Source organism: Gabonibacter massiliensis, assembly GCA_001487125.1.
In the GTDB taxonomy this organism is placed as follows: domain Bacteria; phylum Bacteroidota; class Bacteroidia; order Bacteroidales; family Marinifilaceae; genus Gabonibacter; species Gabonibacter massiliensis.
The window spans coordinates 1,343,110-1,573,795 of the sequence record LN913013.1 but is presented as its reverse complement, the minus strand read 5'-3'; the positions used below and the strand labels follow the sequence as shown (position 1 = coordinate 1,573,795).

At 42.4% G+C, this 230,686-nt stretch carries 196 protein-coding genes, 4 tRNA genes, 1 rRNA gene, 4 pseudogenes and 1 riboswitch (1 of these 206 cut by a window edge); of the genes and pseudogenes, 142 read left to right on the top strand and 63 right to left on the bottom strand.

All coding sequences use genetic code 11. The annotated features are described in order from the left end of the window. From BN3283_RS10975 to BN3283_RS10890, 18 genes are all read left to right on the top strand, one after another. Positions 1-1,320 carry the 3' portion of a RagB/SusD family nutrient uptake outer membrane protein gene (locus BN3283_RS10975; RefSeq protein WP_059026664.1) on the top strand. The gene continues 210 nt to the left of window position 1, outside the view, so 1,320 of the gene's 1,530 nt are visible here — the last part of the coding sequence; its start codon lies off the left edge, out of view; it ends in the stop codon at positions 1,318-1,320. A 2-nt stretch (positions 1,321-1,322) separates the two neighbouring features. Further along, a complete protein-coding gene (locus BN3283_RS10970) occupies positions 1,323-2,084 on the top strand; it encodes a DUF4843 domain-containing protein (protein ID WP_059026663.1) in 762 nt (253 codons plus the stop codon). Between the two features lie 11 nt (positions 2,085-2,095). Further along, positions 2,096-3,748: a PKD-like family lipoprotein gene (locus tag BN3283_RS10965; protein ID WP_059026662.1), complete on the top strand. Its 1,653-nt coding sequence runs from the start codon at positions 2,096-2,098 to the stop codon at positions 3,746-3,748. Between the two features lie 109 nt (positions 3,749-3,857). Then, positions 3,858-6,176 (top strand): S9 family peptidase, encoded by a 2,319-nt coding sequence (locus BN3283_RS10960; RefSeq protein ID WP_059026661.1) that lies wholly within the window; start codon positions 3,858-3,860, stop codon positions 6,174-6,176. A 90-nt stretch (positions 6,177-6,266) separates the two neighbouring features. After that, positions 6,267-8,585 carry a S9 family peptidase gene (locus BN3283_RS10955; RefSeq protein WP_082667135.1) on the top strand — a complete coding sequence of 773 codons (2,319 nt, stop codon included), beginning with the start codon at positions 6,267-6,269 and terminating at the stop codon, positions 8,583-8,585. A gap of 120 nt (positions 8,586-8,705) precedes the next feature. Then, positions 8,706-11,093, top strand: a complete 2,388-nt coding sequence (locus tag BN3283_RS10950) for a S9 family peptidase (RefSeq protein WP_059026659.1) — start codon at positions 8,706-8,708, stop codon at positions 11,091-11,093. A 43-nt stretch (positions 11,094-11,136) separates the two neighbouring features. After that, positions 11,137-13,779: a zinc-dependent metalloprotease gene (locus tag BN3283_RS10945; RefSeq protein WP_059026658.1), complete on the top strand. Its 2,643-nt coding sequence runs from the start codon at positions 11,137-11,139 to the stop codon at positions 13,777-13,779. A gap of 70 nt (positions 13,780-13,849) precedes the next feature. Beyond that, a complete protein-coding gene (locus BN3283_RS10940; protein ID WP_059026657.1) occupies positions 13,850-16,459 on the top strand; it encodes a zinc-dependent metalloprotease in 2,610 nt (869 codons plus the stop codon). Positions 16,460-16,546: 87 nt separating this feature from the next. Continuing rightward, positions 16,547-19,240 (top strand): S9 family peptidase, encoded by a 2,694-nt coding sequence (locus BN3283_RS10935; protein WP_059026656.1) that lies wholly within the window; start codon positions 16,547-16,549, stop codon positions 19,238-19,240. 132 nt (positions 19,241-19,372) lie between these two features. After that, on the top strand, positions 19,373-21,220 hold the full coding sequence (locus BN3283_RS10930; protein WP_059026655.1) for a hypothetical protein: 1,848 nt from the start codon (positions 19,373-19,375) through the stop codon (positions 21,218-21,220). An 18-nt stretch (positions 21,221-21,238) separates the two neighbouring features. Further along, on the top strand, positions 21,239-21,769 hold the full coding sequence (locus BN3283_RS10925) for a hypothetical protein (RefSeq protein ID WP_059026654.1): 531 nt from the start codon (positions 21,239-21,241) through the stop codon (positions 21,767-21,769). Then, positions 21,762-22,292 carry a hypothetical protein gene (locus BN3283_RS10920; RefSeq protein WP_147625595.1) on the top strand — a complete coding sequence of 177 codons (531 nt, stop codon included), beginning with the start codon at positions 21,762-21,764 and terminating at the stop codon, positions 22,290-22,292. Before BN3283_RS10925 ends, BN3283_RS10920 begins: the two co-directional genes overlap by 8 nt. Before the next feature lie 11 nt (positions 22,293-22,303). After that, positions 22,304-22,834, top strand: a complete 531-nt coding sequence (locus BN3283_RS10915) for a hypothetical protein (protein ID WP_059026652.1) — start codon at positions 22,304-22,306, stop codon at positions 22,832-22,834. Next, complete coding sequence (locus BN3283_RS10910) at positions 22,827-23,357, top strand: hypothetical protein (protein WP_147625593.1); 531 nt, start codon at positions 22,827-22,829, stop codon at positions 23,355-23,357. The genes BN3283_RS10915 and BN3283_RS10910 overlap by 8 nt, the downstream gene beginning before the upstream one ends. An 11-nt stretch (positions 23,358-23,368) precedes the next feature. Continuing rightward, positions 23,369-23,899, top strand: a complete 531-nt coding sequence (locus BN3283_RS10905; protein ID WP_059026650.1) for a hypothetical protein — start codon at positions 23,369-23,371, stop codon at positions 23,897-23,899. Positions 23,900-24,011: 112 nt separating this feature from the next. Beyond that, the gene (locus tag BN3283_RS10900) at positions 24,012-24,422 is read left to right on the top strand and encodes a hypothetical protein (protein WP_147625591.1); all 411 of its coding nucleotides are present in this window, start codon (positions 24,012-24,014) and stop codon (positions 24,420-24,422) included. Between the two features lie 11 nt (positions 24,423-24,433). Beyond that, a complete protein-coding gene (locus BN3283_RS10895; protein ID WP_059026648.1) occupies positions 24,434-24,961 on the top strand; it encodes a hypothetical protein in 528 nt (175 codons plus the stop codon). A 215-nt stretch (positions 24,962-25,176) separates the two neighbouring features. Beyond that, the gene (locus tag BN3283_RS10890; protein ID WP_152614115.1) at positions 25,177-25,509 is read left to right on the top strand and encodes an STN domain-containing protein; all 333 of its coding nucleotides are present in this window, start codon (positions 25,177-25,179) and stop codon (positions 25,507-25,509) included. On the opposite strand, the gene BN3283_RS10885 is transcribed toward BN3283_RS10890, so the two are convergent. Together BN3283_RS10885 and BN3283_RS10880 are read right to left on the bottom strand one after the other, a co-directional pair. After that, positions 25,510-26,112: a LysO family transporter gene (locus BN3283_RS10885; RefSeq protein WP_059026647.1), complete on the bottom strand. Its 603-nt coding sequence runs from the start codon at positions 26,110-26,112 to the stop codon at positions 25,510-25,512. Between the two features lie 14 nt (positions 26,113-26,126). Further along, a complete protein-coding gene (locus tag BN3283_RS10880) occupies positions 26,127-26,399 on the bottom strand; it encodes a LysO family transporter (RefSeq protein ID WP_041502797.1) in 273 nt (90 codons plus the stop codon). A gap of 115 nt (positions 26,400-26,514) precedes the next feature. Between BN3283_RS10880 and BN3283_RS10875 the strand changes: the two genes are divergently transcribed. Further along, positions 26,515-26,961: a DoxX family protein gene (locus BN3283_RS10875; protein WP_041502798.1), complete on the top strand. Its 447-nt coding sequence runs from the start codon at positions 26,515-26,517 to the stop codon at positions 26,959-26,961. A 5-nt stretch (positions 26,962-26,966) separates the two neighbouring features. On the opposite strand, the gene BN3283_RS14695 is transcribed toward BN3283_RS10875, so the two are convergent. Further along, positions 26,967-27,116, bottom strand: coding sequence for a hypothetical protein (locus BN3283_RS14695; RefSeq protein WP_162835846.1), 150 nt, complete (start codon positions 27,114-27,116; stop codon positions 26,967-26,969). Between the two features lie 303 nt (positions 27,117-27,419). Here BN3283_RS14695 and BN3283_RS10870 point away from each other — a divergent pair, with 303 nt between their 5' ends. After that, entirely contained in the window at positions 27,420-29,261 is a 1,842-nt protein-coding gene (locus BN3283_RS10870) for an LTA synthase family protein (protein ID WP_059026646.1), read from the top strand. A gap of 95 nt (positions 29,262-29,356) precedes the next feature. On the opposite strand, the gene BN3283_RS14545 is transcribed toward BN3283_RS10870, so the two are convergent. Further along, positions 29,357-29,521 (bottom strand): hypothetical protein, encoded by a 165-nt coding sequence (locus BN3283_RS14545; RefSeq protein ID WP_154665529.1) that lies wholly within the window; start codon positions 29,519-29,521, stop codon positions 29,357-29,359. Continuing rightward, positions 29,521-30,363: a helix-turn-helix transcriptional regulator gene (locus BN3283_RS10865; protein ID WP_052634458.1), complete on the bottom strand. Its 843-nt coding sequence runs from the start codon at positions 30,361-30,363 to the stop codon at positions 29,521-29,523. Before BN3283_RS10865 ends, BN3283_RS14545 begins: the two co-directional genes overlap by 1 nt. Positions 30,364-30,533: 170 nt before the next feature. Between BN3283_RS10865 and BN3283_RS10860 the strand changes: the two genes are divergently transcribed. Beyond that, positions 30,534-31,862, top strand: coding sequence for an MATE family efflux transporter (locus BN3283_RS10860; RefSeq protein WP_059026645.1), 1,329 nt, complete (start codon positions 30,534-30,536; stop codon positions 31,860-31,862). A 627-nt stretch (positions 31,863-32,489) separates the two neighbouring features. Then, positions 32,490-33,137, top strand: coding sequence for a CatA-like O-acetyltransferase (locus tag BN3283_RS10855; protein WP_041502801.1), 648 nt, complete (start codon positions 32,490-32,492; stop codon positions 33,135-33,137). A gap of 391 nt (positions 33,138-33,528) precedes the next feature. On the opposite strand, the gene BN3283_RS10850 is transcribed toward BN3283_RS10855, so the two are convergent. Both BN3283_RS10850 and folB read right to left on the bottom strand, forming a co-directional pair. Next, positions 33,529-33,599, bottom strand: a tRNA-Cys gene (locus BN3283_RS10850). Between the two features lie 62 nt (positions 33,600-33,661). Beyond that, the gene (folB, locus tag BN3283_RS10845; RefSeq protein WP_041502802.1) at positions 33,662-34,015 is read right to left on the bottom strand and encodes a dihydroneopterin aldolase; all 354 of its coding nucleotides are present in this window, start codon (positions 34,013-34,015) and stop codon (positions 33,662-33,664) included. A 405-nt stretch (positions 34,016-34,420) separates the two neighbouring features. Between folB and BN3283_RS10840 the strand changes: the two genes are divergently transcribed. The 5 genes from BN3283_RS10840 to BN3283_RS10820 all read left to right on the top strand — a co-directional run bounded on the left by BN3283_RS10840 (position 34,421) and on the right by BN3283_RS10820 (position 42,507). After that, positions 34,421-35,272 carry a 3'(2'),5'-bisphosphate nucleotidase CysQ family protein gene (locus tag BN3283_RS10840; RefSeq protein WP_052649438.1) on the top strand — a complete coding sequence of 284 codons (852 nt, stop codon included), beginning with the start codon at positions 34,421-34,423 and terminating at the stop codon, positions 35,270-35,272. 15 nt (positions 35,273-35,287) lie between these two features. Then, a complete protein-coding gene (locus BN3283_RS10835; protein ID WP_059026644.1) occupies positions 35,288-36,586 on the top strand; it encodes a M18 family aminopeptidase in 1,299 nt (432 codons plus the stop codon). Between the two features lie 166 nt (positions 36,587-36,752). After that, the gene (locus tag BN3283_RS10830; RefSeq protein ID WP_059027243.1) at positions 36,753-38,201 is read left to right on the top strand and encodes an amino acid permease; all 1,449 of its coding nucleotides are present in this window, start codon (positions 36,753-36,755) and stop codon (positions 38,199-38,201) included. A gap of 454 nt (positions 38,202-38,655) precedes the next feature. Further along, positions 38,656-41,895: a golvesin C-terminal-like domain-containing protein gene (locus BN3283_RS10825; protein ID WP_059026643.1), complete on the top strand. Its 3,240-nt coding sequence runs from the start codon at positions 38,656-38,658 to the stop codon at positions 41,893-41,895. Positions 41,896-42,018: 123 nt separating this feature from the next. Then, positions 42,019-42,507: a fibronectin type III domain-containing protein gene (locus tag BN3283_RS10820; protein ID WP_041502805.1), complete on the top strand. Its 489-nt coding sequence runs from the start codon at positions 42,019-42,021 to the stop codon at positions 42,505-42,507. A gap of 197 nt (positions 42,508-42,704) precedes the next feature. Here BN3283_RS10820 and BN3283_RS10815 read toward each other — a convergent pair whose 3' ends face one another. Both BN3283_RS10815 and BN3283_RS10805 read right to left on the bottom strand, forming a co-directional pair. Continuing rightward, the gene (locus BN3283_RS10815; RefSeq protein ID WP_052634462.1) at positions 42,705-43,511 is read right to left on the bottom strand and encodes a peroxiredoxin family protein; all 807 of its coding nucleotides are present in this window, start codon (positions 43,509-43,511) and stop codon (positions 42,705-42,707) included. A gap of 245 nt (positions 43,512-43,756) precedes the next feature. Then, on the bottom strand, positions 43,757-46,006 hold the full coding sequence (locus tag BN3283_RS10805; protein ID WP_059026642.1) for a cation:proton antiporter: 2,250 nt from the start codon (positions 46,004-46,006) through the stop codon (positions 43,757-43,759). Positions 46,007-46,431: 425 nt separating this feature from the next. Between BN3283_RS10805 and BN3283_RS10800 the strand changes: the two genes are divergently transcribed. Further along, positions 46,432-49,689, top strand: coding sequence for a golvesin C-terminal-like domain-containing protein (locus tag BN3283_RS10800; RefSeq protein ID WP_059026641.1), 3,258 nt, complete (start codon positions 46,432-46,434; stop codon positions 49,687-49,689). 830 nt (positions 49,690-50,519) lie between these two features. Here BN3283_RS10800 and BN3283_RS10795 read toward each other — a convergent pair. The 3 genes from BN3283_RS10795 to BN3283_RS10785 form a co-directional block, all read right to left on the bottom strand. Beyond that, positions 50,520-50,594, bottom strand: a tRNA-Val gene (locus tag BN3283_RS10795). Between the two features lie 76 nt (positions 50,595-50,670). Further along, positions 50,671-51,087, bottom strand: a complete 417-nt coding sequence (locus tag BN3283_RS10790; RefSeq protein WP_041502808.1) for an acyl-CoA thioesterase — start codon at positions 51,085-51,087, stop codon at positions 50,671-50,673. Positions 51,088-51,090: 3 nt separating this feature from the next. Continuing rightward, positions 51,091-51,726 carry a lactate utilization protein gene (locus BN3283_RS10785; RefSeq protein WP_041502809.1) on the bottom strand — a complete coding sequence of 212 codons (636 nt, stop codon included), beginning with the start codon at positions 51,724-51,726 and terminating at the stop codon, positions 51,091-51,093. 243 nt (positions 51,727-51,969) lie between these two features. Between BN3283_RS10785 and BN3283_RS10780 the strand changes: the two genes are divergently transcribed. The 4 genes and pseudogenes from BN3283_RS10780 to BN3283_RS10765 all read left to right on the top strand — a co-directional run bounded on the left by BN3283_RS10780 (position 51,970) and on the right by BN3283_RS10765 (position 56,375). Beyond that, complete coding sequence (locus BN3283_RS10780; RefSeq protein ID WP_059026640.1) at positions 51,970-53,103, top strand: OprO/OprP family phosphate-selective porin; 1,134 nt, start codon at positions 51,970-51,972, stop codon at positions 53,101-53,103. A gap of 16 nt (positions 53,104-53,119) precedes the next feature. Beyond that, on the top strand, positions 53,120-55,207 hold the full coding sequence (locus tag BN3283_RS10775; RefSeq protein WP_059026639.1) for a type IA DNA topoisomerase: 2,088 nt from the start codon (positions 53,120-53,122) through the stop codon (positions 55,205-55,207). Between the two features lie 102 nt (positions 55,208-55,309). Continuing rightward, positions 55,310-55,750: pseudogene (locus BN3283_RS10770) on the top strand (lipocalin family protein); the annotation flags it as partial. A 118-nt stretch (positions 55,751-55,868) separates the two neighbouring features. Further along, positions 55,869-56,375: a TlpA family protein disulfide reductase gene (locus BN3283_RS10765; RefSeq protein ID WP_059026638.1), complete on the top strand. Its 507-nt coding sequence runs from the start codon at positions 55,869-55,871 to the stop codon at positions 56,373-56,375. Positions 56,376-56,447: 72 nt separating this feature from the next. On the opposite strand, the gene BN3283_RS10760 is transcribed toward BN3283_RS10765, so the two are convergent. Then, positions 56,448-56,822 (bottom strand): YccF domain-containing protein, encoded by a 375-nt coding sequence (locus tag BN3283_RS10760; protein WP_041502813.1) that lies wholly within the window; start codon positions 56,820-56,822, stop codon positions 56,448-56,450. 114 nt (positions 56,823-56,936) lie between these two features. Between BN3283_RS10760 and trxA the strand changes: the two genes are divergently transcribed. The 3 genes from trxA (at position 56,937) to BN3283_RS10745 (ending at position 60,622) form a co-directional block, all read left to right on the top strand. Then, on the top strand, positions 56,937-57,290 hold the full coding sequence (gene trxA / locus BN3283_RS10755; protein WP_059026637.1) for a thioredoxin: 354 nt from the start codon (positions 56,937-56,939) through the stop codon (positions 57,288-57,290). 153 nt (positions 57,291-57,443) lie between these two features. Next, positions 57,444-59,093: a SulP family inorganic anion transporter gene (locus BN3283_RS10750; protein WP_059026636.1), complete on the top strand. Its 1,650-nt coding sequence runs from the start codon at positions 57,444-57,446 to the stop codon at positions 59,091-59,093. A 113-nt stretch (positions 59,094-59,206) separates the two neighbouring features. After that, on the top strand, positions 59,207-60,622 hold the full coding sequence (locus tag BN3283_RS10745; protein ID WP_041505533.1) for an amidophosphoribosyltransferase: 1,416 nt from the start codon (positions 59,207-59,209) through the stop codon (positions 60,620-60,622). A 107-nt stretch (positions 60,623-60,729) separates the two neighbouring features. Here the strand turns inward: BN3283_RS10745 and BN3283_RS10740 are convergent, their stop codons facing one another. The 3 genes from BN3283_RS10740 to BN3283_RS10730 form a co-directional block, all read right to left on the bottom strand. After that, the gene (locus BN3283_RS10740) at positions 60,730-61,842 is read right to left on the bottom strand and encodes a cytochrome d ubiquinol oxidase subunit II (RefSeq protein ID WP_059026635.1); all 1,113 of its coding nucleotides are present in this window, start codon (positions 61,840-61,842) and stop codon (positions 60,730-60,732) included. A gap of 90 nt (positions 61,843-61,932) precedes the next feature. Further along, a complete protein-coding gene (locus tag BN3283_RS10735; RefSeq protein ID WP_059026634.1) occupies positions 61,933-63,483 on the bottom strand; it encodes a cytochrome ubiquinol oxidase subunit I in 1,551 nt (516 codons plus the stop codon). A gap of 4 nt (positions 63,484-63,487) precedes the next feature. After that, on the bottom strand, positions 63,488-63,697 hold the full coding sequence (locus BN3283_RS10730) for a DUF4492 domain-containing protein (protein ID WP_041502819.1): 210 nt from the start codon (positions 63,695-63,697) through the stop codon (positions 63,488-63,490). Positions 63,698-63,909: 212 nt separating this feature from the next. On the opposite strand from BN3283_RS10730, the gene BN3283_RS10725 reads away from it, so the two are divergent. Further along, positions 63,910-64,317 (top strand): hypothetical protein, encoded by a 408-nt coding sequence (locus BN3283_RS10725; protein ID WP_059026633.1) that lies wholly within the window; start codon positions 63,910-63,912, stop codon positions 64,315-64,317. Between the two features lie 71 nt (positions 64,318-64,388). Further along, entirely contained in the window at positions 64,389-65,522 is a 1,134-nt protein-coding gene (locus BN3283_RS10720) for an AI-2E family transporter (RefSeq protein ID WP_041502821.1), read from the top strand. Positions 65,523-65,575: 53 nt separating this feature from the next. Here the strand turns inward: BN3283_RS10720 and lon are convergent, their stop codons facing one another. After that, positions 65,576-67,990 carry an endopeptidase La gene (gene lon, locus BN3283_RS10715; protein ID WP_059026632.1) on the bottom strand — a complete coding sequence of 805 codons (2,415 nt, stop codon included), beginning with the start codon at positions 67,988-67,990 and terminating at the stop codon, positions 65,576-65,578. Between the two features lie 223 nt (positions 67,991-68,213). On the opposite strand from lon, the gene BN3283_RS10710 reads away from it, so the two are divergent. Beyond that, positions 68,214-69,407, top strand: a complete 1,194-nt coding sequence (locus BN3283_RS10710; RefSeq protein WP_059026631.1) for a GlmU family protein — start codon at positions 68,214-68,216, stop codon at positions 69,405-69,407. Positions 69,408-69,461: 54 nt separating this feature from the next. Here the strand turns inward: BN3283_RS10710 and BN3283_RS10705 are convergent, their stop codons facing one another. Beyond that, positions 69,462-69,725 (bottom strand): type B 50S ribosomal protein L31, encoded by a 264-nt coding sequence (locus tag BN3283_RS10705; RefSeq protein WP_041502824.1) that lies wholly within the window; start codon positions 69,723-69,725, stop codon positions 69,462-69,464. Positions 69,726-69,967: 242 nt separating this feature from the next. Further along, positions 69,968-70,714 carry a Fic family protein gene (locus tag BN3283_RS10700; RefSeq protein ID WP_041502825.1) on the bottom strand — a complete coding sequence of 249 codons (747 nt, stop codon included), beginning with the start codon at positions 70,712-70,714 and terminating at the stop codon, positions 69,968-69,970. A 111-nt stretch (positions 70,715-70,825) separates the two neighbouring features. On the opposite strand from BN3283_RS10700, the gene pgeF reads away from it, so the two are divergent. Then, on the top strand, positions 70,826-71,650 hold the full coding sequence (gene pgeF, locus BN3283_RS10695) for a peptidoglycan editing factor PgeF (RefSeq protein WP_041505536.1): 825 nt from the start codon (positions 70,826-70,828) through the stop codon (positions 71,648-71,650). Positions 71,651-71,668: 18 nt separating this feature from the next. Next, entirely contained in the window at positions 71,669-72,169 is a 501-nt protein-coding gene (locus tag BN3283_RS10690; RefSeq protein WP_041502827.1) for a 3'-5' exonuclease, read from the top strand. Between the two features lie 19 nt (positions 72,170-72,188). Here the strand turns inward: BN3283_RS10690 and BN3283_RS10685 are convergent, their stop codons facing one another. Genes BN3283_RS10685 through sppA form a run of 3 tightly spaced genes read right to left on the bottom strand, consistent with a single transcriptional unit; the run spans position 72,189 to position 75,859 of the window. Next, the gene (locus BN3283_RS10685) at positions 72,189-73,001 is read right to left on the bottom strand and encodes a purine-nucleoside phosphorylase (RefSeq protein ID WP_041505537.1); all 813 of its coding nucleotides are present in this window, start codon (positions 72,999-73,001) and stop codon (positions 72,189-72,191) included. After that, on the bottom strand, positions 72,976-74,025 hold the full coding sequence (gene lpxK / locus BN3283_RS10680) for a tetraacyldisaccharide 4'-kinase (protein WP_350308232.1): 1,050 nt from the start codon (positions 74,023-74,025) through the stop codon (positions 72,976-72,978). Before lpxK ends, BN3283_RS10685 begins: the two co-directional genes overlap by 26 nt. Before the next feature lie 40 nt (positions 74,026-74,065). Next, complete coding sequence (gene sppA, locus BN3283_RS10675) at positions 74,066-75,859, bottom strand: signal peptide peptidase SppA (protein WP_059026629.1); 1,794 nt, start codon at positions 75,857-75,859, stop codon at positions 74,066-74,068. A gap of 161 nt (positions 75,860-76,020) precedes the next feature. Here sppA and murA point away from each other — a divergent pair, with 161 nt between their 5' ends. After that, on the top strand, positions 76,021-77,325 hold the full coding sequence (murA, locus tag BN3283_RS10670) for a UDP-N-acetylglucosamine 1-carboxyvinyltransferase (protein ID WP_041502831.1): 1,305 nt from the start codon (positions 76,021-76,023) through the stop codon (positions 77,323-77,325). On the opposite strand, the gene folK is transcribed toward murA, so the two are convergent. The 3 genes from folK to BN3283_RS10655 form a co-directional block, all read right to left on the bottom strand. Then, positions 77,322-77,804 carry a 2-amino-4-hydroxy-6-hydroxymethyldihydropteridine diphosphokinase gene (folK, locus tag BN3283_RS10665; protein ID WP_041502832.1) on the bottom strand — a complete coding sequence of 161 codons (483 nt, stop codon included), beginning with the start codon at positions 77,802-77,804 and terminating at the stop codon, positions 77,322-77,324. The genes murA and folK overlap by 4 nt on opposite strands. Positions 77,805-77,902: 98 nt before the next feature. Beyond that, positions 77,903-78,553: a DUF4290 domain-containing protein gene (locus BN3283_RS10660; RefSeq protein ID WP_041502833.1), complete on the bottom strand. Its 651-nt coding sequence runs from the start codon at positions 78,551-78,553 to the stop codon at positions 77,903-77,905. Between the two features lie 138 nt (positions 78,554-78,691). Then, positions 78,692-80,959: an ATP-dependent helicase gene (locus tag BN3283_RS10655; RefSeq protein WP_286137644.1), complete on the bottom strand. Its 2,268-nt coding sequence runs from the start codon at positions 80,957-80,959 to the stop codon at positions 78,692-78,694. A gap of 258 nt (positions 80,960-81,217) precedes the next feature. Between BN3283_RS10655 and BN3283_RS10650 the strand changes: the two genes are divergently transcribed. Continuing rightward, positions 81,218-81,694 carry a methylated-DNA--[protein]-cysteine S-methyltransferase gene (locus tag BN3283_RS10650; protein ID WP_041505541.1) on the top strand — a complete coding sequence of 159 codons (477 nt, stop codon included), beginning with the start codon at positions 81,218-81,220 and terminating at the stop codon, positions 81,692-81,694. 2 nt (positions 81,695-81,696) lie between these two features. Here the strand turns inward: BN3283_RS10650 and BN3283_RS10645 are convergent, their stop codons facing one another. Further along, complete coding sequence (locus tag BN3283_RS10645; RefSeq protein WP_059027242.1) at positions 81,697-82,401, bottom strand: 16S rRNA (uracil(1498)-N(3))-methyltransferase; 705 nt, start codon at positions 82,399-82,401, stop codon at positions 81,697-81,699. 273 nt (positions 82,402-82,674) lie between these two features. After that, the gene (gene fusA2, locus BN3283_RS10640; protein ID WP_059026627.1) at positions 82,675-84,831 is read right to left on the bottom strand and encodes an elongation factor G2; all 2,157 of its coding nucleotides are present in this window, start codon (positions 84,829-84,831) and stop codon (positions 82,675-82,677) included. 222 nt (positions 84,832-85,053) lie between these two features. On the opposite strand from fusA2, the gene BN3283_RS10635 reads away from it, so the two are divergent. Continuing rightward, positions 85,054-85,758, top strand: a complete 705-nt coding sequence (locus BN3283_RS10635) for a zinc metallopeptidase (protein WP_082027575.1) — start codon at positions 85,054-85,056, stop codon at positions 85,756-85,758. 179 nt (positions 85,759-85,937) lie between these two features. Here BN3283_RS10635 and metK read toward each other — a convergent pair whose 3' ends face one another. Further along, positions 85,938-87,227, bottom strand: a complete 1,290-nt coding sequence (gene metK, locus BN3283_RS10630; RefSeq protein ID WP_059026626.1) for a methionine adenosyltransferase — start codon at positions 87,225-87,227, stop codon at positions 85,938-85,940. A gap of 394 nt (positions 87,228-87,621) precedes the next feature. Then, a riboswitch (cobalamin riboswitch) is annotated at positions 87,622-87,814 on the top strand. Between metK and BN3283_RS14540 the strand changes: the two genes are divergently transcribed. Both BN3283_RS14540 and BN3283_RS10615 read left to right on the top strand, forming a co-directional pair. Continuing rightward, positions 87,772-87,963 carry a hypothetical protein gene (locus tag BN3283_RS14540; RefSeq protein WP_059026624.1) on the top strand — a complete coding sequence of 64 codons (192 nt, stop codon included), beginning with the start codon at positions 87,772-87,774 and terminating at the stop codon, positions 87,961-87,963. Its footprint overlaps the riboswitch before it by 43 nt. A gap of 29 nt (positions 87,964-87,992) precedes the next feature. Further along, positions 87,993-89,369: a DUF5074 domain-containing protein gene (locus BN3283_RS10615; protein WP_070807504.1), complete on the top strand. Its 1,377-nt coding sequence runs from the start codon at positions 87,993-87,995 to the stop codon at positions 89,367-89,369. A 71-nt stretch (positions 89,370-89,440) separates the two neighbouring features. On the opposite strand, the gene BN3283_RS10610 is transcribed toward BN3283_RS10615, so the two are convergent. Next, entirely contained in the window at positions 89,441-91,084 is a 1,644-nt protein-coding gene (locus BN3283_RS10610; RefSeq protein WP_059026622.1) for an ABC-F family ATP-binding cassette domain-containing protein, read from the bottom strand. A 267-nt stretch (positions 91,085-91,351) separates the two neighbouring features. Between BN3283_RS10610 and BN3283_RS10605 the strand changes: the two genes are divergently transcribed. The 9 genes from BN3283_RS10605 to BN3283_RS10565 all read left to right on the top strand — a co-directional run bounded on the left by BN3283_RS10605 (position 91,352) and on the right by BN3283_RS10565 (position 104,102). Further along, a complete protein-coding gene (locus BN3283_RS10605) occupies positions 91,352-91,918 on the top strand; it encodes an RNA polymerase sigma factor (protein WP_052634466.1) in 567 nt (188 codons plus the stop codon). Positions 91,919-92,079: 161 nt separating this feature from the next. Further along, positions 92,080-93,216 carry a FecR family protein gene (locus BN3283_RS10600; RefSeq protein ID WP_059026621.1) on the top strand — a complete coding sequence of 379 codons (1,137 nt, stop codon included), beginning with the start codon at positions 92,080-92,082 and terminating at the stop codon, positions 93,214-93,216. 85 nt (positions 93,217-93,301) lie between these two features. Next, positions 93,302-96,706, top strand: coding sequence for a SusC/RagA family TonB-linked outer membrane protein (locus tag BN3283_RS10595; RefSeq protein WP_181416497.1), 3,405 nt, complete (start codon positions 93,302-93,304; stop codon positions 96,704-96,706). Between the two features lie 17 nt (positions 96,707-96,723). Continuing rightward, on the top strand, positions 96,724-98,190 hold the full coding sequence (locus BN3283_RS10590; protein WP_059026619.1) for a RagB/SusD family nutrient uptake outer membrane protein: 1,467 nt from the start codon (positions 96,724-96,726) through the stop codon (positions 98,188-98,190). A gap of 15 nt (positions 98,191-98,205) precedes the next feature. Next, complete coding sequence (locus tag BN3283_RS10585; RefSeq protein WP_059026618.1) at positions 98,206-98,877, top strand: DUF4843 domain-containing protein; 672 nt, start codon at positions 98,206-98,208, stop codon at positions 98,875-98,877. Between the two features lie 17 nt (positions 98,878-98,894). Then, the gene (locus BN3283_RS10580) at positions 98,895-100,433 is read left to right on the top strand and encodes a PKD-like family lipoprotein (protein WP_286137643.1); all 1,539 of its coding nucleotides are present in this window, start codon (positions 98,895-98,897) and stop codon (positions 100,431-100,433) included. Between the two features lie 281 nt (positions 100,434-100,714). Continuing rightward, the gene (gene gnd, locus BN3283_RS10575) at positions 100,715-102,193 is read left to right on the top strand and encodes a decarboxylating NADP(+)-dependent phosphogluconate dehydrogenase (protein ID WP_059027241.1); all 1,479 of its coding nucleotides are present in this window, start codon (positions 100,715-100,717) and stop codon (positions 102,191-102,193) included. An 8-nt stretch (positions 102,194-102,201) separates the two neighbouring features. Then, a complete protein-coding gene (gene zwf / locus BN3283_RS10570) occupies positions 102,202-103,686 on the top strand; it encodes a glucose-6-phosphate dehydrogenase (protein ID WP_059027240.1) in 1,485 nt (494 codons plus the stop codon). A gap of 2 nt (positions 103,687-103,688) precedes the next feature. Next, positions 103,689-104,102 (top strand): DUF2721 domain-containing protein, encoded by a 414-nt coding sequence (locus tag BN3283_RS10565; protein WP_041502845.1) that lies wholly within the window; start codon positions 103,689-103,691, stop codon positions 104,100-104,102. A 97-nt stretch (positions 104,103-104,199) separates the two neighbouring features. On the opposite strand, the gene BN3283_RS10560 is transcribed toward BN3283_RS10565, so the two are convergent. The 3 genes from BN3283_RS10560 to BN3283_RS10555 all read right to left on the bottom strand — a co-directional run bounded on the left by BN3283_RS10560 (position 104,200) and on the right by BN3283_RS10555 (position 106,067). Beyond that, positions 104,200-104,883 (bottom strand): hypothetical protein, encoded by a 684-nt coding sequence (locus tag BN3283_RS10560; protein ID WP_059026616.1) that lies wholly within the window; start codon positions 104,881-104,883, stop codon positions 104,200-104,202. 20 nt (positions 104,884-104,903) lie between these two features. After that, on the bottom strand, positions 104,904-105,104 hold the full coding sequence (locus BN3283_RS14535) for a hypothetical protein (protein WP_147625589.1): 201 nt from the start codon (positions 105,102-105,104) through the stop codon (positions 104,904-104,906). A 390-nt stretch (positions 105,105-105,494) separates the two neighbouring features. Then, complete coding sequence (locus tag BN3283_RS10555) at positions 105,495-106,067, bottom strand: DUF4251 domain-containing protein (RefSeq protein WP_041502847.1); 573 nt, start codon at positions 106,065-106,067, stop codon at positions 105,495-105,497. A gap of 365 nt (positions 106,068-106,432) precedes the next feature. Here BN3283_RS10555 and BN3283_RS10550 point away from each other — a divergent pair, with 365 nt between their 5' ends. The 3 genes from BN3283_RS10550 to BN3283_RS10535 all read left to right on the top strand — a co-directional run bounded on the left by BN3283_RS10550 (position 106,433) and on the right by BN3283_RS10535 (position 109,083). Next, positions 106,433-106,915 (top strand): ferritin, encoded by a 483-nt coding sequence (locus tag BN3283_RS10550; protein ID WP_059026615.1) that lies wholly within the window; start codon positions 106,433-106,435, stop codon positions 106,913-106,915. A 1,303-nt stretch (positions 106,916-108,218) separates the two neighbouring features. After that, a complete protein-coding gene (locus BN3283_RS10540; RefSeq protein WP_147625587.1) occupies positions 108,219-108,446 on the top strand; it encodes a hypothetical protein in 228 nt (75 codons plus the stop codon). 190 nt (positions 108,447-108,636) lie between these two features. Next, positions 108,637-109,083, top strand: coding sequence for a hypothetical protein (locus BN3283_RS10535; protein WP_059026612.1), 447 nt, complete (start codon positions 108,637-108,639; stop codon positions 109,081-109,083). Between the two features lie 240 nt (positions 109,084-109,323). Here the strand turns inward: BN3283_RS10535 and BN3283_RS10530 are convergent. Next, positions 109,324-109,397: transfer RNA gene (locus tag BN3283_RS10530), tRNA-Ile, on the bottom strand. Between the two features lie 219 nt (positions 109,398-109,616). Here BN3283_RS10530 and rlmH point away from each other — a divergent pair. Both rlmH and BN3283_RS10520 read left to right on the top strand, forming a co-directional pair. Next, a complete protein-coding gene (rlmH, locus tag BN3283_RS10525; RefSeq protein ID WP_059026611.1) occupies positions 109,617-110,090 on the top strand; it encodes a 23S rRNA (pseudouridine(1915)-N(3))-methyltransferase RlmH in 474 nt (157 codons plus the stop codon). An 11-nt stretch (positions 110,091-110,101) separates the two neighbouring features. Next, positions 110,102-113,740: a sensor histidine kinase gene (locus tag BN3283_RS10520; RefSeq protein ID WP_052649331.1), complete on the top strand. Its 3,639-nt coding sequence runs from the start codon at positions 110,102-110,104 to the stop codon at positions 113,738-113,740. A gap of 3 nt (positions 113,741-113,743) precedes the next feature. On the opposite strand, the gene BN3283_RS10515 is transcribed toward BN3283_RS10520, so the two are convergent. Continuing rightward, a complete protein-coding gene (locus BN3283_RS10515) occupies positions 113,744-114,754 on the bottom strand; it encodes a glycosyltransferase family 9 protein (protein WP_041504648.1) in 1,011 nt (336 codons plus the stop codon). A 91-nt stretch (positions 114,755-114,845) separates the two neighbouring features. Here BN3283_RS10515 and pssA point away from each other — a divergent pair, with 91 nt between their 5' ends. Continuing rightward, on the top strand, positions 114,846-115,583 hold the full coding sequence (pssA, locus tag BN3283_RS10510) for a CDP-diacylglycerol--serine O-phosphatidyltransferase (RefSeq protein ID WP_041504649.1): 738 nt from the start codon (positions 114,846-114,848) through the stop codon (positions 115,581-115,583). Here the strand turns inward: pssA and BN3283_RS10505 are convergent. Further along, complete coding sequence (locus tag BN3283_RS10505) at positions 115,573-116,250, bottom strand: HU domain-containing protein (protein WP_041504686.1); 678 nt, start codon at positions 116,248-116,250, stop codon at positions 115,573-115,575. The two genes, pssA and BN3283_RS10505, sit on opposite strands and share 11 nt — an antisense overlap. A 126-nt stretch (positions 116,251-116,376) precedes the next feature. On the opposite strand from BN3283_RS10505, the gene galE reads away from it, so the two are divergent. Continuing rightward, entirely contained in the window at positions 116,377-117,402 is a 1,026-nt protein-coding gene (galE, locus tag BN3283_RS10500) for a UDP-glucose 4-epimerase GalE (RefSeq protein WP_059026610.1), read from the top strand. Then, positions 117,369-118,217: an EFR1 family ferrodoxin gene (locus BN3283_RS10495; protein WP_286137642.1), complete on the top strand. Its 849-nt coding sequence runs from the start codon at positions 117,369-117,371 to the stop codon at positions 118,215-118,217. Before galE ends, BN3283_RS10495 begins: the two co-directional genes overlap by 34 nt. A gap of 406 nt (positions 118,218-118,623) precedes the next feature. On the opposite strand, the gene glmS is transcribed toward BN3283_RS10495, so the two are convergent. Together glmS and BN3283_RS10485 are read right to left on the bottom strand one after the other, a co-directional pair. After that, positions 118,624-120,462, bottom strand: a complete 1,839-nt coding sequence (glmS, locus tag BN3283_RS10490) for a glutamine--fructose-6-phosphate transaminase (isomerizing) (protein ID WP_041502864.1) — start codon at positions 120,460-120,462, stop codon at positions 118,624-118,626. A 46-nt stretch (positions 120,463-120,508) separates the two neighbouring features. Further along, a complete protein-coding gene (locus tag BN3283_RS10485; RefSeq protein ID WP_041504652.1) occupies positions 120,509-121,315 on the bottom strand; it encodes a glycogen/starch synthase in 807 nt (268 codons plus the stop codon). 307 nt (positions 121,316-121,622) lie between these two features. Between BN3283_RS10485 and BN3283_RS10480 the strand changes: the two genes are divergently transcribed. From BN3283_RS10480 to BN3283_RS10470, 3 genes are all read left to right on the top strand, one after another. Next, positions 121,623-121,973, top strand: coding sequence for a YraN family protein (locus BN3283_RS10480; RefSeq protein WP_041504653.1), 351 nt, complete (start codon positions 121,623-121,625; stop codon positions 121,971-121,973). Between the two features lie 223 nt (positions 121,974-122,196). After that, positions 122,197-122,607 carry an OsmC family protein gene (locus BN3283_RS10475; protein ID WP_041504654.1) on the top strand — a complete coding sequence of 137 codons (411 nt, stop codon included), beginning with the start codon at positions 122,197-122,199 and terminating at the stop codon, positions 122,605-122,607. A gap of 9 nt (positions 122,608-122,616) precedes the next feature. Continuing rightward, positions 122,617-123,609, top strand: a complete 993-nt coding sequence (locus tag BN3283_RS10470; protein WP_059026608.1) for an NAD-dependent epimerase/dehydratase family protein — start codon at positions 122,617-122,619, stop codon at positions 123,607-123,609. 186 nt (positions 123,610-123,795) lie between these two features. Here the strand turns inward: BN3283_RS10470 and BN3283_RS10465 are convergent, their stop codons facing one another. Continuing rightward, positions 123,796-124,413 carry a hypothetical protein gene (locus BN3283_RS10465; protein WP_041504656.1) on the bottom strand — a complete coding sequence of 206 codons (618 nt, stop codon included), beginning with the start codon at positions 124,411-124,413 and terminating at the stop codon, positions 123,796-123,798. Positions 124,414-124,498: 85 nt separating this feature from the next. Here BN3283_RS10465 and BN3283_RS10460 point away from each other — a divergent pair, with 85 nt between their 5' ends. From BN3283_RS10460 to BN3283_RS10440, 5 genes are all read left to right on the top strand, one after another. Then, the gene (locus BN3283_RS10460; RefSeq protein ID WP_052649333.1) at positions 124,499-124,753 is read left to right on the top strand and encodes a helix-turn-helix domain-containing protein; all 255 of its coding nucleotides are present in this window, start codon (positions 124,499-124,501) and stop codon (positions 124,751-124,753) included. A 186-nt stretch (positions 124,754-124,939) separates the two neighbouring features. Then, entirely contained in the window at positions 124,940-126,025 is a 1,086-nt protein-coding gene (prfA, locus tag BN3283_RS10455; RefSeq protein ID WP_041504689.1) for a peptide chain release factor 1, read from the top strand. 134 nt (positions 126,026-126,159) lie between these two features. Continuing rightward, entirely contained in the window at positions 126,160-126,987 is an 828-nt protein-coding gene (pyrF, locus tag BN3283_RS10450; RefSeq protein ID WP_041504657.1) for an orotidine-5'-phosphate decarboxylase, read from the top strand. A gap of 238 nt (positions 126,988-127,225) precedes the next feature. Beyond that, a complete protein-coding gene (locus BN3283_RS10445; RefSeq protein WP_147625585.1) occupies positions 127,226-127,552 on the top strand; it encodes a hypothetical protein in 327 nt (108 codons plus the stop codon). Between the two features lie 197 nt (positions 127,553-127,749). Next, positions 127,750-130,965 carry an ABC transporter permease subunit gene (locus BN3283_RS10440; RefSeq protein ID WP_059026606.1) on the top strand — a complete coding sequence of 1,072 codons (3,216 nt, stop codon included), beginning with the start codon at positions 127,750-127,752 and terminating at the stop codon, positions 130,963-130,965. A 5-nt stretch (positions 130,966-130,970) separates the two neighbouring features. Here BN3283_RS10440 and BN3283_RS10435 read toward each other — a convergent pair whose 3' ends face one another. Both BN3283_RS10435 and BN3283_RS10430 read right to left on the bottom strand, forming a co-directional pair. Beyond that, a complete protein-coding gene (locus tag BN3283_RS10435; protein ID WP_041504660.1) occupies positions 130,971-131,795 on the bottom strand; it encodes an HAD-IIB family hydrolase in 825 nt (274 codons plus the stop codon). After that, positions 131,792-132,673 carry a pyridoxamine kinase gene (locus BN3283_RS10430; RefSeq protein ID WP_041502967.1) on the bottom strand — a complete coding sequence of 294 codons (882 nt, stop codon included), beginning with the start codon at positions 132,671-132,673 and terminating at the stop codon, positions 131,792-131,794. The genes BN3283_RS10435 and BN3283_RS10430 overlap by 4 nt, the downstream gene beginning before the upstream one ends. A 233-nt stretch (positions 132,674-132,906) precedes the next feature. Between BN3283_RS10430 and BN3283_RS10425 the strand changes: the two genes are divergently transcribed. Next, the gene (locus BN3283_RS10425; RefSeq protein WP_041504661.1) at positions 132,907-135,084 is read left to right on the top strand and encodes a glutamine synthetase III family protein; all 2,178 of its coding nucleotides are present in this window, start codon (positions 132,907-132,909) and stop codon (positions 135,082-135,084) included. A 44-nt stretch (positions 135,085-135,128) separates the two neighbouring features. Here BN3283_RS10425 and BN3283_RS10420 read toward each other — a convergent pair whose 3' ends face one another. The 3 genes from BN3283_RS10420 to rnhB all read right to left on the bottom strand — a co-directional run bounded on the left by BN3283_RS10420 (position 135,129) and on the right by rnhB (position 138,413). Continuing rightward, positions 135,129-136,148 carry an META domain-containing protein gene (locus tag BN3283_RS10420; protein ID WP_059026605.1) on the bottom strand — a complete coding sequence of 340 codons (1,020 nt, stop codon included), beginning with the start codon at positions 136,146-136,148 and terminating at the stop codon, positions 135,129-135,131. 99 nt (positions 136,149-136,247) lie between these two features. Then, positions 136,248-137,765, bottom strand: coding sequence for a GH3 auxin-responsive promoter family protein (locus tag BN3283_RS10415; protein ID WP_041502878.1), 1,518 nt, complete (start codon positions 137,763-137,765; stop codon positions 136,248-136,250). 42 nt (positions 137,766-137,807) lie between these two features. After that, complete coding sequence (rnhB, locus tag BN3283_RS10410; protein ID WP_041502879.1) at positions 137,808-138,413, bottom strand: ribonuclease HII; 606 nt, start codon at positions 138,411-138,413, stop codon at positions 137,808-137,810. A gap of 113 nt (positions 138,414-138,526) precedes the next feature. On the opposite strand from rnhB, the gene BN3283_RS10405 reads away from it, so the two are divergent. From BN3283_RS10405 to BN3283_RS10375, 7 genes are all read left to right on the top strand, one after another. Next, complete coding sequence (locus tag BN3283_RS10405) at positions 138,527-139,009, top strand: tyrosine-protein phosphatase (protein ID WP_235375047.1); 483 nt, start codon at positions 138,527-138,529, stop codon at positions 139,007-139,009. Positions 139,010-139,048: 39 nt separating this feature from the next. Beyond that, on the top strand, positions 139,049-139,510 hold the full coding sequence (locus BN3283_RS10400; RefSeq protein ID WP_041504663.1) for a DUF4268 domain-containing protein: 462 nt from the start codon (positions 139,049-139,051) through the stop codon (positions 139,508-139,510). 18 nt (positions 139,511-139,528) lie between these two features. Next, positions 139,529-140,635: a pyridoxal phosphate-dependent aminotransferase gene (locus BN3283_RS10395; RefSeq protein WP_059026604.1), complete on the top strand. Its 1,107-nt coding sequence runs from the start codon at positions 139,529-139,531 to the stop codon at positions 140,633-140,635. A gap of 219 nt (positions 140,636-140,854) precedes the next feature. Continuing rightward, positions 140,855-141,196, top strand: coding sequence for an RNA-binding regulator (gene rbp, locus BN3283_RS10390; RefSeq protein WP_041502883.1), 342 nt, complete (start codon positions 140,855-140,857; stop codon positions 141,194-141,196). 97 nt (positions 141,197-141,293) lie between these two features. Next, on the top strand, positions 141,294-141,806 hold the full coding sequence (locus BN3283_RS10385; protein WP_041502884.1) for a DUF4494 domain-containing protein: 513 nt from the start codon (positions 141,294-141,296) through the stop codon (positions 141,804-141,806). A 288-nt stretch (positions 141,807-142,094) separates the two neighbouring features. Then, positions 142,095-143,507 (top strand): aspartate ammonia-lyase, encoded by a 1,413-nt coding sequence (aspA, locus tag BN3283_RS10380; protein WP_041502885.1) that lies wholly within the window; start codon positions 142,095-142,097, stop codon positions 143,505-143,507. Positions 143,508-143,571: 64 nt separating this feature from the next. Beyond that, entirely contained in the window at positions 143,572-144,054 is a 483-nt protein-coding gene (locus BN3283_RS10375; RefSeq protein ID WP_059026603.1) for a DUF3332 domain-containing protein, read from the top strand. Between the two features lie 444 nt (positions 144,055-144,498). Here the strand turns inward: BN3283_RS10375 and recG are convergent, their stop codons facing one another. Next, positions 144,499-146,610 (bottom strand): ATP-dependent DNA helicase RecG, encoded by a 2,112-nt coding sequence (gene recG / locus BN3283_RS10370; protein ID WP_041504665.1) that lies wholly within the window; start codon positions 146,608-146,610, stop codon positions 144,499-144,501. A gap of 145 nt (positions 146,611-146,755) precedes the next feature. Between recG and BN3283_RS10365 the strand changes: the two genes are divergently transcribed. From BN3283_RS10365 to BN3283_RS14530, 4 genes are all read left to right on the top strand, one after another. After that, the gene (locus BN3283_RS10365) at positions 146,756-147,373 is read left to right on the top strand and encodes a hypothetical protein (protein WP_041502888.1); all 618 of its coding nucleotides are present in this window, start codon (positions 146,756-146,758) and stop codon (positions 147,371-147,373) included. 59 nt (positions 147,374-147,432) lie between these two features. After that, complete coding sequence (locus BN3283_RS10360; RefSeq protein ID WP_059026602.1) at positions 147,433-147,984, top strand: cob(I)yrinic acid a,c-diamide adenosyltransferase; 552 nt, start codon at positions 147,433-147,435, stop codon at positions 147,982-147,984. 8 nt (positions 147,985-147,992) lie between these two features. Beyond that, positions 147,993-148,676: a DUF2461 domain-containing protein gene (locus BN3283_RS10355; RefSeq protein ID WP_059027239.1), complete on the top strand. Its 684-nt coding sequence runs from the start codon at positions 147,993-147,995 to the stop codon at positions 148,674-148,676. A 137-nt stretch (positions 148,677-148,813) separates the two neighbouring features. Then, the gene (locus BN3283_RS14530) at positions 148,814-148,984 is read left to right on the top strand and encodes a hypothetical protein (protein ID WP_154665528.1); all 171 of its coding nucleotides are present in this window, start codon (positions 148,814-148,816) and stop codon (positions 148,982-148,984) included. On the opposite strand, the gene BN3283_RS10350 is transcribed toward BN3283_RS14530, so the two are convergent. Further along, entirely contained in the window at positions 148,965-149,540 is a 576-nt protein-coding gene (locus tag BN3283_RS10350) for a Fic/DOC family protein (RefSeq protein WP_059026601.1), read from the bottom strand. The genes BN3283_RS14530 and BN3283_RS10350 overlap by 20 nt on opposite strands. A 166-nt stretch (positions 149,541-149,706) precedes the next feature. Here BN3283_RS10350 and purD point away from each other — a divergent pair, with 166 nt between their 5' ends. Together purD and BN3283_RS10340 are read left to right on the top strand one after the other, a co-directional pair. Further along, entirely contained in the window at positions 149,707-150,975 is a 1,269-nt protein-coding gene (gene purD / locus BN3283_RS10345; protein ID WP_059026600.1) for a phosphoribosylamine--glycine ligase, read from the top strand. Between the two features lie 17 nt (positions 150,976-150,992). Further along, complete coding sequence (locus BN3283_RS10340) at positions 150,993-151,967, top strand: hypothetical protein (protein WP_041504669.1); 975 nt, start codon at positions 150,993-150,995, stop codon at positions 151,965-151,967. On the opposite strand, the gene BN3283_RS10335 is transcribed toward BN3283_RS10340, so the two are convergent. From BN3283_RS10335 to lpdA, 5 genes are all read right to left on the bottom strand, one after another. Further along, complete coding sequence (locus BN3283_RS10335; protein ID WP_041504670.1) at positions 151,964-153,298, bottom strand: dihydroorotase; 1,335 nt, start codon at positions 153,296-153,298, stop codon at positions 151,964-151,966. The genes BN3283_RS10340 and BN3283_RS10335 overlap by 4 nt on opposite strands. A 21-nt stretch (positions 153,299-153,319) precedes the next feature. Beyond that, positions 153,320-154,066 carry a polyprenol monophosphomannose synthase gene (locus tag BN3283_RS10330; RefSeq protein ID WP_041502894.1) on the bottom strand — a complete coding sequence of 249 codons (747 nt, stop codon included), beginning with the start codon at positions 154,064-154,066 and terminating at the stop codon, positions 153,320-153,322. Positions 154,067-154,076: 10 nt separating this feature from the next. Continuing rightward, complete coding sequence (locus BN3283_RS10325; RefSeq protein WP_041502895.1) at positions 154,077-155,369, bottom strand: UDP-N-acetylmuramoyl-tripeptide--D-alanyl-D-alanine ligase; 1,293 nt, start codon at positions 155,367-155,369, stop codon at positions 154,077-154,079. 176 nt (positions 155,370-155,545) lie between these two features. Beyond that, entirely contained in the window at positions 155,546-156,925 is a 1,380-nt protein-coding gene (locus BN3283_RS10320) for a C1 family peptidase (protein WP_041502896.1), read from the bottom strand. Positions 156,926-157,663: 738 nt separating this feature from the next. After that, positions 157,664-159,055, bottom strand: a complete 1,392-nt coding sequence (gene lpdA / locus BN3283_RS10315) for a dihydrolipoyl dehydrogenase (protein ID WP_041504671.1) — start codon at positions 159,053-159,055, stop codon at positions 157,664-157,666. Positions 159,056-159,435: 380 nt separating this feature from the next. On the opposite strand from lpdA, the gene BN3283_RS10310 reads away from it, so the two are divergent. From BN3283_RS10310 to BN3283_RS10300, 3 genes are all read left to right on the top strand, one after another. Then, a complete protein-coding gene (locus BN3283_RS10310) occupies positions 159,436-160,308 on the top strand; it encodes an electron transfer flavoprotein subunit beta/FixA family protein (RefSeq protein WP_041502898.1) in 873 nt (290 codons plus the stop codon). Between the two features lie 31 nt (positions 160,309-160,339). Beyond that, on the top strand, positions 160,340-161,359 hold the full coding sequence (locus BN3283_RS10305; protein ID WP_041502899.1) for an electron transfer flavoprotein subunit alpha/FixB family protein: 1,020 nt from the start codon (positions 160,340-160,342) through the stop codon (positions 161,357-161,359). A gap of 92 nt (positions 161,360-161,451) precedes the next feature. Then, a complete protein-coding gene (locus BN3283_RS10300; RefSeq protein WP_059026599.1) occupies positions 161,452-163,158 on the top strand; it encodes an acyl-CoA dehydrogenase family protein in 1,707 nt (568 codons plus the stop codon). 549 nt (positions 163,159-163,707) lie between these two features. Here BN3283_RS10300 and BN3283_RS10295 read toward each other — a convergent pair. After that, positions 163,708-164,619: a helix-turn-helix domain-containing protein gene (locus tag BN3283_RS10295; protein WP_059026598.1), complete on the bottom strand. Its 912-nt coding sequence runs from the start codon at positions 164,617-164,619 to the stop codon at positions 163,708-163,710. Positions 164,620-164,781: 162 nt separating this feature from the next. Here BN3283_RS10295 and BN3283_RS10290 point away from each other — a divergent pair, with 162 nt between their 5' ends. From BN3283_RS10290 to BN3283_RS10100, 39 genes and pseudogenes are all read left to right on the top strand, one after another. Next, positions 164,782-164,994, top strand: a complete 213-nt coding sequence (locus BN3283_RS10290; RefSeq protein ID WP_059026597.1) for a hypothetical protein — start codon at positions 164,782-164,784, stop codon at positions 164,992-164,994. A gap of 12 nt (positions 164,995-165,006) precedes the next feature. Beyond that, a pseudogene (locus tag BN3283_RS14690) lies at positions 165,007-165,294 on the top strand (aldo/keto reductase); the annotation flags it as partial. Positions 165,295-165,383: 89 nt separating this feature from the next. Continuing rightward, positions 165,384-166,433: a cyclophilin-like fold protein gene (locus BN3283_RS10280; protein WP_059026595.1), complete on the top strand. Its 1,050-nt coding sequence runs from the start codon at positions 165,384-165,386 to the stop codon at positions 166,431-166,433. A 5-nt stretch (positions 166,434-166,438) separates the two neighbouring features. Next, positions 166,439-166,999, top strand: a complete 561-nt coding sequence (locus tag BN3283_RS10275) for a sugar O-acetyltransferase (protein WP_059026594.1) — start codon at positions 166,439-166,441, stop codon at positions 166,997-166,999. Between the two features lie 13 nt (positions 167,000-167,012). Then, positions 167,013-168,008, top strand: coding sequence for a flavin reductase (locus BN3283_RS10270; RefSeq protein ID WP_059026593.1), 996 nt, complete (start codon positions 167,013-167,015; stop codon positions 168,006-168,008). Between the two features lie 7 nt (positions 168,009-168,015). Beyond that, the gene (locus BN3283_RS10265; RefSeq protein WP_082667096.1) at positions 168,016-168,834 is read left to right on the top strand and encodes a carboxymuconolactone decarboxylase family protein; all 819 of its coding nucleotides are present in this window, start codon (positions 168,016-168,018) and stop codon (positions 168,832-168,834) included. A 12-nt stretch (positions 168,835-168,846) separates the two neighbouring features. Continuing rightward, the gene (locus tag BN3283_RS10260; RefSeq protein ID WP_059026592.1) at positions 168,847-169,416 is read left to right on the top strand and encodes a flavodoxin; all 570 of its coding nucleotides are present in this window, start codon (positions 168,847-168,849) and stop codon (positions 169,414-169,416) included. A gap of 44 nt (positions 169,417-169,460) precedes the next feature. Continuing rightward, positions 169,461-169,913: pseudogene (gene tatC, locus BN3283_RS10255) on the top strand (twin-arginine translocase subunit TatC); the annotation flags it as partial. Beyond that, positions 169,855-170,079, top strand: a pseudogene (locus BN3283_RS14780) (hypothetical protein); the annotation flags it as partial. The pseudogenes tatC and BN3283_RS14780, both read left to right, overlap by 59 nt. A gap of 737 nt (positions 170,080-170,816) precedes the next feature. After that, positions 170,817-171,944 carry a DegT/DnrJ/EryC1/StrS family aminotransferase gene (locus tag BN3283_RS10245; protein WP_059026590.1) on the top strand — a complete coding sequence of 376 codons (1,128 nt, stop codon included), beginning with the start codon at positions 170,817-170,819 and terminating at the stop codon, positions 171,942-171,944. Positions 171,945-172,126: 182 nt separating this feature from the next. Further along, the gene (locus BN3283_RS10240) at positions 172,127-172,660 is read left to right on the top strand and encodes a UpxY family transcription antiterminator (protein ID WP_350308231.1); all 534 of its coding nucleotides are present in this window, start codon (positions 172,127-172,129) and stop codon (positions 172,658-172,660) included. 22 nt (positions 172,661-172,682) lie between these two features. Further along, positions 172,683-173,648, top strand: coding sequence for a Gfo/Idh/MocA family protein (locus tag BN3283_RS10235; protein ID WP_059026589.1), 966 nt, complete (start codon positions 172,683-172,685; stop codon positions 173,646-173,648). 20 nt (positions 173,649-173,668) lie between these two features. Beyond that, positions 173,669-174,958 (top strand): nucleotide sugar dehydrogenase, encoded by a 1,290-nt coding sequence (locus tag BN3283_RS10230; protein ID WP_041502904.1) that lies wholly within the window; start codon positions 173,669-173,671, stop codon positions 174,956-174,958. 50 nt (positions 174,959-175,008) lie between these two features. Further along, positions 175,009-176,514, top strand: coding sequence for a sugar transferase (locus tag BN3283_RS10225; RefSeq protein ID WP_059026588.1), 1,506 nt, complete (start codon positions 175,009-175,011; stop codon positions 176,512-176,514). Between the two features lie 111 nt (positions 176,515-176,625). After that, positions 176,626-177,843, top strand: coding sequence for an ATP-binding protein (locus tag BN3283_RS10220; RefSeq protein ID WP_059026587.1), 1,218 nt, complete (start codon positions 176,626-176,628; stop codon positions 177,841-177,843). A gap of 22 nt (positions 177,844-177,865) precedes the next feature. Continuing rightward, entirely contained in the window at positions 177,866-178,267 is a 402-nt protein-coding gene (locus tag BN3283_RS10215) for a winged helix-turn-helix domain-containing protein (protein WP_059026586.1), read from the top strand. 93 nt (positions 178,268-178,360) lie between these two features. Beyond that, on the top strand, positions 178,361-178,882 hold the full coding sequence (locus tag BN3283_RS10210) for a hypothetical protein (RefSeq protein WP_059026585.1): 522 nt from the start codon (positions 178,361-178,363) through the stop codon (positions 178,880-178,882). Positions 178,883-179,025: 143 nt separating this feature from the next. Beyond that, entirely contained in the window at positions 179,026-180,048 is a 1,023-nt protein-coding gene (locus BN3283_RS10205) for an SDR family oxidoreductase (protein ID WP_059026584.1), read from the top strand. Next, entirely contained in the window at positions 180,048-181,325 is a 1,278-nt protein-coding gene (locus BN3283_RS10200) for an oligosaccharide flippase family protein (protein ID WP_082667094.1), read from the top strand. The genes BN3283_RS10205 and BN3283_RS10200 overlap by 1 nt, the downstream gene beginning before the upstream one ends. A gap of 482 nt (positions 181,326-181,807) precedes the next feature. Then, on the top strand, positions 181,808-182,728 hold the full coding sequence (locus BN3283_RS10195) for a hypothetical protein (RefSeq protein WP_147625581.1): 921 nt from the start codon (positions 181,808-181,810) through the stop codon (positions 182,726-182,728). 193 nt (positions 182,729-182,921) lie between these two features. Next, positions 182,922-184,235 (top strand): phenylacetate--CoA ligase family protein, encoded by a 1,314-nt coding sequence (locus BN3283_RS10190; protein ID WP_059026581.1) that lies wholly within the window; start codon positions 182,922-182,924, stop codon positions 184,233-184,235. Positions 184,236-184,276: 41 nt separating this feature from the next. Continuing rightward, the gene (locus BN3283_RS10185) at positions 184,277-185,212 is read left to right on the top strand and encodes a glycosyltransferase family 4 protein (RefSeq protein WP_059026580.1); all 936 of its coding nucleotides are present in this window, start codon (positions 184,277-184,279) and stop codon (positions 185,210-185,212) included. Further along, the gene (locus tag BN3283_RS10180; RefSeq protein ID WP_059026579.1) at positions 185,209-186,213 is read left to right on the top strand and encodes a lipid II:glycine glycyltransferase FemX; all 1,005 of its coding nucleotides are present in this window, start codon (positions 185,209-185,211) and stop codon (positions 186,211-186,213) included. The genes BN3283_RS10185 and BN3283_RS10180 overlap by 4 nt, the downstream gene beginning before the upstream one ends. Then, positions 186,210-187,289, top strand: coding sequence for a DUF354 domain-containing protein (locus tag BN3283_RS10175; protein ID WP_059026578.1), 1,080 nt, complete (start codon positions 186,210-186,212; stop codon positions 187,287-187,289). Before BN3283_RS10180 ends, BN3283_RS10175 begins: the two co-directional genes overlap by 4 nt. A 5-nt stretch (positions 187,290-187,294) precedes the next feature. Beyond that, entirely contained in the window at positions 187,295-188,173 is an 879-nt protein-coding gene (locus BN3283_RS10170; protein ID WP_286137639.1) for a UDP-3-O-(3-hydroxymyristoyl)glucosamine N-acyltransferase, read from the top strand. 5 nt (positions 188,174-188,178) lie between these two features. Next, positions 188,179-188,814 (top strand): PIG-L deacetylase family protein, encoded by a 636-nt coding sequence (locus tag BN3283_RS10165; RefSeq protein ID WP_059026576.1) that lies wholly within the window; start codon positions 188,179-188,181, stop codon positions 188,812-188,814. Between the two features lie 9 nt (positions 188,815-188,823). Next, complete coding sequence (locus BN3283_RS10160; protein ID WP_059026575.1) at positions 188,824-189,591, top strand: polysaccharide deacetylase family protein; 768 nt, start codon at positions 188,824-188,826, stop codon at positions 189,589-189,591. Positions 189,592-189,823: 232 nt separating this feature from the next. Next, positions 189,824-190,222 (top strand): hypothetical protein, encoded by a 399-nt coding sequence (locus tag BN3283_RS10155; RefSeq protein WP_059026574.1) that lies wholly within the window; start codon positions 189,824-189,826, stop codon positions 190,220-190,222. 166 nt (positions 190,223-190,388) lie between these two features. After that, complete coding sequence (locus BN3283_RS10150; RefSeq protein WP_041502915.1) at positions 190,389-190,730, top strand: type II toxin-antitoxin system RelE/ParE family toxin; 342 nt, start codon at positions 190,389-190,391, stop codon at positions 190,728-190,730. Then, on the top strand, positions 190,702-191,007 hold the full coding sequence (locus BN3283_RS10145; protein ID WP_059026573.1) for a helix-turn-helix domain-containing protein: 306 nt from the start codon (positions 190,702-190,704) through the stop codon (positions 191,005-191,007). Before BN3283_RS10150 ends, BN3283_RS10145 begins: the two co-directional genes overlap by 29 nt. A gap of 247 nt (positions 191,008-191,254) precedes the next feature. Further along, positions 191,255-191,824, top strand: a complete 570-nt coding sequence (locus BN3283_RS10140) for an ORF6N domain-containing protein (RefSeq protein ID WP_059026572.1) — start codon at positions 191,255-191,257, stop codon at positions 191,822-191,824. A gap of 96 nt (positions 191,825-191,920) precedes the next feature. Continuing rightward, positions 191,921-192,499 carry an ORF6N domain-containing protein gene (locus BN3283_RS10135; RefSeq protein ID WP_059026571.1) on the top strand — a complete coding sequence of 193 codons (579 nt, stop codon included), beginning with the start codon at positions 191,921-191,923 and terminating at the stop codon, positions 192,497-192,499. Positions 192,500-192,962: 463 nt separating this feature from the next. Continuing rightward, positions 192,963-194,399, top strand: a complete 1,437-nt coding sequence (locus BN3283_RS10130; protein ID WP_286137638.1) for a capsule assembly Wzi family protein — start codon at positions 192,963-192,965, stop codon at positions 194,397-194,399. Between the two features lie 90 nt (positions 194,400-194,489). Continuing rightward, a complete protein-coding gene (locus tag BN3283_RS10125; protein WP_059026570.1) occupies positions 194,490-194,750 on the top strand; it encodes a hypothetical protein in 261 nt (86 codons plus the stop codon). Further along, the gene (locus BN3283_RS10120) at positions 194,741-195,070 is read left to right on the top strand and encodes a type II toxin-antitoxin system RelE/ParE family toxin (protein WP_059026569.1); all 330 of its coding nucleotides are present in this window, start codon (positions 194,741-194,743) and stop codon (positions 195,068-195,070) included. Before BN3283_RS10125 ends, BN3283_RS10120 begins: the two co-directional genes overlap by 10 nt. A 247-nt stretch (positions 195,071-195,317) precedes the next feature. After that, positions 195,318-196,091, top strand: a complete 774-nt coding sequence (locus tag BN3283_RS10115) for a polysaccharide biosynthesis/export family protein (RefSeq protein WP_059026568.1) — start codon at positions 195,318-195,320, stop codon at positions 196,089-196,091. Between the two features lie 27 nt (positions 196,092-196,118). Beyond that, on the top strand, positions 196,119-198,434 hold the full coding sequence (locus tag BN3283_RS10110) for a GumC family protein (RefSeq protein WP_059026567.1): 2,316 nt from the start codon (positions 196,119-196,121) through the stop codon (positions 198,432-198,434). Beyond that, a complete protein-coding gene (locus tag BN3283_RS10105; RefSeq protein ID WP_059026566.1) occupies positions 198,424-198,999 on the top strand; it encodes an acyltransferase in 576 nt (191 codons plus the stop codon). The genes BN3283_RS10110 and BN3283_RS10105 overlap by 11 nt, the downstream gene beginning before the upstream one ends. Before the next feature lie 6 nt (positions 199,000-199,005). Then, positions 199,006-199,731 (top strand): tyrosine-protein phosphatase, encoded by a 726-nt coding sequence (locus BN3283_RS10100; protein WP_059026565.1) that lies wholly within the window; start codon positions 199,006-199,008, stop codon positions 199,729-199,731. On the opposite strand, the gene BN3283_RS10095 is transcribed toward BN3283_RS10100, so the two are convergent. Then, positions 199,728-199,943, bottom strand: a complete 216-nt coding sequence (locus BN3283_RS10095; protein WP_041502923.1) for a hypothetical protein — start codon at positions 199,941-199,943, stop codon at positions 199,728-199,730. The genes BN3283_RS10100 and BN3283_RS10095 overlap by 4 nt on opposite strands. 208 nt (positions 199,944-200,151) lie before the next feature. Here BN3283_RS10095 and BN3283_RS10090 point away from each other — a divergent pair, with 208 nt between their 5' ends. The 3 genes from BN3283_RS10090 (at position 200,152) to kdsA (ending at position 203,080) form a co-directional block, all read left to right on the top strand. Beyond that, a complete protein-coding gene (locus tag BN3283_RS10090; protein WP_041502924.1) occupies positions 200,152-200,454 on the top strand; it encodes a DUF3276 family protein in 303 nt (100 codons plus the stop codon). A 290-nt stretch (positions 200,455-200,744) separates the two neighbouring features. After that, positions 200,745-202,022 (top strand): replication-associated recombination protein A, encoded by a 1,278-nt coding sequence (locus tag BN3283_RS10085; protein WP_041502925.1) that lies wholly within the window; start codon positions 200,745-200,747, stop codon positions 202,020-202,022. A gap of 257 nt (positions 202,023-202,279) precedes the next feature. Further along, positions 202,280-203,080 carry a 3-deoxy-8-phosphooctulonate synthase gene (kdsA, locus tag BN3283_RS10080; RefSeq protein WP_041502926.1) on the top strand — a complete coding sequence of 267 codons (801 nt, stop codon included), beginning with the start codon at positions 202,280-202,282 and terminating at the stop codon, positions 203,078-203,080. A gap of 138 nt (positions 203,081-203,218) precedes the next feature. Here kdsA and manA read toward each other — a convergent pair whose 3' ends face one another. Then, positions 203,219-204,196, bottom strand: a complete 978-nt coding sequence (gene manA / locus BN3283_RS10075; protein WP_059026564.1) for a mannose-6-phosphate isomerase, class I — start codon at positions 204,194-204,196, stop codon at positions 203,219-203,221. A gap of 134 nt (positions 204,197-204,330) precedes the next feature. On the opposite strand from manA, the gene BN3283_RS10070 reads away from it, so the two are divergent. Then, positions 204,331-205,380, top strand: a complete 1,050-nt coding sequence (locus BN3283_RS10070) for a hypothetical protein (RefSeq protein WP_147625578.1) — start codon at positions 204,331-204,333, stop codon at positions 205,378-205,380. On the opposite strand, the gene BN3283_RS10065 is transcribed toward BN3283_RS10070, so the two are convergent. The 8 genes from BN3283_RS10065 to BN3283_RS10030 form a co-directional block, all read right to left on the bottom strand. Further along, positions 205,343-206,146 (bottom strand): alpha/beta fold hydrolase, encoded by an 804-nt coding sequence (locus BN3283_RS10065; protein ID WP_059026562.1) that lies wholly within the window; start codon positions 206,144-206,146, stop codon positions 205,343-205,345. The genes BN3283_RS10070 and BN3283_RS10065 overlap by 38 nt on opposite strands. 413 nt (positions 206,147-206,559) lie before the next feature. After that, positions 206,560-207,321: a succinate dehydrogenase/fumarate reductase iron-sulfur subunit gene (locus tag BN3283_RS10060; protein ID WP_041502929.1), complete on the bottom strand. Its 762-nt coding sequence runs from the start codon at positions 207,319-207,321 to the stop codon at positions 206,560-206,562. 70 nt (positions 207,322-207,391) lie between these two features. Continuing rightward, complete coding sequence (locus BN3283_RS10055; RefSeq protein ID WP_041502930.1) at positions 207,392-209,332, bottom strand: fumarate reductase/succinate dehydrogenase flavoprotein subunit; 1,941 nt, start codon at positions 209,330-209,332, stop codon at positions 207,392-207,394. Between the two features lie 60 nt (positions 209,333-209,392). After that, the gene (locus BN3283_RS10050; RefSeq protein ID WP_041502931.1) at positions 209,393-210,085 is read right to left on the bottom strand and encodes a succinate dehydrogenase cytochrome b subunit; all 693 of its coding nucleotides are present in this window, start codon (positions 210,083-210,085) and stop codon (positions 209,393-209,395) included. A 126-nt stretch (positions 210,086-210,211) separates the two neighbouring features. After that, complete coding sequence (locus tag BN3283_RS10045) at positions 210,212-213,214, bottom strand: serine hydrolase domain-containing protein (RefSeq protein WP_059026561.1); 3,003 nt, start codon at positions 213,212-213,214, stop codon at positions 210,212-210,214. Positions 213,215-213,349: 135 nt separating this feature from the next. Beyond that, on the bottom strand, positions 213,350-214,444 hold the full coding sequence (locus tag BN3283_RS10040) for a TlpA disulfide reductase family protein (protein ID WP_059026560.1): 1,095 nt from the start codon (positions 214,442-214,444) through the stop codon (positions 213,350-213,352). A 33-nt stretch (positions 214,445-214,477) separates the two neighbouring features. Continuing rightward, a complete protein-coding gene (gene bamG / locus BN3283_RS10035) occupies positions 214,478-215,737 on the bottom strand; it encodes a BamG family beta-barrel-assembly machinery protein (RefSeq protein WP_052634501.1) in 1,260 nt (419 codons plus the stop codon). Positions 215,738-215,763: 26 nt separating this feature from the next. After that, positions 215,764-217,080, bottom strand: a complete 1,317-nt coding sequence (locus BN3283_RS10030) for a DUF4270 family protein (RefSeq protein ID WP_059026559.1) — start codon at positions 217,078-217,080, stop codon at positions 215,764-215,766. 245 nt (positions 217,081-217,325) lie between these two features. Here BN3283_RS10030 and BN3283_RS10025 point away from each other — a divergent pair, with 245 nt between their 5' ends. Both BN3283_RS10025 and BN3283_RS10020 read left to right on the top strand, forming a co-directional pair. Further along, positions 217,326-218,426: a Kelch repeat-containing protein gene (locus BN3283_RS10025; RefSeq protein WP_052634489.1), complete on the top strand. Its 1,101-nt coding sequence runs from the start codon at positions 217,326-217,328 to the stop codon at positions 218,424-218,426. 97 nt (positions 218,427-218,523) lie between these two features. After that, complete coding sequence (locus BN3283_RS10020; RefSeq protein ID WP_059027235.1) at positions 218,524-220,491, top strand: tetratricopeptide repeat protein; 1,968 nt, start codon at positions 218,524-218,526, stop codon at positions 220,489-220,491. Here the strand turns inward: BN3283_RS10020 and BN3283_RS10015 are convergent, their stop codons facing one another. After that, positions 220,492-221,847, bottom strand: a complete 1,356-nt coding sequence (locus tag BN3283_RS10015) for a methyltransferase RsmF C-terminal domain-like protein (protein ID WP_059026558.1) — start codon at positions 221,845-221,847, stop codon at positions 220,492-220,494. It lies immediately after the preceding gene. Positions 221,848-221,943: 96 nt separating this feature from the next. Here BN3283_RS10015 and murB point away from each other — a divergent pair, with 96 nt between their 5' ends. From murB to BN3283_RS09980, 7 genes are all read left to right on the top strand, one after another. Then, positions 221,944-222,954: a UDP-N-acetylmuramate dehydrogenase gene (gene murB / locus BN3283_RS10010; RefSeq protein WP_059027234.1), complete on the top strand. Its 1,011-nt coding sequence runs from the start codon at positions 221,944-221,946 to the stop codon at positions 222,952-222,954. A gap of 52 nt (positions 222,955-223,006) precedes the next feature. Further along, the gene (locus BN3283_RS10005) at positions 223,007-223,765 is read left to right on the top strand and encodes an acyl-[acyl-carrier-protein] thioesterase (RefSeq protein ID WP_059026557.1); all 759 of its coding nucleotides are present in this window, start codon (positions 223,007-223,009) and stop codon (positions 223,763-223,765) included. 101 nt (positions 223,766-223,866) lie between these two features. Beyond that, a tRNA-Leu gene (locus tag BN3283_RS10000) sits at positions 223,867-223,950 on the top strand. Positions 223,951-223,967: 17 nt separating this feature from the next. Next, the gene (locus BN3283_RS09995) at positions 223,968-224,171 is read left to right on the top strand and encodes a hypothetical protein (protein ID WP_059026556.1); all 204 of its coding nucleotides are present in this window, start codon (positions 223,968-223,970) and stop codon (positions 224,169-224,171) included. 5 nt (positions 224,172-224,176) lie between these two features. Beyond that, positions 224,177-225,205, top strand: a complete 1,029-nt coding sequence (locus tag BN3283_RS09990) for an aminoglycoside phosphotransferase family protein (protein ID WP_052634493.1) — start codon at positions 224,177-224,179, stop codon at positions 225,203-225,205. A 19-nt stretch (positions 225,206-225,224) separates the two neighbouring features. Then, positions 225,225-225,854 (top strand): orotate phosphoribosyltransferase, encoded by a 630-nt coding sequence (gene pyrE / locus BN3283_RS09985; protein ID WP_041502935.1) that lies wholly within the window; start codon positions 225,225-225,227, stop codon positions 225,852-225,854. Positions 225,855-225,863: 9 nt separating this feature from the next. Then, positions 225,864-226,322: an SRPBCC family protein gene (locus BN3283_RS09980; protein ID WP_059026555.1), complete on the top strand. Its 459-nt coding sequence runs from the start codon at positions 225,864-225,866 to the stop codon at positions 226,320-226,322. A gap of 24 nt (positions 226,323-226,346) precedes the next feature. On the opposite strand, the gene BN3283_RS09975 is transcribed toward BN3283_RS09980, so the two are convergent. Next, on the bottom strand, positions 226,347-226,697 hold the full coding sequence (locus BN3283_RS09975) for a DUF3276 family protein (RefSeq protein WP_041502937.1): 351 nt from the start codon (positions 226,695-226,697) through the stop codon (positions 226,347-226,349). A 304-nt stretch (positions 226,698-227,001) separates the two neighbouring features. Here BN3283_RS09975 and trpS point away from each other — a divergent pair, with 304 nt between their 5' ends. The 3 genes from trpS to BN3283_RS09960 all read left to right on the top strand — a co-directional run bounded on the left by trpS (position 227,002) and on the right by BN3283_RS09960 (position 230,658). Further along, positions 227,002-227,988 carry a tryptophan--tRNA ligase gene (trpS, locus tag BN3283_RS09970; RefSeq protein ID WP_041502938.1) on the top strand — a complete coding sequence of 329 codons (987 nt, stop codon included), beginning with the start codon at positions 227,002-227,004 and terminating at the stop codon, positions 227,986-227,988. A gap of 23 nt (positions 227,989-228,011) precedes the next feature. Next, on the top strand, positions 228,012-228,593 hold the full coding sequence (gene ruvA / locus BN3283_RS09965; RefSeq protein WP_041502939.1) for a Holliday junction branch migration protein RuvA: 582 nt from the start codon (positions 228,012-228,014) through the stop codon (positions 228,591-228,593). 541 nt (positions 228,594-229,134) lie between these two features. Continuing rightward, positions 229,135-230,658: ribosomal RNA gene (locus BN3283_RS09960) — 16S ribosomal RNA — on the top strand. Positions 230,659-230,686 lie beyond the last annotated feature (28 nt).

The following is a 230,686-nucleotide window of genomic DNA, read 5'->3' as shown; positions in this document are numbered from 1 at the left end:
GCTTTGGGGCAAGTGTATGATTATTCGTATGGCTCCAGTGAGTTGAATGCTATGGAGAGAGGTGCGGCTGCATATAGTTGGGATAACGAGTATCTGAAACCCAAGATCGAATCCATGTGGGATGAGACGTATAATATCGTGGCCAATTGCAACAATCTTATAAAAAATATAGAAAATACCGATCCGGCTATGTTTCCCTTGAAAAATCGGGAGAAATCGATGATTTGGGGAGAAGCTTTAGGTTTACGCGCATTTTTGCAGTTCGATATGCTGCGTTTGTTTGCTCCGGCACCTGTAGCTCAGCCAGGAGGTAGAAAATTTATTCCTTATATAAACGTTTATCCCTCTTATATCTCAAACCCGAAAACGGTAGACGAGTGTTTAACATTGATTATCGAGGATTTGAAAGAAGCTAAAAAATTGCTTTGGCAGATTGATACCGCTAAGTCGTTTAGTCCGTCGGTAACCTTTGAGACACCGGGAAACGGGGATAATATCTTTTTCACTCGGCGGGGGTATCATATGAATTATTGGGCCGCAACAGCTTTATTGGCACGGGTTTATTTATATGCCCAGAAAGAGACGGAGGCATTGGAACAAGCCAATGAAATCATCACTTTTGTTGCCAAGAATCGTGCTTTTCCGTTTAGTACCTCTTCCGGCGGTTCAAAATTATACAGAGACGTGATTTTTGGCTTGTACGTGATCGATCTACCGGAATTAAATCAAAAAATAAACGATATTACGGATGAAAAAATTGCAACTTTTCTCTGTATATCCGAAATTGAAGGTAATTATTTCGGGTCAGATTTGACATATGATGATAAGATTGAAACCTTTAAATCGAATGATTCTCGTTATATGAATGGGATTGATGACTGGAAAAATTATAATTCTTACTATCGGTTAAAGAAATATGATGTTCCGACAACGGGAGGTTCTACCGCAATAGAAATTAGCAAAACATTGCTTCCGTTGATCCGAATGAGTGAGATCTATTATATGGCCGCTGAAATTTTAGCTGAAAAAGATGCAGACGGACTTGCAAAGGCTAAGACTTATTTGAACTATGTAAAAGAGGGACGGGGCTTGAGAAAAACGGATCAATCGATAAAAGATGTGAATAATGCGACTTTAGAGGAATTCAATCATCTGTTGATTAATGATATGCGTCGGGATTGGATCGGTGAAGGTCAGACTTTCTACCTGTATAAGCGTTTGAATAAAAATATTCCGAGCGAAAGAGGTAAAACGATAGAGGCTAAAGAAGAGAATTTTGTCGTTCCCGTACCGAATAGTGAAACTAATATTAATAAATAGTTATGAAATCTTTTATTGTTTTTGCGTTAATATTGATAGGAGGATTGACCTCCTGTGATAGAAAAGGAATCGAAGAGTTTTCCGATAATAAGATATTTCTTTCTTTTGTAGCGGATGCGACGGTAGATAGTACCGTATTATCCTTTAGAACCTATAATGAAGATAGAGTTTCTGTGGAGATTCCAATAAGATCCAAAGGAAGATGGTTAATAGAGAACCGGGCATTTAGTGTGTCCGCTGATCCCAAATTGACGACATTGCCGGCTGAGTTATATGATTTACCGGAAAAATGTGAGTTTTCTGCCGGACAGGAATTAGATACGATAACGATTACTTTTTTGAATGATCCCCGGTTAGCCGAGCAAGCGTATCGTTTTGTATTGCAAATAGACGAAAGCGAGGAGGTGAAAGTTGCTGCCGATATAAAGTATCAACGAGCTATATTTCAGGTGTCTGATAAATTGGAGCGCCCAAAATGGTGGACGGAGTTGGATGGCGGATATAGTGGTAAACCGTCATTTAATGTGGCCGAAAGTTACTATCTCGGAGACTATTCTGAAACTAAATACGTTATGTTTTTAGAAGAGTTGGCCAAGGATGATATTGTTTTCGACGGGAAAGACCGCTTGGTGTTAAAAAAATATGCTCAACGATTAAAATACCGGGTAGAGGCCTTTAATAACGATCCGGCTAATCAAGTTGCCGGGTTGACCCCGTTGAAAGATGAAAAAGGCGAGAAAATAGTAATTCCTGTAGTAGGTTAAAAAACAAGGTTATGAAAAATAATTTATTATGGATATGGATTGTATTCTTATGTATCGGTTGTTTGGACGATAAGAGCAACTATAATTATAAGGATATAAATGATTTTGAAGATTGGCAGAATGTAGGCGTAAAGAATGTACAAAGTAGTTATACGCTTTATCCCGGAGAGTCGGTGACATTGGAACCCAAAGTTCGTTTCTCGATAGATACGTTGAATCCTGACGCTACTTATGCTTGGTATATAGAGAAAGATAAGAAACTGACGAAAGTTTGTGATCAACTGTTTTATACGCATGAAGCAACGACAATCGGAGATTATAGATTGGTACTGACCGCAATCGATAACAAGACGGGAGTTACTTTCAGTGAGGATATAGATATAGATGTTGTATCTCCCTGGAAAAATGGCTGGATGGTACTGTCGAAAGGGGGATCGGGCGAATCGCAACTCTCGATGATTCTGTCTAAAAAGCAATCTAAGTTTGTAGTGGATGTTGAGACTGGAAAAGAGAAGGGTGTGGACACGGTGGTTTATGTCGGACAAGATATAAATATTGTTCCTAATTTAGGTAGGGGACCGCGAAAATTAGTGGAGAATTTTATTTATGAAGAGTGTTATAATAGTGATATTGAAGATGAGGTAATGGTATTACAAGAAAGCGGTCCGGTGGAATTGGAAGGAAATCACTTGACTTTAGTAGGTATGGCTCGAGATGAGTTTTTCGACGGGGTTCCGGCTAACTTTGACCCCGTGAATGCCGCACTTACCTGGGGGGGTAAATGGTTACTCGGTAGTGATAATTATGTTTATGGAGCAACCATGTCTGTTGCTTCGGATTTACATTCCGGCCGTTATTTGAAAGAGCCGATATTCAACGGGAAAAAAATAAAGCAATTATTACCTTATTGGAAAGCTTCTTCTTACGGAAATATTGCTGTTATCGGAATCGATGAAAATAATACCTTTTTCGGAATTGTAGATCAATGTAATATTAAAGATGCTCATGGAAACGACTTTACAATCGTTGCCGGTGGAAATTATACGGGTAGTCTGATGGAATTGGGGAGTATTAAGGGTGCGGATGAATCTTTGTTTAAAAATATCGATGGAGAGTATATTTTTCATGCTTGGGTAGATCAACCTTATCAAAGTGGGAGTTATCTCTCCGTATTGAAAAGGGGAAATGCTTATTACTGGCATTATTATACGTTTAAATTTGATGGGTATCGCTATAAACCGGGGATGAAAATGATTGCATCGGAGAGCAAGAGTGGTCCTTTGGATGTTTCCGTTATGAATGGTCATCAAGCTTTAGGTGTGTTGCCATGGAAAAAAATATTGATGATTGCAAGTAATAATACATTATATGGATTCTCCTATGAAAAGGATGACCCGGTTTTTGTGCAGATGCTTGATGCCCCGAATTATAGATCTGAAATTGTGGATATTGCTGTAAAGGATTATGATCGGGATACGCATAATGCACATTTAGCGGTAGCTTTAAAGTCCGGAGAAATTTATGTGTATGAAGTGAAATATGATAAAAAAGAGGGGACGGTAGAATTATTGGAAATTTATCATAAGGACGGATTCGGAGAGATCGTGGATTTGGAATATAAATTCGGTTCGGGAACAAGACCAGGAGCAAGTTATTTATATTAATATGTTGTTTTAGTATTTCGATAAATAGTCGAGGGGAGTAAAAACTCCCTTCGGTCTATTCCTTTTTATTTGTTCGTGTGGGTAATCGTAAGTAAATCAGAAAAAACGTATGAAAAAATTATTGTTATTACTGTCCTTGGTGTTTGCTTTTATGGGAGGGGATGCCCAGCAGAAAGCAAATTATAAATTGGCAAAGAAGTTTAGGAACATTTCATTCGGAAGTGTGGTCGGGAAGAATAGTATGAGTATTTTTCCGAAGGCTATTAACGGTACGGATAAGTTTTGGTTCGAGTTTTACACGGAAGAGGGGAGGTTGTTTTATTTCGTCGATCCGGCGAAGGGAGAAAAGCGGTTGCTTTTCAATAATTCGGATATCGCGCAAGGGGTGAGCCGGATTACCCGGAAGGCTTATAACGAAAAAGATTTGAGGATTTCGAGTATCGAGTTTTCAAAAGACCTGACGAAAATGACCTTTTCGATGGACGGTAATTACGAATTTGATTTTAAGACTAAAAAAGTAAAAGCTTTGCCGGAGAAAGAGGTATCGGAAGAGGATAGGCAAACCCGCTACTCTTGGATGGTCTTTTCTCCGGATGAGAAATATATCCTGTATGCTAAGGATCATAATCTGTATGTACGGGGCAACAAATACAAGGGAATGGATACGACAGAGATCCGGTTGACCACCGACGGCGAAAAATATTATTCCTTTGCCCGGGATGCTGAACAAGACTCCAAGGGGGAAACGGAAACCAATGCCCGTTGGTTTAAGGATTCCCGGCATATTTTTATGGTCAGGGAGGATAGCCGGAAATTGCAGGATATGTTCGTGATCAATTCTTTGACGAAACGGCCTACCTTGGAAAGATACCGTTACGAGATGCCGGGAGAGAAGAATCTTTGTCAATACGAATTGTGGATCATGGACGCGGAAAAAAAGACAGCGAAACGGGTTCCGGCCGATAAATGGACGGATCAGTACATTCAGGTGATCGAGCCGGGTAAAAACGGGGATAAGATATTCTTTCAGCGTTTTAAACGTACTTGGGACGAGGTGGATATTTGCGTGGCCAACACGGAGACCATGGAGGTAAAAGAGCTGATTCACGAGGTGGATAAGCCTTACCGCGATTACCACATGCAGAATACGGTAATTCTGAATGACGGAAAAGACATCCTGTTCCGCTCGGAGCGTACGGGGTGGGCCCATTATTACCATTACGACGGAAACGGCCGGTTGTTGAACACCATCACATCCGGTTCTTGGGTGGCCGGACAAATGGCCACTATCGATACGGTCGGTCGCACGATTTATTTTTACGGGCACGGCCGGGAAAAGGGAACGGACCCTTATTACTACATGCTTTATAAAGCACATATCGATAAGGAGGGGGTAACCTTATTAAGCGGGGAGAATGCCCAGCATTCGGCAAAATTCACCCCTTCCCGGAAGTATTACGTGGATACCTACTCCCGGGTGGATATGGAACCTAAGATCGTGTTGAAAAACAATCAGGGGAAGGTAATTATGGAGTTGGCTAAGCCCGATACCCGGTTGTTGAAAGAGATCGGATGGATCGCCCCGGAGCGTTTTAAAGTAAAGGCGGCCGACGGGTTGACCGATATATACGGGATCATGTGGAAGCCGGCCGATTTCGACCCGAATAAAAAGTATCCCATTATCTCTTCGGTTTATCCCGGTCCTTTTTTTGAATACGTAAACACGAGCTTTACGATCAACGACAGCCATAATACGAAATTAGCGCAGCTCGGATTTATAGTCGTTGCCATGGGGCACCGGGGAGGCAGTCCCATGCGGGGAAAATTCTACCACCGGTACGGTTACGGGAGTTTACGGGATTATCCGCTGGCAGACGATAAGTATGCCATTGAACAGTTGGCAGCCCGTTACTCTTTTATCGATGGGACGAAGGTGGGGATATTCGGTCATTCCGGCGGCGGTTTTATGTCGACGGCTGCTATCTGCACCTATCCCGACTTTTACACGGCAGCAGTTTCTTCCGCCGGAAACCATGACAATAATATCTTTAACCGGGGTTGGTCCGAGATATATCATGGAGTAAAAGAGACGGTCAAAACGGTAAAAGGGGCTGACGGAAAGGATAGTACCGTTTACGAGTATACTTGTAAAGTGCCGACCAACATGGAGCTGGCTAAAAATTTGAAAGGACACCTGCTGTTGGTTACGGGAGATATGGATAAAACCGTACACCCTGCCAATACGCTTCGTATGGTCGATGCTTTGATAAAGGCGGGTAAGAATTTCGATATGGTCGTGCTTCCGGGAAACGGACACGGTTTCCGCGGAGCAGCCGAGGCCTTTTTCGAGTATAAACTCTGGGCTCATTTTGCCAAATACCTTTTGGGAGATGACTCTGCCGATTATTGGGAAAAACTAAATAATTAAGTGATTGAATGATTCAAAGATTAAGTGATTGGGAAAAATGTGTTAATCACTGAATCTCCCAATCACCGAATCATAAATAATTTTTAGATGATGCGTATTATTTTAATATATAGTTTACTGTTGGGGTTTGTCTTGGGTGCTACAGCCCAGCAGAAAGCCAATTATAAACTGGCCGAGAAATTTAATAAAAGAGCGATGACGGGAGTCTCAGAAATGAGTATGGCCATTCATCCGGAGTTTATTCATAAGTCGGATCGTTTTTGGTATAGTTTTACTACTGAAGAAGGGAAGAAGTATTACCTGGTAGATCCGGCGAAAAAAGACAAGAAACCGCTTTTCGATCATGAACGTTTGTTTGCGCAGCTCAGTAAAGAGACCCGGAAGGCCTATAATCCTAAAGATTTTTCCCTGCAGGATATAGAGTTTGCCCAAGACGAAAAGTCTTTCACGTTTGAGTTTGACGAGGCGAAATACCGTTATACCTTTAAGACCGCTTCGGTGGAGAAGATCGATACGATAAAACCCTGGTCGGGGTATGCTTCATGGATGAAGTATTCACCGGATAGCTGTTATATCCTGTATGCCCGGAATCACAATTTGTATGTGATGGGGAATAAGGCAAAGGGAAAAGATACCACGGCTATTCAGTTGACTTTCGATGCGGAGAAGGATTATACCTTTGCCAAAGAGTTTGCGGATTCGGACACGGAGGTGGAGACGATCGCTTCGTGGATGAAGGATTCGAAAAAAGTTTATGCCGTCCGGGAAGATGCCCGTAAGGTGGAGGAGCTGTTCCTGATCGATCATCTGGCTAAACCTCGTCCGAAGTTAAAGACCTATCGTTATGATATGCCGGGGGATAAGGAGATTTCCCAAAGTCAATTTCTGATAATCGATATTGAAACCCGGAAGATCACGGAAATAGACATCGATAGATGGCCCGATCAATACGTGGATGTTTTGTATACCGATAAGAAAGCGGAGAAAATTTATTTTGAGCGGGTCAACCGGGCTTTCAATGAAAAAGAGATCTGCGTCATCGATGCTAAGACGGGAAAAGTGAAAGTATTGATTCATGAAGTGGATAAACCGTTTTTGGATTTTAAGATGGCAAGCGTCTCTTTTTTGAATGACGGTCAGGATATATTATTTCGTTCCAACCGTACCGGGTGGGGACATTATTACCTGTATGACGGCGAGGGAAACCTGAAGAATACGGTTACGGCCGGGGGGTGGACTGCCGGGCCTATCGCGGAGATCGATACCGTGGGACGTACGATTTATTTTTACGCCTTAGGCAAGGATAAGCATATCGATCCTTACTATTATACGTTGTGTAAAGCGGACTTGGATAAACCTGGTCGGGTGGTACAGTTGACTTTTGACAATGCCACGCACATGGTGGATTGGTCTAAAACCTTTAACTATTTTGTGGATACTTATCAACGGGTGGATATGGAACCTCACTTCGTCGTGAGGAATAAAAAAGGGAAAAAAATAATAGACTTGGGTAAAGCCGATATTTCCCGGGTGAAAGAGATGGGCTGGAAGGCTCCTGAACGTTTTAAAGTAAAAGCGGCCGACGGGATAACCGATTTGTACGGGGTGATGTGGAAACCTTTTGATTTTGATTCTACCAAACACTATCCGATTATCTCTTCGGTTTATCCCGGGCCCTTTTATGAATACGTGCCTACTCAATTTGCTGTTATTCATGACCGGAATACCCAATTGGCTCAGCTGGGTTTTATCGTAATTGCCGTGGGACACCGGGGAGGAACGCCTATGAGAGGAAAGTATTACAACACGTATGGCGCCGGAAATTTGCGGGATTACCCCTTGGCCGACGATAAATACGCCATCGAGCAACTGGCCGATCGTTACCCTTTTATCGATGCGACAAAAGTCGGTATATACGGTCATTCCGGGGGAGGATTTATGTCGACGGCAGCCATTTGTACCTATCCCGATTTTTACAAGGCCGCCGTGGCGGCAGCCGGTAATCACGATAATCGGATTTATAATAAATGGTTTACCGAAACCCATAACGGGGTAACGGAAGAGAAAAAGGCGATTAAGGATAGCGTGAACGGCGACCGGGAAGAGCATATTTTTAAATTCCAGGTACGTACCAATCAGGAGTTGGCTAAAAACTACAAAGGCGGACTGCTTTTGGTGACGGGCGATATGGATGATAATGTCCATCCGGCTCATACGTTACGGATGGCAGATGCTTTGATTAAGGCCGGAAAGAATTTCGATATGATCGTCTTGCCGGGACAGGATCACGGTTTCAGTGGCGATGCCGAACTGTTTTACGAGCGGAAATTATGGTTCCATTTTGCAAAATACCTGTTGAAGGATACCTCCGGAGATTACTTTTCCGGGATTGAAGAATATAAAAATTGACAATTGTAGATTGACGATTTTAGATTAGAAGATTCTGTATTTCGAAATTCTTAATTTACAATTAAATGATTCGAGGATTTGTAATTTACAATTTAAAATCTACAATTTAAAATTATAAATATGCGTATTATTTTAATTTCTGTTTTGCTGTTGGGGACGGTTTTGACGGCTACGGCTCAGCAAAAGGCCAATTACGAATTGGCAGAGAAGTTTCGGAATCTTTCTTTCGGACATTTGTCCAAGTTTAGTTTAGACATGTACCCGAGGTATATCAATAATTCGGATCGTTTCTGGTTTGATTTTACCACGGAGGAAGGGAAAAGCTTTTATTACGTGGATCCGGTAAAAGGGGTAAAACGACTCCTGTTTGAAAATGAAGATGTGGCACGACAGGCGAGTGAGATTACCCGAGCGGCTTACCATGCGCGGGAACTGGAAATTTCCGGTTTGAAATTCTCTCCGGACGGAAAAACGATCACGTTCAGGCTGGACACGCTTCATTGCGAGTATCATTTGGAGACAAAGAGGCTAAAACGGATAGCCAGGCCTGAACAGGCCGATGGAGAGCGTTATTCCTGGATGGTTATCGCTCCGGATAGCAGTTATATTTTATATGCGAAAGAGCATAACCTGTACATGAAAGGGATACCGGAAAAGGGGAAAGATACGACGGAAATACAGTTGACCGTGGACGGGGAGCTTTATTTTTCTTATGCCAGGGACGGTTCGCAAACAGGAGACGGGGAGCAGGAGAGTAAAGTCCGTTGGTTTAAAAATTCTAAAAAGGCTTATATCGTGCGTTACGACAGCCGACGGGTGGAAGAGCTGTTTTTAGTTGATGTCCTTTCGAAGTCTCGTCCGGTATTAAAACGCTACAAATACGATATGGCCGGGGCAAAAGAAATTTCTCAGCCGGAACTGGTTATCGTCGACGTGGAAAAACGTCAGGCGGTGAAGGTAAAAGCCGATAAATGGCAGGATCAGGAGATACAGGTGGTGTATGCGGCGGAGAAAGGCGATAGAATTTATTTCGAACGGTATAAACGGACGATGGACCAGGTGGAGCTGTGTGTGGCCGATACGGAGACAGGAGAGGTGAAAGTGCTGATCCACGAGGAGGATCGGCCGTTCGTGGATTATCAGATGAAAAACATCACCTTTCTTCATGATGGGGACGATATCCTTTATCGTTCGGAACGTACCGGATGGGGCCATTATTATCATTACGACGGGAATGGGGTGTTGAAGAATGTAATCACGGCCGGCGATTGGGTTGCCGGGACGATAATTTCCGTCGATACGTTGAGAAGAGAGGTATATTTTTACGGCTACGGCCGCGAAAAAGGGGTAGATCCCTATTACAGTCTGATCTACCGGGCGCACATCGACAAGGGAAATGTTAAATTGTTAGGAGGAGAGAACGCCCGGCATCGGGCCTTTTTCTCTCCCACGCATCGCTATTTTGTAGATATTTATGCGACGGTAAGCGATGAACCTGAAATCCTTTTGCGGGATAGGAAAGGCAAAGTCATGATGGAGTTGGCCAAACCCGATCTACGGCGTCTGTACGAGATGGGATGGCGGGCCCCGGAACGTTTTACGGTGAAAGCTGCCGATGGCATGACCGACCTTTACGGTATCATGTGGAAACCGGCGGACTTCAATCCCGACAAGAAATACCCGATTATCTCTTCTGTCTATCCGGGCCCTTTTTTCGAGTATGTAAATACGACATTCTCGTTGGATGACGGGTATAATACCGAGCTGGCACAACTGGGATTTATCGTGGTGGCTATGGGACATCGGGGAGGAAGTCCTTTGAGGGGGAAATTCTACCACCGCTACGGATACGGGAATTTGCGCGATTACCCTTTGGCGGATGATAAATATGCTATCGAGCAACTGGCCGATCGTTATTCTTTTATCGATGCTTCGAGGGTGGGAATTTACGGCCATTCGGGAGGAGGATTTATGTCGGTAGCTGCCATCTGTACCTATCCGGATTTTTACACTGCAGCCGTCTCTTCTGCCGGTAATCACGACAACCGGATTTATAATTCGGGATGGGTGGAAACACATCACGGGGTGAAAGAGACTCGTCGGGGGATGGAACCGGAGAAAAAGCAAAAAAGAAAGTCCGGGGGATGGGAACGCTTGCGTCCTGCCCACGAGATGATCGACGTACAAATGATGCGGGAGAAAGAATTTGAATACACGGTGAGTGTACCTATCAATCAGGCATTAGCCGAAAATCTGAAAGGCCATCTTTTGCTTGTGACAGGCGATATGGACGATAATGTTCATCCGGCTCATACTTTACGGATGGCTGATGCCTTGATCAAAGCCCGGAAAAATTTCGATATGTATGTTCTTCCCGGCTGTAATCACGGGTTTGGTAATGCCGGTCGTTTTTTCGAATACCAGTTGTGGCATCACTTTGCCAAATACCTTATGGGTGACGATTCGGCCGGTTATCAGACCGATCTGGATTATTTCATGAAGCGATAAAGTTTGTATTGTAATTTATATAAAATCATTAAATGTAGTTATTATGAGACTAAAAACGGTCATTTTTTTAGCGAGCCTTTTGCTTATCCAAAGTGCTGTGGTGCCGGTTTACGGGGCGTCCAGAAAAAAGAAAAAGGATAACAAGGAGGAAAAAGTAGAGAAGAAGAAAGAGACTTCTTACGACAAATTGTTCAAGGGAAAAAAGTGTGAGACCGAGAGAGGGGTGATAACCCTTCACAAGATGGATAATAAGATCTATTTCGAATTGCCCTTGAATATATTGGGAAAGGATATGTTGATCGGTTCTACCGTGACGGAAATCACCAATAACGGTTTTGCGAACGTGGGAGAAAAGCCGCATGACCCGATGCACGTCCGGTTTACTAAGATGGACTCTACGATTAACCTGCGCCAGGTAGTTTGCGCGTATACCTCGGAAGATAAAAACCTGATGGAGCGGATAGCGACCAGTACGGTTCCGGCCATTATCGAAAATTTTGAGATTAAGGCTTACAATACCGACAGTACGGCCGTGGTGATCGATATGACCGATTTCCTGTTGAGCGATAACGGTCAGCTGAATCCCTTCTCTCCTTATGCACCTATCACGTGGGGCGGTGCCTGGGTTGAAAAGGAGTTTAAAAAGGGAGATTCTCAAATTGCTAAAATAAAGGCTTTTGATGATAATATCAGTGTACAGTCCTCCTTGACTTATTTAGTTAGCTTGCGGGATAGAAAATTTTATTACTGGTACAAGGAGCCGTTCACGGCTGTGATGACCCGTACTTTTATGCTTTTGCCGGAAGAGCCGATGCGTCCGAGGATTGCCGATCCCCGCATCAATATTTTCTGGCAGGGGAGATCGGAATTCAGTAACGAGGGAAACGGCATGAAACCTCTTTATTATGCCAATCGCTGGAGATTGGAACCGAAAGATGAGGCTGCCTATCGTCGGGGTGAATTGGTGGAACCTAAAAAACAGATTGTTTTTTATATCGACAGTGCCTTTCCTGAAATGTGGAAGCCTTACATGAAACAGGCTGTGGAGGTTTGGCAAAAGACGTTCGAGAAGATCGGTTTTAAGAATGCCATCGTTGCCAAAGATTTTCCGACGGATGATCCGGATTTCGATCCGGATAATTTGAAATATTCCTGTATTCGCTATTCGCCTTCTCCGGTTGCCAATGCTATGGGCCCTTCCTGGACGGACCCGAGGACGGGAGAGATCATCAATGCTTCGGTTTATGTATACCACAACGTGATAAAGTTGGTGCAGGATTGGCGTTTCTTGCACACGGCCGCTGTTGATCCGGACGTGAGAAAGGTGATTTTGGATGACGATGTGATCGGCGATTGTATTCGTTATGTCGTTTCTCACGAGGTGGGACATTGTCTTTCCTTGATGCACGATATGTCTGCTTCTGCCGCGGTTCCGGTAGATTCGTTGCGTTCTCCCTCGTTCACTCGGAAATACGGTACGACTTACTCCATCATGGATTATGCCCGGAATAATTACGTGGCACAGCCGGGAGATAAGGAGAGAGGAGTGAAACTGACACCGCCTGAATTGGGCGTATACGATTATTTTTCTATCGCCTGGCTGTATACTCCTCTTTTAGACGCCGCGACTCCGAAAGACGAGGTTCCGACTTTGGCTAAATGGATTTCTGAAAAATCGGGAGATCCTATCTATCGTTACGGCAAACAACAATTCCGCACGCGCATCGATCCGAGCTCTTTGGAAGAGGATTTGGGAGACGACGCGATGAAGGCTGGTGCTTACGGTATTAAAAACCTGAAGGTCATTTTGGCTCATTTGAATGAGTGGGTAGGAAAAGACGATCCGGAGTATAAATACCGTTTGAATATGTACAACGAGGTCTTGTATCAATACTTCCGTTACCTGAATAACGTGTTGATGAATATCGGGGGAATCTATATCAACGAGCGGTATGACGGTGACGCTCTGCCGAGTTATGCTCCGGTGGCTAAGGAGAAACAGAAACGCGCCGTTCAATTTCTGTTGTCCCAATTGAAGGATATGGATTGGTTGGACGCCAAGGAGATGCAGGAGGGTTATCCTTTACGGGGGAACATCGCTTCCTATATACAGGATGAGATGTTTTTTGCCCTGATCCAACAGACGGCTAACGTGATGGTTTGTGCCAGCAAGACGTTCGATAAACCTTACACGGCGGAGGAGTACATGAAGGATATTTATGATTTCGTGTGGGCGCCGACCCGGCAGGGTAAAACATTGAGCCAATTGGAAAAAAATCTTCAGGTCGGCTTGTTGAGTACGATTATGGGTAAGGCAGGTATCGCTACGGTTCAGAAAGCGACTCCTTTCGCCTTGACAACGAATATGATTCGCATTCCGGAGTTCGTGAAAGAACAAAGCCGGGCGACTTACGGAATTTTGTCCGAAGAGTTTGTGGGAATGTATACCAACCGGAAAACAGAGGCTCCGGAAATTTCCGAACGGTTGATAGAGAAAGCCGAACAAATGGGCTTCGGTTCTTTCCTGGGAATTACGGCTCCCTATGTCGCAACGGATCATATCTATTTCGATACGTTGAAAAAAACATTGGCTTTGTTGAAAAGTAAAGCCGGCACGGGATCGACAGATACGAAACAACATTATAAATTGTTGATTTATAAGATTGAAAAGGCGTTGGAGAAATAGTCCGATACTTTTAGAATCTAAATATTTGAAACGGGTTATTTGTCAATCATAAATCAAAAACGAGAATTAGATGAAAAAATTGATGTATATAGGCTTTATTTCTCTTTTATTGATAGGTGTAAGCCATGATGCTTGGGCCAGAAAGAAAAAAGGAGAAAAGAAGGCGGAAAAAAAGGAGACCCTGACGGTTTACGACAAGCTGTTTAAGGGGAAAAAGGCGGTTACGGCAGACGGGTTCATGAAGATGCACCTGATGAATGGAAAGGTGTACGTGGAGTTCCCTTTGAATTTGTTGAATAAGGATATGATGTTGACCTCCTCTATTGAAGATATCAGCGATAACGGGGAGGGGGTTGTCGGTCAATTTGCCGGCCGGGGCAACCATTTCCGTTTTACGAAATTGGATTCGCTGCTGCAAGCCCGGTTGGTCTTGCGCCGTAAGGTGAAGAACCTGGGAATGGGAGAGAATGCCGACGATATGATCGAACGTTCCAATACTCCCGGTATTTTCCAGAGCTACAGGATCGAGGCTTATACACCCGATAGTACTGCTGTCGTGGTGGATATGACCAAATTCTTTATGGAGAGCTCCCGCTTTACCAATCCTTTTTCCAGTTATGCCGGCAATTCGTTGTTCGGTTTTATACAGCGGGTACATAAATTTCAAGAACACCGTTCCGGATTACTGGGAATAAAAGCGAATGAAGACAATATCGTGGTAACCTGTAACTTGGGATTTAACGTGGATCGCTTGGTTTTTGGTGCTTTTCTGCAAGCGAAGGACGTTCCCGTTTCCGTTACGGTAAACAAAATTCTGTTGATACTGCCGGAGGAGCCCATGCGCCCTCGGTTAGCCGATTCCCGTATCGGGGTGAGTCCTGTCGTACAATCGGAGTTGCGCGGAGTATGCGAGGGAATTAAACAGGATTACCTCACGAAACGGTGGAGACTGGAGCCGGTTGACGAGGAGAGGTATAGCCGGGGAGAGTTGGTGGACGTGAAGAAACCGATCGTTTTTTATATCGACACGCTTATGCCTGAAGCCTGGAAAAAATACGTGAAAGAGGGAGCCGAAGCCTGGAATGACGCTTTTGAAAAGATAGGTTTAAAAAATGTGATACAAGCCGTGGAATTTCCGAAAGATCCCTCTTTCGATGCCAATAACATCAGGAATTCGACCATCCGGTACTCTCCTTTGTGGATGTATTTCCCGCAAACTTCCATGCATACGGATCCCCGGACGGGAGAGATTCTGAATGCCTCCGTGTATATGCATGCCAATATGGCTTCCGTTTTTTATACATCGCGCACGGAAGAGACCATGGTGGCAGACCCGAGCGTGCGGAAAGCACGGTTGTCCGACGAACAGACCGGGGAGATGATTAAAGCGAAAATGATGCAGGTCATCGGGCGTTGCCTGGGGTTGACCGATAATTATGCCGCCTCTTCCGCCTACCCCGTGGATTCGTTACGTTCGGTCTCTTTCACGAGAAAATACGGAATCGTTCCTTCCGTCATGGATGATTTTCCCTGTAACCGTATTGCTCAGCCGGAAGACGTGAAGAACGGGGTTTTATTGGTACAGGATCGTTTGGGCGAGTACGATTACGAGGTGATTAAGTATTTGTATAAGCCGATACCGGGAGTAAAAGAGGTAAAGGCCGAAAAGCCCGTGTTGGAGAAATGGATCAAAGAGATGCAGGCAAAACCCTATTGTGTTTATAGACGGAATCCGGATTCCTGGGCCAAGTTCGATCCGAAGGTAGTCCGGGGAGATTTGGGCGACGACCCGATTAAGGCAATGAATTATATGTTGCCCAATATGAAAGGGGCTATCAAAAACTTTTTTGAATGGTATAAAGAGGGGGATTTGGATATGGAGGCCCGTCGTCTGTTCAACATGGAGTTGACGGGTTTGTTTACAACGACCATCCGCCCTTTGATGATCTATATCGGAGGTATCGAGATCTTCGACGTGGAAGAGGGGGATCAGGCGCCAAGCTATAAGGTTATCCCGAAAGCGACACAAAGAAAGGTGTTGAAGTACCTGTTCGATTTGTCGAAAGATCTCTCCTGGATCGACAACAAAGAGGTGTTGACCCAAATGCAGATCAGCGATCTCCCCTCCTTGAAGATGAGAAATGAAATCTTCAATGGCATCATGTCCCGTTTCCGTTACGTGGGAATTGCAGCCCAGAAATCGGGAGGAGATTATACTCAGGAGGAGTTTATTCAGGATATTTATGACGAGGTGTGGAAAAATACCATCCGGAACCGTCCGTTGACGAAACACGATATGGATATGGAACAATTGTTTTTAGCCAGTATTATCGCCACCTCCTGCGTGGATGCTCCGGCAACTGTTTTTGCCCCGCAATTCTCCGACGGACTTCGTTCGCTGAACCCGTTAGAGATAGAATTAGTCAACCAAATGCAGGTACAGGAGCAGAACCGTTTTACCCTTGATCGGCCCGCCGGAGACGAGTTCGAGGAGGTTGCCGGATATTCGTCTATTCCCTATTTTGAAGCGTTTGACGGTTCAACGGCCCATATCTATCTGGAAATGTTGTTTAAAACGAGGGATTTGATAAACCGGGCTCTCGTAAACAGCTCCGGCGAAACCAAATTGCATTATGAATTGATGCTTTACAGAATAAAGAAAGCATTGAAAAAGAATTAGTTAATCCATTTTTCATAATAGTCCGATTCGTACCACGGGTTTTATTCCCGTGGTACGATCTTAAATCGGGCACAATAATTCACGTTGATGAAGACAAAAAATATCTTTTTATTTCTTTTGATGACGGCTTGTTGCTTTCAGGGGTATGCCCAGAAAAAGAGGTTGACGATGGAGGATTATAAGCTGTGGAAACGGGTGGATGCCCAGAACATGTCCGAAGACGGGAAATGGGTCACCTATCAGTTTACTTTTATCGATAGCGATTGCAATCCGAAAGATCCGACGACTTTTTTGTATAATACGGTTACCCGCGAGACCCGGGAACTTCCTCGCGTGACCCGTCCGAATTTTTTTGCCGGGGGAAAATGGTTAAAGTACACGGTGATGAAGCCGGAAGCCGATACCACGGGAATGCAGGATTCGACCTTTTTACTGCGTTTGAGGGATATGAAAAAAATATACTGGAACCGGAAGTATGATTTTTCGGAATCTTCCGGTTGCCATTTAGTTACCTATACTTATAAACTGTCGGAGGAAAAGGATGCTCCCAAACGATTGGTATGTTGGAATATAGAAACCGGAGATACGGTAGCGATAGATAGTATCGGTGATTATAAGCTGTTGGACAAGGGAAAAAATGTCCTTTATGTAAAAGAGGGGATTCTGTATTACGGTCCTTTAAAAGGTCGTCATGCGGTGCTTTTTAATGATGCGAAAGCCTTCGTTACGGATTTTACTTTACAACCCCAAAATGCGGAAGGCTCTTTTGTGGCAGCCTCGGATACCTCGAGGATCAAAAATCCGGATCTATTGTATGTTTTTTCGTTACGGGACGGGACCGTGCGTTTTTTGTTGGATTACACGAAAATAGGAATACCCAAACAATATATTGCCCGGAACCGTCCCTACCGTTTGTCGAACGGAGGGAACCGGGTAATTATCGATGTGGATACGATCTCTTCAAGAAGAAGGAAAAGGGAGGAGAGACCGGATACGAGTTTTGAGTTGGAATTATGGACGTGGAACGATGAGGTTTCTTCCTTGCAGCAAAGTAAAAGCAGCTATAATCCGAGTAACGTCAAGTTCGCCTATGATGTGGAACGTCGAAAATGTTACCGGATCACGACACAGAACATGGAGAAACTGATCCTTCCCGCGAGTACTTATTACGATTACGCTTTTGCCGTGGACAGGGGACCTTACAAACGTTTTGCAGATTGGAAGAGCGATGTCAATGCCGATATCTACCTGATAGATCTGAATTCCGGTGAAGCAATAGTATTGGAGAAAGATTTTGAGACGGAACCTCAGTGGAGTCCGAACGGGAAATATGCCGTGCTTTATCACGCGAAAGAGAAGGCGTGGTATAAGGTGGACCCGAAAACCGGGAAACAGGAGAATATTTCCAAGGCTATCGGTCATCCGGTACATAACGAATTGCATGACCTGCCCAAACCTGCCGATCCTTACGGTATCGCGGGATGGACGGCCGACGGAGACCGGGTGATCCTTTACGATCGTTACGATTTGTGGGTGGTGGATCTGACGGGAAAAACAAAGACTTATTGTTTGACAAAGGGGTACGGCCGGGAGACCCAAAGAACATTCCGTTGGTTGAAACGGGATTACGATGAAAAAATCATCGATTTGAAAAAAGATCTTTTACTGGAGTTCACCAAGGTGGATAACGGTGATCAGGGAATCTATCGTTTTACGCCTGAAAGTAAGTTTGTCCGTTTGATCGAGGGACCTTTTGCCGTCAATGTCTACCAACTTTCGAAAGATGGAAAAAATTGTATCTGGACGAAACAGAGTTACACGGAATTCCGTGATTTGTGGTGGAGCAGGAGCGACTTCAAACATCCCCGACGGATCACGGACGCTAATCCGCAGCAGAAAAACTATAAATGGGGAAACGTAAGGTTAGTGAAGTGGAACAATTTCGAGGGGAAGGAGAATGCCGGATTACTTTACCTGCCTGAAAATTACGACTCTACGAAAACTTATCCCACGATCGTGAATTTTTATGAAACTCACTCGGGAGAGTTACACAATTATATCGTACCTGTTTTAAGTAGCGGCATGATCAACACGGTGACCTACGTGAGTAACGGGTATGTCGTGTTTATGCCGGACGTGCATTTCACCGTCGGAAATCCCGGGGAGAGCAGTTACAATGCCGTGGTAAGCGGGACGCAGATGTTGATCGACAGGGGAATAGCAGATAAGGATCGTATCGGGATACAGGGACATAGCTGGTCCGGCTATCAGGTGGCCTATTTGGTAACCCGTACGAATATGTTCAAGTGTGCCAGCCCCGGGGCAGCGGTTTCCAGTATGATATCGGCCTACACGGGAATCCGTACGGGTAGCGGTATGCCCCGTATGTTTATGTACGAGGAGACACAAAGTCGTATCGGAAAATCGTTGTGGGAGGACCCGGAAATATATATCAAACACTCTCCGATCCTTTACGCGGATAAAATTCAGACTCCGCTGTTGATTTTCCATTGCGATGCGGACGAGGCCGTGCCCTATGCGGAAGGACTCAACCTGTTCTTAGCCATGCGGAGGCTGCAAAAACCGGCCTGGCTGTTGAACTATAAGGGTGAACGCCATTTCCTCTACAATAAAGCGGCAGAGCGGGACTGGACCTTCCGCATGCAACAGTTCTTCGATCACTATTTGAAAGGACTTCCTATGCCCCGCTGGATGAAAGAGGGGATTCATGTGAACGAAAGGGGAATCGACCAGAAATATAACTACGGTAGCTTTTATTAAAAAGCTACTGTATGTATGCTTTTAGTTGTTGTAATATACTGTGTACTAATTTTTTTGTGTTTGTTATTTGGAAAAAGGCAAACGAGTAATAATGATGAATGTATGAAGTTCGAATTATTATAAAAATTTAGTATGAAAAAATTAATTTATTTGTGCTGCATTGTACTGATAGAAGTGTTTTTATATGGATGTAACGATGACATAGAGATTATAGATACGGATGTAGGATTGAATTATAAAGGCGAGAACCGGGTGGGTCTTTCTTTCATAGAGAAGGTGAACGAACAGAATAAGGAAGAAGAGATAAAACAGTTACTCGATTCGTGCGGGGGAAAGTTGGTAATGGACTATGTCCAATACGGTGTCGGTTTTGGAGAGGGATTTCATTACCTTATTCCGGTTCAAAGTGAAAAATCCGGAGTAATCGACGCTTGTGTAATCTTTCCCGTGATTACGGATATAGCGGGGAATCCGCAACCGGAGATTCTGCTCGGTATTCCCCGCTTGGTGGATAGGGGGATGTTTGTAAAATTGCCTTCCGTCCAAAAAGAGATGCGTTCTGTATTTTTCAGAAAATGGAAACAATGCGGGTTAAAGGTTGATTCTTTGTTATGTGTTTCTCAGGATTTGAGTATGGAAAATACGGGTACAGGTGCAAAAACCCAAACAGCCGAAAATGAGAATGTTGTGCAGGCTTCAACGGAGCCTTTGGAATACAGGGGGCATATCGACTATTATATAGAGATGTATAACGGAATGGAGAGTGGAGAGGATGAACCTTGTGCCAACGGCATTTCATTGAAGGGTAGACATGAAATTTTTATGCGTCACGGTGTATTTCTTTTTGAATATCCCGGAAGGGTAAAATGTCCGGAAATTTATGTTGAAATGGAATTTTTAGATGTGAATTTTTTTTCATTTCATTATATTGAAAGGAAGAAGGTCATTCAGACCTTTCAAAATTATATGGGAAGATGTAGGTACGATTTTAAATCTGTCTATGGGGTTTCGGATGTTTTATATGTTATAGATGTGTATGGCGGTGGCGGAGGAGGTTCGACAACAAATCCCGGTGTGGGTGGCGGCGATCCTGTCGATCCGGGAGATGAAGGCGGTGGGTCTTCTGGCGGTTCCGGGGGAAGCGGTAGCGGTACAACTACGGACCCGGGGACCGGCGGCGGGGGAGAGGAAAATCTTCAAGTGGTGCTGAATGTTAATATAACCTCTGTTGAATTAATGGAAAGATATAACATAAAAGTTGAAGTAATGACTCGTACGTCTTCCGGAAATGTTTATCCGTCCGTGGCTCATGTCGAGGTGATGATGCGGCGGGAGGGCATGCCGCGATGGCAGGTCGTTGCAGAGGAATCTGACTGTAATCCGTTTCGTTATATAAGGACGGCTATATCTCCCGGTTTTTTTGAAGTGCGGGCTGAAGTTCGTCTTCCGAGCGGTAGTGTTCTATTTTCCAATGTGGTAAGGGTGGAGGAAAAATACCCTCGAATCGCTAAATTTAAAGATCATGCCGCGGTGAAATCCCGGGCCGTCGATCTTTGGAATAAAACGGTGGCGTTTGCTACTGCGAATAAAGAGATGCGACAAGTTCGGGAATACGGAAGCCTGATCTACCTGAACACGGCAACCGGCGGATATTCCACGGGAGAGGACGTGTTGGGAGAAGAGGTAACGCTGGATCGTGATGTGACAGCTACTGTTAATTTTGTGTATCCCGAACATACCCCGGACCCCACGGAAGCCAATTTATTGGTCGTGGGATGTATCCATTCGCATTATCCGTTGACTTGGGCGGTAAGAGGAACTTCAAGAGAGGTCGGGCCGTCTCCAGAAGATTTTGATTGTGAATTACCGGGAATTGTATATGATTATGAAAGGAAAATATCGGCAAGTGATCCTGTAGATATGGAAAATAATCCTAAAAAATATTATACTTATGGCAGGGAACGACGAGCAACTCCTTAAATTGTAAATAGATAGGTTATGAGACGATTATTGCTATTATTTTGTATGACGGTAGGCTTGTTAAGCTTATCGGGGCAAGTCACGGCAGAGAATTTGGATTCTTTGTCCACGGAAAAACGTAATAAAAAACTGATAAAGTTGGCAAAAGAGGTGGTGTTACGCCATGGTCCTGATTTTTATAGAGAATATAAACCTCCGGTAATTAAAAGTCAACGTGTATCGGATAAAACGGTAGATATGACGGTAGAAATGATCGAAAGGTATAAAGGTCGTTCTTATTATACGATTGAATATCCGTACAATATAAAAGAAGAAGTATTTCATAATTATTATTCCGTAAAAGTTTACGTGTGGGGTGCTACTGGTAAAGTTTTTTCAATTCTTTTTGGAAATGGACGTGAGATTACAGATTATGATACTCTTACCGAGAAGGAGAAACGGCAGATAAAAACCGTTCAGTTCCATAAAAAACGGCCTCGAAAACGAGTGACGGACACGATCCGGGATCCTAACGGGGAGATCATTCGAATCGAGCACCGGTATGAATAGACGAGTGGTATTATTTTGTATGACGATAGGTTTGTTAAGCTTATCGGGGCAAGTCACGGCAGAGAATTTGGATTCTTTGTCCACGGAAAAACGTAATAAAAAGCTAATAAAGCTGGCAAAAGAGGTGGTGCTGCGCCACGGCCCGGGTTTTTATAGAGAGTATAAACCTCCGGTAATTAAAAGTCAACGAGTATCGGATAAAACGGTAGATATGACGGTTGAAATGATCGAAAAGTATAAAAATCGTTTCTATTACACGATAGAGTATCCATATAATAAAAAAGAAGAATTGTTTTGGGGAGTTTATTCTGCTAAAGTATTTATTTGGAAGGATACTGGTAAAGTTTTTTATATAGAATTTGGAGGTACGATAGGTATAGAAAATTATGATATGCTTACTGAGAAGGAGAAACGGCAGATAAAAACCGTTCAATATCATAAAACACGCCCTTTGAAACATGTAAGGGACACATTTCGGGATCCAAATGGGGAGATCATTCGAATTGAAAACAGGTATGAATAGACCATATTGTTATGAGACGATTATTGCTATTATTTTGTATGACGATAGGTTTGTTAAGCTTATCGGGGCAAGTCACGGCAGAGAATTTGGATTCTTTGTCCACGGAAAGACGTAATAAAAAGCTGATAAAGCTGGCAAAAGAGGTGGTGTTACGCCACGGGCCAGACTATTATCGGGATTATAAACCTCCAGTAATTAAAAGTCAACGTGTATCGGATAAAACGGTAGATATGACGGTAAACATGATAAAAAAATATAAAGGTCGTTCCTATTACACGGTAGAATATCCGTATAATCTTAAAGAAGAGGTGTTTAGGAGTTTTTATTCTGCTAAGGTTTATGTCTGGGGAGATACCGGCAAAGTATTTTTTATGATGTTTGGAGGAGGATTTTGTATTGAAAATTACGATACGCTTACCGAGAAGGAGAAACGGCAGATAAAAACCGTTCAGTACCATAAAAAACGGCCTCGAAAGCGAGTGACGGACACGATCCGGGATCCTAACGGGGAGATCATTCGAATCGAGCACCGGTATGAATAGACGAGTGGTATTATTTTGTATGACGATAGGTTTGTTAAGCTTATCGGGGCAAGTCACGGCAGAGAATTTGGATTCTTTGTCCACGGAAAGACGTAATAAAAAGCTGATAAAACTGGCAAAAGAGGTGGTGCTGCGCCACGGCCCGGGTTTTTATAGAGAGTATAAACCTCCGGTAATTAAAAGTCAACGTGTATCGGATAAAAATGGAGATTTGCGGATTAACCTAAGAAAAAAGTATAAAGGTCGTTCCTATTACACGGTAGAGTATCCTTATAATAGAAAAGAGGAAATATTTTGGGGCTTATATTCAGCAAAAGTTTATGTATGGGGTGATACGGGGAAAGTTTTTTATATAGAATTTGGAGGTACTGTCTGTATTGAAAATTATGATTCTCTTACTGAGAAGGAGAAACGGCAGATAGAAACCGTTCAATATCATAAAACACGCCCTTTAAAACACGTGAGGGACACGTTCCGTGATCCGAACGGGGAGATCATTCGAATTGAAAACAGGTATGAATAGACCATATTGTTATGAGACGATTATTGCTATTATTTTGTATGACGATAGGTTTATTAAGCTTATCGGAGGTGGTCATGGCAGAGAATTTGGATTCTTTGTCCACGGAAAGACGTAATAAAAAGCTGATAAAGCTGGCGAAAGAGGTGGTGTTACGGCATGGCCCGGGTTTTTATAGAGAGTATAAACCTCCGGTAATTAAAAGTCAACGTGTATCGGATAAAACGGTAGATATGTCGGTAGGCATGATCGAAAAGTATAGAGGTCGTTTTTATTACACGATAGAGTATCCTTATGATTTAAAGGAGGAAATATTTAGTAGTTTTTACTCTGCTAAAGTTTATGTGTGGAGAGATACCGGTAAAGTTTTTTATATTGTGTTTGGGGGAGGATTTGGTATTCAAAATTACGATACGCTTACCGAAAAGGAGAAACGGCAAATAAAAACCGTTCAATATCATAAAACACGCCCTTTAAAACACGTAAGAGACACGTTCCGGGATCCGAACGGGGAGATTATTCGAATAGAAAACAGGTATGAATAGACGAGTGGTATTATTTTGTATGACGATAGGCTTATTAAGTTTATCGGAGGTAGTTACTGCAGAGAATTTGGATTCTTTGTCCACGGAAAAGCGTAATAAAAAACTGATAAAAATGGCGAAAGAGGTGGTGTTACGCCACGGGCCAGACTATTATCGGGATTATAAACCTCCAGTAATTAAAAGCTTGATAGTTTCAGATAAGAGTGGAGATTTACGGATTAATCTAAGGAAAAAGTATAAAGGTCGTTCCTATTACACGGTAGAATATCCTTATGATTTAAAAGAAGAAGTATTTGGAAGCTTTTATTCTGCTAAGGTTTATGTCTGGGGAGATACTGGTAAAGTTTTTTATATTGTGTTTGGGGGAGGATTTGGTATTCAAAATTATGATATGCTTTCCGAGAAAGAAATAAGGAAAATAAAAACCGTTCAACATCGTAAGAGAAGACCTTTAAAACACGTAAGAGACACGTTTCGGGATCCAAACGGGGAGATCATTCGAATAGAAAACAGGTATGAATAGACCATATTGTTATGAGACGATTATTGCTATTATTTTGTATGACGATAGGCTTATTAAGTTTATCGGAGGTAGTTACTGCAGAGAATTTGGATTCTTTGTCCACGGAAAGACGTAATAAAAAGCTGATAAAGATGGCAAAAGAGGTGGTGCTGCGCCATGGTCCTGATTTTTATAGAGAATATAAACCTCCGGTAATAAAAAGCCTGAGAATTTCGGATAAAATTAAGGATTTAAGAATAAGCTTTATAGAAAAAAATAGAGGTCGTTCCTATTACACGGTAGAATATCCTTATAATAGAAAAGAGGAAATATTTTGGGGCTTATATTCAGCAAAAGTTTACGTGTGGGGAGATACCGGTAAAGTTTTTAATATTAGATTTGGGGGATTTTGTATTGAAAATTATGATTCTCTTACCGAGAAGGAGAAACGGCAGATAGAAACCGTTCAATATCATAAAACACGCCCTTTAAAACACGTGAGGGACACGTTCCGTGATCCGAACGGGGAGATTATTCGAATCGAGCACCGGTATGAATAGATAGATTATGCTGAAACGATTATTGGCATAATTCAGTATAATGTTTTGAGAAAAGAATAGGGATAAAAATATGATTATTGGGAATCGAGTGTAGATAGTAATAGTTTTGAAGTAAGCCCGGGAAGTGTTTGAAAATGGGAGTACGCGGAGGAAGTTGGGTGGATGTATTCCGGTGGAAAATGCTTTTCGGGTATTTTAAACCTGTAATTGAGAGTATGAAGAAAGTGGTAAGTAAAAAGAGAATGTGTTTCGTGTTGTTGACAGGAATTTTGTTGTCGGGAACTTTGTTGTCTTTTCGTTATTGGGAGACGGAAAAACGGATAAGTGCGGAGTTCTTCAATACCCCGATAACGGAGGTATTGGAATTTTTTCAGGAAGAGACGGGACTTCGTTTTTTATATTGTGACGAAGAGATAAAGCAAGTCCCATTGATTTCAGGGAGCTTTAAGGAGGTTTCGGTGAAGAGGGCCCTGAAACAATGCTTACGGGAGACGCGATACACTTATAGTGTGAAACGGAATCTGTTACTGATTAAGCCCAAACGTTGATCAGATTGTACAGAAAAACGTGACCAAAAAAGGTACGCTTAGGTCTACCGTGATCCCGTGGATGATGGAGATGATGACAAACTCTTTTCCGCTGAACTTAGTGATGATCGGTAACGTGGTGTCTGCGGTCGTGGCTCCCCCGACCGATATGGGAGCTAACTTCCCGAAGTATCGAACCAGCAGAGGGGCGGCTAATAAAGCGATAAGCTCCCGCATGATGTTAGATACTAAAGCGATCGTTCCCAATTCCGCACCTTTGTATTGGGTGATAAAAATAGAAGAGAGGGAGTAGTAGCCGAAACCGGACCCCACGGCTAAACAATCCGTGATACTCCTGCCTTGTAACGCGAAACTGATCATAACGGAACCGGCAAGGGTTCCCAAGATTGTGGCTAACGGAACGAGTACGAGTTTCAGGTCTTGTTGCCTTAATGCCTGTAACGCTTTTTTATCGCTTCCGATACTGATTCCTACTAAAAACATAAGCAGGTAGAGGGCGTATACCGTAAGTTTGTCTCCCGTGACGGAAGAGGGAGTATCGATAAAACGGGCGATTAAGATGCCTGCTATAAAAAATGCAACGATGGTGATACTTCCTTTCATTTTATCGGGTCCTTTTATTTAGAAGTGGCGGTAAAAAAGAATTTATAAACGGCCCACGCGCATAGTACGCTACCTCCCGCGGCTCCCAAGGTAATCAGTAACGCATCGTACCCGATCGTCTCCAAATTATTCATGATATCGTCATTGGCTCCGACGCTAAGCCCTAACAAAAACAACAGTAGGTAGATGGCATAGTTGATTCCTTTATGCACGAATTTCAAATTTCTTTCACGGAAGATATATCCGAGGACAATGCCGCATACCATTAATCCGATAACAATAATCATAACTTTTTGTTCTTTACGGCAAAAGTACGATTAATTTTTCAATTGGCCGGGCTTGCGATAAGTGTTTTGTAACTTTGTCCTATTCCTTACGTTTAAGAAATAAAAACAATTTACTATGAAAAAAATAATTGCCCGTACCCTCTCTTCGGAAAGTCGCTTTCCGGATACGATTCTTTTATTGCTGCGTTTTTTGGTAGGAATAACCATGATGACGCATGGTGTTGCTAAATTGCTCTCTTTCGGAGAGCTGTCGGCTACCTTCCCCGATCCGATCGGCTTGGGAAGTTCCCTCTCTTTGCTCATGATTATTGGTGCGGAAGTCGGTTGCTCCGTCTTGTTGATATTAGGGGCATTTACCCGCTTGGCTACCTTACCCTTGATATTTTCCATGCTTGTCGTCATTTTTGTCGTGCATGGCAGCGATCCGTTTCAAGTAAAAGAGTTACCACTGCTCTATTTCGGCATATACGTGGTACTCTTTTTTACCGGAGGGGGACGTTACGCTTTGGATACCCTGATTTCCAAGCATTGGAATGTAAACATCCGGAATACGGATGACTGATCCCTTTAGAAGGTGGTTTGTTCCGTGCCGTCTAACACGGGGATGACGTTCTCGTCTTCCTCTAAGACGGTTACGGCTAATAGCCAGTATATCAATAAAACGATGGCGATGATAACGCCGATGACTTGCCAGATTTTATAACTCTTTTTTTTCATATTATTCTATTTTGATTTTGTAATCAAACGTAAAATTCGATACAGGGTTCCCGAAATTGTCCGTTTTGTTTGATTCCTGATTATAGGATCACGTTTAATATGTTGTTATTTAGTCGGTAACGTAAGGGTATAAAGTTATTTTATTCGCCTTGGGCGGAATAAATCGTTTGGGTGTTGAAACGTGTTAGTAATGATTTTTATGATTTAAATATCGGTTTGCAATTAAAAATTTGCTGTTTACAATTAAAATGTTTGTTTTTTATACCTTTGCCTTCCGTATTATATATGAGGTAAAACGGTTGTATGAAAGTATTTTTTAAAAAGGTTGTAAATTATTTTTTCCCGGAAGAAGTAAATCGGCAAGCGTATCTACTATTTTTCATTTGCATTTATTTCAAGTTTGTTTTGTTCGACCTGATCTGGTCGTCGCAGACCACGTTTACTTCGTTTTCTTTTTTGGAGGGATATTTGAATAAGCTGTGGTTTACCCTGCTTTTTCTTATCCCGTTATTTTGCTTCCGTGCTGTAAAATGGACTCTTTTTATCGCTTTTTTATTGGATATTTTGTTTATCGTCAATTTGATGTATTTCAGGACCTATTTTACGGCAATACCTTTGGATAGCTACGGACTCGTTGGTAATCTGAAAGATTTTACCGCAAGCGTATACGATTCGGTGTGTTGGATCGATGCGGTTTTTCCGCTTTCTACCCTTTTGACGGCCATCCTCTATTATAAAAAATATAAGCAAAAGAAAGTTATCCTCCCCGTTTGGAAAAAACGGCAATGGGCCGGACGTTATTTGTTGTTGATCTTGGTCGCAACCTTATTTTCGGGTGCTTTTATCTGGTCGAAGGGAGGTTTTAAGGCTGCTTACGAATCTTTGCAAGGGGCCAATAAACATACCTGTGATACCCCGATATATACCGTTTTCGGATCTCTTTATTACGATTATCTGTTAGAAAACATAGCTTATACGCCTGAAATAAAACAACAGATCGAGGCCTGGCTAAAACTTCACCCCCGGCATAAAACATTACCCTTTCAATTGGAAGAGCGTAACGGTTGTATATTGATTCTTGCAGAGTCGTTGGAGAGTTGGGTATTGGAAAAGACGGTGGAAGGAGTGGAGATCACCCCTTGTATGAATGCCTTATTGAAAGAAAAGTCGACGCTTTACGCTTCTAAAGTACTCACGCAAGTAAAAGGAGGTCGTTCGATTGATGCCCAACTTCTGTTGTATTCCGGTTTATTGCCCATCGGTAATGGTTCTTACAGTACGAAATTTCCCCGTTCCCTCTATCCTTCTTTTTTGAAATACCTCAAGAATGCGGAAAATGCGAAAATTTACGGGATGATGGTAGATAAAGAGATCGTTTGGAATCAGAAGGTGATCTGTCCGGCCTTGGGTTTCGATTCTTTGATTTCGAGACGTAGTTTCGTTTTGGATGAAAAGGTGGGGCCGCGGAAAAAATTAGGGGATCTCTCTTTTTTACGTCAATGCGGGGAGAAAATCTCTTCTCCGGAACTATGGCCGGATTCCGCATTCGTTTTCCTTCAATGCGTCACCTATTCCGGACATAATCCTTTTATCCTGCCGGAAGAGCTGAAAAGGGTCTCCTTCTCCGATAAAATTCCCAAGCGGATGAATGATTACATGACCATGGCGAATTACACGGACCGGGCAATAGGAAATTTTATCGCCTTTTTGCGTTCTCAAAGAAAGTTTGACAAAACATTGATCGTGATCACGGGTGATCACGAAGGGTTGGCCAACAGCCGGGGAACATTGTGTTGTTCCGAGAAGGGTAAAGACGTGGTTTCTTCGGATCCTTATGTCCCTTTTATCGTGGTGAACTCTCCTGTCGGAATGCGTTACGATAAAGTGATGGGACAAATCGACATGTACCCGACCTTGCTGGATTTGTTAGGCCTGCGAGATTGTTCATGGACGGGTTTGGGACGGAGTATTCTGGACCCGGATAAAAAGGCTTTTGCGGTAAGCCCTCAAATGCAGGTTTACGGGGATATCGCCGGCGTGCCGGAGAGCGAAATCGAATGGGCCAAGGAAGCGTGGAAGATTTCCGATTTGATGATTCGTTGTGATTATTTCCGGTATAATCCGCGGGATAAATGGACGGAATAAAAGATTTTCGTATAAAATAAGGTCTGGCAAAATAAAGTTTATTCAAATGAAGATAGCCGATTGATAATGTGTGTTTTATGTTCTTTGTCCGGCTTTTATTTGGTGAGGGTAAACCGATAGACGAAAGTCAGAAAAAGTTCGGTTCCCGCGTCATTACCAATGGCAGAAAGAGTAAATCGCCTATAAGTGTGATGCTGGCTGATGCTTTTGCGACAGCAGATATATAGTAAGGCAGACCGAGCATCTGCTTTCTTTTCCATTACTTCACGAATTTTATTTCGTTTCGATAATCAGTAGGCGTGACACCGCAATTCTTTTTAAAATAGCGGCTTAAGTAAGACTGATCGGGAAAATTCAATTTATCTGCGATCTCCTGTATCGTTGATTCCGTCGATTGAAGCAGGACTTTTATTTCGGTTATAAGACGCTTGTCTATAATTGCTTTAGGCGATTCGGAAAGGACATTCTCCAGGGTGATCTTCCGTAAATACCTGGGAGTGATACATAGCTTATCTGCATAAAAAAGAACATCCCGATGTTCATTGATATGTGTGTCTACTAAAGACATGAATTGATGAAATATTTCCTGTTTACGCGTGTAAATACCTATCAAATGGTTGAAATGGAGCTTGCACTTATCGTAGAGGTAAAGAATGTAATTTTGAAGATAGTTTCGCTCCATAAGCCCCATAAAATCGTTGCTTTCTTCTTGTACAATTTTAGCCATATCCATCCAAGATTGTGCTTTTTTCAGCAATTCACTCCCTTCAGGATGGATATAGAAAGGGGTATCACGTAAATATCTGGAGAAAGAGGCACCGAGCCGCAAAATCACATTATCATATAACTCTTTCGAAAAAGTGAATGCTTTTGCGGTAAAATCTGTTGTAGAATCGACAAAGCTGAATGTTGTTCCGGGTAAAATAATCAACTCGGCATTTTCAGTTATTTCATACTTCCGAATGCCAATCGTTATACTTGCATTTCCGCTTGTGCATAGTAAGACGAAACCACCTACCGTTTTGTACAGAAAGTGAGGTAGTAGCTCTTTTTTTAGTTCGCCATACCAAAATGACCGGTCGTTAATGATAGAGTAATTCATTGTTCCTTTTCTTACACAAATTTACAGTTAATCTTCTAATAATACAACGAATAATTCCGTTTTTGAAAAAATGAGTGGCTTTTTTGAAAATTCCATACACTGAATAATGAAGTATTTTTGCCTTTGTAAATCACTTGTAACTAATTGTATAAAATAAAATCAGCATTATAATGGATTATACAAACACCAGTATCCGAAAGCTCTTTTTGAAACAGCTTGTTCCTAATATTTTAAGTATGGCGCTTTCGGCTTTATTTGTAATTGTAGACGGAATATTTGTCGGCAGGGGCATTGGCAGTGAAGCATTGGCGGCAGTAAACATCGTGGTGCCTATTTTTACTATTATGACGGGCGTAGGGCTGATGTTTGGAATGGGGGCAGCCGTTTCGGTAACTATATTCCTTTCCAAAGGTAAGAAGCGGGCAGCCAATCAGGTGGCAACATTGTCTTTTGTGGTATCAAGCCTGATTATGTTTGCTTACACGGTCATTGCTGTTTGTATTCCTGAAAAAATAGTAATCTTTTTCGGCTCACCGGATGAAATCATACATCCGGCAAGTGAATATCTTGTTACGCTTTCTTTGTTTGCTGTTTTCCAGACAGCGATATGTTCACTTCCTTATTTTGTTAGGATTAGTAATCCGAATTTCGCCATGTTAAGTTTAACTGTTGCCACTATATTGAATATCGTTTTAGATTATCTGTTCATTTTTGTTTTTGAATGGAGACTTTTTGGTGCTGCTTTCGCGACAGGAATTGGACAAGCCGTTGCAACGGCAATATTGCTATATTATTTAATAAAAAAGTCTCCCGCGATCAGGCTTGTTAAACTGAAATACAGCCTCAAAAGCATAAAATTCGGTTTAAAAAATACCTGGCAAACGGTACGGTTAGGTTTTTCGGTACTGTTAAGTGAGATAACAATTTCAGCCATGTCTATTGCGGGTAATTATACATTCGGTCATTATATTGGAATCGACGGGGTTGCCGCATTCAGCATTATAGGTTACATATTTCCGGTTGTCTATATGATTTTTAATTCAATTGTACAGTCTGCCCAACCTGTAATAAGTTATAATTACGGGTTAGACAACCGTATCAACGTGTTGAAGTCTTTACGATTGACGTTGACGACGGCTATTGCAACTGGAGGGATGTTTGTTGTTATATCGACTTTATTCAGTAGCCGACTGGTATCGTTGTTTATCCCCGACAAAAGTAGTGCCGCATGGATACATGTGGTTGGAGGACTGCCCTATTTTTCAATAGACTTTATATTCTTCGGTATGAATGTAGTATTTATCGGCTATTATATGTCTATTGAAAAGAGTGTGCGAGCCTTGATGATTACCGTTATCCGGGGGGTGTTGCCGGTGGTGTGTTTTGCTGTTGTTCCCGTGTGGTTTTCGTATACCGGTATTTGGCTATCTGTACCCATTGCGGAGATATTGTCTACTTTGTTTATAGCGGGTAGTATAATCATTAGGAAATCATTATGAATAAATCGTGTGTAAAAATAGGGTTGCCGCTAAGAAAACCAGTATAAAAGAAGCGATTATTCCATGCAAAGCCTGATGTTATCCTGACATAATTACTTGTGAATGATTTTTAAACGAGCATGTTCTTTCTGTTATTTAAACCTTCAAAAGTAACGTCAAAACTTGGAAACGCTTATTCTCTCACGGTGGGATAAGGATCGAGAGAAGTATGCCTCGCGTTGAAAAGACCATGCGACGAAATTATCGAACATGCCCATGTGATAAAGAACCGGGGTACGTGAATCGGTGTGCGACCACAAACGAAGAAAAGAGATTATGCGATAATGCTGAAATCGATAAGCCTTTTTGCCAATTTGGCAGTTTCAGGGATAATGGATGATTTCCGGGCATTTTTATCCGTCACTGTCACAGAGAAATCTGTGGTTTAAATATTCCGTGTCACTTATCCGGCATCGTGTTCACAAATTCATGTTTATTATATGGATATAAGAGAATTTATGTATATTCGCATTGAGTTGTTTGAGGAAATACAGCGCATAATGCGGGAGCAGGCACGGTTGTCAACTCGTTTAAATCCTTTTATTCAGAAAGTTATCTCCTTAAAATAATTTTATAATTACAAAAAGCATGAAGCATTTGATTGATTTGGAAAATTGGGAACGTGTAGATAATTTCAATTTTTTCCGTTCGTATGTCAACTCATGGTACTCGGTAACGACCGAAATAGAGTGTACGGAAGCGTTCGTTACGGCGAAGAGTACCGGAACATCGTTCTTTTTGCGCTACCTGCATGCCGTATTATGTGCCGCGAATGAGATTGAGGCATTACGTTATCGAACCGACAAAGAGGGACGGGTTGTCCTGCATGATACGGTCGATATGATTACTCCGGTAGCGATTCCCGGAAAGACGTTCGTGACCGTCAGAATCCCTTACGACCCGGACTTCGAACGCTTCCAGGTCAAAGCACGGGAACTCATTTCCCATGTTCAGGCTGACGGAGATCCTTACGGTGTGGAAAAAGAGCTGTACGCTAAAGGTGATTTCGATGTCATGCATTTAAGTGCTGTTCCCAAAATGTATTTTACCTCGATAACATATACAATCTATGAATCGGGGAACGGATGTACTCACCCTTTAAGTACGATGGGTAAAGTTATACGACGCGGAAAACAATCGGTTATGCCCTTCTCCGTATATGTGAACCATGCCTTTGTCGACGGCGAACATTTATCGCGGTTTTTTGAGAAAATACAAGAGAGGCTAACTCGCTAACGAAAGTACATCTACATTTTAACCCATTTTACGGCATCGGCGATAATCGTATTACGATCTCTTCTGCACAAGGAAATTGATTTGGTGGAAGAGGGGTAGTTGAAAGATTTCGCTAAAGGATCGGCAGAACAGGATAAAATATTGGTTCATGAGAGAGAGAATCCTAAAAATATTAAACGCCTTTTCCTTATGATAGAGGCAATGATAACCTGTTTGAATTTACCCAAGGTATCAGTTTATTGTATATTAACTAATGAGAATAATATTCACCGGCCTTGTATTGCAAATTAAGTGATAAATAATTGATAATGATAGCGATGAAGGAAGTGAAAACGGCAAAAAAGGGGTTATAAACAAAAATCAGTCACCTTGTAAGTGACTGATTTTTGTGAGGTCGGTAGCAGATTTGAACTGCTGTACACGGTTTTGCAGACCGCTGCCTAACCGCTCGGCCAACCGACCCTGTTGCGATTTTGCGTGGCAAAGATAAGGGGTTTTTCGGAATATACAAATCTTGTCCGTAATTATTTTGATAGAGTCACGCTGGTTGCAGCGATTTTTCCTCCTAAGGGAGGGTTTAATTTGGATACTTTAATGGTGACGTTTTGGATTTCGGGAAAAGCCAGGTATAGGGCATCGATGATCCGTTTGGCAACGTGCTCTAATAAATGGGACGGGATCATCATTTCCCGGGCGATAATTTCATAGGCAGAGAAGTAGTTGAGGGCATCATTGATGTCATCGCTTGCCGCCGCTTTTCCGCAGTCTGCGATGATTTTGGCATAAACCCTGAATTTGTTGCCTACACTACGCTCCGTTTCATAACAGCCATGATAAGCAAAAAATTCCATTCCTTCGATTTCAATAATTCCTTCCATGTGTATTTACTTTACAAAAAAATGATAACTTTACTCCTTTTTTAAATACAAAAGAGTCGACAGGATGTCGACTCTTAAGATTACATTACTAACTACTAACCTAAACCATACAAACTTATGAAAAATCTTCAATCTCTTAAAGACACTGCAAAGGTAATGCCAATCTCTATTGTGGTATAATATTTATTGTTAATAAATATTATATGTATAGTTAATCTTGTTTAATATCTTGGACTTATTTTTTGTGTTTTTTGACCTAATAATAGTCATCTTGTTGATATATAGCGAAATGTTAATTTGACTGTGTGAAATGGATTGTTTTTTTGTTAATTAAATAATAGATTGTTATGGTTGTAATTAATATTATTCGTAAGTTTATAAAACCGTTTGTATTAAGATTAGGTTATGGTAATAGGAAGTAAAATAGCTGGAATCCAAGAGATTGCAGAAGAGGCGGGGCGTTTGATATTGGATATATACAATAAGCAGTCTTTTTCTGTGGAGTTGAAAAGTGATTTGACGCCGTTGACGGAGGCGGATAAGGTGTCGAGTGAATATGTCGTGTCGGCTTTACAAAAGCTTTTTCCCGGGATTCCGGTGGTGAGCGAGGAACTTCCGTTGCCGGATTATAAAATTCGTTCCGGGTGGCGGGAATTGTGGATAGTCGATCCTTTGGACGGAACGAAAGAGTTTATTTACCGGAACGGGAGATTTTGCGTGAATATTGCATTGGTGGAGAACGGAGTTCCCGTATTCGGAATGATAAATAACGTGAATGATGGGGAATTGGTGTGGGGAGGTGTGGATGTGGAGTGTGGAATTAAAGACGGGGAAGGGGTCGGAAAGTTAAAAACTTCCGTGGCCGGAGGAAATAAATTGAAAGTTGCGGTCAGCCGATTCAATATGACGGAAAACGAATTTCAATATATCGATTATCTAAAGGGTTTGGGATATGAAGTCGAGTTGTTCCCCTTTGGAGCTTCTTTGAAGCAGGTGATGATCGCTAAGGGGGAGATGGATATATGTCCTAAATTCGGGAAATGTTCGGAGTGGGATACGGCCGCCGGTCATGCTATCGTCGAAGCGTCGGGAGGAATGGTGCTGAACTTGGAGACCGGAAGAAATTTGGTATATAATAAAGAGAATATGTTAAGCCCTCCGTTTATTATGTTCAGTAAACGGATTCATGATTTGATTATGGCGGGAGATACCCGTTTTTATGATTTTCAGTTGGGTGAAAAATCGGGAAATAAATAATAACAACAGGATAAAATGGAAAAACAGGTAGCAAAAGAATTAATTGAATTTATACATGAAAGCCCGACCAATTTTCATGTAGTGGCGAATACTAAAAAAGAGTTGTTGAATCACGGCTTCAAGCAACTGTTTTCAGGTGAGGCATGGCATATAGAAAAAGGTGGAAAATATTTTGTAACGAAGAATCACTCTTCTCTTTTTGCTTTTGAGATTGGTAGCGGTGAGATTGCCGAAGAGGGTTTTAAGTTGGTATGTGCGCATAGCGACTCCCCGACGTTCAGAATAAAACCGAATGCAGAAATGCTTGTTGCCGGGAAATATTTGAAGTTGAACACGGAAGTTTACGGGGGACCGATCATGTATACCTGGTTCGATCGTCCTTTATCTATGGCCGGAAGAGTTATGCTGCGGAGTTTGAATCCGTTGAAACCCGCGACTCAATTCGTGAACTTTAAGCGTCCCGTGTTGGTGATCCCGCATATTGCCATTCATTTTAATCGTGCCGTGAATGACCAAGGGAATCCGTTGAGTAAGCAAAAGGATATGTTGCCCGTATTGGGAATGATCAACGACACGTTTGAAAAAGATAATTATTTGTTGGGTTTGATAGCTGAAGAGATGAAAGTGGATAAAGAAGAGATTCTTGATTTCGACTTAACCCTTTACGAGTATCAAAAAGGTTGTTTGGTGGGAATCGACGAGGAATTTATCTCTTGCGGCAAGTTAGACGATTTGGCAATGGCTCATGCCGGGTTGAAAGCATTCTTAGCTTCTGAAAAATGTTCGAAAACCAAGGTGTTGGCTATTTTCGATAATGAAGAGGTGGGTAGCGGAACCAAACAGGGGGCCGGTTCGCCGATTTTGAGAACGATCATAGAGCGGATCGTTTTTGGATTAGGCGGTACTCCGGAAGATCTTTATCGGGCTATTCATAATTCATTTATGATTTCAGCCGATATGGCGCATGCCCTTCATCCGAATTACGTGGAGAAGCATGACCCGACGAATCATCCGGTGATAAACGGTGGTCCTGTCATAAAATTTAATGCCAATCAAAAATATGTGACGGATGGTGATTCTGCCGCTGTTTTCGAAACGATTTGTAAGATGGCAGATGTGCCTTGCCAGAAGTTTGTGAATCATTCGGATATGGCTGGAGGATCTACCTTGGGCAATATTTTGCTTTCGCAGATGGAGATGAGAGGTGTTGATATAGGTAATCCGATGTGGGGAATGCATTCGGTACGGGAGACCGGAGGGGTGATGGATCATTTTTACGTAATTAAGGCGTTTACGAAATTTTATAATGTATGAGAATCCTATCTTACCATTAAAAAACAGGGACCTTCAATTTTTGAGGGTCCTTTTTTTTTTAGATCGCCGCATTTATTAACGGGAGGAGGGTAAACAAAAAAAAGTGCTGTTACGTTATTACTCTGTAATTAGAAGTCTAATTAGCATTTAACTTAAAATTATGATGATGGAAAAACGGAAAAGGAATATTTCCACGTGGCAATTAGCGTTAATGACGGCTGCCGCGGTGATCAGTTTGCGGGGATTACCCATGATGGCTCAAGAAGAGCTGACGATGTTTTTTTATATATTTTTTGCTACTTTTCTGTTCCTTATTCCCGCGGCGTTGGTGGGAGCGGAGTTGGGAAGTGCTTTCGCTGATAAAGGCGGAGGAGTTTATACCTGGGTAAAGGAAGCCTTTAACCGAAGGATGGGATTTGCAGCTATTTTTTTGCAATGGATACAAAATGTGGTTTGGTATCCGACGGTATTAGGTTTTGCGGCTGCTTCCATCGCTTATATGATCGGAAGACCCGATTTGGCGCAAAACGGTATGTTTGTCGGTTTGTTTTCCATTATCATGTATTGGTTTGCAACTTGGGTAACTCTTAAAGGAACCTCTATCGTTTCCCGGATAACCAGTCAGGGGTTCTTGTTGGGAACGGTACTGCCGGGTGTCGTGATTATTGTTATGGCCATTATCTGGATTGTCGGGAAAAATCCGGTATCCTTCGAGCATATACCCTCCACGGTAAGTCAGGTTGTTAGCGTGGATGCCGCACAGCACGTACATCCCCGACTGTTTCCTCATATATCAGGGATGAGCGATATCGCTTTTTTAGCCGGGATCTTACTTTTATTTGCGGGAGTGGAGGTACACGCGGTGCATGCACAGGAGATGAAAAATCCGCAAAAACAATTTCCTGCCGCTATGTTTTTAGCCGCGTTGATCTCTTTTGCTTTGTTTACTTTCGGTTCTTTGGCCGTGGCCGTTGTAACACCTTACGATCAGATTAATCTGCAGGCCGGTTTGTTGGTGACGTTTCAGGAGTTATTCAATCATTATCACGTCGGTTGGTTGACGAATGTGATGGGACTGTTGGTTGCGTTCGGAGCATTGGCGGGGGTAATGTCCTGGATATCCGGTCCCAGCCGGGGGTTGTTGTGGACGGCCCGGGACGGACAATTGCCGAATTTTATGCAAAAGACGAACAAGAACGGAATACAGATTCATATTTTAATTATACAGGGATGTATCGTTACTGTCTTATCGTCGTTGTATATGGTTATGGATGACGTGAGTGTGGCCTTTTTCCTGTTGAGTGCCTTGACGATCGGATTGTATCTGTTAATGTACATGATGATGTATGCTTCGGGCATCAAATTGAGATATACCCAACCCGATTTACCGAGGAGTTATAAGGTCCCGGGCGGGAATCTGGGAATGTGGCTGATTGCCGGAATCGGCTTTTTGGCCGTTCTTTTCTCTTTTGCCGTTACTTTTTTTCCTCCTTCTCAACTGCCTGTCGGAAGTCCGGCCTTCTATACCGGATTGGTGATAACGGGGACCGTGGTCTTTTTTGCCATACCTTTTATCATCAGTTTTGCCATGGATAAACGAAAACAAAAGTCTTGATATTAAACGGAGCTTTTAAGCTCCGTTTATTCTTTTCGTGATTGTTCGCGTGGAATCGGGTTAAAACCTTCGGTTTTACATTTTGACGATCCGCAAGGGATCGATCAAAAACAGGTCGGGATAGCCTGGGTCCCGAACGGTAATTTGTCTATATTGGATTATAGATTTGTGCGTGTACTTTTTCGGTGTTCTGGTTTTAGATGTTTGATTGGTAATAATCTTATATGGTGATTTAGTCCTGTGTGTTTTTTTTTGACTCCCGCGTGGTTTTCAATAAACTTCAATATCGAGGTGTAAACTGAATTTTATATTATAATTGTGAAATATATTGCAATATGTCATCATTATTATACTATATTTGTAAATCAAATGATATTATTGTAAAATATTGATTACAATATTGTCGTGATAATTGATTCGTTTTGATGTTAAACACCTTGTCAGGATTATAGATATGAATACCAGGAATGTTAGTTTGATTGCCGGTTACGAGATAAAAGCGATCTTGAGAGAGTGGAGTTTTAAAATGGTCACGGCGCTTGTCGTGCTGATCGTGATTTTTCTTCACGTGATCACGCAAAGTAACCTGGTGGAACCGGAATGGGTTACCGTGTCGTTACCCTCGGCTATCCCTTACACGAACGCTTGCCTGGTAAACGCGTTCCTGTTTATCGAGATCGTGTTTTTTGCCGGTAATTTTCAGCGTAAAAGTCGCCTGGAGGAAGCTAATGCGGCCCTGTCGGCACGCCCGTTCTCGAACATGGAACTGACGTGCGGTAAAACAGCGGGTTTTTTAATTTTAATGCTTTTCCTGAGTTTTTTCCTGGGGGTGGTGGCGATATTAATTCACTTGTTCTCGAGCGACTCTCCTTTCGCTCTTTATCCTTATGTTTTTTATTTTTTCACGTTGACTTGCCCGTTACTCTTTTTTTTCACGGGATTGACGACGGGTATTAAAGGAATGGTGGGTAACATGGCCTTGTCTTGCGTTTTATTGCTCGGCTTGTTGTATTTTTTTCTGGATTTTGGCCGTGAACTCTTTCACGGGGTGTTCGACGTGCTGGCCATCACGTTGCCCAACACTTTCTCGGACGTCACGGGATTTGCGGGTCTCGGGGTCTACCTGTTGCAACGGGCCTCTTTTTTCGCTTGGGGATGCGGGTTAATCATCCTGGGAGTCGCTTTCGTTCACCGGCTTCCTTCCGGCTCGAGGAGCAATGTCTCCGCCGGCCGCCCTGGAGCGTGGTTACTGGCGTTGGGTGTTGTCCTATCGGGCTTTTACGCGGGTCATTTCATCCGTCGGGATCAGGAGCGGGAGGCGGTTCGGGAAACGTTTGCCAAGTATGAGTCCGTTCCCAAGGTTCGTGTTACCGATCACGATATTGAATTCAAGCAGGAGGGATACGCCTACTCGGCGTGTAGCGAGCTAAACTTGCAGAATATTCATAACCAGAAGATAGATTCCGTTGTTTTGTATTTAAACCCGGGGTTGGAGGTCGTGAAATTAACCACGGGCGGGGAGGTTTTACCCTTTCGGCGGGAGCGACAGGTTTTGATCCTCCCGTTGTCGATAGAGGCGGGGAAAACGCGACAAGTGGAGATAGAGTACACGGGTTCGATCTCCCCGGCTGTTTGTTACCCCGAAGTAACGAATATCGATTCTCTCGCGATGACCCGCCGTTATTACATGTACAACACGGGGCAAAACTACTTTTACCTTCAACCGGACTACACCTTGCTCACTCCCGAGTGCTTGTGGTATCCCTCGAGTATTCCCCCTGTTAACGTCGATTCTCCCTACCTGTCGGGTCAGGATTACACTCGTTTCACGTTACGGGTAAAAGGGGAACGCTCGAGAGCGGTGATCTCCCAGGGAAAGGAAACGAGGGAAGGAGATGACACTCGTTTCGTGAACAAGGTTGCCTTGCCCGGTTTAACGCTTTGCGCGGGCGATTATACCCGGAAGAGCGCTCGAATAAACGGTGTTTGGTATGAACTCTTTTTATTCAAGGGTCATGAATACCTCGTTCCCGGGGAAATAACCGCGGAAGAGACTGTCGACTACTGGGAAGGCATGTGCAGGTACAGGTCGAAAGATAACAAGGTAACGTACGCTTTCGATAAACTGTGTCTCGTGGAGACGCCTGTTCATTTTTGCGCTTACGGCCGGGATTGGAAAACCAATAGCGAGCTGGTACAACCGGAAATCGTGTTTCGTCCGGAAAGGGAGGCGTTATTCTCCCGGGCGTTTAAAATGGGAACTGAATGGAACGGGACGATTAGCCCGTCGCGTGGTTTTTTGGGCATGTACATGAGGGAATTAACCGGTGATAAGCGATACGTCCCGGCGGGAAACGTGTTTTTTAATCAATTAACCGGGAAAAGCGGGAGAAGCAACGTGAGAAATGAAGGTGATATTTCCTATTTGCTGCAAAAGTATCATTACAACGTGTACTCTCCCGAGTTTGCCGGGATCAATCTCTTGTTTCACTATATGCAAGAGGGGTTTGACTCGGATTTTGTCAGTTGGGGAGGGAGTGGTAATTCAATGGCAGCCCGGTATCTTTTAAACCGGAGCCTGGAAGACGCATTGCAGACCCCGGATAATGAAGTGGGCGTGAAACGTGTGCTGTTTTACAAGGGATGTAATTTTTTAAAATATATTTTACGTACCGTTTCCCCGGGGAAATTAGCCCGTTTTAACACGGGGTTTATTCAAAGCCACTTGTTCCGGAGCTTTAGTTACGAGGAGTATTGCGAAGAGTTGGAGAAACGATTCGGCGTATCTCTTTTGGAGTTAACCCGTGAATTGTATCGCGAGCGAGGTTTGCCCGCGTACTATTTCAGGGATGCCCGGGTGGACGACGTGGAAGCCCCGGGAGGAAAGAAAGGATTCGTGTTCAGTATAAAAGCGTGGAATAAGGGAAACTGTGGCGGTATCCTATCGATAAGACGCAGGTATGTCAATGAAGGACGTCATTACCTTGTCCCAGCAGGAGCCTGCAAGGAGATCAAAGTTTATTTCGAGGGACCGAGTGATCGTTGGACAATCCTGGTCGAGACGAACGGGTCTCGAAATGATCCCTCGTATCGTGTGTTTGAGCCTTTTGCTAAAAAAGGTAGGATTAAAGAACCTGTAGACGGATTTTTTGACGCCGATACCTTTGCTTTCGCCCCGGAACCGGGCGTGTATATCGTGGATAACGACGACCCGGGTTGCCGGGTTGTGGAAAATAGCCGGATCGTGCAGAAATTGTACCGGCAAACGGGTTATAAAAATACACGTTGGAGTTGGATGAGTAGTAACGAGGCGTACGGGGAACTTTCCAGAAGTTATTTAGAGAAAAAGTCCGGGAAAGGAGATTCCGATGTCGAGTGGGAGGTGGACTTGCCGGAGGCCGGGGCGTACGAGTTGTTTGTTTATAACAATAAGTCTCGTGCAGACGATAACAACTCGATATCTTTTTACAGTCGCGGGAAGAAAAAAAGAAACCCGGTACAAAAATACCGTTTTGTTTATGCCGGTGGCGTGAAAGAGGTCGATCTCGACCTGTTGCACGCGGAAGACGGTTGGGCATCGCTCGGGACGTATCGCTTTCCCGCCGGGAAGGCAAAGGTTACCCTGCGCGGGAAAGGCGTCGATCGGCATCAATACCTGTACGCGGATGCCGTGAAATGGGTAAAAGTCAAGTAATCGTGAGATACTCCCCGGGGGAACAGGGGATGGCGGGGTCGTGCTAAAGGACTCGTGTTGCCGGGAATATCGAATCGTTTGGAACTAAATAGTTAGAGAGAGATCAAATAAAAAAATGAAATCATGAAAACAAGTAAATTTTTTATCGTGTTGATTTTGGTATCAGTATCGAATATGGCGTTTGCCGCCGCGGGTAGGGTTACTTTAATTATTGAACCCCCACTTCGTGATGGTGGAGAACGCTTGCTGATCTATCATGTTGAATGTCAGGAAGTAGGTATAGAGCGTTGGAGAGAAGTTGGCGCACCTCTTGTTCCGATGGTAGACAAGGGGAATGGTCGGTTTGAGTATGTAAATACGCTTTGTAGAGTTGATAACTTAGAAGAAGGTAAGAGCTATATCTTTAGGGTAAGGGTTGAAAATTATTATGGTGTTGGACAACCCGGTCCGGAAAAAAAAATTGAAATTACACAAGAAGATCAAGACGGAATCAGAATCAAAAGCGGGCCAGGGTTAGAACGAGTAAGGGGTATGAAGACCTCGAGTTTAGCCACTACCCCTTCTGTACAGGAGGCTCGGGGAATGACATTCCTCTGGAGAAAGGAAGAGTAGTTGGATAATATATTTTACGAGATTTATAAATAGTCAGTAATAATACTTTCTCTCTCTTTACTATTTTACTTTAAAACAGAATAGCACGTGGCGTACGTCCTCAAGGGTTGCCTTTTATCATGGGTGTTGCCATGGATAAACGAACACAAAAACAGAAGCGATAATAGGACAAACGGAGTTATAGAGTTCCGTTTGTTTTATTCTTTTAACAATTGTTCGCATAGAATCGGGTTGAAGCCTTCGGATCTCATTTTGACGATACCTCGCGAATCGATGAAAAAGCAGGTGGGAGTTGCTTGTGTCCCGTAGGTGATTTTCACCGGACTCAGGTCTTCAAAAAAGTCGGAGACAAAAGTATAAGGGAAAGGATACCGTTTTTTGTACTCTTTTAGCTCCTCTAAAGAGGAACAAGGCCAAAAAACGACGATTTCGAAATTGTCGTCGGAATATTTTTGATAGAGGTCGGCCAAATAAGTACGTCCTTTTTCTCCCATACAGCCCAATCCTCCATAGAGAAGTAGAATCCGTTTGCCTGCTAATGAGGAGAGGTGAAACTCCGTTCCGTTCTCTTTTGAGCCTTGGAAATCGAAGTAGAGATCTCCCTCTTCGATTTGTTTCGTGATGATATGTCGATGCAGGCATTTTCCGTAGAAGGATTCCCGTATCTCCGGGGAGAGCGATTTAAGAATGCGGGATAGCGTATCTTTGGGGATCTCTAATCTTACCATGAATAACCTTTTCAAACCGCTTGGGACAGCCGCGTATTTTAGGGCTAAATTCCGGCTTTCGCGTAGGATGGAGGGAAGTTCTTTTTCATACAATACGGTAAGTAAGCTGTCTCTTTTCTCGGGATATTTTTCCGTTAATTGGAACATTCGTGTTTCGATGACTTTGTACTTTTCCCAGACGAGGGAATCTTCCTGCAAATAGTTTTCTTCCGTGATCTCTTGGGCGAATGCCGGAATCGTGTAATAAAATACGGTCAGTATTATAATATATTTCATATTCGATCATTTATTATCAACAAATATAAATACAATGGAGAATAGTTCAAAATAAGTAGGAAATTTCCCCAGGATAAAATAAGGAAGATCGGGTATACGGACCCTATTTTCATGTATTACTCTGACAAACACGAACGAATTTATCGAAATAGTTTCTTCCGTGAAGAATACGTTATTATTTTCAACCTGTAGAAACATGATTTAAGGGACTGTCCAAGCCCCTTTTGAAATATTTTCGATTGCTTTTATTCCGGTAGATTCATGACGAGTAAAGAAGGTAACGAGGTAAACAGTGACGGGTCACGCGTTAATTCGATACAGCTGGAATAACTTACGATAAGTAAGCTGTCCGGCTGGTTGATTTGGCGATTGTTTACGAGGGCTTGATCCCGGGTGAATAGTCGCGTTGCCTTAACTGTTTTTTCCATGCTCTCTTCCAGATGCGGTGACGGTGGGACGGGTGTTAAAAAACAGAGATGGATGACGGTTTCGTTTTCCGCGAATAATTTCTGAATGTAAGGTAGCAGTGAAAAGTCTTTTTCATCGAGGAGGAGCATAAATAGACGGCGAATACGCGTATATCCCCTGTTGACGAATATGGCCACGGGGCTGTCCGTATTTTTGATCACCTCTTGTAATTTGTCTTTCATCAGCCCGCCAGGTAATTGAAAAAAGCGTTGCCGTATGTTTTTCAGTGTACGTTGAGAGAGCGTACATGCCTGATTTTGTGCGGGGGGTGATGTTTCGGGTTGCAAAAATTGCGGGCCTGCTCCGATAAGTAATAGATGAGCTTTTTCTTTGTTGGCCAGTTGGCTTATTTCCCGGATCAGATGGTCCGTAACTTTATAGCGTTTATCGACATTTAGGTTTAAACGGGAAGCTTCTTGTTCGAGAGGAATGAAGCTTTCCTCTGCATATTGTTTGGCTTTCCGGGGGTTCACGTCTGTTCCGATCGTGTAGTGGGCGGCAATGATTTCCGTATCTTCTAATTGTTTGCCGAATAGGTGTGCGGCGACGGAGAGCAGAAGTTTACCGCTTTCGGGGCGCCCGAAAGAGAGTAGGAGTTTGAATTTATTCGTGGTGACCTCAGAAGTGGTCTGGAAGATTTTTTCGACCGTTTTCAATATCGGAGTGGTCATAAACGTGGTAATCAAAGCCATTAGTATTAAAATGACGAATATTTCCGGGGAGAGGACTCCCATTTCATAACCGATATTCAGGGCGACGAGTTCCATTAATCCCCTTGTATTCATTAATGTACCGACGGTGAGACTATCTTTCCATGTTTCTCCGACCAAACGGGCGGCAATCGTGCAACCGCCCAGTTTACCCAATATGGCGATGAAAATCAATAGAATGCAAACCATCCACAATTCGAGTGTATTGATTAAGCCGATCTCCGTACGAAGACCGGTAAAAGCAAAAAAGAGCGGTAAAAAGAAAATCAAGGCGATATCCTCTACTTTTTCCATCATTACTTTTCGAAATCCCGGATTGGTGGGCATGACGACGCCGGTAAGGAAAGCACCGAACAAAGCATGGATCCCGATGATTTCGGTCGTAACGGCAGAAGCGATTAAAATTAAAAAGATAAAAGCCACGAATGTTTTATTGATGACTTCAGCGTTGATGTAGGAATCTCCGACTTTACGCAAAAAAGGCCGGACGATGCCGAACATGAAGGCTATGAATAGTATCGTTATACCTACCGTGTATAATGCACTGAGAAAGGTTCCCGCCTTGGCGACCGCTATGACGATAGCCAGTAAGCACCAAGCTGTGACGTCGTCATTAGCGGCGGAAGCGATGGCTAATACCCCGATAGGGGTTTTGGTCATGTTGCGTTCCTGTATGATACGGGCCAGTACCGGGAAAGCCGTTATACTCATCGATATTCCTATAAATAGGGCGAACGGCAGGAATTCCGTTTGATGGGCCGCATATTCTTCGTATATCCAAAAAGAGGCGGCTATTCCTAAGAAAAAAGGAACGATGATTCCCGCGTGGCTGATCACGAGGGTTTCGTTCATTTTGTTTTTTAAGAGGTTGAAATCAACGTCCATGCCGATGACAAACATAAACAGGATTAATCCGATTTGACTGAGTAACTCTAAGTTTGTTAAAGAGTCTGCCGGAAATAAGGCGTGAAAGAAATCCGGGAAAAACAACCCTAAAACCGATGGGCCTAATACGATTCCGGCTATGATTTCACCGATAACACCCGGTTGGCCTATGTATTTAAACAGGTAAGAAAAAATTCTTACCGAAAACAGGATGATGATGATCTGAAAGAGTAAAACCGTTAACGGGCCTTGAAGGTTGCCGATGATGATATTTTTAAACATGTTGAAAGCATTGTCTCCCGAATCTGCGACTGTTTCCGTATCGGTTTGCCCGGTAAATTTTTCTCCGGTAAGTAATGCTTCGTAAATCAATACTCCGAATATAAGGAGCATAAGTATGTAAATACAGTAATTTTTCTTATTTCTTTTCATGATTGTTATTTGTTATCCGATGTCTATTTACGTTTTTTTGTCGTAAAAGGTAACAATTATCGTAAATTAATTTATATGAATTTACGGTGAAAGAAGTGGCGGTCGGTAATGATATGGTCGGATAGAAATATCGTTAATGTTGGATTAGTTTATGAATGATGGTGGTTTTCTTCGTGTTGTGTATGTAATTATTTGGTTTGTAATCAACTGTCATTGGGTTTGGTCTGATTTCTTGAATCTGTTGTTACCTTTTTCCTGTTAATAAAACGCGAAATTGTTTGTAATTTAAACTTTATTTTGTAATTGTAAAATATATTACAATAAATCATCTTAATTGTATTATATTTGTATGCAATGTGGTATTATTGTAGTTTGGTGATTACAATGTTGCTATTGTTGTTTTTAATGTTAAACATGTTGTTCGAATGACAAATATGAATTTTCGAAATGTTGGCTTGATAGCCGTTTACGAGATAAAAGCGATCTCGAGAGAGTGGAGTTTCAGAATGGTCACGGCATCGGTCTTGTTGATCGTGACTTTTCTTCACGTGATCACGCAAAGTAGTTTAGTGGAACCGGAATGGATTACCATATCGCTGCCCTCTGCCATCCCTTACGCGAACGCTTGTCTGGTGAACGCTTTCCTGTTTATCGTGATTGTCTTTTTCGCGGGTAGTTATCAGCGGGAGGGGCGCTCGGGGGAAGCGGGAGCGGCGTTATCGACACGCCCGTTCTCGAACATGGAACTGACGTGCGGTAAAACGGCGGGTTTTTTAATTTTAATGCTTTGCCTGAGTTTTTTCCTGGGGGTGGTGGCGATATTAATTCACTTGTTCTCGAGCGACTCTCCTTTCGCTCTTTATCCTTATGTTTTTTATTTTTTCACGTTGACTTGCCCGTTACTTGTTTTCTTCACGGGATTGGCGACAAGCGTGAAGGGGATGGTGCGTAACCCCGCCTTGGCCTGTGTTTCATTACTTGGAATGTTGTATCTCTTTTTCAACTTCGGCAGCAGGTTTTTTCACGGTATTTTTGACGTGTTGTCCCTCTCCTTGCCCAACTCTTTTTCCGATGTCACGGGATTCGCTGGTCTCGGGGTCTACCTGTTACAACGGGTCTCTTTTTTCGCTTGGGGATGCGGGTTAATCATCCTGGGAGTCGCTTTCGTTCACCGGCTTCCTTCCGGCTCGAGGAGCAATGTCTCCGCCGGCCGCCCTGGAGCGTGGTTACTGGCGTTGAGTGTTGTCCTATCGGGCTTTTACGCGGGTCATTTCATCCGTCGGGATCAGGAGCGGGAGGCGGTTCGGGAAACGTTTGCCAAGTATGAGTCCGTTCCCAAGGTTCGTGTTACCGATCACGATATTGAATTCAAGCAGGAGGGTTACACCTACTCGGCCTCCGGCAGGCTTAACTTGCTTAATATAAACGATCACGAGCTCGATTCCGTTGTTTTGTATTTAAACCCGGGGTTGGAGGTCTTGAAATTAACCTCGGGCGGGGAGGTTTTACCCTTTCGGCGGGAGCGACAGGTTTTGATCCTCCCGTTGTCGATAGAGGCGGGGAAAACGCGACAAGTGGAGATCGAGTACACGGGTTCGATCTCCCCGGCTGTTTGTTACCCCGAAGTAACGAATATCGATTCTCTCGCCATGTCGCGTCGCTATTACATGTACAACACGGGGCAACATTGTTTTTACCTTCAACCGGACTACACCTTGCTCACTCCCGAGTGCTTGTGGTATCCCTCGAGTATCGCTCCCGTCAACGTCGACTCGCCCTACCTGTCGGGTCAGGATTACACTCGTTTCACGTTACGGGTAAAAGGGGAACGCTCGAGAGCGGTGATCTCCCAGGGAGAGGAAACGAGGGAAGGAGATGACACTCGTTTCGTGAACAAGGTTGCCTTGCCTGGGCTGACGCTTTGCGCGGGTGATTATACCCGGAAGAGTTCGGACATGAATGGCGTGTTGTATGAACTCTTTTTATTCAAGGGACATGAATACCTTATTCCTGAAGAAATAACCGCGGAAGAGGCTATTGAATACTGGGAAGGCATGTGCAGGTACAGGTCGAAAGATAACAAGGTAACGTACGCTTTCGATAAACTGTGTCTCGTGGAGACGCCTGTTCATTTTTGCGCTTACGGGCGGGACTGGAAGACCAATAGCGAGCTGGTACAACCGGAAATCGTGTTTCGCCCGGGGAGAGAGGCGTTATTCTCCCGGGCATTTAAAATGGGAAGTGAATGGAATGGCACGAACAGCCCGATACGTGTGTTTCTGGGCCGCTATATGATGGAATTAACTCATGATTTGCGATACCCTCTAACGGGAAACGTGTTTTTTAATCAGTTGACCGGGAAAAGCGGTAGAAGCGGAAAAAAAGAGGTCAAAAATGAAAGTGATATCTCGTATTTGCTGCAAAAATATCATTACAACGTGTACTCTCCCGAGTTCGCGGGAATCAATCTCTTGTTTCACTACATGCAAGAGGGATTCGTCACTAATTTTTACAATTTTGGAGGTGATGGCCGTACTAAGTCGGCTAGGTTCCTTTTAAACCGGAGTCTTGAAGACGCGTTGCGCGCCCGGGGTACTGAAATAGGAGTGGGACGTGTACTGTTTGAAAAAGGAAGTAATTTCTTAAAGCAGGTGTTACGCGTTGTTCCCGCGGGTGAGTTCGCCCGTTTTAACACGGGATTTATCCGGGACCATCTGTTCCAGAGTTTTAGCTACGAGGAGTATTGTCGGGAGTTGGAGAAGCGATTCGGCGTCTCCCTTCTAAACTTGACCCGGAAACTGTATCGCGAGCGTGGTTTGCCCGCTTTCTATTTCAGGGATGCCCGGGTGGATGACGTGGAAGTCCCGGGTGGAAAGGTGGGGTACGTGTTCAGTGTTAAAGCATGGAATAAAGGAAACCGTGATGGCATTCTCTCGATCAGACGCAGGTATGTCGAGGAAGGACGCCATTACCTTATCCCGGAGGGAGCTTGCAAGGAGATCAAGGTGTATTTCGAGGGCCCGAGTGATCGTTGGATAATCATGGTAGAGACGAACGAGTCCCAAAATGTCCCCTCGCTTTATGATTTCGAATCTTTTGCTGAAAAAGGTTCGATGAAAGAACCGATAGACGGAGTTTTTGACGCGGATACCCTCGCTTTTGCACCCGATCCTGGGGTGTATATCGTGGATAACGATGACCCGGGTTGCCGGGTGCTCGAGGATAGCCGGGCGATGCAGAAGTTTCGCCGGCGAAAGAGTTATAAAAATACCCGTTGGCGTTGGACGTTCGGACAAGATGCGTATGGAGAACTTTCCAAAAGTTATTTAATAAAAAAGTCCGGGCAAGGAGATTCCGACGTGGAGTGGGAGGTGGACCTGCCTGAAGCCGGGAGGTACGAGTTGTTCGTGTACAACAACAAGCTTTTTGCCGATAGAAGAAACACGATGTCTTTTTACAGTCGCGGGAAAAAAGAGAGAGAACCGGTACAAAGATACCGGTTTGTCCATGCGGGCGGTGACAAAAAGGTGTCTATCGCTCCGTTGCGTGCGGAAGACGGCTGGGTATCGCTCGGGAGGTATCGATTCCCCGCGGGGAAGGCAAAGGTTATCCTCTCCGGGAAAGGGGTCGATCAATATCAATACCTGTACGCGGATGCCGTGAAATGGGTTAAAGTCAGGTAGTCGTGAACCTATCGGGAGATAAGGAATAACGGAATGATAATGAAAGGCTCGTGTCTTTGGATGTTTTAAATCGGTTAAAAATTAATCAATTTTCGTCCCCGTTTACTCTTTAATCTGGACGCGGTGGTCTGAAGACCGTGAGTGTTGACGTGCTTTCGGATGCTTGTTGTAAGGATATGCGTGTCATTTCTTTCAGCGTTTAAATAGAATCGGTTTGTCTTGTCTTTCCTATTTGCGGATGAATGAGTAACGTATGGTTTTGTAATAAGAAAATTATGAGGCAAATCGGCAAAATATTTTTTATAATCGGGTTACTGATCATGTTGATTCTAATGATTTGTTATTTGTTAGAATACTCGAAGGGTGTCCCATATAGAGGAGTTATACTATTTATAGGGATGTGTGTGATAGGTATATCGCCTTTCTTATCTAAAAGATGTATTGAATTTTTGTGGAGATTAGTATATGCAGATGCTGCATTATTCGTATACTGTTTATTGTTTAGTATGTATAGAATCTTACTTTAAGACAGAAACTCGAAAAGATTTTGAATACTCTCGTTTGATAATCATAACTTTACTTTTAGTCGAGTGATAATAATAAAATAAGGTTAACGTTATTTCAGTACGAGACAATCACCCGATCACTGGATAATTTTAAATTGTAGTACCCATTTTTCTAATTTACAATATACAATTGTCATTTTTTTTAATCTCTTACTCACGGAATCATTGAATCACAGAATTTTTTTATTCCTTCGTCGGAATCCCTGAATGTTACGGGTAAATTTTTGGAGAATAAAAAAGAGGTCCTTTTTGAACCTCTTTTTGTGGGCGCTGAGGGAGTCGAACCCCCGACCCTCTGGGTGTAAACCAGATGCTCTGAACCAACTGAGCTAAGCGCCCGTGTATCGAATTGCGGTGCAAATTTAATTTATAATTTTAATTTGTCAAAAGAAATGAAGAATTTTTTATCGAAAAATTATTTTTCCGATCTCTCTAATTCTTTGCTGAAAAGCGTGTCGAATGGTTCTCCTCGGGTTAGTTTCCCGTTTTGTAAGCATATGACTTCGACACATCCTTTTGCACAAAGTTGGTTATCAGGAATTTTATAGATGTCTTCAAAAAAGAGCAGTTTGATTCCTTCCCGTTTTAAGGCGATCTTTACCGAAAAGCGGTCGCTTCCTTTGAGAGAGTGTTTGTAGGAGATATCCACTCTTGAGACCATGGCATCTATCCCTTGAGCGTGAAGATCGGAGAAACTTTTACCGGTGGATTCCAAAAATTCATGCCTGGCGTGTTCTAAATAATGCTGATAATTGGCATTGTTGACTACTCCTTGAATATCGCACTCGTAGTCACGTACTTTCATTTCTAATTCGAATAGATATGTATGCATGTTTTATAAACCTAAAGATTCATTGATCAGGATGATTTTAATTCGTTTGGGCGGAAAAGACTTTTCGGTGATAGTCCAGGTGTTGCAAAGGCGATCGCTGCTTTGGCAGTTCATGCAGGAGGCGGTTGTTTGACATGGCGTGTGCAAATGGGGATGACGTATTGCGTTCCGGGGGGCGGCGACGGTACGGATGCGTTCCATCGCTTTTTCCAGATTTTCGGTGATTTTGTTTACGCCGATGAATAAAACGACGTTTTTGGGACCGAACGTGATGCCTGCAACCCGGTTCCCGACCATGTCCACATTGACGAGTTGGCCCTGCTTGGTTAAGGCATTTGTTCCGGTAAGAAACAAATCGGCCTGTAAGGCTTGTCGTCTCCAGTATGTTTTTTGGGTTCTACTATATCCCTCTTGAAAGGTTCGGATCAATACGCATTCGGGATGGTTTTCCAAGGCATTCAATACTCCGGTAGCCTTCATCGTTTCGGAATCGCCCCAGGAGATTGCGGTAGGCTGGAGGCGTTCGAAAATCTCGGTGAAGAAAATCTCTTGAGCCTCGGTTGTCGTTCGGGCAAAATAGACTTCGAAATGATTTTTTTCTAACGCTTTTATCGTGTGCTCTATGGTCTCGTTTTCCATGGCCGAAAGTTTATATATTAAGCAAAGATAGGATAAAAACAGAAAGACTCAAAAAAGAGGGCCGTAAGTAGGTGGGTAACTAATCTTTGTGAATGTCGTATGATATCGAACTGTAACGTGTTGTAAAACAAATCCCGATCTGATTTTGATCGTGTTATTTTATCGACAGGGGATAATGGATTTTTTTTGTATTTTTGCCTTTTTGAATGGGAAATATAGTATTTATTTGAAAATGTTAAATTTATGAGAGTTCTTTTTTCGTTACTTTTTCTTATTTTATTCGTGCATATTACTTCGGCTCAGTTAGTGTTGAAGTCTGAGAAAGGGGAGTTCGAGTGTCGGTTGATCGGCCGGGCTTTGTTTGACGGGGGCGTATTTTTTAGTGATAAGACTCCGTTGGGAAATGCCGTCGAGGTTTATGATGTACGTTTAGGGACCACCATGCGTTTTTTGGATCATTGGTATGGAAAAATCGAGATAGGATTTGCTAATAGTGAAGTTTCTTTGAAGGATGTTTATATCGAATATCAGCAAAAACGCCACGCGATCCGGATCGGACATTATTACGAAGCTTTTGGGTTGGATTACCGCATCGGGACATCGGATATGAAATTTAACGGGGCGTCTGTTACCGGAAAAGCATTTGGAGATCGTCGTAAATTGGGGATCAGTTATATCTATAATGTAGACGCTTTAAATTTGTGGACTGGCATCTTTAGCGATAAGGATGTGGATAATAAGGAGAAAGGAGATGAGGGGTATACGATAGCCGGCCGGTATCTGTATCGTCCTTATGTAAATGGAGATAATGCCGTTCACATCGGGCTCTCTTCCCGTTTCAGCACGCATGGGGAGGCGGAAAAAAATACGATTACTTATGCTGCCGGAGCTCCTTCCGAGTTGCTTTCGGAAAAGTTCTTGAAGGCGGAGGTAACGGAGGCCATCAATCAATGGAAATTGGGAGCCGAGATTATTCTGGTATACGATAAATTTTATATGCAAAGCGAATATATGCTCGGGCATGTGAACCGGAGGCATGCCGTTTCGAATTATAACGGTGACGGTTGGTACGTGCAGATGGGATACGCTTTGTTGAGCGGAAAATACGGTTACAGCAAGATGACAGGAATGGCGAAGAGTCCGGGAACAAAAAGCCTGGAGGTACTTTGTCGATATAATGTGACTAATTTGAATGATCGAAAAGCAGGGATTATGGGGGGGAAACAAAACGATCTTTCTTTGGGAGCTATCTATTATTTCAATAAATATATTGCGGCTAAAATGAGTTATAGTCTGGTTAGTTTGGATAAGTATGCCCGGATTGACGGTAAGCAGACTTTTAACATGATTCAGGGACGGGTACAGGTGAGTTTTTAATGTTTAATCCTATTTCATGAAGCTTTGTATAGCGGAAAAACCCAGTGTCGCAAAGGAGATTGCTACCGTGTTGGGAGCGAAAGTACGTCGAAACGGTTATTTCGAAGGGAATGACTATTGTGTGACTTGGACGTTCGGACACCTTTGTTCTTTGCAGGAACCGCATGAGTACACGGACAAATGGAAGCAGTGGAATATGACTTATTTGCCGATGATCCCTTCGACGTTTCGGATTAAGTTGATAGAGGACGAGGGTATCAAGAAACAATTTGCCGTTATTGAAGAGTTGGTGGGGAAGGCCGAAATGGTCATTAATTGCGGGGATGCCGGGCAGGAGGGAGAGTTGATTCAACGTTGGGTATTGACGAAAGCCAAATGCGGGGTTCCGATGAAACGGTTGTGGATCTCTTCTTTAACGGAAGAGGCCATTCGGGAAGGGTTTGAGAAATTAATGGATGCTGCCGATTTCGATACGTTATATGCTGCCGGATCGGCAAGAGCGATCGGAGACTGGTTGTTGGGAATGAACGCGACCCGGGCCTACACGTTAAAATATGGAGACGGTAAAGGGGTTTTCTCGATCGGCCGGGTCCAGACTCCTACCTTGGCTTTGATCGTGGAGCGCCAGAAGGCGATTGAGCGGTTTAAACCCGAAACCTACTGGGAGGTACGTACGGATTACAGAGGGGGATGGTTCGCCAACACGAAAGGACGGTTTACGGATAAATCCCAAGCTGAGGCTTTTTTGAAGGAGATAGAGCCGTTGGAGTTGGAAATTGCGAGCGTGGAACGGAAAAAAGCAATGGAGCATCCGCCGAAATTGTTCGATCTCACCTTATTGCAGGTGGAGTGTAATCGTAAATTCGCATTCTCCGCGGATGCCACGTTAAAAATCATTCAATCGCTTTACGAGAAAAAATTAACGACTTACCCTCGCGTGGACACCAATTTTTTACCTAACGATATCTATCCTAAAGTGCCCGCTATATTGATGGGACTGAAGCCTTACGAGTCAGTGATACAACCGATATTAAGCGGAGGGAGGATTCGAAAATCGGGGAAAGTCTTTAATGATAAAAAGATCACGGATCACCATGCTATTATCCCTACCGGCGTATTCAGTTACGATATGACTCCCGATGAGAAACGGGTATTTGATCTGGTTGCCCGTCGTTTTATTGCCGTTTTTTATCCGGATTGTGAGGTGGCCAATACAACGGTGATGGCAGTTGTGGGAGAGCATGAGTTTAAGGCCACGGGCAAACAGATTGTGGTTCCCGCTTGGAGAGTGCTTTTTCCGACAGCTTCCAATAAGCAGAGTGATGAAAATGTTTTGCCTGCATATGAAGTGGGGGAACGGGGAGTCCATCATCCGGAACTACAGGAAAAAGAGACGCAACCGCCGAAATACTTTACCGAAGCGGATTTGTTGCGGGCTATGGAGACAGCGGGGAAACAGGTCGAAGACGAGGAGCTGAGAGATTTGATGAAGGAAAACGGAATAGGACGCCCTTCAACCCGGGCCGGTATTATAGAAACCTTGTTGAAACGCCGTTATATCCGGAAAGATAAAAAGCGGTTGGTAGCTACGCTTACGGGAATCGAACTGATCGATACGATCCAGAACGGACTGTTGAAATCCGCCGAATTGACCGGACAATGGGAGAAGAAACTTCGGATGATCGAAGAGGGATCTTATCGTGTTACGGATTTCATGGAGGAGTTAAAGGTGATGGTCAACGAGGTTATCCATGAGGTGAAGTGCGCTCGCCGGAAAGCGATTGCCGTGGAGACAGAAGAAGAGAAAGTGGCCGGGAAGCCCGTAAAGGAACAGATCCCACTTGTTTTGAAATGTCCCAAATGCGGTAGTGGTGAGATTATTAAGGGACGTACAGCTTGGGGATGTTCTCTCTATAAAAAATCCTGTGATTTCCTGATACCGATGGAGATTCAAGGGAAAAAAATAACCCAAAAACAGGTGGAGTCCATAGTGCTAAAAGGTAAAACCGGGGTGTTGTCCGGTTTTAAAGACGCTGAGGGTAATGCGTTCAGCGGAACTCTTCGTTTGGATGAATTTTGTAAAATAGTGATTGATAAAAAATAGTTCGGTAACCAAGGGATGGCATCTTGCGTTATAATTCGTACATATTAAATAACGCGGATTATGACATATCGTGTAGAAAACAATGGAAAATACCCTAAAGTGGATACGCATGTGGTAAAAGAGCTGGAATTGACTCGTTACATGGGTAAGTGGTATGAAATAGCCCGTTTTGATCATCGTTTCGAACGGGGATTGGATCGGGTGACGGCGGTTTATTCTTTATGTGACGATGGAAAAATCGAGGTTATAAACAGCGGTTATAAGGACGGACGGTTGCATGAAGCCCGGGGAAAGGCCAAGATGCCGGATCCGGATGAACCCGGAAAGTTAAAAGTCTCTTTTTTCTGGTTTTTTTATTCCGATTATTTTATTTTGGAGTTAGACGAGGAGTACTCCTCTGTTTTGATCGGAAGCTCTTCCGACAAGTATTTATGGATTTTGAGTCGGACCCCGAAATTGCCTGATAATAAGCTTAAAAAATTGTTGACGAAGGCGGTGAATCGCGGCTATGATACGGGGAAGCTCATCTATATCAACCAGTAAGAGAACTTCAACGAGAAACGGAAGTATTAAATCTATCTTAAATCCGTTGAATGTGATCGGTTTTTGCCGTAAATGATTTAAATTTGACTATCATTTTAAAACGCTAAAATAGAAAAGTATGGCATTGAGATATTTATTGGCATGTTTATGTGCATGTTTGTTTTTCACTACGGTCGGGGCTCAAGAGAAAAAAGAGTTGAAGGCAGGAGATGTCTCTCCCGTGTTCAAATACTATGATATCAATGGAAAAGAGGTTTCTTTGAGTGATTTGAAGGGCAAGTATGTTTACATTGATATTTGGGCTACTTGGTGTCCGCCTTGCCGACAGGAGTTGCCGCATTTGAAAGAGTTGGAGAAAAAGATGCATGATAAGAATATTGTTTTCGTGAGTATCTCATGCGATCAGAATAAAGCGGATTGGGAAAAGATGGTGAAAGATCAGAAGTTAGGCGGTATTCAGTTGCATACAGGTGGCGACCGGGCTTTTATGAATGCTTATCGGGTACGGACGATCCCTCGTTTTATCCTGTTGGATAAGGAGGGGAAAATATTGAATCTCGATATGACTCGTCCTTCTGATCCGGCAACATTGAAAACTTTGGAAGCTTTGAAAGGAATAAAATAGAAAGAAGCCTTTGGGATGTATCAAAATGGGCTTTGTTTTTATGGAGGGATTGCTTGTAGGGCAATCCCTTTTTTACTTGTTTATAATTTCGTGACCGAAGGGGGAAAGTGCTAATCCGGCCAATTTGAAATGTTGTAACCCGAAAGGTATACCGATAATCGTTAAACAAAAAACAATGCCCCAACAAAGATGTGAAAGGCATATCCATATGCCGCCGATGAAAAACCAAATGATATTCATGAGAAGGGACAGGCATCCGTTACTATGGGGAATGTCTATAACTTGACTACCGAATGGCCAGAGGGCCAATACGCCTAATTTAAGGGTTTGCAGCCCGAAAGGAATTCCGATGATGGTGATAAAAAGTATTACGCTTGAGGTAAAATATTCCAACGCGATAACCAATCCGCCGAAAACGATCCAAATAATATTTCCCAAGATTTTCATAACGTTTGTTTTAAAGAGTGTTTTTAGAAGGCAAAAATAAAATAAAGGTAACAATTTTGGCAGGGAAACGTATCATTTGTAGAGAATAGATCATGTATTTAAAAACAGAGGGATATGATAGAGCATTTGACAAAGGATAGTTTTAAACAAAAAGTGTTTGATTATCAAAATAAAGAAGCGTATGAGTTTAAAGGAAAGCACCCTGTTTTGGTTGATTTTTACGCAACCTGGTGCGGACCTTGTAAGGCTATAGCCCCGATATTGGACGAATTGCAGGAGGAGTACAAGGATAAGATAGATTTTTATAAGGTAGATAGTGATATTGAGAATGAATTGGCCGCTGCTTTTAATATTCGCAGTATTCCGACGTTGATGTTCGTTCCGGTGGATGCTCAACCTCAAGTGGCGAGCGGTGCGATGTCGAAAGCTCAGTTTAAGGAGTTGTTTCAGAAAGTTTTTAATTTATAATAACTTAGAAGATTTATTTGTTACATTATACCGAAGATCCCGAAGAGAAGCTGTAAAAGGCTTCTCTTCGGATTTTTATGATTCTTTATTTCAAATACCTTCAAATGTATTTATTTTTTTACCTTTGTGCGTTTTTATTAAAGGGTATTTGATATGGAAAAAGTGTTTGATCCGAAATTATTCGGATTGATTAAAGATGGTTCTGTCAAAAAGAACTTGTCGAAAGATGTTTTAGCGGGTATTGTTGTCGGGATTGTGGCTTTGCCGTTAGCCATCGCTTTTGCCGTGGCTTCCGGTGTTTCTCCGGAAAAGGGGGTGATGACTGCCATTATCGCTGGATTTATTATTTCGTTCTTGGGTGGTAGCCGGGTACAAATCGGGGGACCGACGGGTGCATTCATCGTGATCGTTTACGGCATCGTGAATGATTACGGTATGGACGGGATGATTATTGCCACCATGTTGGCCGGAATCATTATGATCGGGTTCGGGATGTTGCGGCTGGGGACGCTGCTTAAATTTATACCTCATCCGTTGATTGTCGGTTTTACTTCCGGTATTGCGGTGGTTATTTTTTCGACCCAGATATCCAATGCTTTGGGACTTACATTAACGGATGTTCCGAGCGGTTTTGTCGGGAAATGGGCCTGTTATATCGATCATATACATACGATCAACTGGTATGCTGTCATCATAACGGTCGTGACCGTTTTAATAGCGGTATACATGCCGAAATTGACTACTAAAATTCCGGGTTCTTTTGTGGCTATACTGCTCGTTACACCTGTGGTCGTCATTTTTTCTCTTCCGGTGACGACAATCGGAACCTTGTATGGCGAGATTTCTTGTAACTTTGCCCCGACGATTCCTTCATTGGATTTCGCTAATTTGGCTCATTACGTGCAACCGGCTTTTACGATCGCTATTTTGGGAGCTATTGAATCGTTGCTTTCGGCCGTGGTGGCCGACGGTATGATCGGGGGACATCACCGATCCAATACGGAATTGATCGCCCAAGGGGCGGCCAATATCGTGGCTCCTCTGTTCGGGGGCATCCCGGCCACGGGTGCTATTGCCCGTACGGCTACCAATGTGAAAAACGGGGGACGGACTCCGGTGGCGGGGATGATACATGCAGTGGTTTTACTATTGATCATGCTTTTTTTCGGAAAGTGGGCCTCTTTGATTCCGATGTCTTGTTTGGCGGGAATATTAATTGTCGTTTCTTATAATATGAGTGAGTGGCGGTCTTTCCGTTCCGTATTGAAAGCCTCCTATTTCGATATAGTCATACTTTTGGTAACCTTCTTTTTAACTGTTTTGGTCGATCTGACCGTTGCCATCGAGATCGGTGTGGTTTTAGCGGCCTTGTTGTTTATGAAGCGTATGGCTGATAATGCCCCGAGGGATATTACCGGAACGGGAAATATGGATCAGGATGTTTTGGAGAATTATAAAGATATTCCTTCCGGTGTAGGGATATACGAGATTAGCGGCCCGTTCTTTTTCGGTTCGGCCAAGACTTATTGTGAGACGATCCGGATGATGGGAGTCCGTTATCAGGTATTGATTATCCGGATGAGGCATGTGCCTTTCGTGGATACGACTGCATTGAAAAATTTAACGGAAACGATATCTCAACTGACGAAAGAGGGAACACGGATTATATTGTCCGGGGTAAATGAGCAGGTAAGAAAAGATTTACTTAAAAACGGTATCGGACGGCAGATAGGGGAAGAACAAATTTATCCTAAATTTGATCTTGCTCTGAAAGCCGCTCTTGCAATGGTTGAGGCAAAATAACGGAAAAGCCGTTCGGGACAAAAACCAGAACGGCTTTTTCTTTTATCGCAATCTTATTTTCTCTTCGAAAATTATTATATTTTTGCGTACGAATTAATTTATGACGATAATTTATGAGTGGATTTTTTGGGTGCGTTTCTCGCAAAGAGTGTGTTGCTGATGTTTTTTACGGCACGGACTATCATTCTCATTTAGGAACGAAGAGAGCCGGAATGGCTTTTTACAACGGGCAGGAGTTTACCCGTTCTATCCATAGTTTGGAAAGTGCTTATTTCCGGAATAAGTTCGAACCGGAGTTGGATAAATTCAAGGGTTCTTCTTTGGGGATCGGGGTAATTAGCGATATGGAATCTCAGCCGATTACGGTGATTTCCCATTTGGGACGTTTTTCCGTTGTAGTTGTGGGGAGGATAGATAATTTGGATGAGATTGAAAAATGTTTTTTGAGTGAAAAGAAGCATTTTGCAGAGCTTTCGAGCTCTACCGTCAACCAAACGGAAGCGGTGGCCATGCTTATTAATACGGGAAACACGTTCAAAGAAGGAATTGAGAACGTGTATAGCCGGGTAAAGGGGTCCTGTTCTTTTTTGATTTTGACGGAAACCGGAATTTATGCCGCCCGGGATAAGTATGGTCGTACCCCGATTATTTTGGGAAAGAACGATAACGGTTATGTGGTGGCGAGTGAAAGTTCTTCTTTTACCAATTTAGGTTACACGATTGTACGGGATTTAGAACCTAAGGAAGCGATACAAATCAGTCGGGACGGTATTACTCAGGTGACAACACCGGGTTGCAGGAAACAGATTTGTTCTTTTCTTTGGGTATACTACGGCTATCCCTCTTCATATTACGAGGGAATTAACGTGGAGGATGCCCGTTATCGTTGCGGGGCCGCTATTGCCGCGCATGATAACGTGGAGGTAGATTTTGCGGCAGGTATTCCTGATTCCGGAGTAGGCCATGCCATAGGTTATTCCAATGCCCGGAAGATTCCGTACAAGCGTCCTTTCGTGAAATACACGCCCACGTGGCCGCGTAGTTTTATGCCGCAAAATCAAAGTATGCGGGATTTGGTCGCTAAGATGAAATTGTTGCCGAATGAGGCTTTTACAAAAGGAGCCAGGATTTTATTTTTGGATGACTCTATTGTTCGCGGCACTCAGTTGAAGGATAATGTCGTCAAATTGCGGGAATGCGGGGTGAAAGAGATACATATGCGGATCGCTTGTCCTCCGTTGGTTTACCCTTGTGTCTTTCTGAATTTTTCATCTTCCCGCTCAAATTTCGATTTGTTTACCCGTCGGGTAATCCGCGATCTGGAGGGAACCTCCGATCTGACGGAAGAGATTCTGAAACCTTATACCGATCCCGATTCGGTGCAATATAAAAAGATGCTGGAGGTGATGGCACAACATTTGGGATTGGATTCGTTGAAGTTCCAGCGTTTGGATGATCTGGTAAAAGCCATCGGCATTCCGAAAGAGGATCTTTGCACGCATTGCTGGGACAATTCGTCGTATCTGTAATCTATAATTATTCAATGATTAAAAGGATTGGCGATTTTAGATTGTAAATTGTAGATTGTAAATCGAATACCAATTTTTTTAGATTTACAATCTACAATTTGCAAAGATTAATACGCGTGATGATCTTCCTGTATATCTTTCAAATCGATCTGTTTTTTATTCAATGCTCTCCAAGCATAGAAAATATACGCGATCACGAAAGGCGATATCAGGGAGACATATGACATGGCTTTCAGCGTATAATGGGATGAGGAGGCCTTATATATGGTTAGGGAAGAGTTTAGGTCGGTATACGACGGATAGAAAGCCGTGTTGTTGAAACCCGCCAGAATGAACAGGGCAATTACAGCCAAAACGATTCCTATGCCCGAGAACCATATCCCTTTATTCCATTTCTCCGAGAACAATGTTTTGACGATACCGAAAAGGACTCCTGCAACTCCGACCAAAAGAATGATCGTGTTGACAGGCATCTCGATCAGATTATGGAAGTATTTGTATTGCACGAGAACGATCTCTCCGTTTTCCGCGATGGCATAACCTTTACTTAATAAAATAATGGCAAGAAACGCCAACAAAAGCACGACAAACGGGACCGCATTATAAAGGACTTGTTTCCGGCTTCTGTTGAAAATGGTCGGATGGTCGATATTATTAATAAAATAGAGGGCTGCTAAAGTGCGAGCCAAGAAAAAAATGGCGAATCCCAAACAGAGATTGGCAATATTGAATAGTACTTCTATCCCTCGCCAAGGACTCATCCAGGTTACGTCATTCATCACTCCCAATGAAAAGGGATTACCCGTGAAGAAGGAACCTACTACCGCCCCGATACAGATGGTCCCGATGACTCCATTAATGATCAAAAAGACATTATATGTTTTTTCTCCCAATAGATTACCTGCTTTCCTACGGTATTCGTAAGAGACGGCTTGCATGACGAAGCAGAAAAGTACGACCATCCATGCGAGATAAGCTCCGCCGAAACTCGTTGAATAGAAGAGAGGGAAACTGGCAAAAAAAGCACCTCCGAATACGACTAAGGTCGTGAACGTGAATTCCCATTTCCGGCCAAGACTATTGACGAGTAAATTTCGTTCGTCTTCTGTTTTGGCTATCGTGTATAGTAGGGTTTGTCCTCCTTGGACGAATAACAGGAATACCAGCAATCCGCCGAGTAACGATATTAAAATCCACCAATAATGTTGTAAAAATTCCATAATTCTTTCAATTTAAGATTCATTGATTTCGTGATTAAGAGATTGATAACAAGGAGATTTGAAAGCTTAAATCGCCTGATTTTCATCCGTTTAATCGCCTTCCGGTCCTTTTTTAATCTGTTTTCCCATGATTCTCAGTTCGGCAATGAGTAGTACCGTGAAGAGTATGGCAAACATCCAGAACGTCGTTATCACCCAGTTGGACGTAATTTTAGTTACGGCCACGTTGGTAGGTAAAAGATTTTGTACGACCCAAGGCTGGCGTCCGACCTCGGCAACGATCCATCCGCATTGCGAAGCCACGTAAGCCAAAGGAACACAAGCGAGAGCCAGGTAGGGTATGACTTTGAATTTATCGAATTTTCTTTTTTTAGCGTACCAAAGTGAAAGAACGAATAAAAGAACGAATAACATGCCTAACCCCACCATGATACGGAAACTGTAAAATACGAGGGGAACAGAAGGGATCGTATCGTACGGGGAATTAAGATAGCCATATCCGAAGTCTGCGTAGTTAGCCCTGAATAACTTTAAAGTACTGTCTGCTGCAATCGGATTGTTTTCTTTTACGGCTTGCTTATAATCTTTCAAAGCCTGAATGGCCATGCGCCCGTTAGCCATACGCTGTTCGATCGAAGGATAGGTCTTACCCTCTTCCGAAGTGTATCCGTCCAGAATGTTCTGAATACCGGGAATGTAGGCGTCTCCTTTGTGGTATCCCAAAAACGATAGCATCCGGGGGATATGGATTCCGTACGAAACTTTTTTCATGCGAGTCGTCGGCAGTGCCGGATCATCGGTCAGAAGGCCGATAACGGTTAACCCGGCACCTCGTCCTCCTTCGTTTAAGCCTTCCATTGCGGCTAATTTCATGGGTTGTGTTTTTGTCACGTCCTGAGCACTGGAATCACCGGTATAAATGGTAATAAGTATACTGATCAGTCCGAAGACGGAAGCTAAAATTATACTTTTACGGGCAAATTCGAGATGTCTTTTTTTCAATATAAACCAAGCGCTGATCCCCACGACAAAACAGGCCGAGAGGGTATAAGCGGAAGTTACCGTGTGGAAAAACTTGCTTATGGCCGTTGGAGATAAAAGTACGGCCCAGAAATTATCCATTTCGTTCCGGGCTGTCAACGGGTTAAATTCCATGCCGACCGGATTTTGCATCCAGGCATTGGCAACTAATATCCACAGGGCGGAAATATTTGCCCCTACAAAAACCATCCATGTGGAAAGCAGGTGGAAACGTTTGCTGACCCGGTTCCATCCAAAGAACATGACGGCAACGAAGGTCGATTCCAAGAAGAAAGCGAGGATCCCCTCGATAGCGAGTGGAGCCCCGAATATATCCCCCACGAACCAGGAGTAGTTCGACCAGTTGGTTCCGAACTGAAATTCTAAGATTAGGCCGGTAGCTACACCAATGGCAAAGTTGATTCCGAAAAGTTTCATCCAGAACTTAGTCGCATCTAACCAGCGTTGATCTCCTGTACGAACCCAGATGGTTTCCATAACGGCAAGCATTAAGGCTAATCCTAATGTTAACGGAACAAACATGTAATGGTAGATCGCAGTCATGGCAAATTGCCAACGTGACCATTCCACTAAAGAAGTTGTTGTTAGGTGAAAGAACATAATGTTAAGGTTTTGTGGTTAATTCTTCAAATACATGATCACTTTTTTCTTGAAAAGTATCGTAATTAGAATTTAAGTAATTGGGCATAAAAAATAGTTTGAGCACTAAAAACATGATACATAGCTTGATTAAAATGATCAGCCATAGATTTCTTCCCCATCGGGGCATATTTTTAAATCCGTCGTAGTATAACCTCCAAACTTTTTTCAGCATAATCGAAAATGAGTTTATAATAACTTAAAAACGTAATAAAGATAAAAATGTTTTCTAATATAATATTCTTATTGTTAATAATATTTATTTATGTGCCGATAGATAGTTTTTATAGGATGGAAAAGTGTTCGCGATTCGGTCTGTTTATCTTAACCGCTTGAATTCGACTGTAAATAGATTTTGATATCAAGTAATTAATTTTTAGATTTACAATGAAGAGGGAGATTTCGGAGGTAATTATAGGTTGGATGTTTATATTTCAGTTGGAAGGGTTGCGAAAAGTATCGGGTTTGTTTTTCCCGAAGAGAGAGAGCGTGGACCAGGTAAGTCGTCGTTCTGGTGTGGTTGTTATTTTCGATGGATTGTTCCGCGGTACGAATGTAAAGGATGTATATGACGGTACGTTGGTTCTTACGAAGGCATTTGACCGAAACACCAAAAACGCCGGGGGAAGATTTAAAAAAGGATTGTGCGAATGTGAATTTTGTTTGTTTCCGACCCGGAGGGAAGGTAACAAGCCTGTATTTCCTTACAGGTTAGCTCCGGGAATAACGGGAGATCGCCATGGAATGTTGATTATTCGTAAACATCACATTATCGAAATGACGGAAAAATGGTAAAAAGAGGGAAAGGACCGATTAATTTATCTAATTTTGTTTCGTATAAAGATAGAATAAATGGAACGTGAGATATGAATAGTTTAGGGAAATATCTTTTAGGAGGAATAATTTTAGCCATCATCGCATTTCTGTGTTGGTACTTTTCGTCCATTATTGCCTATATTTTGGTGTCTGTGGTGATCTCTTTTCTCGGAAGGCCGATTATAGATTTGTTAGGTCGTATAAAAATACGGGGATACGCTCTTTCCGATTCATTGAAGGCTGCTGTGACCTTAGTGTGTATATGGGTGGTTTTTATTCTTTTCTTTTATACGGTTATTCCTATGGCGAGTCAGGAATTTCAGTCGTTGAGTGATCTGAGCATTGCCAATATAGTGAATCAGCTTGATGCTCCGTTAGCGGATGCTGAGCGCGGTTTGAAGCATTTTGGTATTATCGATAACGATCAGGATATAAAAGATTATATTGAGAAAAACTTAAGTTCTTTGGTGGATGTTAGCAGGGTTAAAAATTTGTTCGGTTCATTGGCGGGGACGATCAGCGGCATTTTTATCGCCCTGTTTTCAATCTCTTTCATTACTTTCTTCTTTCTGAAAGATAGCAAGCTGTTTTCCAGAATGCTTTTGGCTGTTGTACCCACTCAATATGAGGAAGGAACGAAAAAAGCGTTGGATTCTATTCAGAAATTGCTCGTTCGTTATTTTGTAGGTATTATCTTCGAAGTGATCATTGTGATGGGATTGAACATCCTTGGGCTTTCCATCGTGGGACTGAAATTTAATACCGCGGTGGTGATCGGTTTGGTGACGGGAATTACAAACGTGATCCCTTATATCGGCCCTTTGATCGGCGCTGTTTTTGGGTTGGTTGTGGGAATAGCCACGCATCTTGATATGGATTTTTATACGGCGCTGTTTCCTTTACTTGTATACATGGCGATTGTGTTCTCTGTTACTCAATTGATTGATAACACGGTATTGCAGCCTTTGATATACGGGAACAGTGTCCATGCCCATCCGTTGGAGATCTTTCTTGTGATTTTGATAGCCGGTAGCATTGCCGGTATTCCGGGTATGATATTGGCGATTCCGGGTTATACGGTTTTGAGGGTGATTCTTGGTGAATTTTTCAATAAATATAAGTTAGTGAAGACTCTTACGAAGGGATTGAATGATGAAAATGGAGTGCGACATGAGGAGGGGTAAAGAGTCGTGAAGAAATAAGAACGGCCTTTCCACCCGGAAAGGCCGTTTCTATTTTAGAGTAAGGCAATTTGTAAAACTTCCCGTATATGATCGACGAAATGGAATTTAATACCTTTGATATATTCTTTCTTTATTTCATCGATATCTTTTTTGTTCTCGTGGCACAGGATGACTTCTTTAATACCGGCTCGTTTGGCGGCTAAGATTTTTTCGCGGATTCCTCCGACGGGTAACACTTTGCCGCGAAGAGTAATCTCTCCGGTCATAGCTAACGCTTTTTTTACTTTTCTTCCCGTGAGGGAAGACGCTAAAGAGGTTACCATGGTAATTCCGGCGGAAGGACCATCTTTAGGGACAGCTCCGGCAGGAACATGTATATGGATATTATGCTCTTCGATAGATGCGGTGTCTATGTTTAATTCCTCCGCGTGCGATTTAATATATTCTAAGGCCAGGGTGGCGGATTCTTTCATGACTTCTCCCAAGCTGCCGGTCATGGTTAACATCCCTTTTCCTTTGCTGATACTGGATTCGATATAAAGGATTTCTCCACCGACGGCTGTCCATGCCAATCCCGTAACGACACCCGGCAACTCGTTCCCTTGGTACTCTTCTTGCGTGAATATGGGAGTCCCCAGGTATTCTTTTACGCTTTCTTTGGAGAGCTTTATCGAGAAAGTGGGATCAAGGGCGACGTGTTTGGCCACCTGACGCATAATTTTAGCTAATGTTTTATCCAGATTGCGTACTCCGGATTCCCGGGTATACTTATCGATGATGTAATTTAAAATAGTATCGCTAAATTCTACCTCTTCTGCTTTTACCCCGTGATTGGTTAACTGTTTCGGGATCAAATGCCGTTTGGCAATTTCAATTTTTTCCTCCATCAGATAACCACTAACCTCGATCATCTCCATTCGGTCGCGTAGGGGCGGAGCTATGGTGGAAATATCATTTGCCGTTGCGATAAACATCACTTTGGACAGATCGTAATCCACGTCTAAGTAGTTGTCGTGGAAAGTTGAATTTTGTTCCGGATCCAATACTTCCAAGAGGGCGGATTGGGGGTCTCCTCTAAAGTCCTGTCCGACTTTGTCGATCTCGTCCAAAATGAACACGGGATTTGAGGTCCCGGCTTTTTTTATTCCCTGAATGATCCGTCCAGGCATGGCTCCGATGTAGGTACGACGGTGCCCGCGGATTTCCGATTCATCGTGCAGTCCTCCTAACGACATCCTGACGAATTCCCGGTTTAAAGCCCTGGCTACGGATTTTCCTAAAGAAGTTTTTCCTACTCCCGGGGGGCCGTACAGACAGATGATCGGAGATTTCATGTCTCCTTTTAATTTCAATACGGCTAAGTATTCGAGGATTCGTTCTTTTACTTTTTCCAGGCCGTAGTGATCGCTGTCTAATATTTCCGAAGCCTTCTGCAAGTCGAAGTTATCTTCCGAATAGTGGTTCCACGGTAACTCGGTTAATTCTTTCAAATAGTTCAGTTGCACGGAATAATCCGGCATGGAAGGATTCTGTCTTCGTAATTTCTGTAGTTCTTTTTCAAAGAATTCCTGGATGTTTTTCCCCCAGTCTTTCTTTTTGGCTGCTTCTTCCAGTTCCTGAATATCATCATCAACGGAATTCCCACCCAATTCGTTCTGAATGGTCTTCATTTGTTGATGCAGGAAATATTCCCGTTGTTGTTTATCCAGATCGAATTTTACTTTTTTCTGGATATCATTCTTCAACTCTAAAATGCTGACCTGTTTACTCAGCAGTTCCAACAGTTTTATCGCCCGTTCTTTTATACTGTCAATCTCCAGCAGTTCCTGTTTATTTCGATAGTCAATGTCCGTATTGGATGAGATAAAATTGATCAGGAAAAGCATGCTTTCGATGTTTTTCAACGCGAAGCCGGCTTCATTGGGAATATTGCTGGAATACTTTACGATTTTCATAGCCATCTCTTTCAACGAGTCGGAAATAGCATTGTATTCTTCATCGTTTTTAGATAGAACTTCTTCCGTTTTTACTATAATTTTCCCCACGTGATAGGGCTCATCGTACAGGATATCCTCCAACTGGAATCTTCTTTTCCCCTGAATGATTGCCGTTGTTGTTCCATCCGGCATCTCTAATATTTTCAAAACGGATGCGGCGGTACCGATAGAATACAGGTCGTTTTGTGCCGGGTTTTCCGTGTTGGTGTCTTTTTGGGCGATCACCCCGATCATGGCGCTTTGTTTATAAGCATATTTGATCAGTTTCAGGGATTTTTCCCTGCCGATATTGATGGGAATAATTACACCCGGGAACAACACGGTGTTCCGAAGCGGTAATATTGGCAGTGTGTCAGGTATATTAATCGATTCGTTCAGCAATTCTTTTTCATCTCCTAATATCTGTAATAAGTCCTGATGTTCTTCCTGTATATTTTCCGATAATATGTCGTCTAAGTTTATTTCGTTCATTATGATCTCCTTATCTTCCTTTTTAGTTGTTTTTTGTATTTACACTCCTCTTCACCTTCTGTCTCGTTTGTGATAAAAACGAATGACTGACATTTTGTCAACGATTCATTTGAATTGAGACGATTCTATACAGGGCAATTCCTGTGCCAAAGATTTTTTCCTGTAATACGGGAAGTAATGGAAGCAATTGTTATTTTTGTCATAGAATAATTAGACAATACGAATGAATACCATTTTATTTGATGATAAAAGTTGGAGTACGTTAAGGCCTCTTACCTTGACCCGTCCGGTTTCCGAGATTCGGGTAGGTATTCTCACGCTCAGAGAGAAGTGGGAAAGAAGGTTGAATAACTCCGTTTCCTATTTAACAAGTGATTATCTTCAGGAGAAATATCCTTTGCGGACGGAGGATGATAATTTGTGGATAAATGCCTCCGTATGTGCAAATGCGGACCTAGTTGCTGCTGTTCGTCGTTTGGAATCGAATGATTTGTTGTTCGGAGAACAGGGAGTCGTGATTGCCGTGCGAGGCGGTAAACAGGTGGCTGATAGGTTAAGAAAAGAGGAGTTCGCCGCATTCCGTTCCCTGGAATATTCGGGAGAATGCACGAGGATAATTTATCCTTACCATGTTTTTGCTTATAATGCCGGGGAATTACTTCTTGATTTCGATTTGTTGACAAAGGGGAGAAAGAGCGCTATTTTGGAAAATAGCGTACGGGTACACGGAAAGTATCCTGTCTTTTTGGAAGAGGGGGCTGTTGTCCGGTACGCGACGATTAATACGGACGCCGGACCGGTGTACATAGGTAAGGAAGCGGAAATCATGGAGGGAGTATTGATCCGGGGGCCATTAGCCATGTGTGAGCATGCCGTATTAAATATGGGAGCGAAGGTCTATGGAGCAACGACTTTGGGGCCTTACTGCAAATGCGGCGGGGAATTGAATAATGTCGTGTTTATCGGGTATTCCAATAAAGCGCATGATGGTTTTTTGGGAAATTCGGTTATAGGCGAGTGGTGTAATTTGGGTGCGGATACGAATAATTCCAATTTGAAGAACACGTATGTAGAGGTTAAGCTGTGGGATTACGACACCCGGCATTTTCGGAAAACGGGTTTGCAGTTTTGCGGTTTAATCATGGGAGATCATTCGAAAATGGGAATCAATACGATGATTAATACGGGAACCGTTGTAGGTGTAGGGGCTAACATTTTCGGTTCCGATTTTCCGAGGAATTTTATCCCTTCTTTTTCCTGGGGAGGGGCTTCCGGTTTTGTAGAGCATCAAATGCGTCAATTTACGGTTACGGCAGAAGCTGTGATGAAAAGACGGGGAAAAGTTTTCGATGACGTGGAAAAACGTATTATCGATCGAGTTTTCGAAGATACCCGTGAATTCAGGACCTTTAAATAGTAAAAAAGTCGCTTATTTTTTAATAAGCGACTTTTTTATATCGTATCTGAACGATTATTTTTTTCTGTTTTCCATGTGTGATTTATAACGGTTCATGAATTTATCGACACGTCCTGCGGTGTCGATCAATTTGATTTTACCGGTATAAAACGGGTGTGAAGAGTTGGAAATTTCCATCTTAATCAGAGGATATTCTACTCCATCAATTTCAATAGTCTCTCTTGTTGCGGCTGTTGACTTGGTAATAGTAGTCATTCCGTTAGACATATCTTTAAATGCTACTAATCTGTAATTTTCAGGATGTATGCCCTTTTTCATCTCGTATATAATTTTAAATTTGTTTCTACTTTAACGGCCAGCAAAGATAGTCCATTCATTATAAATCACAAAGAATTTCATTGACTTTTTTTTATCTCTTTGAAAAGTTCCTGAATTCGTTCGGACGAATACGGAATAAAAGTCGGGATACTTGTCGTTGATCCGTTTATAATAATCGAAGGCGGAAAATGGGTTTATCCACTTCCGCCTTCGAACGGTTTTGCTTATCAATATGCTCCTCTTTAAGATAATTCCTTTTGTAGAGACTCGAGTAATTCTTTACCAACAAACTCCTCGAAGATTTCGGGTGTAGGTTTGTCTTTTTGCATCTTTAAAGCTGAAAGGTATTTGGCTTTATCCTCTCCCGGAATAACGATGAGCGGTTCGTTAAATAACATTTGGATGTAGTTCATCAACAGCAAGGCCACCTCGATATTTCCCTCTCCGAACGGTTTGATGTGTAGGAAGCGATAGTGGAAACGGGCTCCTAATTTTACCGTCATGATATCGTGCACCTGATCCAACTCTTCATTAACTTTCTTGCATAATTTGTCAAGCATATCCGGAATTTGAGTATAATCGGAGAGCACTCCTTCCTCGTAGTACTCTTCTCCCAAGCGGAAATCACCCAGTGACGTATCGTATCGGCCGACGGTGGTTGTCTCCTCTTTTCCCGTGTGTTTCATTACCAAGGCGCTGACATCCCGTACGAATTCCGAAGAAAATTTTTTCTGTTGTTTGGAACATCTGACAAGATACAAAAAGGCGGATTCCAAATCTTTTATTCTGTAAATGTCCCATTCGGTTATTCGTTCCGGGGTATTTTTTTCGTTGAGAACATCCAGAAAATCTTGCTTTTTAACTGTAATTCCTTCTAATCTGGCAATCTCGTAGAGTAATGTTTCCACTAAACGAGAGGGATAGCCTTGAGCTTTAATGTTATATTTATCGAGGTATTCAGCCCTCATTTTACATAATTCTTGCCACATTTTTCTTACTTTTTAGTTTGTGATAAGTACGTTCTCCAAAGAGAAATTGTTCTGTTTTCGTGAGTTTTTCTTGGGGTGTTTTTATAACTTTGCCGCCTAAAAGAGTTATTTATGCTGAAGAGGAGTATTCATAATAATATACCTGTTTATCGGTTTACGGGATTGGGGAGTTGTTCTCATCTTGTGCATTTTATTTCCGGTCGTGAAGGTGGTGTCAGTCGTGGAGGGCAGTCTTCTTTAAATATCGGTTTTACAGAGGAGGATAAGAGAGAGAATGTATTGAAGAATCGACAACTGTTATTGTCGGAAGTGGGAGTGGATTTATCGACGTTGACGACCGGGGAACAAAAACATACGACCCATGTCGAGGTCGTGCTTGAAAATAGCATCGGGTGCGGGGGAAGAGAACGGGAAACCCGTTTGCCGGAGACAGATGCCTTGATTACTGCTTTGCCGGAGGTTTGTTTGATGGTGTTAGCCGCCGATTGCGTACCTATTTTACTTTACGATACGGAGAGGCGCGTGATTGCGGCGATTCATGCTGGATGGCGGGGAACGGTGGGGAAGATTACCTCTCGGGTCGTCGCCCGGATGGAAAAAGAGTTCGGATGTAATCCTAAAGACATAAGAGCCGGCATAGGACCTTCTATCGGGAAGTGTTGTTTTGAAGTGGGCGAAGAGGTTGTCGAGATCGTCCGGAAAAATTTGAATCGCTGGGAAGACTTGGTAGAGTCGGGGGAAAATCATGGGAAATACAATTTCGATTTGTGGGAAGCTAATCGCAGGGAGTTGACGGAGGCCGGTTTATGTTCCGGTTATATTGAAGTAGCCCGTATTTGTACGGTTTGTAATCGGGATCGTTTTTTCTCTTACCGGGGAGACCGGGGAGATACCGGGCGCTTCGGGGCTGGAATAATGATGAAGAAAAAGTGTTGACGGGAATTTACGGTATTCATGTTAGATTTTACGGCTATTGATTTTGAAACTGCCAATCGTTACCCGACAAGTGCATGCGCTATCGGTCTGGTTCAGGTACGAAACGGAAAAATCGTAAATGAATTTTTCCGTTTGATAAAGCCTGAGCCTTACTTTTTTTACCGGAAGTTTATAGATATACATGGAATTACCCCCGAGCAGGTTGCGGATGCTCCTTTATTTGAAGAGCTTTGGGGAGAGATTGCCTCTTTTTTGGATACGGATGCGTTGGTGGCCCATAACGCGAGTTTCGATATGCGGGTATTGAAAGCCTGTTTGGAGAGAGCTGATATTTATACCCGTTTACCCCAACATTATTGTACCTATCAGTTAACCCGGAGATATATAAAAGAGTTACCGAATTATCGTTTGAACACGGTGTGTGATTATTTCGGAATAGCGTTAAATCACCATGAAGCGCTGAGCGATGCCCGGGGAGCTGCTCAAATCATGTTGCAATTGGAGAATTATAAAAAATGACGGTATTACCGTCATTTTATTATAATTGGTTGATCATTTCCCGGAAAATTGCAGTCATTCGGGGTTGCGCGTGATTGCCCACGTCTTGCACCTCTTCGTGATTTGTCTTTATCAGCTCTTCGTTAGCTGTACTATTGGTGATTACCGACATACCGAAACATTCCATATTCATATGCCGGGCTACAATAATCTCAGGTACCGTAGACATGCCCACGGCATCTCCTCCGATGACTCTTATCCAGTTATATTCTGCTGGTGTCTCGAAAGAAGGCCCTTGCAAGCCGGCGTATACACCTTTTTGTAGTTTAATATCCAGTTTCTTGCCGATCTCTTCCGCCAAATAGATTAATCTTTTACTGTAAGCCTCGGTCATGCCCGGGAAGCGTGGGCCCAGCTCCTCCATGTTTTTTCCCCGTAACGGATGTTCCGGGAAGAGATTGATATGGTCTTTTATGATCATGAGGTCTCCTACCAGGTAGTTGGTGTTTACTCCGCCTGCCGCATTGGAAACGAACAATGTTTTCACCCCTAAGGCGTGCATCACTCTCACGGGAAAAGTAACTTCCTTCATGCTGTATCCTTCGTAGAAGTGAAAGCGTCCCTGCATGGCGATCACGTTTTTATTACCGAATTGGCCGATCAACAGTTTACCTTGATGCCCTTCGACTGTCGATACCGGAAAGTTGGGAATTTCCGCGTAAGGGATAGCCTGTTTTATTTTAATGGATTTTCCGAGTTCTCCTAAGCCCGTACCAAGGATGATACCTATCGAATATTCTCCGTCTAAAAAAGGATAGATAAAATCTTTACTTTCTTTTATTTTGCTTAGCATAATTGTGTATATTTTTGATGAGTTGATCTTTGGAAGTTAAAAATTCAGGTTCGATAGGTATATAAAACATACGTTCCCTAATTTCATCGGGAAACTCGTATGAAACCAAGCGGGTTGCGTCTTTTTCCGTTGTGAAAATGTACTTGTCCGGTTGATCAATTTTATTGAATTCCTGAATGATTTTCTGTATGTCGTTGTTCGTGAAACGATGATGATCCGGAAAAGTTAAAAAAGAGACCTGTCCGAAAAGCGTTTTCAAATGTTCCTGATAGGGGCCCGGTTGTGCGATCCCCGTAACGCATAAGACGACGCTATTATTATTTTTTAGGTATTTACTCTTGCCGTCCAACGGGGTAATTTCCCCGTATTTCATGGTGGTAAACAGCAGTTCCTGATAAGCTTTTAGCTTCAGATTTTTATAGATGATTCTTTTTTCTATCGGAGTGATATTGGAGGGACATTTGGTGATGATGACATAATTGGCCCGTTCCAAAGCGCTGTGATGTTCGCGTAACCGTCCCAAGGGAAGGAGATGATCCTTATAAATAGGACGGTTATAATCGATCAACAGGATATTGATATCCGCTTTCACGTATCGGTGTTGAAATCCGTCGTCAAGAATAATGATATCCGGAGGATTGGGTAATTGTTGTAGTTTTTTCACCCCTCTGACTCGGTCGGCATCGACGGCAACCGTGATATCCGGAAATTTATTTTTTATTTGCTTGGGTTCGTCTCCGATTTCGTCTGCCGTGGAATTTTCTGTCGCCAATATGTATCCAGACGTTTTGCGCTTGTATCCCCGGCTTAAACAGGCTACGCGATGGTCTTTCTGAAGTACGTTAATGATGGATTCCGTGTGGGGTGTTTTTCCCGTGCCTCCGATCGTGATATTACCGATACAGATGATGGGAACATCGAACTCTTTTGACTCGAGAAGACCCAGATTAAACAAACGGTTCCTGATACTTACGCCTAATCCGTAAAGTATGCTTAAAGGCCATAGGACAAGATATTTAACCACTATGCAGATTTTTAAAGTTAGTAATTGAACCTTACTGTTTTCAGTTGAATGATACGTTGTAAGGGATACGTGCGACGGCTCCTTGTATACTTAACCATGTTTTTTGGGTCGTATACAGTTCGTAGTATGCCCCTAATTCGGATTTTATGATTTGGTTCTTTACTGTCTCCGAAAGATTTAAAATCAACTCTTCTATCGGATTTCTACTCGTTGGCAGTTCTACGATTTGGTATTGGGTTGATTTTATCTTGTCGGCTGCAATGCGTATGGCGTCGTCCAAACCGCCGAGAATATCGACTAACCCGATTCTGAGGGCATCGGTACCCGTCCAGACTCTCCCCTGGGCGATTTCATCGACTGCCTCTTTACTCATGTGGCGTCCTTCGCTAACCCGACTTAAAAAGGTATCATATCCCCGGTTAATATAATTTTGCATAACGTTTCTTTCGTAAGAGGTAAGTGGCCTGGAGCTTACGGGAAGAGGAAGGGGATAACCGCCTCCGAAGTCGCTGTGTTCGTTGGTTTTTACGACGTTGGTAGAGATACCTAATTTATCCTTTATCAGTTCTTCCCCGCTGAATAGAAGTCCGAAAATACCGATGGAGCCCGTTAATGTCATCGGGTCGGCGACGATCGTGTCGGCGGCGCATGAGATGTAATAGCCTCCGGAGGCCGCGACGTTGCCCATGGAAACAATGAATGGTTTGGCGTTGGCGGCTAATTTGACTTCCCTCCAGATGATTTCGGAAGTTAAGGCACTTCCTCCCGGGGAATTTACTCTCAAAACGATGGCTTTGATGCTTTGGTCTTCTCTGGCATTTCGGATCGTTTTGGCTAACTCCGGCCCGATCGTGTTTGAGTTTTGTTCGAAACCGATCTCTCCCTGGGCATAAATGACAGCTATTTTGTCGGCCGTGAAGTCGAGGTTAGGAGCTAAACTTTTGAAATAATCCGGTAATGAGGCTATCTCTACTTTTTGGTTGGCTTCCTGTCCGCAGGCCCTTTTCAGTTTATTCAACATCTCGTCCTCGTATATCGTCCCGTCGAAAAAGCCTTCTTGCTCGAACTCTTGTGTCGTGTATACCCGGAAGTTGTCGGTCAGTCGATTGATTTTCTCCACCGGAATATGCCGGGCTTCGGATATTCCTTGTATTTGAGTATTCCATAACGAGTTCAAGTAGGTTTGTATTTGTTCCCGGTTAGCCTCACTCATGTGATCTTCCATAAACGGTTCTACGGCGGCTTTGAACTTACCCACCCGGATGACCTCCGGTTTTACTCCTATTTTTTTCAGCAGATCTTTATAGAATGCGACTTCTGCGCTCATTCCGGTCAGTAAGAGCGGGGCTTCCGGATTGACAAAAAGGCTATCGGCGACGGATGCCAAATAATAACTTTTTTGCGAATATCCCAGATTGGAATAGCTATAAATAAATTTTCCGCTTTTTTTGAAATCTATTAAGGCATTACGTATTTCTTCTATACTTCCCAATCCACCGAAGTTCGAGTTGATTTCGGTAAGATCCATATAAATACCGGCGATCCGGCTGTCTCCGGCCGCTTGATAAATACTTTTCAATATGTTGTTCAGTCCCATCAGTTTGCTGGGGGTCAACGATTTGAAATCGAAATTTTCAATCGGATTATCCGATGCTTTGTCGGGTATGGCATGTTGTAAGGAGAGTTTTAATATCGTATTGTCTTTGATGGTAACGGTTGTGGTCGACATACTGGCAATGGCACCGATCATCCCGATAAGTATAAAAAAGAAAAAAATATGTACGATGACGATACCGACGATTGTTGCTAATGTATACTTTAAGAAGCTTCTCATACTGTTTTTTTTAAAGATTAATCTTATTTGTGCAGCAATATGTTTTTTACAAATGTATACATATAATTTTGCTACAGCAAATTTAAAGTTAGGCTTATTTTGTTCGCGTTTGTTTTTTTAATAGTTTTACGCATACGTTGTAATTAAAATGAAGTATACGAATGAGCAAGTTTGAAGTTGTCGGAGGAAAGCGTTTAAAAGGAGAACTTATCCCTCAGGGAGCAAAGAATGAGGCATTACAGGTGATATGTGCAACTTTGTTGACAAAAGAAAGGGTGACGATCAGTAATGTACCGGAAATATTGGATGTGTTGAAGTTGATAGAATTATTACGAGGAATGGGCGTGTCCGTAGAGAGGATTCGTAAAGGAGAGTATGCTTTTCAGGCCTCGGATATTGATTTCGGCTATTTGGACACCGAGGATTTTTATAATAAAGCGGCAAGTCTGCGGGGATCTATCATGATTCTTGGTCCGCTTTTGGCCATATACGGTTATGGATTGGTGCCGAAACCGGGTGGAGACAAAATCGGACGTCGTCGTTTGGATACCCATTTTTTAGGATTTGAGAACTTGGGGGCTTCTTTTGAATACGATGCCGTGAAAGGGTGTTTTAAGGCTTCCGCGCAAAAATTGAAAGGGGCCTATATGCTGTTGGATGAGGCTTCGGTGACAGGTACTGCCAATATCGTGATGGCTGCTGTTCTGGCGGAAGGGGTAACCACTATTTACAATGCTGCCTGCGAACCTTATATCCAGCAGCTGTGCAAGATGTTGAATGCCATGGGAGCTAAAATTTCAGGTATCGCCTCCAATTTGTTGAGGATTGAAGGGGTAGCCTCTTTAAAAGGGTGCAGTCATCGTTGTTTGCCCGACATGATCGAGGTCGGGAGCTATATCGGGTTGGCGGCGCTGACCCGATCGGAGATTACGATTAAAGATGTTTGTATCGAGCAATTGGGCATTATTCCGGGGGCTTTTCGGCGTTTAGGAATCCGGGTGGAAGAACGAGGCGACGATCTGTATATTCCCCGGCAGGAACATTATTTGATTGAGGATTTTATTGACGGTTCCATTTTAACCGTTGCGGATGCTCCTTGGCCGGGGTTGACTCCTGATTTGTTGAGTGTGTTCCTGGTCGTTGCCACTCAGGCGAAAGGTAGTGTGCTGATTCATCAAAAAATGTTCGAAAGCCGGCTCTTCTTTGTCGATAAGTTGATAGATATGGGAGCTAAAATTATTTTGTGCGACCCGCACCGGGCTACGGTGATAGGGCAGAACCATGAATCCCAGTTGCGGGCAACGAAAATGACTTCTCCGGATATTCGTGCCGGAATCGCGTTGTTGATTGCCGCTCTTTCTGCCCAGGGAACAAGCGTAATTCATAATATCGATCAGATTGATCGCGGTTATGAAAACATTGACGAAAAATTGAACGCAATCGGGGCGGAGATCAGAAGAGTTTAACCTTCCCGCTTTAACACGAGCAAGGAATCCGGACATTCGGCAAAATGTTCGGATATTTTTTTACCGGTTAACGGATGTATAAAATCCGGTATGATCTCATTTAACGGGGTCAGGACAAAATTTCGTTCCGTTATCCGGGGATGGGGAATAACCAAATCAGGAGTATGTATGATGCATGAATCGTAAAACAAAATGTCGATGTCTATGGTACGGGAACAATATCGGGAGGAGGTGCGTTTTCTGCCGAGTATTTTTTCGGTTTCCATGCATTTTTTCAATACATTTTCAGCTGATAAGCAGGTTGAATATAGGGCTGCCTGGTTGTAAAACGTATCGGGAGATTCGAATCCCCACGGAGCCGTTTCATATAAAGAGGAGATGCTGCGGATCTTCCCGATCTCTTCCATCAGCCTCATGGCTTCTTGAATGACAGCCTTTCGGTCACCCATATTACTTCCGAAAATAAGAGTTACCTCCATTATGAGCTTTGGGTTAATACGTTCATCTGTATAAATTTCAATCGGAGTGTCCGGATATGATTATTACCTCCGGACAAAGTTATTTTTTAGGCAGGGAGTTAATTGTGTTTTTTATAATGAATTTTTTTATTGTTGTTTCCGTTTGTATTCCCGTTTTTGGCTTGGGGTTTGTTGGCTGGTTTGCCTTTTTTTTGCAGGAGGTCTTTAGAGTGGGAGAGAGTCATGCCTTCTGGCATCTCAATATTGCCTCCGTATAACGTGTTGATATCATTGTAAATTTGCTCGTCTTCGACGGAATCTTTATTCCAGGTCAGGAATGATTTTTTCATGTGATTGGCCGTCAGTACGGTTAGAACGCGCTTCAGTTCGGGATCGTCGGTTTCTTTTATTTTTTGGATTAATTTTTCGGTTAACAAACCGTAGTGTTTATATTTGATATGGTGGTTATTGTATTCTAATTTTTCGGGTTTCTCGTGTAATTTCTCTATAGACGGAAGAGGATAGGGAGTATCAATATCCAAACTGAAATTAGACATGATGGCCAGATGATCCCAAAGTTTATGACGGAAATCGGGAACATCCCGAAGATGGGGATATAGGTTTCCCATGACGCTGATTACGGTTTTGGCTGCACGGGTCCGTTCTTCCCGGTCTTCGATAGTCGATAAATGATCTATCATTTTTTGAATATTTCTTCCATACTCGGGAAGAATCAATTTCTTTCTTTGGGTATTATAATTATATGCCATGTATAGGATGTTTAAACTTTAAAATTGATTTTGGAAACTTCGGAATAAGAAAATTTCTACCGAAATAATTTAGTTTTATCTGTTATTGTCATAGAATATGGGACAAATATAATATAAATTGTTTATAAGTCATTAATATTAATCTTCTTGCACGTATAGTTTTGCAAATTTTAACAATAAAATCTTCTGACCGTGTTTGGAAAAATACACTTTTGCTTTTCTGTTTACTCCCAATCCTTCGAGGGAAATGACTTTTCCCGCCCCGAAATTAGGGTGAAAAATAACCATGTCCGGAACGACGGCATCTGTCGATAGTATTTTCAGTTTGGAAGTATCTATTGCAGGTACTTCTACGTTTTTTAAAGGAGTTTTGTTTGTTCTGGCATATCTTTCTGTGTGTGCCGGCGTTTTGAAAACAGGTAGTTCGGATGACGGTCGGGCCGGGGCAAAGTATCCATCCAGGTAAAGCGGGTTCATTTCACCGATGAACCGGGAGGGTTTCGGATAGACGATGTTTCCGTTTTTATAGCGAGTAGTCGTGAAACTGATTAAAACCCGCTTTTCGGCCCGCGTGAGAGCCACGTAAAAAAGGCGTCGTTCTTCTTCCAAGGCAGCTGGAGAGAATGTACTTTGTTGAGCGGGGAAAAGATCTTCCTCTACACCGACTATAAATACGTTGGGAAACTCGAGACCTTTTGCCGCGTGAATCGTCATCAGGGTTACCTTTTCCCGATCTTCCGGTTTTTCACTGTCCTGATCCGTCAGAAGGGCTACACCTTCTAAGAATGCCGGGAGTTTATCTTCTCTTCCTTCTTTGTAAGCCGTTTCGCTGAATTCTTTAACGGCGTTCAATAATTCCTGGATATTCTCTTTTCGGGATACCCCCTCCGGTGTATCATCCGTTGCCAGGTCTTCAACTATTCCGGAGGCTTTTGCTATCTGAGAGACTACCTCATAAGCATTTTCTGTTTCTGCCGATCGGGAAAAACCTGTTATCATCTCTCGGAAATGATTCAGTTTGCTGACGCTGCCGGCAGACAGGATGCCGGGAATTTTATTTAGATTGCAGAGTACGGTCCAAATACTGACGTTGTATTTGGTTGCGACTTCTTTCAGTTTGTCGATCGTCGTATCTCCGATACCCCGTCGCGGATAGTTGATGATTCGCTTCAACGCCTCTTCATCGTTTTGGTTTACCGTTAACCGTAAGTAGGCTAACAGGTCTTTGATCTCCTTGCGCTGGTAGAAGGAGAGCCCTCCATATATCTTATACGGAATGTTTCTTTTACGAAGAGCCTCTTCCATGATTCTGGATTGAGCGTTGGTCCGATAGAGTATGGCAAAATGGCTGTAATCCGATTGTTCGGTTTGCGCTAACTTGAAAATTTCGTTCGCTACTTGAAATCCTTCCTCTTTGTCCGACATCGTTTTCAATACGCGGATCTTCTCTCCCTCTTCGTTTTGAGAAAAGATGGTCTTGGGTATCTGTTCTTTGTTTTTGCAGATAATACTGTTAGCAGCCTCCACGATCGTTGTGGTCGAACGATAGTTTTGCTCCAATTTACAAAGTTTATATTCCGGATAATCGTTTCGGAAATTCAGGATATTCTCAATCCTGGCTCCCCGAAATGAATAGATGCTTTGGGCATCGTCTCCCACGACACATATATTTTTATGTATCTCGGACAGTTTTTTGATGATGAGATATTGGGAGTAGTTCGTGTCCTGATACTCATCCACTAAAATGTAATTGAATTTTTGCTGGTACTTGGCCAATATTTCGGGAAAATCCCTGAAAAGAATATTGGTTTGCAACAGCAGATCGTCAAAGTCCATGACATCGCTTTGCTTGCAGCGAAGCTGATAGTATTTGTATATTTCACTGACCATCGGCTTTTTGGCAGCCTGGTCTGCAGCTGTAATCTTGGCCGATTGAGCATAAGCCTGAGCTATGATCAGGTTGTTTTTAGCCATGGATATCCTGCCGAGTACGTCGCTCGGTTTATATACCTTGTCGTCCAGTCGTAAATCTTTGATAATGGATTTGATCAGGTTCTTGGAGTCTTGCGAGTCATATATGGTAAAATTAGAACTGTAACCGAGGTGTGAGGCTTCCGTTCTCAATATTTTGGAAAAAACGGAGTGAAATGTCCCCATCCATAAATTGGCTGCCTGCTCTTGTCCGACAAGCGCTGCAATGCGTCGTTGCATCTCTCTGGCGGCTTTGTTCGTGAAGGTAAGGGCTAAAATGCGATAAGCCGGAACTCCTTTACTTAGGAGTTGAGCTATCCGGTAGGTCAAGACACGGGTTTTTCCCGAGCCTGCTCCTGCAATGACAAGTGTTGGCCCTTCCGTGTTAAGCACGGCTTCTTTTTGACGCTCATTTAACTCATTTGCAAAATCCACGATAATTTTTTTCAGGGAAGAGATTTTCTTCCGAATTTCTTTTGGAAAAGAGTCTTTAAATCGTTACGGGACTCTTTTTCTACCGGTACAAAAATATAAAATCCTTTTTAATTCGGGAGAGATATGTTCCATATTTTTAGAATTGTTGTTTTTCTGTTCGGACCGACGGAATCAGAAATAGGGATGAGGTTGAAAAAGGACGAATGAATATTCCGATTGTAAATAAAAGTAGTATCTTTAAAACGTAAAAATTGATTTATGCAAGCAAAATACGCTTATAACGGTTTGATCGGAAAATACTATCTTGTTGAAAAGGACGGGAGGTTGGTCCGGTTATGGTTAGGAGATCGGGTATCGTTGGCTCCGGCTGAGATTGAAATGAAAGAGACTCCCCTGATTCGAGAAGCTAAAAGTCAGTTAGACGCTTATTTCGATAAACGTCTTCAAGTGTTTGATTTACCTTTAGCCCCGGAAGGGACCCTCTTTCAAATGAAAATATGGGAACTCTTAAGGTCGATACCTTACGGGTATACGATCACTTATGGCGAATTGGCCGAGAGGGCCGGAGATAAGAATGCTTGTCGTGCGGTCGGGATGGCGAATGGCCGTAATCCGCTTCCTGTTTTTATCCCCTGCCATCGGGTGGTCGGGGCCGGAGGTAAGCTGACCGGTTACACGGGAGGTCTGGAGGTGAAAATGAAATTGTTGCGGATAGAGGGCATCGAGTGGCTGTAATATCATATCCGGTTTATGAAGTTGATGCTGTGACAGGCTACTATCCCGGCGGTTTCTGTTCGTAATCGGCTCTTACCTAACGTGATAGGGATAAAATGATGAGAAAAAGCCGAGAGAATTTCTTTTTTTGAGAAATCGCCTTCCGGTCCGATTAATATCGTGGCATTACTTTCCGGGGAGTATACCTCGTCTAACCTTTTTTTGTCTCCTTCTTCACAGTGGGCGATATATTTTACCCCGTTCCGCTCTTTTGCTATAAAAGTTTGGAATTCTGTCAACGGATTCAATACGGGGCGGTAGGCCTTTAAAGATTGTTTCATGGCGGAAACGATGACTTTTTCCAAACGATCCGGTTTGATTATTTTCCGTTCGGAATGATCGCATAGGAGAGGGGTAATCTCATCAATCCCGATCTCCGTGCATTTTTCTAAAAACCATTCCATACGTTCTATGTTTTTGGTCGGAGCGATGGCAATGTGAAGATGAAAATTTCTTTTTCCGTAATTCTCTTTTTTCTCGATACAACGAACCTCGCAACGTTTGATGTCAGCTCGGATGATCTCGCATCGGTAAAAACCGCCACGTCCGTCAATCAGATGTACTTCATGGCCCGTTTCCAGCCGGAGAACTTTAATACAATGTTTGGACTCCTCTTCCGACAAAATGTATTTTTCTCCATCAATATCCGGAGTATAAAACAGATGCATAATTTTAGATTTATTGATGATGCAAAAATAGAAAATCCGAATCAATTTGCAATTGATTCGGAGGTGCGTAAAGCCCGAAAGTAATTTTAGATTTATGATGATGGTTCTGAATTTTCCCTCTTTAAAGCATAAATCTAAAATCCTCCTCCCAATCCATGCCTCCCCCAATCTTTTAATCTCTCGATCTCTAATTCTTGTCTTGCATTTGAAATCGGAAAGAGCTATCCCCAAATGCCGGGATAGCTCTTCGTACGGTTCGAAAAGGGTTCATCACTATTCGTCGGCTTCCTCTTCGTGGTATGCCTTAAGCAGCTCTTCCTGGATCTCTCCCGGAACTTTTTCATAACCGGAGAAACTCATCGTGAAGGTTGCACGACCACCGGTAATAGAGCTTAAAGCGGTTGAATAGCGTTGCATCTCTTTCAGGGGTACTTTTGCCATTAGCTTCTGAAATCCCGAATCGGCTTCCATTCCCATGATAATAGCCCGACGTGTTTGTAAATCTCCCATTACGTCGCCCATGCAATCATCCGGCACGAGGACCTCGACATCATAGATCGGTTCCAATATCTTGGGATTAGCCTGTTTGAAGGCCGTGCTGAAAGCGTTACGTCCGGCTAATTTGAACGAGATTTCATTGGAATCCACGGGATGCATCTTCCCGTCGTATACACATACCCGAATATCGCGGGCATAGGATCCGGTTAGCGGACCTTCTTCCATTTTTTCCATAATACCTTTCAAGATAGCAGGCATAAAGCGGGCCTCGATAACACCTCCGACAATACAGTTGTAAAATACGAGTTCCCCCCCCCACGGTAAATCTACTTCTTCCTTGTCTTTAATCGACATTTTGGTGTCGACATTATTGATCTTGTAAGATACCGGATCTGGCATTCCTTCGGTATAGGGTTCAATGACCAGGTGAACCTCTCCGAATTGTCCGGCTCCTCCGGATTGTTTTTTATGCCGATAATCGGCGTACGAGTATTTGGTGATGGTCTCCCGGTAAGGTATTTTGGGGGGGATGAATTCAATTTCGATTTTATCGTTATGTTCGATACGCCATTTCATGGTGTTCAGATGGAATTCTCCCTGTCCGGAGATAATCATCTGTTTTAATTCTTTCGAATACTCCACGTTGAAAGTGGGGTCTTCCTGGTGGATCCGTTGTAAAACCTCTGCCAGTTTTTCATCGTCGCTGTTATTGACGGCTTTTACTGCCGTCCTGAAGCGCGGGTTCGGATAAACGATTCGGGCGAATTGGTAATCGCAGTCTTTTGTGTTTAACGTATCCCCGTTTCCTGTATTTTTCAATTTCACGGTTGCCCCGATGTCGCCGGCCATCAGTTCGGTCACCTTTGTCCGGTTCTTTCCGGCGACGACGTAGAGTTGGGATATACGTTCTTTCGTGTCTGTATTTACGTTGTAAAGGTCGTCTCCTTCGTGGATGGTACCGGAAGCTACCTTGAAGTAGATAACTTCGCCCAAATGCGGCTCGACGGTGGTGTTAAACATGTAAAGAGAGGTCGGGCCTTTCTCGTCATAAGGAACTGCGACACCCTCTACCGTAACGGACGGAGGCATTTCATTGGCTTTCGGAGCGACGTTGATAAGGAATTCCATGAATCGGCGTACACACATGTCTTTTTCAGCAGATACGCAGAATACGGGGAACATGTCGCGGTTTACCAAGCCCTTCCGGATGCCTGAGCGCATCTCGTCTTCTGTCAGGCTGCCCTTTTCGAAAAATAATTCCATCAGGTTTTCGTCATTTTCTGCGGCGGCCTCGATCAGTGCGTTGTGTAATTCGTTGGCTTTTTCTTCTTCTTCCGCGGGAATGGGAAGTACGTCCGGTTTTCCTCCTTCAGGTTTCCATTGGTACATCTCCATCTTTAACACATCAATGACTTTATTGAAACCGGTACCTTGGTTTACCGGGTATTGAACCAGAACGACTTTAGAACCGAAAGCGGCTTTGGCTTGTTCCACCGTATGTTCGAAATTGGATTTTTCGTGATCTAATTGATTGATAACAAAAATCAATGGCTTGTTGAGTTTTTTGGCATGACGGCTAATGATTTCCGTTCCGACCTCGACACCTCTTACGGCATTTATGACCATTACCCCGGCGTCGACAACATTTAGCGCAGAGATAACTCCACCGACAAAGTCGTCAGCACCCGGAGTGTCTATGAAATTGAGCTTGTGCTCTTTCCATTCCGTGTATAGCACGGCAGGAAATACGGATGAACCGTATTCTTGCTCTACCGGACGATAGTCGGATGAGGTGTTTTTGGCACTAACGCTACCTCTGCGCGGGATGACCCCGCCTTCATACATCATGGCTTCTGCCAACGTGGTCTTGCCCGAACCGGAGCTACCCACTAAGGCAATGTTCTTAATTTCGTTTGGTTTATAGGTTTTCATTGTAATACCTTTAAAGTTAATATTTATATTACAAATAATCTCATAAAGATTCAACGATCACAAAGTAGTAAAGTTTTTATTAAAATACAATAGTTAATGTCATTCTTGGTGAAAATAGTATGTAATATGAGAGGAATGCTATATTTTTGTCAGGAAAACATGACAAAAATAATTTGGCGTGTTTTTTGTATGCCATTAGTAGAATCAAAATTTTAAATGTATATGACAGAAACAGCGATGAGACCCGATATTTGGATTTGGGTAATATTTATTGGATTTACTTTGTTAAGCTGGTTGATTAGCCAGCAATTGAAAAGCAGATTTAAAAAATATTCGAATATTCCCACGGCGAATGGAATGACGGGAAAAGATGTAGTTGAGAAAATGTTACGGGATAATGGGATACAAGGGGTGAAGATCGGGAGTGTTGAAGGACAGCTGACCGATCATTATAATCCCGCGGATAAGACCATTAACCTGAGTAAGGAGGTTTACTATGGAGCCAATATTGCTGCCGCTGCCGTTGCCGCGCATGAATGCGGTCATGCTTTACAGCATGCGAAGGCTTATCAAATGTTGAAATTGCGTTCTTCTTTGGTACCTGTTGTCAGCTTTGCCTCTCATTGGGTACAATGGATTTTGTTGGCCGGTATATTGATGGTAAATACTTTTCCCAGTTTATTGTTGATTGGCATCTGTTTGTTTGCCACGATCACTCTATTTAGTTTTGTCACCCTACCCGTGGAGATCGATGCCAGTCACAGGGCTTTGGTGTGGTTACGTTCCTCGGGAATTACCGATAACCAAACTCAGGGATATGCTTTCGATGCGTTGAAGTGGGCAGCTTATACCTATGTGATAGCTGCTTTATCCTCTTTAGCTACCTTACTCTATTACGTCATGATTTATTTGGGACGTAGAAATTAAAATAAATAAAGTCGGCTGATTTTAGCCGACTTTATTATTTAAAGACTTCAACTCGTCCGGTCTTTGACATTAAAAAATAATTTATGACTTACGATCGGATTCCTGATCTTGAATTTTAAAATCTACAATCATCGATCTTTTTTAATCACCCAATCATTAAATTAGTAATTATATTTAATCTACAATTGGAACGCTTTACGGATTGTCTCCACGTAATCTAATTTTTCCCACGTGAATAGTTCTACTTCTTTCTCGATCGTCGGCCAATAGTTCGAGGAGTATGTTTTTTTTACCATACGGGGTGTACGTCCCATATGACCGTAACTTGCGGTTTCCAAATATATCGGGTTGCGGAGTTTCAAACGCTCTTCTATGGCTTTCGGGCGCAGATCGAAAATCTCTTCTATTTTCCGGGCAATGTCGGAGTCGTTCAAATTTATTTTTGCTGTTCCGTAAGTATTCACGAAGATACCGACTGGTTTGGCTATGCCGATGGCGTAAGAGATCTGGATCAGAATTTCGTCGGCAATTCCGGCGGCAACCATATTTTTAGCGATGTGGCGAGCGGCGTAGGCTGCAGAACGGTCTACCTTGGATGGATCTTTTCCCGAAAAGGCACCTCCCCCGTGTGCACCTTTACCTCCGTAGGTGTCTACAATGATTTTTCTTCCGGTAACGCCGGTATCTCCATGAGGACCCCCGATTACGAATTTTCCGGTCGGATTGACATGTAAAATTAGATTTTCATCGAAAAGAGCTTGTACCCGCTCCGGCAATTGAGCTTTCACTCTCGGTAAAAGGACGTGAATGATATCCTGCCGGATTTGGTTAACCATTTCTGCATCTGCGGTTAATTGCGCTTCAAGTGTTTGTTTTTCGGGATGAATAAATTCGTCATGCTGGGTGGAAATCACGATCGTGTGAATCCGTAACGGTTTATTATTGTCTCCGTATTCGATGGTTACTTGCGATTTGGAATCGGGACGAAGGTAAGTCATTTTCTCCTTTTCTTTCCGAATCCGTGCCAACTCGTATAATAAAAGGTGTGATAATTCTAAAGACAAAGGCATATAGTTGTCTGTTTCGTTACAGGCATACCCGAACATCATGCCTTGATCTCCGGCCCCTTGTTCCATCGGATCCTCTCTTACCACTCCCCGGTTGATGTCGGGTGATTGTTCATGAATGGCACTTAGTACGCCACAACTGTTTCCGTCAAACATGTACTCGCTTTTCGTGTAACCGATGCGGTTGATCACATCGCGGGCGATTTGTTGGACGTCTACGTAGGTGTTGGTTTTTATCTCTCCGGCAATGACGGTTTGTCCTGTTGTGACTAACGTCTCGCAGGCTACTTTCGCATTGGGGTCGAAGGCGATGATCTTGTCGAGAATCGCATCTGAGATCTGATCGGCCACCTTATCCGGATGGCCTTCGGATACGGATTCTGAAGTAAATAAATATCCCATACTGATTATAAGTTAATTTTTGATTAAACCATTTCGTGTCGTGATTTTGAGGTTGTTAATCCTTCAATCACATACATTTAATTGTTATTTGTCAACGGAAAGTACATGGATGGTTGAATCAGAATCGGTTCGCGTTTTAGCACTTTTTTTCCGTGGTTGCAATCAGCCAAATCTTTCCACTTTTTTCGGAGACAAAGATATGGAATTTATTCGGAAGAAATCTTGCTTTACAAGATAAATAATCAAAATAAATGTTCTCGTGATGTGGAGTTCAATACTTTGCTGCGGCGGATGCTTTTGTCGGCATGCAATATAAGGGTTTGATTGTAAACGATAAGAGGGAAAATGAATAAAAAAAATCATCAAAAGGCTCATTTATTGTTAATAAATAATTATTTTTGAGCTGATTTTAGGTGAAGGTGTGATCTGTTAAGACGACCTGAGAGGGAATCCCGTTGGAATCGGGAGCTGTACCCGCAGCTGTAATCTTCGGTATTCATTCTACTTCTGACCACTATTCCTATCGGAATGGGAAGGTAAACGGATGAGAAGAGAGCCAGAAAACCTGCCGAATATTGTTATGGACCGTTTCGGGAGTAAGACGGAAGTAATTTTACAGATATGCTGTCAAGATTTTTATTTGCCGGTCGAAAAAGAATTTGCCGTGTCAGAATCATTTTTCGTGTACGGGAGATTTCGTGAAGATACGGAAGCCTATGTATGTAATGACATATGATTTATTTATTAATTAACAAAAAATTGAAAATGAAAAAATTGAGTTTATGGTTCGGTAAATTATGCCTTTTTACGGGAATTGTTATGTCTCTTTTGGTCGCTTGTGAAAAAGATGACGTTTCTTCTGCTCCGAAAATTGAAAATATGGGAATATCCGGTGATACCATTGTTGCACAGGGAGAAAATTTCGTGATAACTCCTGCGGTGAAAGAGACGGAAGTTATAAGCTATGAGTGGAAAATAAATGGTAAACGGGTTTCGGAAGAGAAGAGCTATACGTTTGATGCCACGATGCTCGGTACCTATACCGTGGAGTTTGCGGTAAGCAATAAGGTGGGTCGGGACCGGATTTCATTTGCTGTGGATGTCCGGAAGTATGCGGGAGGTTTTTACGTGGTGAATGAAGGAAAATATCCTGATCCCGGAAGTGTAAATTATTATAAAAAAAAGACATGGTCGCAAACTGTTTTTGAGACAAACAATACGGGGAAGAACTTGGGAAAGACGACCACGAATGGCGTCGTTTTTGAGGGAAAGATGTATCTCGTTTCGAAACAGGAATGCTTTCTTTCTCGCGTAAATATCATGGATTTTAAGGAAGAAGCCAGAATCGAAGACGATGAAAACGAACCGATTGGAATGAACGGTCAAGCATATAATTTTTGTATCGTAGACAAGACTACGGGCGTGTTGACAACGAATCACGGGGCCTTGAAGGTAAATCTCACTTCTTTGAGTTTGGGCGAGCGGTTGGAGGGGATGGATAAAAATTATCTGAATGATGATACGTATTGTGGTGATATCCTTAAGGCCGGAGAGTATGTTTTTTTGATCAACAATGGAAAGATAAAAGTATACAGAGCATCCGATCTTGCTTTCGTAAAAGAATTGGGAGCAGGAAAATCCGGTTTTGTGCAGACGAAAGACGGTTCTTTATGGGCAACCAATGAGAACGAGTTGGTGAAGATCGATGTACGAAGCTTAAAAGTAGAGAGAACTGTTTTGGGCGATGATATTTCCGTCTATTATGATCGTTCCTCTTCGTACAGACCTGCGACTTTCGCTGTTTCTACGGATGGAGAAACCCTGTTCTTTGCCAAAGAGAAGAAAGAAGGATGGAGTATATACGGAAAAGAGATTTGGAAATTCGATGTCGTTTCCCGCAAAGCTGCAAAATTTTATTCGGCTCCTTCTGCGGATCTTTCCGTGTACGGATCGGCGTTAAAGGTGAATCCGAGAACCGGGGATCTTTATATCACGTATACGGAAGACGGTTATAGTACTCATTATTTGAATACGGCTATTTATGTTGTTGATGGCAAAAGCGGACAAGAAAAGGAGAAAATATTCTACACGAAAGAGAATGAAGATACCTATTGGTTTCCTTCTGTCATCGTGTTTGATTGACAGGTGCTAAAAAGAGAGGGTCTCCTGATTTTTCATACATGCGAGAGATGAAAAACGGGAGACCGTTTTATTCATTGTTTTTTGCGTTCTATCTCCCGTAGGTTTTCCATCTTTTTCTTTTGTAAAAAGCCGTGGATATCTTCTAAATGTTCTTTGACCCGTTTATTCCCGAATTCGTATACTTTTTTCACTAATCCGCTTAAAAAATCCCGGTCGTGTGATACGACAATCAGGGTTCCGTCAAAATCGATCAAGGCGTTTTTTAAAATATCTTTGGTTTTTAAATCCAAATGGTTGGTCGGCTCATCCAAAATCAACAGATTCACCGGCGATAGAAGGAGTTTAATCATGGCTAAACGGGTTCTTTCCCCTCCTGATAAGACTTTGACCCTTTTGTCGATATCGTCGCCGCTAAACATAAAAGCCCCCAATAAATCTTTGATCTTGCTTTTTAATTCGCTTGGTGTAACGTCGTCTACGGTTTGATAGACCGTCAGGCTTTCATCCAATAACGAGGCTTGATTTTGGGCGAAATAACCGATTTGTACGTTATGTCCGAGGTTTAGCTTTCCCGTGTAGTCGTCAATTTCTCCCATAATACATTTTACCAGCGTGGACTTTCCCTCTCCGTTGCGTCCGACAAAAGCGACTTTCTCCCCTCGCTCGATAGTGAAATGCGCCCCCTCGAATACCGCGTGATCTCCGTAACTTTTAGACAAATACTGAACAATAACCGGATAATTACCGGAACGGGGTGCGGGTGGAAATTTTAATCTTAAGGCTGAGGTATCCTCCTCATCTACTTCTAAAATTTCTAATTTTTCTAACATCTTCACCCTGGACTGAACCTGTAATGTTTTGGAATAAGTTCCTTTAAAACGTTCGATAAACTCTTTTGTTTCGGCAATCATTTTCTGTTGTTCGTCATAAGCTTTTTGTTGCTGTATACGCCTCTCTTGTCGCAGAATGAGATATTGCGAGTAATTTACCTTGTAATCGTATATCCGACCCATGGTGACTTCTATGGTTCGGGTGGTGATATTGTCGACGAAAGTCCGGTCGTGTGAAATAACAACGACCGCTTTTCCGTTATTGATAAGAAACTCTTCCAACCATTGAATGGAATCGATGTCCAGGTGGTTGGTTGGTTCGTCTAATAAAAGCACGTCCGGATTTTTCAGTAGCATTTTAGCCAATTCGATGCGCATTCTCCATCCTCCGCTGAAATCACCGGTCGGGCGGTCGAAATCTTCCCGCTGGAAGCCCAATCCGAGAAGGATTTTTTCAACGTCGGCCTCGTAGTGAGTAGCATCGATACTGTAATATTTTTCACTTAACGTGGAGACCTCCTCTATTAACTTGTAATACTCCGGGGAGTCATAGTCTGTTCTTTCGGTTAGTTGTCGATTAAGCTCTTCTATTCGTTTCTCCATGGCGAAAAGGTGGGCGAAAGCCTGAGAGGTTTCTTCGAATACGGATCGGCTGTTCTCGGTCATTAGGTGCTGAGGCAGATAGGCTATAACCGTGTCTTTGGGTATGGAAATATTACCCCGGTTGGGTTGCCGTTCTCCCGCGAGTATTTTCAACAGGGTCGATTTGCCCGCCCCGTTTTTTCCCATTAGGGCAATTCGATCTTTCTCGTTAATGACAAATGATATATCCTTGAATAAAGCTCTGTCTCCAAATTCTACCGTCAATCCGTCTACTGAAATCATACATTAAAGTTAAAAATACCTGAACAGATTATTAAGCGTCGAATAATTTTCTATTTAACGCTTGTTTTTAATTGCGGTGCGAAGATAGAATAAATTATCTGTTTGGCAAGGTTATCCGTTTGTAGAATAGTCTAAAGAACGAAGCGGTTTAGTAATTTCTCTTTTTCGCGATGAGGTCGTTTTAAGAAATATTATAGAAATTGAATTGTGATCTTTGGATTATTAACTATTTTTGCTCTAAAGATGCTTTATCCAAAACGATTAAAAATGGGTGTGTTAAAAATTCAGGAACGGGTAGAAATAAGACAATTGTACCGCGATTATTATGAGCCATTGGTGTTGTGGGCGGATACGATTGTGAAAGATATGAGTTTGGCGGAGGATGTCGTGCAGGAATTTTTTATTCGTTTGTGGGAAAAAAGGTTATACGAGCATTTAAGACAGGAATATTTAAAGTCTTACCTGTATACTTCCGTACGGAATTTAGCTTTGCGGAAATTGCAAAACAAAAAGAAAATAGAGAATTTACCTGATATCGCGCTCGTGGAGAGAGTGTGGGAGGAAGTTGATCATACGCATGACGAACTCATCAAGCGTGTTATGGATGAGATTCAAAAACTCCCCCCCAGAAGCAGAGAGATACTGGAGTGCGTCCATCTGAAAAATATGAAATATGCCGAGGTAGCGGAAGAGATGGGAGTCTCCGTTTCCACGGTTAAAACGTTATTGGTTCGTTGCGTGAAATCTTTACGTCAATCTGTAGAAGGAAGTATATTACTGTTTTATATTTGCGTGGTTAACAAGGTTAAATACACTGTCGTTTCCAGGAAATAATCAAAAAATAATCTTATACCGGTCTTAGAACAAGTGGTCTTTGCTAAATAATGGCAAAGGCTATTTTTATTTTATGATAATTTTTTTCATAAAAAATATAATTCGTTGTCAACCGTTTTAAAGAGTCATGTCTATTATTAATAAAATAATAAAAATAGGATATGAAAGAAGAGGATTGGGATATAAAATTATTGGATTACATCACCGGAGAGGTAATTGATGAAAAAGAGAGGCGGAAGATCGAGTTATGGATCGCCGAGAACGATAAGAATCGAGCCTATTTTGAGCAGATACAAATCGATTATCTGAGGCAACGCTGGTTCTTCCGGAGTAAATTGATCTGTCGTAAAGAGCCCTTGAAGCTCCGTTCGAGAAGAAGGCATTTGGTATATATTACTTCTGTAGCCGCTTCTCTGTTATTGTTAGCGGGCTTCTTTGTGTTACGGAACGGGGAGGAGAGAGTTCCGGTTATGAAGGGCTATGCCGGAGAGATGATCACCCCTGGAACTTTTAAGGCGAAACTGCTTCTCTCTTCCGGGCAGGAGGTGGTATTGACGAAAGGGAAGGGCGTGATTAGGGAGCAGGCGAAGGTGCGGGTATTGACCAATGAGTCGGGGGAGTTGGTTTATCAACCGCAAGAAGATACTCTTCAAGAGGAGGTGTACAATACTCTTTCGGTGGAACGGGGATGCGAATATAAAGTAAACTTCTCGGATGGTTCTGTCGCCTGGGTAAACTCGGCCACTGAGATAGAGTATCCTATTGTTTTCCTGGGGGATAAAAGGGTGGTTAAGCTAAAAGGAGAAGCTTATTTTCAGATTAAATCCGACGCTCAAAAGCCTTTTGTCGTTTTGGCCGATGGTGTGGAGGTGAAAGTAACGGGCACGGAGTTCAACGTGAATACCCATTGGCATAACTCGGTGGAAACGGTATTGGTGAAAGGCGAAGTTTACGTGAAAAAGGATAGTATGGAATTACAAATGAGACCTTCGCAACGGGTGGTTTACGATCCGTCCAAAAATGAAATGTACAAGGAGGATGTGAATGTTGAGAAATATATCGCTTGGAAAAACGGGGATTTTATATTCAGTGAAGAGCGATTGGAGGATATCATGGATAAACTCTCTTTGTGGTATGATTGTCATGTCTTTTTCAAAAATCAGGCATTGAAAGAGGAGCGTCTGTCCGGAGATATGAAAAAATACGGTAAGATAGAAGAGTTGCTTCACTTCTTTGAGAGCAGTATGGATGTGAAATTTAAAATAGAGGGAAAAACCATTATAGTTGAAAATAAATAAAAAACGGAAGGATCGGCCAATCCTTCCGTTTGTAGCAACATTATCGACGATGATAATGCTCATTAATAATCTAAATTACAAATTTATGAAAAAAAATGAAGATCGTAAAGAAAATTTACGGCCCAATCAGAAAATCTTTAAAGTCATGAAAATCACTTTATTTCTGATGTTTGTGCTCATGTTCCAAGTGAAAGGAGAAATTTTTTCTCAAAATCAGCGTGTCAACCTGGATTTGGAGAATTGTAGCGTGGAAGAGTTTTTTAAAGAGATTAGAAAACAGACGGGAGTTCGCTTTATGTACAAGAGCGAATACGTGAAAAAAATGTCTCGTTTCGATGTCAAAGCAAAAAACAGGGAATTGAAAGAATTGTTGGATGACGTGTTCAAGGGTTCCGGGCTGATGTGCTTATTTGAAGAGAATGTTATCGTGTTGGTGAAGCAAAATACGGTGGAACTCCAGCAGAAAGAAGGGAAGAAGATAAAAGGAAGGGTCATCGATAAAAAAGGGGCTCCCATGGTCGGGGCGACTGTCCTTATAAAAGGGACAACAAGAGGGGTTATGGTCGATACTGCCGGTCGTTTTTCACTTGTATTGCCGGATATACCCGATATGACGCTTGTATTTCGTTTTATCGGGATGGAAACCAAAGAGATAAAATTGAAGGATATTAAGGATGAAGAGGTTTTAGCCGGAAAGAAAGATTACGTGGTGACCTTGGTTGAATCGGTAGAGAGTCTGGATGACGTGGTGGTTACCGGATATGCCAATGTCAGGAAAGAGTCTTACACGGGAACGGCTATTCGAGTCGAGGGTAAGGATATATTGAAAGTGGCCAATCGTAATATTATTTCGACTCTTCAGGTTTTCGATCCCTCTTTTCGTATCATGGAAAATAATGTTATGGGATCCAATCCGAATGCTATTCCGGAATTTTATATCCGGGGACAGTCCGGTATCGGTAATTTGAACCTTTCGGATATCAGTGAGACCAGAACGAAGAATAATCCGAACCTGCCTATTTTTATATTGGACGGATTGGATGTAAGTGTGGAGAAAATCTATGATATGGACCCGAATCGGATTCATAGTATCACGATATTGAAAGACGCCGCGGCTACGGCTGTATACGGATCGCGTGCTTCTAACGGTGTGGTTGTTATCGAAACGGTAGCCCCGAAAGCCGGAAAATTTAATATTACCTATAATTTGACGGGAACCATTACGGCCCCCGACCTTTCCAGCTATGATTATTTCGATGCGGCTGAAAAGTTGGAAGTGGAGAAATTAGCCGGTTATTATGAGATCAACCCGCCCAATAAGGGGATTCGTCAGGTGTATTCCGAGCTGATAAAGAAACAAATGGCTTTGGCCAAAGGAGTGAATACCGATTGGTTGGCTTTACCTTTACGTGTGGGATACAATCATAAACACAGTGTGGCCATTGACGGCGGTAACGATAATATCCGTTATGGGATCAATCTTTTTTATGACCAGCAAAAGGGAGTAATGAAGAAAGATTTACGTAGCCGGCTCGGGACGGAATTGCGTATCGATTATCGATTGTCCAATCTGAATGTAATTAATAGGATTTCTTTTAATAAGGTACTTGCCAAAAATTCGCCTTACGGTACTTTTTCCGATTATGTAAATCAATTGCCGTATAATGAATTGTATGATGAGTTTGGAAACTATCTTTATAAATTCAACACCTGGCATAGCGGTTCCATTTATGTTAACCCGATGTACGAGGGAGCGGAAACGAAGAACTTCGGCAAGACGACCACGGAAGAGTTCTCCGATAACCTGTTGATAGACTGGTATCTGAACGAGCATCTGAACATTAAGGCTCAAATCGGCTTTACCCGGACGACCACTTCCGGAAAAAACTTTACCGATCCGGCTTCCGGTAAATATTTTAGCGGTTCGGATGATACTCCGAAAGGAAGTCTGTCGACCTCGGAAGGGAAAGCTTTCGACTGGACGACTAATTTGCAGGTACTTTATAACCGTTCTATCGGTGTTAATCATATCAGCGGTTCCATCGGTATAAATACGACCGAGAAATATTACTCTTCCGTGGGTATCAACTACAGGGGATTCCCTTCGGGAAGTTTAAACTCGATCATGTATGCCCAGGAGATCGTGGGGAAACCTTCAGAGTCGGACAATCATACTCGTTTAGCCGGGGCTTTTGTCCGTTTGAATTATTCTTATAACGATATCTATCTGTTTGACGGGTCTTTGCGTTTTGACGGCTCTTCCGAGTTCGGTTCGGACAAAAAATTTGCGCCTTTCTATTCGGCAGGTTTCGGGGTGAACTTTCATAATTATAAATTTTTAAAGGGAAATCCGGTGTTGACGCAACTAAAATTGACCGGAACTTTCGGTCAGACGGGTAAATTGGATTTTGAACCTTACGCCGCGAAGGATGTTTATGAAATTTTCTCCGAAAATTGGTATGCTACCGGGATGGGAGTCAAGTTGATGGCGTTGGGAAATTCCGATTTGAAGTGGGAAAAGAAAAACAGTTACGACCTGAAGTTGGAGGTAGATCTTTATAACGGGTTGTTTTATGCACAGTTCGGTTATTATAATGCGGTTACAAATGATATGATTACGCGAATAGCCGTACCTTCCTCTTTCGGATTTACCTCGTATTACGATAATATGGGCAAGGTGGAAAATATCGGTTATGAACTGAATATTAAGTCTAATCTCGTTCGGACGAGGGATTGGTTCGTGGGGGTATATGGGAATATGGCACATAATAAAAATAAGATTTTGAAGATCGCCAACTCGTTGAAACGTTATAACGATATGGTGGATGACTATTATTCTGATTACAGGGGATATGATGCGAAATACGCGAAACCTTTTACCAAATACGAGGAGGGCGGATCAACAACCTCTATTTACGGAATGAAATCTTTGGGGATAGATCCTTCCAGCGGACAAGAAGTTTTCGTGAGAAAAGACGGGACCATCACGTACGAGTGGGAGGCCAACGAACAGCAGATATTAGGGAATACCTTACCGGATATACAGGGGGCATTCGGAATAAATCTCCAGTGGAAAACCTTGAGCCTTTTTGCCAGTTTTATGTATGAATTCGGGGGACAGGCTTATAACGAGACCATTCCTACCCGCATAGAGAGCGTGGATTTATATAACTACAATGCGGATCGGCGCGTGCTCACGGATAGATGGATAAATATAGGAGATATTACTCCGTTGAAAGATATTGCCGATCGAACGAATTACTCTCGTCCGACGTCCCGTTTCGTTCAAGATAATAATTTGTTGAAATTTAATTCTTTAAGTGTTGCGTGGACCGTGACGGAAGGATTCGTGAAAAAATTGAGGATGAGTCAGTTTAAATTGCAATTCACGATGAACGACGTGGCTTATTGGTCGACCGTAAAGCAGGAACGGGGAACCAGCTATCCTTTTGCCAGGAATTTTGATTTTACCTTAGGTATAAGTTTCTAACTTTAAAATAGAATACGATGAGAAAAGGTTTTATAATATTATGCATACAGATAGGTTTATTCTGCTCTTGTAATAGTTGGCTTGAATTGGAGCCGGCGAACCAAATCAGTAAGGATAAACTCTTTTCGGATGAAGCGGGATTTCGAAATGCCTTGAACGGGATTTATCAGAAGTGTGCGGAGACAAGCTTGTATGGAAAAAATCTGAGTTGGGGAGCTTTAAGCGTAATCGGACAGAATTACAATTTAGACTTGATCTATGATAATAATGACGCTTACATGGGTGAGTATGAATACGAGTCTTCCTATGGATTGACCCTGATTGATAATATCTGGTCGGGGCTTTATAATGCTATCGCTAACTGTAATTTGTTGTTGAACGAGCTCTCTTCAGCCTCACCCTCTTCGTTCACGTTGGATACGGTGGCTAAAAATTTGATCATGGGGGAAGCTTATGCTTTGCGGGCATTTTGTCATTTGGATTTGATCCGTCTGTTTGCACCTGCTCCGGCAAGAAACGATCAGGCGGCCCTGGTCCCTTATCATGAGGCCTATCCTTCTGTTATAACGGTACCTTTGAAAACGAAAGATGCAATCGATAAAGTTATTGAAGATTTATTGAAAGCAAAAGATCTGGTAGCTTATCACGATACGCTTTATAATAAAACGAGTATGGCTTATAAGATGGCAGCCCGGTTTCAGGGACAGTATACGTCGAAAGGAGGTTCTTTTTATAATAAAAGAGGCTATCGTTTGAATTATTGTGCGATCGTCGGCTTATTGGCCCGAGCCTATATTTACAAAGGAGATGTCGATAACGCTTTGTTTTACGCTAAACATTTTTATGATCGTTTCTATAACGGGAATAAATGGTTTACTTTCAATTCGTCATACGATTATACGACTTCTTTAAATTACAAGCAAAAGAAATACCTTGAGGAGTGTTTGTTTGCTTTCTACAATGGTAATTTACTTCAGACGGTAGAGAGTTATTGTGCCGTGGGAAGTTATCCGAGCTCTTTGCAATTGGCTGATTATGACGGAATATTTGCAGAGGATATGGATGATTATCGCTCTAATCTTGTAAGTAATGACGACGAACATAATATTTATAAATATCGCCGGGTGGATAATTACCAACGGGATGACGTGGAAGGAAAAGCTATTCCAGTGATACGCCTGAGTGAAATATATTATATTTTAATGGAGTGTAATTTTTTGAAAGGAAATAAAACGGAATGTTTGCGTTTGCTGAAGGAGTTCCGGGATAAGAAAGGATGTAAACGTCAAATCTCTTCTGTTAGTGATATCGGGAGTTTATATGATATTTTAATAAACGATGCCCGTCGGGAATTCGTGGGAGAGGGACAGCTTTTCTTTATGTACAAACGTTTGAATCGAAATATTTTGGTCGAAAACGGAGAGATTACGGCTTCCGAAGAACGAATGACATTTAAGGTGCCCGATAGTCAGAATTTTTATTAATAAAATGGTGATATTATGAAAAAATACGTATATCTGTTACTGTTTCTTATTGGTGCGGTAAGTTGTAATAAAGACGATATAAAAGTATATCGGTCGGATAGTTATATCTCTTTTGCCAATAAAGAGAAAGACACGGTAATCGTCTCCTTCTTTATGTTAGGAAATTTGAGCGAGTGTGAATGGCCGATAGAGATAAGGCATACCGGAATTCCTAAAGAAGAGAACCAGGAGTTTACGGTTACTGTAGTCAATGAAAAGACGACTTTAAAAGACGGATTTTATAGTTTGCCGACGGTAACGTCCTTTCAACCGATGAGTAAATTGGATACCTTTTACGTGAAGTTGACCAACTATCCTGAATTGACAACCACGAATGCTTATCTCTGCTTGGAACTAAAAGAGAATGCCGTGTTTAAATTAGGAGATCGGGATTATCGTCGTATTTATTTAAAAGTGAATGATAATGTGGCGAAGCCGGATTGGTGGAACAATCGGGTGGTGAACTATTATCTGGGAAAGTATTCCGACACGAAGTTCAGGAAATTAGTGGAAGTTGTTCAACCGGATCTGTCCAACCCGAGTGAGGACTGGATTCGTTCCTGGGCACTCGAGTTCAAGAGTTGGCTGGATGCGAATCCTATCCCGGATGAAAACGGAGATCCGATGACTGTACCTGTAAGAATTTAATTTAAAATAGAATGAATATGAAGAATATAAAAATATTTTGCATGCTTGTGGTCAGCGCTCTGTTGCTTTTTTCCTGCTTTGAGGACGACGGTAATTATGACTATAAGGATATTGAAACACATAAAATAACCATTCGCTATCCGGTATACGGGATTACGGTATATCAGGGAGAACCGGTTGTATTTTCCCCGTCGTTGTCTTTTGCCAATCAGGAACAGAAGGAGTCCGGGGATACCAATATGTACAAATGGTCTTACCATTTCGATTATCTTGGATGCGTATGTACCGAACGGAATATGAACATGGTTTTGGAAGACGCGGAGGTCGGCAAGAGTTACGAGGGAATTGTAATGGCTGAGGATACGTTGACAGGGGCTATTTACACTCAGAATATTTCGTTTACTTATAAAAGCCGCTATACGGTCGGTTGGATTATTTTATCCGATGACGGGGGAAAGAGCAAGTTGAATTTGGTAAGGATTCAGAATGCACAATGGTACACGGATAAAGATATTTACCGGGCCATTCATGACAAGGAGCTGGGAACGCGGCCTGTTGGATTGATCGGAAATCGTTCGGGAAGAAATGATGTGCGGGTTTTGCAGGAAGGAGCAGAGGGAAATATCATTTTGGAAGGAGCCAATTATCAAAAAATCGGAACTATTGCCGACGAGTTTGTGGGAGGAAAATACCCGGAGGGGTTTGTTCCGAAATCGATGGCCGTATCCGGAGGAAATGTGGCTGCCATACAGGGAGAAAACGGGGAGGTGTTCACGAAGACATTCGATAGTTGGTCGGGAACGCCTTATGCATTTGCCTTGTTTGCAAATGTTCCGTTGCAATCGAATAAACAGAAATTGAACGTGCCTTTTCTGTTGTCTGCTTCTCAAGGAACATCGACATATAATCTTATGTTATACGATGAAACATTCCATGCATTCTTTATGCTTTACGGGGCTTCTTTTTATGACGCGGGAAGGTTGTATAAATTGAAAGCTCCGGAAGATTGGGACGGAACAAAAGGCCCCTCTCCCGATAACCTGAGTAATTACGAGATGGTATATTGCCAGATGAAAAACGCTTCTTATTATGATCAGGATATTTGTGCCATTTTGAAACATAAAACGAACGGGGAGCTGTATTTCTATACATTTGAATATTCGTCGTCTAATTCCAATGTAGTTGTAAAAAATATTGTTTACACGCGGATACCAGCCGTATCCGCTGCCTTAATGGGTGAAAATACCAAATACCACGCGTTGAGGGGACGTTTCTATATGTTTTTTGTTTCGGAAACGGATCCTTCCGTGCTCTATTATTATGATTTGAAAACCAACAAGCATGCGCCGTTTAAAACGTTTAGTGGACGCAAGATTGTTGCACTCGAGTCAAATTATAGTAACAATACTCATGTCGGAGTCGGTTTGGATAACGGGGAGTTCTTCTTGCTGAACGTGGAAGACGAGGTGTTGGTGAGCGGGACGGAAGAAGATAAGGTGATTTACGGTACGAAAGTCGATGGGAAAGTGGTTGATTTGTTTTATAAACAGTATTGATATTCGTCGTTTCCCGGATTCGAGCCGCAAAGGTTTTGCGGAAGAAATTCTCATCCTTCCGGGTGTTGTACCTGATCGGTTTGGATTCGGGAAAGGATAAATAAACCCAGGGGTAAATTATTAAAAGGGAATATGGTGATGAAATAGTGTTCACCATGCTGCCGGGCAGATCGAGTCTTTGCCCGGCAGTTTTATTTTTACCGGTACGAATGCCGTGCGGACATCGAACAAAAATGAATAATCCACGTAATATAGAAGGTTATTTAATTAAAATTTATAAGATGACACAAATTTCAGATATCGGGTTGATCGGTTTAGCAGTCATGGGGGAGAATTTGGCGCTAAATTTAGAGCATAAAGGGTATACCGTTTCCGTGTATAACCGGATTCATCCCGGACAAAAAAGTGCTGTCGCCCGTTTCTTGGAGGGGCGAGGAAAAGAGAAACATTTTGTGGGGACTTATACGATACAGCAATTGGTGGAGTCGTTAAGATTACCCCGGAAGATTATGTTAATGGTAAAAGCCGGAGAACCCGTGGATGAACTGATCGGGCAATTAGTGCCCTATCTGAGTCCCGGGGATGTCATTATCGACGGGGGGAACTCTGATTTTAAAGATACGGCAAGGCGCGTTAAAATGTTGGAGGAAAAAGGGTTGTATTTCGTGGGTAGCGGTATCTCCGGGGGAGAAGAGGGTGCTTTGAACGGACCTTCTATTATGCCGGGCGGATCGGAAACGGCCTGGCCTTTGGTGAAAGATATCCTTCAGACGATTGCGGCTAAATTAGACGACGGTTCTCCCTGTTGCGAGTGGATCGGAAGCGGAGGAGCAGGGCATTTCGTGAAGATGGTACATAACGGTATCGAGTATGCCGATATGCAACTGATAGCGGAAACCTACTCGATTTTAAGAAGACGGACCGGTAAAAATAACGATGAGATAGGTCAAATTTTCGAGGAATGGAACCGGGGTGAACTGAACAGTTATCTGATAGAGATTACAGCCAATATACTGCATTTCCGGGATGCGAACGGTCAATATTTGTTGGATTCCATATTGGATGTGGCCGGACAAAAGGGAACCGGGAAATGGAGCGTTATGTCGGCTTTGGATGAGGCGAATCCCCTGACATCCGTGGCAGAGGCTGTTTTCACCCGCTTCATGTCCATGAGGCTCGAGGAGCGGGAAAAAGCTTCTGTGCTTTATCCCACGGAAGAGACCGGCGATCTGGTGACTTCCGCTACGATCAATGATTCCGGGATCGAGGCGGTAAAAGAGGCTCTTTACGCGGCTAAATTGATCTCCTATTCTCAGGGTTTTTCTTTAATGAAGCGGGCTTCCATGCGTTATGGTTGGGATTTGGATTTTGGAGCGATAGCTAAAATATGGCGTAAAGGATGTATCATCCGTTCTGCTTTTTTAGAACGGATTACCCGGGCTTATCATCGCGATTCCACCTTGGATAACCTGTTGTTCGATACTTTTTTTCAGGATAAGATTCAGTTGACTCTTCCTGCCTTGAGGGGTGTTGTGGCGGACGGCGTGTTTAACGGAATCGCCTTGCCTTGTTTCTCTTCTGCCTTGAGTTATTTCGACGGATTGAGAACACTCCGTTCTCCGGCCAACCTGATTCAGGCTCAACGGGATTATTTCGGGGCTCATACCTACGAGCGTACGGATACCGAACGGGGACGTTTTTTCCACACGGATTGGACGGGAGAAGGAGGGGAAACGGCTTCCGGAACTTATAATGCATAGTAATCATGATGAAAAAAATAGAGAATCAAATTTTAATCATATTCGGGGCGTCGGGCGACCTGACCAAGCGTATGCTATTGCCCTCTTTGTTCGAACTTTTCGTTCGCGGGTTATTACCGGAACGGTTTCTGATATTGGGGACAGCCCGTTCTTCTTTCACGGACAAGAGTTTCCGTGCGCATATAAAAGAAAAGTTAAGGGAATTCGTAAAGGAGAAAGAGAAGATAGATGATTTTTTACCCCTGTTGTTTTATCAGGTTTTTGATCCGGAGGGCAATACGGACGAATTGAGCGAACGGGTCATGCAATTACGTCAACAATACGATATTCCGGATCATACCATCTATTATTTGGCAACCCCTCCCTCTTCCTATGATTCGATTACCCGCTATCTGCGCGAAAGTCGATTGATGCGTTCGAAGAACGGATGGCGGCGTATTGTGGTAGAGAAACCTTTCGGGATTAGTTTGCCTTCAGCCCGAGAGTTGAATCGTTGTGTTAATTCCGTTTTTTCTGAAAATGAGATTTACCGAATCGACCATTTTCTGGGAAAAGAGACCGTCCAGAATATATTGGTTTTACGTTTTGCGAATGAGACCTTCGAGGCCTTGTGGAATCGCAATTATATCGATCACGTGGAGATTTCAGCTCTCGAAACCATCGGTATCGAGGGACGGGGCAAATCCTACGAGGGGGTCGGGGCCTTACGGGATATGATCCAGAATCATCTGATGCAGCTGTTGGCTTTTGTGGCTATGGAACCTCCTGCCACGATCGACGCGGAAGCTATACGCGACGAAACGGAAAAGGTGATCCGGGCTCTTCGACCGATGACGGATAACGAGGTGGCGGAAAATGTTGTCCGGGCTCAATATACGGCCGGGACGGTGCGGGGGGAAGCGGTTGCGGGCTATCGGGAAGAAAAAAACGTGGCTGCCGATTCGGGTACGGAAACCTTTGTCGGTATCAAATTTTTTATAGATAACAGGCGATGGAGTGATGTCCCCTTCTATTTTTTCACGGGAAAGCGATTAAAGGAGAAAAAATCGGAAGTCATTATCCATTTCAAATCTGCCCCGCATAAACTTTTTAAGGGTGAATGTCCCGGAAACTCCTGCAATCAATTGGTTTTACGTATTAACCCCGATGAGGGAATCAGGATGAAATTCGGATTGAAGATTCCGGGTGCCGGATTTGAGGTCGAGCAGGTGGCTATGGATTTTAGTTATGCTTCTCTTTGCAAGGAGTATATTCCGGGAGCTTACGAACGCCTGCTGTTGGATGCGATGTCGGGTGATTCCATGTTGTATACCCGGAATGATGCCCTCGAAGCCAGCTGGCGGTTTATCGATCCTATCGTGAACTATTGGGAAAAACACCGGAACGAAGATATGTTGTATTATGCCGCGGGAGAAAACGGACCGGATTTGGGAGAGAAATGGAATGTCTCCTCTCTGGAACCTACTGTAAACCAGAAAAAGTGTACGCGATAGATATGGAAGAATTAACGTTGACGACCCCCTCCATCCTGTTTTCGGCGATATCGCTGATTATGTTGGCTTATACCAACCGTTTTCTGGCTTACGCCCAGGTGATACGAAATCTGAAGGTGGAGCATGAGAAACATCCTACTCCAATGACGCAGCGACAACTGGATAACCTGAAAAAGCGACTTTATATGTCTCGTTCCATGCAGATTTACGGGGTAATCAGTCTTCTCCTTTGCGTGTTATGCACTTTTTTTATTTATATAGGTCTTCAACTGACAGCGGTATACGTGTTCGGAATAGCCTTGCTGCTGTTGGTTATCTCCTTAAGCATATCGGTACGGGAAATACTGATCTCGGTAAAAGCATTGGAATTTCATTTGGATAACCTGACTCCCGGTTCCCCCGAAGGAAATTCGTAATTTTCCGAAATGATACGTATGCTGCGTTTATTGTAAAAGAAGTCTTGTCATTTTGGATAAACTTCTTGTTGAAGGTTGAATGTTTTTGTTTTATGCGTTAGAAAACAGTTTTTGATTGTCGATTAATTTTTTCTTCTTTCCCACCCCAAATGTTTTTTCCGTCGACCGAAATTTCTTGTGGCTTGTAAATTTGCGGTTTGTAGAGAATCTCCTCGTCTTGTATAAACTTGCCGTTGTCATCAATATGGTAGTGGGAATCTATCCGTTGAGCCTCGAAAGGAGGGGTATCCGGACGAAAATACACGGGTGTTTCCGAGAGTGGCTTTAACCAATACACGGTTGCCTTAAAGTCGCTGTCCAAACGGTATTGTTTTGTGAATGTGAAATTGTCAAATGAGCCTCCAACGGCTACGTCTAATGTGTCTATGATTTGATAATTAGAATTGAACGTGGCTAATAAGTGTCGTTCATTCTCTCCTATTTCAATAGCTAAATCTAATAAAATATAATTTTTGCTTTCTGTATTAAAACGTCGAAAGACGGTACAATTGGTGTCATCATATTTAATTCGTTTCTTTAAGTTTACATCGGAATAGGCATGAAGTGATATTTCTGAAGCAAGTTCACTGTTGACGGCGTAAAGAGGGGTAGGGTATTTTGTTAAGTTTGTTATTTCAAAGGGTAGTGAAGTTATCTCGATCTTGTCCACTTTATTTTTTAGTGATGTCGTTTCACCAGAAAATCCTATTAGTAAGGCGATTAAAAATAATATGCTTTTCATATCTGTAGTTTTTGATTGTTTTAGAGTGATATTGTTTCATTTAAATAGAGTCCGTCGTTAGGACGTACCTGAGTGACATCATATTTTTTTTCTTTACCGACTCCGGCCGTAGAATCTTGGAATGAGGAATCTGTTGGGTTGTAGTATAAACGATTTTTTACAGTACTACAAGCTGCTGCCGCATAATCGCATATAGGAATCGACACGGTTTCTGATCTCATTTTCCCATTTATTGTCTTGACGGGAAAGAAGAAAAATGACACTTAGACAAAAGAAAAGGAGTGATTTTTTCATAGGACATATTTTTACACAATACCCCTTATATCCTCAATTTTACAAAGTTATAATTTATATATTATATTACAAATAATATGTAAAATTTAATTCGATTTTTGATGTTTAAAAGAAGGTTGTTTCTATGCCGTACAATTTCGTCGGATCGAAATCGGGTTTGTACCTTTTCTTCCGAATTTCAACGTTTATTTCGTGAGAATTGTCGTTTCGTATTTTTAAATAATCTAAGATTTGGACGGGATTTTAACGGTTAAAAACAATCCCGGAAATTACAAATTCGATTTCCGGGATCAGGTCATTTTGAATGATATATAGCCTTATAATTTTCTTCCTTCAAAAGTATTGGATTTTTCCGATGGTACGAGATTGCCGTTTAAGATGAGGGTGTTGGAATGGAAGGAGGGCAGTATGGTGGCAGAAGCTTTGTTGTTGCCGACGAGGGAGATATTCACGTAAGCCGATATGCCTAATCCCTGCACGTAAAAACTGTATGAAACCCTTCCTTTTTTATCCGTGCTCATTTTTATATCGGAAACTTTTCCTTCCACGGTTACTCCTCCCAAGCCGTTTTGAAGCGGACGTCCGGTAACGAAACTAACCTGTACGGTAGCTCGGTCTCCCGACATAGAGATGAAGTTAGTGGAAGGGGTTACGCTTATTGTTCGTCCTTTTTTAAAGGTTAATGTTTGAGCCTCGAGAACGAAATCCTGTTTCTTCAGTGCATCGATAGCTGTTTGGAATAATTTTTCATCTTCTTTTTGCCGGGCGAGCTTACGTTCTTCCCGCGTCATTTTTCTTTTTTCTTTGGCCGTTGTTCTCTCCTGTGCCGTCAGTGGGGTTACGCTTGCTAATAAGATAGCCATCATAAACCAGGTAAGTATTTTATTCATCTTGTCGGAGTTTAAATGTTTGTTACTAATCTCTTGTGATCATTTAACGAAAACTGAAATAAAAAGGTTTTCCTTGTATACAGAATGTCAAAATGACAGGTGTAACGGAAGAGTTCCAGTAAATAGATTTTGCTGAAAGATTGTAAAAAATAGGTTGTGTGATTTTTTTTATATATGTGATTGTCTGTATGTTGTCATTTATCTTTATTTGTCGATTGTGTTATTTTAATAATGGAATTGTATAAAATAAATTAATAATTCTGATGTAATGTATTAATGGTTTATTTTTGGCTTTTTTTATGTAAGAGTGTATGTAAAATAGACAATGTGATTGAAATAGATACTGATAATTAAAAGTAAAAGTTATGATGACAGAAAAATTGCAACAGGCAATAAAAGAACAAATTACGGCAGAGATGTGGTCTGCTAATTTGTATCTTTCCATGTCTTTCTATTTGCAGAAAGAGGGTTTTGACGGTTTTGCACATTGGATGAAAAAGCAATCGGGAGAGGAGACCGAACATGCTTGCATGATGGCAGATTATATGATCAAGCGCGGAGGAGTTCCGAAAGTAGACAAAATCGACGTGGTACCTCAAGGTTGGGGCAGCCCGCTGGAGGTGTTTGAACACGTCTATAAGCATGAATGTCACGTTTCCGAGTTGATTGATAATTTGGTCCGGGTCGCTTCCGCCGAGAAAGACAATGCAACCCAGGATTTCTTGTGGGGATTTGTTCGTGAACAGGTGGAAGAAGAGGCAACGGCTCAATCCATTGTCGATAAGATAAAGAAAGCCGGAGAGGCAGGATTATTCTTTATGGACGCAAAATTGGGAGAACGTAAATAAGTATTCGTCGGCTGGCTTAAAGAGAGTAGAAAAACATACGGACCTTCATTAACAAGGTTCGTATGTTTTTTTGTGGATAGAATACGTGATAATTCAGGAAAAGTATCACGATATATATCATATTAATTTTATAAATTTTACGAATTAGTATATGTAAATGTGAGTATATAGATAATTTTTTATAACTTACACCCTGTTTTTTGATTAAACTAAAGTCCTCGATTAGCATGAAAAGTTGTGGTTACATGTTGATAACTCGAATACAAGCAAAATTATTGCTTCGGTCCGGCTTGGGGCGGTTCTTTTTTTTGACAGTCTCGGCATGCATTCTTTTTTACATGGGTTTTAATTTGAGCACGCTTAACTCTGCGAGGCAGTCGGGAGAGCTCTACATGGCTTCCCTCTTTCCTTACTTGATCGCTTTTTTATTCACTTTGTCGCAATTTTTGGTTTTGATTTTTCTCCCCTGTGTCATTTTTCCGGGAAAAAAATCGACACGCTCCGGGTTGAAATGGAGTACGAGGGAGGTGTCGATAAAAACATTTTTTACCTCGACGTGCCGGAAGAAGAGTTAAAAGACACGTGGAGTCTCGTGGAGGCGTATAAGATGTTTTGAACGATTTGCCGGAGTATTTTTCCGGCAATTTAAAGCTTTTGATTGAACGTGATTTTAATAAAAAATACCCGGTCTGCTTATTTGGGCGGATGCTGTCAGATAGAGATATCTTGGCGCTAAGAACGAGTGAGTTATGGGTTTTCCGGCGAATAGGTTTTGCATAAGATTCGTGCGTGATTATGGGGTATCGTGATGGAAAATTGCTTCAGACTTCGGGGAGAGTATACACTTTTATTACACGAAAATCAGACGGATCGATTTACGAAACGAGGGTTTGCATTCGTGTAGAGGAGTGATAAAGTCCCATGAGAAAAATTCAAAATGATACAAGCTACTTTGTGCTTGTGATAAAAACAAAACCATAAATAAGCAGAATGATCTTAAATAATAGATCTCTTTTTTGGTAATTATAAGTTATTTTCTTGGTAATTATATACATTCTAAAGTTATTATCATAAGGATAAATATTATTGCAATATTGTATTTTTTTCGTGGAAAAACAAAATATACTAAACTTTCTTAAATCTAAAAATGTCGTATGCTTTATTTAATTTTAAATTCACTTAGAGCATAACAAAATATAAGCATATCGATGATGAAGGGATTTGTTTTGTGCGTCAAAAAACGGAGCTAACGAATAAGACAATAAAGGAAATTGGTATGCCGATCGTTTCCGAAATGGAGACTATGATTAAAAGGTGGGGAAATGAGCCGTTGTCTGATAATTTGATCTTCTCGTATCTTGATAATCGTGACGGTACTTTTGACCGGAAAATAAGTGCTTTATTGAAGCTATCGAATGTATTGGGATGTAAAAAATTAATGGTAATAACCCGTGATTTCGAACAAGTACTGGAAATAGGCCATGCAACAATTGAGATTATTCCGGTTTGGAAGTGGTTTTTTAATCTTTAAAAGGATGTTAATGTCTAAATTATAATACGGTAGTTTGTTGAATAAAAAGAAAAAAATCTATACAAAAGTATTGAAATGAAAGAATTGAAACTATTTAAAACAATAATCATATTCTTTATTGAAAATTAAACTAATATTTGTAATTTTGTCAATTGAATTTTTAAAAGTAATAACTTAATAATTAAATGTGATGAGATTGTTTTTATATGCAGGTCTATTTGTGTTTGTTTTTACTTCTTGTGGAGCAAATAAGGAAATTAGTAGTAAAATATTGGATTTACAATCGAAATTTGCTTCTTTGGAACAAGAAAATTTAAAATTGCGTGGTGAGTATGATCAAATTAAAAATGAGAATCATCTTTTGAAAATAGAGATTGAGAGTCTAAAAAATGATATGGTTTGTTTTTATACTAAATTGGATAGTGTATTGAATAGAACCGGTATAATAAAACAACTTCCCATTCGTTCGGTGACAAAAACAACTTCTCCGTCTACGCCAAAGAGCCAATCCAAAAAAGTAAATACTACATCTGAATCCGTATATCGTGGTAGGTGTCAAGCCACGACCAAGAAAGGAACTCAATGTAAGAGAAATGCTCAAACTGGAAGTCGATATTGTTGGCAACATCAAAGGTAGTTGTTTTTATATTAAGTAGTTACTAATAGTTCTTGATAAAGAAATACGTTATCCTGCGATGTGAATTGTTGATTTTTAATTGTATTATAGTCCCGTACGGTAATATTTCCGTGGAAATTTCCATTGTTCGTGTCATAAAAATAAAATGTCGTTGCATACCCGTTGTGCAAAATCTAAAAATATAGGGAGAATAAAAAATGCCAATTAATTGTTTTCAATTAATTGGCATTCAATATATTGTGGTCCCACTTGGGCTTGAACCAAGGACCCCCTGATTATGAGTCAGGTGCTCTAACCAGCTGAGCTATAGGACCTACACTTGCGTGTGTTAACTCTGGCTTCTTGTTAACGGCTGCAAATATAGGGATAATTTTTGGGTTTTTGCAAGGGGAAACCGAAAAAAATATTACTTTCGCTCGGGTGTACGTGGGAGACAGGATAGAAATACATTGATATGGAGTCAAAATGGAGGGTGAATCGGGTGGGTGAAAGTTATAAATCGAGCCGGAGAGGTGTTTAATAATACATGATTTATGAAAGTATGTCTATTAGTTATCGGTAAAACGGATGCGGCTTATTTGAAAGCGGGGATTGAGGAGTACGAGAGGCGTTTGAAGTTTTATATTCCTTACGAGATGAAGGTGATTCCGGATATAAAAAATGCGAGGAATTTAACGGAGAATCAACAGAAGGAGAAGGAGGGTGAGCTCATCTTGGGGCAGTTGGAGACCTCGGATATCGTTGTTTTATTGGACGAAAAAGGGCATGAGTACACTTCAAAAGGGTTTTCCGAATTTTTGGCACAAAAGATGCTGGTTGGTACAAAGCGTTTGGTTTTTGTTATCGGGGGGCCTTATGGATTTTCGGAACAGGTATACAAGGAGGCTTACGCGAAAATTTCGCTATCCAGAATGACCTATTCTCATCAGATGGTGAGAATGATCTTTGTGGAGCAGTTATATCGGGCTATGACGATACAAAGGGGTGAACCTTATCATCATGAATAATAAAATACCGAATGGCATGGTTAAAGGAGAATGAAATGAAGAAATTTTGGATCGTTATATTATTGATGTTTGTATGCCTTTTTGCGGCTTTGTCTTGGGAATATATCATCAGGACACAAACCGAAGAGGAACAGTTGGCTATTTTTGAAAAGCGGTTGCATCGGGAAGAACGTCATGTCGACGAACAGTTGAGAAAAATTGTTATCTCAAAGGACATCAGTAATATAGAATGGAAGGATGAGAATGTTATTTTAGTCGCCTTTGAACGTGGAGAATTAAGGTATTGGAGTAGCGAGCAGGTCGGAGAAACAGATCTGTATAACAAGTTGAAAGAAGCCGGCAACCTGGTTAAGATCAATAATATTTATTATGATATAAGACGGCACTCGGTGGGGGATATCGATTTTTTCGCTTTGATTTTTTTAAAAGATGATTATCCCTATACAAACAATTATATCAAGAATAATTTTAATTCCGTTTTTGGCGTCAACGTGGAAGATGCTGAAAGCGTGATCCTTCATATCCCTCAGGTACAGAACGAACCTACCGTGTATAATCGGGAGGGGGAGAGATTGTTTCAAGTAGAACGTCACGTCGCTTATGAAAATTTCCTGCCCAATTATTTTGTATTGATTCTCTACCTTGTTTTTTTGTATTTATTGTTTTATGCTTACGAAGTGGTGTTGGATCGAGTCCGGTTTTTTCGTGTTCAATTGATTGCGGTTTTCAGTTTCTTCGTGTGTCTGGTTGTACTTCGGGTATTGATGGTGCAGTATCAGATTCCTTACACCTTGTACCATTTTGCCATTTTTCAGGCAGATAATTCCGAGTGGAATCTGGTTTTGCCGGTAGGGGACCTGTTTTTAACGATGTTTTGTCTGACCCATTTTCTGTATATAACGCTCAATAAATTGCGGATAAAGTATCAGGAGCCCCGGTTAATACGATACAGGTATCTTTTTTTGTTGGGATTTGTTTTCTCTGCTTTTTTGTATACGAATTTTTTGCATTTCTCTATTAACTCTTTGATCGAGAATACGCAGGTCAGTTTGAATATCGCTCGTTTTTTAAATATCGATTTTTCTTCGGTGGTGGCTTTCATCACCCTGATTCTTGGAGGAATGGGATTATTTGTATTGATCAACGGGTCAGTGCGTTATTTTTACAATATTTTTTCTTTGAGAGAGGTTACTATCGGAGTGGTTTGCGTATTGGCGTTCTGTGCGGCTTTGTGTTATTTTTTTGATTTTTCTCTTACTCCTTTAGAGTGTCTGTTCACGTTATCTTTATACATACTGTTTATTTTAAACGTGTACCTTGTAAAACCTGACGCTCAAAAGAGTATTTTTATGATAGCGTTAGTCGTTGTTTCTGTATACGTTATCTTTTTATCTAAAAGTAGTGAGGTGCACCGGGAGATAACGATCAGGGCAAGGTGTGCGACGGAAATTATTGGAGAACGGGATTCGCAGTTCGAAAAAAAATTGATGGAGATAGATCAGGTGATCAAAAATTCGAGAGAGTTGGATTCCTTGGTCGGTCTTCGGGACGAAGAGGGGATTACCCGTAAAATCTTGAATGAGTTGACCGATCTTTCCGGTTTCTATTTCGATTGCAGGGTATTTTTATGTACCGACAAGGATAGTTTGTTGGTGGAACCCGGTTTTACGTTAGAAGACTGTAGCTCCTATTTCCGTACATTGATCGATAGTACGGGAGTACGAATACAGAATACCTCCTTTTATAATATCGATGACTTCGATGGAGTGATCTCTTATGTAGGACTTTTTGATTTTAATACCCCTGCGGGGCCGGATAAATTGTACCTGCGATTCGATTCAAAAGATGAGGGGGAGGCCATCGGGTATTCACAGGTACTGTCAAAAGAGGCGTCGGAGGATAGGAAAGTTGTTTATCCTTATTCGTATGCAAAATATAAAGATGGGATTTTGTTGACTTCCCATGGAGAGTTCAATTATTATAAACGGCTGGAACAATTCGGGGAGACTGATTTCGAACACGTGGAGATTCTGACAAAAGACCACTATTCGCATATGATTATTCCGGTCGGTAAAAGCGGGGTTTTCGTGATCAGTTTAGGAGACGATGTTTTTGCCCTTTACTACCTGAATGTGCTTTACGCTATTTTCGTGTGCGTATTGTTCTCTTCGTATGGTTTGTTTTTCCGTTTCGAGGAACAAGAATGGATAAATTTCAGGCGGGAGACCTTGAAGAGACGGATTAAGAACAATATCATTTCATTGATAAGCGCCCTCTTCATTATTATGACGGTGATGAGTATCGTTGTGAATACCGATAGTGTGGAAAGAAAACAGAGTATGAAGGTAGTTCAGATATCCAAATACATCAGTAAAGAATTGGAAAAATATGATTGTATCGATGTACAGGTGTGTCCTCAGATTCAAGATATTTTATACAAGATTGCCAGTATGTTGTGGGTGGATATTAATATATACGATCAGACGGGGACGTTGGTGGCAACTTCTCAACCCGTTATCTTTGAAAAGGGATTCAGGGGAACCTTGCTGAACCCTATCGCTTACCGGAAATTAGTGAAAGAAAAGGCGACGAGTTTCGTGCAAGAGGAGAAGATTGGAGAGCTGGATTATATGGCGGCCTATGTTCCGATGATGTTGGAGAATGGTGAAGCTTACGTGTTGAACATTCCTTATTTCACCAAGAGTGACGAGTTGAACGTGGATATCATGTTATTCGTGATCATTGCCATAAATATTGCCATGATCGTGATGGTATTGGCGTTCATTTTTTCGGGAATTGTTGCAGAGCGGGTAACCAAACCTTTACAAATGGTAAATGAAAAGTTGCGTCTGATGCGGGTAGGAGGGAAGAATGAGAAGATTGTTTATAACCAGCGGGATGAAGTCGGAATGTTGGTGAGGGAATATAACGGGATGGTGGATAAACTGGAAGATAGTGTAAAAAAACTGGCCAAATCGGAACGGGAGACGGCTTGGCGTGAGATGGCTCGCCAGATAGCTCATGAGATTAAAAATCCGTTGACTCCGATGAAATTGAATATTCAGTTTTTACAGCGAACTTTGCAGGGAGGTAATGTGGAAGAGGTAAGGCAACGTTTTAAAGATATATCTTCTATTTTAGTGGAACAGATCGATCATATGGCATCCATCGCTTCTGCTTTTTCTGATTTCGCTAAAATGCCGGTAGCTAACAGCGAGTGGTTTAATTTAAGCGAACTGGTTCAAGGATGTACCACTTTGTTCGAAAATAATGTGGATCGGATGATTTGCGATATAGAGCCTGATATTTTAGTATATGGAGATAAGGATCAGGTTAACCGGGTGATTGTAAATCTGTTAAAAAATGCGACACAAAGTATTCCGGAAGGCCGGGAGGGATTGATTACGGTTACTTTGACTCATGAAGAGCAGGGGGGCGTGTTGGCGGTGAGGGATAATGGCGCGGGAATACCTGAAGGTATACGGAATCACATATCAGAACCGAATTTTACCACGAAATCCGGAGGTATGGGGTTGGGATTAGCCATGTCTTATAAGATCATAGAGAGCATGGGAGGAACCATTACTTTCGAGAGTGAAGAGGGGGTGGGAACCGTGTTCCGGGTCAGCCTGAAAAGTGAGAAGATATAAATTTTATTTAAACATTCGTTCTACTTGTTTTACTACCCTGTCGGGAGTAATGTCGACCATGCATTTTTGCCAAACCGATTGTTTGCATCTGCCGTGTCCGTCTTTTGTGCAAGGGCGGCAGGGAAGGGGAACTTCCATTACGTTGATCTCTTTTCCCGTCGGGAATCCGAAAGCCGTGGGTCCCATCAGGGCGATACCCGGTGTATGAAAAAGATCTGCGGCGTGCAAGAATCCGGTATCTCCGCTGATAACCAGATTGGATTGCTTAACTAAGTAACAAGATTCCAACAAGGAGGTTTTTCCTGCCATGTTGTTAACTCGTTCCGGTGCGATTGCCCGAATGGTTTCGCAGAAAGAATCTGTCGGTCCGGCGAGAATAAGGAAGTTGTGTTCCGGAAGAAGTTGTATGATTTGTTGCCAGTAGCCGATGGGCCAGCGTTTCATCTCCCAGTTGGCCGATGGAACGAGGGTGACGGTTTGCTTGTTGATCAAGGGAGAGAAGCGTTTTTCGAAATCGGCCGGAAAATACCAGTCGGAATAGTTTGAGTCGAAACGGGTAATTCCCCATCGGGCCAAGGGCTTCCGGTAAGAGATAATTCCTTTGAAAGGCTTGTCGAATGTATTGATCCCTAACTTAAATAATAAAAATCGTTTCCAGCGTTCTTTTTTTCTTAGCACGTAATTGGGTTTCCGGCGTAGTAATTTCCGGCCGGGGGGCAATAAAATCATCTTCAATAAATTTGACCGGATATTACTGTGTGCATCGTAGAGGTAGTCGAATTGTTCGGCTTTGAGCTGTCGGGCAATCTTTAAAAGCCCTTTCAAGCCGCTTTTCTTATCGAATTCCCAAACCTTATCGATTCTTTTGTCCATATGAAGAAAAGAGGCCATGTCTTTTCGCGCAATCCAATGTATTTCTGAATCAGGGAAATGATTTTTAATGCCATGGACGATATCCATACATTGAATGATGTCTCCGATGGAGCTGAATCTAATGATAAGAAATTTAGTCATGCCCGATAATTTTATGACAAAAGTAATAAAAATGTGATTTATTTAGGGTAAAAAGCACTACTTTCGTACTCGTATTAAATACCCTGGGCTTATGAGAAAACAAATTCCGAACCTGATCACCTGTATGAATGTTATTTCCGGAACGATGGCCGTTTTTATGGCGATGTACGATAATTTGTTGGTGGCTGCTTTATTGGTTTTGTTGGCTATGGTTTTTGATTTTTTTGATGGATTTGCCGCGAGATTATTACATGTGAGGTCGGAGATGGGAAAGGAGTTGGATTCGATGGCCGATATGGTAAGTTTCGGCGTGGTGCCGGCTGTTATGGCTCATTTGTTGATCAAACTGTCCTTGTTGTCCGGTGCTCAATATTCTCCGGACTCCTCCTATTCGTGGGTTGAATATGTTTTGATGTATTCCCCTTTGCTTATCCCTGCGTTTTCTGCTTTTCGTTTAGCTAAATTTAATTTGGATACTCGTCAGACCTATTCGTTTATCGGGATGCCGACCCCTGCAAATGCTTTGTTCTGGGTTTGTCTGGTACTGTCTTATTATTGGAACAATGAGCTTTTCCCTTGTCTGTGGGGAAATGTTTGGGTACTTTTCGGGTGTGTTGTCGTTTTGTCCGTATTGCTGGTCGTTGAATTGCCTATGTTCTCTCTGAAAATAACCGATTTTTCATGGAAATCCAACCGGGTGCGTTATCTTTATTTCGGTACGGCCATACTCTTGGCAATCTTGTTTCAGATCGGCTTTTTAACTTTTCTGATACCTCTTTATATCCTTTTTTCTCTGGTCGGTTATTGGGCCGGATGGACTACAAAGTAGAGAGTGGATCGAATTCTACAAAATCGCAATCGGGTGAAATAATGACGGGGACATGAACGGATTTTGTTTGCGTTTGAATAGTCGTTGGTTGCAGGTTGCTCGTCTCAGCCCGATGATCCGCTTTGAATATATCTTGTTGCGAAATGATTATGATACCCGTGATCATGGCGGCTGAAAGTCCGTATTTGAATAGGCGAGTAACTATATTTCCGGAGTCCGTGTTAATGTATTCCGCGGGGATGCTTTTTTTACCGGAAGGGAATACCTCTATGTCGTGCATGCCGATCGTATCGGCTAAGAAATTTTGCTTTCCGGGTTCGAATACGATATTAAAACGACGATCCATGTAGAAAGTACCGATAGAACCGAATATTATTTTTTGATTTTGGTTTAATCGAACTTTTAGCTCTTCGCAAAAAAGCGATAGACGACGTTCTGCTTTTTCGTAATCGATTTTTTCTTTCCGGGCGATCCAATGGATTAATAGTCCGTCATTTTGCTTTAAATGCTTGTTGAATACCACCTTTTTGGAAGGGGGCGTTAAAATTCCTGTTTTCGGATGAATGGTGGCCTCGGTGTAATTACCGATAAAACCGCCGAATCCGGGAACTATCACGCAATCATGTAGATAGAGAAGGTCTTCTATGTGTTCAATGCATTTGTACATACGGCAAAGGTAAGAAAAAAGAATACGAACACAAGGTATTTTTGGGCATTTTGAATTATTATTATTTACTTTGTAATGTCTGAAGCAGAGGCTCAGAAAGTTATAAATCGAAAAAAATAATGTGTTATGAAGGTTTTTGTAACGGGCGGAACGGGATATATCGGGTCGCATACGGTTGTTGAGCTTCAACAAAAGGGATTTGAGGTTGTCATTGCGGATAACCTGGTCAATTCTACTCTTCAGGTGTTGGATGGTATCCAGAAAATCACAGGTATTCGACCGGAGTTCGAACAGATCGAGTTGACAAATCTGGCCGAAACGCGCGATTTCTTTGCCCGTCACAGGGATATCGAGGCCGTTATTCACTTTGCCGCTTTAAAGGCGGTGGGAGAGTCGGTGGATAAGCCTTTGGAATATTATTATAATAATTTGAACTCTTTGATGAATGTTTTGTTTTGTATGCGGGAGTTCGGGGTGAAATACTTCGTGTTTTCTTCCTCTTGTACCGTGTACGGACAGGCTGATGTATTGCCCGTGACGGAGCATACACCTCGAAAGGAGGCGGAATCTCCTTATGGAAATACGAAAGTAATGAGTGAAGATATCATTCGGGATTTTATGCGGGTAGAACCTTCCATGAGTGCATTGTCCTTGCGTTATTTCAATCCGATCGGGGCTCACCCGACGGCATTTATCGGAGAGTTGCCCAATGGTGTCCCTAATAATTTGATTCCTTATTTGACGCAAACAGCAATCGGGATACGGAAAGAATTAAGTGTTTTCGGTGATGATTACAATACTCCTGACGGTTCTCCCTTGAGGGATTATATTGACGTTGTCGATTTGGCTGGGGCACATGTCGTGGCCATCCGGCGATTATTGGAAAAAAAGAATCGAGAGAATTACGAGTATTTTAATATCGGTACGGGAAAGGCTCTATCCGTGCTGGAAGTCATACATGCTTTCGAGAGTGCTACCGGGGTGAAAGTTAATTATAAAATTGTAGGGCGCCGTGCCGGCGATGTAGAGAAGGTATGGGCCGATACCACATTAGCGAATAAGGAGTTGGGTTGGAAGGCCGGGACTCCGATCGAAGAGACGATGGTGAATGCCTGGAAATGGCAAAAGAGCTTGGAAAAGAAAGCGGAATGATAGATCGAGTTGTTGCTGTTTATTTCAGTCCGACAGGTACGACCCGGAGGAGTGTGTCTGTTATTGCCGCGGAAATGGCCCGGATCTTGAAGGTGACGGTTGAAAGTTACGACTTCACATTACCTTCGGCCAGATCGACGGTTCTTGCTTTTAAAAGAACGGATATGGTGGTGTTGGGTACTCCGGTATATGCCGGACGGGTACCTAATGTTTTGTTGAAGTATCTGGCAACTTTACAAGGAAACGAGGCGATTGGAATTCCGGTTGTTTTGTTCGGTAACCGGGATTATGACGATGCGTTGATAGAACTCAGGGATATCATGGAAAGAGCGGGTTTTCATGTGACAGCTGCGGCTGCGTTTATCGGAGAGCACTCCTTTTCGCAGATGTTGGCCAAGGGACGACCGGATGAAAGGGATGCGGAAGCCCTTAACGCGTTTGCTGCCCGGGTTGCGGAAAAATATAAAGAGAGTGACGATAGAAAGATTACGGTAAAGGTAAAAGGAACCCCTTATCCTTATCGCGGTTATTATACTCCCCGGGATCGCAAAGGAAATGCCGTTGATATTCGTAAGGTGATGCCTGTCACGAACGATAGATGCATTGATTGTAAACTCTGTGTAGAAATTTGTCCGATGGGATCAATTTCTTATGATGATGTGCGGGAATATACGGGAATCTGCATAAAATGCGGGGCTTGTATAAAGAGATGCCCGATGGGAGCCAAATATTATGAGGATGCGGGCTATCTTTACCATAAACAGGAGTTGGAAGAGGGATTAACTGAGAGACGGGAACCGGAATTATTTCTATGAATATAGAGATTAAGAGATAAAAAGATTTACGATTTCGGATTTTAGATTTACGATTTAAAGAGGGTAAGATCAGAATCTTAATCATAAATCTAAAATCAAAAATTAATTTACAATCTACATTTAAAATTTACAATTGCTTGAAGGGAAAGGGATAAAAACGAAGGGGCATCAATAGCGAACGGTGAGTGTCGTGTTCGGTATTCGGAGCGGCTACCCGACGGACGGTCTGAGCGAAGCGAATCCCGGAGGGTAGTGAACAAAAATCGTTTACACGACCGACGAGAACGTCCAAGCCCCGAGGGATTATTTCTTGATGATAACAGGGTAAGAGATTCAATGATTCCGAGATTCGAACTTCAAATCACGGAATCATTGAATTACCCAATCACAGAATCAACTTGTTCTGTTATTCTACCGTTACGGATTTTGCTAAATTGCGTGGCATATCCACGTTGCATCCCCGCATCACAGCGATATGGTAGGAGATCAATTGTAACGGGATTACGTTTAAAAGAGGAGAGAGGTATTCAAGGGTCTCCGGGATTTCGATCACGTGTTCCGCCATATTCTTAACTTGTACATCATTGTTGTTGACTAATGCGATCACGTGCCCTTTACGGGATTGTACTTCTTTTATATTCGATACGATCTTTTCATAAAAGTTGTCTTTTGTTGCGATGGCAAATACCGGCATGTTTTCGTCAATAAGAGCGATGGGACCATGCTTCATTTCCGCCGCGGGATAACCTTCTGCATGAATGTACGAGATCTCTTTCAGTTTCAGGGCTCCTTCCAGGGCAACGGGGAACTGACAGCCTCTTCCTAAATAGATGGCATTTGTAGAGTCTTTATAGGCTTCTGCAATTTTTTTGATTTGTTCGTTTTGAAGCAGAATTTCTTTTACCTTATCGGGCAGATTGTATAGTTCGTGAATGTATTTGTGATAACTTTCGATGGACAACGTTCCTTTCCGGTAGCCGATTTGCAGGGCCATCATCGTTAAAACGGAGATTTGGGCCGTGAATGCTTTTGTCGAGGCAACTCCGATTTCGGGGCCGGCATGCGTATATACTCCGGCATGAGTTTCTCTGGCGATACTGGAACCGACCACGTTGCATATGCCCATAACGGTGGCTCCCTTTTGTTTGGCGAATTTAATGGCCGCCAGCGTGTCTGCCGTTTCCCCGCTTTGAGAGATGGCGATCACGATGTCGTCCGGGGTGACTACCGGGTTCCGGTAACGGAATTCAGAGGCGTATTCTACCTCCACGGGAATCCGGGCAAACTCTTCCAATAGATATTCTCCGACTAATCCGGCATGCCAGGAAGTTCCACATCCGATGATGATGATACGTTGAGCCCGAATCATCTGCGGAATAATTTCGGAAATACCACCTAAGTAAATTTCGGAGGCCTCCACGTTAACCCGTCCCCGGATGGTGTCGTAAATAGAATTTACCTGTTCGTAAATCTCTTTCAACATGAAATGAGGGAAACCTCCTTTTTCGATCTTTTCGATATCGATGTCGATTTGTTGGATATTGGGTGTCAGAAGATTGTTCTGTAAATTTTTTAGGAGCATCTCGTCCTTTTTCAATACTGCGATATCATCGTCATTCAGATAAATCACGTTTTTGGTATATTCGACGATGGGTGTCGCATCGGAAGCCACGAAATATTCATTTTGTCCAACTCCTATTACAAGCGGACTGCCTTTTCTTGCTACGATAAGCTTGTCTTTTTCGTTTTTACACATGACGACTAAACCGTAGGCTCCGATGACTTTCGTTAAAGCGAGGCGTACTGCTATTTCTGCCGAAACTTTTCCTTTCAGGTAGATGTATTCGATCAAATTGGCTAATATCTCCGTGTCGGTCTCGCTGGTAAAAGCATATCCCCTTGCTATTAATTTTTCTTTCAATAAAGCGTGGTTTTCAATGATCCCGTTATGGATGACAGAGAAAATACGATTCATGGATGTTTGCGGGTGTGCATTCGCGTCATTCGGTTCACCATGGGTGGCCCAACGGGTATGTCCCATTCCGATGGTCGCTTTTGGCAGTTGACCCGCGATATGATTTTCCAGATCGATAACCCGTCCCTTGCATTTGTAAATGTTGATCTGTTCGTCGTTCATTAAGGCTATGCCGGCAGAATCATATCCTCTGTACTCTAATCGTTTTAAGCCGTTAATTAAGATTGGATAGGCCTCTCTCGACCCAATATAACCTACGATACCACACATATATTTATTTTTTTTAGACAAACGAAAGTGACGTTTGCATATAACATTATCCTATAATTTTGTCGAAGAAATCGGAATATTGGTCGACGTACGACTCCTCTCCGGGGTACTCTAAAATCGGTTTCCCGGATGCCTCCGCGAATCTCTTCAATTCGTCTTCGATATCGGGTTGATTGAAAATGATTCCGTCGGAATATTGAAATGCTAATTTATTGATATTCGTATGAGTCGGCTCTTTCACGAGTGTCAAATCTTTAGGGAATACACCTTCCGTGATCGCTTTTTCTGCAAATTTATGATTTAAACTTCCTTCGAATTTATCATTATACGTCGAGAATACTACTTTTGCTTTTGAGAATACCGGATCATCCTGGTATTCTTTCTTTAAATAGAGAGGTACGAGTGATGTCAACCAGCCTTGGCAATAGATTAAATCCGGAGCCCACCTCAATTTTCGGACGGTTTCGAATACCCCGCGTGCGAAAAATATGGCCCTTTCGTCATTATCGTCAAAAAAATTTCCTTCACTGTCTGTAATCACGTGTTTTCTTTGGAAATAATCATCGTTATCGATAAAATAAACTTGCATTCTTGCTGCTTGTATGGAGGCAACTTTGATGATGAGGGGGTGATCCGTGTCATTAATGATCAAATTCATACCGGAAAGTCTAATCACTTCATGCAGTTGATTGCGTCGTTCGTTTATGCAACCGTAACGAGGCATAAATGTTCTGATCTCTTTTCCTTTGTCTTGAATCCCTTGAGGTAGATACCTGCCGATATTTGCCATTTCCGACTCCGGAAGATACGGAACTATCTCTTGGGAGATAAATAAAACTCTTTTTTTAGCCATAACTACTACTTTTCCCAAAAATCATACAAAGATAATGATTTAGGGCGAGATTCCAAAACAAATAAACAATCAATCCTTTAAATCAAACTCTTGAATTAGAGATATATTATAAATTAGTAGTAAAAATTTTGTGTTTTCAATGGTTTTATATATCATTGCAAAACTCTTTTTAGCCTGTAAATTGGGAGTGGTATGTATTTATCTGATAATACGGGCATTACCATGGGACGATTGCTTTTATATCCATATATAGGCCGATGATTCGAGGGGATGGAAACGGTGGTTCGGTCTATTGAATTTTTTCAATATGGCACGGCACAACGATTATGGCAAGGTCGGGGAGGAGGAGGTTTATCGCTTTCTTCTCGAACAGGGGTATGTCGTGTTAGAAAGGAACTGGCGTATCGGGCGCAGAGAGTTGGATTTCGTTGCACTCGACGGTGACGTGCTCGTGGTGATAGAAGTAAAATCCCGGATGGTGCCGGAATCTTATCCGGAAGAGTTGTTGTCGTTAAAGAAGAAAAAGAATTTATTAGCTGCCGGAGCTGCTTATCTCACGTGTAATAATATTCGACGGGAAATTCGTTTTGATCTGATATTAGTGATCGGCAGGGAGATGAAAATAGAACATATTCCCGATGCCATAGATTTGTTTTAGTCGGTACAGGAAGAGTAGAATGCCGGGTATCTTCTGTTTTTAGTGTGTGTGATGTAAAGGATAAGTCAATTCCCCGGCATTCTAAAGTGTCAAAAGGGATACTCAATAAATATCAAAAACTATGCTAAAACTGTCTATGGAAGTAAAAAAAATCAAACAAATGACATTGTTTCGGATATAAATAATTTGTTATCTTTGAAAATTAAAATTAAAGATAGAGGTTATGACAACGGTAAAAGCAAAATATTTAGGAGATCTTCGATTAGAATGTACTCATTTACAGAGTGGAACAACGATTGTTACAGATGCGCCGACGGATAATAACGGTAAGGGAGAGGCTTTTTCTCCTACGGATTTGTGCGCAACCTCCTTGGCGGCTTGCGCTATGACTATCATGGGAATATACGCGAAAAACAATGGAATCGATTTATCGGGGACGGAAATAGAGATCACGAAAACAATGGCGGCTGAACCGCGTCGCATAGCCGGGATTGATGTTATCTTTCATATGCCGGCCCGCGCTTTTTCTAAAAAAGATAAAACGGTATTGGAGCGGGTTGCTCATACTTGTCCCGTGCATCTGAGTTTGCACCCGGACGTAAAACAGAACTTTGTTTTTGAATGGGCGGAGTAGGTTTTGGCCATGGTTTTTGTAACTGGGGCTACAGGCCTGCTGGGAAGTCATTTGTTATGTCATCTGGCGAAAACTGAAGAAGATATTATAGCTTTAAAAAGGAAAGAGAGGCGAACAGACGAGACGATGGCTCTCTTTTCTCGTTATTCCGATCTACCCGAGTCCGCCGGGAGGCGGGTAAGATGGGTTACGGGAGATGTCTTGGATGAAGAGTCGTTGGCTGTTTACGTGAAAGAAGCTGCTATCGTGTACCATTGTGCAGCCGTGGTCTCTTTTCACGGGAGCGATAGGAACAAATTACTGGAAACAAATATAAAAGGGACGGAGATCATTTGCCGTTTATGCCTTCGTTTTGGCGTGCGATTGTGTTTTGTCAGTTCTGTTGCGGCGTTGGGAGATGCCGAGGAGGGGGAGTGTATTGATGAGAAGACGCCGGTTATTCCCGGTTCCGTGCATTCTATGTATTCGGAAAGCAAGGGAAGGGCGGAAAAGACGGTATGGAATTTTATTCATAAGGGTTTGAATGCCGTCATTGTAAATCCGGCTATTATACTGGGAGGAGGGCTGAAGGGAAGGAGCAGCGCTCTGCTTATGGAACGAGCGTTGCGGGGAATGCCCGTCTATACCTTCGGGATAAATGGCTATGTCGATGTTCGCGACGTATGCGTGGCGATGATTGCTTTGGCAAATCGTCCGGCAGTTCGTTCCGAACGTTTTGTATTATGCGGTGGAAATTACTCTTATAAACATTTGTTTTCAACGATTGCCCGCGTTGCGGGAAAGAGGCCTCCTCGGGTGGCTTTGTATCCTTGGATGACCTCCGCGTTGTGGCGGATGATGGCATTCTTTGCTTTATTGCAGGGAACTAAACCCGCTTTTACACGGGAAACAGCACGTTCCTCTCAGCATCGGGTCTGTTTTTCGAGTGCTAAATTGTTAAGCGTATTGCCTGATTTTTGTTTCCATTCTTTAGAAGATACCGCAACATTCTTTAAAGATTAAGTTCGGACGCTGAATCTGCAGGCAGAGAGTCTTGCGATGGGGTGATGTGTCTGTTTTCCTCTTTAACAGGAAAGGAATAAGAAGCTGTATCGGCACGATACGCGTGAAGTAAAATCAGTAGGGTAACACATACGATTAATAGTGTACAAGCCGGGATAACAGGCATCCATTTTTGTATACGCGTGGTCATTTTACCTCTATTTGGTTGGGTATATAATTTAATGCGGTCGAATAGCTTAAAATATTTTTTCCGTCTGTTTTTAATATCAGTCCCATCTCTTTCACGTAAAATGAGATTTCTTCAGGCGCAACCGTTTTATTACTCGATAGGTCGAGACTCTTCCGGCTTACCTGTAAAGCTTTATACGAATGTTGTCCGTTTAGGGTTAATTCGATGTATTTGCAGGTGTATTCTGTACGTTCTTTAGATGTTCGGTTGGTCCAGCAATTGTCCCCGTTTTTTCCCGGTAACGCTAAAACGGTTATTTTGCTTTTTTGATTTATACTTCCGCTGATTCCCGTCATTCGAATGAATTCGGAGGTAATACGGTTCTTTTGAAATTGAAGTTTGATTGAAATTGTTCGAATTGTCTGGTGTTTTATCGACAAGGTATAAACCAGATAAACCGTATGTTTATCGTAACGTTGTATCTGGTAGGTTTCTGTCTGATTTTTTCCATCCGTGAGCGTATATATTTGTTTTTCCTGAAAGAAAAAATCCTTTATATTTTGTGAAGAGCCGCGAATGGGAGTAATCATAAATACAGTCACGATCGTAATAATGAGTAGAATAACTTTTTTCATGCTATAACGTTATTGATATAAATCACTTCGTATCATTTATGATACGCATGTTGCAAATATAAAGTAAAAAATTTGCGTATCAAATATGATACGTAATAAAATGGATTATGACGAGGAAATACATCGAATAGCATTGAATATCAAACGAATAAGAATGAGTAGAAATCTTACGATACAAGAACTTGCTTATAAATGTGACATCGAGCGTTCGAATATGAGCCGGATTGAAGCTGGAAAAAGTAATGTTACCGTGAAAACGCTTTGTTTGATTTGTAGTGCTTTGGAAATCGAGTTGAGTGACTTGGTTGGGAAAAGTCTGGAGGAGCCGTCGGGAGAATAGATGTATGTTTGATCTATTGATATTTCTATTATTTTATTAAGATACCGGAAAGTCTGGAGGTGGTTCGAACCGCCTCCGGATTCTTCTTTGTTTTGCAGATCGGGGAATTAACGGGGGAATTATAATCAAATGGATTGAAAACTGTTTTGTTTTTATTAATTTTGCAAGAATTATAATTGAATGTATATGAGTGATAATGCCCTTTTAGAGAAGTTAGAGACATTTTATATTCGTTTCCATGAGATCGGACAATTGATTACGGATCCCGAAGTGATTCAGGATATCAATCGGTTCGTAAAGTTGAATAAAGAGTATCGGGATTTAGAGCAGATTGTGGAAGCGGCTAACGAGTTGAAAAATGCAGTGAAGTTACGCGAAGAGGCAGAGGAGATACTGGAACACGAGAGCGATAAGGAGTTACGGGAGATGGCCCAATTGGAACTGGACGAGTTGTCGGAAAGAATTCCGGAGATGGAAAACCGGGTGAAGATGTTGTTGATTCCGGCAGATCCGGAAGATTCCAAGAACGTTATTTTGGAAATACGTGCGGGAACGGGGGGAGACGAAGCCTGCATTTTTGCGGGAGATTTATTCCGTATGTACACGAAATTTTGCGAGACTAAACGTTGGAGGATGGAGGTGACTAACGTAAGTGAAGGAACCTCGGGAGGATATAAAGAGATTGTGGCCAATATTTCGGGCGAAGGGGTATACGGTATCATGAAATACGAGTCCGGAGTACATCGGGTACAACGCGTACCTGCTACCGAAACACAGGGACGGGTACATACTTCTGCCGCAACCGTAGCCGTTTTGCCTGAGGCCGAAGAGGTGGATGTAGAGTTGAACCCGGCGGATATCCGCAAGGATACTTATTGTTCGTCCGGTCCCGGAGGGCAATCGGTGAATACCACTTATTCGGCTATTCGTTTGACGCATATCCCCACGGGAATCGTGGTGACCTGTCAGGATGAAAAGTCTCAGATCAAGAATCTGGCGAAAGCTATGAAAGAGTTACGTTCCCGGATTTATGCCATCGAGCACCAAAAATACATGGACGAGATCGCTTCCAAGCGGAAAACGATGGTTTCTACCGGGGACCGTTCGGCAAAGATTCGTACCTATAATTATCCTCAGGGAAGGGTGACGGATCATCGGATTAATTTGACATTGTATAATTTGGCCGCTATCATGGACGGAGATTTACACGAGATTATCGAGAAGTTGCAAATTGAGGAAAATACGGAAAAGTTGAAGGAAAGCGGGTTTTAATTGTAAATTAAGAAACTAATGGATTGAGCGATTGCGAGATTCGATGATTAGGAGATTAAGTGATTTGAATCTCTAAATCACAGAATCCCTAAATCACAAAATCTCTAAATCACAGAATCACAAAATCAATAAATATGTTGTATCAAGAATTGTTCGAACAAATAAAGAGGAAGAAATCCTTCCTTTGCGTGGGGTTGGATTCCGATATAAAGAAAATCCCGGTGCATTTATTGGATGCAGAAGATCCTGTATACGAGTTTAACAAAGCAATAATAGATGCCACGGCGGATATAACGATTGCTTATAAGCCGAATATAGCCTTTTACGAGAGTCGCGGAGTAGAGGGTTGGGAGAGCTTGGGGAAGACGATCGAATATATAAAAACGAATTATCCGGAGGTGCTGACCATAGCCGATGCTAAAAGAGGAGATATCGGGAATACCTCGGAAATGTATGCGCGTGCTTTCTTGGAGAGGCTGGATTTCGATTCTATAACAGTGGCTCCGTATATGGGAGAGGATTCCGTAACTCCGTTTTTAAAATACGAGGGGAAATGGGTGATCTTGTTGGCTTTGACTTCGAATAAGGGTGCCTATGATTTTCAATTTTTCGAGGAAAACGGGGAAAAGTTATACGAGAAGGTGTTACGTAAATCACAGGATTGGGGCAATGCTAAAAATATGATGTACGTGGTCGGCGCAACCAAGGCCGAGATGTTGAGCGGTATTCGTGAAATCGTGCCGGATCACTTTTTGTTGGTTCCGGGGGTCGGAGCACAAGGCGGTAGTTTGCAAGAAGTGGCCAAATACGGTATGAATGGCCATTGCGGGCTGATCGTAAACTCTTCACGGGGAATTATCTTCGCCGATAACACAGAAAATTTTGCTGTTCGAGCCCGGGTTGAGGCGATCAAACTGCAACAAGAGATGAAAGAGTTGTTATCAGAGAAAGGAATTATTTAAAAATATATTTGCCATTGTGCGTGAAGGAGGGTTGTCCATAAGTAAGTGGACAACCTTTTTTTTGTTTTCTAAGAGGTTGTTCAAAGAGGGCGTTTATAGTAAATGATGGATTGTTGTGTTAATATTGTATTGCAATGTTGTAAATTAAATGATTATTGATATATTTATTGCTTTGATAAATGTAAGTTGTGCCTGGATAGACTAAAGTTGGGTTTTGCTAAATCTAAATATTAGTGTTATGAAAAGAAAATCAATTATCAGAGTTTTGTTAGGTATGGCTTTTATGGTGTGTTTGTGTCATGTCGGTTTTGCACGGGAGAAAACGAGGTATAATGGAATCCCAATGCAAAATGCATACAAGTCGTCTCTAAAGTATCCTGTTTATTTACATCTATTTGTGGGAGATGAAATTGGTTGTCCGCTTGCTAATGTGGGAGTGAGGGTTAAGTATGAGATTTACTATAGATTTGATTCGGATATACTTTGTGGTTGGGGTAGTTTAATTAATAGTAGCACCCCGGGTAATGGCGAATTATATAAAACTGAAAAGATTATGCAATCGTAGTCTGGGCTTGTTGGGGAATTAATAATTGATATATATTACTTAGGGACGTTTTACGACGCACGGTGTAAATTGAGAGCAGGGCCTACTTATATAGAGATAAAAATAAATAGAAGTACATTGACAGTTACTGCTGTGGTGACTTATCCGAATAATGATAAACAGACAATCAATTTCAAATGCTAATATTGAATACTCGAATGTTTACAGTTTGGCTCTATCAAATAAAATTGCTCCGGCGAGATTGGTTGGTAAGACTATTTTTATTGGTAGTCTTATTGATCCCGGTGATTTTTTATTTCGGGAAAATTTATTTGATATTTACTCCGGCCGGACTCTCTTCGGCAGATCCTTTTTTATTTTCGTTTCTTTTTAATAGTATACAGCCCTTGTTTATTCTCTTTATGGCTTACGATTTATTAAAAGAAAAATTGAAATTAACAACACTGGATGTGATCTATTTCCGTCCGGTGAGTAATTTAGACTATTTTGCCGGAAAGGCTTTGGGGGTGATCACGGTGGTAATGGTGTTAAATGTGATCGTGTTGTTTATGGGGTTGTTTTTGCAGCTGTTTTGGAGTGAAAATCCGTTGCGGTGGTGGATCTATCCTTTTTATTTGGTTACGTTGACATTTCCTACTCTCTGTTTTTGGTTGGGATTATCGATGTTTACCGGTAGCTTGATGAAAAGTAAAGGGGGAACATTACTCATCTTACTTTTGATCTGGGGAATCTCCTGTTTTTATCTGCCCGAGATACGACACGGGCTATTGGATTACGCGGGACGGGAGATTCCCAATATTTTTTCGGAAATTACCGGACATCCTTTTTTATGGCCTTATATATTGCATCGATTGGCTTATTTATTCGCGGGTGTCGGGTTAGGAATATTGGGTATCGTTTGTTGTAAAAGAAAGTCCGGAGATATAAAAGAGCCTGCTTATTTGTTGTTGGGAGGATGTTTATTGTGCGTGTGTGCGGTTTTTGCGGGGAATTGGTATGACCAGGGTTTTCGGGAGCGGGATGTGAGACGGGAAACATACCGGGAGGTATATAGAAAATACTCTTCTTCACCCGTGGTGAAAATGTTGTCCAATGATATAGCTTGTAGGCAGGTCAAAGACAGTTTGTACGGGAGTAGTCGCATGGAAATACGGAACCCGACGGATCAGAGGATTGCTGATTTCATATTGTATCTGAATCCTTTTTTGTCGATCACTTCTTGTAAAGAGAAAGAGATTGCTGTCGGTTTTACCCGAGAGAAGCAAATTGTTATTGTGAAGCGGGCATTAGCTTCCGGGGAGAGTCTCTTCTTGGAAATAGATTATGCCGGAAAGATAGACGATGCCTTTGGTTATTTGGAATTGGGGGATGTGGAATACGATCATCGGGAATTGGATACTCCCGTCGAAAAGTTAGGTGTTGGTTTTCGTTACGGTAATCTTTACTCTTATCTATCGGATAGATTCACGTTACTTTATCCCGAGTGTCAATGGTATCCGGCGGCTGTTGCTCCTGAGAACCCGGGTAATCCTTTGGATAGGCAATTCGATTATTCCCGATACTCGTTAAGCGTGGAAAAGAGAGAAGGATTATTGATTGTTTCGCAGGGTAAAAGGGAAGAAGAGGAAGAGAGGAGTATCTTTAGAAGCAGGGATAACCTGCCGGGCATTGCTTTATGTATCGGTGATTTAGGACGGAAGCGTATAGAGATCGATTCGATAGAGTTGGAGTGGTATTACTTTCGGAGCAGGGATTGGGGAGATTGGGAGCTACCGCTCTCTTTCGAGCAAAAAAAAGAGATTTTTGAGAGTAGTTCGAACTTTTATGAACGCTGCTGTCAAAAGCCCTATCTTTTTAAAGAGTTTAAGGTCGTGGAAGTCCCCGTCTCCTTTGCCGCACATCAGCGTAAATGGAATAACAATAACAACTACAATCAGCCCGGGTTGGTATTCCTACCGGAACGTTTTGCGATAATGTCTAAGGTGTGTGATATTACGGCGCTGTTGGATTCGGAGAAGATGGGGGAGTACGACGATTTACTCATGCGTGTGAAAGGATGTGTCGAGAGTCTATTTCAAGGAGAGATGAATAATGTAGCTTCTCTGTTGCAAGACTTTACGGGGTTTATTTCGGACAGACGTTATCCTGCATTGGGTATACTATTAAAATATGCTCAAATAGGAGGTCCTGGCCTGGATAAATACTTTTCCGGGGCTTTGATAAAGTCTTGTATCGATTATCTTTCCGCGAGGAGTTTGGACGAGGCTTGCCGTGATCGAACACTTTCGACGGAGGAGATCGATTGTATTCTTTATCTTAGCGCGGGCTATCTTGGGGCTTATCTGACAGCTTGCACGGGGGAAGATACGTTTTATTCTTTTTTGGATGATTTTTTATGTCGACACCTTTTCGAGACGGTTGATTTCGAGTGCTTTTGTAAAGCATACGGGGAGAAGTACGGGGCGGATCTCGGTGCTATTGTTGCTAAACTCTATTCCCGAAAGGGACTGCCCTTATTTAAGGTGAAAGAGGTAAGAGGGGAGAGGCTGCCGCAGGAAGAGCGGGGACCGGGTAATTGCGTGTTGAGTTTTAAAGTGTTTAACGATAGTCGGACGGAAGGGATTGTCTCGATACCGGTAGGGGGGATTCAAAATAGGTATGTGACCAAACAAATCATACGCGGTTTCCTGTTAAGACCCGGCGAATGCAAGGTTATCCGGTGTATCGCATCGGATGGACGTAATCGACAGGATTTTATGACGCATCTTTCCCGCAATCTACCGTTAACGTTCTCTTTGCCTTTGGAAAGCGGGGTGGTCGCCTCGGAAGGGGAAAAGAGTTGTAATGTCTCGGATTTTTTTCCTTCGGCAGACGAGGTGATCGTGGACGACCGGGACACGAATTTTCGTGTAATTCATCCGGAAAAGGAGTGGAGCTTATCCTTGATGTCCGGGAGGAAGAACAGATACGAATTTAAAGATAGGTTGCGAGGAAGAGTAAAGCAATGGACCCCGGTTCTCGATGGTCGGTTTTACGGGGATTCCATACGAAGTGCGTATTGTAAAACGGCGGGACGCGGGGGTAACGGGGTGGAGTGGCATACGTTTATCGATAAGCCTGGTAGGTACGAGGTCTTTGTCTATATTTCTGATGGACCCGATATAGTTAATATGCGCAAGCCGGGTACAACCTATTTTTACACGGTTCGGCATGCAGAAAGAGAAACCGAGGTCGCCTTTACCTTGGAGGACGATATGGACGGATGGGTATCTTTGGGAGAGTATCGTATGGAATGCGGGATGAGCCTTGTCGTTTTGGACGACCGGGTATCCAAAGATTCTCCGTTAAATAGTTGGGACTATCCGACTTTAATCGTTGCCGATGCCGTGAAATGGAAATACAAGGGTGAATGATGTTTTTATAGATTGATGTTTTGACAGATAAAGGCGGCGAGACCGTTGTCGGTGTCGGCGGGGACCTTTTCGAATCGCTTTGTAAGGGGAGCCGGAGCGTTGGCCACGACAAAGGATATGCCGCACCGTTCCAGAAAATCCAAGTCGTTGTAGTCGTTTCCTAACCCCGCGCATTCGGGAAAAGAGATCCCGAGTTGATTCAAGAGCAGTTCGCAACTGCTTCCTTTATTCACGTCTTTGGCAAATATTTCGGTCCATATGGCTCGGTTGTCGATGGGGGAGGTTGCCCGGATCACGGAATAGGAAGAGAGTTGCTGTTGTATCTTTTCGTGCAGATCGGCTTGATCCGCTCCTAAAATGGTCAGGAATTGGGTCGCTCCTTCGTTCAGATCCTCCGGTAGGGGCATAGGGGTTCCCAAGCCGGGATAATTTTCTATTCGGCGTCTGAAATCTTCATGTTGTCGGGCGATTTGTCTGTAAAGAAAAAAGTGGTTGTTCGGAATGCGTTTCTGGATCGTAAAGTTGACATTGTATTTCCATAAATAGGAGGCTATCTCCCGGGTCTCTTCTACCGTTAATTCCCGGGATTGCATGATTCGACGGTTGTCCCATTGCATGATTCCGGCGCCGGAGGAAAATACCATATAATCTATGGGTAATCCTTCGGGAAGAACGTGATTGAAAGAGAAAAAGGAACGTCCGGTTGCCAAAATCCGGATGATGCCTTTCTTACCCGCTTTTTCCAAAGCCTCCCGGTTTTCTTTACTCACGGAATGCCATTGGCGGGGTAGGGTTGTACCGTCAAAATCAATAATAATAGCTTTTATCATGTCCGGTCGGTCGTTTTCGGTTCTTCTATCAGTTGATACCTGTAATAAGGTATGGGTTCGTTCAGATAGTGCAACACTTTCTCCTGATTCATACCGTCGAGAGGATTATGCGTGTAACCGAATGTGGCTTTGATACCCATGTTGATAAAATGAACGGCACGGTCTACGGCTTCGGGAAGACTGTCTCCGTTTAACAGGCAACCGGTGATAACGCTGGCGAAGGCATCTCCCGTGCCCGGATAAGAGGCGGGGATGTGGTCGCAAACCACTTCCCAGTAGCGATTATCCGTCCGGTTGTAGGCTATGGTTACGATATCTTGCGGGTTATTGCCGGGAGCCGAAGTGATGATTACGTGTTCAGGCCCGAATTGTGATAAGGCTTTACACCAGGCTAACGTTTGTTCCGCCGAGATCCCTTTGACGCTGTTTTCCCCGAGTAGAAATGCAGCTTCCGTCAGGTTAGGGGTGATCACTTTGGCTTGGGTACACAGGTGTCTCATCCCTTCTATCATGGCTTGATTCATGTTCGGATAAAGGGAGCCGTGATCCCCGAGTACGGGGTCCACCAATATAAAGTTTTGTTCGTTTTGGAAGTGGTTGAAAAAATCGGATACGATTTCCATCTGTTTTACGGAGGCGAGGTAACCGGAATAAATCGCGTCGAAATGCAGGTTTAATGTTTTCCAGTGGGCGATGTACTCCTCCATGAAGTCGGTCAGATCGAGAGAACGAAAGTTCGGGTATTCGCTATGTGCCGATAATATGGCTGTCGGAAGTGGACATACCTGATACCCCATGTGAGAAAGTATAGGTATGGCTACCGTCAGGGAAGCTCTTCCGTAACCGGATAAATCGTGTATGGCCGCAATTTTTTTCATGTTTGAAATTTTAAAGAACAAAGTTACGTGAAAAGAGGAATATTCAGGCATGTACTTTTGAAATTTATAAAAATATTTTTGATGAGAGAGACCTGTTAGTAGGGGGTGTCTGGTTTGAAATTATTTTTTTGTCGGAATAGTAATAAAAATTAAGGGGGTATTATTTGAAATAAGTACTTTTTTATATATTTGACCCCATAAAAATATGGGGTAGTATCTAAATAAAACAAATTATGGCAAAAATCAGATTTATGGCTTTGGAAAAATTGGCGGATCGGAAGCCGGTAACGGGAGCATCTTGGCCCAGGTGTTCGGAGATCTTCGGGGAAGATGTTTTTTCTTCGGAAAAAATGAGGCATTATCTTTCTATCGAAGCGTTTAAAAAATTGGAACGAATCATGCTTGATGGAACCAGTATCGACCGCGGGTTAGCGGATCAGGTGGCAGCCGCGATGAAGGCATGGGCGGTAGAGCGCGGTGTTACCCATTACACGCATTGGTTTCATCCGTTGAATGGGGCAACGGCCGAAAAGCATGACTCTTTCGTGGATATACTGCCTGACGGCAACGTGATCGAATCCTTTGACGGCCGGGTTCTGGTGCAGCAAGAACCGGATGCTTCGAGTTTTCCGAACGGGGGGATTCGAAATACGTTTGAGGCTCGGGGGTATACGGCATGGGATCCGGGTTCTCCGGCTTTTATTAATAACCGGACCTTGTGTATCCCGACCGTGTTTGTGGCTTATACCGGAGAGGCTTTGGATTTTAAGACTCCGATGTTGAAAGCTTTGGCCTTGATTGATAAGGCCGCCGTGGATATCTGCCAGTATTTTGATAAAGACGTGAGTCGGGTGATTGCGACGTTGGGATGGGAGCAGGAATATTTTTTGGTAGATGAAGCTTTGTATAATGCTCGTCCCGACCTGAAGCTGTGCGGACGGACGTTGATGGGACATTCATCGGCAAAAGATCAGCAGTTGGAGGATCAGTATTTCGGCGCTATTCCGGCAAGGGTGACTTCATTTATGGAAGAGCTGGAATACGAGTGTCATCGTTTGGGCATCCCCATTAAGACCAGACACAATGAGGTGGCTCCGAATCAATTTGAATGTGCTCCGATATTTGAAGAGGCGAATCTGGCGGTTGACCATAACCAGTTGTTGATGTCTACCATGAAAAAAGTGGCGAGGCGACATGATTTTCGGGTTCTTTTACATGAAAAGCCCTATAAGGGGGTGAACGGTTCCGGAAAACATAATAATTGGTCGTTGATGACCAATACGGGGGTAAACCTATTGTCGCCCGGACGTAACCCGAAGTCCAATATGCAATTCTTGATTTTTTTGGTTTCAACCATAAAGGCGGTACACGAATATTCGGATTTGTTTAAGGCCTGTATCGTGTCGCAGGGGAATGAGGCTCGTTTAGGGGGAGAAGAGGCTCCTCCCGTGATTATGTCCGTATTCTTGGGAGCTTATTTGTCCGGGGTGTTGAATGAGTTGGTGGAGAAAGTGAGTTCTAAAAAAATGAGTCCGGATGAAAAGACCGAGTTAAAGTTAAATGTGGGAAAGATTCCGGAGATCATGTTGGATAATACGGACCGGAACAGAACGTCTCCTTTTGCATTTACCGGTAATCGGTTCGAATTTCGGGCTGTCGGTTCTTCCGCGAATTGCGGTGGCCCCATGATTGTTTTGAATACGGCCGTGGCGGAGCAGTTGGTGTTGTTTAAAAAAGAGACGGATGCTTTGATCGATAAGGGGGTGAAGAAAGACGAAGCGATTTTTCAGGTATTGCGCAAGTACATCATAGAATCGCAATCTATTCGTTTCGAGGGAAATGGCTATGGACAGGAATGGAGAGAGGAGGCTGCCCGGAGAGGTTTGTCTACCGATACGGATTGCATACCCGCCTTGAAAGCTTATCTGTCGGACAAAGCCCGTCGCTTGTTTGTGAATTCGGGAGTGTTGAGTGAACGGGAGCTGAAGGCTCGTTTCGAGATAAAGAATGAGATTTATCTGAAAAAGCTGCAAATCGAATCGAGAGTATTGGGGGATCTGGCTTTGAATCATATTATTCCGATCGCTATAAAATACCAAAATACGCTTTTGGATAACGTGAACGGTTTAAAGGCTGCATTTGCGGATGGAGGGATAGCTGAAATCCAATTGGAAATGATTCGGACGATCTCTTTGCATATCCGGGAAATACAAACGATGGTCTCTGATATGACCGAAGCCAGGAAATTGGCTAATGCCCTGTCGGATGAGGTGAAACGGGCTGAGGTGTATACGGCGGAAGTACGTCCTTATTTGGAGAAGATCCGCTATCATATTGATAAATTGGAGTTGCTGGTAGATGACGAGATATGGCCTTTGCCTAAGTACCGGGAGTTGTTGTTTTCCCGATAGTGTTATATAACGAATCCTCCCTTTTCAAAGGGAGGATTCGTTTATTATTTTTCGTTCATTTTCAGAATCATTCCGTCGGGAAGTGTGAATTGTATCTCTTTGCCTTTACCGATCAAATCCACTTGATCGTTTTTGTAATGGACCCCGGAAGCAGAGACTTGCTGGGTTAACTCGAAGATCTGGTCGTCGTATTGAACCTTTGCTTTTTCCTGATCGGGGAAATAGGTTACCGTAATTTGGTACAACATTTTATTTTTGCCGTTTCCTCCCACGTAGGTGATGGTGACAGGTCCGTTCGGATCTTGAACGAACAGCGTTTCTGTCCGCTTCTCGATAATCCATTTGCCGTCGACTCTTCTGACATTGTAGGTGTCGTCGTCTTCTATGTTCCAGGCGCTTCCTCCCTTGGGAAGACTTCTTTTGTCTAAGATCGGACGAATCTCCTCTCCGGGTAAAAATAGTTCTACTTTAGAGGAGTCCGGTGCGAAAACGATAAAAGCGGCGCTCGAGGCTTCCGGATTTTGTTTGGAAAGCATGCGGATACCAGACTCGAATAGACGGATACACTCTTGGGATACTTCCGACCACGCGTACCCGGCTGCAGCGTTACATCCGTGTTCGTCGTTCGCCACTCCTATCCGTTGTTCCTCTTTTTGCGGAACAAAGATTAAAATCTGCTTTTTCGCTTTGTCCGTTAATTTTAACTCTTTATTCGTGATGGAATAAGAGGTCATTTGGGCAAATACTTTCATAAATTGATCCTCGAATTGCAGATTGGGGCAAGCCATCATGGTGCTTCCTCCCGGTTCGATTTTAATGGTATTTCCTTCGGTGGTGTATTTCCCGAAAAAGCGATTGCAACCGGAAAATCCGTACATAGCGTTGGAATCGGCAAACTCTACGGAAGGAACTCTTTCCGGAAGTACCGCCTTTTTGTTTTCCACACTCATCTCTTTTAGTTGCCATTTGTTAGCTGTTAGTTGGGCTAAATTTCCCGTGTTGCTTTTACAGCTGAACAGTACCAATACTGTTGCGATTGTTGTTAAAATAGTTGTTTTTTTCATGGATGATTTTTTTTACAAAAATATATTCTTAACGGTAGCACCGTTAAAAATGATAGACAAAAAGTTTATAAATATGCTAAGGAATAATTACGTTCCGTTTTATATTTTGTTGTTTAATTGTAGTAATTCTTCCAAATGGGTTCGGTCGTTCCATAGGCGGGGAACTTTATTCTGGCCTCCTAATTTGCCTTTTTCTTTGAGCCAATCCTTAAATAGATTGGGCCGGGCGACGTGAAGGATCAATCGTTGAAGGGACATGTTTTTATATCTCTTTGCCTCGTAATCGGAATTGAGTTTCTTTAGTTCGTTATCCAATATCTCGGCAAAAGCTTCCGGGTCGCCGGGGGGAGTTTCGAATTCGACAATCCATTCGTGCGCCCCTTTTTTCCCTTCCTCCATAAAAACCGGGGCAGCCGTGAAATCGATGATATTGCATTGCATCTGACGACAAGCTTCATCTATGGCCTGAGTTGCATTGTCGATGATTAGTTCTTCCCCGAAGGCGTTAATAAATAGCTTGGTGCGTCCCGTGATCCGGAATTTGTAGGGTTTCAGGGAAGTAAACTGGATGGTGTCTCCGATCATATAACGCCATAGTCCACCGTTCGTCGAAATAATCAGGGCATAGTTTACGTCTGTTTCTACCTCTTTCAGTGAAAGACTCCGTGGGTTGGTTTTTCCTAACTCGGCAGTAGGCATGAATTCGTAATATATCCCGTAGTCGAGCATCAATAACATGGATGAATCGTTCGGATTGTCCTGGATCCCGAAAAATCCTTCGGAGGCATTGTAGGTCTCCATGTATTTCATTTTCGGATTGGGGAGAAGCCGTTTGTATTGTTCCCGGTAAGGGGAGAAACTGACTCCTCCGTGGATAAACAACTCTAAGTTCGGCCACACCTCGTGGAGATTATTTTTACCTGTACGTTCCAGAATGCGGTTGATCAGGGTTAAAAACCAACTGGGAACGCCGGCTAAGCATCTTACGTCCTCTTTTATGGTTACATCGCAGATCTTTTCGATTTTTTCTTCCCATTCGCTCATCAGCATGATGGATTGATCGGGGGTTTTCATTAGATTGGCCCAAAACGGGGTGTTTGAAATCAGGATGGCGGAAAGATCTCCGTATTGGCAATTGGAGTTTACGTTAGAGACCTCGCTGCTTCCCCCTAAAGCTAACGTCTTGCCCCCGAAGGCCTGTGCGTCTGGATAATTCCGGTTAAAAAGCGAGATGACATCCTTGCCTCCCCGGAAGTGACAGTTTTCTAAAGCTTCTTTACTGACAGGAATGAACTTGCTTTTGGCGGCTGTGGTACCAGAAGATTTAGCGAACCAGGTAATAGGTTCCGGCCATAGCAAATTTTGCTCTCCATTCATTAGGCGTTCGGAATAGGGTGCGATTTCTTCATAGTGAACGATCGGAAGTCTTTCCCGGTATTGTTCCGAGGTCCAAATGGAGGCAAAATCGTATTTTTTCCCGTATTCCGTATCTTTTGCCGTTTGCAAAAGATTTTGCAAGGTTTCTTCCTGGACTTGTATGGGATTTGCCTTGAAATAATCGATTTGCGATAATCGTTTGGATGAAAATAAGGATATGATGGAATTAATGAGGGCCATAATGCTTATAGTTAAAAGGAAATTGATACGATATGTTATCTCTCAATCATTAAAATTCAATTCTAATTGCTGGTCTGTTAAATTGAATGTTTTCCGGTGGAAAGGGGTGATCCCGTGTATCCGGATTTGAGCCCTGTGCTCTTTGGTCGGATAACCTTTATTACGTTGCCAATCGTAAACCGGATACTCTTTGTGTAGGTTTTTCATGTATTCGTCCCGGTGAGTCTTGGCTAAAATCGATGCCGCCGCGATAGACATGTATTTCCCGTCCCCTTTTACGATACAGTGATATTCGATCTCCTCGTACGGTTTAAAACGATTTCCGTCGATAAGGATATGTTCCGGTCGGATGGAGAGCATTCCTAATGCTTTTTGCATTGCCGCGATGGAAGCGTTTAAGATGTTGATTTTATCGATTTCTTCATTGTCCATACTGGCAACGGCCCAGGCTAAAGCTTCCCGTTCTATAATCAAACGCAGTTCGTCTCTTTTTTTTTCGGAAAGCTGTTTCGAGTCATTCAACATCTCGTTGGAAAAATTGTCCGGGAGTATTACGGCAGCAGCGAAAACGGGACCCGCCAGGCATCCTCGTCCGGCTTCATCGCAACCGGCTTCAATTTTATCGGAATAATATTTTAATGTCAACATATACGCGTGGTTGAATCTCCAGCAAATATATAAAAAAATGTTGTTCTTTAATAGGATATTTCTTTTTCGGCTATAAGGAAATGCATAAATTTGTATTCGATAAAAATAAGGTTATGGTAGAAAAAATAACGGTTCCCGGGAGTCGGCTGAAAAATTGTTATCGGATTGATAAGGATGTCTACCGGTCGGACCAACCTTCTTATCGTGATTTCCGGGCTCTTGAGCAATTCGGTATCAAGGAGGTCCTGAATTTACGCAACCGTCATAACGATAAGGATGAAGCGAGAGGAACCGACATCAAATTGCATCGTTTGAGAATGAAAGCTTCCAAAATGAATCAGGATGATCTTCTGGAAGCCATGCGTATCCTTCGGGACCGGGAAGGACCGATTCTGATTCATTGTTGGCACGGTTCCGACCGAACGGGAGCCGTTTGTGCCATGTATCAGATTCTTTTTTTAGGAATCAGCAAGGAAGATGCCGTGAATGCGATGGTCGACGGGGAATACGGATTCCATATGATATTCGATCAATTGATCGACATGTTGCACGGGACGGATGTCGAACATATGAAACAGGCTTTGGGTATTTCATGAGAACCCTGTATATTTGTCGGTCCTAAAGTAGAATGTGTTATGTATACGAAAGAGGAGGCGAAAGCGATAAGAATCGGTTTTTGGCAAGGCTTTAAATCCTATTGCCGGAAAAAACGTATCGATCGACGTTGGGTGTTGACCGGGGTAAAGATAAAATCAGTGCAATTGAAATTTTTTGCTGATGACCGAAAAGCGTTGGTTATGTTTCAAATAGATCATAAGAATGATTTACGCCGTTTTGAAATTTATGAATGTTTTCTTGCTTATCGGAAATTGTTCGCCGGGGTATGCGGTTCGGAATTGATATGGGAGGAGGAGTATGAAGGGGTTGAAAAAGATCGCCGGGTGAGCGCGATTTTTTTCGAGCTGCCGGGAGTGAGTTTGTATAACGCGGGGGATTGGGAAAAGATATATGCTTTCTTTGTCGAGAAGATGCCATTACTGGAAGAGCTGTATTTTGAATATCGGGATTTGATCAATGCACGGTTGAAAGAGTGCTGAAACGAATAAGTATTAGTTATGAAGATAAATAGAAGTGGAGCCGTTCTTTCTAAAATTGTACAAATAGGAGAGAATCTGAAAGAATTAATGCGGGTAAACGGAAAAGAGTATTTACCCCTGAACCGGGGGGTAAATCAGGTTGTCCCGATCGATTTGACCGAAGTTGTAAAAGGGATCGATTTTAACTCCCCGGAGATCCAGGTCTATCCGCACGGCGCCGGTCGCCCGGAGTTGAGAGCGGCGATAAATGAAGAATTTTTTATGGGGAAATCCTCTTCCGATCGTATTTTGATCACGGCAGGGGGAATGCATGCGTTGGATCTGGTCGCCCAAACGGTTTGTATCGGGAAATTGTATTTGCCTGCCTATTATTGGGGGTGTTACTATAAGATGTTGACGATACGGAATGTGAAAAATGCCGAATACAATAGCCAGGCCGATCTCCTCGAGATGCTGGAAGAGTTGGAGGGTAATGCCGTTTTGATCAGTGATCCGAGTAACCCGTTAGGAGATAAGCATGATGATGAACAACAACTTGACATCATCCGGCAGTTGAATGATGCGGGTGTTGTTGTGTATTACGATTGTCCCTACCGTCGTCTTTTTATGGATGGACGAGATGATTATTACGTGAGATTGATGGATATGGAGAATGTGATTATCACCGAGAGTTTTAGTAAATCCGTGGGATTGAGCGGGCAGCGATTGGGTTTTATTTATACCAAAAATAAAGAGTTGCATGACGAGTTGGAAGTTCGGGTCATGTATAATACCAATGGGATCAACGGTTTTGCGCAGGAGTTGGTGCTTCGTTTGTTAACGACTCCTGAGGGTAAGAGAGCTGTATCGGATTTTAAGGCAAAGACAACGCGGGATATCGCGTTGAATATCGATTACCTGAAACAAAGGAAACTATTGGCTGATGAATTTTATCAGGGAACGGTTCCCAAGGGAATTTTTGTGATTGTAAATCGGAGTGAAGAGGAGTTATTGCGTCATTATATAGGAGCCGTGTCCCTTGATTTCTTTACCAAGACGCGGCAAACGTACGCGAGTGCGTATTCCCGTATATGCGTGTCGGTTCCTCATGAAAAATTTGTTACTTATTTTAATGACCTCAAGTAACATGCCGAGAGGCAGTCGATCATAATTAATGTTGTTTAAGTAAATAATTTTAGGAGAAGCATTGTTTTATTGGAATATAGACGTATCTTTGTCGCAAGATTGAGTTGAGTTCGTTGTTTTTAAAGTACTTGCCTTTCATGTATTATGTATCGTTAAGTAAACTTTTTATCAATCCAAAGCACTCAATTGAATGAATATTTATTATTAAAGTTTTACTTAATGAACATTTACATTTCAAATTTAAGTTACAGCATCGATGATGCTGATTTAAGAGAGTTGTTTGCAGATTATGGCGAAATCGTTTCTGCAAAAGTAATTATGGATCGCGAAAGCGGAAGATCCAGAGGTTTCGGATTTGTTGAACTTGCTGACGATACGTTAGGTCAGAAAGCCATCGACGAATTGAATCAGGCTGAATATGATGGAAAGGTAATCAACGTGAACGTGGCTAAACCGAGAACGGATAAACCGAATTTCGGAAACCGCGGTGGAAATCGCGGTGGATTTAATCGCGAACGTCGCGGAGGATATAATTCCGAGAGATCAGAAAGAAGATATTGATTGATTCAATCATAAAAAAAACGAGGAAATTTCGGTTTCCTCGTTTTTTTTCGTGTTATCTTTGATGTCGATTATTGTGTAAATTAAAGTAGAATATATGACAGCAAATTGGTTTGAATGTAAGATTAAGTATACGAAGGTAACGGAAGACGGTAAAGAGAAGAAAGTTTCGGAAATGTATCTTTTGGATGCAGTCTCTTATACGGAAGCGGAGAGTCGTATCACGGAAGCGTTAGCCTCTATGATTCAGGGAGATTTTTATATTGCCGGATTGAAAAAATCAAATATTACGGAATTGGTGGAGTCGAACGATGGGAACGACGACAAGTGGTATAAGGCTAAAATCGCGATTATCGATGCCGATCAGCTCACCGGTAAGGAAAAGAGAGCTTTCCAGTATTTTTTAGTAGCGGGAGCGAACATTGACCGGGCGTTGGAGAATTTGGAAAAGAGCTTGTCCACTTATGTAGTTCCCTTTGAAATTGTGTCTCTTGCGGATACGACTTTTATGGATGTGTTTCCCTATTTTTCGAATGATGAAGGGCAGACCGTGCCCGATCATTTTAAGCCTCTGGGTGATTTGGCATCCGAATCCGGTTCGTTCGAATGATTCCCATCTTTACATCGATGATACAAAAAAGTCCTTCATAGGACTTTTTTTTGTTAAAATTGAGTCTATTTTGTTGACATATAGATACTTCAATAGTTACATTCTTTTGATAATTTCTACAAAAAAATTCGTTTTGTCGTTTCTCTTTTGTACCTTTGCCGGATTAATTTTTTACGGTTCGTTTTAATGAAAAATCGGGAATACGATTCTGTAATAAAAGAGTTCCCATTCATAATGAAACTAAAGTAAGTAATAAACGTATTGGAAATAATTAATTATAACAGGATTATGAAAACAAGAATTGAACATGATTTGTTAGGAAACAAAGAGGTGCCCATGGATGCTTATTATGGGGTACAGACTTTGAGAGCTATTGAAAACTTTGCGGGAATCAGTGGACGTCATATCGGTGATTTTCCGAATTACGTGAAGGCTTTGGCCATGGTAAAATGGGCTGCAGCCAAGGCTAATCTGGAGTTGGATTTGATCCCGAAGGAGATTGCAAATGTGATTACCGCGGCTTGCGAAGAGATAATTGATGGCAAATTGCATGATCAATTCCCGGTTGATATGGTACAAGGTGGTGCCGGAACTTCCACGAACATGAATATTAATGAAGTGGTTGCCAACCGGGCTTTGGAATTGTTAGGACATCAAAAGGGTGAATATCAATATTGCCATCCGAACAATCATGTTAATCTGTCTCAATCGACCAATGATGCTTATCCAACGTCATTCCATTTGGCTATTATTCTGATGAATAAAGATCTGGTAGCTGAGTTGAAATTGATGGTGGAAGCTTTCCGCGCCAAAGGCAGGGAGTTTGTCGATGTATTGAAAATGGGACGTACTCAGTTGCAAGATGCGGTACCTATGACATTAGGACAGGAGTTTGAAGCTTTTGCCGTAACATTGGAAGAGAATATCGAGAGGTTGAACGATGCTTCCAGATTGTTCCTGGAACAAAATATGGGTGCCACGGCTATTGGTACCGGAATCAATTCAGAGCCGGAATATTCTGAAATTTGTACGCGCGAATTACGTATTATAAGCGGCGAGGAGTTTGTTTTAGCCCCGAATTTGATTGCTGCTACTCCGGATACCGGTGCTTGTGTAAGTTATTCTTCCGAATTGAAACGTTTGGCCGTTCAATTGTCGAAGATTTGTAATGACTTGCGTTTGTTGTCAAGCGGTCCGAGATGTGGTTTGGGCGAAATCAACTTACCGCCTATGCAACCCGGCTCTTCCATTATGCCCGGTAAAGTCAACCCGGTTATTCCTGAGGTGGTAAATCAGGTTTGTTTTAACGTGGTCGGTAGCGATACGACTGTAATGATGGCGGCGGAGGCTGGTCAGTTGCAGTTGAACGTTATGGAGCCGATTATCGTGTTCTCTTTGTTTAACTCTATTCAGATGTTGACCAAGGTTATGGAACGTTTGAGAGTTTTATGCGTTAACGGTATTACTGCCAATCCCGAACATTGCAAAGAGTTGGTTATGAATAGTATCGGAATCGTGACCGCCTTGAATCCGACGTTGGGTTATGAGAATTCTTCTCGTATTGCCAAACGCGCTTTACAAGAGAGAAGAAGTGTTTACGATCTGGTTTTGGAAGAGGGATTGTTGACGAAAGAGGAGCTGGATAATTTGTTGCGTCCGGAGCTGATGATTAAACCGAAAAAATTCTATAAGAAGAAGTAATAGGGAAATAATTGTTACATTTTTTATATAATACTTTATATAGTCTAAATTTAAACAAAAAGTTATGAAGAAAAATTTTACAAGAGTGGTGGCTATTCTGATGATTGGTGTGTCTTCAGTTGCCTTTACGGGATGTTTCGGATCATTTGGTTTGACAACAAAATTGCATAGTTGGAATAAGCAAGTGTCTCAAAAGAAATTCGTGAATGAGTTGGTATTTTTGGGATTGTGCATCTTGCCGGCTTACGAATTGGCTTGTTTGGGTGACGTTTTGATCTTTAATTCCATTGAATTCTGGGGTGGTGAAGATCCGTTGGCAATGAATGAGGGAGAGGTAGAGGAGAGTCAGGTTATGTATGCCGGAAATTCTTATACCGTAACCAAATCTTTGAATAAGATGTCTGTTGCCAGCCAAAATACGGATGCCAAAGCTGAATTCCAATATTTCCCGGAAGAAAAAGCTTGGTATTTGATGGATGGTCAAAATAAAGTGAAGGTGATGAAGTCTGCGAAGAAAATGTTCAAAGTAGTAGAACAGGCAGACTAAATTTTAGTTTCTATCATACAAAGCCGCCGTCTGATTTTTCAGACGGCGGCTTTTTTGTAGTACCCGGGGACGGGTGCAATGTGCTGTTTTAATCTACAATTGCAAGGTATAACTCTCCGGGGCTGGGACGTTCTCGTCGGTCGTGTAAACGTTTTTCGTTCACTGTCCTCCGGGACTCGCTACGCTCGGACAGTCCGTCGTCCTGTCGTTCCAAAAATAGAACACGACGCTCGCCATTTACTATTTATGTCCCTTCGTTTTATCCCTTTCCCTTTAATCAATTGTAAATTTTAAATTGTAGACCCGATAAATTCTGCGATTCAATGAATTAGTGATTCCGTGATTTAAATTTAATCACTAAATCACCTAATCACTAAATCACCTAATCACCTAATCTCCTAATCATTATATCTCCCAATCCCTAAATCTTTTAATCTACAATCGTCAGCTGATGTATCTCCAATTGATTTTGGTTTTGAAAAGTCGTTTGACTTGGGAAGCGAAAACCAGGTTTTCCTCTTTTGAAAGATTGGGGTCGGCTTCAAGGAGGGTATGGGCGGCTTGGGCGGCTTCATTGAGTATCATGCCGTCTTTTCCGAGGTTGGCCACCCTGAGGTTGCAGCTCAGCCCGCTTTGTTGGGTTCCTTCGATGTCTCCCGGTCCCCGGAGTTTTAAGTCTGCTTCGGCTATTTCAAAGCCATCGTTCGTGGAAGTCATGGTTTCGATGCGTTTGCGGGAATCGTTGGAGAGTTTGTAGGAGGTCATCAGTATGCAATAGGATTGATCGGCACCTCTACCGACACGTCCCCGAAGTTGATGTAGTTGGGAGAGTCCGAAACGTTCTGCACTTTCGATAACCATGATGGAGGCATTGGGGACATTTACCCCTACTTCGATTACGGTAGTTGCAACGAGTATTTGAGCTTTCCCGGAGACGAAATAATGCATTTGGGCCTCTTTTTCTGCCGGTTTGAGTTTCCCGTGAACGATAACGGATTGGTATCCGCGAGGTGCGAAAAATTGATATACCTGTTCGTATCCCTCTTCTAAGTTTCTATAGTCCATTTTTTCGGATTCGGAAATCAGCGGATACACGATATAAGCTTGTCTGCCGGCCTCTAATTCTTTTAGAATGAATTTGTAAACGTCGTTTCGTTTACTCTCGAACGTATGGTAGGTAGTAATAGGTTTTCTTCCCGGGGGAAGTTGATCGATGACGGAAACATCCAGGTCCCCGTAGAGGGTCATGGCCAAGGTGCGGGGAATAGGGGTTGCCGTCATAACTAACATATGGGGAGGAGTATTGTTTTTTTGCCATAATTTGGCGCGTTGCGCTACACCGAAACGGTGTTGTTCGTCGATAACGACCAATCCGACGTTGTTGAAGCATACGACATCCTCCAAAAGGGCATGCGTGCCGACGAGAATTTGCAATCGGCCGTCGGCTAACGCTTCATGTATAATGTCCCGTTCTTTCTTTTTGGTGGAGCCTGTTAACAAGGCTACGCTAATAGGAGTGTCTTTCAGCATTTGTGTGATGGTTTCGTAATGCTGAGCGGCTAAAATTTCGGTCGGAGCCATGATACAGGCTTGATAGCCGTTGTCTAAGGCGATCAACATGCACATGACGGCTACCAATGTTTTGCCGCTTCCCACATCTCCTTGCAGGAGGCGATTCATCTGCTTGCCTGAGCCGCAATCCAGCCGGATCTCTTTGATCACTCGCTTTTGGGCGTCCGTCAAGGGGAACGGGAGGAGGTTATGATAGAAGTTATTGAAGTAATCTCCGACGACATGGAACGGATGTCCCCTGAATGAAACTTTGCGGTTGAATTTCAGTTTAAGAATATTCAGTTGGATATAGAATAATTCTTCGAATTTTAACCGGTATTGTGCTTTTCGAAGTAATTCCGGATTTTCGGGAAAATGTATGTTGAAAAGGGCATCATGAAGATAGATCAAATTGTGTTTTTTGATAAACCAAGCCGGTAAAGTTTCCGCGATGCGTCCGTTCAGGTTTTTGAATATGCTTGCCTGAATTTTGCTGATGACTCTCGACGTGAGGAAACTTTTTTTCATTTTTTCCGTGGTAGGATAAACAGCCTGAAACCCTACCAGTTGTTTGGCATTCGCTTCGTAGAGATCTATTTCCGGATGAACGATATTTAGCTGTTGGTTGAATACACTCGGCTTCCCGAATATCAGGTATTCTTTATCGGGTAAGATTTGACTATCCAAGTATTTGTATCCTTTGAACCAGACGAGCTCCAGTTCTCCCGTGCCGTCACTTGCCGTCGCCACCATTCGTTTTTGTTTCCCGGCTCCGACGGCGGTTAATCGGGATATTTTTGCTTTAATCTGGATATAGGGTAGTTGAGCATTCAACTCTCTTATCGTGTATAACCGGGTACGATCGATGTATTTGTAAGGGATATGATAAAGCATATCCTCGTAGCTGCAGATATTTAATTCTTGTTCGAGTAAAGAGGCCCGTTTAGGACCCACTCCAGGTAAAAATTTAATATTTAATCCGGCTATTTCCAAAACAGAAAAGATGTGTTTATACTTTATTTGTCGAACGAAAATAAAAAAAATAGATGACTTTGTTGAGCAAGTCGGGAATAAATTTTAATTTCGTTGTTCGGAGTTTTGAATGAAAGAGCGACAAGGTCGTATTCGATGACTATGAGGAAAAATTGAGATGTATAATTATTTGAAACAACGAGTGAAACATGCCATTCGCTTCAGGCATAAAAGAGGATTCGGCGTCCACTCTCCTTTCGTATTCGATTTGATTACGAATGTGATTAAAGAGAGAAACCTCTACTATGATTTCGAGCGAATAGAAACAAGGGCTAAGTTACGGAGCAGCGAAAAGAAATTATGCCGTTTGCTTTTCCGCTTGTCGGATTACCTGTCTTATCGGAATGTCTTGTTATTGGGGTTGGAGAATCCGTTTGTGATCTCTTATTTGGAAGCTGTTTCCAGGGATATGCGTCTTTTTTATAAGGGAAAGGAGTTTAAGGGAGAGCGGTATGAAAAAGTAGAACCGGCCTCTATCGGCGAAGTTCCGTTGGACATGATGTTTTTGGGACGGGAGCTCGACGGGGTTTGGAGTGCGGCATGCGAATCTCTGTTGAAAGAAAGAAAGGAAGGACCGCTTTGTGTTATTATCACCGATATTTACAAGAAACCGTTGAATGCTCAATTGTGGAGACAATGGAGGAAAGAGTGTACGGTTTCGATTGATATGATGTGGTACGGAATGTTGTTCTTCGATAACCGGTTGCAAAGAGGGAGATACAATATGATTATTTAAAGGGGACTGCATGCCGGATAGGGGGAGTCTGGAGTTATGAATCTAAAATTTAATATAAGATGAAAGTATACACGAAAACCGGGGACAAGGGAACCACTTCTTTGATCGGAGGCACGCGGGTCCCTAAGAATAACGTGAGATTGGAGGCGTATGGGGGCGTGGATGAACTGAACGCTCATTTGGGAATGATTCGTTCTTATTCTATTCCGGAAGAGAGTATAGAGGAGATCGTTCGCATTCAGAATGTATTGTTTGTCGTGGGGGCCAATTTGGCAACAGATGCGACGGTTTCGGATTTGCAGCAGCAACTTCCTTGCACATCGGAGGATATAGAGTTTTTGGAAAAGGCAATAGACCGGATGGACGAGGTTTTGCCCCCCATGAGATTCTTCGTGCTACCCGGGGGAGATCAGGCGGTGTCGGCCTGTCATATTGCCCGAACTGTTTGTCGACGGGTGGAGCGTCGGATATTAGATATGAGTGAGACGATAGAGGTGGATGAAGTGATTACGCGCTACATGAACCGTTTATCGGATTATCTTTTTGTTTTATCGAGAAAATTGGCACACGATCTTCGTGTCGATGAGATGAAATGGGAGCCGGCAAAATAAGAAAAGCGATGAAAGAGGTATTGAGTTTTTTGAGTGATTTGAAAGAGAACAATAATCGGGAATGGTTTCAGGCGAATAAATCCCGTTATTTGAAAATAAAAGCTATTCATGAAGAGTTTATTCGAGAGTTGATACAGGAGATAGCCGAATTTGATCCGGAGATCGATGGATTGCTGGTAAAGGATTGTATTTTTCGAATATACCGGGATACGCGTTTCGCCGCGGATAAAACTCCTTATAAGACGCATATAGGTGCTTTTATGGTGAAAGGGGGAAAAATGAATCCGAGGGGAGGTTATTATGTACATATTGAGCCGGGAGGATCCCTGTTTGCGGGGGGAATCTGGTGTCCTTCTCCGGCGATGCTGAAAGCGTTAAGGCGGGATGTGTATGATAATGTGGAAGAATTCCTTGCTATTATCCGTAATCCGGAATTCGAGAAGTACTATTATATGGACGGGGAAAAATTAAAGAAAGTGCCTGTTCCTTTTCCTAAAGATTTTCCGGAAGCCGAATTATTGAAATACAAAACCTACACGGTAACGAACCGTATTACCGACGGATTCTGGGAGGAGGATCGACTTGTAAAAAGGTGTGCGGAACGTTTAAAGCTGCTTCTGCCCTTTAATCGATTCCTGAATTACACCGTCGACGAGTCCATGCAAGGCGGTTATACACCCCGGATATATTAGTCGATTTGCGTATCTCGGAGCGACCTTCCTGTCTGACTCGTACGTGTACCGTATAATATGCCGATAATGAGGATTTTGATGTTTTTTTTTGTGTTTAAATCTTTGGTCGTTAGTAGAAAAATTCGTATATTTGTTACATGGAAAAAGTAATAGAAGAGATGCCTGTTAAAACATTAACTGCCGTGAGAGAAGAGATATTACAAGGCATGATTGCATCCTTTCGTTTGGAAGGAATAGAGATTCAGGAAAAAACAGCCTATACGATATTGGAACAGGTAGATCGGAAACTCATAATGCAGAAGAAATAATTTGTTCCATCCGAGTGTAATCCCGCTTGGCTACTTGCTGAACGGCGATTACGTATTGCTCGAAATCGATGCGATTGAAATCCAAACCCGGATAGCCTTGTTTGCGGGCCATGAGATTGGCCAATATTCGGGCCGTACGGCCATTACCTTCTCGGAAAGGATGAATAAAAAGCAACTCCCCGTGTACGATGGCTATATCTTTAATCAGTCTCTTTTTGTTCGGGTAGCGATCCGGAAGTCCGGACAATATCTCTTGTTCGAAACGGACCATGTTCTCGGCAATAAAGCGGGCTGCCGGAAAGACAAAGCCGCCCTTGGACATATTGACGCTACGAAATTTTCCGGCAAACTGGTAGAGGTGCTTCAATGCCATGCGATGGATATTCTGGATGTATTTTACGGTAAAGCGTGTCTGGGGTGAGAGTTGTTCCGTGAAAATGATTTCAGCCATTAGAAAACCTTCAAATTCAGCATTGTGAATGGCCTCTTGATCGGTAAGACCAAGCAAATTTTGCAGAATTTCGCTTTCATTACCATCGGTGGTGTATCTGGTCATGGCCGTTGATTTTTAACAAAGGTAGGGAAATGCCGTAATAAACCAAATTTATTTATGATTTATGCTTAACGGTTTCTGATTAAGAACTATCTTTGCGCTAATTTAAAATAGTTTATGTGTTTAACAGCTTTCTATTTAAAGGATAAACCGTTAAATAAGACAAAAGATGAAGGTATTACTATTAGGTAGCGGAGGTCGTGAACATGCATTGGCCTGGAAAATAAATCAAAGTCCGAGATTGACCGAGTTATATGTAGCCCCTGGGAACGCGGGGACGGATAGGTTGGCTAAAAATGTCGATATTCAAGTGACGGATTTTCCCGCGTTGGCCGAATTCGTATTGGAGAAAGAGATAGAGATGATTGTTGTAGGGCCGGAAGATCCTTTGGTGGAAGGAATCCGGGACTATTTTGAAGCAGACGGACGTTTTACCGGTTTGATGCTTGTCGGACCGGGTAAGGCCGGGGCGGTACTGGAGGGAAGTAAAGATTTTGCAAAGGAATTTATGATAAAGCATGCCATTCCTACGGCAGCTTATTTTACGGTAACACGGGATAATCTTCAGGAGGGGATTGCTTTTTTGAAAGGGATGAGGTCTCCTTATGTTTTAAAAGCGGACGGACTGGCTGCCGGTAAGGGGGTGTTGATCCTGGAAGATTTGGATGAAGCTGTGCGGGAGTTGAATTTGATGTTAGGCGGGAAATTCGGGAAAGCGGGAAGCCGGGTGGTTATCGAGGAGTTTTTAAAGGGGATCGAGCTTTCGGTTTTCGTTTTGACTGACGGAAAGGATTATAAAATATTGGGATCCGCTAAGGATTACAAAAGAATAGGAGAGGGTGATACCGGTTTGAACACGGGTGGAATGGGAGCTGTCTCTCCGGTGCCTTTTGCCGACGATGCTTTTAACCGTAAAGTGGAGGAACGGATAATTCGTCCGACGGTGGAGGGTTTGCAAGCGGACGGAATCGATTATCGCGGGTTTATCTTTTTCGGGCTGATGAATGTCGGGGGTGAGCCCTACGTGATCGAGTATAATGTACGTATGGGAGATCCTGAAACGGAAGTGGTTATGCCCCGGGTAAAAACGGATGTATTGACTCTGTTTGAAGCTACGGCCAAGGGAGGAATACGGAACATCGCTTTAGAATTGGATCCCCGGTTTTGTACCACGGTGATGTTAGTCTCCGAAGGTTATCCGGGAGCTTATAAAAAAGGTGAGGTAATAACCGGAATAGAGAGTGCGGATGATAGTCTGGTTTTTCATGCCGGGACGAAAGTGTCGGAAGGAAATATCGTGACGAACGGAGGGCGGGTAATTGCTGTCAGCTCTTTCGGTCATACGAAAAATGAGGCGTTGGCATTGTCCTATAAGAATGTTGAAAAGATTCGTTTTGCGGGAAAAAATTTCAGAAGGGACATAGGGGCGGATCTTTAAATAGTAAACCATAAAGCATGAGTCTGAATGCCATAATAAAGTCGAAAAGTATATATATGCTGTACCTGTTACCGTTTTTAGTGATAGGTATAGCATTTTTTCGTTATTGGTTGGGAGGAGAGTACACGCCGTGTGGCATCGACGGATTGATATCGTTATCTTTTTTAGAAGCGTACGAGGGGAGTTTCTGGCTTGATAAGGTCGGTTTGCTATTGCTTTTATCTCTTGCTTTTTTGCTCTTTTTCATTGCCGACCGTTATAAGTTTTTATCCCATGTTTCCGTCTTGCCTTCTTTTCTCTACTCTTTATTGACCGTTGGCGTTTTATGTCATTACGGGGTAAATGCCTATTTATTTGCGGCATTTTTTGTTGCTTTGGCCGTGGCCTACCTGCAATCGGCTATCGTGCATTTTAAGACGAATGCTCCGGTATTCAATTTCGGTTTTTTTATTGCCCTGTCTGTATTGCTTTGTCCCGATTTGTTCGCTCTCGTCCCGTGGGCCGTGGTCGTATTGCCTTTTTCGGGAAGGGCTACATTGAAAGATATGGTTGCCCTCTTGTTGGGATTTGGAACCATGTTTTTTTTAGTTTGGGGGTATTATTTCCTGTCCGGGGATTCGGGTGGATTATTCACCCTTTTTTGGGATAAAATATGGGAAGGAGATTCTTTTATACAGATCGTATCGGCAAAACCGATCGTGTTTATTATTATAGGCATATTGATTTTTGCTTCTTTCGGTAACGTGTTGATCAACTATCCCACGGTAATCGTGGCTCAGCGGCGAGGGTTGCTTTCCATGTTGTCGATGCTTTTCTTTTTGGGAGGTTCCATGTTTATTATTCCCTGTTCATGTTACGGGGGAATGTATATAGTGGCAATTCCTTTAGTCTATTTGTTTTCGCAATACTTTATTTCTCATCATACCAAGTGGGCGGGAAATATGCTATTCCTTCTGCTGTTGGTTGCCTGTGGATGGTTGATCTTCGGTTAACCCTCGAAGGTTAATAGTTCTCCCCGATGGGTTTCGTCGAATTTCCCTTCTTGGTAGACCGTATGCCCGTTGACTATGGTCGTGTTTATCCGGTAAGAGAGTGTCGTCCCCTCGAGAGGCGACCATCCGCATTTATACAGTAGATTCTCTTTCGTCACGGTCCATGGATTTTTTTCTACGATCACGATATCGGCTTTGTATCCTTCGCGAAGATATCCGCGTTGTTGTATACGAAAAATATCCGCTGGTGCGTGGCACATTTTATCCACGATATTTTCTATGGTTATTTCTCCGTTTTCCATCAGTTGTAACATAACGGGCAAGGAGTGCTGAACCATCGGGCCTCCGCTGGCGGCTTTCGTGTATACTCCGTTTTTTTCTTCCGGAAGGTGAGGTGCGTGGTCGGTAGCAATGATGTCTAACCGATTGGAATTAAGAGCCCGTAACAAAGCCTGTCTATCCGCTTCTGTCTTGATGGCGGGGTTCCATTTTACCCGGTTTCCCTTGCTCGAATAGGCTTCGTCGTTGAACCAGAGATGATGGATGCAAACTTCTCCCGTGATGCGTTTTTCTTTTCGTGAGCCTTGATCTAACAGCTCCAATTCTTCTTTCGTGCTTAAGTGGAGGATATGCAGTCTGCTATGATGTTTCCGGGCCAAACGTGCGGCTAAGGAAGAGCTAATGTAGCAACATTCCCGGCTTCTGATCAGCGGGTGGCAGGCCGGAGGAATATCTTCGCCGTAACGTTGCTTGTAGAGTTCCAGGTTCCGGTTGATCGTGGGGGTATCTTCGCAGTGTGTGGCGATTAGAAGGGGAGATTCTGCAAAAATTTTCTCGAGAACTTCTATGTTATCCACAAGCATGTTGCCGGTAGAGGAACCCATGAATATTTTTATTCCGCAGGTTGTTTTCGGATCGACTTTTTTAATCTCTTCTATGTTATCTAAGGTCGCTCCTATGTAAAAAGAGTAGTTAACTAATGAATTTCGACGGGCAATATGCTGTTTCTCCTTCAGTAACTCGTTTGTTGTCGTGGGTGGAATAACATTGGGCATGTCCATGAAGGAGGTGACTCCTCCCGCGGCGGCAGCCCGGCTTCCTTCACCGATGTCTCCTTTCCGGGTAAGTCCCGGTTCGCGAAAATGCACCTGATCGTCGATAACTCCCGGAATGACGTATTTCCCTTCTGCATCTATGATTTGAACATCATCGGAAAGGGATGCGATCCCTTTTTCCTCGATGGTTTCAATGGTATCGTTGTCGATAAGAATATCGGCCTGGAATACTCTTCCTTCATTGACCAATGTTCCGTTTTGAATAAGTGTTTTCATAGATAATGAGGTTACGGAATTTTAGTGTGCTTCGTTTCGATTGGCGTTTTTCTTTTTTCCTAAACTGCGGAGTTTCATGGTGATGACCCCCCAAAAGGCTTCGTTAAAAATTCCACCGTTCATCTTGGATGTCCCCTCTGTACGGTCGGTGAATATAATAGGAACCTCTTTCAGTTTGAATCCCATGGTCCAGGCGGTGAATTTCATTTCAATCTGAAAGGCGTATCCTTTGAAACGGATATTGTCCAGATCTATGGATTCCAATACTTTACGAGTGTAACATACGAAACCGGCCGTGGCATCGTTTATTCTCATGCCGGTAATGAATTTCACGTATTTGGAAGCGAAATAGGACATTAGAACTCGTCCCATGGGCCAGTTGACCACGTTTACTCCGGTAACGTAACGGGAACCGATAGCCATATCCCCTTCTCCGCTTTGACAGGCTTTGTAAAGTTTAATCAGGTCATCGGGATTATGAGAAAAATCGGCATCCATTTCGAAGATATAGTTGTAATTGTGTTCCAATGCCCATTTGAAACCTGTAATGTAAGCGGTACCCAGACCTAATTTCCCTTTTCTTTCGATCATGAAAAGTTGAGGGAATTCTTTTTGCAGATTTTTGATAATCAGGGCGGTTCCATCCGGAGAGTTATCCTCGATCACCAGGACATCGAACGAAGGTTCGAGTTTAAATACATAACGGAGGATATTTTCAATATTCTCTTTTTCGTTGTAGGTGGGTATGATGACAAGTCTGTCGTTCATATGTTGCTTTTTACAGGTATTCGACAATTTTCTCTAATTTATTTCCTCGGGAGCCCTTAATTAAAATGAATGAAGCGGTGACTTTATTCTTTTTGAGATATTCTATTAATGTTTCCGTGTTGGGGAAATAATTTATAAAAGTATATTTATTTATGAACGGTTCAAAATTTTCGCCGACTATAAATGCATGATGAAGCTGTTTTGCCGCCAATAAATCGAGAACTTCTTCGTGAGCTCCGTCCGACATGTCTCCTAACTCTCTCATTTGTCCGATAATTACCAGTTTATGTTCTCCTGTCATTTCCGCGAAATTGGAAACAGAAACCTTCATACTGCTGGGGTTGGCATTGTAAGCATCGAGGATAAGCGTATTATCTTTGGTTTTTACAAGCTGAGAACGCATGTTGGATGGTGAATAGTTTTCAATGGCTTCTTTGATCCGTAGCGGATCGATATCGAAATAAAGGCCGACGGCGGAAGCTGCCATGGCATTGTCGAAATTGTATCCGCCGATCAACTTGGTTTTCACGTAGAGATGCCCTTTTCGGGTCTTTAGGGAGTAGACTAAGTAAGGGATGGTTTGTAAAATCTCTCCGTTGGCAAAACAATCGGACGTGCCGTAAGTGATTTTCGATTGGTTATCGGCCAATCCCATCAGCAACTTGTCGGAGCCATTCACGAAGAGGGTCCCTTTTCGGGCTCCGATCGCCTCGTATAATTCGTTTTTCGTGCGTATGATATTCTCGTATGATCCGAAGCCTTCCAAATGCGCGTATCCGATATTGGTAATAATACCGTAATCCGGTTCTGCAATGTCGCATAAGGTTTTGATCTCTCCCGGGTGGTTGGCACCCATTTCGACAATTCCCAATTCCGTGGAAGTGTCCATGCTTAACAAGGTTAACGGAACTCCGATGTGATTGTTGAAATTACCTTGTGTGGCCACCGTCTTAAATTTTTTAGAAAGGACAGCATAACAAAGTTCCTTCGTGGTCGTTTTTCCGTTGGTACCGGTAATACCGAGAATCGGTACATGCAGTTTCCGGCGGTGGTACCGGGCCAATTCCTGAAGAAACCGAAGCGTGTCGGGAACCGATAAACATTTCTCGTCGGTGGCGTACTCTGCTTCATCCGTTACCGCGAAAGCGGCTCCTTGCCTGATCGCCGTTGCTGCAAAGGCATTGCCATTATGATTTTCTCCTTTTAACGCGATAAAAATATCTCCTTCCTTCACTTCCCGGGAGTCGGTAACTATTCGTCCGCCTTTACTGAACGCTTCGTACACAGTTGCAATTGTATCCATGCTTGTTTGTCTTTACCAAGATACAAATTTATAAAAATATAAATCTCTCTGCCGAAAGATGGTTGTTTTTTGATATTGTAATTTCAAAAATCGATTGAAATAAGCGACAAAAAGAAAAATGCAGCTTGGAAAATATAAAACCAGGCTGCATTTGTATCTTCTTTATCGGACTGTTATCAGAACATATAATCCCAAACCGGCAATTGCGTGGGTTTCTGGTCTAAGCTATTGATTGCTTTGTCACTTAAGTATTTTTTATGGATAACAATACGGAAAATATACTCGTCGAACCATTTGTCCGTGAAAGTCAAGTAACCGTTGTGTCCTGTAGAGGGTCCCCAGCTATTTTCAAACTCCCATTTTAACGGCTGGTCGTTGGCATCCGTATCTACTCCCACTAAAGTCATCGCGTGAGAAGAACCGCTTTGGCGGGTTAGAATCCGTGCTTTTTTGTCCATTTTGAAGTCAACACCCATCAACGAGTTGTAGTCGTACATATCCGGGTCCATGATTCCTGTTTCCCGGTTGAGAAACTTGCCCACATCACAGGAAGAGTACATGGCTTCGTTGTTTTTAATGGAAGCAACGGCTGCTTTTTTAATCTCCTCGTTCGGGAGATTCAGGTATACCCAGTTGATTCCTTCGACGGTGTTCCGGTAGTTTTTAATCTCGTAGAGTTTGTAATATTCCCGAGTCGGATCATTCATGATCATAATGTAATTTTTCGGATCGTAATCTTCCGGGGTGATCTCCTCGTAGAACTGCTTCGGTGTGTAATTGGCCAGTTCTTTGATGTTCCCGTCTTTATCCGTGTACCGCCAGGTAAATTGGGTAGGAGGTTCTCCGAGACAAAGGGCCAGAATACGATATATATCTTTTAAGATAGAGATTTTTTCTGTTTCCAGGGCTTTCGTTTTTTTGCCTTGAGCGGCCATTTCCCGTAAGGTATAGCCCCCTTTGCGAAGTCTTTCATTGATAAGAGACCCCATGGCTGCCGTGTTATCGGAATGAGCCGTCTCGGGCATGACGGACTTGGGCACGACCCCGTATTTTTCTCCTAAATTGTAATACAGATTCCATACGCCACCATCGTTAACGGGTGCCGAGAAAAAGAAGGTCACTTCCCGGTCGTCCATCGGTTTGCCTGCCGTGGCAATGATATTCTCTAAAAAAAGGTTGGATTTCTCAAACATATCCCAGAAATAGAGGTAGTTATGAGAGAAGTCAAAATCATTTAAGTGATATTTCTTGATGATGTCGGGACGTAATACGTTCATGGAGGTAAACATCCAGCAACGTCCGGAACTGTGTTGATCGGTGATCCCTTTGACATCTACCCGGTACTTGAAATAGTGGTCTATTTTGCCCTGAAGTTCCCGGTTAAGGGCATTATCCCGGATATTCTTGTCGTTTGTCAAGATATTTTGAATGGCTTTCGTGGAAGGATCTTTTTTGAAACTTCCCTGAATTTCTTTTAACTCTTTTTCCGTGATCGTCTGAGCGCATAATGAGGCTCCGATCATCAATAAAGCACCTGTTAATAACGTTATTTTCATCTAATCTTTAATTTTAATAATGTCTATAAGATCCCTGAATTTAAAAATCGTATTTTTTTAATCTCTTAACCCCTTTCTTTTTAATCAATTGTAAATTAATTTTTGATTTACGATTTATGATTAAGATTCTGATCTTACCCTCTTTAAATCGTCAATCTAAAATCGTCAATTTGCAATTGGAAGGGATAACTCCTCCGGGGCCGAGACGTTCACGTCGGTCGTGTAAACGCTTTTCGTTCACAACCCTCCGGGACTCACTTCGTTCAAACAAACCGTCGGGTGGCCGTTCCGAAACTCGAACACGACGCTCGCCGTTCTCTGTTTATGCCCCTCCGTTTTTCTCCCTTAACTCCCAATTACTAAATCCCTGAATCCTTTAATCCCGGAATTCCTTGCTTCTTCCAATCGTCAATCTAAAATCGTCAATTTGCAATTGGAAGGGATAACTCCTCCGGGGCCGAGACGTTCACGTCGGTCGTGTAAACGCTTTTCGTTCACAACCCTCCGAGACTCACTTCGTTCAAACAAACCGTCGGGTGGCCGTTCCGAAACTCGAACACGACGTTCGCCGTTCTCTGTTTATGCCCCTCCGTTTTTCTCCCTTAACTCCCAATTACTAAATCCCTGAATCCTTTAATCCCGGAATTCCTTGCTTCTTCCAATCGTCAATCTAAAATCCGAAATCGTAAATCTTTTTAATCTCAGAATCTGCAATTTACAATTGTCAATCTTACAATTCTATATATGTATTACCTCGTCGTAGGCAGCGGCAGCGGCCTCCATGACGGCTTCGCTCATCGTCGGATGAGGATGGATGGTTTTAATAATGTCGTGTCCGGAGGCTTTCAGTTTCCGGGCCAGTACCATTTCGGCAATCATCTCGGTTACGTTCATTCCTACCATATGAGCTCCTAACAGGGTGTTGTCGGCAGCGTTGAATATTAATTTGATGAATCCTTCATTGGCTCCGGCGGCACTTGCCTTGCCTGAAGCACTGAATGGGAATTTCCCGATTTTGATTTCATACCCCGCTTCAACGGCTTTGGCTTCGTTCAATCCTACCGAGGCAACTTCCGGTGTCGTGTAGGTACAGCCGGGAATATTGGAATAATCGATGGGTTCGGTATGGACTCCCGCTATGTGTTCGACACAGCAAATGGCTTCGGCTGAAGATACGTGGGCCAAGGCGGGGCCCGGGACTATATCTCCGATGGCGTAGATCCCTTCGACATTCGTACGGTAATATTCGTCTACTTTTATTTTTCCCCGATCCATTTCGATTCCGAGTTCTTCCAAACCGATATTTTCCACGTTAGGGGAGATGCCGACAGCCGAGAGTACGATCTCTGCTTCGTGTACCTCTATCTCGCCTTTTTTATTTTTGATGTTCGCTTTTAAAAGTTCGCCGGTCGTGTCGACGCTTTCTACTGAAGATTTTACCATAACTTCAATACCTGCTTTTTTAAACGAACGTCCTACTTGTTTGGATACCTCTTCGTCTTCTAACGGGAGAATGTTAGGTAAAAATTCTACTAACGTTACTTTGGTGCCCATGGCGTTGTAGAAGAAGGCCAATTCGGAACCGATCGCTCCGGATCCCACGACGATCATCGATGCCGGTTTGTGGTCGAGAGTCAAAGCCTGACGGTAACCGATGATACGTTTGCCGTCTTGCGGAATGTTGGGAAGCTGACGGGAGCGGGCTCCTGTTGCTAACAGGATGTGGTCTGCCTCCACGATACTTTTTTCTCCTTCGCGGGGAGTTACTTCTACCTTTTTATCCGGAGTCAGTTTACCGTGTCCCTCGATAACGGTAATGTTATTCTTTTTGAATAGGTATTGGATTCCTTTACTCATTTTGTCGGCAACTCCCCGGCTTCTGGCGATGATGGCTTCAAAATCCGGTTCGGCCTGTTCGATCTTTATTCCGTAATCGGCGGCATGGCGAGCGTATTCCAATACTTGTGCCGATTTCAACAAGGATTTGGTCGGGATACATCCCCAATTCAAACAGATTCCACCTAATTCGGCACGTTCGACAACGGCCACTTTCATCCCCAGTTGGGAAGCGCGAATGGCAGCCACGTATCCTCCGGGACCGCTACCTATTACGAGTAAGTCGTATTTCATATTTTAGTTTGTTTATAGTGTAAATAATTTTTGACGCAATCATTTGCGCTACAAATTTAGAGGAATAGTTTAAAATCGGAAAATAAACGACTTCGTTTTCTGAAAAATGCAAAAAATAGATGAATACGGAAAGGGAAAATAAGTTTCGGTCGAGGGGTCCGCTGCTCTTGTATCCGTTTTTATTCTTTGGTAACGGGGATAGGAGGCGAACGAGTTAAAATTTTGTATTTATAACTTGAAATACTATCTTTACGCACTTGAAAGAAATAGTGTTAATACAACTGTATATGGAGTATTCTGTCAATAGTATTGGTATGAATTTATTGGTAAAAAGATGATTAGGATATTTCATGTCGCTTTAAACATAAAATTGGATTTATATGAAAGGACTAAAAATTGTTGTTCTTGCTAAGCAGGTTCCCGACACGAGAAATGTGGGAAAAGATGCAATGAAAGCAGACGGAACTGTAAACAGGGCAGCTTTACCTGCCATCTTCAATCCGGAGGATTTGAATGCTTTGGAGCAGGCTTTACGTTTAAAAGATACAATTGAGGGGACTACTGTTCATGTATTGACCATGGGACCGGGACGCGCTGCGGAGATCATTCGCGAGGCGATGTACAGGGGTGCTGATGGTGGATATTTGTTGTCGGATCGGGCTTTTGCCGGTTCGGATACGTTGGCTACTTCTTATGCTCTGTCTTGCGCTCTGCACAATTTGGAGTACGATCTGATTATTTGCGGTCGTCAGGCTATCGATGGAGATACGGCTCAGGTCGGCCCTCAGGTTGCGGAAAAATTAGAGTTGCCGCAAGTGACTTACGCGGAGGAAATTCAAAAATGCGATGGCAGGAAATTGACAATCAAACGTCGTTTGGAAAGAGGTATAGAGGTGGTCGAGTGTCCGCTGCCTTGCGTGGTTACGGTAAACGGTTCTGCTGCCCCTTGCCGTCCGAGAAATGCTCGTTTCGTGATGAAATATAAATACGCGAAAGCTACTCAGGAGGCCCAGGAAGCCGGAGAGGATTATATCACGTTGGTTAACGAACGTCCTTACTTGAAGTTAACGGAATGGAGCGTTAATGATATTACCAGTAACGCGGAGGATTTGGGATTGAGCGGATCTCCGACGAAGGTGAAGACTATCGAGAATGTTGTATTCCAGGCAAAAGAGGCTAAGGTGCTGGCCGGAAGCGATGCAGAAATCGATGAGATGATGAAGGAATTGATTACCAACCATACAATCGGATAAGTGAAGAGATTGAAAATCTAAAATCTAAGATATGAATAGTGTATTTGTATATTGCGAGATAGAGGAGAGTACGGTTGCCGATGTCAGCTTGGAGTTGCTGACGAAGGGACGGACTCTTGCCAATAAATTAGGTGTAAAGCTGGAAGCTATTGCTTTAGGACACGGGTTAAAAGATATAGAGAAACAGATATTTCCTTATGGAGCAGATGTGGTATGGGTTGGCGATGACACTCGTTTGGCTCCTTACACGACGTTGCCTCACACGAAGATGTTGGTGCGTTTGTTCGAGCAGGAAAAACCGCAGATCGCTTTGATGGGAGCTACCAGCGTAGGGCGCGATTTGGGACCTCGTGTCTCTTCTTTCCTGCACAGCGGATTGACGGCTGACTGTACCAGCTTGGAGATAGGGGAGTACTCGGATGCCAAGAGCGGTAAGAAATACGAGAACCTGCTGTATCAGATTCGGCCGGCTTTTGGTGGTAATATCGTTGCCACGATCGTCAACCCGGAATGTCGCCCGCAAATGGCTACCGTCCGCGAGGGCGTGATGAAAAAGGAGGTAGTCGATGCCGCCTATAAAGGAGAGGTTAAGAAGTTGAACGCGGATGAATTCCTCGATGACACGGATCTGGTAGTGAAGGTGATTGAACGTCAGATGGAGAAATCCAAAGTCAATATAAAGGGAGCTCCGATTATTGTGGCCGGAGGTTATGGAGTTGGTTCGAAAGAGAATTTTAATTTGTTGTATGAACTGGCTTCCGTGCTGGGAGGAGAAGTAGGCGCTTCTCGTGCGGCCGTGGATGCGGGCTTTTGCGAACATGAACGTCAGATCGGTCAAACCGGAACGACTGTTCGTCCTAAGTTGTATATAGCTTGTGGTATTTCCGGACAGATACAGCATACGGCCGGAATGGAAGAGTCCTCCATGGTTATTGCCATTAATACGGATTCGAATGCTCCGATCAATAAATTTGCGGACTATGTGATCACGGGAGACCTGAACGTTGTAATTCCGAAGATGATTCAGTATTACAAGAAGAACAGCAAATAGGTAATTGTAAATTGCGAATTGAATGTTTTCATCTGAATTTACAATCAGTAATTTTCAATTTACAATCTAAAATTTAAAATTTTAAAAGTGTTATGGCGAATTTCTATATAGATAACGAGGATTTGAAGTTCCATCTGGAACATCCTCTCATGAAAAAAATTGTTGCGTTGAAAGAGCGTAATTTTGCGGATGCCGGAAAATGTGATACTGCTCCGAGAGATTTTGAAGATGCGTTGGACAATTACGATAAAGTGTTGGAGATTTTGGGGGAGATTTGCGGCGACGTGTTAGCTGAAAATGCAGAAGGGGTAGACGCCGAAGGACCGGAGGTGATTAACGGGAGAGTGAAATACGCGGCTGGAACTCAACAGAACCACGATGTGTTGACTCAAGCGGGTTTGTATAATATGTCTTTACCGAGAGAGTATGACGGATTGAATTTCCCGATTGTTCCCTATGTGATGGCGGCAGAGTTGGTTTCTCGTGCGGATGCCGGTTTCGGAAATATCTGGGGCTTGCAGGATTGCGCCGAAACGATCCATGAATTTGCAAGCGAGGAACAGAAAAAACATTACCTGCCGCGCGGGGCTAAAGGAGAAACTTACGCGATGGATTTGACGGAGCCGGATGCCGGATCGGATTTGCAGGCGGTACAGTTAAAGGCTACTTATTGCGAAAAGAGCGGAAAATGGTATCTGAACGGGGTGAAGCGTTTTATCACGAACGGGGATGCTCAAATTGCTCTGGTGTTGGCTCGCTCGGAAGAGGGAACGCATGATGGCCGCGGGCTTTCCATGTTTATATATGATAAGGCCAATGGAGGTATGACCGTTCGCCGTATCGAAAATAAATTGGGTATCAAAGGTTCTCCTACTTGTGAATTGGTATTTAAGGATGCCCCGGCGGAATTGGTCGGAGAACGCAAATTGGGATTGATCAAGTACGTTATGTCGCTGATGAACGGCGCACGTTTGGGAGTAGGCGCTCAATCGGTAGGTATAGCGGAAGCTGCTTATCGCGAGGGGTTGAAATATGCTCGGGAGAGACGTCAGTTCGGTAAAGCCATTATTGATTTTCCCGCGGTGTACGAAATGTTGACCAATATGGAAGCCAAACTTCAAGGTGCCCGTGCCATCCTGTACGAAACCAGCCGTTTCGTGGATATGTATAAGGCTTATACCCATATTTCCAATGAACGTACCTTGGACAAGGCCGAACGGGAAGAGATGAAGAAATACCAGAAATTGGCCGATATCTATACTCCCATGTTGAAATTGTTTTCCAGCGAATATGCGAACGAGATCGCTTACGATGCGTTGCAGATCCACGGGGGATCGGGTTATATGAAGGATTACCCTATTCAACGTTTGGTCCGTGATGCCCGTATTACCAATATATACGAAGGTACATCTCAGTTGCAGGTTGTGGCGGCTATACGCGGGGTGACTACCGGACAATATGCCAAGTATATTCGCGAGGAGTATGAAAAGGCGCCTATATGTCCGGAGCAGGAGTATATTCGTGAGATATTGAAGGGTATGACGGCTGCTTTTGAGGCTGCTGTAGCGAACGTGACGGCAGTAGGAGATCCCGAATATGTTGATTTTCATGCGCGCCGTTTGGTAGAGATGGCCGGGTATGTGATCATCGGATACTTGTTGTTGTTGGATTCGCAGAGAGACGCACGCTTCTATAAATCTACGGAAGTATTCGTGAAGTACGGACAGGCTAAAGTTGCCGGATATGCAGCTTTTATCAATAATTTCGAACTGAAAGATATGGGGATGTATAAGAAATAGCATTCGTCTACCGGATAAAAAAAATCGTTTGCTTTTAAAAGCAAACGATTTTTTTATTGTGAATTTTGCAAGAAAAGATAACTTGATTAGAATAAATCGGAGGGTCGGATTACTTTAAAATTAGCTAACGGGATAGCAACCGTTCGTATTCCTGATTTCTTCATCGGTATGCTCCAACGTGTAACTCAATCGTTGTAAAAAAATGAATTGCTTTTAAGTGAACTATGGCTACTACGCGAACTATGACTGGCGAGTAATTTAAACTCGGCAGACGATTGTCCTAACACGAATGTTTGTTCCTGTTGTTGCTCGTTTAAGTGTCGCTATTTATAATTTTAGTGGCAATCTTTTCGCCAACAAAGGAACAATAGCTTACACCTTTACTTATTGCGGCATTCGCCGTGAAAAGGAGTTGTCACAGTCCTGTCCGATGATTTTGCTGTAAGGTTTGCAGGATGAACCCTGATAGTTACGTCAGTTCGATATGAACGCAACACATTACTTGTACCGAACAAAATCGTTCGACCTCTGCGATCATCAGATTCTTTATTATTTCCGTTCCGTTTTATGAATGCTTACGCAATATTCCGATGGGGATATCCCCGTCTGCTTTTTGAACATACGGCTGAGATGCTGGGGGTAATCGAATCCCAAACAATAAGCGACTTGTGCAATCCCCGTACCTGCTGCAAGTGCATTTTTCGCTCGTTGGATAATATATTGGCGGATATAGTTGCCCGCCGTATCGCCGGTCGTTTTCTTGACCATATCGCCGAAATAATTAGCCGACATACACAGTTTATCGGCGCAGTACTGGACGGATGGCAAACCTTCCGACAACTGTCTGTTCTCCTCGAAATAATCCCGCAGCAGACTGTCGAACTTCATCAACACATCCGTGTTTTCCAACTTGCGGGTAAGAAACTGCCGGTTGTAAAAACGCTGGCAGAAATTCAGTACCAAACCGATGTAGTTCACAATAATCGTATCTTGCACGGCATCGCGCTTCCTTATGATTTCATCTTGAAGCTGACGCATCAGCGAAACGAGCGTATCATGTTCCTCGTCGGTCATGTGCAGAGCTTCGTTGATGCGGTAATCGAAAAAGGAGTAATTCTTTATCGTCTTTTCCAAAGCTGTTCCATGCAACAGGTCGGGATGAAAAAGCAACGCCCAGCCCGTCAGGTTTATCCGCTCGCCATTGTCTTCCTTGCCGCCTATCTGACCGGGAGCCACACAGATGACTGTGCCCTTCTTGTAGTCGTACTTTCCGCAGCCGTACTCCAAATCTATATCCGCCTCGTCATGAAAGAAAATACCGTAAACACTGTAATTGTTCAGACTATGGCGCACGGGCGATACGGTCTCATAATCGACGATACAGACCAACGGGTGTTGTTCCGCCTGTCCGAGATAGCGGCTGTAATCGTTCGGATTTCTGACTTTCAGTATCTTGCTCATAAGGTCTATCGGTTTGCTATTCAACGACGAAGGTATTTATTTTTTGCCATTAAAACGATAAAACCGCTCATAAATCAGTAAAAACGATACGAACAACCCACTTATCGTTACGCCCGATTTTAGAGTTCCTCATAATTTTGCATCATAAAAAAATAATCAAGAATGATGAACCGAAGAACAGATATCCCCGAAGAAATCTATCAGGATGGAGTCGTTCTTTTCCTTGCCGACCGTTACCATACTACGCCCCGGAAGGTGCTGCAACGTTTTCTCGAACAAAACGGTCATGCACCCGAAACGGAAACCGAACCGTTCCGGTTGGAAGAGAATGAAATGGCGATCCTGCGGGATATGCTATCAGGCAATCATTCGTAACGATACACGATTATGGACAGAAGAGACTTTTTGAAAATATCATCGATGACAGCTCTAATGGCTGCCGGTGAATGGACGGGATTGTCGAAGGTCTTTGCGCAAAATCCGTCACCGGTAAAAAATGAACGAATTTTCCAGAGCGGAATTTCAGACGGTATGGAATATCGGAATCTCGGAGGATTGGATGTCTCGGCTATCGGGCTTGGTTGTCTGCCGATGGTGGGCTACTACGGCGGAAAGTATGAAAAAAGGGATATGATCGCCCTTATCCGTCGTGCCTACGACAAAGGGGTAACATTTCGACAAGGAATATGCGCAAATCAACTTGATAGGACACCGCACCGACCCGTTTACCGAAAGTCAAATCGATAAATAGAAATATACCAAATATGAAAAAGATTTTATTGTTTGCATGGATGCTGCTGACCGTAATTTCGTTGTCAGCTTGCGTCGGCTCCGATGACGAGCCCATAACTCCCGAACAACCCGAAACTCCCGAACAGCCCGGCGGCGGCGATGACAACGACAATGAACCGGAGAAGCCTACTCCTGGCGGCAATGGTCGTTATCTGGTGCTTTACGCTTCGCGCACGAGTAACACCGAGCGTGTGGCGCAACTTATTCAGTCAACGCTCAACTGTGACATATTGGAAGTGGAGCCGCAGACACCTTATGATGACGATTATAATTCCATGCTCGAACGCTCCGAGCAAGAGCTGGCCGCAATCCGTCAGGGCGATTATCCGCCCAATAAGACGTCGGTCGAAAAATTCGATGACTATGATATCGTCTTCATCGGTTATCCGATCTGGTACGGCTGCATGGCGACACCGATGCAGACTTTCCTGCATGAACACGCCTCAAAACTCGCCGGCAAGCGGATTGCGCTGTTCGCCACCAGCGGCAGCAGCGGGATTTCGGCGTCGGCCGGCGAAGCCCGCAGACTTTGCCCCGACGCAACGGTTATCGACAGGATGCTGTTATTGACCTCTTCGACACTCTCCCAAATGGCAACCCGCATTCCGGCATGGCTCGAGGAAATCGGAGCAAGCCGGAACGAATCGGATGAACCTGAAACAAGCTCTTTGAAAATAAATATTATTGTCGGTGACCGCACGATTACTGCCACGATGGAGGACAATGCCGCAGGCAGGGATTTCCTTTCTCGTCTGCCGTTGGAAGTGACGTTGAACGATTACAACAATGTAACAGAAAAAATCTTTTATCCCTCGCCGGCATTGGGGACCGAGGGCGTAACCCGCGGTTGTACTCCTACGTCCGGAGATATCACGATTTATGTACCGTGGGGTAATGTAGCGATTTTCTGCAAGAACTGGGCGCACAGCAATGATTTGATAAAGATAGGCCGTATCGACGGGAACGGCATTGAAGCCTTGACTGTCGGCGGTGATATACGGGTAAAAATAGAAAAACAGTAAAAATTATGAATATTGAAGATTTCAAAGAATATGTAAAGACGAAGCAGGCACTCGACACGGAAGAGATACATCGCTTCATGGATGAAATGAGCGACGAGGCACGCCGCATCACGTTCCGATTGAACACGGCTTACCATACGTCCGATGAAGTACGCGGGATGCTCTCCGAACTGTTCGGCTATCGAGTGTCGCGATCGCTACGTGTCTTTCCTCCGTTTTACGCCGATTTCGGCAAGAATATCGCCGTCGGCGAGAATGTGTTTATCAATGCCTGCTGTCATTTTCAAGACCAGGGCGGCGTGACGATAGGTGACGGATGCCAGATCGGTCACAATGTGGTGTTTGCCACGCTCAATCACGGACTTGCGCCCGAAGAGCGCAGGCATACCTTTCCCGCCCCCATCGTGCTGGGAAAAAACGTATGGGTAGGTTCGAACGCAACGCTTCTGCAAGGCGTGACCGTTGGCGACAATGCCGTCATTGCGGCAGGTGCTGTAGTAACGAAAGACGTGGCGGCGAATACGGTTGTCGGAGGTGTTCCGGCAAAATTCATCAAACAGATATGAAAGACAATGGAATATGATAAGAACCTGGTTAAGTGTACTGCTTCTGTTCGGGCTGTTGTCCTGCGGCACGACAGAGAAAAACAAACTGAATCAATCCAATATTATGGAAACGGAAAAACAAAATATCGGAAGCCTGCTTGCTCTTTACCCGAAACCGATGACGGTTGTCGGTACGGAGGTCGAGGGTAAAGTGAACTGGCTCGTAATAGGTCATACGGGGATTATCGGTCATGACCGCATCCTCGTGAGTATGAGTGACAAGCATTATACCAATCGAGGCATCCGCCAATTGAAGAAACTCTCGATCAATCTCGTCAGTCGTGAAATGCTTCCGAAAGCTGACTACGTGGGCGGCATCAGCGGCGCATCGGTCGATAAGTCCGGAGTATTTGACTTCCATTGGGGCGAAAACGGTTCTCCCGTAATCGACGCTTCGCCGCTTGCGATGGAGTGCAACGTGGTTGATATTTACAAGACCGACGGGTTCGACAACTTCATTTGTTCGATCGCCAATACCTATGCCTCGCCCGAGGTGCTCGATGCCGACGGCAAGCCCGACTACATGCGCCTGAAACCCGTACTGTTCGATTTCACGACCTACTCTTATATCGCTACGGGCGAGGTAATCGGCAAGTGTTTAAACCTCGACAAAGCTCCGTCAATATGCGCCAAAGAACCGATGGCTTCCGACGGCATCGTTCGGTTGTCCAAAATCGAGGTTTACCCGCAGTATCTCGACGAGTATATTAGGTACGCGGCGGAAATCGGCGAAATCTCCCTGCGCAATGAACCGGGCGTGCTGACGATGTATGCGCTCAGCGAAAAGGAGAATCCCTGCATGGTGACGATTCTCGAAACTTATGCCAGTCACGAGGCTTACGAGAAACATATCGCCTCGGAGCATTTCCAAAAGTATAAGCAGGGAACGCTGCACATGGTCAAGTCATTCGTATTGTCCGACCAGACACCGCTTAATCCGGCAAACAAAATCAATAACTTCATTCAATAAAAGAATTATGAATCGAATCATTTTAATCTCAGTATTTACTCTTTTAACATTTAATGTTATGGCACAGGAAAAGATAGTACAGACGGCAGGACGCGATCAGTTAGGCGAGTTCGCCCCGAAATTTGCGGAACTCAACGACGATGTACTTTTCGGTGAGATATGGAGCAGAAACGACCTGCTCAGTCTGCGTGACCGCAGCTTGGTAACGATTACCTCGCTTATCAGTCAGGGAATCACCGACAATTCGCTGACGTTCCACCTTCAATCAGCGAAGAAAAACGGCATCACCCGCACTGAAATTGCCGAAATCATTACACACATCGGCTTTTACGCCGGTTGGCCGAAGGCTTGGGCGGCATTTCGCCTCGCCAAAGACGTATGGGCGGAAGACACCACCGGTGAGGACGCTAAAGCAGCATTCCAGCGCGAAATGATTTTCCCCATCGGCGAACCGAATACGGCCTACGCAAAATATTTTATCGGTAACAGCTACCTCGCACGAATCTCGACCGAGCAGATTCCGTTCGCTAACGTGACTTTCGAGCCGCGCTGCCGCAACAACTGGCATATCCATAAAGCAGCGAAAGGCGGGGGACAGATGCTTGTCGGCGTCGCTGGCCGCGGCTGGTATCAGGAGGAGGGCAAGCCCGCGCAGGAGATTCTGCCCGGTACGGTCATCCACATTCCCGCGGGTGTGAAGCACTGGCACGGTGCAGCGGCCGACAGTTGGTTCGCACACCTTGCCTTTGAGATTCCCGGAGAGAACTCTTCTAACGAATGGCTCGAACCCGTCACGGACGAGGAATACGATAAACTTCAAAAATAAAACGAATTTTCCATGTATAAATTTTTATTGATATTGTTGTCGGTCGTCGAAATGACGACGGCAACTTTCATACAACAAAAACAAGATATGAACAACAAACAATCGAATCATAAAATCCTTGTCGCTTATTTTTCCGCGACGGGAACCACGGCTCGCGTTGCCCAAAAGGTGGCTGCCGCAACGGGCGGTGAACTCTATGCCATTACTCCGGCGCAACCCTATACCGATGCCGACCTCGACTGGAACGACAAGCAGTCTCGCAGTTCGGTGGAGATGAACGACCCGAAGTCCCGTCCGGCAATCAAAGACGAAAAGGAAAACATCGCCGATTACGACGTCGTTATTATCGGCTATCCCATTTGGTGGGACCTCGCACCGAGAATCATCAACACGTTCATCGAGAGCCACGATTTGAAAGGCAAGACGGTCGTTACGTTCGCTACCTCTGGCAGCAGTTCGATTGCCAACAGTGCGGCCGCGTTGAAACGCACCTATCCTGCTTTGAATTGGAAAGAAGGCCGTTTGCTCAATCGTGCCGACGAGAAAACCATCCGCACGTGGATTGACAGATTAGGATATTAACCGCTTAAAAAGACGATGATGACACCCTTATTTATCGGCGGTCTGGGTATGCCATGTTCGTGGTCGGGGTATTGGTCAGTTATTTCCTGATTTTTCCGCTGACATTCCGATTCTTGGGTACGTATCAAGTCAGCGGAGACATCGCCGATCTGATTACGCTCGATTCGTATATCTCGACCCTCGTGCTGATGTGCCTGTCGATGGGCATCGTGTTCGAAATTCCTATTTTATCATGGCTGTTTGCCAAACTGGGATTCCTATCCGCCGACTTCATGCACCGCTATCGGAAACACGCCATCGTGACTATCCTTATCGTTGCGGCTATCCTTACGCCGACTTCGGACGTGTTTACGCTCTCGCTTGTTGCGTTGCCGATGTGGTTGCTGTATGAGGTGAGTATCCAAAAAGTCTTCTCTTTTTTTGAAGGGGAAATAACACCTGACCCACTTTGCTACCGAACAGGAGGTAGCGGAAGAACTATTCGAGTTACTCTCTGAAGCGAGAGAACTTTATCTTCAAAATGTGATTGCGGATGGCAAGCGGTACAGCCGCTATGTGGATGACTTTATAAACAGTCACCGGTACGTCAACTGCAATAATGCAGTTTGCCGGAACTGCCACAAAATGAACATACACATCGTCAAGGGACTGCTGAATGAATGCTTACCATGGAAAACTGGCTGCAATTAATCTACGATTTACAATCTACAACCGTCAATCTTTTTAATCTCCCAATCACAGAATCCCCTAATCTCCTAATCGCAGAATCTCTTAATCCCCCAATCGAAAGGTTATTTTCGGCTCATTAACATTTTTCATCCGGATAGTTTTATATTACGTGTTTTGTACAATAATGAAATATATAGTTCTATTGTATTTATAATAAAATATATTTTCTTGTTGTATGTATATATTTGTTGATATAAAATATGTTAATAGAAGAGTTAAATTTAACCATATCTATAATGGATCATTTCCGGATAATTCTTGCTTTAATGATTGTCGGGCCGAAAGGATCGCGTAGATGGGTTTTGAGCTTGATGTATTTGTTTTATTTTAATTCTTTATTGTGTAATGCGCATGTGATTAGCATGTTGTGCAGGTATTCCGTGAAGGGAGATTTATAAAATGCAGTCATGAGAAAAGTAAAAAATCATATAAAAAAACGATCAATAAATGATCGTTTAATTCGAGTGCAAATATAACTAAATAAATAATAACAGTAAAATTTAACCGATAAAATAAGTGGTCATTATCAGACGTTTTAATGTAGTTTAAAAATGTTAAATTATGAGAATATTTTAATGTTGGATGTACTAAAAAACGATCATTTTCTGATACTATTACTTTGCGTGCAGATATCAGGGTTTTAATTGATCGGCGTGGAAAATGAATGTCGTATGAAGTTGCAAATGGTCGACCTAAAGGGTCAATACAACAAGATTAAAAACGAGATAGATGCCGGGATACGAGGGGTATTGGATAGTGCGGCTTTTATAAACGGGCGGGAGGTGACGGAGTTTAGTGAAGAGCTTGCCCGTTATATCGGAACGGAGTATGTGATCCCTTGTGCCAACGGTACAGATGCGTTACAGATCGCTTTGATGTCTTTGGAATTAGAAAAGGGAGACGAGGTGATCGTACCGGCTTTTACGTATGTGGCAACAGCGGAAGTCATAGGTTTATTAGGGTTTATACCGGTTATGGTCGATGTCGACCCTGTTTCGTTCAATATAGAGGTAAAAGAATTGGAACGGGCCTTGTCTCCCCGAACGAAAGCGATCGTGCCGGTACATCTTTTCGGGCAGAGTTGTGATATGGAGTCTATTTTGACATTTGCCCGGGAGCACGGTTTGTATGTAGTGGAGGATAATGCACAGGCGATCGGAGCTGTCTATACTTTTTCTTCAGGAAACTCTTTCAAGACGGGAACCATGGGAGATGTCGGATGTACCTCTTTTTTCCCTTCCAAAAATTTAGGCTGCTACGGGGATGGAGGAGCCTTAATGATTCGGGATAAGGAGTTGGCCGAACGGGCTCGTTGTATTGCAAATCACGGTCAGTTGGTGAAATACCACCACGAAATGTTGGGATGTAATTCTCGCTTGGATACGATTCAGGCTGCGATATTGAAAGTGAAGTTAAAACATATGGATGAATATAACCGGGCCCGGCGGGAAGCAGCCCGGTATTACACTTCTCGTTTAAAAGAAGTGGAGGGAATTGTACCGCCGCGCGAGATGCCTTATTCCACTCATGTTTATCATCAATACACGTTGAAAGTGAAGGATGGGCAGCGGGATCGCCTGAAAGCGTTTTTGGCGGAAGGGGAGATTCCTTCCATGATTTATTACCCGCTTCCTTTGCAGCGGCAAAAGGCTTTCACGGGGATAGCGAAAATTTCGGGGACATTGGAAGTGTCGGAAAAATTAGCGGATTCCGTTCTTTCGTTGCCGATGCACACGGAGCTTACGCGGGAACAACAGGATCGGGTGATATCGAGGATCGAAGCGTTTTTTAAAGGATAAGACGGTAGGTGATGTACCGTATTTGAAGTGCAGATAAGAAAGTATAAAGTTCGGTATTTGGTTTCTGTTTAAGAAACTAAAATATTGACGCGTGGTTAACGAAGAATAAGCCGGAACAGGGTTCGTGCGCGAAGCGTGTCCGGTGGGTTCGTGAAGATAGATGGGTAAGGAGTAATATCGTTATGGTTAATATGGTAATACGGGACGACGAAAAATACTGGTATGCGGCCTACACGAGGGTGAATCAGGAGATGAGTATAAAAAAGAAATTGGATGCCTTGAATGTAGAGAATTATCTGCCCCTTCAGGAGGTCGTGCGACAGGAACCGGAGGGACGGAAAAAGGTTCGTGAGCTTCTTGTCCGAGGGTTGATTTTTTTACGGACGGATCGGCGTACGAGTTTTGTGTTGCTGAATGATTACTCTCTTAACATTGTTTATATCAGGGATCGGGAGACTCGTCGTTCGCTGATTATTCCCGATAAGCAGATGAAAGATTTTATGTTTCTGCTCGATTTCTCGGATGAAGTGATAGAGATCGTGAACAAGGAGTTACGGCGGGGGGATAAGGTGCGTGTGATCAAGGGCCCATTTGTCGGTTTAGAGGGAGAGTTGGTCCGGGTAAAGGGACATAAGCGGGTGGTGGTCCGGTTGGAAGGAGTAGTTTCTATCGCGACGTCTTATATACCGGGATCCTATCTGGAAAAAATAAACTAAGATTTTATATTAATAAAGTATAATGAAAAATTTTGCATTGATCGGGGCTGCAGGCTATATCGCCCCTCGGCATTTGCGTGCCATAAAAGAGACCGGAAACCGGTTGGTAGCCGCTTACGATGTATTCGATAGCGTGGGAATCATGGATAGTTTCTTCCCGCAAGCATCGTTCTTTACGGAATTCGAGCTTTTCGACCGTCACCTTTCGAAAAATAAAGGAACGGACAAGGAGGTGGATATGATATCCGTTTGTACGCCGAATTATCTGCATGACGCTCACGTGCGTTACGCTTTACGCTTGGGGGTGGATGTTATCTGCGAGAAACCGTTGGTATTGAATCCCTGGAATATCGATGCCCTGCAAAAAGTGGAAGAGGAAACGGGACACCGGGTATTCACGATCTTGCAATTGAGGCATCATCCGGCGATTCTGGCTTTAAAGAAAAAAATAGAAGAGGGACCGAAAGAGAAGATATACGATGTCGATCTTACCTATATAACCTCCCGGGGCAATTGGTATTATACGAGTTGGAAAGGTGATAGCCGGAAAAGCGGTGGGGTAGCCACCAATATCGGGGTTCATTTTTACGATATGCTCTCTTGGGTGTTCGGTCCCGTCCGGGATAATATCGTGTACGTGAGCAGTCATGACCGGGTGGCTGGGTTATTGCGTTTTGACAGGGCTCATGTCCGTTACTTTTTAAGCATTAATTACGATACTCTTCCGCCGGAAGTAAAGGAAGCGGGGAAAAGAACATTTCGTTCGTTTCGCATAGAGGAAGAGGAAATGGAGTTCAGCGACGGTTTTACCGATCTGCACACGGAGAGCTACCGGCATATTCTTGCCGGCGAAGGATACGGTTTGGAAGATGCCCGTACCTCCATTCAAATCGTGCACGATATCCGTCACGCGAAACCTATCGGACTTTGCGGGGATTATCACCCTTTGGCTGAATTGGTATTGGAGGAACATCCCTTTGGTTGGTAATTTTAATAAATAATACGCTTATGTATACTCGATTGGTTTCTAAGAAAGCGAAGTTAGCCTTGGTGGGTTTGGGGTATGTGGGGTTGCCCATTGCCTTGGCGTTTGCCAAAAAGATCTCCGTGGTCGGTTTTGATATCAAAGAGGATCGTCTGGAGAAAATGCGGAATAGGATCGATCCTTCCGAAGAGCTGCCGCCTGAGGCGTTCGATCATAGCGATATCGAATTCACCTCTTCCGTGGATCAATTACGGGCTGCCTCTTTTTTTATTGTGGCGGTTCCAACCCCCATAGACGAATACAATCAGCCGGATTTAAAGCCCTTGTTGGCGGCTACCCGGACGGTGGCGAAAGTCTTGAAAAAGGGTGATTACGTGGTTTTCGAATCCACCGTTTACCCCGGATGCACGGAGGAGGACTGTTTGCCTTTGTTGGAAGAGATTTCCGGCCTGAAAGTAGGTCGGGACTTTAAAATCGGTTACTCTCCCGAGCGGATTAATCCGGGGGATTCGAAACATATACTGAGTAATACGATAAAAATCGTTTCGGGGTGCGATGCCGAGGCATTGGAGACGATTGCCAAGGTATACGAATTGGTGGTGGAACCGGGTGTTCATCCCGCTCCCTGTATTAAGGTGGCGGAAGCGGCGAAGATAATCGAAAATACCCAGCGGGATGTCAACATCGCTTTGATGAATGAATTGTCTATTATCTTTTCCCGGATCGGCATCAATACCTTCGATGTGTTGGAAGCCGCTGGGACGAAGTGGAATTTTCTGAAGTTTTATCCCGGATTAGTCGGGGGGCATTGTATCGGGGTCGATCCTTATTACTTGGTACATAAGGCGAAAGAGCTGAAATACCATCCCCAGATCATAAATGCGGGGCGTTTTATCAACGACTCGATGGGTGCCTATATCGCCAAGAAGATGGTAAAGAAATTGATTGCCATGGGTAAAAGTGTATTGGGAGCCCGGGTTTTGGTTATGGGGGTAACCTTCAAAGAGGATGTTTCGGATATTCGTAATTCGAAAGTGGCCGATATCATTCGGGAGTTACGGGATTTCGGTGTGGATGTGGATGTTGTCGACCCTCATGCCGATTCGGAAGCCGTGCAGGAGGAATATGGTTTTAAATTGGTGGAAAAACCCCGCGATAATTACGATGCGGTCGTTGTGGCAGTCTCCCATAAAGAATATGAAATGTTGGACGAGACCTATTTTAAGTCGTTGACTTATGAGAACGCTCTTTTAGTAGATATTAAAGGAATTTTGCGGGAGAAAATACATTCGTTGAAATACTGGAGTTTGTAAGAACAGGTATAGAAGAAAAATTTACGGTTTATTTATCTCTGAATAGTAGCATGAAAACGACCCGGAAATGGGGAATACTAATCCTTTTCGATCTTTTACTGGTGGTCCTGGTATTCGGGGGCTCCGGTTGGATAGGAAGATTTCCCGGATGGTGGATATCGGGAAGTGCCGCGTGCCTCTGGGTTTTGTTGGGCGTGATTTCGCGGAAACTTAATTTCACGGAATTTCAACGGATTCGCTATGCTTTTATTACGATCGGATTGGTGGACGTATTGTCTGCTGTCCTGCTTTATGCATTGTATGAGATTTTAGAGCTGACTTTTTACGGTGGCGGAAATTATGTCATAGTTGTCGGATCATTAATCCTTTTGGAGTGTTGTTTTTATCTTGTCGTCCGGCTGTTGGTCATGCGCAAAATTCCTTTCCAACAGGAGGATGAGGCAATAAAACGTTATCATCGGTTGTCGGCAAAATATGCGGCCCGGATGTTAACGGGAGAACAGAGTCCCGATTTAAAAAAATTGTTGGAATTGCTCCGGTGTCATCCCATGAGTAATCCCGTGAGGTGGAGGAATACTTACGAGGCTCGTTTTGCCCGGGAAACGAAATTAATGGCTATTAAAGAGCGGGAGGAGTTGGAGGGTTATTCCCGCGGCTGTTTCGATATGTTCGTGAACCTGTCCCGGGTGAATAAGATTCGTCGGGTGAATAAGTTTTTTATTCATGTAAATAAATTACTGAATGTAGGAGATGTTTTTGTTTGCTGTTGTCAGACGAGTGAAATACGCAAATCTCAAATATTAGGTATCTATCCCTGGGGATTAAACTATTTGATCTATACGACGGATTATGCTTGGAACCGGATTTGTCCGAAACTACCTTGTCTTAAAAAAATCTATTTTACTCTCACGGGAGGTCGTTATCGGGTATTTCCCCGTCCGGAGATATTAGGACGGTTGTATTGTTGCGGTTTCGAGGTAAAACAGGAAGAGTATATTCACGGTCTGCTTTACGTGATTGCGGTCAAAACCAAACCGCCTTTCGAAGATCCTTCACCCAGTTACGGGCCTTTGGTGAGGTTGAGACGGGTGGGAAAAGACGGAAAATTGATCGGGGTATACAAGTTCCGGACTATGCATGCCTATGCCGAATACCTGCAACCTTATATCTATCAGCATAACCGTTTACAGGAAGGCGGAAAATTCGCGGATGATTACCGGATTTCCGTTTTCGGCCGGTTTATGCGTAAATGTTGGTTGGATGAATTGCCGATGCTGATCAATATTTTGAAAGGCGACATGAAGCTGATCGGGGTACGTCCGTTGAGCCAGCATTATTACAGTCTTTACTCCCCGGAGTTGCAGCAATTGCGTATCCGTACCAAACCGGGACTTTTGCCTCCTTTTTACGCGGATATGCCTAAAAATTTGGAAGAGATAGAGGCCAGTGAACGCCGTTATTTGGAAGCCTATTTGCAACACCCCTTTTTGACGGACTGGAACTATTTTTGGAAAATCTGGAACAACATCCTGATCAAACGGAAACGTTCGGCTTAAAAGTTTTAAGTATATTTAAAACCTTATGGAATTTTACGGAAAGTTTTAATCGTATTTAAAACTTTTGCCTATATTTGTGGAAGTTTGAATCATACTTAAAACTTTTTCGAGATGAGAATTCCAAAAAATATAAAAGAACGAAAACAATATATTTCACGCATTGTACCTTTTATGAAGCAATCTATCATTAAGGTATTAACAGGGCAAAGGCGTGTAGGAAAGAGTTATATGCTTTTTCAATTGATAGAGAAGATACAAAATGAGGAACCGGATGCATCTGTTATTTATATTAATTGTGAAAATTTTGAATTTGAGTCCATACGAACAGCTATAGATTTACATCAGTATATAGAGTCACGTCGGGAACCGGGACGTCTAAACTATATTTTTATTGACGAGATTCAAGAAATTGAAGATTTTGAAAAAGCACTTCGCTCTTTGGTATTAAATGAGGAAAATGACATTTATGTGACGGGTAGTAATGCACATTTGCTTTCCGGTGAGTTGGGAACTTACTTGAGTGGTAGGTATGTGGAGTTTAAGATATATAGCCTTTCTTATCCGGAGTTTTTACAATTTCACGAGTTGTCCGATTCTTTTCAAAGTTATGATAAGTATTGCAGGTATGGAGGCTTGCCTTATTTGGTAAATTTAGCTTTGAGGGATGAAATTGTTGATGATTATTTACAAAGTGTTTATTCTGCCATTATTTTTCGTGATGTAGTTGCTCGGTATAAAGTACGTAATATTGCTTTTTTAGAAAAACTGATTCAATTTCTTGCTGAGAATACCGGAAGTCTTTTTTCTGCTAAAAATATAAGTGATTATCTGAAATCCCAACGGGTGACTATTTCGGTAAATCAGATACAAACGTACGTTTCACATCTTGTAAATGCTTTTTTGATACATCGGGTTGAGCGTTACGACATGGTTGGTAAACGGATTTTTGAGGTCGGGGAGAAGTATTATTTTGAAAACTTAGGACTTCGTAATACTATTATCGGTTATAGAATAACGGATAAGGCAAAGATTTTAGAAAACGTGGTGTATAATCATTTGTTGTATGACGGTTATAAAATTAATATAGGATATAATGGCAATAAAGAGATCGATTTCATTTGTGAGAAGGCATCGGAAAAACTCTATGTTCAAGTTGCTTTAAAATTGAATGCTGAAAAAACAATAGAACGGGAATTTGGAAACTTGTTGAAAATACCGGATAATTTTCCTAAAATAGTCGTGTCAGAAGATGATTTTTCAGGAAATACTTATAAGGGAATCCGACATTATTCTATTCGGGATTTCCTAATGCATCGTGCCCCCAAATGAAATTGGTATTTCGAAATAAAGCATGGTTATCTTTCAGGTGGTAAATAAGCCTGTAAAGCCGATATCCGTTCAGGGGAGATTTACCCGTATTCGGGAAGCTATCGCATCTTATCCCACGATGAAGTATGATTTTTACGTGATGGGAAACGGTTGTTTTTCGGAATTAAGCTATGAAAGACAAAAAATATCAACGGCCGAAATCGAAGATAGCGGATTAAAAGATTCTGTGGAGAAAACTGTGGAGAAAATAGTAGAAGCGATAAAGGTTAATCCTTTTATAACACAAAAAGAGTTGGTGAAAATAACAGGATTATCGCATCGTGGAGTCGAATGGAATCTACAACAACTAAGGAAGAATAAGATAATTTTGAGAGTGGGGCCTGCTAAAGGAGGTCATTGGGAGATCAATAAAGAAACGGAATAAAAACAGCTATACCGTAATTCGAATATTTTTTCGGATATAACTTATCGTTCCTCTTCTGTTCTTGGATAAGAGGATATCTATTTGCGTTTAGTAATGAATAAAGTTGAAAATACGAACCGCTCTTGTCCGGTAGATGGTAGTCGCGGGACTCCGCTGTGGAAAGTCAATTACTACCGGACAAAGATGCTGACCGCTCTATTGGATGACTTGGTGCAATTGGAATCCGTCGGGGCGGATGCCGAGTGCTTTGGAGAGATTCGTCTTTCCTTGGAATATTTTATCAATGCTTTGACCGAGGTTCCGAACGGGGTGCTGTCCGGTAAACCCTTGTACAAGATGGTCGAAGACTTTTTAGAGTCGTGCCGGGAGTGGGACGAGATAAAAGGGACAAGCCGGGATAGCGTCTTGAAACGGCGGGCCGTCATTCGAAAACTCAGGAAAGCCAGGCAGTGCGTTTCCGATAAGATGCGGAAACTCCAGTACCAGTTAGAGAACAATACCGATATGCAATTGCTTTCCGATGCCTACCGGGCCATGGGAGGCATAATGAACCTGCTTCCGGATACATTTAGACATGTAGGGAAAGTGGTAAAAAGATATCTAAAGATCAATTGAGAAATTAAGAGATTAAAGGATTAAGTGATTATGTGATTGGGAGATATAATGATTAGGAGATTTGAATCACAAAATCACGGAATTGCTAAATCATTGAATCACAGAATTTATCAGATTTACAATTTAAAATTTACAATTAGAAGATGCATACTTTAAAAATAGTGGTAACCGGGGGCGCGGGCTTTATCGGTTCAAACCTTTGTGAGTATTTTTTACAGCAGGGTTATCAGGTGGTTTGCTTGGATAATCTGGCAACCGGTCATATTGAAAACATGTCTGAGTTTATCGAACATCCGGCTTTCACCTTTATCGAAGGCGATATCCGGGATTTGGAGACATGCCGGAAAGCGGTCGGGGGAGCCGATTATGTATTGCACGAGGCCGCTTTGGGAAGTGTTCCCCGTTCCATCAAAGACCCTATTACCACGAATGAAGTGAATATCGGTGGCTTTCTGAATATGCTGGTCGCGGCTCGGGATGCACGGGTAAAACGATTCATTTATGCGGCATCCTCTTCTACTTACGGGGATTCCAAAGAGTTACCCAAGGTCGAGGAACATATCGGTCGTCCGCTTTCTCCCTATGCCATTACCAAGTATGTCAATGAACTGTATGCTGATGTATTCAGTAAAACTTATGGGATCGAATGCATCGGGTTGCGTTATTTCAATGTATTCGGGAAGCGTCAGGATCCGAACGGGGCTTATGCGGCCGTAATTCCGCTTTGGGTAAAACAATTGCTTCGAGGAGAGAGTCCCGTGATCAATGGAGACGGTTCCTTTTCCCGGGATTTTACCTATATTGCCAATGTGATCGAGGCTAATGAAAAAGCAATGACAACTCCGACTGAATTGATCCGTCAACGGGCGAAATTTTACAATTTGGAACTATCGGATGATCACGCGATTAATCTGGTGTTTAACGTGGCTTTCGGTGGTAATACCACTTTAAATTCCTTGTATGAAACCCTTCGTCATAATCTGGCTTTCCATGATCCCCGGATTGCGGCACTTGAACCGACCTACGGTCCCGAACGTGCCGGAGATATCCCGCATTCCCAGGCTTCTATTTTGAAAGCTCAACGGATATTGGAATATGCCCCGAAATATGATGCGGCCGAAGGTTTTAAGATGGCTTGCGAATGGTATTGGAATAATTTAAAGTGATGAATTTAAGACAAGTACTAAAATCTCGATTAAAGAGTCGGAATACAAAGATATTAGTATCTAATTTTTCTTCGCTTTTATGTTTGCAGTTAGCAAATTATGTACTTCCACTTATAACGTTACCTTATTTAGCGCGTGTGTTAGGTGTAGAAAAATTTGGTGTTTTAGCATTTGCTATGTCTGTCATCGCTTATTTTCATACAGTTGTAGATTTTGGTTTTAATTATACTGCTGTAAGAGATATTGCAAAAAATAGGAACAATTTGAAATACATATCAGAAGTTTTCTGTACTGTAATGTATGGACGTATTATTTTAATGATTCTGAGTTTTTGCCTATTGCTTGTATTGATTTTTCTTATTCCTTTTTTTTATGAGAATCGCTGTATTTTAGTATTAACATTCTTATATATTCCCGGGTATATTTTGTTCCCCGAATGGTTTTTCCAAGCAATGGAGGAAATGAAGTACATAACAATTTTGAATATAATTGCTAAATTGATATTCACTTCATTGATATTTATTGTGATTAGGAGTGAGGATGATTATATATACCAGCCGATTTTATCTGCAGTCGGTTTTTTAGTTGCAGGTCTGATATCCTTTGGTATTATTATAAAGAAATTCAAGCTGATTATTATTAGGCCTATTTATAGTTTGATTATAAATAAGATAAGAGAGAGTTGGAATATGTTTATAACTATTTTTATTCCGAATATATACAATAATTTCTCTACCATTTTACTGAGTTATATGAAAGGAGAATTTGCAGTAGGGATTTTTGAAGGAGGAACTAAATTGACTTCTATAAGTAGTATTGTAACAAAAGTTTTATCTAGAACATTTTATCCATTTTTGTCTAGAAGGATAGATAAACATGATTTCTTTGTAAGAATTTCATTATCCATCTCTCTGTTATTAAGTCTTGTATTGTTTTTAGGTGCTGATTTTTTTATACATATTATGTTGGGAAATTCTTTTGATGATTCTATAATTGTTTTAAAAATATTGGCATTATCTCCTTTTTTATTGGGAGTGTTAGATGCTTATGGGACAAATTATTTAGTTATAATTTGTAAAGAAAAGGAATTAAGAAATATAACGGTAGCATGCTCAATTGTTGGTTTCATTATCTCTTTTCCCTTGATTTATTTTTGGGGATTTTTAGGTGCTGCGGTTGTTTTGTTAGTGACTCGTGGGGGAATGGCTTTATGGGTGTATTTATATAGTTATAAACAAAAAAAGAAAAGAATATTTCAAAATATTTATGGAAAATAGAAAGATAAATGAAATTAATACTTCCTTTTTGTGAATAATAACTATTTATTTTATTATATTTTGAGAATAATGAGTTATCTATATGGTTTTAGAGTAAATCTTAAAATGCTTAATAAATGAAAAAAGATTCATTAGGTTTTATTGATTTTATGTATATCATATTTTTTCCGATCAGTCTTTTGTACTCTACTTCTGTCTCTATCTTTTTTGAAAAAGGATCGTTCATCGGTCTTATTGTAAACGTTTCATGGTTTGCTTTTCTTGTTTATGCTTGTTTTTTTTATTATAGAGTGATTCCCAAATTTATATTTATCTATCTATTCCTGTCTTTATTATTATTGTTGATTTTTTTTAACTCGTCGAGTCTCGAAATCTCTTTGAGAATTTATTGTAAGTGTGCTATTGGAATACTGTGTTTACCTCTAAGTTATAGTATATTTAGTAATAGCTTTAAAATTAGAGAGTTCCTAAAAATAAACATCTTGTTATTATTATTGATATTTGTTTATCTCATTGTCGCTAACGTATTTAAATGGCATACCTCTTATGGCTATAGAAATGAGAATATGTTTTCTACAGGAAATATATATAGCGATACTCTATATTTAATAGTGTATATTCTTATGGGATTACCTTTGATCTTAAGTTTTTACCCAAAGAAAAAGTGGTGGATTTATTTATTGTCCATTTTTTGTTTTGTTTTTCTTATTATTTTTATGAAAAGAACTGTTATTCTCATGATTATTTTGGGAATAATGATTATTTATGGAATTGTAAATTATTACTTATCAAGATATAAGTCATTTTATCGTTCTACTGTTTTTGCAAGAAAGTATGTGTTTTTATTTTTGACATTGATTTTGTGTATAATGTCTTTTTTTAAAGACACTATTGAAAGTCAACTTGCTCGACGTGAACAAGCTTTTGTAACTGAGCATTTCAAAGAAGAAGGGCGAGTGAAAGAATGGGAGGCTGTATGTGATGAAATTTTGTATGAAGGAAATATTGTATTATTGTTATTGGGGAAGGAACCGTTTAATTCTGTTGGAAATTACGGACATGGAAAATTTGGACCTCGACAGATACATAGTGATTATTCGGCGTTGCTACACGGTACAGGTATTATAGGGATTTTTTTTTATTTTGGTATACATGTTTACTTACTTGTATTATTAATTCGTTTAAAATGCGGAATCCCGCTTCTTCTTTTTCGAAGAAATCCGGTTTCAGTTTACCTTTTTGCTATTTCTGTCAGTTTACTTTTATTGAGATTTATATCAGCTTCTTCCGGTAATATAGATGCTGTCTTGTCTAATGCATTGTTTTATACCTATATAGGAATTACATTACGTTTCTTGTCCAATTATAGAAAAAAAATAGTAAGGCTAAAAAATAGTGTATGATCTTTTATGTGAATAGACGAAGGATTTATATTAACAAAGGTTAGTTTCTGTCGATAAATAATTACTAACGAGTTAAATAGATTAGATTTTTTATCAGAATCTTATGGGATTAATTTTTAATGTGTAAATGCATAAAGCAATTATTCGGAAGTTTCTTTAAATCAAAAATTACAATAATTTTTAAATATATAGCATGAATATTACATATTTCATGGATCTATTATCTGGGAAAAAAGTTAATAGATACTATAAAGAATATTTAAAAACTCAATGGTATTCTATTGAAAAAATGAGAGAATATCAATTGATTAAGTTGAGAAAACTGCTTTGCCACTGCTATGAGCATGTTCCGTATTATCGGGAATATATGAACGAAAATAATATTAAAATTGAAGATATAAAGAGTATTGAGGATTTAAAACTATTTCCTATTCTTACTAAAGAGCTTATTCAAGCTAATTATGAAAAGTTTATTCCTACGAATATTAGAGAAATCAAAGGTGTAAAGACATCACAAACGGGGGGAACAACTGGAAATATTTTGTTTAAAAGAAATGATGCAAACACACGTAGTTCGGTATGGGGAAGTTATAAGCGTTTTCAAAATAATTGGATGAAGGTAAAAGATCGAGATAAAAAATTGATATTAATGGGAGGTCATGTTGTAAAACATGGAATTATAAATAGTTTAAAGTTTCGTTTTATACACTACATTCAAAATGAAAAAGTTTTTGATGTATATGATACGACAGAGGAAAACTATTTTAATATAAAAAAAGCTTTATTTAAAAGTAAGTTTGTATGGATTAGAGGATACCCGCAGTTTATTTTCTCTTTGGCGAAACGATTAAAAAATGAGACATTAGATTTTAATATAAAAGCTATTTCTACGACGGCAGAACCATTAACATTGGAACATCGGACCTTATTTAAAGAGATTTTTCATGCGGAATTGTTTGATCAGTATGGATGTGGTGAAATTGGGGGAATTGCTTACGAATGTGAGAAGCATAATGGGTTACATGTAACGGAAGAAAGAGTAATATTAGAGATAAATAACAATAATGAATTGATTATAACTGATTTAGATAATTACTCCATGCCTTTTATTCGTTACTGGAATGCAGACCAGGTAGTTTTAAGCAAGGAAGAGTGTCCTTGCGGGAGAAAGAGTACGTTAATAAAAGAAATATTGGGACGTACATGTGATTATATTATTGGTGTAAACGGCGAATTTTTGCATTGGGCTTATTTCTGGCATCTTTTTTTCGATAGCAATGTTGCACAGAAAAGAAATCTTCGGAGATTTCAAGTTGTTCAAATGGCGTCGGATCAATTGTTATTGCGAGTAGTTGCTGATGAATTTTCAGATGAAGAGAAGATTTTTTTCAGAGAAAATATTCAGCAACGTTTAGGTAAAATAGAAATTAAATTTTCTTTTGAGGATGATATTGAACTAACTAAGACCGGGAAATATCGTCCGGTAGTTAATAAATTATTGAGTTGATACCTTTTTATTGGTATGGATTTGTGTTTTGAAAAGATGTTATGAAAGTTCTTTTTGTAAGTAGTGGAAATTCAAATCGGGGAATTAGTCCTATTCTTAGAAATCAAGGAGATTCTTTAGAAAAAGAGGGATGCCGGATAGAATATTATACAATTGAAGGGAAAGGGTTGTGGGGATATCTAAAGAATGTTTTACCTCTTAGGAGATTTTTAAAACAAAGTGACTTTGATATTGTACATGCTCATTACTCATTGTCCGTTTTTGTTGCCAGTCTTGCTGGTGCGAAACCACTGATTGCTTCCTTGATGGGGAGCGATGTTCAGGCCGGATGTTACTATAAATACATCATTCGGATATTTACTTTTTTGTTTTCTTGGAAGGTAATAATAGTCAAATCGGTGGATATGAAAAAAATGTTGGGTATTAGAAAGGCTTTGGTCATTCCTAATGGAGTCAGCTTGGAGCGTTTCAAACCTTTAGATAAAACTGAAAGTCGAAAAAGATTAGGATGGGATCTGAATCGGAAACATTTACTTTTTGCCGCTGATCCTGGACGGTATGAAAAAAATTACTCTTTGTTTGAGAGTGCAATTAATGTGATTAATGATACTAATATACAGATACATTTTTTAAAGAATATCCCTAATGCGGAAACACTTTTTTGGTATAATGCAGCTGATGTCGTGGTATTGACAAGTTTATGGGAAGGTAGTCCCAATGCAATAAAAGAAGCTATGGCCTGTAATTGTCCGATTGTTGCGACAAAGGTGGGAGATGTTGATTGGTTATTAAATCATGAGGAAGGATGTTTTCTCACAAATTTTGATGTTAATGATTGTGCTAAGCAATTGAAAAAAGCCATCTGTTTTTCTAAAGAGTGTAGTAGAACAAATGGGCGGCAAAGAATTTCGGATTTAGGTTTAGAAAGTAAAAATATAGCAAAAAGAATTATTGAAATTTATAATAATATTCTGTGATACAAGTATTTAATAAGATTGATCAAATAAACGTTGATCAATGGGAACTTTTAGTGAGTAGGTCTAAATCAGCCTCTTTTTTTCAATCAAAAGAATGTTATGATTTTTATGCATCCCTATCATTTATGGAGCCCTTTGTTTTTGCTGTTTCTAAAAATGATATTTTAAAGGGGGTTGTAGTTGGTTATATTCAAAAAGATGGGGAAAAATTGAAACAGTTTTTTTCCAGAAGAGCGATTGTTCCTGGTGGTGCTTTATTGTCCAATGATATTAGTGAGGAAGCATTGAAGAGTTTATTGCTATTTTGTAAAAAAGAACTTGCTTCAAAAGCAATATATATTGAATTCCGAAATTATAATGATTACTCTTTATTCCGACCTGTATTTGAAAGTGTAGGATTTGATTATAAAGCTCATCTGAATTTTCATATGAATTGTGTTTCTGAAGATGTTGTGAAAAAAAACTTGGGAAATAGTCGGAAAAGGGATATTCGAACTTCTTTAAGAGATGGAGCTGAAATAGTTGATGAACCGACCTTCCAAGAAGTTGAAAATTATTATGATATCCTTTTGGAGTTGTACAAAACACGTGTAAAAACTCCTTTATTTCCCTTTGAATTCTTTAATAAGCTTTATAGAGAACATTTTGGTAAATTTCTGTTGATTCGTTTGAAGGGAGAAATTATAGGGGGAACTGTTTGTGTGATATTGAAAAATCGAGTAGTGTATGAATGGTTTGCATGTGGTTTGGATGGAAAATTCAAAAATATATATCCTTCGACATTGGCTACTTGGAGCGGAATCAAATATGCTACTGATCATGATATTCCGTTATTTGATATGATGGGGGCAGGTAAACCGGATGAAGGATATGGAGTGAGAGATTTTAAAGCAAAATTCGGGGGTAAACTTGTAGAACACGGGAGATTTTTATGTGTCACTAAGCCTTTGTTGTTTCAAATTGGAAAATTAGGGGTGAAATTATTAAAAGCAAGAAAATGAAAATATTGATAGATATCGGACATCCTGCACATGTGCATCTTTTTAAGAATTTTGCAAAAGAAATGATAGCTAAAAGTCATGAAGTATTGTTTACATGCCGGGATAAGGAATTTGAAGTTACACTTTTAAAGCAAGAAGGATTTCAATTTAAATCTTTTGGTAAAAAGTATAAATCACTTTTGGGAAAAGTCTGGGGAATGTTGAAATTTGATTGGAAAGAATTTAATGTTGCTCGGAAATTTAAACCGGATCTATTTTTAAGCCATGGGTCTCCTTATGCTGCTCATGTTGCTTGGTTATTACGGAAACCATGTATCGCAATGGAAGATACCGGAAATAAGGAACAGATGCGTTTATATGTACCTTTTACTGATGCCATATTAACGCCGGACAGTATTTCTTGTAGTTTGGGTAAGAAACAAATCCGATATTCCGGATATCATGAATTGGCTTATCTTCATCCAAACAATTTTCAGCATTTGCAATCAGGGCATTCTATATTGGGATTAAAGCCTGGTGAAAAATATTTTATTATCAGATTTGTCGGGTGGAATGCCTCTCATGATATGGGACTAAGAGGTTTATCGGTAGATAATAAAAAAGAGCTTATAGCGTATTTAAAAAGAAAAGGTAGAGTTTTCATTACCTCGGAGAAGAGACTACCAAAAGATTTTGAACCTTATCGTATTACTATATCACCTGAAAAAATTCATGATGTATTGTGTGATGCTCAATTGTTAGTTAGCGAAGGGGGAACGATGGCTTCGGAAGGTGCGATGTTAGGAGTGCCCACTATCTTTATTTGTAGTTCCATAGATTCTCCTTTAGCCTCTGTTCTTAGGCAGCAAGAGAGGGAAGGACTATTGACCGCCTATAAGGATTTTGACGGTGTAATGGATAAAATAAAAGAAATTCTGGAAAATACTGCCTATCCAATGGCTTGTAAAAGAAACTTGTTAGCAGCCTTGTCCTATAGAATAGATGTGGTGGCGTTTATGGTATGGTTTATAGAAAATTGGCCTCAAAGTTATGAGGTCATGAAAAATAATCCTGAATATCAGTTTAATTTTAAATGAATCTTATGGTGAAAGCTTCAATAATAGCTAAGTTTTTGAATAGATCGTTCCAAGGTGATGATATTGAGATTAGATTTTATTCGACAATTTCTGATATACAGGAACATAGTTTGGTATTTGCGAAGAAATTTGATGAGGATTATCTTGCAAAGGTAAATCGGTTTACTAATATTCTGGCGATAGTGACAGATGAGTATAAAGGGAAAATATCTTGTTCTTATATCCTTTCGGAGAATCCTCGTTTGGATTATCTTAAAATCTTGCAAGAATTTTTTGTAAAAGAGAAAGTGTTTGGAATTCATTCTACAGTTATTATCGAAAATGGTACCACTTTTGGAAAAGATATTTTTATAGGAGCGAATTGTTATGTAGGGAAGAATGTAGTTGTCGGGGATGGAACACGTATTTATCCTAATGTAGTGATACATGACGGTACAGTTATCGGTAAAAATTGCTGCATAAAATCCGGAGCGGTAATCGGACAAGATGGTTTCGGTTTTGAACTCGATGAAAAAGGAGTACCGGTACATTTCCCGCATTTTGGTAGAGTTATTATCGGCGATGAAGTTTACATAGGTGCGAATACGGCTGTAGATCGGGGAACCTTAGGCGATACGATTATAGCCGATCATGTTAAAATAGATAATTTAGTTCATGTTGCTCATAATGACAAAATCGGTGAAAATTCACTGGTGATTGCCGGTGCTTCTTTGGGTGGAGGAGTTGAATTGGGTAAGAATTGCTGGATCGCTCCTAACGCATCCGTAAAACAACAAACGGTAATAGGGGATTTTGGTTATGTCGGCTTAGGTGCTGTCGTTATTAAGAATGTCGAGGAGCATACGATAGTGGTAGGTAATCCTGCAAAAGAACTTCGTAAATAATTATTATGCTTGAAAATTGTAATAATATTTTAGTATTGGCACCTCATACTGATGACGGAGAGTTAGGTTTGGGGGGAACCATTCATTCTTTAATATCGTCAGGGAAGAAAATTACTTATGCTGCTTTCTCAACAGCTGAAGAATCTGTTCCAGAAGGATTTCCGAAGGATATTTTGAAAACAGAGGTTAAAAATGCGACAGGGAGATTAGGAATACGTGCAGAAAATCTTTTAATCTATAATTATGAAGTGCGTAAATTGAACTATGTCCGTCAGGAAATTTTGGAAGAATTGATAAAGATTAGAAAAAAACAGACTTATGATTTGGTTTTTATTCCCAGTTTACACGATATTCATCAGGATCATACTACTATTGCTCAGGAAGGATTGCGTGCTTTTAAAAATACGACAATACTCGGGTATGAACTTATATGGAATAATTTGACATTTAATACCCAGTGTTTTGTACGGCTGAGTAAACGGAATATCGAGGCAAAGGTCGAGGCATTAAAAGAGTATCATTCACAAGGGAAAAGAGATTATTTATCGGATGAGTTTATTTATTCTTTAGCTAGGACCAGAGGTGTACAAGTCGGGTGTGAGTTTGCTGAAGCTTTTGAAGTTATTCGGTTGTTTTTATAATCTTAGAAGATGGACTTTACACTTAAAACTTATCAGGAGTTACTTGCAGTTCTGAAAACCTGCTATGCTTTCCAGACTTTTGAAGATTATATCGGGAAACCGGAAGATAAAAAGCTGATCATTTTACGGCATGATGTGGACAAATGTCCCGGGCGTTCGTTGGCGTTTGCCGGGGTACAGGCGAAGACTGGAATTCGGGGGACTTACTACTTCCGGGCTGTGCCGGAAAGTTGGGATGAGGGGATTATCCGGGAAATCCGGGATTTGGGACATGAAGTGGGGTATCATTACGAGAGTTTGACTACCTGTCACGGAGATGTCGATAAAGCTTACGAAGATTTTTGCCGGAATCTGGAGCGGTTGAGGAGACTGGTGCCGGTTGCTACCATTTGTATGCACGGAAGTCCGCGTTCACCTTGGGATAGTAAGGATATTTGGAAAAAATACGATTACCGGGAGTTGGGAATTATTGCCGAGCCTTATCTGGATATTGATTTTTCTAATCTGTTTTATGTGACGGATACCGGTAGACGATGGGATGGCTACCGGGTTAGTGTTAGGGATAAGATTCCTGAATTACAGGGAACGTGGGAACGGAAAGGGTGGGTTTACCATTCTACCTCGGATATTATTCGAGCCGTGAAGTCCGAAGAATTTCCGGAACGGGTGATGGTTACAAATCATCCACAACGATGGACAGATTGTAGATTAGCTTGGATGCAGGAATTATTTATACAGGGATTAAAAAACCAAATAAAAAGATTTATAATCAAATAGATGAAAGTGTATATGAATTGATTCCAATAATGAACAAATCGTGGTTGTATTTTGTTTTTATGATTTAATGTTGTAGTTTTATAGTTCATTATTTATTTGTCTGCCGATTACGGAGAAAGGAGTATAAAGATCGGTCGAGTGTGATTGTTTTGTGGTAATGTACACGATGATCTATGATGTTTTTCAGGACCGTCAGTAAGAATTTATTCTGTTCGATTTAAATTTACGAGTGATGTCTGAAAATTTTGATTCTATTTTTTCGCAACTCGATGAGGTAGCGGAAAAGGCAGGACTTGCCATGACCGAGAGTGATAATTTAAAAATCAGTGGGGACATTGATTTCGAGATGAATCTTGACGCGCAAGGGAACGGGAGTTATTCCATCAGTAAAAACGGTTGGGGGGCCACGATCAAAGCTACTGCCACGATTCTGGCTCCGCCTAATGCCTTGTTCGACGTGTCGGTCAGAAGTTCGAAAGGCGGTGGAGGCGATTGGAGCGGGATTCCTTCCGGCGGGAGTGTGAGTTGTAGTTTACAAACCTATTTCGGCAAGAACACCACGATTTCGGTTCATGTTCACAGTACGGTGCCGAATGCTCGTTTTAGAGCCAGATTGCATTATTCGACCTGATATTTTCATAATAATAGTTTTAAGGTTTAGTAGTGTAGGTACTATCCGGCGTAATTTCCGGGTAGTACTGTTGTTCATGGATTTATGAAGATTTTTTAACTTGTTATCTTTTTACCAAGAAAAAAGATTGAGTTGCATTATATTGAAACTTTATTTATATTTGTAAGTGAGAAGAAAAATAATAGCATACGGTCGGTATTATAATGAATTTCTCTCTACATTGACAGAGAAAGAAAGGCTGAAGGTAAAGTATATACTTTCGTTACTTGAGACAGAAGATCGTATTCCTACAAGATTCATAAAATTTGTACGTGATGAATTATATGAATTACGTATGCAGTATAATAGTAATATATATCGTATCTTTTTTATTTTTGATGAGGAAAAAATAGTTGTACTGTTTAATGGTTTTCAAAAAAAGTCTCGTAAAATTTTAGTATCAGAGATAGAGAGGGCTTTAAAGATAAAGGAGGAATATTATGTGTATAAAAGAAAACATGTTAATTGATATTAGCGCAGAATTAGAAAAAGAGTTTGGAGTTCCCGGGACCCCAGAACGTGCAAGATTTGATGAGGAGGCGTATGCTTACTATACTGGGCAAATTTTATTAGAAGCGAGGAAAGAGGCAAAGGTAACTCAGTCAGAATTAGCTAAAAGAATAAATACAACAAAATCATATATTTCTCGTGTTGAAAACGGAGTAATAACTCCGAGTGTTGCTATGTTTTATCGTATTATTGGTGCTCTCGGGTTAAAAATTGAAATTGTAAAACCAATAGCTTAAAAGAGTCAGTGTTCAAATCTTTGTCGTGAAAACGGAAATCTTATAAAAACTTAAGTATTGTAGGCCTAAATATCGTGATAATGTATCGGGAATGAAATATAATGATTAAGTGATTTAGAGATTAAAGAATTAAGTGATTAGAGGATTAGGTGATTAGGTGATTTCGTGATTAAATTTAAATCACGGAATCACTAATTCATTGAATCGCAGAATTTATCGGGTCTACAATTTAAAATTTACAATCAGAATGGATCAACTACAACTAATTCGAAGTAAGATTTACGAGATACGGGGTCGGAAGGTGATGATTGATAAAGATTTGGCTGAATTGTATAGGGTTACAACCGGTAATTTGAATAAGGCTGTTCAACGGAATATTAAACGTTTTCCCGGCGATTTCATGTTTCAACTCACGGAAGAGGAATTTGATCAATTAAAAGTAAACTTGATATTCCATTTTGGAAGATCAAGTTGGGGTGGAGTTCGTAAACTTCCGTATGCTTTTACAGAACAAGGTTTAGCAATGCTTTCAGGAATATTAAATTCCGATATTGCAATTCAGGTAAATATCAATGTAATGCGTGCTTTTGTTGCTGTTCGTCAAGTGATAAGTGAGATCCCGGCGGATAAGGTATCAGAGCTTCAAAGCGAATTAAAAGAGTTTAAGAAGTACATAGAATCGGTATTCGTTGATTACAATGATATTAATGATGATACCCGGATGCAATTGGAGCTTATCAATCAAACGTTGGCAGAATTACAAGCACAAAAGAAATTGGAAAATAAGCCGCGTAATCCTATCGGATTTGTCAAATGACAGAAAAAGATTGACGATTGTAGATTTTAGATTGACGATTTAAAGAGGGTAAGATCAGAATCTTAATCATAAATTGTAAATTAATTTACAATCAGAATGGATCAACTACAACTAATTCGAAGTAAGATATATGAAATACGAGGTCAGAAGGTGATGTTGGATTTCGACCTTGCGGAAATGTACGGAACAGAAACAAAGGTATTGAAACAATCCGTAAAACGTAATATAAGACGATTTCCTGTGGACTTTATGTTTAAACTTACTAAAGAAGAATTCGGTACTTTGAGGTCACAAATTGTGACCTCAAACAAGAGGGGTGGTATTAGATACCTTCCTTTTGCTTTTACAGAATCGGGTGTAGCGATGCTTTCTTCTATTTTGAATAGTGAGGTTGCCATCGAAATAAATATTAATATCATGCGTGCTTTCATTGCCGTGCGACAAGTTCTATACAGTCCTTCAGGTGATAAAATCGAAATATTAGAAAACCGAATAAAGGAACTTAAACAGTATATGGAAGAGGTTTTTATGGATCAAAACGACATAAATGAAGATACTAGAATGCAACTCGAATTAATAAATCAGACCTTGTCCGAGTTGCAAGCAAAAGACCGGGGATTAAAAGAGAGGAATCGGATCGGGTACATATTACCGGATTATGAAGGTAAAAAATGATACTAACGTGATACCAAAACATAAATTATTAACAATCGCACTTGAAAATCAAATCGGTACATGTAAAATGTAATCCTATAGGATTTGTTAAATGACAGAAAAAGATTTACGATTTCGGATTTTAGATTTATGAGTTAAAGATGATAAAATCACTGACTGAATCATAAATCGTAAATTAAAAATTATTTTACAATCAGCGATTTGCAGTCGAAATTATCTGTTTTATCATGAATTTTAGGGTGGTGCTATTCAAAAGCAGATGGATAGCACTTTATTTATAATATAAAAGAGTGGGATTCTTTTCCAATAAAAGGATTAGATGATTTAGGGATTGGGAGATATAATGATTATGCGATTAGATGATTTGGTGATTAAATTCAAATCACAGAATCACGGAATTACTAAATCATTGAATCACAGAATTACAGAATTTATCGGATCTACAATTTAAAATTTACAATTATTGAAGGCTATTTTATTCGGGATAATGTTGTTATTATCCTTTGTTCTTTGTGCGCAAAAGCGGGAGGTGGGGTATGTCGGGGAGCTTAGCGGTTATGCCGGGAGAGGGGGTGTTTTGCCTTTTTGGATGGGCAGGGATCGCTGGGGAGCTATGCCGGATCGGGCGGGAGGGGTGTTGAGGCTTGGGTTGTTTTCCGATTTCCGGGAGGGAAGGAAGATTCAAACGGCTTATGGTTTTTCGGGTGTGGGGATAGGTGAGAAAGGGAATAACCGGGTGTCAGTGGATGAGTTGTACGCGAGTGCCCGTTGGAGGCGATTACGTTTGGATATCGGGATGATACATCCGGACACGCAATACAACGGGGTCTCTTCGACCAACGGGGATTTTGTTCAATCGGGTAATGCACGGGTGAATCCGGGGTATAATTTGCGAAGCGAGTATATACCTTTACCTTTTATAGGCAAGGTATTGGCTTTCCGTTTTAGTTACGGGGATTACCGGATGATCGGGAAACGGTACGCGGAGAAGGTGCGCCTGCATCATAAGTCGCTATTTCTACGGATTACGCCGCATAGACGATGGGATATCATCGTGGGATTGGATCATTATGCCCAGTGGGGCGGAATTTCACCTGATTTGGGAAAACAGCCCTCCTCTTTGAAAGACTATATCCGTATCGTGGCCGGTAGCGAAGGAGGGAGTGATGCTTCGGGCAGTGCACAGAACAATGCCCTGGGAAACCATTTGGGACGGGAGCATTTGAGGATTAATTACAAGGGAGACCGTTACACGTTGACGTTTTACCATGATATTCCTTTCGAGGATGGTTCGGGAACGGATTTCCGTTCGTTCCCCGACGGGATTTATGCCTTTTATTACGGGGCGGGGAATCGGTCGGGATGGTGTACGGATGTGATCTACGAGTTCCTTTATACCAAATACCAGTCGGGACCGTATCACGACCGTCCGGCAACTCCCGCGGAGATGGAAAAGCAAGATCCTGATGCTCCCGGCTACGGATGGAAGAAGGTGGGGGGAAGGGATGATTATTTTTTACATGGTGAATATAAATCGGGATGGACGACAGACGGGCGAATCATCGGAACGCCTTTTTTGTTGCCGAACCCAAAGAATAAGGAGGGCGTCGTTATCGGGATGTATAATAACCGGGTGATCGCTCATTATTTAGGGATCAAAGGGTGGATTGCCGGGAAGGTTTCTTATTGGGGAAGGTTTTCCTATTCGTTGAATTACGGGAGATACCGGGAGCCTTTTGAGCGGGTAAAACGACAATGTTCATGGGGAATGGAGGTCGGAATTCCCTGGAGAAGATTACCGTTTAAAACGGAAGCCGGAATTTATGGGGACGAAGGAAACTTGTTACGGGAGAATGTCGGAGTGATGGTACGATTAACAATAGAGGGATTCTGTGATTAGACGATTCAGAAGATTATGATTTCAGTAAAATATGAATGGTAGGAATAGACAAAATTATTTTCTATATTTGTAAGAATAAGGAGAAAGACTATGAAAGCAATGACAGCAGATACACTACGGGTTGATATCCTTCGCAAAGTGATGGAATTAAATGAAGATAAACTCAAAGAGGTTTATTCTTTTGTCAATTCATTACTAAAACAAGAAGAGAAAGTGAAGGAATATGAATTGCCTGAAGAGTTGTTGCAGCAAGTTGCTGATTATACCGATAAACTGATCGCCAAAGGAGGACCTTTTTACACCACGGAAGAAGTGTTTGATGAAATAGATAAAAAAATGGGATGGAAGTAGTGTGGACTGATTTGGCTATTACTACGTTAAAGGATTTGATTTTTTATTTGAATCAATCTTGGAGTCATCAGGTAGCCTCGAGAGTTCGTGCAACGCTTTATCAAAAAATTACGTTATTAAAAGATTCTCCTTTAATCGGTAAAGAGGTTAAATTGGGAGAAATAAAATCTTTACGTGTAGTGATCGTCAATAAGAGAACTAAAATTTTTTATTGTTTGAGTTCTGATAAAATTTATATTGCAATGATCTGGGATGTAAGGAGAAATCCTGATATTTTGAGAACTTATCTGAACTATTTCTTAAATAATCTCTCTGAATAGTTACTCTGTTTCCTAAAATTAATTTGGAGGAATAAACAAAAAATATGGACGGTAATGAATGACATTACCGAGAAAAATCGTAACGGGTAGTAGAAAAATGAATTAAGGGATTCTGAGATTAAAAAGATTTACGATTTTGGATTTTAGATTTACGATTTAAAGATGGCAAAATCACGGACTGAATCATAAATCAAAAATAAATTTTCAGGTCTATTCGACTTTCGTTAAATCAATAAATTTTAATTATATGGGACTTTTGAAAAATGGAGTGTGGATTCTGTTGGGGGGCCTGTTGTGTGCCTCCTGCGGATCGAGTAAAAAGGTGGTTTATTTACAGGATGCCGACGTGAATAAACGAATTAAAGCCGAGTGCGAGTATAAAACGGTGATTCAGCCGGATGATCTGTTGTCGATCATCGTTTCCTGTGACGATGTGGAGGCGGCACTTCCTTTTAATACGCCGATGATCGGTTTGGGGAGGGAGACGGTAGGTTCGTCTAATCAACAGGTTCCCCAGGGATATCTTGTCGATAAGGAGGGAAGTATCGATTTTCCCGTGTTGGGTAAATTGAGGGTGATGGGAATGACCCGAAACGAGTTGGCCGATTCGCTGAAGGAGCGATTGGGTAAATATTTGAAGAATCCGATCGTGACCGTACAATATTTGAATTTCAGGGTGACCGTATTGGGAGAGGTGAAAAATCCGGGAAGCTATAAGGTGTTGGGAGAGCGTATTTCCATTCTGGATGCTTTGGGAATGGCGGGGGATTTGCAGATTAATGCCAAACGGAAAAACGTGTTGGTCGTGCGGGAAGTGGACGGAGAGAAGCAGTTTGCCCGGATCGATCTGACCTCTACGGAGTTTATGGATACTCCTTTTTTCTTTTTGCGGCAGAATGACGTGATTTACGTGGAGCCGAACCGGGGACGGATAGCCGGGGGAAATGCGGGTGCTTTCCTACCCTATATATTGTCGAGCGTCTCCACGATGGTGGCGATAATCGCTTTAATTGTCAGGTAATAGTGTGTGTAAAATAATATCAGGCTTATGAATGAGTTGAACAATGATCTGTTTTTGGTGGAAGAGGAGGAAAATTTTGATTTCCGCAAGTTTCTTAACAAGATCCTGTATAGATGGTGGTGGTTTGCAATTAGTGTACCGTTGTGTTTAGGTGGAGCTATTTATTACTATATGAGTCGGGTTCCCGTGTATAACGTGGAAACGAAAGTAATGATAAACGATTCGAGAAAGGGAGAGCTGGGAACCAATGCCATGATGAAAGAGTTGGGCTTTTTCCAGGGGGATGTGTTCGTGGAAAACGAGATGATCGAATTACGTTCGAAAAATCTGATGCGGGAGGTGGTGAAGGAGTTGGATTTAAATGTACGTTATTTTGAAGAAGGGGGAATAAGGGAAAAGGAATTTTATAAAAATGCCCCGTTTCGTATTTTGATCGATTACCCGGAAAATATCCGGGATACCTCGTTTTATGTGAGTATAGGGAAAGATGATCGGGTGGAAGTTTTAACCCCGGAGGGAGAATCTGTTTTTAAGGGAAACTACTCGGAAAGGATAACGGTAGGGGGGTATTCGATTTCGATAGAGAAAGAGCCCGCGAACGTAAAAGAGGGAGAATACCGGGTGAGTATCAATTCTTTCCCTGTGGCCACGGATGTATTTTACGGAAAACTCGATATAAGTAATTTGGAGAAGAATACCAATGCCGTCGGACTTTCCGTGAAGGACGAATTGCCTCCCCGGGCCATTGATTTGATTTATCGGTTGATTGCGGCGTATAACGATAACGGGGTGAGTAATAAGCGGATTGTATCGACAAATACGGTGGATTTTATCAATAGCCGGTTAGAGGTGATCAATCAGGAATTAAGTGAAATCGAGGATAGGGCAGAAAACTTTAAAAAACAGAATCGTCTGACTGATTTGGCTTCGGATGCAACTTTTATTATGGAACGGAAAAAATCGGCCGGGGCCGAGTTGTTGAAATTAGAGACTGATTTGGACGTGGTGAGGAGCGTACGGGATTTTTTGGATCAGAAAGCTGGGTTTCATTTGCTGCCCGAGAACTTGGGGTTGGCGGATGTCGCGTTGAACAACGGCATCGGGAAGTATAACGAGATGATCCTGCGAAGGAATAAATTGTTGCAGACGGCCCGGGAGAGTAACCCCTTGATAAAAGGAATAGAGAGTCAGTTAAGGGGATTGAAAGAGAATATCCGGATGGCGATAGAGAATGTGGAGAAAGGATTGGAGATCAAGATACAAAGTTTGGAGAAAGAGAATCAGTTGGTGGATAAGAAACTGACGTCGGTACCCACGCAGGAGAAACAATACCGGGAGATCTCCCGGCAACAGGGGTTGAAGGAGAATCTTTTCCTGTTCCTGATGCAAAAGCGGGAGGAAGCGGAGATCGCCAAATTGATGTACGTACCCATGGCGAAAATCATAGAAGACCCGAACACGCAAGGGAGTCCCGTATCACCGAAAAAATCCATGATTCTGTTGATCGGGTTGGTGTTGGGAGTTGCATTGCCTTTCGGGGGAATATTTCTATTGGATGTGTTGGACTCCAAGGTGCGGGATACCGAAGATGTCGAGAAGGCCGTGAACGCTCCTGTATTGGGAAGTACGCCTGAAATGCCGGAAGGAGAGAGGGATGTTTTTCAGGAGAATTTTATGATGTCGGAATCCATGCATCTGATCCGGGAGAACTTGAATTATATGGTACGACAGGCGGAATGTCCCGTTATCATGGTGACTTCGACCATTCCTCAAGAGGGTAAATCTCTTGTTTCTGCCCATTTGGCCAACGCTTATGCCAAATCCGGTAAAAAGACGATCGCTATCGGTTGTGATTTGCGAGATCCGAAGATGGATCTCTATCTTAAATGCGATCATCATAAAGGATTGTCCGCCTACTTGGCCGGAATGGAAAATGATAAAAAGAACATTATAAATAAGATAGACGATTGTCTTTACGCTATATTCGGGGGAAGCGTACCTCCTAATCCTACCCAGTTGATAGCCAGTCCCCGGATGGAAGAGTTGATAACGGAATTAAAGGAAGAATTCGATTGCATCGTGTTGGATACGCCTCCCTTGGGTATTTTGGCGGAAGGCTTTACATTAAGCCGGTTGGCCGATGCCTGCGTGTATGTCGTACGGGCTCACCTGTTGGATCGGAAAGATTTAAGGTTGGTTACGGATTTGGAAAAGAAAAAACGATTGCCTAACCTGGGGATCGTCGTCAACGGGATAAAGATCAGACGGGGCGGTTACGGATACGGTTACGGGGCTAAATACGGTTATGGTTACGGACAAAATACAAAGAGAGATGAAGACTGAATTTTTTGCGCACGAGACAGCGGTAATCGATAAGGAGTGCCGGATCGGGAGCGGTTGTAAAATATGGCATTTTAGCCATATCATGGACGGTTGTATATTGGGAAAGAATTGTAATATCGGCCAGAACGTGGTGATCTCTCCGGGGGTGGTGTTGGGAGATAACGTGAAGGTACAAAATAACGTATCCGTTTACACGGGTGTAACCTGCGAGGACGATGTGTTTTTAGGGCCTTCCTGTGTTTTTACCAACGTGGTGAACCCGAGGAGTGCCGTGAACCGGAAATCTCAATACGCCAAAACCCTTGTAAAGAGGGGAGCCACGATCGGGGCCAACGCTACGATCGTTTGCGGTCACGATATCGGCAGATATGCTTTTATCGGGGCGGGGGCGGTCGTGACCAAAACGGTTCCCGATTATGCTCTCGTGATAGGGAATCCGGCCCGGCAGACGGGGTGGATGAGCGAGTACGGGTACCGGTTGATTTTTGACGCGGAAGGTGTGGCTGTTTGTCCGGAAAGCGGGGAAAAGTACCGGTTGCAAGAGGGCGTTGTCGTGAAAATTTGAAAGCTTATGTTTTTCAGGAAACGTTCGGTGAAGCAGTATTTCTTTTACGGGCACGATTTGCATTCGCACATTTTGCCGGGATTGGATGACGGTGTAAAAACCGTGGAGGAAGCGGCGGAGATCGTGAAGCGTATGTTGAAATTGGGCGTGAAGCGCTTCACGTTTACCCCGCATATCGTTTATCCCTTGCTGATGAACGGACCGGAGAATATAGGAAAACGATGGGAAGAGTTGGAGAAGCGTTTGAAGCGGGAGGATATTCGTTTGGATGCCGATATCGGAGCTGAATATCGGGTCGGAAGGTATATGTTCGATTTGATCGGGCAAAAACAAATCATGGCATCCGGGGGGGAACGCGTGTTGCTTGAACATAGCTTTTTAGCTCCTTCTCTTTATTTCGAGGAGTTGTTATTTCAATTGCAAACCGAGGGCTTCGAACCGGTGTTGGCCCATCCGGAACGTTATCGTTTTTACGGTGAGGATATTGAGAAAGCGTGCCGGAAGTTGAAAGGTAAAGGATGCCGCTTGCAGGTCAACCTTTTGTCGTTCACGGGGTATTACGGAAAAGAGGCCCGGAAAGGGGCTTACGTTTTATTGAAAAGAGGTTTGATCGATTATTTGTCGGGCGACATTCACTCCTTGAGACAAATCGAGTTGTTGGAGGACTTTTTAAAATCAAAAGAGAGTGATGTACTGAATAGATACAGTCCTTATAGACTTTCACCTATTTAGTCGTTCTTCTTAATCTCTATCGGTTTGTAGGTCGCCCGTTCTTTGCGATCGGTCGTGGCTGCACAACTGATTCCCCGGTCGTTCATGGCTTTATTGCGTCCGATATGAGTTTCCGGGAATTTTTTCTTTTTGGAAAAAAAAGTGGAGATACCCAGGCCGATAACAGCCAATCCGATTAGTACGAGAACGATGAGAAAAATTTTCCAGATCATTTTTATATGGATTTTAAAATATAAGTTCAAAATTAGCTTTTTGAAGCATATATAGCTCGAAAAAGGTAAATTTTATTCTGTATAAATGATACTATTCTTTTTTTTACGTTGATCGGGGAGAAAGGTTAAAAAAAAAGGATTAAAAAAGTTTATTTTTACTTTGTTTTTCCTACATTTGAGCAGCAAAGTCAAATAAAATTCAAAAGCAATGGAAGGATACGAACAAAATGAAGGAATGGATACGATTGATAGAGAGGAGATCTATTCTAACGCAGTGAAAGCAGGGAAAAGAACCTATTTCTTTGATGTGAAGGCAACCCGTAATAGTGATTATTATCTTACTATTACCGAGAGTAAAAAGAAATTTGATAAAGACGGAAATCCGAGTTACGAGAAGCATAAAGTATTTTTGTATAAGGAAGATTTCGAGAAGTTTGCAGAAGGTTTAGAAGAAGCTATCGGGGTGGTGAAAGCTGCTATTAATGGCGAATTGCCGAAAAAAGAAGATTAAAAGCTGTAGTGTGCTGTAATATAGGCGGGTGAGAGGTATCACCCGCTTTTTTTTATTTCGTTGGAAATATTGTGTTATCTTTGTGTGGATAAATGACGATTTACAATTGACGATTGTAAATTTGAAATTGTAGATTAGAGGATTAAGTGATTAGATGATTGTAGATTGAGAGATTTAGCGATTAAAAGATTTAGCGATTAGGTGATGGAAGGATTAAGAGATTCGAATTTAATCACAGAAACACAGAATTTCCTTGATTTAAAATCTACGATTTACTAAGAAGGATTGAGATGGATAACAAACCGTTAGCAGAGCGAATGCGGCCGAAATCTTTAGAAGATTACATCGGTCAGCAACATTTGGTGGGGCCGGGTAAGGTACTTCGGAAGATGATCGATTCCGGGGTTGTCTCTTCTTTTATTTTGTGGGGACCTCCCGGGGTCGGGAAGACTACTTTGGCCATGATTATCGCGGAGCAGTTGCAACGTCCTTTTTACGTGTTGAGTGCTGTGAGTTCGGGAGTTAAGGATGTTCGGGAGGTGATTCAGAAGGCGGAAAGTCAACGGTTCTTCAATACCCCGAATCCTATTTTATTTATCGATGAAATCCATCGGTTTTCCAAAGCACAACAGGATTCGTTGTTGGCTGCCGTGGAGAAGGGTACGGTGACATTGATAGGAGCGACCACGGAAAATCCCTCTTTTGAGGTTATTTCCCCTTTGTTGTCCAGATGTCAGGTTTACGTGTTGAAAGCGCAGGAGAGAGTCGATTTGGAGAAATTGATAGACCGGGCTATCCAAAAAGATTTTTACTTGAGTACCCGCCGTATTGTGGTGAAGGAGAAAGAGGCGATGATCTCGTATAGTGGGGGAGATGCCCGGAAATTGTTGAATATATTGGAGCTGGTGGTCAACGGATTAGGAGAGGGGGACATCGTCATAGACAATGAAGCCGTACACCGGGAGTTGCATGAGAACCCTTTGATGTATGATAAGGACGGGGAACAGCATTACGATATCGTGTCGGCCATGATAAAGTCTGTCCGGGGAGGAGATCCGGATGCCGCCCTGTATTGGATGGCTCGTATGCTGATGGGAGGGGAGGATCCGAAATTCATTGCCCGCCGGTTGATCATATCCGCTTCGGAGGATATCGGTTTGGCCAATCCGAATGCCATGTTGATTGCCAATGCCTGTTTTGAGGCGGTTCATAAGATCGGAATGCCGGAAGCTCGTATTCCTTTGGCCGAATGCGTTATCTATTTAGCAACGTCACCGAAAAGTAATTCGGCTTATTTAGCTATCGGTGCGGCAATGGAGGCTGTTCATAATACGGGTAATTCGCCTGTCCCCCTGCATTTGCGTAATGCTCCGACGAAGTTGATGAAAGAGTTGAATTACGGGCAGGACTATAAGTATCCGCATGATTTTCCGGGAAATTTCGTGGAACAAAATTATCTTCCGGAAGAGTTGAAGGGCAGAAGATTTTATAGACCTCAATCCAATGCCCAGGAACAGAAGATATGGGAAAGGTTGGCGTTGTGGTGGAAAAACAGATGGAAGAAGTAACAATGGAACATGGTGGATTAAAGGATTGAGCGATTAAGTGATTGAGCGATTAAGTGATTAAGTGATTAAGTGATTTAGTAATATAATGATTAAGAGATTAGAGGATTAAGTGATTAAGAGATTGGGAAATTAAATGATCAGGAGATTTGAATCACTAAATCACTGAATCACAGAATTTATCAGGTTTACAATTTAAAATTTGCAATTAGAATAGGAGTTGTCAATTGAGAATATAGAAATTAATTAGGATATAGATTATGTATAGGGAATTGATAGATAAAGAGATGTTTTTTTTACTGGCGGGGCCTTGCGTGATCGAGGGCGAGGAGATGGCACTGCATATTGCCGAGCATGTGAAAAAAGTGACGGAGCGTTTGCATATACCGTATGTTTTCAAAGGATCGTTCAAGAAAGCCAATCGTTCGCGTCTGGATTCGTTTACGGGTATAGGGGATGAAAAAGCTTTGAAAATATTGGCAAAGGTGAGGCGGGAGTTCGGGATTCCGGTGGTGACGGATATTCATAGCGAACGAGATGCCGAGTTGGCCGCAGAATACGTGGATGTATTGCAGATTCCGGCTTTTTTATGCCGTCAGACGGATTTGTTGGTTGCTGCCGCTAAAACCGGAAAAATCGTTAATATTAAGAAGGGACAATTTTTATCCCCGGAAGCCATGCGTTTTGCAGCAGACAAGATCAGGGAGTCGGGGAATAACGAGGTTATGGTAACGGAGCGGGGAACCACTTTCGGTTATCAGGATTTAGTGGTCGATTTCAGAGGTGTCCAAATCATGCAAAATGTTTGTAAATGTCCTGTCGTGGTGGATGTTACCCATTCGTTGCAACAGCCTAATCAAACTTCTGGCGTAACGGGAGGACAACCGGCGTTGATAGAAACGATTGCCAAGGCCGGGATTGCCGTGGGTGCGGACGGACTCTTTATCGAAACGCATGCGGACCCGAGCCGGGCCAAGTCGGATGGAGCCAATATGTTGCGTTTGGATTTATTGGAAGGGCTATTGGAAAAATTGGTAAGGATCCGAAAAGCCGTTCTTTAATTGTTGGTCAAAAAATGGGGAGATATAATGATTCTGCGATTAGGAGATTAAGTGATTCTGAGATTAAGTGATTCTGAGATGGGGAGATTACAGAGATTGACGATTGTAGATTGGACCCTGCATTTCAATTTACAATCGTCAATCGTCAATATAGATCTCAAGAACTTTGGTGTATTCGTCGGGGTAGAGGGTTAAATTTTTGAGGGAGGCCGGGATAAGTACCGTTTCTTCCTGTTTTACCTCCACGGGCTCGGATTCTCCTGTCGTGATGGTGAACTTTCCTTGTAGACACATATAGATGACAAAAGAGTCCAACCGGATGTATTCTTTCTCTATGTTTTTGTCGAACGTGAGCAGGTTAGTCGTAAAGTAAGGGCAATCGACTAATTGCACGGATTCGTTATCTTTGGGTGCATAATGGATTTTATGATTCGGGTAATAGTTGTAGTCTATAACATTCGTAGCTAATTCCGTGTGTAATTCCCTCGGTTCTCCGTTTATGTCTTTCCGGTCGTAATCATAAATTCTATAAGTGATATCGGAGGTTTGTTGTATTTCCGCGATAAAACATCCTTTTCCGATGGAGTGAACCAAACCGGAAGGGAGAAAAAAACAATCTCCTTTGCGCGGGTGTTCCACGTTTAGAATTTCCTGCAATTTTTTTTGGTGTAACTTTTGTAAATACTCCGCTTGGTCCAAAGGTTTATTAAAACCTAAAATCAGGGAAGCCTCCTTTTCGACATCCACGATATACCACATTTCGGTTTTCCCGTAGGCGTTATGTCTTTCCTTAGCCGTGGCGTCGTCGGGGTGAACCTGAATGGAGAGGTCGGCCTGAGAGTCGATGTATTTGATAAGTAACGGGAATTCGATGCCGAATTGTTCGTACACGCGATCTCCTACCAAGTCTCCCATGTATACTTCGATCAGTTCCTGAAGATCATTTCCCGCCAAAAGTCCGTTAGAAACTACGGATACGCGTTCCTGTACGGCTGAGATTTCCCAGCTTTCGCCTATGTGCTCGGTCTCCATGTGATTCTCATTTTTATAGGCTAACCTATGGCCTCCCCAAAGTGTTTTTTTTAGAATCGGATGAAATTTTAACGGGTACAACATCTTCTCTGTTTGTATTAGGCATAATTATTGTATGAAGACAAAGATATTAAAAATGCATAATCTTAGCGTGAGTTTCGCTTTAAAATGTAATTTTGATTCTAAGAATAGAAAATAACGTAGTAAAAATGGGAAACATGAGAATTTTAGGTGCCTTTATGACTTTACTTATTTTAGGTGCGTGTAGCGATAGCGACGACAAAGAATTTGTGTTGAATCGGAATGATCTGACGGGTAAGAATTGGTATTATAACGGTTGGATAGGCAATAAGTTGGGTTACCGGACGAATGATGTACTGGAGGTGATTCGTTTTGATAATAACGGGAATTTGATTGGTGTGGAATATAGCGGTTTGAAAGATACGGTTGCCGGAAAATGGAGGGATTTGGAAAATAATGCTTTGAGGATAACAGACGGTAGCGGAGAAGAGAAGACATGGAATGTATTGGGATGCGGGAAGGGAATATTGTCCTTGCATGACGGATGGGGAGCCCGCGAATACAACGAGGGACTTTCTTATTTGGAAAACTTGAGCGGAGATGCTTACTGGGTTAATCAATATTCGAGTGAGGAGGGAACCTGGAAAAGAGCGCTGGAGTTTAAGATAAGCGGGAACGGTTCGATCCGGGAGGCCTATGCCATCGTGTCGGATGCGGAAGGAGGACAAATTCCTTTGGATAGAGAAAGTTATCTTGGAAGTTTGGTCTACCGGAAAAATATCGATTTCACCGGGAACTGCGATCGGGTAAGGTTTTATTGTAAGATCGGTTCCAAATGGAATGTGAAATTCGATGAAAGTTTGTATGATTCGAATGTTCCGGAGCACGCCTTTGATTTAAGGGCAGAGTGGAAGCCGACGGCTACTTCTACGGGCATAGACGTTACCTGGACTCCTGTTGAAGAGTCGAATATATATTATCAGGTTGAGGTGTTGGATAAAAATTTGGATACTAATAATCCGTTCTTCAAAAGTGAAGTGCTGGCAGGAACGGGGGAGTTGAATATAACGGAAGCGACACAAGGAAAGGTAGAGAATCGATTGTCTTCTTTGGTAAAAGGAGAGGTGTATAAAATACGGTTGTCGGCTATCCTGTATGAGCCTGGAATCGGAAGATACGATACTAATGCCGATCGGAACATCCAGGCCATTAGCTATGTGACGAAAGCTTTTGTTTGGGGAGAATAAATGTTTTAATGGCTTGTGCTAATTTTTCCGGCTGTTCGCTATGGATCCAATGCCCGCAATCGGGTATTTGAATGAAGCGGGCAGCCGGAAATTGTTCATACAAGAAAGTCTTGTCCGTCGGGATAAGGTCGGAATGTTCTCCTTTGATGAAAAGGATCTCTCGAGTGTATTGCGACAGGGGGAGACGGGAAGGGCAGCCGCTGATTTCCTGAAAATGTTTTTGTATGGATTCATGATTGATTTTCCATTCGAATCCGTTTTCTGTTTTCCGGATATTCTTCAAAAACAATTGCTGGGATTGGGGTGTTTTGAAACGGGATTCAATAGCGTTTTTTATCTCTTCTCTCGTTTGATACGCACGAAGGTTGAAGGCAGACATGAAATCGATGATTTTACTATGCCTTCCACCGTCGGAAGAAGTGTAGGCTATGGGAGCGATATCGACGACGACGGCTTTGCGGATAAGTTCCGGTTTTTTCATGAGTATGGCCATGACTATTTTCCCGCCCATGGAGTGTCCGGCGATGCAGGGGCGTACCGGTAATTGCAAGGATTCGATCAATTCTATGATATCGTCACTCATCACGTCGTAATCCATTTCGTTCGAATGCGGCGATTGACCGTGATTGCGAACGTCCGGTAGGATTACCCTGAACCTGTCCTCTAATAAACGGGCGATGGGAAGCCAATTTTCCGAGGCGCCCCATAAACCGTGAAGAATAATCAAAGGATCTCCCTGTCCGATTTCTCTATAAAATAGTTTCATGGTTTATTTTATCATTGCAAATTTAAAAGCTATTCGCAAAAAAGAAACTATTTCTCTTCAAATTCTTTTAATTCCGCGAGTGTTTTGTTGATTTGTCTCGGTTGTTTGCGATACCAGATCGATGCAAATATTTCCAGGATAATAGCACTTGGGGACGGGGTTAAAGTGCTATCAATTGCAGATTGACGATTGTAAATAAAAGGAGTTGAAGGATTCTGTGATCAAGGGATTGAATTTCGATTTTATGAACTGCCCATGTTATAGATATTCAGAGATTAATTTACCATCTACAATTTAAAATTTACAATCGGGAGATTCAAATTAAATCACTAAATAAAAGAATCTTTAAATCTACTAATAAAGAAAGAGGTCGGAAAAATCTTCCGACCTCTTCTTCGCGAAAAAATTCTTATTTAGTCTTTTAATTTTGCTTTCAGGTATTCTCTGTTCAGACGGGCTATATGCTCGATAGAGATACTCTTGGGGCATTCGGATTCACAGGCCCCTGTATTGGTACAGTTTCCGAATCCGAGTTCGTCCATTTTGGCAACCATGGCTTTTGCCCGGCGTGCCGCTTCGATTTTACCTTGAGGCAATAATGCCAATTGTGAGACTTTAGCTGCAACGAAAAGCATGGCTGAAGAGTTTTTACAGGTTGCTGCACAAGCGCCGCATCCGATGCAGGCTGCCGCATCCATGGCTTCTTCTGCTTTTTCGTTAGCGATAGGAATCGCGTTACCATCAGGAACGCCTCCCGTGTTCACGGATACATATCCGCCTGCTTGCAAAATCTTCTCGTATGCTCCGCGGTCAACGATTAAGTCTTTGATTACGGGGAAAGCTCCGCAACGCCAAGGTTCGATCGTGATGGTCGCTCCGTCCTCGAAACGGCGCATATGCAATTGACAGGTAGTCACGTCATCGTCCGGTCCGTGAGCACGACCGTCGATAAACAGACTGCATGTTCCGCAAATACCTTCGCGGCAATCGTGGTCAAATGCAACCGGTTCTTTGTTCTCGCTTACAAGCTGTTCGTTGAGGATATCCAACATTTCAAGGAATGAAGTGCCGGTAGAGATATCATGGATTTTGTATGTTTCAAACCCGCCTTTGGATTTGGCATCTTTTTGACGCCAGATCTTCAGAGTTAGTTCTTTTAATATTTTATCTGCCATAACCAATTTTGTTTTAAATGCTGAATTGCAGGTAATTTATTCATGTCGATGCCTACAATTTGAATTGTCATTATTTATAAGAGCGTTGGGTTACTTCAATATTTTCGAATACAAGGGGTTCCTTGTGCAATTCGGGAGCTGTACCTTCTCCTTTATATTCCCACGCGGAAACATATTGGTAATGCTCGTCGTCCCGTTTTGCTTCGCCTTCTTCCGTAACAGATTCCAAACGGCAGTGTCCACCGCAAGATTCGTTACGATCCAAGGCATCGTGAGCCATCAGATCGGCGATCTCTAAGAAATCTGCTATACGTCCGGCTTTCTCCAACTCGTTGTTCATAGCGGTGAATTCTCCGGTGATACGAAGATCCTTGTAAAACTCTTCTTTTAGTTCGGCAATTAATTTTATTGCTTTTTGCAAACCTTCCGCGTCACGTGCCATTCCGATATAGTCCCACATGATATGTCCTAATAGTTTGTGGAAATGATCCGGAGACTTACTTCCTTTTATATCGTATAGTTTGCGCAAACGGTCGGTTACCCGTTTTTCTGCTTCATCGAATTCCGGTGTATTGGTTTTAATTTTCGGTGTTTGAATATCTTTTGCCAAATAATCACCGATGGTATACGGCAGTACGAAATAACCGTCGGCCAAGCCTTGCATCAAGGCAGAAGCACCGAGGCGGTTGGCGCCGTGGTCAGAGAAGTTACATTCTCCAATGGCATACAAACCCGGAATGGTAGTCATCAGGTTGTAGTCTACCCAAAGACCTCCCATGGTGTAGTGGATAGCCGGGTAGATCATCATCGGGTTGTTGTAAGGATCGACAGCCGTGATCTTTTCGTACATCTGGAACAAGTTTCCGTAACGTTTTTCGATGGTCTCTTTTCCCAAACGGTCGATGGCGTATTTGAAATCCAGGAACACGGCTTTACCCGTGTTATTTACTCCGAATCCGGCATCGCATCTCTCTTTGGCGGCACGGGAGGCCACGTCGCGAGGAACTAAGTTTCCGAATGCCGGATAACGACGTTCCAAGTAGAAGTCGCGATCTTCATCGGGTATATCGTTCGGGTTCAGAGTTCCGGCCTGTAATTTCTTAGCATCTTCTATTTTTTTCGGAACCCAAACACGACCGTCATTACGTAATGACTCGGACATCAGCGTCAGTTTACTTTGTTGTTCTCCGTGTACCGGAATACAGGTCGGGTGAATTTGTACGAAACAAGGATTGGCGAAAAATGCACCTCGTTTGTAAGCTTGCCATGCGGCACTTCCGTTACATCCCATGGCGTTTGTCGAGAGGAAGAACACGTTACCGTAACCTCCGGTTGCCAGTACAACGGCGTGTGCGCCGAAACGCTCGATTCTACCGGTTACCAAGTCGCGTGCGATGACTCCTCTTGCTTTTCCCTCGATAAGAACTACGTCTAAAACTTCATGGCGGTTATATACTTTAATTTGTCCTTTTTCGATTTGGCGATTCATGGCTCCGTAACAGCCAAGCAATAATTGTTGTCCGGTTTGACCGCGGGCATAGAACGTACGGCTAACCAAAGCACCTCCGAATGAACGGTTAGCCAAGAGGCCGCCGTAATCACGCGCGAAAGGAACTCCTTGAGCCACGCATTGGTCGATGATGGCATTACTTACTTCTGCCAGACGATATACGTTAGCTTCACGGGCCCGATAGTCTCCTCCTTTAATGGTTTCGTAAAACAACCTATAAACGGAGTCGTTATCGTTCGTGTAGTTTTTTGCTGCATTAATACCACCTTGTGCGGCGATGGAGTGAGCCCGGCGGGGGGAATCCTGATAACAGAAAGCGAGAACGTTATAGCCAAGTTCTGCAAGACTGGCAGCCGCGGATCCGCCGGCAAGTCCGGTACCTACGACAATAATATCTAATTTCCTTTTATTAGCAGGACTGACAACACCAATATGAGCTTTATGGTTCGACCATTTTTCTACTAACGGTCCTGCAGGTATTTTTGCGTCTAATTTTGTCATAACGAATAAGTTTTAATTTTGATTTTTAGATTCAGATTTCTCATAGGAACTTAGCGGTTATTAATTACCACCTAAACCCAAAATAAAATAGAGTGGGATAATACTGAATCCTGCGGCAATGATAATCGCGAAAATTTTAGCAAGACATTCCAATCGTTTTCTCCATATCTGATTACAAAAACCGATGGATTGAAATGCCGACCAAAATCCGTGAGTGAGATGAAGACCTAAGAATACACCGCCTAAGATATAAATCAAACCGTAGATGATGCTGGATTTAAATAATCCTGCTACCAAAGCGTAAGTGTTTTCCATGGCCACTCCATCCACGTTGATTTCCGTTAAAAGAGGATCTCCTGCAAACTTAATTTTCCACCAGAAGTTCCAGAGGTGTACAACCAAAAAGATTAAAACCAGTCCTCCCAGGATGTACATATTTCTGGAAGACCAGGTACAGTTACCTGCTTGGTTCCGCAAATCGTACTTGACTGGACGTGCACTTCTGTTTTGGAGCGTTAAGATGGAGGCTAATACGATGTGAATGATAAATCCCAAAGCCAAAATCGGTTCGATGATTTTGATTAATGGATTGGTTGCCATGAAATGAGCTCCGATGTTAAATAACTCACCACTATTATCCACAATTAAAAGTAGATTTAGTGCCAAGTGAATGCACAAAAACGCAATAAGAAAAAGACCCGATAAACTCAGAATGATCTTTTTCCCGATCGACGATGTTAAGAAATTACTCATAATTAAGTCTATTTATTGATAACTATTTAAATTCTTTTGCGTCAACAAAAGTACCTTTTTTTCCGGCATATGGAACGCTTTCGGCTATTTTAAAATCATTCTAAATATAAAGAATTATTTCCGTAATTAAGGGGTGTAAAGGGGGGCTTGTGTCGGTGTTGATAATGCCTTGTAAAGAACTTCTTGGATTTTGGTACGGATGTTTTCTTGAATAAGTTTATCGTTGTATTCATTGGGGAACGTTCGGTTCGATAAAAATATGTATATCATTTTATTATCCGGATCGTTCCAGGCGATTGTACCTGTAAAACCGCTGTGTCCGTAACTGGACAGGGGAGCCGCCGCGCAAGCGGGGCTGGTTTTAGAGGCATCCTGTTCAGGTTTGTCAAAGCCTAATCCCCGGCGATTTAGTTTTGCGGGTAATTGGGTGCTTGTGAAAAGGGCTACGGTTGCCGAGTCGATGAAGCGTTCTCCCCCGTATTCGCCGTGATTCAGATACATTGCCATGATTTTGGCTAAGTCTCCGGTGTTCGTAAAAAGACCTGCATTTCCGGATATTCCGTTTAGTAGGGCTGCAATGGGATCGTGTACATATCCTTTCAGTAGGGATTTCCTAAAAACCTGATCTTCCGCCGAAGGTACGATGCGCTCCGGGTTGAGTGTCCGATAGGCTTGAAAAGCCGTGTTGTTTGCCCCGATGCGTTTAAATAGTTGTTCTTTACAAAAACGATCGAAAGAGGTCGATGTCTGTGATTCCGAAATATCTTTTAAAAGAACGAATCCGATATCGCTGTACGCGTATTTTTTTTGCGGCAATAATTCGCTATTCAGTAGGATCTCATGGATGGAATCCCTAAATTGTTTGTGAATATAGAAATGAGGAGATATTAGAGTGTAATCTTCTCGGGGTTCGTGGCAGAACGTACTGTCCCGGTAACTGAAATGCGGGTTCAGATAGAGGCGCTCTCGTAATTTCTGACAATTTTCTTTCGTTCTGCGCGGAGAGAACAAACGACCGGATAATTTTCCTTTATCTATGGCATGATAAAAAAAAGAAACGGCCGGTTTTAAGGCGGCCATATGCAGGAGAATTTCTCTAATTGTAATATTTGCCTTGTTCGTTTGTATGATTGGTGGATAGTAACGGGAAATCGGTGAATCCAACGCTATTTTTTTTTCATCGTAAAGCATCATTGTGGTAGGGAGTGTAGCCGCAATTTTTGTTACGGATGCTATGTCGTAAATGTCGTTTGTCCGGTTCGGTTTTTTCTTTTGATAGGTATGATATCCGAAGGCTTTGTTATAGACTATATAGCCGTCTTTTGCCACAAGTACCTCGCAACCGGGAGTTGCTTCTGCTTGTATGGCAGCCTGGCAGATGCTGTCGATGCGTTGTAATACAAAGTTATCCATTCCGCTTAAAACGGGGAGATGGTATCCTAATCGGATTTTAGGGGTCGTTAGGCCTGTTCCGGCAGGATAGCTGAGGTTGATACTGACCGGTAATTTCCCTTCTATGCGGATTCCCCCGAACAAGGCTTGAGCTGAAAATTCCTGTGCCGGGAGATCGTGGCTATAACTGATAAGTATTGCATCTACGGGGAGATAGCTGTATAGATCTACGCCGTAGGGTGTAGCCGGATGGCATAGAACGAGGCGTTTCCCTTTTAATTTTTTAATGATATTCGATAATTGTAACGAGGCTCCGAATTGCCGGGCCATGCTGTTGCGCGCGGCGCTATTGTATATGATAATGCAGTTATATGAAGCTAATTTTTTGAGTAGTTGTTGTATTTTTTCCGGAGAAGCTTCATTACTTATGGAAAAATGATCACACGGTGCATAGTTGGAAAGCATGTTCTCGAAGGCGGTCGCTTTTCTGTCGCCGAAGTTTAAGGAAGCCATACGCAACGTATCTAATTTTGTGAAGGGTAACAAAAGATCATTGTTTTTTATTAATGTAATTGCTTTGGCATAAGCCGTTTGCAGGATTCCCGAATCTTGCGGCGTATTCAGGCGTTGGATAAGCCGGTTCGTATCGATCGGATAATAGGAAGGCATGATGTATTTTTCTTTCGCCAACAAGAGCTGCCTGCATCTTTCGTGGATAAGCTCTTCGCTTACTTTACCGTTTTTAATCGCTTCTTTTATTTTCTTGATTGAGGCGGCAATGTTTTCCGGAAACAGGAGAACATTATTGCCTGCCATCAGGGCTAACAAGTCTGCTTTACCCTTGGCTCTTCCGAGAGTTACCCCTTTCATATTCATCGCATCCGTGAAACACAATCCTTCAAAACGGAGTTGGTTTCTTAAAAGTTCCGTCACGATACGGGGGGACAAGGAGGCGGGAAGATTGGCGGTATCGTAGGCCGGGACGTTCAGGTGGGAAACCATTACTCCCGGAACCCCGGCCTCTATGAGCTCCTTAAAGGGATATAACTCGACAGAATCCAGACGCGTTGCAGGGAATTTTATTAACGGAAGGGCTAAGTGCGAATCGACATCCGTATCTCCATGTCCCGGGAAATGTTTGGCTACGGCCATAACGTTTTGAGAACTCAATCCTTGCATGTAAGCAATGGATTTTTGGCTTACATTTTTTTTCTTTTCTCCGAAAGAACGTATTCCGATAATCGGGTTTTTGGGATTGGTATTGATATCGACAACCGGGGCAAAATTGACATGAACTCCTAACAGGCGGCAGTCTTCACCGATCGATTGTCCGATACGATAGATAAGATCATTGTCGCGTATGGCTCCCAATAATGTTTGATTCGGAAATTCCATAGCCTGTTTTATTCTCCAGCCGAGACCGCTTTCAGCATCCATCCCTATTAATAGAGGGATGGAAGATAGTTGTTGAAGATGATTGGTCATAAGGGCTTGACGAACAGGGGAACCTTGAAAGAAAATGATTCCTCCGACATGATACCGGGTGATGGTTTCTTCTAATTCTTTTTCATAATCGGCATCTTTGTTACTGTAAGCGGCAATCATGAACAGTTGTCCGATTTTTTGGTCCAAAGTCATTGTCGAAAGGATGGAGTCTACTTTTCCGATGGCGTCTTGTCCCCAGATCGTATGAGAGATAAGCAAACAAATTACAAGATTCAGAAGAATTTTATACATAGAATATATACTTACCGATTATCGTTACCGGCAGGAACCTTTTTTCTGTTTTCCTGCATGAAACAAAAGTAGCAAAAAAGAAGAGGGTATAAACTTATTTTTACCCTCTTCTTTTTTAATGATTGTTAAAAACAATTATTTTAGCATTTCGGCTATTTTTGCTTTTAATTCGTTGCCTCTTAGGTTTTTGGCTACAATTTTATTGTTTGCATCCAACAATACGGTATGAGGTATTGCCGTTACTCCGTATAATTGCGCTACGGCCGATTGCCAACCTTTCAGATCGGAACCTTGGTACCAGGTCAAACCGTCGTCTTGGATCGCTTTTTCCCAGTTCGCTTTGTCATTATCCAAAGATACACCGATGATCTCGAGACCTTTCGGATGGAACTCTTTGTAAAGAGCAACCACATGAGGATTTTCTTGCCGACAGGGTCCGCACCAGGATGCCCAGAAATCGATTAATTTAACTTTCCCTTTGATGTCGTATAAGGAAATGGTTCCCCCTTCCGGAGTGTCGAGTGTGAAATTCGGGGCTATTTGTCCTATGGCAACGCTCTCTTGGCGGGCAATGTGTTGGGCGATTTTTTGTCCGGGAATCGTTGCTTTGGCGTTTTCTCCCAGTAACGCGTATTTCCCTTTTAATGCCTCTAACTCCATTTCTCCCATCATGGCGGCGACCATATGTGCCGATACGTAGGAGTCGGGGTTTGCTTTGATCAAAGAATCTTCTTTTGCCATCGCCTTTTCAACCAATTGGTTGTATACGTTGGCAATAGAGTCAGCCTTGGCCTGGTCCTGAGCTTGTTGAGCTTGCATGTAGCTTTGATTCAGTACCTGTTGTTGCTTGTATATTCCTAATTGAATGTCGTTGAATTCATTGTTTAGTTTTTGGGCGGCTCCACCTTTTACACTGGTTTCCATGGGGTTCATCGGATTTATTTTTACCGTGAACTTTTCATTTTCCAGAAAAATGGGTAATCCGCCTCTTTGACCTTGCACCGTTATAAATGCGGCGGTTATCCCTTTGACGTTGCCTTTGAATGTGAAATTACCATTTTTGATGTCGGAAGAGGCTAAGGTATCTACCTTTCCGTTGTCTACGTTTACCATATAGGCCTTACCCTCTTTCAGACCTTCTATGTTTCCGGTTACCGTATAACCGCTTTGGTTATTACATGCTACAAGCGCTAAACCTGCTGCTGCAAAAGTGAATAAAATTTTTCTCATGTTTTGGGTTTTTCAATATAAACTTTTTAATTACTAATTAATTTTGCTTTTCATGAACCATATCTCCTTGAAAGCAATATTAATTCTTACTTTAGCATATTTCTCCAGAATTAAATTGTCAGAACGGGTCCCTCTCATACCGAAATCGAAGGCAACGCCTAACATTAACTCTTGTGTCCGAAGTCGAACCGGAATCTGAGATCCGACCGTGATCCCATAAGTATTGATGGAATGATCGTTCAAATCTATATGGGACCTTGTAAAATACGTACCAGCCATATATTTGTTACGTTGCCACCAATAACGTCCGGTTGCATCCGGTTGGAAATATCCCCCTAATGCAGCTTTATGGTAATTTTTATACACTCTTTCTCCGCCAAATTCTTGATATTGAGACATGTTTTGAAACGTATAGTCTCCGGAAATCAACCATCGTTTTTTATATTCGTAAGTTGTACCGATAATCATTTTGAAAGGATAATGAATATTCCCGTCTTCCCATTTTTCGTCGTTGATGGGAGTTTGAGCTCCGGTTGCCATACTGATTTTATAGGCTTCAAATGTTTTTTTCCCATGGAAATTGGTTCCGAAATTGAAACTGGTTCCTAAGGTCAGATTTGAATTTTTGTTTAATTGTAACGGCAGTTGGGCTCCCATCGTGAATAGTGCATCGAAAACATTGGTTTGGGTTCGGGTTTTTAGATAATATCCACTACCGACAGGTAATATTTGTAAAGTCTGACGTTCTTCTAATTTACCGAATATCAGAGAGGAGTTTACTCCGATGGAGAGCTTTCCGAATTGATAAGCCAAACCGAGATAGGCTTCGTTTAAACCTCCTTCTCCCTCTATGTGTTGAAGAAAACGCATGCTCGGATCGCCGATTACTTCGTTGTTATACAAAATATCGTATCCGATATCGCTTTTTTCATTGAAACCGAAAGACATGAATAATTTTTTGTATAGTCTGAAAGCCATGTTTATAGAGGCATTTTGAGCGACTTGATATTTGGAATGTTCCTTGTTTGTTGAAATATCAACGTATTCTCCGCTGACCCCCAATTGAAAATAGAAACGGAGCGTATCCAAAGCCGTATAAGAAGCCGGATTCATAAAGTTGATATTGTAATTGTCCCGCATGGCAACGGACACGCCGCCCATGGCCGTGTAAGGACCGTAATTATCGGGAAAAAGGCCTAAGCCGTATTTGGAATACGGAGTACCAGAATTGTTTTGACCGAATGCGCTGATTGAACAAAGGAATATGACGATACTAAAAACTATTTTTCTCATAAAATTCATATTTGATAACTGCTTTATCATTTATATTGTGTATAATAGAGCCGTAAAACCGGAACTTCTTCCAGTACTACACGATTAAATGAGCTGCTGATATTTCCTTCCATTAAGTTTATTTTATCTTGCGAACGCAACGTACCGGGTAATCCTAACAATAGATGGATGTTTTGATCGATAGGAGGAACTCCGCTTACCAGACTGTTATAGTAATCCGTGATGTCTATGGTATATTTCCGATCGTTTACGTTCGTCGAATTTTGGTATAAGTATCCATAAACCTGTTGTCCGCTTCCGTTCAACAGAATCCCTTTTAACCCGTTTTCCCGGTCAGACACGAACACTCCCAATTGTTTGGCATCCGGTACCTTGGAATAGACGTTGAAATAGGGTTTTAATTCTATTTCGGCCCTGACGATGGTGCGATAGGAATCGATATTTTTGATAAAAGGCAAATTGAGCTTCAGCATGTATCCGTTCAGTCCTTGGACTACCCCCAATCCGCCTTTTACATACTGCAAAGAGTCGGTTTGGGTTACATGGGCCAATTCTTGCGGAGGATCGTTTTTGTAATTGGTAAAATTGTAATAACTGCCGGATGACCCTATTGTCGGAATATCAAACCAGTATTTGGTCTCTCCGAAATGATAGTAACAACGTAAATACAGGTTGGCCGAAGTGGCGTCAATGGATATCAGGTTGCTGTTATCTTTATCGGGAACAATGGATAGGCCTTTGAAGTAGCGTAAGAAATCCAGTCCATTGCTAAAGACGGTATCTCTTGCCCGCATAAGGTCAAAGAGTTTTTTCCCCAATTCATCGTCTACTTTAAAATAAGCTCTCGACAGATACTCCTTTTGCGGATAAATTTTTAAAGTGGAGATAGGTTCGCTTGCCCGGGGAAGTGAATCCATGTTATAGAAAAAAGGATTAAGGTAATCAAATTCAGGAAATTCTGTTAGCCTGTATAGATAATAGGTCTGGTGTTGACTCGTATCTCCGGCAATGACTTGATTGTATTTGAAATGCAGGGTCAAGGAGTCGTAAACATATTCCCTCTCAAAATTCAGGTTTTTTTCATATCCCGTTTTAACCAGATGGAAATAAGGTGTCGCTGTCGTTCTGCCCGTGAAATCGTCTTTTATCGATCCCATGATCATGTAGGAAAGACTGGAAGTGGGAAAAGAGTCCAAACGTATGGTGGAAGTTTTGTCTATATTATATTTTCGCACTTCCACGTAGCCGGTATTCGGAATCAGATTTTCCCCGATGGTATTTAAATCATTGTCACAAGCATACAATACAATAAAGAAAAAGCCTATCAGAAAGAATATTCTCATGTTGTAGTTTTATTTTGAATTAACAGAATGCGAAGGTATAACTATTTTCTAAAAAACCGAAAGGAGCGATTGTATTTTATCGGAATAAAGTGTAAAAAAGAATAACAAGATATATTTCACCTGTTTTTTTATTGGATTTGTGGATAAAATGTGTAGTTTTGCCTATCCTTTTTGGGTAGAAAAGATAGAAGTATAATATAGAAAAGTTAGAAAATAACAATAAACAAATAGGTAAATAAATAAGTATGAGAACATTTAATTTTTTAGTTCTAGCTATTTTAGGTTTTTTCTTTGCATCCTGTGGATCAGATGACGACCATTTGGGTGACTGGGCAAAGGCTTCTCAGTTCGCGGGTTCCGATCGTTTGGGAGCTGTTTCTTTTGTAATTAACGATGTCGCATACGTGGGATTAGGATACGGTAATAATGATGCGGAGTATCAGGATTTTTGGAAATTCGATTACACGAGTGGTTCATGGACGAGGATTAACGATTTCCCGGGAGAGGCCCGTCATGCTGCCGTTGCTTTTGTTATCGGGAATAAAGCATATGTGGGTTCTGGTTACAGATCGAATACGAATACCACGACACTTAAATATTATGATGATTTTTGGGAGTTTGATCCGGTTGCTGACGGAGGGAAAGGAGCTTGGAGTCAAATAGATAATTTACCTGTTAAATGTCGCGATGCCGTTGCCTTTGCTAATGACAAATACGGTTATGTGGGTACGGGTCGTAATCGTGAAAATAATCAGGATCTCATCTACAAAGATTTTTATAAATTCGATCCGAAGGCCGGTGCCGGGCAACAATGGAAGATTTTGGACGGGAAAAGTGGATTTATCGGAGATAAACGCTACGGTGCGTCTGCTTTCGTTGTAGGAGGTTATGCTTATGTTTGTTTAGGTACGGATGGTGCGGGTGTTTTGCGCGATATGAGTAAATTTGATTTCACAACGGAAACATGGACTCCGATGGGTGCTTTGACGAATAAGCCGGATGTAAAACAGGATAAGGATTACGATCGTATTCCTCGTGCTTATGCTATCACGTTTATTTCCGATAAGGGAAAAGACGGACAACCTTATGCTTATGTGGCTACGGGAATGGGAGGAACAGCTCCGAGAACAGTTTGGAGATACAATCATAACCGCGATCAATGGCATCAGATGGAAGACCTTTCTTATTATGCGGCTAATGTGACCATGGGTGTAGGGTTTGCCGTGGGCGGTTACGGATACTATACGACCGGCGGTAGTGGTACGGATGAATATGGCGTTCGTGTTTATGCTGCTACTTGGAAATTTATTCCCGATGTTAAGGAAGATAAGAGAAACGATTATTAATCGTAGGATTTTAATCATAAAGAAAAAGGGAGGCTTTGTGCTTCCCTTTTTTTTATTACCTTTAAGGCATGAAATAATAGACAACAGGAGCAGAAAAATGAAAAAGATTGTCTTCCTTATATTTTTTTGTTGGTGGGGATTGAGCCTATTTGCTCAATGGAATACGACAAATATGATGCGTATGGGGCAAAGTGCTATTTATTTTGACGATTACGTGAGTGCCATTGAAAATTTCAATAATATTATACGGGTAAAGCCTTATTTGTCCGAGCCTTATTTTTTCCGGGGGTTGGCTAAGCTGAACCTGGAAGATTACGAAGGGGCCATTCAGGATTACACGAAGGCGATAGACCTGAATCCGAATTATTTTCATGCTTTTATGTACAGAGGTATAGCCTGGCATAACCTGAGAAGATACGAGCAGGCTCTGGAGGATTACAATACGGCTGTTTCTATAAATCCAGGAGATGCATACGTGTATGCCAATAGAGCCATAACAAAGGCTGATATGGGAGATTATAAAGGGGCGGAAAAAGATTATTCGAAAGCTTTGATTATTGACAATAAACTGTTGGCCGCTTATTTGAACCGGGCGATCATGCGGGATAAGCTCGAGGATGTGACCGGAGCTATCGCGGATTGTAATGCCGCAATCCGATTGAATATGTTTTCCGATGAAGCGTACGGGTTGAGGGGATATTTGAAATTTCAGCAGAAGAAATATCATGATGCCATAGAAGATTACAATCAGGCATTGAAGATAAATCCCCAAAATAAGAGAATATTGATGAGTCGGGCCTACGCTTGGTATGAAATGAAAAAATACAAAGAGACGTTGGATGATTATACCACCGTGATTCAGATCGATAGTACTTATGCCTACGCGTACTATAATCGGGCTTTGTTACGGGCAGAGGTGGGGGATTACAACCGCGCTATTGAAGATTTCGATCAGGTGTTGAAGATGAATCCGGATAATATTCTGATCTATTTTAACCGGGGATTGTTGAAAATGGAGATAAAGGATTTAGACGGCGCTTATTATGACTTTACGGAGAGTATTTCGCTTTATCCCGATTTTGTAAAAGCTTATCAAGCTCGTTCCATGGTAAGTTCACGGAAACACGATTACGCGGAGGCCGAGAAGGATCAGTACAAGGCGGCAGAGATTTTGGATCGTTATAAAAAGATGAAAGACGGAGATCGGAATGCTTTGGTCGATACGACGGAGAATTTCAGAAGACTGATAGACATCAACTCCCGTACGGACAGGATAAAAGATGTCATCAACGGTCGTTTGCAGGATAAGGAGGTGATTATAAGATTGCAGGATGTATTTCTGGTACAATACCTGGATATAGATACCTTGAGGAAAGGTAAGGTCCAGTATTTCAATAAGCATATTATGACTTATAATCAGTCTCATAATTATAATCCGGCATTGACTATATCCGATAAAAAGTTTCATTTCCCGTCAGAATTTTTAGATAATCAGATACGAGTTTTGTCGGAGAGGATAGGACGGGATAAAGATGATATAGAAGCCCTTTTGTTAAGGGGAGGTTTTTACTTGGAACTCGGAAGATATACCGATGCGATAGAGGATTTCAAGGCGATTTTGGTACGAGATCCGAATCATTTGTTTGCCCGGTTAAATTTGGCCGGAGCCCGGATGAAGATGTACGATTACATCGAGTCCGTGGAAGAGAAAACCTCCCGGGTCGTAGGGGAGGATAAAAAGGTCGTGCGGGTTGTCGATTATTCCACGGTATTAGATGATTACAACAAATGTTTGGAGATCGATCCCGATTTCGTATTCGCGATGTTTAATATTGCTAACGTTTACGCGAAGAGCGGGAAAGTGGATGAGGCTATCGATTTGTATACCCGATTATTGGAAAAGGATAAAGATATTGCCGAAGCCTATTACAATAGAGGGTTGTTGTATATTTACAAGGGGAATAAAGCTCAGGCCAATGCTGATCTCAGTAAAGCGGGTGAATTGGGAATTACGGACTCTTACAATATTATTAAACGTTATTGTTCCGTGGAGCAGGATCGTTAATCAGAAATTTCGGATTCTCCATTCTTTAGGGTAATAATTGTTGATTCGGTTTCCTACTTCTTTTACCCATCCTAAGGGGGTAGAGAGGTAGGATATCAGGATCCATTCTCCTTGAGGAGCCTCGAACCGCAGCTCTTCTTTTTTCAGGTATCGAATCGCTGTCTGTAAATCTACCTCTTGTATCCGTATATTATTTTTCGCCAGAACGGGAGATAGGGCCAAAGCATGTGTCGGTTTGTTTTTTCCTTTTATGACTTCGCCTAATTCGCACCCTTTGTACAATAGGTCGACTTTAGAGGATAATTGTTGAATAAAATCAGCATGTTCCCGGGGGATAATCCCTATCGTGTCTCCTTTCTGATAGGCATAGTAAAGATCGGGGTTCCGCAGGTAGATGTTGAATTCTTTGGGCAGGCCGATCTCTTTGTTTTTATTGTTCCGTTTTTCTTTTTTGATTTGGAATCTTTCCCCGTTGTTTTTTTGCATTACGCCTATAAAAAATCCTTCTCCTCGCGTGTGATGGGGATAAAAACGATAGCCGTGGGCAGAAGATTTTGCTTTCGTGATCTCTTCGAAGGGATGTCGTATCTCGATGGAGGTGGCATCGTAATGGGTTAAAAGCCATTCTAATATTTTCTCATTTTCTCCCGGATTATAGGTACATGTGCTGTAAATCAGATATCCTCCGGGAGCTAAGGCGTTCCAGATGTCCGATAGAATCCGTTTTTGCCTTTCTTCGCATAGACGTAAGTTGTTTTCGCTCCACTCTTCGATGGCTTTAGGGTCTTTCCGAAACATACCTTCGCCCGAACAGGGGGCATCTACCAGAATAAGATCGAAGGCTCCGGTGAAAGAGGAAAATTGTTGCGGATCGCTTTGGGTAATAACCGTATGGTCGTTACCCCATTTGATCATGTTTTCTTTTAGGATTACGGCTCTGGATTTAATGACTTCATTTGAAACCAATAAGGAACCCTGGGGAAGTCTTGCGGCTAACAGGGTGGATTTTCCTCCGGGGGCGGCACATAAATCCAAAACCCTCCATGGAATATGGCCCGTAATTTGTTGAAGGACTGTTTGGAGAAACATGGAAGAGGCTTCTTGCACGTAATAAACTCCCCCGTGTAAAAACGGGTCTAAAGTAAACAGGGGTCTCTCTTTCAGGTAAAATGCATTGTTACACCAGGGAACCGGGGTGTCGAACAGGTTTTGGAAGGGGGGCAGGGGCGTTTGTTTGTGAGGATTCAATCGAATGGAAACAGGAGACGCGTTATTTAATGCTTCGAAAAAATCCGACGCTTCTTGTCCGAGAATTTGACTCATGCGTTCGCTGAAAAGAGTTGGTAATTGCATCATACAAGTGTAGATTAAACAGACAAAATTAATGAATTATTTGTGATATGTTTTACCTTTGCCGTATTGCTGATAATAAATTTAAATGAAAAATAGATGATAAGAGTTCGGGAGAATTATAATTTGAAAGCGCACAATACGTTTAGCATGGATGCGACCTGTAAGTATTTCGTGGAAAGTGATCGGGAAAAAGAGCTTTCAGAGTTTGTAACGGATTACGAGTTGAACCCGGAAGAAATTATCATTTTAGGCGGCGGAAGTAATTTTTTGTTTACGACGGATTTTCCGGGAGTTGTTTTTTATCCGCTAATGGAGGGATATACTATACTGCGGGAAGATGAACATGAGGTAATCGTTCAGGTCGGAAGCGGCGTCGTGTGGGATGATTTTGTGGCTTGGACGGTTGAACGCGGGTATTACGGGATAGAAAATTTGTCGTTGATTCCCGGGCATGTCGGGGCTACTCCGGTTCAGAATATAGGGGCTTATGGAGTCGAGGTGAAAGAGGTTATATCCGGGGTACGGGCAATTGACCTGCAGACGGGGAAGGTTGTTGGCTTCCATGCCGATCAATGTCGTTTCGGATACCGGGATTCCATTTTTAAACATGAATGGAAAAATCGGTTTATCATTACGTATGTTACTTTTTGTCTCTCCAAGCGACCTCGTTTTAATTTGAATTACGGGAGCATCCGGGAGGAGGTCGATCGATTGGGCGGGGTATCGTTAGCAAATGTACGACAGGCTGTGATACGCGTTCGTAATACTAAATTACCCGATGTGAAGGTATGGCCCAACGCGGGAAGTTTTTTTAAAAATCCCGTGGTGCCTAAGGAGCTGTCGGATACTCTTTCGAAAAGTTACCCGCAACTTCCCTTGTATCCCGTGGATGAAGAGCGGGTAAAGGTGGCTGCGGGCTGGCTGATTGAGGCTGCCGGATGGAAAGGGAAGGGTATCGGAAACGCCGGGGTTCATGATAAGCAAGCGTTGGTATTGATAAATAAAGGAGAGGCCAATGGAGTTGAAGTGGCCCATTTGGCTAACGAGATAAAAAAATCAGTTTTTTTGAAATTTGGTATTTGGTTAGAACCGGAGGTCAATATAATCTGAGATCCTGAACATGTGTATCTGATTTGTAATTAGTAAACCAAAGTTATATAAAATGTTGAAGCATACTGACGAGATAAAGATTTGCACGCATTACACCGATTTGAGGGAGAGGCTTTTCGTGAAAACGTTATGTGATTTGTTTAATGATATTGCTAACGAGCAGACGTTGTTGTTGAAATTTGATGTGGGGACTCTGAATGCTCGGGGGTTGACCTGGATGTTACATAAATTGCATATAGTGGTGTCGCGTATGCCGCAGAAAGATGATACCGTTATTTTGGAGACTTGGCCTTCCGGAATCGATCGTCTGTTTGCTCTTCGGGATTTTCAAATGATGACGACGGAAGGTGAGGTCTTGTTAAGGGCGACCTCGGAATGGATGGTTATCGATCTGGCTCGCCGTCGTCCCGTGCGTTTGCCGGAAGTGGTAATTGAAGCGGCTAGATCTTGTGAAGGCCTTGAAAGAAAACTTGGTTTTGATTTGAACACCAAAGAAGTTCCTTCCGAGTACGAATCGGGACGCCATTTCGTGGCTACTTATGATAATATTGACTTTAATAAGCATGTGACGCAGGCTACTTATGTCGGATGGGTGACCAATTCGTTGCCTTTTGATTTTTTGAAAAATCACGAATTAAGAGAGTTAGAGATCGTGTACGAGCATGAGATTATGCCTGATAGTGAGATATATTCTTGCCAACAACGGGTTGCGGAGAAGGAAGGCGAAACCGTTATTTTTCACCGGGTGATGAATGAAACTCGTGAAAAGACGCATTGTGTGGCAAAAACCGTTTGGTGCGAGGTGAAGTGAGATATAAGGTATATTTTGGGGTTCGGCTCGGATTCTCGCGCATTTTTTGGGGGATATCTTTCTTTTTTTTGGAGAAAAAAAATATCTTTGCAGCGTTAAATGCCCAAGTGGTGAAATTGGTATACACGCTACTTTGAGGTGGTAGTGGCCGTTCGGCTGTGCAAGTTCGAGTCTTGTCTTGGGCACAAATCCTGCTAATGTGATGATTGGCAGGATTTTTATTTTGGATGGGAAGGCTTTGGATTATGGGCGATTTGCTTTACTTTTGCATTCATACCGGAGAATGAAAAGGATATGCGCTTTGTTGTCGGTCGATGTTTTAATTTTGGGGAGGTATATTATCGGTAAGCGGCGTAACCTGTGTTTGGATTACCGTAGAAGTAAAGCGGGGAGTAATAACGAATAAAGTTTATGGAAGAACAGTTGGAATCTCTTTTTAAATCGTACGCGGGACATGCGGTAAAGAGCATGGAGGCCTTGCCTTTATCCGGTTCTGCAAGAAAATATTATCGTATGAAAGACGAGAGGTTTTCCTGTATCGGCGTGTATCATGAAAACTTGAGGGAAAACCGGTTGTTCGTTGAATTTTCCCGGAATTTTAAAGAAAAGGGATTGCATGTACCTGAAATATATCGGGTGTCGGAAGACGGAAAATTCTATTTACAGGAAGATCTCGGAACGGATATGCTGTTGGATATCGTGGAGCGGGAACGGAAGGAAAAGGGATTGAGCGAACACACGATGGAATTGTATAGAAAGTCCTTGTCTGAATTATTGCGTTTTCAATGGATAGGGGGGAGAGGATTGGATTATTCGGCTTGTTTACCTCGTCCTGTTTTTGATGAGCGTTGTATTCGTTGGGATTTGAATTATTTTAAATATTGCTTTTTACGGTTGGCCGGAGTGGAGGCGGACGAGGAAAAACTGGAGAATGATTTTGACCGGTTGACAAAGCATTTGGCGGTAGTGGCAGCCGATTGTTTTATGTTCCGGGATTTCCAGTCACGAAATATCATGGTGTCGGATGATGATGTTTATTTTATCGATTACCAGGGTGGACGTCAGGGAGCATTGCATTATGATGTGGCTTCTTTATTGTATGATGCCGTGGTGAAGATGCCGGAAGAGCAAAAAAATGAATTGCTGGATTATTATATCCGGCGATTATCTACTTATAGTAAAGAGCGGGCGAAGATATTTCGTAAGGCTTATTATCATTTCGTGTTGATACGTCTTTTGCAGGCTATGGGGGCTTTCGGTTTGAGGGGTATACACGAAAGGAAACAACATTTTATCGATTCTATTATTCCCGGATTACGGGAAATTGTGGAGTTGTGCGGTTCAGGAAAACTGGAAAAAGAATATCCTGAAATTCTACGGGTCGTAGAGAGCGCTTTAAAAAATACTTCGTACCTTTGCACGCCGAAAGAGAATGAATAACTATTAAATAAAGTGTAATATGAATAGTGTAGCTGAGCAGGTAGCTTCTCATTTATTGCAAATAAAAGCTATTAAATTGCAACCTTCTGACCCTTTTACCTGGGCTTCCGGCTGGAAATCGCCGATTTACTGTGATAACCGTAAGACTTTATCTTTTCCGGCAGTACGTACCTATATCAGGGATCAGTTCGTCGAATTAATTCGGAGTAAATATCCTCAAGTGGAGGTCATTGCCGGTGTTGCTACCGGAGCGATAGCACAAGGAGCATTAGTTGCTCAGGAGTTAGGCTTACCGTTTGTGTATGTCAGGTCTTCGGCTAAAAATCATGGATTGGAGAATTTGATTGAAGGGGACTGTAAGCCCGGACAGAAGGTAGTAGTGGTTGAGGACTTGATTTCAACAGGCGGTTCCAGCTTGCAAGCCGTGGAAGCTTTACGGAACGCCGGTTGTAACGTGCTGGGATTGACAGCTATTTTTACATACGGTTTTCAGAAAGCGGAAGATAATTTTGCTGCTGCTCATTGTGCTTTGGATACATTGAGTAATTATGGGGCGATGATCGATTTAGCCGTGAGAACGGGTTATGTTCATTCGAATGAGGTTGAAAAATTGAAAGAGTGGAGATTGAGTCCTGAAACCTATAAATAAATATTGTTTATGTCTACGAAGGTTGTAAGCGATGTTCAGAAAATTGAATGTACAATAGATAAGGTTTATAATTTTCTTTCCGACTTCAATCGGATAGGGACCATTATTAATATGGCCCGCCAGATGGGAGGGGAACAGATGGCTTCTATTTCGGATAAAATTGAAGATATTCGTACGACGGAGGATAGTTGTTCTTTCATAATCAAAGGTGTGGGGGAGATGGGAATGAAAATAGTGGAACGGGAAGAGCCTAAACTCATAAAATTGGGAGGAGACGGACGTGTTCCTTTTGATTTTAGTATGTGGATTCAATTGTTGGAGAATGGACCTTACGACACCCGTATGCGGATCACTTTTGAGGCGGATTTGAATGTCGTGATGAAAATGATGCTGAAAGGAAAGCTGGAAAAAGGAATAAATCAACTGGCTGAAGGTTTGGCTAAAATACCATATGGATTGTTACCATAAAAAAAGAGGCTTAAGCCTCTTTTTTTATTTTGATAAATCGTCGAAATCAATGTCATCGAAATCATTGCTTCTGTCTTGATGAGATTCCGGCAACTCACCGTTCAGAGCCGCTTTGATATATGCTACAGCCTCATCCAGGCCTTCTGCAAATTTTTCAAAATCCTCTTTATACAAGAAAATTTTATGTTTCTCGTAGTTTTGATTACCTTCTTTGTCAAATTTTTTCTTACTCTCGGTAATCGTTAAATAATAATCATTATTACGAGTAGCTTTTACATCGAAAAAATAGGTCCTTTTCCCTGCTCTCACTGGTTTTGAATAGATCTCTTCCCGATCATTCATTTCCATACCTTCATTTTTTTCGTATCCTTCCATGTTAAATTAAAGTTTAAATTTGAGTTTTCGTTTCAAATGTAGGAAAAAACAACATAAGAACATCTTTTTTTTTCAATATTTTTTATTTTGACAATCAGTAAGTTGTATGAAATGAGCTGGTGCATGTGCTGGAAAGGTCAGTATTCAAGCTTAAAATGAAGGATTTGAACGTAACTTTTTCTTCGTTTTTTCGTAGAAAAATAGTTTTGAAATTCGGTATTGGGAGGAAGAGCAACCGATTATATTGTTCTAAAAGGAATAAAAATATATCTTTGTCATTCGTAAACATTGAAAATTTTTAACGATGGAAACAGTAGTAAGCGGAATTAGACCTACGGGTAATTTGCATTTAGGAAACTATTTCGGTGCGGTAAAGAGTTTTATTCAGATGCAGAATGAATATAATTGTTTCTTTTTTATTGCCGATTGGCATTCGTTGACTACGCATCCTCGTCCGGACGATATCATGGGAAGTGTCCGAAAGATTTTAGCCGAATACTTAGCTTGTGGCATAGATCCGGAAAAATCGGCGATCTATGTTCAGAGTGACGTGAAGGAGATTTTGGAACTATACCTTTTCCTGAATATGAATGCTTATTTGGGTGAATTGGAGCGTACGACAACATTTAAGGAAAAAGCCCGGAAACAGCCTGATAACGTAAATGCCGGATTATTGACGTATCCGACGCTTATGGCCGCTGATATTATTATTCATAAAGCACATAAAGTACCGGTTGGTAAAGATCAGGAGCAGAATATGGAGATGGCTCGTAAATTTGCCCGGAGATTCAATACGATGTATGGCCGGGAGTTTTTTCCGGAACCGGCTTCATTTACCTTTTCCAAGGAAGCGGTGAAGATTCCCGGTTTGGATGGTTCGGGGAAAATGGGTAAATCCGAGGGTAACGCCATATACTTGATCGATGATGCCGCTACAATTCGTAAAAAAGTGATGAAAGCGGTAACCGATAGCGGGCCGACTGAACCTAATAGCATAAAGCCTGAGGTGATACAAAATTTATTTACTTTGATGGAAGTGGTTTCCGACAAAGATACTTATGCTTATTTCAATGATAAGTATAATGCTTGCGAGATTCGTTACGGGGATATGAAAAAGCAGTTAGCCGAAGATATTATTCAATTTTGTACCCCCATCCGAGAGCGGATTCTGGAATACTCGGCCGATCCGGTTTATTTGGATAAGATTGCGGCTATGGGAGCTGAAAAAGCAAGAACGAGTGCGGAGAAGACGATAAAGGAAGTTCGGGAAATCATCGGATTCCGTCCTTAAGGGTATTTTAATTCAGGTTTATTATGTACGAATATATTAAAGGAATACTGATAGAGGCTACCCCTGCCTATGTGGTTGTCGAATGTGGAGGAATCGGATATAATATTCATGTATCGTTGAATACTTATTCTAAGATCGCTTCGGAACGGGAGGTTTTGCTTTATATTCATCAAGTTATACGGGAAGATGTACATCTGTTTTATGGTTTTTTCACCAAAGAGGAGCGGAGTTTGTTTCGTTCTTTGATATCAGTTTCGGGGATTGGGGCGAATACGGCAAATGTCATGTTGAGCTCTATGAGTGTGGAAGAGATTACCGGGGCTATCGTAACCGAAAATGTAAATGCGATTAAGAGTGTGAAGGGAATAGGTATAAAAACGGCTCAAAGGGTAATTATCGAGTTAAAGGATAAAGTAGGTAAGGAGGGTGTGGTATTGGAAAATATGGGAGTATTGTCCAATACGATGAAAGAGGAGGCTTTAGCGGCTTTGGTGATGCTCGGTTTTGCACGTGCGCAGGTGGTAAAGACGTTGGATAAAATATGTGCTACCGGAAGTGTGAGCAGTGTGGAGGAGTTGATCAAATTAGCTTTAAAACAATTGTGAAAACCGGGGATAAGAAGATGACGGGAGCGGGAGATTTAGTGGTTAGACGATTTCGTGATTCGAGAATTTGCAATTTACTGTTGTTGTCTTTGCCCAAAAGTCGTTGAGAGATAGACGGAATAGTGATTTCGTTATTTTTTTTGAAAAAATAAGGCGTAAAAATTTGGAAAGGGATAGATTCATTTTTTATCTTTGCACCCGCTTTCGAGAGAGAAAGAGTTCATGACGTTAGAAAGGAATGGTGGGAGGTGGAGTAGTCATGAGGAGGTGAATGGTGGATGATTTTTCCGGCGGGGAGAGCATGGAGAGTTGAAAAAAAACTTTTAAAAAAGTGGAGGAAAAATTTGGAAGTTGAAAATTAAGCCCTACTTTTGCACCCGCTTCCCGCGGGAAGATCGAGGGGATGGGAGCTAAATAAGCAGACGAGTTCTTAAAGATATTGAAGTGACAAAAAGCGAGCGGCGCTTTTGATGACACACGTTGTCATTAGCGCGCGAATTAAACCGGGACAGGAAGAACAAAAAAAGTAAAGATTTTTATTATCATGAAGAGTTTGATCCTGGCTCAGGATGAACGCTAGCGACAGGCTTAACACATGCAAGTCGAGGGGCAGCGGGGAGTGGCAACACTCTGCCGGCGACCGGCGCACGGGTGCGTAACACGTGTGCAACCTGCCCGTCACCGGGGGATAACCCGTGGAAACGCGGACTAACACCCCATGAAACAGTGGAGGAGCATTCCTTTGTTGTTAAAACCGAGGTGGTGACGGATGGGCACGCGGGACATTAGGTAGTTGGGGGGGTAACGGCCCCCCAAGCCGACGATGTCTAGGGGTTCTGAGAGGAAGGTCCCCCACACTGGTACTGAGACACGGACCAGACTCCTACGGGAGGCAGCAGTGAGGAATATTGGTCAATGGGCGAGAGCCTGAACCAGCCAAGTCGCGTGAGGGATGACGGGTCCATGGCCTGTAAACCTCTTTTGTGAAGGAAGAACCTCGGGGACGCGTCCCCGCCTGCCAGTACTTCACGAATAAGCATCGGCTAACTCCGTGCCAGCAGCCGCGGTAACACGGGGGATGCGAGCGTTATCCGGATTCATTGGGTTTAAAGGGAGCGTAGGCGGCCCGACAAGTCAGCGGTAAAAGACTGCAGCTAAACTGTAGCACGCCGTTGAAACTGCCGGGCTAGAGTGCAGACGAGGTTGGCGGAACAGGTGAAGTAGCGGTGAAATGCATAGATATCACCTGGAACCCCGACAGCGAAGGCAGCTGACCAGGCTGTAACTGACGCTGATGCTCGAGAGCGTGGGTAGCGAACAGGATTAGATACCCTGGTAGTCCACGCCGTAAACGATGCTCACTGGCCCTGGGCGATAGACGGTCCGGGGTCGAGCGAAAGTAAAAGTGAGCCACCTGGGGAGTACGTCGGCAACGATGAAACTCAAAGGAATTGACGGGGGCCCGCACAAGCGGAGGAACATGTGGTTTAATTCGATGATACGCGAGGAACCTTACCCGGGTTTAAATGCAGGTTGCATTAGGTGGAAACACCTATTTCCCACGGGACCACTTGCAAGGTGCTGCATGGTTGTCGTCAGCTCGTGCCGTGAGGTGTCGGGTTAAGTCCCATAACGAGCGCAACCCCTATCGATAGTTGCCATCGGTTCAAGCCGGGCCCTCTATCGAGACTGCCACCGTAAGGTGCGAGGAAGGCGGGGATGACGTCAAATCAGCACGGCCCTTACACCCGGGGCGACACACGTGTTACAATGGCCGGTACAGAGGGTCGCGAGCCGGTAACGGCGAGCCAATCTCTAAAACCGGTCTTAGTTCGGATCGGGGTCTGCAACTCGACCCCGTGAAGTTGGATTCGCTAGTAATCGCGCATCAGCCATGGCGCGGTGAATACGTTCCCGGGCCTTGTACACACCGCCCGTCAAGCCATGGAAGCCGGGAGTACCTGAAGCTCGGAACCGCGAGGGCCGATCTAGGGTAATACCGGTAACTGGGGCTAAGTCGTAACAAGGTAGCCGTACCGGAAGGTGCGGCTGGAACACCTCCTTTCTGGAGTCCCTTTTTACTCGGTGTGCTC

Excerpts from the sequence above, each read along its gene's own strand:
- BN3283_RS10775 (WP_059026639.1), top strand. The coding sequence starts at position 53,120 with ATGAAGCTTTGTATAGCGGAAAAACCCAGTGTCGCAAAGGAGATTGCT.
- BN3283_RS10310 (WP_041502898.1), top strand. The coding sequence starts at position 159,436 with ATGAAAGGACTAAAAATTGTTGTTCTTGCTAAGCAGGTTCCCGACACG.
- BN3283_RS10220 (WP_059026587.1), top strand. The coding sequence starts at position 176,626 with ATGAGAATTCCAAAAAATATAAAAGAACGAAAACAATATATTTCACGC.
- BN3283_RS14545 (WP_154665529.1), bottom strand. The coding sequence starts at position 29,521 with ATGGAAAAGAAAGCAGATGCTCGGTCTGCCTTACTATATATCTGCTGT.
- BN3283_RS10610 (WP_059026622.1), bottom strand. The coding sequence starts at position 91,084 with ATGATTTCAGTAGACGGATTGACGGTAGAATTTGGAGACAGAGCTTTA.
- BN3283_RS10965 (WP_059026662.1), top strand. The coding sequence starts at position 2,096 with ATGAAAAATAATTTATTATGGATATGGATTGTATTCTTATGTATCGGT.
- BN3283_RS10830 (WP_059027243.1), top strand. The coding sequence starts at position 36,753 with ATGGAAAAACGGAAAAGGAATATTTCCACGTGGCAATTAGCGTTAATG.
- BN3283_RS10780 (WP_059026640.1), top strand. The coding sequence starts at position 51,970 with ATGAGAGTTCTTTTTTCGTTACTTTTTCTTATTTTATTCGTGCATATT.
- zwf (WP_059027240.1), top strand. The coding sequence starts at position 102,202 with ATGAAAAAAATAGAGAATCAAATTTTAATCATATTCGGGGCGTCGGGC.
- BN3283_RS10595 (WP_181416497.1), top strand. The coding sequence starts at position 93,302 with ATGAAAAAAAATGAAGATCGTAAAGAAAATTTACGGCCCAATCAGAAA.
- BN3283_RS10645 (WP_059027242.1), bottom strand. The coding sequence starts at position 82,401 with ATGCATCTGTTTTATACTCCGGATATTGATGGAGAAAAATACATTTTG.
- BN3283_RS10170 (WP_286137639.1), top strand. The coding sequence starts at position 187,295 with ATGGTGAAAGCTTCAATAATAGCTAAGTTTTTGAATAGATCGTTCCAA.
- BN3283_RS10065 (WP_059026562.1), bottom strand. The coding sequence starts at position 206,146 with ATGAAACTATTTTATAGAGAAATCGGACAGGGAGATCCTTTGATTATT.
- BN3283_RS10050 (WP_041502931.1), bottom strand. The coding sequence starts at position 210,085 with ATGAGTAATTTCTTAACATCGTCGATCGGGAAAAAGATCATTCTGAGT.
- BN3283_RS10140 (WP_059026572.1), top strand. The coding sequence starts at position 191,255 with ATGGATCAACTACAACTAATTCGAAGTAAGATTTACGAGATACGGGGT.
- BN3283_RS10760 (WP_041502813.1), bottom strand. The coding sequence starts at position 56,822 with ATGAAAATCTTGGGAAATATTATTTGGATCGTTTTCGGCGGATTGGTT.
- BN3283_RS10005 (WP_059026557.1), top strand. The coding sequence starts at position 223,007 with ATGTTGAAGCATACTGACGAGATAAAGATTTGCACGCATTACACCGAT.
- BN3283_RS10600 (WP_059026621.1), top strand. The coding sequence starts at position 92,080 with ATGAAAGAAGAGGATTGGGATATAAAATTATTGGATTACATCACCGGA.
- BN3283_RS10340 (WP_041504669.1), top strand. The coding sequence starts at position 150,993 with ATGAGTCTGAATGCCATAATAAAGTCGAAAAGTATATATATGCTGTAC.
- manA (WP_059026564.1), bottom strand. The coding sequence starts at position 204,196 with ATGTTGTACCCGTTAAAATTTCATCCGATTCTAAAAAAAACACTTTGG.
- BN3283_RS10660 (WP_041502833.1), bottom strand. The coding sequence starts at position 78,553 with ATGGCATATAATTATAATACCCAAAGAAAGAAATTGATTCTTCCCGAG.
- aspA (WP_041502885.1), top strand. The coding sequence starts at position 142,095 with ATGAAAACAAGAATTGAACATGATTTGTTAGGAAACAAAGAGGTGCCC.
- BN3283_RS14535 (WP_147625589.1), bottom strand. The coding sequence starts at position 105,104 with ATGAGATCAGAAACCGTGTCGATTCCTATATGCGATTATGCGGCAGCA.
- BN3283_RS10375 (WP_059026603.1), top strand. The coding sequence starts at position 143,572 with ATGAAGAAAAATTTTACAAGAGTGGTGGCTATTCTGATGATTGGTGTG.
- BN3283_RS10615 (WP_070807504.1), top strand. The coding sequence starts at position 87,993 with ATGAAAAAATTGAGTTTATGGTTCGGTAAATTATGCCTTTTTACGGGA.
- BN3283_RS10635 (WP_082027575.1), top strand. The coding sequence starts at position 85,054 with ATGACAGAAACAGCGATGAGACCCGATATTTGGATTTGGGTAATATTT.
- BN3283_RS10320 (WP_041502896.1), bottom strand. The coding sequence starts at position 156,925 with ATGAAAATAACGTTATTAACAGGTGCTTTATTGATGATCGGAGCCTCA.
- BN3283_RS10790 (WP_041502808.1), bottom strand. The coding sequence starts at position 51,087 with ATGCATACATATCTATTCGAATTAGAAATGAAAGTACGTGACTACGAG.
- BN3283_RS10565 (WP_041502845.1), top strand. The coding sequence starts at position 103,689 with ATGGAAGAATTAACGTTGACGACCCCCTCCATCCTGTTTTCGGCGATA.
- BN3283_RS10280 (WP_059026595.1), top strand. The coding sequence starts at position 165,384 with ATGAAAAAGATTTTATTGTTTGCATGGATGCTGCTGACCGTAATTTCG.
- BN3283_RS10650 (WP_041505541.1), top strand. The coding sequence starts at position 81,218 with ATGCAAGCAAAATACGCTTATAACGGTTTGATCGGAAAATACTATCTT.
- BN3283_RS10045 (WP_059026561.1), bottom strand. The coding sequence starts at position 213,214 with ATGTATAAAATTCTTCTGAATCTTGTAATTTGTTTGCTTATCTCTCAT.
- BN3283_RS10875 (WP_041502798.1), top strand. The coding sequence starts at position 26,515 with ATGAAAAAAATAATTGCCCGTACCCTCTCTTCGGAAAGTCGCTTTCCG.
- BN3283_RS10430 (WP_041502967.1), bottom strand. The coding sequence starts at position 132,673 with ATGAAAAAAATTGCGGCCATACACGATTTATCCGGTTACGGAAGAGCT.
- BN3283_RS10230 (WP_041502904.1), top strand. The coding sequence starts at position 173,669 with ATGTATACTCGATTGGTTTCTAAGAAAGCGAAGTTAGCCTTGGTGGGT.
- BN3283_RS10420 (WP_059026605.1), bottom strand. The coding sequence starts at position 136,148 with ATGAAAAAAACAACTATTTTAACAACAATCGCAACAGTATTGGTACTG.
- BN3283_RS10805 (WP_059026642.1), bottom strand. The coding sequence starts at position 46,006 with ATGAAAAGAAATAAGAAAAATTACTGTATTTACATACTTATGCTCCTT.
- bamG (WP_052634501.1), bottom strand. The coding sequence starts at position 215,737 with ATGAGAAAAATAGTTTTTAGTATCGTCATATTCCTTTGTTCAATCAGC.
- BN3283_RS10820 (WP_041502805.1), top strand. The coding sequence starts at position 42,019 with ATGAAAACAAGTAAATTTTTTATCGTGTTGATTTTGGTATCAGTATCG.
- rlmH (WP_059026611.1), top strand. The coding sequence starts at position 109,617 with ATGAAAGTATGTCTATTAGTTATCGGTAAAACGGATGCGGCTTATTTG.
- BN3283_RS10685 (WP_041505537.1), bottom strand. The coding sequence starts at position 73,001 with ATGCTAAGCAAAATAAAAGAAAGTAAAGATTTTATCTATCCTTTTTTA.
- BN3283_RS10900 (WP_147625591.1), top strand. The coding sequence starts at position 24,012 with ATGGCGAAAGAGGTGGTGTTACGCCACGGGCCAGACTATTATCGGGAT.
- trpS (WP_041502938.1), top strand. The coding sequence starts at position 227,002 with ATGGAAACAGTAGTAAGCGGAATTAGACCTACGGGTAATTTGCATTTA.
- BN3283_RS14695 (WP_162835846.1), bottom strand. The coding sequence starts at position 27,116 with ATGAAAAAAAAGAGTTATAAAATCTGGCAAGTCATCGGCGTTATCATC.
- BN3283_RS10210 (WP_059026585.1), top strand. The coding sequence starts at position 178,361 with ATGAATAAAGTTGAAAATACGAACCGCTCTTGTCCGGTAGATGGTAGT.
- BN3283_RS10910 (WP_147625593.1), top strand. The coding sequence starts at position 22,827 with ATGAATAGACGAGTGGTATTATTTTGTATGACGATAGGTTTGTTAAGC.
- BN3283_RS10555 (WP_041502847.1), bottom strand. The coding sequence starts at position 106,067 with ATGAATAAAATACTTACCTGGTTTATGATGGCTATCTTATTAGCAAGC.
- BN3283_RS10890 (WP_152614115.1), top strand. The coding sequence starts at position 25,177 with ATGAAGAAAGTGGTAAGTAAAAAGAGAATGTGTTTCGTGTTGTTGACA.
- BN3283_RS10605 (WP_052634466.1), top strand. The coding sequence starts at position 91,352 with ATGGGTGTGTTAAAAATTCAGGAACGGGTAGAAATAAGACAATTGTAC.
- BN3283_RS10535 (WP_059026612.1), top strand. The coding sequence starts at position 108,637 with ATGAGATTGTTTTTATATGCAGGTCTATTTGTGTTTGTTTTTACTTCT.
- BN3283_RS10585 (WP_059026618.1), top strand. The coding sequence starts at position 98,206 with ATGAAAAAATACGTATATCTGTTACTGTTTCTTATTGGTGCGGTAAGT.
- lon (WP_059026632.1), bottom strand. The coding sequence starts at position 67,990 with ATGAACGAAATAAACTTAGACGACATATTATCGGAAAATATACAGGAA.
- BN3283_RS10090 (WP_041502924.1), top strand. The coding sequence starts at position 200,152 with ATGGAAGGATACGAACAAAATGAAGGAATGGATACGATTGATAGAGAG.
- BN3283_RS10550 (WP_059026615.1), top strand. The coding sequence starts at position 106,433 with ATGATGACAGAAAAATTGCAACAGGCAATAAAAGAACAAATTACGGCA.
- BN3283_RS10460 (WP_052649333.1), top strand. The coding sequence starts at position 124,499 with ATGATACGTAATAAAATGGATTATGACGAGGAAATACATCGAATAGCA.
- BN3283_RS10960 (WP_059026661.1), top strand. The coding sequence starts at position 3,858 with ATGAAAAAATTATTGTTATTACTGTCCTTGGTGTTTGCTTTTATGGGA.
- BN3283_RS09990 (WP_052634493.1), top strand. The coding sequence starts at position 224,177 with ATGGAAGAACAGTTGGAATCTCTTTTTAAATCGTACGCGGGACATGCG.
- sppA (WP_059026629.1), bottom strand. The coding sequence starts at position 75,859 with ATGAGAAGCTTCTTAAAGTATACATTAGCAACAATCGTCGGTATCGTC.
- BN3283_RS10440 (WP_059026606.1), top strand. The coding sequence starts at position 127,750 with ATGTTTACAGTTTGGCTCTATCAAATAAAATTGCTCCGGCGAGATTGG.
- BN3283_RS10405 (WP_235375047.1), top strand. The coding sequence starts at position 138,527 with ATGGTAGAAAAAATAACGGTTCCCGGGAGTCGGCTGAAAAATTGTTAT.
- BN3283_RS10925 (WP_059026654.1), top strand. The coding sequence starts at position 21,239 with ATGAGACGATTATTGCTATTATTTTGTATGACGGTAGGCTTGTTAAGC.
- BN3283_RS10305 (WP_041502899.1), top strand. The coding sequence starts at position 160,340 with ATGAATAGTGTATTTGTATATTGCGAGATAGAGGAGAGTACGGTTGCC.
- BN3283_RS10475 (WP_041504654.1), top strand. The coding sequence starts at position 122,197 with ATGACAACGGTAAAAGCAAAATATTTAGGAGATCTTCGATTAGAATGT.
- BN3283_RS10895 (WP_059026648.1), top strand. The coding sequence starts at position 24,434 with ATGAGACGATTATTGCTATTATTTTGTATGACGATAGGCTTATTAAGT.
- BN3283_RS10540 (WP_147625587.1), top strand. The coding sequence starts at position 108,219 with ATGATTAAAAGGTGGGGAAATGAGCCGTTGTCTGATAATTTGATCTTC.
- fusA2 (WP_059026627.1), bottom strand. The coding sequence starts at position 84,831 with ATGAAAACCTATAAACCAAACGAAATTAAGAACATTGCCTTAGTGGGT.
- BN3283_RS10915 (WP_059026652.1), top strand. The coding sequence starts at position 22,304 with ATGAGACGATTATTGCTATTATTTTGTATGACGATAGGTTTGTTAAGC.
- BN3283_RS10855 (WP_041502801.1), top strand. The coding sequence starts at position 32,490 with ATGAAGCATTTGATTGATTTGGAAAATTGGGAACGTGTAGATAATTTC.
- BN3283_RS10225 (WP_059026588.1), top strand. The coding sequence starts at position 175,009 with ATGAAAACGACCCGGAAATGGGGAATACTAATCCTTTTCGATCTTTTA.
- BN3283_RS10415 (WP_041502878.1), bottom strand. The coding sequence starts at position 137,765 with ATGGCCCTCATTAATTCCATCATATCCTTATTTTCATCCAAACGATTA.
- BN3283_RS10435 (WP_041504660.1), bottom strand. The coding sequence starts at position 131,795 with ATGATAAAAGCTATTATTATTGATTTTGACGGTACAACCCTACCCCGC.
- BN3283_RS10955 (WP_082667135.1), top strand. The coding sequence starts at position 6,267 with ATGCGTATTATTTTAATATATAGTTTACTGTTGGGGTTTGTCTTGGGT.
- BN3283_RS10970 (WP_059026663.1), top strand. The coding sequence starts at position 1,323 with ATGAAATCTTTTATTGTTTTTGCGTTAATATTGATAGGAGGATTGACC.
- BN3283_RS10785 (WP_041502809.1), bottom strand. The coding sequence starts at position 51,726 with ATGGAAAACGAGACCATAGAGCACACGATAAAAGCGTTAGAAAAAAAT.
- BN3283_RS10385 (WP_041502884.1), top strand. The coding sequence starts at position 141,294 with ATGACAGCAAATTGGTTTGAATGTAAGATTAAGTATACGAAGGTAACG.
- BN3283_RS10800 (WP_059026641.1), top strand. The coding sequence starts at position 46,432 with ATGACAAATATGAATTTTCGAAATGTTGGCTTGATAGCCGTTTACGAG.
- BN3283_RS10040 (WP_059026560.1), bottom strand. The coding sequence starts at position 214,444 with ATGAGAAAAATTTTATTCACTTTTGCAGCAGCAGGTTTAGCGCTTGTA.
- BN3283_RS10135 (WP_059026571.1), top strand. The coding sequence starts at position 191,921 with ATGGATCAACTACAACTAATTCGAAGTAAGATATATGAAATACGAGGT.
- BN3283_RS10730 (WP_041502819.1), bottom strand. The coding sequence starts at position 63,697 with ATGCTGAAAAAAGTTTGGAGGTTATACTACGACGGATTTAAAAATATG.
- BN3283_RS10355 (WP_059027239.1), top strand. The coding sequence starts at position 147,993 with ATGAAAGAGGTATTGAGTTTTTTGAGTGATTTGAAAGAGAACAATAAT.
- BN3283_RS10885 (WP_059026647.1), bottom strand. The coding sequence starts at position 26,112 with ATGAAAGGAAGTATCACCATCGTTGCATTTTTTATAGCAGGCATCTTA.
- BN3283_RS09975 (WP_041502937.1), bottom strand. The coding sequence starts at position 226,697 with ATGGAAGGATACGAAAAAAATGAAGGTATGGAAATGAATGATCGGGAA.
- BN3283_RS10485 (WP_041504652.1), bottom strand. The coding sequence starts at position 121,315 with ATGGCTAAAAAAAGAGTTTTATTTATCTCCCAAGAGATAGTTCCGTAT.
- BN3283_RS10425 (WP_041504661.1), top strand. The coding sequence starts at position 132,907 with ATGGCAAAAATCAGATTTATGGCTTTGGAAAAATTGGCGGATCGGAAG.
- BN3283_RS10105 (WP_059026566.1), top strand. The coding sequence starts at position 198,424 with ATGAAGACTGAATTTTTTGCGCACGAGACAGCGGTAATCGATAAGGAG.
- BN3283_RS10745 (WP_041505533.1), top strand. The coding sequence starts at position 59,207 with ATGAGTGGATTTTTTGGGTGCGTTTCTCGCAAAGAGTGTGTTGCTGAT.
- BN3283_RS10270 (WP_059026593.1), top strand. The coding sequence starts at position 167,013 with ATGATAAGAACCTGGTTAAGTGTACTGCTTCTGTTCGGGCTGTTGTCC.
- BN3283_RS10865 (WP_052634458.1), bottom strand. The coding sequence starts at position 30,363 with ATGAATTACTCTATCATTAACGACCGGTCATTTTGGTATGGCGAACTA.
- BN3283_RS10275 (WP_059026594.1), top strand. The coding sequence starts at position 166,439 with ATGAATATTGAAGATTTCAAAGAATATGTAAAGACGAAGCAGGCACTC.
- BN3283_RS10070 (WP_147625578.1), top strand. The coding sequence starts at position 204,331 with ATGAGAATTTTAGGTGCCTTTATGACTTTACTTATTTTAGGTGCGTGT.
- BN3283_RS10240 (WP_350308231.1), top strand. The coding sequence starts at position 172,127 with ATGGTTAATATGGTAATACGGGACGACGAAAAATACTGGTATGCGGCC.
- BN3283_RS10265 (WP_082667096.1), top strand. The coding sequence starts at position 168,016 with ATGAATCGAATCATTTTAATCTCAGTATTTACTCTTTTAACATTTAAT.
- BN3283_RS10030 (WP_059026559.1), bottom strand. The coding sequence starts at position 217,080 with ATGAGAATATTCTTTCTGATAGGCTTTTTCTTTATTGTATTGTATGCT.
- BN3283_RS10945 (WP_059026658.1), top strand. The coding sequence starts at position 11,137 with ATGAGACTAAAAACGGTCATTTTTTTAGCGAGCCTTTTGCTTATCCAA.
- BN3283_RS10115 (WP_059026568.1), top strand. The coding sequence starts at position 195,318 with ATGGGACTTTTGAAAAATGGAGTGTGGATTCTGTTGGGGGGCCTGTTG.
- BN3283_RS10765 (WP_059026638.1), top strand. The coding sequence starts at position 55,869 with ATGGCATTGAGATATTTATTGGCATGTTTATGTGCATGTTTGTTTTTC.
- trxA (WP_059026637.1), top strand. The coding sequence starts at position 56,937 with ATGATAGAGCATTTGACAAAGGATAGTTTTAAACAAAAAGTGTTTGAT.
- BN3283_RS10835 (WP_059026644.1), top strand. The coding sequence starts at position 35,288 with ATGGAAAAACAGGTAGCAAAAGAATTAATTGAATTTATACATGAAAGC.
- BN3283_RS10175 (WP_059026578.1), top strand. The coding sequence starts at position 186,210 with ATGAAAATATTGATAGATATCGGACATCCTGCACATGTGCATCTTTTT.
- BN3283_RS10465 (WP_041504656.1), bottom strand. The coding sequence starts at position 124,413 with ATGAAAAAAGTTATTCTACTCATTATTACGATCGTGACTGTATTTATG.
- BN3283_RS10725 (WP_059026633.1), top strand. The coding sequence starts at position 63,910 with ATGAAGAGGGAGATTTCGGAGGTAATTATAGGTTGGATGTTTATATTT.
- BN3283_RS10705 (WP_041502824.1), bottom strand. The coding sequence starts at position 69,725 with ATGAAAAAGGGCATACATCCTGAAAATTACAGATTAGTAGCATTTAAA.
- BN3283_RS10025 (WP_052634489.1), top strand. The coding sequence starts at position 217,326 with ATGAGAACATTTAATTTTTTAGTTCTAGCTATTTTAGGTTTTTTCTTT.
- BN3283_RS10950 (WP_059026659.1), top strand. The coding sequence starts at position 8,706 with ATGCGTATTATTTTAATTTCTGTTTTGCTGTTGGGGACGGTTTTGACG.
- pssA (WP_041504649.1), top strand. The coding sequence starts at position 114,846 with ATGAGAAAACAAATTCCGAACCTGATCACCTGTATGAATGTTATTTCC.
- BN3283_RS10125 (WP_059026570.1), top strand. The coding sequence starts at position 194,490 with ATGAAAGCAATGACAGCAGATACACTACGGGTTGATATCCTTCGCAAA.
- BN3283_RS10165 (WP_059026576.1), top strand. The coding sequence starts at position 188,179 with ATGCTTGAAAATTGTAATAATATTTTAGTATTGGCACCTCATACTGAT.
- rnhB (WP_041502879.1), bottom strand. The coding sequence starts at position 138,413 with ATGTTGACATTAAAATATTATTCCGATAAAATTGAAGCCGGTTGCGAT.
- BN3283_RS10880 (WP_041502797.1), bottom strand. The coding sequence starts at position 26,399 with ATGATTATTGTTATCGGATTAATGGTATGCGGCATTGTCCTCGGATAT.
- pyrE (WP_041502935.1), top strand. The coding sequence starts at position 225,225 with ATGAATAGTGTAGCTGAGCAGGTAGCTTCTCATTTATTGCAAATAAAA.
- kdsA (WP_041502926.1), top strand. The coding sequence starts at position 202,280 with ATGTATAGGGAATTGATAGATAAAGAGATGTTTTTTTTACTGGCGGGG.
- BN3283_RS10055 (WP_041502930.1), bottom strand. The coding sequence starts at position 209,332 with ATGACAAAATTAGACGCAAAAATACCTGCAGGACCGTTAGTAGAAAAA.
- BN3283_RS10710 (WP_059026631.1), top strand. The coding sequence starts at position 68,214 with ATGAATACCATTTTATTTGATGATAAAAGTTGGAGTACGTTAAGGCCT.
- BN3283_RS10365 (WP_041502888.1), top strand. The coding sequence starts at position 146,756 with ATGTATAATTATTTGAAACAACGAGTGAAACATGCCATTCGCTTCAGG.
- murA (WP_041502831.1), top strand. The coding sequence starts at position 76,021 with ATGAGCAAGTTTGAAGTTGTCGGAGGAAAGCGTTTAAAAGGAGAACTT.
- BN3283_RS10215 (WP_059026586.1), top strand. The coding sequence starts at position 177,866 with ATGGTTATCTTTCAGGTGGTAAATAAGCCTGTAAAGCCGATATCCGTT.
- BN3283_RS10870 (WP_059026646.1), top strand. The coding sequence starts at position 27,420 with ATGAAAGTATTTTTTAAAAAGGTTGTAAATTATTTTTTCCCGGAAGAA.
- galE (WP_059026610.1), top strand. The coding sequence starts at position 116,377 with ATGAAGGTTTTTGTAACGGGCGGAACGGGATATATCGGGTCGCATACG.
- folB (WP_041502802.1), bottom strand. The coding sequence starts at position 34,015 with ATGGAAGGAATTATTGAAATCGAAGGAATGGAATTTTTTGCTTATCAT.
- BN3283_RS14530 (WP_154665528.1), top strand. The coding sequence starts at position 148,814 with ATGGAAAAAGTAATAGAAGAGATGCCTGTTAAAACATTAACTGCCGTG.
- BN3283_RS10160 (WP_059026575.1), top strand. The coding sequence starts at position 188,824 with ATGGACTTTACACTTAAAACTTATCAGGAGTTACTTGCAGTTCTGAAA.
- BN3283_RS10750 (WP_059026636.1), top strand. The coding sequence starts at position 57,444 with ATGGAAAAAGTGTTTGATCCGAAATTATTCGGATTGATTAAAGATGGT.
- BN3283_RS10905 (WP_059026650.1), top strand. The coding sequence starts at position 23,369 with ATGAGACGATTATTGCTATTATTTTGTATGACGATAGGTTTATTAAGC.
- gnd (WP_059027241.1), top strand. The coding sequence starts at position 100,715 with ATGACACAAATTTCAGATATCGGGTTGATCGGTTTAGCAGTCATGGGG.
- BN3283_RS10690 (WP_041502827.1), top strand. The coding sequence starts at position 71,669 with ATGTTAGATTTTACGGCTATTGATTTTGAAACTGCCAATCGTTACCCG.
- BN3283_RS10590 (WP_059026619.1), top strand. The coding sequence starts at position 96,724 with ATGAGAAAAGGTTTTATAATATTATGCATACAGATAGGTTTATTCTGC.
- folK (WP_041502832.1), bottom strand. The coding sequence starts at position 77,804 with ATGGAGGTAACTCTTATTTTCGGAAGTAATATGGGTGACCGAAAGGCT.
- glmS (WP_041502864.1), bottom strand. The coding sequence starts at position 120,462 with ATGTGTGGTATCGTAGGTTATATTGGGTCGAGAGAGGCCTATCCAATC.
- BN3283_RS10860 (WP_059026645.1), top strand. The coding sequence starts at position 30,534 with ATGGATTATACAAACACCAGTATCCGAAAGCTCTTTTTGAAACAGCTT.
- purD (WP_059026600.1), top strand. The coding sequence starts at position 149,707 with ATGAAGGTATTACTATTAGGTAGCGGAGGTCGTGAACATGCATTGGCC.
- BN3283_RS10145 (WP_059026573.1), top strand. The coding sequence starts at position 190,702 with ATGTGTATAAAAGAAAACATGTTAATTGATATTAGCGCAGAATTAGAA.
- BN3283_RS10815 (WP_052634462.1), bottom strand. The coding sequence starts at position 43,511 with ATGAAATATATTATAATACTGACCGTATTTTATTACACGATTCCGGCA.
- BN3283_RS10720 (WP_041502821.1), top strand. The coding sequence starts at position 64,389 with ATGAATAGTTTAGGGAAATATCTTTTAGGAGGAATAATTTTAGCCATC.
- prfA (WP_041504689.1), top strand. The coding sequence starts at position 124,940 with ATGAGTGATAATGCCCTTTTAGAGAAGTTAGAGACATTTTATATTCGT.
- BN3283_RS10825 (WP_059026643.1), top strand. The coding sequence starts at position 38,656 with ATGAATACCAGGAATGTTAGTTTGATTGCCGGTTACGAGATAAAAGCG.
- BN3283_RS10700 (WP_041502825.1), bottom strand. The coding sequence starts at position 70,714 with ATGTGGCAAGAATTATGTAAAATGAGGGCTGAATACCTCGATAAATAT.
- BN3283_RS10520 (WP_052649331.1), top strand. The coding sequence starts at position 110,102 with ATGGCATGGTTAAAGGAGAATGAAATGAAGAAATTTTGGATCGTTATA.
- BN3283_RS10095 (WP_041502923.1), bottom strand. The coding sequence starts at position 199,943 with ATGATCTGGAAAATTTTTCTCATCGTTCTCGTACTAATCGGATTGGCT.
- BN3283_RS10235 (WP_059026589.1), top strand. The coding sequence starts at position 172,683 with ATGAAAAATTTTGCATTGATCGGGGCTGCAGGCTATATCGCCCCTCGG.
- BN3283_RS10290 (WP_059026597.1), top strand. The coding sequence starts at position 164,782 with ATGATGAACCGAAGAACAGATATCCCCGAAGAAATCTATCAGGATGGA.
- BN3283_RS14540 (WP_059026624.1), top strand. The coding sequence starts at position 87,772 with ATGAGAAGAGAGCCAGAAAACCTGCCGAATATTGTTATGGACCGTTTC.
- BN3283_RS10085 (WP_041502925.1), top strand. The coding sequence starts at position 200,745 with ATGGATAACAAACCGTTAGCAGAGCGAATGCGGCCGAAATCTTTAGAA.
- BN3283_RS10015 (WP_059026558.1), bottom strand. The coding sequence starts at position 221,847 with ATGATGCAATTACCAACTCTTTTCAGCGAACGCATGAGTCAAATTCTC.
- BN3283_RS10515 (WP_041504648.1), bottom strand. The coding sequence starts at position 114,754 with ATGACTAAATTTCTTATCATTAGATTCAGCTCCATCGGAGACATCATT.
- BN3283_RS10840 (WP_052649438.1), top strand. The coding sequence starts at position 34,421 with ATGGTAATAGGAAGTAAAATAGCTGGAATCCAAGAGATTGCAGAAGAG.
- lpdA (WP_041504671.1), bottom strand. The coding sequence starts at position 159,055 with ATGAAATACGACTTACTCGTAATAGGTAGCGGTCCCGGAGGATACGTG.
- BN3283_RS10560 (WP_059026616.1), bottom strand. The coding sequence starts at position 104,883 with ATGAAAAGCATATTATTTTTAATCGCCTTACTAATAGGATTTTCTGGT.
- BN3283_RS10325 (WP_041502895.1), bottom strand. The coding sequence starts at position 155,369 with ATGGATACAATTGCAACTGTGTACGAAGCGTTCAGTAAAGGCGGACGA.
- pyrF (WP_041504657.1), top strand. The coding sequence starts at position 126,160 with ATGTTGTATCAAGAATTGTTCGAACAAATAAAGAGGAAGAAATCCTTC.
- BN3283_RS10495 (WP_286137642.1), top strand. The coding sequence starts at position 117,369 with ATGGCAAAAGAGCTTGGAAAAGAAAGCGGAATGATAGATCGAGTTGTT.
- BN3283_RS10470 (WP_059026608.1), top strand. The coding sequence starts at position 122,617 with ATGGTTTTTGTAACTGGGGCTACAGGCCTGCTGGGAAGTCATTTGTTA.
- BN3283_RS10400 (WP_041504663.1), top strand. The coding sequence starts at position 139,049 with ATGTATACGAAAGAGGAGGCGAAAGCGATAAGAATCGGTTTTTGGCAA.
- ruvA (WP_041502939.1), top strand. The coding sequence starts at position 228,012 with ATGTACGAATATATTAAAGGAATACTGATAGAGGCTACCCCTGCCTAT.
- BN3283_RS10920 (WP_147625595.1), top strand. The coding sequence starts at position 21,762 with ATGAATAGACGAGTGGTATTATTTTGTATGACGATAGGTTTGTTAAGC.
- BN3283_RS10735 (WP_059026634.1), bottom strand. The coding sequence starts at position 63,483 with ATGTTCTTTCACCTAACAACAACTTCTTTAGTGGAATGGTCACGTTGG.
- BN3283_RS10205 (WP_059026584.1), top strand. The coding sequence starts at position 179,026 with ATGCATACTTTAAAAATAGTGGTAACCGGGGGCGCGGGCTTTATCGGT.
- BN3283_RS10245 (WP_059026590.1), top strand. The coding sequence starts at position 170,817 with ATGAAGTTGCAAATGGTCGACCTAAAGGGTCAATACAACAAGATTAAA.
- BN3283_RS10395 (WP_059026604.1), top strand. The coding sequence starts at position 139,529 with ATGAAGATAAATAGAAGTGGAGCCGTTCTTTCTAAAATTGTACAAATA.
- BN3283_RS10335 (WP_041504670.1), bottom strand. The coding sequence starts at position 153,298 with ATGAAAACACTTATTCAAAACGGAACATTGGTCAATGAAGGAAGAGTA.
- BN3283_RS10110 (WP_059026567.1), top strand. The coding sequence starts at position 196,119 with ATGAATGAGTTGAACAATGATCTGTTTTTGGTGGAAGAGGAGGAAAAT.
- BN3283_RS10060 (WP_041502929.1), bottom strand. The coding sequence starts at position 207,321 with ATGGCAGATAAAATATTAAAAGAACTAACTCTGAAGATCTGGCGTCAA.
- BN3283_RS10295 (WP_059026598.1), bottom strand. The coding sequence starts at position 164,619 with ATGAGCAAGATACTGAAAGTCAGAAATCCGAACGATTACAGCCGCTAT.
- BN3283_RS10190 (WP_059026581.1), top strand. The coding sequence starts at position 182,922 with ATGAATATTACATATTTCATGGATCTATTATCTGGGAAAAAAGTTAAT.
- BN3283_RS10350 (WP_059026601.1), bottom strand. The coding sequence starts at position 149,540 with ATGACCAGATACACCACCGATGGTAATGAAAGCGAAATTCTGCAAAAT.
- pgeF (WP_041505536.1), top strand. The coding sequence starts at position 70,826 with ATGCTGAAGAGGAGTATTCATAATAATATACCTGTTTATCGGTTTACG.
- BN3283_RS10260 (WP_059026592.1), top strand. The coding sequence starts at position 168,847 with ATGTATAAATTTTTATTGATATTGTTGTCGGTCGTCGAAATGACGACG.
- BN3283_RS10935 (WP_059026656.1), top strand. The coding sequence starts at position 16,547 with ATGAAGACAAAAAATATCTTTTTATTTCTTTTGATGACGGCTTGTTGC.
- BN3283_RS10155 (WP_059026574.1), top strand. The coding sequence starts at position 189,824 with ATGTCTGAAAATTTTGATTCTATTTTTTCGCAACTCGATGAGGTAGCG.
- BN3283_RS10120 (WP_059026569.1), top strand. The coding sequence starts at position 194,741 with ATGGAAGTAGTGTGGACTGATTTGGCTATTACTACGTTAAAGGATTTG.
- BN3283_RS10445 (WP_147625585.1), top strand. The coding sequence starts at position 127,226 with ATGAAAAGAAAATCAATTATCAGAGTTTTGTTAGGTATGGCTTTTATG.
- BN3283_RS10930 (WP_059026655.1), top strand. The coding sequence starts at position 19,373 with ATGAAAAAATTAATTTATTTGTGCTGCATTGTACTGATAGAAGTGTTT.
- BN3283_RS10740 (WP_059026635.1), bottom strand. The coding sequence starts at position 61,842 with ATGGAATTTTTACAACATTATTGGTGGATTTTAATATCGTTACTCGGC.
- BN3283_RS10480 (WP_041504653.1), top strand. The coding sequence starts at position 121,623 with ATGGCACGGCACAACGATTATGGCAAGGTCGGGGAGGAGGAGGTTTAT.
- BN3283_RS09980 (WP_059026555.1), top strand. The coding sequence starts at position 225,864 with ATGTCTACGAAGGTTGTAAGCGATGTTCAGAAAATTGAATGTACAATA.
- BN3283_RS10100 (WP_059026565.1), top strand. The coding sequence starts at position 199,006 with ATGTTTTTCAGGAAACGTTCGGTGAAGCAGTATTTCTTTTACGGGCAC.
- BN3283_RS10505 (WP_041504686.1), bottom strand. The coding sequence starts at position 116,250 with ATGTACAAATGCATTGAACACATAGAAGACCTTCTCTATCTACATGAT.
- BN3283_RS10300 (WP_059026599.1), top strand. The coding sequence starts at position 161,452 with ATGGCGAATTTCTATATAGATAACGAGGATTTGAAGTTCCATCTGGAA.
- BN3283_RS10200 (WP_082667094.1), top strand. The coding sequence starts at position 180,048 with ATGAATTTAAGACAAGTACTAAAATCTCGATTAAAGAGTCGGAATACA.
- BN3283_RS10330 (WP_041502894.1), bottom strand. The coding sequence starts at position 154,066 with ATGAACGACAGACTTGTCATCATACCCACCTACAACGAAAAAGAGAAT.
- rbp (WP_041502883.1), top strand. The coding sequence starts at position 140,855 with ATGAACATTTACATTTCAAATTTAAGTTACAGCATCGATGATGCTGAT.
- BN3283_RS09995 (WP_059026556.1), top strand. The coding sequence starts at position 223,968 with ATGATTGGCAGGATTTTTATTTTGGATGGGAAGGCTTTGGATTATGGG.
- BN3283_RS10360 (WP_059026602.1), top strand. The coding sequence starts at position 147,433 with ATGAAAGTATACACGAAAACCGGGGACAAGGGAACCACTTCTTTGATC.
- BN3283_RS10185 (WP_059026580.1), top strand. The coding sequence starts at position 184,277 with ATGAAAGTTCTTTTTGTAAGTAGTGGAAATTCAAATCGGGGAATTAGT.
- BN3283_RS10020 (WP_059027235.1), top strand. The coding sequence starts at position 218,524 with ATGAAAAAGATTGTCTTCCTTATATTTTTTTGTTGGTGGGGATTGAGC.
- BN3283_RS10580 (WP_286137643.1), top strand. The coding sequence starts at position 98,895 with ATGAAGAATATAAAAATATTTTGCATGCTTGTGGTCAGCGCTCTGTTG.
- BN3283_RS10940 (WP_059026657.1), top strand. The coding sequence starts at position 13,850 with ATGAAAAAATTGATGTATATAGGCTTTATTTCTCTTTTATTGATAGGT.
- metK (WP_059026626.1), bottom strand. The coding sequence starts at position 87,227 with ATGGGATATTTATTTACTTCAGAATCCGTATCCGAAGGCCATCCGGAT.